169 protein-coding genes, 2 tRNA genes and 3 pseudogenes are annotated in these 181813 nt (G+C 71.4%); 114 read left to right on the top strand and 60 right to left on the bottom strand.

The annotated features are described in order from the left end of the window. Positions 1-402: 402 nt before the first annotated feature. From ACK8GG_RS09390 to ACK8GG_RS09405, 4 genes are all read left to right on the top strand, one after another. A complete protein-coding gene (locus ACK8GG_RS09390) occupies positions 403-1482 on the top strand; it encodes an MFS transporter (RefSeq protein ID WP_440356094.1) in 1080 nt (359 codons plus the stop codon). 14 nt (positions 1483-1496) lie between these two features. Beyond that, positions 1497-1967 (top strand): hypothetical protein, encoded by a 471-nt coding sequence (locus tag ACK8GG_RS09395; RefSeq protein ID WP_440356095.1) that lies wholly within the window; start codon positions 1497-1499, stop codon positions 1965-1967. Positions 1968-2358: 391 nt separating this feature from the next. Beyond that, positions 2359-2619 carry a hypothetical protein gene (locus ACK8GG_RS09400; protein WP_440353373.1) on the top strand — a complete coding sequence of 87 codons (261 nt, stop codon included), beginning with the start codon at positions 2359-2361 and terminating at the stop codon, positions 2617-2619. A gap of 448 nt (positions 2620-3067) precedes the next feature. Further along, a complete protein-coding gene (locus tag ACK8GG_RS09405; RefSeq protein ID WP_440356096.1) occupies positions 3068-4138 on the top strand; it encodes a hypothetical protein in 1071 nt (356 codons plus the stop codon). On the opposite strand, the gene ACK8GG_RS09410 is transcribed toward ACK8GG_RS09405, so the two are convergent. Beyond that, a complete protein-coding gene (locus tag ACK8GG_RS09410; protein ID WP_440356097.1) occupies positions 4130-4912 on the bottom strand; it encodes a transposase family protein in 783 nt (260 codons plus the stop codon). The two genes, ACK8GG_RS09405 and ACK8GG_RS09410, sit on opposite strands and share 9 nt — an antisense overlap. Positions 4913-5123: 211 nt before the next feature. Between ACK8GG_RS09410 and ACK8GG_RS09415 the strand changes: the two genes are divergently transcribed. Next, positions 5124-6638, top strand: a complete 1515-nt coding sequence (locus ACK8GG_RS09415) for a serine/threonine-protein kinase (RefSeq protein ID WP_440356098.1) — start codon at positions 5124-5126, stop codon at positions 6636-6638. A 162-nt stretch (positions 6639-6800) separates the two neighbouring features. On the opposite strand, the gene ACK8GG_RS09420 is transcribed toward ACK8GG_RS09415, so the two are convergent. Genes ACK8GG_RS09420 through ACK8GG_RS09430 form a run of 3 tightly spaced genes read right to left on the bottom strand, consistent with a single transcriptional unit; the run spans position 6801 to position 9016 of the window. Next, positions 6801-7082, bottom strand: a complete 282-nt coding sequence (locus tag ACK8GG_RS09420; RefSeq protein ID WP_440353872.1) for an integrase core domain-containing protein — start codon at positions 7080-7082, stop codon at positions 6801-6803. Between the two features lie 6 nt (positions 7083-7088). Beyond that, positions 7089-7685, bottom strand: coding sequence for a flavoprotein (locus tag ACK8GG_RS09425; RefSeq protein ID WP_440356259.1), 597 nt, complete (start codon positions 7683-7685; stop codon positions 7089-7091). Further along, positions 7679-9016, bottom strand: a complete 1338-nt coding sequence (locus ACK8GG_RS09430; protein ID WP_440356099.1) for a helix-turn-helix domain-containing protein — start codon at positions 9014-9016, stop codon at positions 7679-7681. Before ACK8GG_RS09430 ends, ACK8GG_RS09425 begins: the two co-directional genes overlap by 7 nt. Positions 9017-9516: 500 nt before the next feature. Between ACK8GG_RS09430 and amcA the strand changes: the two genes are divergently transcribed. Both amcA and ACK8GG_RS09440 read left to right on the top strand, forming a co-directional pair. Further along, entirely contained in the window at positions 9517-9609 is a 93-nt protein-coding gene (gene amcA, locus ACK8GG_RS09435; RefSeq protein ID WP_440356100.1) for a multiple cyclophane-containing RiPP AmcA, read from the top strand. After that, positions 9606-9986 carry a hypothetical protein gene (locus ACK8GG_RS09440; RefSeq protein ID WP_440353377.1) on the top strand — a complete coding sequence of 127 codons (381 nt, stop codon included), beginning with the start codon at positions 9606-9608 and terminating at the stop codon, positions 9984-9986. The genes amcA and ACK8GG_RS09440 overlap by 4 nt, the downstream gene beginning before the upstream one ends. 155 nt (positions 9987-10141) lie before the next feature. On the opposite strand, the gene ACK8GG_RS09445 is transcribed toward ACK8GG_RS09440, so the two are convergent. From ACK8GG_RS09445 to ACK8GG_RS09460, 4 genes are all read right to left on the bottom strand, one after another. Next, positions 10142-10465: a hypothetical protein gene (locus ACK8GG_RS09445; protein ID WP_440356101.1), complete on the bottom strand. Its 324-nt coding sequence runs from the start codon at positions 10463-10465 to the stop codon at positions 10142-10144. Position 10466: 1 nt separating this feature from the next. Further along, a complete protein-coding gene (locus tag ACK8GG_RS09450) occupies positions 10467-11594 on the bottom strand; it encodes a WXG100 family type VII secretion target (RefSeq protein WP_440353379.1) in 1128 nt (375 codons plus the stop codon). Between the two features lie 49 nt (positions 11595-11643). After that, complete coding sequence (locus tag ACK8GG_RS09455) at positions 11644-11913, bottom strand: hypothetical protein (RefSeq protein ID WP_440356102.1); 270 nt, start codon at positions 11911-11913, stop codon at positions 11644-11646. 176 nt (positions 11914-12089) lie between these two features. Then, positions 12090-12269 (bottom strand): hypothetical protein, encoded by a 180-nt coding sequence (locus tag ACK8GG_RS09460; protein WP_440353381.1) that lies wholly within the window; start codon positions 12267-12269, stop codon positions 12090-12092. 146 nt (positions 12270-12415) lie between these two features. On the opposite strand from ACK8GG_RS09460, the gene ACK8GG_RS09465 reads away from it, so the two are divergent. Next, positions 12416-12808, top strand: a complete 393-nt coding sequence (locus ACK8GG_RS09465; protein ID WP_440349852.1) for an MmcQ/YjbR family DNA-binding protein — start codon at positions 12416-12418, stop codon at positions 12806-12808. A 338-nt stretch (positions 12809-13146) separates the two neighbouring features. On the opposite strand, the gene ACK8GG_RS09470 is transcribed toward ACK8GG_RS09465, so the two are convergent. The 4 genes from ACK8GG_RS09470 to ACK8GG_RS09485 all read right to left on the bottom strand — a co-directional run bounded on the left by ACK8GG_RS09470 (position 13147) and on the right by ACK8GG_RS09485 (position 15210). Then, positions 13147-13506 (bottom strand): cupin domain-containing protein, encoded by a 360-nt coding sequence (locus ACK8GG_RS09470; protein ID WP_440349853.1) that lies wholly within the window; start codon positions 13504-13506, stop codon positions 13147-13149. Between the two features lie 142 nt (positions 13507-13648). Then, positions 13649-14110: an SRPBCC family protein gene (locus tag ACK8GG_RS09475; RefSeq protein WP_440349854.1), complete on the bottom strand. Its 462-nt coding sequence runs from the start codon at positions 14108-14110 to the stop codon at positions 13649-13651. After that, the gene (locus ACK8GG_RS09480; RefSeq protein WP_440356103.1) at positions 14107-14415 is read right to left on the bottom strand and encodes an ArsR/SmtB family transcription factor; all 309 of its coding nucleotides are present in this window, start codon (positions 14413-14415) and stop codon (positions 14107-14109) included. Before ACK8GG_RS09480 ends, ACK8GG_RS09475 begins: the two co-directional genes overlap by 4 nt. A gap of 144 nt (positions 14416-14559) precedes the next feature. Then, complete coding sequence (locus ACK8GG_RS09485) at positions 14560-15210, bottom strand: spermine/spermidine synthase domain-containing protein (RefSeq protein WP_440356104.1); 651 nt, start codon at positions 15208-15210, stop codon at positions 14560-14562. A 140-nt stretch (positions 15211-15350) separates the two neighbouring features. On the opposite strand from ACK8GG_RS09485, the gene ACK8GG_RS09490 reads away from it, so the two are divergent. The 4 genes from ACK8GG_RS09490 (at position 15351) to ACK8GG_RS09505 (ending at position 19624) form a co-directional block, all read left to right on the top strand. Continuing rightward, positions 15351-15956 carry a class I SAM-dependent methyltransferase gene (locus ACK8GG_RS09490; RefSeq protein WP_440353386.1) on the top strand — a complete coding sequence of 202 codons (606 nt, stop codon included), beginning with the start codon at positions 15351-15353 and terminating at the stop codon, positions 15954-15956. Between the two features lie 150 nt (positions 15957-16106). Further along, entirely contained in the window at positions 16107-16544 is a 438-nt protein-coding gene (locus tag ACK8GG_RS09495) for a DNA-binding protein (protein WP_440356105.1), read from the top strand. A 126-nt stretch (positions 16545-16670) separates the two neighbouring features. Continuing rightward, positions 16671-18920, top strand: a complete 2250-nt coding sequence (locus ACK8GG_RS09500) for a heavy metal translocating P-type ATPase (protein ID WP_440356106.1) — start codon at positions 16671-16673, stop codon at positions 18918-18920. Positions 18921-18931: 11 nt separating this feature from the next. Further along, positions 18932-19624 carry a GNAT family N-acetyltransferase gene (locus ACK8GG_RS09505; RefSeq protein WP_440356107.1) on the top strand — a complete coding sequence of 231 codons (693 nt, stop codon included), beginning with the start codon at positions 18932-18934 and terminating at the stop codon, positions 19622-19624. A 102-nt stretch (positions 19625-19726) separates the two neighbouring features. Here ACK8GG_RS09505 and ACK8GG_RS09510 read toward each other — a convergent pair whose 3' ends face one another. From ACK8GG_RS09510 to ACK8GG_RS09520, 3 genes are all read right to left on the bottom strand, one after another. Beyond that, positions 19727-21190, bottom strand: a complete 1464-nt coding sequence (locus ACK8GG_RS09510) for a glycoside hydrolase family 3 N-terminal domain-containing protein (RefSeq protein ID WP_440356108.1) — start codon at positions 21188-21190, stop codon at positions 19727-19729. A 69-nt stretch (positions 21191-21259) separates the two neighbouring features. Beyond that, on the bottom strand, positions 21260-22111 hold the full coding sequence (locus ACK8GG_RS09515; protein WP_440356109.1) for an ABC transporter permease subunit: 852 nt from the start codon (positions 22109-22111) through the stop codon (positions 21260-21262). After that, the gene (locus tag ACK8GG_RS09520; protein WP_440356260.1) at positions 22108-23151 is read right to left on the bottom strand and encodes an ABC transporter ATP-binding protein; all 1044 of its coding nucleotides are present in this window, start codon (positions 23149-23151) and stop codon (positions 22108-22110) included. The genes ACK8GG_RS09515 and ACK8GG_RS09520 overlap by 4 nt, the downstream gene beginning before the upstream one ends. A gap of 81 nt (positions 23152-23232) precedes the next feature. Between ACK8GG_RS09520 and ACK8GG_RS09525 the strand changes: the two genes are divergently transcribed. Continuing rightward, positions 23233-24087, top strand: a complete 855-nt coding sequence (locus ACK8GG_RS09525) for an ABC transporter ATP-binding protein (RefSeq protein WP_440349863.1) — start codon at positions 23233-23235, stop codon at positions 24085-24087. A 107-nt stretch (positions 24088-24194) separates the two neighbouring features. On the opposite strand, the gene ACK8GG_RS09530 is transcribed toward ACK8GG_RS09525, so the two are convergent. The 3 genes from ACK8GG_RS09530 to ACK8GG_RS09540 all read right to left on the bottom strand — a co-directional run bounded on the left by ACK8GG_RS09530 (position 24195) and on the right by ACK8GG_RS09540 (position 26063). Beyond that, positions 24195-24926: a hypothetical protein gene (locus ACK8GG_RS09530; RefSeq protein ID WP_440349864.1), complete on the bottom strand. Its 732-nt coding sequence runs from the start codon at positions 24924-24926 to the stop codon at positions 24195-24197. 68 nt (positions 24927-24994) lie between these two features. Beyond that, positions 24995-25483, bottom strand: a complete 489-nt coding sequence (locus ACK8GG_RS09535; RefSeq protein WP_440349865.1) for a DUF6232 family protein — start codon at positions 25481-25483, stop codon at positions 24995-24997. 106 nt (positions 25484-25589) lie between these two features. Next, the gene (locus tag ACK8GG_RS09540) at positions 25590-26063 is read right to left on the bottom strand and encodes a DUF6232 family protein (RefSeq protein ID WP_440350294.1); all 474 of its coding nucleotides are present in this window, start codon (positions 26061-26063) and stop codon (positions 25590-25592) included. 99 nt (positions 26064-26162) lie between these two features. Between ACK8GG_RS09540 and ACK8GG_RS09545 the strand changes: the two genes are divergently transcribed. From ACK8GG_RS09545 to ACK8GG_RS09560, 4 genes are all read left to right on the top strand, one after another. Next, the gene (locus ACK8GG_RS09545; protein WP_440356110.1) at positions 26163-26936 is read left to right on the top strand and encodes an enoyl-CoA hydratase/isomerase family protein; all 774 of its coding nucleotides are present in this window, start codon (positions 26163-26165) and stop codon (positions 26934-26936) included. A gap of 85 nt (positions 26937-27021) precedes the next feature. Then, on the top strand, positions 27022-28644 hold the full coding sequence (locus ACK8GG_RS09550; RefSeq protein ID WP_440356111.1) for an acetolactate synthase: 1623 nt from the start codon (positions 27022-27024) through the stop codon (positions 28642-28644). A 206-nt stretch (positions 28645-28850) separates the two neighbouring features. Continuing rightward, the gene (locus tag ACK8GG_RS09555) at positions 28851-29840 is read left to right on the top strand and encodes an ATP-binding cassette domain-containing protein (protein WP_440353396.1); all 990 of its coding nucleotides are present in this window, start codon (positions 28851-28853) and stop codon (positions 29838-29840) included. Beyond that, complete coding sequence (locus tag ACK8GG_RS09560) at positions 29837-30646, top strand: ABC transporter permease (protein WP_440349869.1); 810 nt, start codon at positions 29837-29839, stop codon at positions 30644-30646. Before ACK8GG_RS09555 ends, ACK8GG_RS09560 begins: the two co-directional genes overlap by 4 nt. 105 nt (positions 30647-30751) lie before the next feature. Here ACK8GG_RS09560 and ACK8GG_RS09565 read toward each other — a convergent pair whose 3' ends face one another. From ACK8GG_RS09565 to ACK8GG_RS09575, 3 genes are read right to left on the bottom strand one after another with little or no spacing between them, the layout of a single operon-like run. Further along, positions 30752-31159, bottom strand: a complete 408-nt coding sequence (locus ACK8GG_RS09565) for a PLD nuclease N-terminal domain-containing protein (protein ID WP_440356112.1) — start codon at positions 31157-31159, stop codon at positions 30752-30754. A 27-nt stretch (positions 31160-31186) separates the two neighbouring features. Next, positions 31187-31486, bottom strand: a complete 300-nt coding sequence (locus tag ACK8GG_RS09570; RefSeq protein WP_440349871.1) for a DUF202 domain-containing protein — start codon at positions 31484-31486, stop codon at positions 31187-31189. Further along, complete coding sequence (locus ACK8GG_RS09575) at positions 31486-31878, bottom strand: YidH family protein (protein ID WP_440356113.1); 393 nt, start codon at positions 31876-31878, stop codon at positions 31486-31488. The genes ACK8GG_RS09570 and ACK8GG_RS09575 overlap by 1 nt, the downstream gene beginning before the upstream one ends. Positions 31879-31946: 68 nt before the next feature. Here ACK8GG_RS09575 and ACK8GG_RS09580 point away from each other — a divergent pair, with 68 nt between their 5' ends. From ACK8GG_RS09580 to ACK8GG_RS09590, 3 genes are all read left to right on the top strand, one after another. Beyond that, positions 31947-32348 carry a hypothetical protein gene (locus tag ACK8GG_RS09580; protein WP_440349873.1) on the top strand — a complete coding sequence of 134 codons (402 nt, stop codon included), beginning with the start codon at positions 31947-31949 and terminating at the stop codon, positions 32346-32348. A gap of 207 nt (positions 32349-32555) precedes the next feature. After that, a complete protein-coding gene (locus ACK8GG_RS09585; protein ID WP_440353400.1) occupies positions 32556-33335 on the top strand; it encodes an electron transfer flavoprotein subunit beta/FixA family protein in 780 nt (259 codons plus the stop codon). Positions 33336-33359: 24 nt separating this feature from the next. Continuing rightward, positions 33360-34319 carry an electron transfer flavoprotein subunit alpha/FixB family protein gene (locus tag ACK8GG_RS09590; protein ID WP_440353401.1) on the top strand — a complete coding sequence of 320 codons (960 nt, stop codon included), beginning with the start codon at positions 33360-33362 and terminating at the stop codon, positions 34317-34319. Between the two features lie 136 nt (positions 34320-34455). On the opposite strand, the gene ACK8GG_RS09595 is transcribed toward ACK8GG_RS09590, so the two are convergent. Both ACK8GG_RS09595 and ACK8GG_RS09600 read right to left on the bottom strand, forming a co-directional pair. After that, positions 34456-35277, bottom strand: coding sequence for an anti-sigma factor (locus ACK8GG_RS09595; RefSeq protein WP_440353402.1), 822 nt, complete (start codon positions 35275-35277; stop codon positions 34456-34458). After that, complete coding sequence (locus ACK8GG_RS09600) at positions 35231-35833, bottom strand: RNA polymerase sigma factor (RefSeq protein WP_440356114.1); 603 nt, start codon at positions 35831-35833, stop codon at positions 35231-35233. Before ACK8GG_RS09600 ends, ACK8GG_RS09595 begins: the two co-directional genes overlap by 47 nt. 231 nt (positions 35834-36064) lie before the next feature. Between ACK8GG_RS09600 and ACK8GG_RS09605 the strand changes: the two genes are divergently transcribed. From ACK8GG_RS09605 to ACK8GG_RS09680, 16 genes are all read left to right on the top strand, one after another. Further along, entirely contained in the window at positions 36065-36895 is an 831-nt protein-coding gene (locus ACK8GG_RS09605; RefSeq protein WP_440356115.1) for a DUF4397 domain-containing protein, read from the top strand. Continuing rightward, complete coding sequence (locus tag ACK8GG_RS09610; protein WP_440356116.1) at positions 36892-37557, top strand: class F sortase; 666 nt, start codon at positions 36892-36894, stop codon at positions 37555-37557. Before ACK8GG_RS09605 ends, ACK8GG_RS09610 begins: the two co-directional genes overlap by 4 nt. Positions 37558-37687: 130 nt before the next feature. After that, positions 37688-38863, top strand: coding sequence for a cysteine desulfurase family protein (locus tag ACK8GG_RS09615; RefSeq protein WP_440356117.1), 1176 nt, complete (start codon positions 37688-37690; stop codon positions 38861-38863). A 74-nt stretch (positions 38864-38937) separates the two neighbouring features. Beyond that, positions 38938-40011 (top strand): tRNA 2-thiouridine(34) synthase MnmA, encoded by a 1074-nt coding sequence (gene mnmA, locus ACK8GG_RS09620; RefSeq protein ID WP_440349877.1) that lies wholly within the window; start codon positions 38938-38940, stop codon positions 40009-40011. A 10-nt stretch (positions 40012-40021) separates the two neighbouring features. Beyond that, positions 40022-41026 carry a methionine synthase gene (locus ACK8GG_RS09625; RefSeq protein WP_440356118.1) on the top strand — a complete coding sequence of 335 codons (1005 nt, stop codon included), beginning with the start codon at positions 40022-40024 and terminating at the stop codon, positions 41024-41026. A 29-nt stretch (positions 41027-41055) separates the two neighbouring features. Then, entirely contained in the window at positions 41056-41409 is a 354-nt protein-coding gene (locus ACK8GG_RS09630) for a VOC family protein (protein ID WP_440356119.1), read from the top strand. A gap of 110 nt (positions 41410-41519) precedes the next feature. Beyond that, a complete protein-coding gene (ligA, locus tag ACK8GG_RS09635; protein ID WP_440356261.1) occupies positions 41520-43679 on the top strand; it encodes an NAD-dependent DNA ligase LigA in 2160 nt (719 codons plus the stop codon). Positions 43680-43853: 174 nt separating this feature from the next. After that, the gene (locus ACK8GG_RS09640) at positions 43854-46532 is read left to right on the top strand and encodes a putative bifunctional diguanylate cyclase/phosphodiesterase (protein WP_440356120.1); all 2679 of its coding nucleotides are present in this window, start codon (positions 43854-43856) and stop codon (positions 46530-46532) included. Positions 46533-46758: 226 nt separating this feature from the next. Next, positions 46759-47058 carry an Asp-tRNA(Asn)/Glu-tRNA(Gln) amidotransferase subunit GatC gene (gatC, locus tag ACK8GG_RS09645; RefSeq protein ID WP_440349881.1) on the top strand — a complete coding sequence of 100 codons (300 nt, stop codon included), beginning with the start codon at positions 46759-46761 and terminating at the stop codon, positions 47056-47058. A 2-nt stretch (positions 47059-47060) separates the two neighbouring features. After that, a complete protein-coding gene (gatA, locus tag ACK8GG_RS09650; RefSeq protein ID WP_440353408.1) occupies positions 47061-48536 on the top strand; it encodes an Asp-tRNA(Asn)/Glu-tRNA(Gln) amidotransferase subunit GatA in 1476 nt (491 codons plus the stop codon). 119 nt (positions 48537-48655) lie between these two features. Then, positions 48656-48979 carry a type VII secretion target gene (locus ACK8GG_RS09655; protein ID WP_440349883.1) on the top strand — a complete coding sequence of 108 codons (324 nt, stop codon included), beginning with the start codon at positions 48656-48658 and terminating at the stop codon, positions 48977-48979. A gap of 57 nt (positions 48980-49036) precedes the next feature. Beyond that, the gene (locus tag ACK8GG_RS09660; protein WP_440349884.1) at positions 49037-49966 is read left to right on the top strand and encodes a WXG100 family type VII secretion target; all 930 of its coding nucleotides are present in this window, start codon (positions 49037-49039) and stop codon (positions 49964-49966) included. A 16-nt stretch (positions 49967-49982) separates the two neighbouring features. Beyond that, a complete protein-coding gene (locus ACK8GG_RS09665) occupies positions 49983-50306 on the top strand; it encodes a YbaB/EbfC family nucleoid-associated protein (protein ID WP_440349885.1) in 324 nt (107 codons plus the stop codon). Between the two features lie 2 nt (positions 50307-50308). After that, entirely contained in the window at positions 50309-50926 is a 618-nt protein-coding gene (locus tag ACK8GG_RS09670; RefSeq protein ID WP_440356121.1) for a hypothetical protein, read from the top strand. A gap of 105 nt (positions 50927-51031) precedes the next feature. Continuing rightward, positions 51032-52534: an Asp-tRNA(Asn)/Glu-tRNA(Gln) amidotransferase subunit GatB gene (gatB, locus tag ACK8GG_RS09675; RefSeq protein ID WP_440349887.1), complete on the top strand. Its 1503-nt coding sequence runs from the start codon at positions 51032-51034 to the stop codon at positions 52532-52534. An 84-nt stretch (positions 52535-52618) separates the two neighbouring features. Continuing rightward, positions 52619-54997, top strand: a complete 2379-nt coding sequence (locus ACK8GG_RS09680) for a thiamine pyrophosphate-binding protein (protein ID WP_440356122.1) — start codon at positions 52619-52621, stop codon at positions 54995-54997. A 211-nt stretch (positions 54998-55208) separates the two neighbouring features. Here ACK8GG_RS09680 and ACK8GG_RS09685 read toward each other — a convergent pair whose 3' ends face one another. After that, positions 55209-56906, bottom strand: a complete 1698-nt coding sequence (locus tag ACK8GG_RS09685; protein WP_440356123.1) for a metallophosphoesterase family protein — start codon at positions 56904-56906, stop codon at positions 55209-55211. Positions 56907-56952: 46 nt separating this feature from the next. After that, positions 56953-58086 carry a PQQ-dependent sugar dehydrogenase gene (locus ACK8GG_RS09690; protein WP_440356262.1) on the bottom strand — a complete coding sequence of 378 codons (1134 nt, stop codon included), beginning with the start codon at positions 58084-58086 and terminating at the stop codon, positions 56953-56955. A gap of 313 nt (positions 58087-58399) precedes the next feature. Between ACK8GG_RS09690 and ACK8GG_RS09695 the strand changes: the two genes are divergently transcribed. Further along, positions 58400-59323, top strand: coding sequence for a 2-hydroxyacid dehydrogenase (locus ACK8GG_RS09695; RefSeq protein ID WP_440356124.1), 924 nt, complete (start codon positions 58400-58402; stop codon positions 59321-59323). Here ACK8GG_RS09695 and ACK8GG_RS09700 read toward each other — a convergent pair. After that, positions 59317-59700, bottom strand: a complete 384-nt coding sequence (locus ACK8GG_RS09700) for a PH domain-containing protein (protein WP_440353414.1) — start codon at positions 59698-59700, stop codon at positions 59317-59319. The genes ACK8GG_RS09695 and ACK8GG_RS09700 overlap by 7 nt on opposite strands. 220 nt (positions 59701-59920) lie before the next feature. Here ACK8GG_RS09700 and ACK8GG_RS09705 point away from each other — a divergent pair, with 220 nt between their 5' ends. Continuing rightward, positions 59921-62521 (top strand): putative bifunctional diguanylate cyclase/phosphodiesterase, encoded by a 2601-nt coding sequence (locus ACK8GG_RS09705; RefSeq protein WP_440356125.1) that lies wholly within the window; start codon positions 59921-59923, stop codon positions 62519-62521. A gap of 57 nt (positions 62522-62578) precedes the next feature. On the opposite strand, the gene ilvD is transcribed toward ACK8GG_RS09705, so the two are convergent. Then, on the bottom strand, positions 62579-64426 hold the full coding sequence (ilvD, locus tag ACK8GG_RS09710) for a dihydroxy-acid dehydratase (protein WP_440356126.1): 1848 nt from the start codon (positions 64424-64426) through the stop codon (positions 62579-62581). A 144-nt stretch (positions 64427-64570) separates the two neighbouring features. Between ilvD and ACK8GG_RS09715 the strand changes: the two genes are divergently transcribed. The 5 genes from ACK8GG_RS09715 to serA all read left to right on the top strand — a co-directional run bounded on the left by ACK8GG_RS09715 (position 64571) and on the right by serA (position 72560). Beyond that, on the top strand, positions 64571-66934 hold the full coding sequence (locus ACK8GG_RS09715) for a putative bifunctional diguanylate cyclase/phosphodiesterase (RefSeq protein ID WP_440350297.1): 2364 nt from the start codon (positions 64571-64573) through the stop codon (positions 66932-66934). 194 nt (positions 66935-67128) lie between these two features. Further along, on the top strand, positions 67129-68988 hold the full coding sequence (locus ACK8GG_RS09720; protein WP_440349894.1) for an acetolactate synthase large subunit: 1860 nt from the start codon (positions 67129-67131) through the stop codon (positions 68986-68988). A gap of 13 nt (positions 68989-69001) precedes the next feature. After that, on the top strand, positions 69002-69511 hold the full coding sequence (gene ilvN, locus ACK8GG_RS09725; RefSeq protein ID WP_440350298.1) for an acetolactate synthase small subunit: 510 nt from the start codon (positions 69002-69004) through the stop codon (positions 69509-69511). 59 nt (positions 69512-69570) lie between these two features. After that, positions 69571-70584: a ketol-acid reductoisomerase gene (gene ilvC, locus ACK8GG_RS09730; RefSeq protein ID WP_440356127.1), complete on the top strand. Its 1014-nt coding sequence runs from the start codon at positions 69571-69573 to the stop codon at positions 70582-70584. Positions 70585-70961: 377 nt separating this feature from the next. After that, complete coding sequence (gene serA / locus ACK8GG_RS09735) at positions 70962-72560, top strand: phosphoglycerate dehydrogenase (RefSeq protein WP_440349896.1); 1599 nt, start codon at positions 70962-70964, stop codon at positions 72558-72560. Positions 72561-72661: 101 nt separating this feature from the next. Here serA and ACK8GG_RS09740 read toward each other — a convergent pair whose 3' ends face one another. Both ACK8GG_RS09740 and ACK8GG_RS09745 read right to left on the bottom strand, forming a co-directional pair. Beyond that, positions 72662-73018 (bottom strand): hypothetical protein, encoded by a 357-nt coding sequence (locus tag ACK8GG_RS09740; RefSeq protein WP_440356128.1) that lies wholly within the window; start codon positions 73016-73018, stop codon positions 72662-72664. Positions 73019-73340: 322 nt separating this feature from the next. Continuing rightward, the gene (locus ACK8GG_RS09745; RefSeq protein ID WP_440349898.1) at positions 73341-74171 is read right to left on the bottom strand and encodes an FAD:protein FMN transferase; all 831 of its coding nucleotides are present in this window, start codon (positions 74169-74171) and stop codon (positions 73341-73343) included. A gap of 230 nt (positions 74172-74401) precedes the next feature. Here ACK8GG_RS09745 and ACK8GG_RS09750 point away from each other — a divergent pair, with 230 nt between their 5' ends. Further along, on the top strand, positions 74402-75433 hold the full coding sequence (locus ACK8GG_RS09750) for a 3-isopropylmalate dehydrogenase (protein ID WP_440350299.1): 1032 nt from the start codon (positions 74402-74404) through the stop codon (positions 75431-75433). Between the two features lie 236 nt (positions 75434-75669). After that, positions 75670-76767 (top strand): branched-chain amino acid aminotransferase, encoded by a 1098-nt coding sequence (locus ACK8GG_RS09755; protein ID WP_440349899.1) that lies wholly within the window; start codon positions 75670-75672, stop codon positions 76765-76767. Between the two features lie 123 nt (positions 76768-76890). Here ACK8GG_RS09755 and ACK8GG_RS09760 read toward each other — a convergent pair whose 3' ends face one another. Continuing rightward, positions 76891-77352 (bottom strand): PRC-barrel domain-containing protein, encoded by a 462-nt coding sequence (locus tag ACK8GG_RS09760; protein WP_440349900.1) that lies wholly within the window; start codon positions 77350-77352, stop codon positions 76891-76893. Between the two features lie 373 nt (positions 77353-77725). Between ACK8GG_RS09760 and cimA the strand changes: the two genes are divergently transcribed. Continuing rightward, entirely contained in the window at positions 77726-79309 is a 1584-nt protein-coding gene (cimA, locus tag ACK8GG_RS09765) for a citramalate synthase (RefSeq protein WP_440349901.1), read from the top strand. A gap of 107 nt (positions 79310-79416) precedes the next feature. Here cimA and ACK8GG_RS09770 read toward each other — a convergent pair whose 3' ends face one another. Further along, the gene (locus ACK8GG_RS09770) at positions 79417-80409 is read right to left on the bottom strand and encodes an endonuclease/exonuclease/phosphatase family protein (protein WP_440350300.1); all 993 of its coding nucleotides are present in this window, start codon (positions 80407-80409) and stop codon (positions 79417-79419) included. A 93-nt stretch (positions 80410-80502) separates the two neighbouring features. On the opposite strand from ACK8GG_RS09770, the gene ACK8GG_RS09775 reads away from it, so the two are divergent. From ACK8GG_RS09775 to arfB, 5 genes are all read left to right on the top strand, one after another. Then, entirely contained in the window at positions 80503-81546 is a 1044-nt protein-coding gene (locus tag ACK8GG_RS09775) for an AAA family ATPase (protein WP_440349902.1), read from the top strand. Beyond that, on the top strand, positions 81546-82652 hold the full coding sequence (locus tag ACK8GG_RS09780; RefSeq protein ID WP_440353419.1) for a DUF58 domain-containing protein: 1107 nt from the start codon (positions 81546-81548) through the stop codon (positions 82650-82652). Before ACK8GG_RS09775 ends, ACK8GG_RS09780 begins: the two co-directional genes overlap by 1 nt. Then, on the top strand, positions 82649-83608 hold the full coding sequence (locus ACK8GG_RS09785) for a VWA domain-containing protein (RefSeq protein WP_440349904.1): 960 nt from the start codon (positions 82649-82651) through the stop codon (positions 83606-83608). Before ACK8GG_RS09780 ends, ACK8GG_RS09785 begins: the two co-directional genes overlap by 4 nt. Before the next feature lie 77 nt (positions 83609-83685). Beyond that, a complete protein-coding gene (locus ACK8GG_RS09790; RefSeq protein ID WP_440353421.1) occupies positions 83686-84522 on the top strand; it encodes a S1C family serine protease in 837 nt (278 codons plus the stop codon). 23 nt (positions 84523-84545) lie between these two features. After that, positions 84546-84971, top strand: coding sequence for an alternative ribosome rescue aminoacyl-tRNA hydrolase ArfB (gene arfB, locus ACK8GG_RS09795; protein ID WP_440349906.1), 426 nt, complete (start codon positions 84546-84548; stop codon positions 84969-84971). A gap of 36 nt (positions 84972-85007) precedes the next feature. Here arfB and ACK8GG_RS09800 read toward each other — a convergent pair whose 3' ends face one another. Beyond that, on the bottom strand, positions 85008-85622 hold the full coding sequence (locus ACK8GG_RS09800) for a malonic semialdehyde reductase (RefSeq protein WP_440349907.1): 615 nt from the start codon (positions 85620-85622) through the stop codon (positions 85008-85010). Positions 85623-85727: 105 nt separating this feature from the next. Between ACK8GG_RS09800 and ACK8GG_RS09805 the strand changes: the two genes are divergently transcribed. Then, positions 85728-86093, top strand: a complete 366-nt coding sequence (locus tag ACK8GG_RS09805) for a winged helix-turn-helix transcriptional regulator (protein ID WP_440356129.1) — start codon at positions 85728-85730, stop codon at positions 86091-86093. A gap of 150 nt (positions 86094-86243) precedes the next feature. After that, on the top strand, positions 86244-86552 hold the full coding sequence (locus ACK8GG_RS09810) for a hypothetical protein (RefSeq protein WP_440353424.1): 309 nt from the start codon (positions 86244-86246) through the stop codon (positions 86550-86552). Here ACK8GG_RS09810 and ACK8GG_RS09815 read toward each other — a convergent pair. Both ACK8GG_RS09815 and ACK8GG_RS09820 read right to left on the bottom strand, forming a co-directional pair. Next, positions 86549-87442, bottom strand: a complete 894-nt coding sequence (locus ACK8GG_RS09815; protein ID WP_440356130.1) for a 3-methyladenine DNA glycosylase — start codon at positions 87440-87442, stop codon at positions 86549-86551. The two genes, ACK8GG_RS09810 and ACK8GG_RS09815, sit on opposite strands and share 4 nt — an antisense overlap. 34 nt (positions 87443-87476) lie before the next feature. Then, entirely contained in the window at positions 87477-88322 is an 846-nt protein-coding gene (locus ACK8GG_RS09820; protein WP_440356131.1) for a hypothetical protein, read from the bottom strand. A gap of 144 nt (positions 88323-88466) precedes the next feature. Between ACK8GG_RS09820 and ACK8GG_RS09825 the strand changes: the two genes are divergently transcribed. The 3 genes from ACK8GG_RS09825 to ACK8GG_RS09835 all read left to right on the top strand — a co-directional run bounded on the left by ACK8GG_RS09825 (position 88467) and on the right by ACK8GG_RS09835 (position 89678). Then, positions 88467-89267, top strand: a complete 801-nt coding sequence (locus tag ACK8GG_RS09825; protein ID WP_440349912.1) for a fumarylacetoacetate hydrolase family protein — start codon at positions 88467-88469, stop codon at positions 89265-89267. Positions 89268-89398: 131 nt separating this feature from the next. Further along, positions 89399-89470, top strand: a tRNA-Gln gene (locus ACK8GG_RS09830). Between the two features lie 135 nt (positions 89471-89605). Next, positions 89606-89678: transfer RNA gene (locus ACK8GG_RS09835), tRNA-Glu, on the top strand. Positions 89679-89740: 62 nt separating this feature from the next. Here the strand turns inward: ACK8GG_RS09835 and ACK8GG_RS09840 are convergent. Then, the gene (locus tag ACK8GG_RS09840; protein ID WP_440350301.1) at positions 89741-90427 is read right to left on the bottom strand and encodes an IclR family transcriptional regulator; all 687 of its coding nucleotides are present in this window, start codon (positions 90425-90427) and stop codon (positions 89741-89743) included. 49 nt (positions 90428-90476) lie between these two features. Between ACK8GG_RS09840 and leuC the strand changes: the two genes are divergently transcribed. The 3 genes from leuC (at position 90477) to ACK8GG_RS09855 (ending at position 93282) form a co-directional block, all read left to right on the top strand. Further along, the gene (gene leuC, locus ACK8GG_RS09845; protein ID WP_440353427.1) at positions 90477-91931 is read left to right on the top strand and encodes a 3-isopropylmalate dehydratase large subunit; all 1455 of its coding nucleotides are present in this window, start codon (positions 90477-90479) and stop codon (positions 91929-91931) included. Between the two features lie 13 nt (positions 91932-91944). Further along, the gene (gene leuD, locus ACK8GG_RS09850; protein WP_440349914.1) at positions 91945-92532 is read left to right on the top strand and encodes a 3-isopropylmalate dehydratase small subunit; all 588 of its coding nucleotides are present in this window, start codon (positions 91945-91947) and stop codon (positions 92530-92532) included. 183 nt (positions 92533-92715) lie between these two features. Beyond that, the gene (locus ACK8GG_RS09855) at positions 92716-93282 is read left to right on the top strand and encodes an HU family DNA-binding protein (RefSeq protein ID WP_440349915.1); all 567 of its coding nucleotides are present in this window, start codon (positions 92716-92718) and stop codon (positions 93280-93282) included. Between the two features lie 84 nt (positions 93283-93366). On the opposite strand, the gene ACK8GG_RS09860 is transcribed toward ACK8GG_RS09855, so the two are convergent. The 4 genes and pseudogenes from ACK8GG_RS09860 to cofC all read right to left on the bottom strand — a co-directional run bounded on the left by ACK8GG_RS09860 (position 93367) and on the right by cofC (position 97445). Beyond that, a complete protein-coding gene (locus ACK8GG_RS09860) occupies positions 93367-94269 on the bottom strand; it encodes an NUDIX hydrolase (RefSeq protein WP_440349916.1) in 903 nt (300 codons plus the stop codon). 35 nt (positions 94270-94304) lie between these two features. Continuing rightward, a pseudogene (locus ACK8GG_RS09865) lies at positions 94305-96428 on the bottom strand (RNA degradosome polyphosphate kinase); the annotation flags it as partial. A gap of 81 nt (positions 96429-96509) precedes the next feature. Continuing rightward, positions 96510-96707, bottom strand: coding sequence for a cold-shock protein (locus tag ACK8GG_RS09870; protein WP_440349917.1), 198 nt, complete (start codon positions 96705-96707; stop codon positions 96510-96512). Positions 96708-96830: 123 nt separating this feature from the next. Beyond that, positions 96831-97445, bottom strand: coding sequence for a 2-phospho-L-lactate guanylyltransferase (gene cofC / locus ACK8GG_RS09875; protein ID WP_440356263.1), 615 nt, complete (start codon positions 97443-97445; stop codon positions 96831-96833). A gap of 229 nt (positions 97446-97674) precedes the next feature. Here cofC and ACK8GG_RS09880 point away from each other — a divergent pair, with 229 nt between their 5' ends. The 4 genes from ACK8GG_RS09880 to ACK8GG_RS09895 all read left to right on the top strand — a co-directional run bounded on the left by ACK8GG_RS09880 (position 97675) and on the right by ACK8GG_RS09895 (position 101858). Further along, complete coding sequence (locus tag ACK8GG_RS09880; RefSeq protein ID WP_440349918.1) at positions 97675-98418, top strand: lysophospholipid acyltransferase family protein; 744 nt, start codon at positions 97675-97677, stop codon at positions 98416-98418. After that, entirely contained in the window at positions 98415-99413 is a 999-nt protein-coding gene (locus tag ACK8GG_RS09885) for an NAD(P)H-dependent glycerol-3-phosphate dehydrogenase (RefSeq protein ID WP_440349919.1), read from the top strand. The genes ACK8GG_RS09880 and ACK8GG_RS09885 overlap by 4 nt, the downstream gene beginning before the upstream one ends. Before the next feature lie 2 nt (positions 99414-99415). After that, positions 99416-100540, top strand: a complete 1125-nt coding sequence (locus ACK8GG_RS09890) for a cystathionine gamma-lyase (RefSeq protein ID WP_440356132.1) — start codon at positions 99416-99418, stop codon at positions 100538-100540. A 241-nt stretch (positions 100541-100781) separates the two neighbouring features. Further along, positions 100782-101858, top strand: coding sequence for a D-alanine--D-alanine ligase family protein (locus ACK8GG_RS09895; protein WP_440356264.1), 1077 nt, complete (start codon positions 100782-100784; stop codon positions 101856-101858). 76 nt (positions 101859-101934) lie between these two features. Here ACK8GG_RS09895 and ACK8GG_RS09900 read toward each other — a convergent pair whose 3' ends face one another. Next, positions 101935-102552, bottom strand: coding sequence for a DUF3515 family protein (locus tag ACK8GG_RS09900; protein WP_440353878.1), 618 nt, complete (start codon positions 102550-102552; stop codon positions 101935-101937). Positions 102553-102573: 21 nt separating this feature from the next. Beyond that, the gene (locus ACK8GG_RS09905) at positions 102574-102807 is read right to left on the bottom strand and encodes an Lrp/AsnC family transcriptional regulator (RefSeq protein ID WP_440349921.1); all 234 of its coding nucleotides are present in this window, start codon (positions 102805-102807) and stop codon (positions 102574-102576) included. Between the two features lie 104 nt (positions 102808-102911). Between ACK8GG_RS09905 and ACK8GG_RS09910 the strand changes: the two genes are divergently transcribed. Continuing rightward, complete coding sequence (locus ACK8GG_RS09910) at positions 102912-103850, top strand: thiamine-phosphate kinase (RefSeq protein WP_440356133.1); 939 nt, start codon at positions 102912-102914, stop codon at positions 103848-103850. A gap of 44 nt (positions 103851-103894) precedes the next feature. Then, positions 103895-104356, top strand: coding sequence for a GNAT family N-acetyltransferase (locus ACK8GG_RS09915; protein ID WP_440356134.1), 462 nt, complete (start codon positions 103895-103897; stop codon positions 104354-104356). A gap of 153 nt (positions 104357-104509) precedes the next feature. Here the strand turns inward: ACK8GG_RS09915 and rpmB are convergent, their stop codons facing one another. Beyond that, positions 104510-104701 carry a 50S ribosomal protein L28 gene (rpmB, locus tag ACK8GG_RS09920; protein ID WP_046569512.1) on the bottom strand — a complete coding sequence of 64 codons (192 nt, stop codon included), beginning with the start codon at positions 104699-104701 and terminating at the stop codon, positions 104510-104512. Positions 104702-104869: 168 nt separating this feature from the next. Here rpmB and ACK8GG_RS09925 point away from each other — a divergent pair, with 168 nt between their 5' ends. Next, the gene (locus ACK8GG_RS09925; RefSeq protein WP_440356135.1) at positions 104870-106612 is read left to right on the top strand and encodes a DAK2 domain-containing protein; all 1743 of its coding nucleotides are present in this window, start codon (positions 104870-104872) and stop codon (positions 106610-106612) included. Continuing rightward, a complete protein-coding gene (recG, locus tag ACK8GG_RS09930) occupies positions 106609-108804 on the top strand; it encodes an ATP-dependent DNA helicase RecG (protein ID WP_440356136.1) in 2196 nt (731 codons plus the stop codon). The genes ACK8GG_RS09925 and recG overlap by 4 nt, the downstream gene beginning before the upstream one ends. A gap of 69 nt (positions 108805-108873) precedes the next feature. On the opposite strand, the gene ACK8GG_RS09935 is transcribed toward recG, so the two are convergent. Beyond that, positions 108874-109626, bottom strand: a complete 753-nt coding sequence (locus ACK8GG_RS09935; RefSeq protein ID WP_440353434.1) for a hypothetical protein — start codon at positions 109624-109626, stop codon at positions 108874-108876. A 332-nt stretch (positions 109627-109958) separates the two neighbouring features. Further along, positions 109959-111044, bottom strand: coding sequence for a cell wall anchor protein (locus tag ACK8GG_RS09940; RefSeq protein WP_440353435.1), 1086 nt, complete (start codon positions 111042-111044; stop codon positions 109959-109961). A gap of 740 nt (positions 111045-111784) precedes the next feature. Here ACK8GG_RS09940 and rsmD point away from each other — a divergent pair. The 8 genes and pseudogenes from rsmD (at position 111785) to mutM (ending at position 117229) form a co-directional block, all read left to right on the top strand. Then, positions 111785-112348: a 16S rRNA (guanine(966)-N(2))-methyltransferase RsmD gene (rsmD, locus tag ACK8GG_RS09945; protein WP_440356137.1), complete on the top strand. Its 564-nt coding sequence runs from the start codon at positions 111785-111787 to the stop codon at positions 112346-112348. After that, the gene (coaD, locus tag ACK8GG_RS09950) at positions 112345-112830 is read left to right on the top strand and encodes a pantetheine-phosphate adenylyltransferase (RefSeq protein WP_440356138.1); all 486 of its coding nucleotides are present in this window, start codon (positions 112345-112347) and stop codon (positions 112828-112830) included. The genes rsmD and coaD overlap by 4 nt, the downstream gene beginning before the upstream one ends. 141 nt (positions 112831-112971) lie before the next feature. Continuing rightward, a complete protein-coding gene (locus tag ACK8GG_RS09955; RefSeq protein WP_440349929.1) occupies positions 112972-113469 on the top strand; it encodes an ATP synthase subunit B family protein in 498 nt (165 codons plus the stop codon). A 125-nt stretch (positions 113470-113594) separates the two neighbouring features. Beyond that, positions 113595-114158 (top strand): YceD family protein, encoded by a 564-nt coding sequence (locus ACK8GG_RS09960; protein ID WP_440349930.1) that lies wholly within the window; start codon positions 113595-113597, stop codon positions 114156-114158. A 5-nt stretch (positions 114159-114163) separates the two neighbouring features. After that, on the top strand, positions 114164-114337 hold the full coding sequence (gene rpmF / locus ACK8GG_RS09965; RefSeq protein WP_091591091.1) for a 50S ribosomal protein L32: 174 nt from the start codon (positions 114164-114166) through the stop codon (positions 114335-114337). A gap of 105 nt (positions 114338-114442) precedes the next feature. After that, the gene (locus ACK8GG_RS09970) at positions 114443-115414 is read left to right on the top strand and encodes a phosphate acyltransferase PlsX (RefSeq protein WP_440350305.1); all 972 of its coding nucleotides are present in this window, start codon (positions 114443-114445) and stop codon (positions 115412-115414) included. After that, positions 115411-116142: pseudogene (rnc, locus tag ACK8GG_RS09975) on the top strand (ribonuclease III); the annotation flags it as partial. The gene ACK8GG_RS09970 and the pseudogene rnc, both read left to right, overlap by 4 nt. Before the next feature lie 232 nt (positions 116143-116374). Continuing rightward, the gene (gene mutM, locus ACK8GG_RS09980) at positions 116375-117229 is read left to right on the top strand and encodes a bifunctional DNA-formamidopyrimidine glycosylase/DNA-(apurinic or apyrimidinic site) lyase (RefSeq protein WP_440349931.1); all 855 of its coding nucleotides are present in this window, start codon (positions 116375-116377) and stop codon (positions 117227-117229) included. 112 nt (positions 117230-117341) lie between these two features. Here mutM and ACK8GG_RS09985 read toward each other — a convergent pair whose 3' ends face one another. Both ACK8GG_RS09985 and ACK8GG_RS09990 read right to left on the bottom strand, forming a co-directional pair. Next, a complete protein-coding gene (locus ACK8GG_RS09985; RefSeq protein WP_440356139.1) occupies positions 117342-118166 on the bottom strand; it encodes an endo alpha-1,4 polygalactosaminidase in 825 nt (274 codons plus the stop codon). 110 nt (positions 118167-118276) lie between these two features. Further along, positions 118277-119209: a CAP domain-containing protein gene (locus tag ACK8GG_RS09990; RefSeq protein WP_440356140.1), complete on the bottom strand. Its 933-nt coding sequence runs from the start codon at positions 119207-119209 to the stop codon at positions 118277-118279. Positions 119210-119508: 299 nt separating this feature from the next. Between ACK8GG_RS09990 and ACK8GG_RS09995 the strand changes: the two genes are divergently transcribed. The 3 genes from ACK8GG_RS09995 (at position 119509) to ACK8GG_RS10005 (ending at position 124192) form a co-directional block, all read left to right on the top strand. Next, entirely contained in the window at positions 119509-119703 is a 195-nt protein-coding gene (locus ACK8GG_RS09995) for a hypothetical protein (protein WP_440349934.1), read from the top strand. 275 nt (positions 119704-119978) lie between these two features. Then, positions 119979-123560 (top strand): chromosome segregation protein SMC, encoded by a 3582-nt coding sequence (gene smc / locus ACK8GG_RS10000; RefSeq protein ID WP_440356141.1) that lies wholly within the window; start codon positions 119979-119981, stop codon positions 123558-123560. 2 nt (positions 123561-123562) lie between these two features. Then, on the top strand, positions 123563-124192 hold the full coding sequence (locus ACK8GG_RS10005) for an HAD-IA family hydrolase (protein WP_440356142.1): 630 nt from the start codon (positions 123563-123565) through the stop codon (positions 124190-124192). Positions 124193-124210: 18 nt separating this feature from the next. Here ACK8GG_RS10005 and ACK8GG_RS10010 read toward each other — a convergent pair whose 3' ends face one another. From ACK8GG_RS10010 to ACK8GG_RS10020, 3 genes are all read right to left on the bottom strand, one after another. After that, the gene (locus tag ACK8GG_RS10010; RefSeq protein ID WP_440356143.1) at positions 124211-124732 is read right to left on the bottom strand and encodes a DinB family protein; all 522 of its coding nucleotides are present in this window, start codon (positions 124730-124732) and stop codon (positions 124211-124213) included. A 96-nt stretch (positions 124733-124828) separates the two neighbouring features. Further along, positions 124829-125269 (bottom strand): MarR family winged helix-turn-helix transcriptional regulator, encoded by a 441-nt coding sequence (locus ACK8GG_RS10015; protein WP_440356144.1) that lies wholly within the window; start codon positions 125267-125269, stop codon positions 124829-124831. A gap of 20 nt (positions 125270-125289) precedes the next feature. Next, positions 125290-127005 carry an alkaline phosphatase D family protein gene (locus ACK8GG_RS10020; protein WP_440356145.1) on the bottom strand — a complete coding sequence of 572 codons (1716 nt, stop codon included), beginning with the start codon at positions 127003-127005 and terminating at the stop codon, positions 125290-125292. A gap of 148 nt (positions 127006-127153) precedes the next feature. On the opposite strand from ACK8GG_RS10020, the gene ftsY reads away from it, so the two are divergent. Both ftsY and ACK8GG_RS10030 read left to right on the top strand, forming a co-directional pair. Further along, positions 127154-128332: a signal recognition particle-docking protein FtsY gene (gene ftsY / locus ACK8GG_RS10025; RefSeq protein WP_440356146.1), complete on the top strand. Its 1179-nt coding sequence runs from the start codon at positions 127154-127156 to the stop codon at positions 128330-128332. Further along, positions 128329-129165, top strand: a complete 837-nt coding sequence (locus tag ACK8GG_RS10030) for a phosphotransferase (RefSeq protein WP_440350306.1) — start codon at positions 128329-128331, stop codon at positions 129163-129165. Before ftsY ends, ACK8GG_RS10030 begins: the two co-directional genes overlap by 4 nt. Positions 129166-129241: 76 nt before the next feature. On the opposite strand, the gene ACK8GG_RS10035 is transcribed toward ACK8GG_RS10030, so the two are convergent. After that, positions 129242-130414, bottom strand: a complete 1173-nt coding sequence (locus tag ACK8GG_RS10035; RefSeq protein WP_440356147.1) for a zeta toxin family protein — start codon at positions 130412-130414, stop codon at positions 129242-129244. Between the two features lie 309 nt (positions 130415-130723). Between ACK8GG_RS10035 and ACK8GG_RS10040 the strand changes: the two genes are divergently transcribed. The 18 genes from ACK8GG_RS10040 (at position 130724) to ACK8GG_RS10125 (ending at position 146946) form a co-directional block, all read left to right on the top strand. Beyond that, complete coding sequence (locus ACK8GG_RS10040) at positions 130724-132103, top strand: ammonium transporter (RefSeq protein ID WP_440356148.1); 1380 nt, start codon at positions 130724-130726, stop codon at positions 132101-132103. A 25-nt stretch (positions 132104-132128) separates the two neighbouring features. Beyond that, complete coding sequence (locus tag ACK8GG_RS10045) at positions 132129-132467, top strand: P-II family nitrogen regulator (RefSeq protein ID WP_440356149.1); 339 nt, start codon at positions 132129-132131, stop codon at positions 132465-132467. 11 nt (positions 132468-132478) lie between these two features. Then, entirely contained in the window at positions 132479-134725 is a 2247-nt protein-coding gene (locus ACK8GG_RS10050; protein WP_440356150.1) for a [protein-PII] uridylyltransferase, read from the top strand. A 155-nt stretch (positions 134726-134880) separates the two neighbouring features. Further along, complete coding sequence (gene ffh / locus ACK8GG_RS10055) at positions 134881-136428, top strand: signal recognition particle protein (protein ID WP_440349945.1); 1548 nt, start codon at positions 134881-134883, stop codon at positions 136426-136428. Between the two features lie 71 nt (positions 136429-136499). Then, positions 136500-137579 (top strand): amidohydrolase family protein, encoded by a 1080-nt coding sequence (locus ACK8GG_RS10060; protein ID WP_440356151.1) that lies wholly within the window; start codon positions 136500-136502, stop codon positions 137577-137579. 100 nt (positions 137580-137679) lie between these two features. Beyond that, complete coding sequence (proS, locus tag ACK8GG_RS10065; RefSeq protein WP_440349947.1) at positions 137680-139086, top strand: proline--tRNA ligase; 1407 nt, start codon at positions 137680-137682, stop codon at positions 139084-139086. 110 nt (positions 139087-139196) lie between these two features. Then, on the top strand, positions 139197-139850 hold the full coding sequence (locus tag ACK8GG_RS10070) for a ribonuclease FAU-1 family protein (protein ID WP_440356152.1): 654 nt from the start codon (positions 139197-139199) through the stop codon (positions 139848-139850). A 218-nt stretch (positions 139851-140068) separates the two neighbouring features. Next, entirely contained in the window at positions 140069-140566 is a 498-nt protein-coding gene (gene rpsP / locus ACK8GG_RS10075; RefSeq protein WP_440349949.1) for a 30S ribosomal protein S16, read from the top strand. A gap of 1 nt (position 140567) precedes the next feature. Next, positions 140568-140801 (top strand): RNA-binding protein, encoded by a 234-nt coding sequence (locus ACK8GG_RS10080; RefSeq protein WP_440349950.1) that lies wholly within the window; start codon positions 140568-140570, stop codon positions 140799-140801. Beyond that, positions 140801-141361 (top strand): ribosome maturation factor RimM, encoded by a 561-nt coding sequence (gene rimM / locus ACK8GG_RS10085; protein WP_440349951.1) that lies wholly within the window; start codon positions 140801-140803, stop codon positions 141359-141361. The genes ACK8GG_RS10080 and rimM overlap by 1 nt, the downstream gene beginning before the upstream one ends. Positions 141362-141438: 77 nt before the next feature. Next, complete coding sequence (trmD, locus tag ACK8GG_RS10090; protein WP_440349952.1) at positions 141439-142212, top strand: tRNA (guanosine(37)-N1)-methyltransferase TrmD; 774 nt, start codon at positions 141439-141441, stop codon at positions 142210-142212. A 138-nt stretch (positions 142213-142350) separates the two neighbouring features. After that, on the top strand, positions 142351-142707 hold the full coding sequence (gene rplS, locus ACK8GG_RS10095) for a 50S ribosomal protein L19 (protein ID WP_440349953.1): 357 nt from the start codon (positions 142351-142353) through the stop codon (positions 142705-142707). A 253-nt stretch (positions 142708-142960) separates the two neighbouring features. Then, positions 142961-143848: a signal peptidase I gene (gene lepB / locus ACK8GG_RS10100; protein ID WP_440356265.1), complete on the top strand. Its 888-nt coding sequence runs from the start codon at positions 142961-142963 to the stop codon at positions 143846-143848. Next, positions 143845-144468 (top strand): signal peptidase I, encoded by a 624-nt coding sequence (lepB, locus tag ACK8GG_RS10105; protein WP_440349954.1) that lies wholly within the window; start codon positions 143845-143847, stop codon positions 144466-144468. Before lepB (ACK8GG_RS10100) ends, lepB (ACK8GG_RS10105) begins: the two co-directional genes overlap by 4 nt. Before the next feature lie 47 nt (positions 144469-144515). Beyond that, positions 144516-144983 (top strand): NUDIX hydrolase, encoded by a 468-nt coding sequence (locus ACK8GG_RS10110; RefSeq protein WP_440356153.1) that lies wholly within the window; start codon positions 144516-144518, stop codon positions 144981-144983. Beyond that, a complete protein-coding gene (locus ACK8GG_RS10115) occupies positions 144977-145792 on the top strand; it encodes a ribonuclease HII (protein ID WP_440349956.1) in 816 nt (271 codons plus the stop codon). Before ACK8GG_RS10110 ends, ACK8GG_RS10115 begins: the two co-directional genes overlap by 7 nt. Then, entirely contained in the window at positions 145789-146112 is a 324-nt protein-coding gene (locus ACK8GG_RS10120) for a DUF2469 domain-containing protein (RefSeq protein WP_440349957.1), read from the top strand. The genes ACK8GG_RS10115 and ACK8GG_RS10120 overlap by 4 nt, the downstream gene beginning before the upstream one ends. A 177-nt stretch (positions 146113-146289) precedes the next feature. Beyond that, entirely contained in the window at positions 146290-146946 is a 657-nt protein-coding gene (locus tag ACK8GG_RS10125) for a M23 family metallopeptidase (protein WP_440356154.1), read from the top strand. Here the strand turns inward: ACK8GG_RS10125 and ACK8GG_RS10130 are convergent. The 3 genes from ACK8GG_RS10130 to ACK8GG_RS10140 are packed head-to-tail and all read right to left on the bottom strand — an operon-like array spanning position 146871 to position 149919. After that, positions 146871-148061 (bottom strand): aminotransferase class V-fold PLP-dependent enzyme, encoded by a 1191-nt coding sequence (locus tag ACK8GG_RS10130; protein ID WP_440356155.1) that lies wholly within the window; start codon positions 148059-148061, stop codon positions 146871-146873. The genes ACK8GG_RS10125 and ACK8GG_RS10130 overlap by 76 nt on opposite strands. A 50-nt stretch (positions 148062-148111) precedes the next feature. Then, positions 148112-149053: a tyrosine recombinase XerC gene (locus ACK8GG_RS10135; protein ID WP_440356156.1), complete on the bottom strand. Its 942-nt coding sequence runs from the start codon at positions 149051-149053 to the stop codon at positions 148112-148114. Positions 149054-149073: 20 nt separating this feature from the next. Then, a complete protein-coding gene (locus tag ACK8GG_RS10140) occupies positions 149074-149919 on the bottom strand; it encodes an alpha/beta fold hydrolase (RefSeq protein ID WP_440356157.1) in 846 nt (281 codons plus the stop codon). Between the two features lie 112 nt (positions 149920-150031). Here ACK8GG_RS10140 and ACK8GG_RS10145 point away from each other — a divergent pair. Continuing rightward, positions 150032-150275, top strand: a pseudogene (locus ACK8GG_RS10145) (hypothetical protein); the annotation flags it as partial. A 121-nt stretch (positions 150276-150396) separates the two neighbouring features. Further along, positions 150397-150711, top strand: coding sequence for a hypothetical protein (locus tag ACK8GG_RS10150; protein ID WP_440356158.1), 315 nt, complete (start codon positions 150397-150399; stop codon positions 150709-150711). Between the two features lie 53 nt (positions 150712-150764). Here the strand turns inward: ACK8GG_RS10150 and ACK8GG_RS10155 are convergent, their stop codons facing one another. From ACK8GG_RS10155 to ACK8GG_RS10165, 3 genes are read right to left on the bottom strand one after another with little or no spacing between them, the layout of a single operon-like run. Beyond that, positions 150765-151985, bottom strand: a complete 1221-nt coding sequence (locus ACK8GG_RS10155; protein ID WP_440356159.1) for a DNA-processing protein DprA — start codon at positions 151983-151985, stop codon at positions 150765-150767. Further along, a complete protein-coding gene (locus ACK8GG_RS10160; protein ID WP_440356160.1) occupies positions 151982-153502 on the bottom strand; it encodes a YifB family Mg chelatase-like AAA ATPase in 1521 nt (506 codons plus the stop codon). The genes ACK8GG_RS10155 and ACK8GG_RS10160 overlap by 4 nt, the downstream gene beginning before the upstream one ends. A 13-nt stretch (positions 153503-153515) precedes the next feature. Beyond that, the gene (locus ACK8GG_RS10165) at positions 153516-153875 is read right to left on the bottom strand and encodes a YraN family protein (protein ID WP_440349965.1); all 360 of its coding nucleotides are present in this window, start codon (positions 153873-153875) and stop codon (positions 153516-153518) included. Positions 153876-154038: 163 nt separating this feature from the next. Between ACK8GG_RS10165 and ACK8GG_RS10170 the strand changes: the two genes are divergently transcribed. The 8 genes from ACK8GG_RS10170 (at position 154039) to ACK8GG_RS10205 (ending at position 162994) form a co-directional block, all read left to right on the top strand. Next, positions 154039-155169 carry a hypothetical protein gene (locus ACK8GG_RS10170; RefSeq protein WP_440356161.1) on the top strand — a complete coding sequence of 377 codons (1131 nt, stop codon included), beginning with the start codon at positions 154039-154041 and terminating at the stop codon, positions 155167-155169. Positions 155170-155480: 311 nt separating this feature from the next. Continuing rightward, the gene (rpsB, locus tag ACK8GG_RS10175) at positions 155481-156377 is read left to right on the top strand and encodes a 30S ribosomal protein S2 (RefSeq protein ID WP_440356162.1); all 897 of its coding nucleotides are present in this window, start codon (positions 155481-155483) and stop codon (positions 156375-156377) included. Positions 156378-156506: 129 nt separating this feature from the next. Beyond that, positions 156507-157325, top strand: coding sequence for a translation elongation factor Ts (gene tsf / locus ACK8GG_RS10180; protein ID WP_440349968.1), 819 nt, complete (start codon positions 156507-156509; stop codon positions 157323-157325). Between the two features lie 169 nt (positions 157326-157494). Beyond that, positions 157495-158262, top strand: coding sequence for a UMP kinase (gene pyrH / locus ACK8GG_RS10185; RefSeq protein WP_440356163.1), 768 nt, complete (start codon positions 157495-157497; stop codon positions 158260-158262). Between the two features lie 47 nt (positions 158263-158309). Beyond that, positions 158310-158867: a ribosome recycling factor gene (gene frr / locus ACK8GG_RS10190; protein ID WP_440349970.1), complete on the top strand. Its 558-nt coding sequence runs from the start codon at positions 158310-158312 to the stop codon at positions 158865-158867. Positions 158868-159029: 162 nt separating this feature from the next. Then, positions 159030-160460 carry a phosphatidate cytidylyltransferase gene (locus tag ACK8GG_RS10195; protein WP_440356164.1) on the top strand — a complete coding sequence of 477 codons (1431 nt, stop codon included), beginning with the start codon at positions 159030-159032 and terminating at the stop codon, positions 160458-160460. Between the two features lie 115 nt (positions 160461-160575). Further along, positions 160576-161715 carry a dual-specificity RNA methyltransferase RlmN gene (gene rlmN / locus ACK8GG_RS10200; protein WP_440349972.1) on the top strand — a complete coding sequence of 380 codons (1140 nt, stop codon included), beginning with the start codon at positions 160576-160578 and terminating at the stop codon, positions 161713-161715. Positions 161716-161746: 31 nt separating this feature from the next. Beyond that, complete coding sequence (locus ACK8GG_RS10205) at positions 161747-162994, top strand: DivIVA domain-containing protein (protein WP_440356165.1); 1248 nt, start codon at positions 161747-161749, stop codon at positions 162992-162994. An 83-nt stretch (positions 162995-163077) separates the two neighbouring features. Here ACK8GG_RS10205 and ACK8GG_RS10210 read toward each other — a convergent pair whose 3' ends face one another. Beyond that, the gene (locus tag ACK8GG_RS10210) at positions 163078-163299 is read right to left on the bottom strand and encodes a DUF2631 domain-containing protein (protein ID WP_440349974.1); all 222 of its coding nucleotides are present in this window, start codon (positions 163297-163299) and stop codon (positions 163078-163080) included. A 215-nt stretch (positions 163300-163514) separates the two neighbouring features. Here ACK8GG_RS10210 and ACK8GG_RS10215 point away from each other — a divergent pair, with 215 nt between their 5' ends. Further along, complete coding sequence (locus ACK8GG_RS10215) at positions 163515-165092, top strand: Rieske 2Fe-2S domain-containing protein (RefSeq protein WP_440353459.1); 1578 nt, start codon at positions 163515-163517, stop codon at positions 165090-165092. A gap of 177 nt (positions 165093-165269) precedes the next feature. Here the strand turns inward: ACK8GG_RS10215 and ACK8GG_RS10220 are convergent, their stop codons facing one another. After that, positions 165270-166127: a YhjD/YihY/BrkB family envelope integrity protein gene (locus ACK8GG_RS10220; RefSeq protein ID WP_440349976.1), complete on the bottom strand. Its 858-nt coding sequence runs from the start codon at positions 166125-166127 to the stop codon at positions 165270-165272. A 51-nt stretch (positions 166128-166178) separates the two neighbouring features. Between ACK8GG_RS10220 and ACK8GG_RS10225 the strand changes: the two genes are divergently transcribed. After that, positions 166179-166730 carry a GNAT family N-acetyltransferase gene (locus ACK8GG_RS10225; protein WP_440356166.1) on the top strand — a complete coding sequence of 184 codons (552 nt, stop codon included), beginning with the start codon at positions 166179-166181 and terminating at the stop codon, positions 166728-166730. A gap of 69 nt (positions 166731-166799) precedes the next feature. On the opposite strand, the gene ACK8GG_RS10230 is transcribed toward ACK8GG_RS10225, so the two are convergent. After that, positions 166800-169967 (bottom strand): FG-GAP-like repeat-containing protein, encoded by a 3168-nt coding sequence (locus ACK8GG_RS10230; RefSeq protein WP_440356167.1) that lies wholly within the window; start codon positions 169965-169967, stop codon positions 166800-166802. A 440-nt stretch (positions 169968-170407) separates the two neighbouring features. Here ACK8GG_RS10230 and ACK8GG_RS10235 point away from each other — a divergent pair, with 440 nt between their 5' ends. The 4 genes from ACK8GG_RS10235 to ACK8GG_RS10250 all read left to right on the top strand — a co-directional run bounded on the left by ACK8GG_RS10235 (position 170408) and on the right by ACK8GG_RS10250 (position 180517). Further along, a complete protein-coding gene (locus ACK8GG_RS10235) occupies positions 170408-178225 on the top strand; it encodes a ricin-type beta-trefoil lectin domain protein (protein ID WP_440356168.1) in 7818 nt (2605 codons plus the stop codon). Positions 178226-178243: 18 nt separating this feature from the next. Beyond that, entirely contained in the window at positions 178244-178801 is a 558-nt protein-coding gene (locus tag ACK8GG_RS10240; protein ID WP_440356169.1) for an Imm1 family immunity protein, read from the top strand. A gap of 248 nt (positions 178802-179049) precedes the next feature. Then, entirely contained in the window at positions 179050-179622 is a 573-nt protein-coding gene (locus ACK8GG_RS10245; RefSeq protein ID WP_440356170.1) for a hypothetical protein, read from the top strand. A gap of 490 nt (positions 179623-180112) precedes the next feature. After that, a complete protein-coding gene (locus ACK8GG_RS10250) occupies positions 180113-180517 on the top strand; it encodes a hypothetical protein (RefSeq protein WP_440356171.1) in 405 nt (134 codons plus the stop codon). Positions 180518-181035: 518 nt separating this feature from the next. Here the strand turns inward: ACK8GG_RS10250 and ACK8GG_RS10255 are convergent. Then, positions 181036-181683 carry an ISAs1 family transposase gene (locus tag ACK8GG_RS10255; protein ID WP_440356266.1) on the bottom strand — a complete coding sequence of 216 codons (648 nt, stop codon included), beginning with the start codon at positions 181681-181683 and terminating at the stop codon, positions 181036-181038. Positions 181684-181813 lie beyond the last annotated feature (130 nt).

The raw sequence follows: 181813 nt of genomic DNA on the forward strand, positions 1-181813 counted from the left end.
GCCCGCGATGCGGGCCGCGCCGCCCGGCCTCGGCCTGCTGGCGACCTCCGGCCGGCATCGGCCGGACCGGGCGGCAAACGCTGGGGGATTCTCAGGGGCTTTGAAGACCTCGGGGCTCTGCCCCGAACCCCGGCCCCTCCTCGGAGATGTCGCCGCGGATCACCTCGTCGGGCACCACAAGGGCTACCGGCCTCCCCGGACGGGGCCAAGGTCGTTCGTCCGGTAGGGCGCTCCACCTTGTCCCCGCCCGGGGAGGCCGGAAGGTCGGAGACTGCCCGACGAGGAGATCCGCTCGACCGAGGCTTGGTTCCCTTGCAACGAGACAACAAGGTGACAGCCCTCGCGCTGGCGCATTGGCCGGGGCGCATGATGCGATGAAGTCTCGATACTGGGGAGGGCACGTTGGATGGAGCGAATCAGCGGAGGTCTTTCGGGCTGGATAAGGCCCGCGCGCTTCGGGCAGATTTGACGCGGAGCGTATTGGCGTTAGGTGAACCCAAGATAGCGGGAGGCCTTCACCTTCTTCTTCCTTTTGCGGCGCTTATTGCAGTTGTTCTATTCTTTGTGCTTTTGGCAATTCTCTGGGCGGTCACGTCAGTTCTGTCCGGCTTTAAGGTGCCGGATGAGAGGGTGCTGCCTACGGTGTTGACGGTGTCGGTCAGCCTGACGGCGCTAATTGGTGCTTCGCTGGGTGCGATCTACGCCTTTCGTAAGCAAATTCTCGCCGAGCGAGAAGGTCTCCGCGCCGATCAGCAAGTATTTTCGGATCGTTACGTCAAGGCGGCCGAACTGTTGGCCCACGAGCGCCCACAAGCGCGCCTAGCGGGACTCTACTCACTTGCGATCCTTGCTGATGACTGGGACGAGGGGCGCGCCGCCTGCGCAATGGCCATTTGTTCCTATGTAAGGGTTAATAGTGTGCAGTCCGTGGCTGAGGTAGGCCCCGGAGAGCAAGAGGTGCAAAGAATTGCATGGAAGTCCATACGGTCGAGGCTGCTCGAAATTGAGGAAAATCAGTCATGGCATGACCAGGAGTTGGACTTCTCTGGCGGAAATTACCGCATAGTGGATTTGGATGGTATTCACCTAAAAGGTGCGGTGGTGCAGTTCCGCGACTGCATATTCGAGGACGGTGAAATCAGATTACGTGGGGCTGTGATTGATGATGGCACCTTGGATTTCACCGGCTCGGTCTTCCGTAACACGAATATCCGTCTTTCGGGAGTGCAGCTTAAGGGTGATGCCCGGATACTCTTTGACCGAACTACTGCGGCGGACTCCCTCTTCGCCTTTGATGGAATGTGGATACAAGATGATTCCGAACTGCGGTTCAGGCATGCCGATGTCCAAGATTCGAGACTAGATTTCGACGTCCTGGAGGGCTCGGTCGAGTACCATCCCGCCCACGCGCACACCATCGACGGAGAATTGACTTCTCGTACTCAAAGTTCGAGCGGACGCGTATTTCTATGTGGCGATTGACGTTTACTAATAGGTTGGTTTTCGAGAGCGTAGAGACCAGTGATGTTGAGATAGACATTTCTGGGAAGATACTCAAAAAGGAGGGTTTTGGCCGCTTGGTATACGTAAATCTGAACGTCCGTCCTGCCGGGCCAACGACGATTCGGATGGGGCCAGGGTCACTGTCAAATGGGGATCTCCGCATCGTGCCAGGGCGCGGGGGGGTGGCGACGCTAGACGTCAGCATCTACGATTTCAAGCTGCTCGGAGGTGAATTGTTGGTGTCAGCCTTCAACTCGTGCTGGGAGAAGATACAGATTGACTTGACTGGTGAGCAGGTCGGCAGGCTAAGGATTCACGGCCGCTTCCCGTCATCAGCGCAAGTGGACATCGATCCCTTGGCGGAGGTTTATACCTCTCCAGGCAAAAAATGGGATCCTGGTGAGGAAGGAGCGGCGCTGCCTCCTTGGATCACCCGGGTGCCGGCCGATGACAGCAACGATTGACCGCAACGAGATCGGACCGTGGGGTACGAGCGCGGACAGTGGCGAGCGGCACGCCAGGCTCGCAGCTCAGACGAACGTCCGGACGCCGTCGCCGAGGCCACGGATCAGATGATCCAAAGCCCGCCCCGCCGCAGTCCGCATCCAGTCCGCAAGAGGTCGGCGGACAGTGGGGGAGTTGTGAGAGATGCCGACAGGTGTTCCGCTGCTAGGCCGCCATGTGGGCAGGTCGGCGGACCGGGCAACTTGATCTCGTAATGCGTAGGTCGCCGTGGCAATCACGTGCCAGTAGCCAGTACCACGGGCGGTCAGGAGGGAGCACGAACAGTCACAAACTCCCTGCGTTGATTCCAAGCTGACGGTGCCGAATCGTGACTGGGTCTACCATCGCGGCGTGCAAGACGACGACATCAGCGGGCACATCTGGCGCGAGGAGGCGGCGAGAAAGTCGCCCCTTGTGCAGGACGCCCAGGCGCTAGGCCGGCTGATCGAGCACGACCGCGACCCGGCCGAGGTGTCGTACTACGAAGCGTCCGCAGACCCAGACGCGCAGGCGCTGGACGATGCGCAGCGCTCCTATGCCGGGCAGTACCTCCGCAGGTTGCGGCGGCTTCGGGTGCGAGACAAGCACGCCAAGACCGACAGTCAGGACTGACGGCTGTACAGCCAGCGGTACAGCCAAGCGGGTCCGCCACGAACGGCAGCAGCCGACACTCCCCGACGGTGCGACCAGGCACCCGGTCCTCTGACCCGGTATCCGCAACCTTCTCTTAATCCGCGGGTTCGGGGTTCGAGTTCCTGGCGGCGCACCAACGAGCAAGGCCCTGGTAAGGCGTTCCACGCCGAACCGGGGCCTTGCTCGTTTCCGCTGGCGGTGGGTGGTCGCTCGGTGGGTGCTCGGGAGCCGTTGGACGGCGCGCCACCAGATAGTGGATCCTCTATACGCTTAATGGGCAGGCGCCCTTCGAGGAACTCGATCAGACGTCGGGGTTCCTTGGAACCCGTCGGCAAGCGTGTAGCGAGTACACCTCGGTGACTGAGCCGGCACGCTGACGCACCAGTGGCGTGGAGGACAACCGTCGCGACGTCGAGGGAGGTCGTGAGTGGCGGATGCACGTTCGAGCGAACTGATCGCTGTGTATGGCGCGCTCCTTGATGGCGCAGCGACTGAGCCGGATCGCGTCGACCGGCTGTCTGATCTGGTCGTCGGGGCCCTGAGCCGTTACGCGGTGAAGGCGCGTCGGTCTCGGCCGGGTGTCTTGACTTCGGCCAGAACTGTCGCCGTGCCGCTGCCCTCGGTGAACATCTCAGTGGAGATCGCTGGTATTGATGAGCCCCTGACTGCGGCTCATGTTGCGATGGTGGGAGCGCGTGCCACAGCGACGCTGCGACCGGCAGTGCTATCGATGCAAGGCTTCAATCCGGAGTCGGTTGAGGTAAGTGGTGATGTCATTCTGCTCGATCGACACCATCTTGAGGCGATGCTTGGCGGGCTCGTGAACCCGGTAGAGCTGCTGGAAGCTGTCGCCCAACAGGCGATCTTCGACGCTCAGCCCTACATGTCCCTGACCCGGTTCCTCGCAATCCAGCAGCCGGCGCCCTGCCTACAGTTCGCGCCGCCCGATCGTCTACCTCCGCCGTGGGAACTGGTGGACAGGGTCGAGGGCGACGTGCGGGTCCGTCAAGTTCTCGGAGGCCGTCCGGGCTGGCCGGAGATGACGGGCATGGCGGTCATGGATGACCGGAGATTGCTGCTAACCACTGCGGATGGGTTGATTGAGGTTGATGTAAGGCGTGGTACCGGAACCTGGTTTCTGGCGATGCGAGGGCTACGCGGTGCCCCCCTCGTTCGGGGGGACGGGTCGGTGCTGGTGATTTGCCATGACACTGTCATCGCTTACTGCGACGACAAAGTTGTCCCGATCGCCGGGGGTCTCCGCGGCGTGGTCGGTCTGTGTGCGGATCGTGAGGGCGATGCGTGGGTGCTGTCGGGGACCGGAGTGGAGCTCGGTGAGGGCTCCGACACATTGGCGCTGACGCGCATCGGAGACCAGTTCGGGCGGCAGCAAACGTACGCGGTCGGCTTCAACGCGAGCGTTCATGGCGTGACATGGCTGCATGGCCGAAGCTTCTATCTCGCGGCCGGCGGCAACAGTGAGCCGTTTTCATCCTGAGTAGCGGCTGGTCTCGACGCGGTGCAGGACGAGGATGGCCTGCACGATCGCCGTAGCGCGGCGGGGACAGCAACGCAGCTTGGCCAGGATCTTCCAGGTCTTCAGCGTGGCGATGGCTCGTTCGCCGCGGGCGCGGAGCCGGGCATGACCACGGTTGACGGCCCGCTGGCGGCGGGACAGCTTCGGTCGGTAGCGGTGGCGCTTGAACGGCGTGCGCACGCTTCCGCCGGCTCCCTGATAGCCCTTGTCCGCGAAGGTCAGCACGTTTGCGCTGGTCAGCGCGTCGATCAGGCCGTGGGCGCGGGCGGCGGTGAGGTCGTGGACCGCGCCGGGCAGCGCGGCCGACGCCCAGACCAACCGCCCGGCCGGATCGGCCAGGACCTGCACGTTCACCCCGTGGCGCTTGTGCTTACCGGAGTAGTACGGCCGCTGGTCAGCGACCCGGTCGATGGGAATCAGCGTGCCGTCGAGGATCGCGTACGCCAACCGGGCAGCCCGACGCATGGCGGCGGTGAGGTCGTCGGCGCAGGCGGCGAGCAGGTCGACGGCCTCGCGTAGGTACCGCCACACGGTAGCCACCGACACCTCGAAGCCGGCCGCGAGGCGGGTGAGGGTGTCGCCGTTGCGCAGATGGGCCAGGGCCATCAGCGCCTGCTGCTGCGCAGGCAGCCTCCGCCAGCGGCCGCCGAGCGCACGTCGGCGGTCGCGGATCATCTCGGTCAGGCGGGTCAGGCTGCGCGTGGACAGCGGGATACTGGCAGGATAGGTCAGCAACGAAGCTCCCGTGCTGGGCAGTGCGTCTTGGTCGACTGCTGTCCTACCGGGAGCTTCGTCCTATCCGGACAATCGACACGCCGCCCCCGCCTACCTGGTCAACCGCCCTTGATCACGATGAAAAGAGCTCAATGGTGTCGTTGATCTCTCCCGCAGTAGCGCCGTGCGGTCTGCTGACCAGGTCAGATCGGAGCAGCCGTACCCCAACCACGTGATCGCGCCCAATGCCTGGACGGTTCTCACCGGGTCGGCAAGTGGCAGTGGCGTGGGCGTAACGATTTATCGCACCGACGTTCTTGGCCGGAGTACCGAGCTGCTGGCGCGGTTGAGGCTGAACAAGGTTCAGGGCATGGCAGTGGTTTTAAGCAAGTGTTTCTACATTCTCGGCGACGTCCGCGGCAACGATCTTCAGTTGCCTCGGCCGGTGATCCTCAAAGCGACGCTTCCACACCAGGCTCAGCCTGCCGAGGTAGGTATGGCGACGCCGCTTCATCAGCTGCGGTTGGCGGCTAAAGGGGAGCGGCGCGACTACGCGCTGGAACCCAAACCAATTGCCGAAGGTGGGCAGGCGATTGTCTTCAGCGCTCGGCACCGCGCGAGCGGTGCACGGGTAGCGTTCAAGAGGCTGAAGATTAAGAATCCGGAGAACGTCGCGCGCATGCGCCGCGAGGTCGAGGCAGGGCAACGTTTCGGCGACAACGCTCACGTCGTACCGGTCCTTGACTTTGACCCCGTCGCCGGTTGGCTCGTAATGCCCCTGGCGTCGGACACTGCGGCCGAGACCCTCGACGAGTTTGAGAGTCCGCTGGGTCTTCTCGAACTCGTCAGGGCGATTTGCGAGGGCCTTCGGCAGCCACACAAGGAAGGCTGGGTTCACCGTGATCTGAAGCCAGCCAACATCCTGAGGATCGACGGAATCTGGGCCGTCGCCGACTGGGGACTGGGCCGACGGCCGCGGGGCCGGACGAGTCAGCCCGGGCGCACCCAGGTTGGAGTGCTCTACGGCACCGAGGGCTTCGCCGCGCCGGAGCTGTCCGACGATGCCCACGAAGCCGGCCCACAAGCCGACATCTACAGCCTCGGACAGCTCATTGGCTGGGCTCGCACGACGCAGTGGCCGCGAGCCAACCGGCCGCTGGTGCCAGCGGAGACGCCCTGGCAGGCCGTGGTTGAGGTGATGACCCGCGACGACCCGACCCAGCGACCGGCCACGGTCGACGATGTCCTGGCGCTGGTGACCTCTGCCGTGGCAGACACCGGTAACTTGCAGGCGGCGGCTTCAGACGTCGAGCCGTCAGTCCACGGTCCCCTCGTGGTCGCCATAGAGCCGGAGCGCCAGCCTGCAGCACAACAGGTGTTCACGCCGGCTCCGGTTCTAAACTCATCAGCCGAACCGAGGGTTGTAAAGGGTTTGCTAGGGCGCGTCGAGTTCGACGGCCACGTCGTCACAATCGTCAAAGACGGCTTTGGTCCTAAGATGAAGGGTAGTCGCGCCGTAGAAATCAATCAGATCGACGCGGTCGTTGTTAAACCTGCTACACACTGGAACCACGGCTATATCCAGATCATTGTCGAGGGCCAGTCGCCGGTGCCTGCGCAACGCGGCTTATTCCTCGGCGGCCGGCCCTCTATGGAAGACTCACTGTCGATGTCCTTCCGGTACCGGACCAATGAAGAGATCAGCCGGTTGAAGGAGTCCATTGAGGCGGCCATCGGGCGTGAGTGAACCGTCCAACGGTGAGCGCGCCATCTGTGGTGCTGAGAAAGCAGCGAAGCTGTGGATATGTCAGCAGCGGGGTCTGCTGCACCAACAGATGACACCTGAGATGGCTTGCCGTTGAGGCGGGCTGGAAGGATGCTGAATGGGCCCCGGTTGGTGGTCCACCGGCTATGAGAGCGTTGGTTGCTGGTTGGTGATCCACTGCTGCCGGTGGGCGTCGGGGGTGAGCCAGTCCAGCGAGCCGTGGGGTCTGTAGGTGTTGTACTCGATGCGCCAGTCCTCGGCCAGTACCCGGACCTCGAGGAGGGTGTTGAACGCTCGTCGTAGTAGATCGCGTCGAGGTGGGTCAGGGGTGCGTCGAGGATCTGGGCGAACTGCCGGGCGATGGTTGATTTGCCGCTGATGACGGCGATCCTGTCCATTGTCCTCGACAGTAGGGGCAGAGCGCAGGTCAGGTCATGGGGGGCGCCCGCGATCAGAGGTTGCCGGAAGCGCCGGTTGGACTTCATCAGCAAGCCGGACCGCCGTCTCGAAAGCCACCGTCCAGGGAAAGACGTCTTGCCGCTCGTTGCCGCTGCCGGGCGGGTGCGGTTCCCACTGATCGTCGGGGCCGAGCAGGATGTGTATTCCTTCGCCGCGGAGGCTGTCCACAGCGTGCCGGAACGGTGCCCGCGCGGCGAAGGCGGCGTTGACGAACGGGACGATGACGGTCGGCACCCGCCTGCCGATCAGCTCGGCGGCCGAGGTCATCGCGTAGTTGTCGGCCAGGCCGAGAGCGATCTTGTTGATCGAGTTGTAGGTCGCGGGAGCGATGACCAAGGCATCGGTGGCGGGAAGTGACCGGCGCCCGCCGGGCGACGGCCGGTAGGTCGACCGGACCGGATGACCGGTGAGGCGCTCAAGCGACTGCGCGTTGATGAAGTCCATCGCGCTCGGCGTGGCCGTCACCGCTACTGTCCAGGACTGCTCCTGCGCTGCCCTGACGAGGCGGGTTACATCGGCAGCCGGACCGGCGCCGCAGACGACGATCTGGAGGTGGCGGCCGGTCACAATCGGATCCCGGCGTCCTGAGCGAAGCCGACAACGGCGGCGCGGACAGAATCGTTGGCGAGCACGGCGAGGTTGCCGGCGATGCGTTGGACCGCCGGTCGGCAGCGGATTTCCTCGGGCGCCACCTCGTACGCGGTGCGCAGCGCGCTGAGACCGCACTCGTAGCGGCCCCACTGGGTGTAGGCGCGCGCCACATCAACGAAGAGCGACGCCTTGCGTTCGGCCAGCGTCACCTTCTCCAGCGGCACCGTGCGGGCGATCGCGACGGCCGTCCCGGCGTCGCCGAGGGTCAGTGCGATGTTCACCCGGTGCAGCAGGACATTGGTGGCACCGAAGCCGGTCCACCGGTCGTTGCCGTCGTAGCCGAGGCGGGTTGCAGCGCGGGTTGCCTCATCGAGCATCGCGTGTGCGGTATCCCGGTCGTTTCGGCGTGCGGCGGCGATGGCTCCGCGCAGGACGAGGGCGCCGTAGACGGCCACTGCATCGGTCGATGCTAGGCGGGTGTCCCGGTCGAGCGAGTCGGCGGCCTTCCCTGCGAGAGTCACCGCCTGGGCGTCGTGACCGTTGCTCATGAGCGCATGGGTCATGATCCGGGCGCTGGCGGCGATCGACACGGGGTCCTGGCTCATGCTGGCAGCTCGAGTGCTCCGTTCGGCTGCTACCAGGGCCATCCCCCGATCTCCCACTTTCAGCAGGACGCTTCCAACGACGTGGTACAGGTCGGCGGCGAGGGTCTCGATTTGTAGTCGCTGCTCGCCATCCGCATCGGACTTCCCTGGTTCGAGGACCGGCAGCAGCGCCACAACCCGGGCGAGTACGTGCTCGTACCGGCATGCCTGATAGTCAGTCTTGGCGGCGCGGACGGCTCGGGTGAACTGCGAAATAGACAGCACCGCGCCGTCCGAGTGTGGTGGTGCGAACAGCGCTTCGAGCAACGGCGCGACGTTGGGTGCGGCGGCGACAACGGCCGCCGTCCCGCGTAGGAGATCTCTGCGTCGCACGTCACCATCCGAGCCCGAGTCACTGTCTCCGTCATCGCCAGTATCTGCATGCGCACCGGCATCCGGTCGGGCGGCACCCACAAATGCGCCGCTGGTGCCAACCGTCCGCAACGCCTCGAAGCGCTCCCGCACCTCAGGCGTGGCGCGGGCCAGCACGGTGTCGAGTGCGGCTTGCATGTCCGTGCGGGGGAGCACCTCGTCGCCCTGGCTGCTCCACTTGGCCACGGTCCGCCGCGCAGCGCCGAGGTGCTCGGCGAAGGCGGTCATGCTCATCCGCAATGCCTTCCGGAGCGCGTTCGCGTCCTGGCCGGTCCAGGTCGTCACCGCAGCCATCACACGTCCTTCCGGAAGAGACGTTCATCGGTGTGGGTGATGGTAGCCGCACGCGGGGTGACGGCAGGTGCACTGCAGGTGCACCGGCGAGACATTCCCTCCGTCCACCGTCCAAGCCAGTCTGGATGTGCCGACGCGCCGATTGTCCAGCGGTGCGCCGGGGCCAGCGGCAATCTCACCCCAGGGAGATCCAGATGGACGTGCCGATCGGCGACAGGTCGGAATGCGACCCGAGGCACCGGCAAGTGCTCGCGCCGGTCACTCTGTCGACCGCACGGGCGACTCCTCGTTCACGTACCGCCGGAAGGGCTGCGTGGGCGGGTGACCGGCGGTCTGCTCTCAGCCGCGGGCCGACGGCGGTGGGCTTGCCGGGATGCCGGCAAGCCCACCGCATTCAGAGGCCAGCGTCGGCCGGAGAGCAGTCATGACGGTATATGTGTCGCGGTATGCCGCGACCGGAGAGCTGACGTCACACCCACCGCGCAGCGGGGGCTCCGACGATGACACGGCGGGGCTCGGCCGATCCGCCGCTGCTGACGCACGTCTGGCGGATCGTGTTCGAGGGGCAGGCGCGGCAGGGCGACCGTCGATGAACGGTGACCGCGTGTGTGCCTCCAGGGCCGACCGGCCGCTGCCGGCTCCCCTGGGACATGTGCCGTTGCGTCCGTTCTGGCTGTGTCGGGTGTGTGGTCAGTCCTGGCCGTGTGGACGGGCCAAGCTGGATCTCCTGGCCGACTACCAGGACAGCCCGCTCAATCTGTTCATCTACCTGGCCGGTCTTCTTCACGAAGCAATAGACGACCTGCACCGACTCAACGCGAGCACCACCGGCGAGGTCAGGGGCCTGTTCGACCGGTTCCTCGGCTGGCCTGCCCGGGGCCGCGGCCGCCGTCCAGGACTTCTTCCGGACAGCGCGGACGAGCCGGGGCACGTCGGCGGCGGGGCCGGGCCCGAAGAGGACGATCTGTAATGGCTGCCCGTCAAGGCTTGGCGAAAGCTGCCGTTCGGTGGCCGGTTGCAGGTGTCATGACGCTGCACTGAGACCTCCAGGATTTCCCGGTCGTCACCGACCACGACCCGGATCCGGTCGGGGCGCTAGGTGCAGAGTATGAATGCGGCCCTGTGTCACGGCCGGGCCGCGTCGGCGGGGCTCTGCGGGCCGTCGAGCAGGTCGTCGAGTTGACGCTCGGTCCGGGTAACGAGGTCGCGTCGCTCCTGCTCGTCGAGCGTCTCGTAATGGGACCAGAAGCGCTCGAATGCGGTGCCGAGCTCGCCGCCGTATGCGTCGGACATGGCGGCTTCGCGCAGGTCCTGCTGTCCTTCGAGTACGGCCTCGGCCATTTCCCGCAACGGCCCCCGGGGCCCTTCGGCGAGTTCGGTCAGGGTGACGCGGAGCAGCTTCGCGAGGCGCGGATCGTCACCCGCCACGTCGTAGACACTCTCATGCATGTCAGCGCCCTCCCGCGTTGATCGGCACGTCCGGCCTCGCCTGCGGATGCTGGGGCACGAACGGGTGGTGATAGGAAGCGGCGTTTGGCTGGGACACCGCGTCGATGCGGGCGATCTGCGATTCGATGACACCGAGGGCGCCCTGGACCGCCGTGTACAAGTTGCTGATCATTTTGGTTGCTTGTCCCCAGAGTCTCAGCATGTCCACCACCTGCAGGGCGGCCACGCCGTACCCGATGACGGGACCGATGCCCGACGTCGCCGTGGCGGTGCCGGCGGCGGCGGAAATGCCGGCGATGATGGCTTTGTCGAGCAGCATCTTCACGATTCCGCTGAGTGCCTCACAGCTGCTCCAGACCCCGTGGGCTATCTCCCCGAGTTCTGCGGACATCTCCGCGAACGGGTCCTGCAACTCCGCCAGGCTGGACGCCGTCCTGCTGAAATGCGCGTACGCCTGCTCCGCGGCGGCGCCCTCCCAGCCGCCGTGGAGTGCGATCGCACCGCCCTGGAGGTTGTAGCCGATGTCGTGCACGGCCTGGGCGGCGTGACCGAACGCAACACCGCTCTGCGCGACGGCCTGCCAGTCACCCACCACTTCGGAGGTGATTCGCTCCAGCGGGTTGAAGCCGAACACGGCGTCGAAGCCCACGAGGGCCCAGTGCGAAATCGACAGGTTGTCCATGAAGCCGAGCGGATGCGAGTACTCGACGTCCATCGACCCGGTGAGCCGATCCGAGGGATCGAATCTGTCGTTGAAGGACGGCCCGCACGGGTCGTCGGCCCAGGCCTGTTCGAGTGGGGTGCCGTGGGCGGCGCTGCGCGGGGCCGGCAAGGAACGGTCCATTCGGGCGGCGGCGGTGGTGTCCGTCCATCGGTAGTAGCTCGCGGCGGAATTCAGCCCGGACTTGCTCGACAGCAGGACTCCGGAGGCTCGGTCGATGGCGCCGAGGGCGGATTCCAGGGCTCGAGCGTGTCCTGGTCCGAGCAGACAGATGAGGGCGCCCTCGCCGTGGCCTGCCGGCGCCGGATGCTTTTCGAGGTACGACCGGACGGCGATGGCGTCGCTCCCCGCGCGGCCCACCTGCAGGGCGTATCCGTCCAGATATCCCGGCTGCACTCTGAAAGTCATTGCTCTCCGTTTGCTGCGGCAGGCGTGGGCGCCCGGTTCTGCGGATGCTTCAGTCGGTCAGTTTCATCGCGAGGAGTACGCCGATGACGCCCGAAGTGGTCATCGCCGCTGCCCAGAAGCTGATGATTCGCGACGGTCTGAAGTCGGAGTCGCGCAAGGCGAAGACTCCGAGTACCCCTCCGGCTGTGCACGCGATCTGGCCTGGTAGCAGCGGTGTGAGGCCAAGCATGACAAGGGTGAAGAGCATGAAGCCGCCCAACCAAATGGAGAGCACTGCCGCCTGATGCCGAATGGCGGCGATATCCTCGTTCTCCCGCAACAACGGAGTCCCTTTCGCGCGCTATTCCTTCGGTGACGCGGAGCCCGTTCGCTGACAGCAGTCAGCGTGGGCAGCCAGGAGCGTAGCAGCGCGACGCATTGTTGTCCGTCCATCATGGGCGGCGGTCGGGAAGCCCTCTGGTGTACGCCGTCCGGGTAAATCCCCGCGTCTTCTCATCAGGGGCGGGTCGCCAGGATTGCGCCGGTGATGATGTCGAAGAGGTGATCGGCGCGGGAGGCGAACGCGGGCTGGTCGCCGACCCAGGCGAGTGCCGCGCCCAGGGCGTACAGGACACCGCCATCGCCGCCGGCGCGGAGGACCGGGTCACCGCCACCGTCGCCGAGGTGACCGGGCATCAGCCGCGCACGTTCCGAGCCTTCTGTGCGGAGCGCCTGGGGGGAGCCCGGTGAGGGCGGGCGCTTCGCCAGGGCAGTCCGGGGCCAGGGCCGGATCTATCATTTCAACGGCGCACTGACCCCCGTGCGAGGAGGCCGGCACCCAGATGGACGACATCGATCAGCGATCCGAGCCGACCGGCGATCAGCTGCTTGCCGTGGCGCGAAAGCACTGCGCCGAACTCTGCGGCGGTGAAGGCGAGTTCCCGTTCGGGCCCAACGCCGAGGTCTACAAGGTCGGCGGCAAGATCTTCGCGCTCTTCATGGGGCTCGACAGCCGGACCGCACGGCTCAACGTCAAACTGCCGCCGGACGAGGGCGCCGAGCTGCGGGCGTCCTTCCCGGACTCGGTGACCCCGGGCTATCACATGAACAAGCTGCACTGGAACACGATTCTGCTCGCGGGAGAGCCGGCGCGATCGGAGCTGACCGAGCTGCTCGACATCTCGTACGGCCTGGTGCGGTCATCCCTGCCGCGCCGCGTGCGAGACCAGCTGTAGTTACCGGCTGCCACCCGCGGTGGTCGAAGTCGAACCGGAGCACGGCGAGCATGAGACGACCAGCGGTCGCAGCCCCGTTGTCACCCTGACCCGGCTCGACACCTCAGCTGTCGGCTGAACCGCGGACCTGGCGAACTCGCTGTTGCTCGAGAGCCTGTCGTTGCGTACGCCTGTGTTCGAAGATCCGGGCGGTCACGACCGTCGCGCTGACCACGAGAACGAGCAGGATCAACCATTTCATGTGCGCACGCTACAAGCGTGGGAAGCCGGAGAGGAATACCACCGTGGGCGGGATCAATTGCCCGGCACGAGGTCCGATGTGGTGGCGGTCGCGGCGGTCAGACGACTCGGCGTTCGGCGGTCAGTTCGCTGGGGGTGTCGCCGGTGTTGACGGTCTCGCTCGGTTCGATCAGCAGGATCTCGGCTCCTTCCGCGGAGACGGGCTGGTGAGGCGTGCCGCGGGGCACCACGTACAGCTGCCCGGGGCCGAGGGTGACGTCGCCGGCGTCCATCCGGATGGTCAGTGTGCCGCGCAGTACGAGGAAGAGCTCGTCTGTCTCCGGGTGGCTGTGCCGGGTGAACTCGCCTCTGGTCTTGACCACGCGCACGTCGTAGTCGTTCATCAGCGCGACCGTACGCGGGGACCAGGGCTCGTCGAATTCCGACAGGGCAGCGGCGAGATCGACGGACTTGTTCATGTGTTCATCCTGTGCGATGCCCGCGCGAACTGTCGAGTGGCGATTGCCTGGGCATGCGGGCAGCCCCGCTCATGTGCCGGAGACAGTGCGCGTCGGGCTGACCCCGCCCCGGCCGGCGGGGTCAGCCCCGGTGCGTCGGCTGTCAGGCGAGTTCCCGCCGCCGCAGGTGTGCGGCGAACTGGTCGAGGGCGCTGTCCCAGCCGTCGTAGACGTTGTCGTCGCCGGGTGCGGCGGCGATTCCGCGCAGGTCGAAGGTCATCCGGGTGCGGCCCGGCGCCAGCGGTGCGAGGGTCACGGTGATCAGCGGCGCGCTCTCGGGGTCGTCGTCCGGGTTGCCCCAGGTGAAGACCAGCCTCTCGTTCTCGACGACCTCGCGGTATTCGCCGCCGGTCGGGTACCGCTCGCCGGTGGCGTCGTTGACCATCGTGTACGCGTACCGGCCGCCCACCCGGGCGTCGATGGCGACGGTGTCGCGCGGAGTGTGGAGTCCGGCCGGGTGCCACCAGGCGGCCGCCTCGTCCGGGTCGGTCCAGGCCCGCCATAGCTCCTGCGGCGCCGCGTCGAACTCCCGGACGATCGTGAAGCCCTTGCTCGTGTCGATCATGGCTGTTCCTTTCGTCTCGTGCGAAGGCGCTCCTCCAGCAGGTCGAAGCGCTCGGTCCACTCGGCGTGCTGGGTGGCGATCCACCTCGACGCCTCGTCCAGTCCCCGTTCCCGCAGGCTGCACTCGCGCCACTGGGCATTCACCGTGCGGGTGATGAGACCTGCCTGTTCCAGCACCCGGAGGTGCTGGGAGATTGCCGGGCGGCTCATCGGGTAGTGCGCGGCCAGCTCACCGACGGTCTGTGGCCCGCTGCCGAGCCGGGTCAGGATGTCGCGTCTCGTGGGATCGGCGAGGGCGCTGAACACGAGACTCAGAGGATCGTCGGCGGCAGGCATTTAGGCGGTCCCTTACGTAAGGAGTTGCTTACACGCTAGCGCCCCGGGTGGCCTGACGCCAGGGTTTCCCCGAATGCCGCCTGTTCCCGCTCCGCGACGTGCCGGTTTCGCGCCTCACTGGCGGCGGGCCAGATAGACCACGTCGGGTTCGCCGCGTGGCACTTCCACCAGGTGGGTCGTGACCGGTCCGATCACCGCGGCCAGCCGGGCCGCGTACTCCGGCGCGGCCGCCGCGCTCCAGATCGCCAGCACGCCGCCGGGAGCGAGCCGGTCGCGCAGCAGTAGCGCGCCGCCGTCGTCGTAGAGGGCGCTGTTGCTCTCGAAGACCGTCCACTCGGGCCCGTTGTCGACATCCAGGCAGATGGCGTCGAAGACCTCGCCGGTGTCGCGCAGCCAGCGCACGATGTCGTCGTTGACGAGCCGTACCCGGGGATCGGCGAGGGCGTCGCCGCTGACGGCGGCGAGTTCGCCCCGGTGCCAGTCGATCAGGTTCTGCTCGATCTCCAGCACCACGATCTCCGCCGGCACGGGGGAGGCCGCCGCCTCGACGAGCGAGAATCCCACCCCGAGGCCGCCGATCAGCAGCCGCGCTCCGGGCCGGGTGAGCGCGAGCGCTTCCCGGACGAGTACGCGTTCGGAGGCGCCGTTGCGGGTGTCCATCAGGAAGACGCCGTTGCTGATGATCTCGAAGTGTTCGCCCGCGCGGCGCAGGACCAGCTCGCCGCGCCCGGTGGTCACCCGGTCGACTACGTCGATGTCACTCATCGACATTGTTATGTCACACAATCGCTGCCGGTCCCAGCCCATTCGCTCCCGCCGGGCTGAGTCGGCGGGGTCGGCTGGGCTGCGGGCGGTCCCGGGCGGTGCGAGGGGTGCGCATGATCGGCGGTGGGACAATGCGTTGCATGAGTGAAGAGAACGGGTGGCTCCAGCAGCTCCAGGCCAACCCGGAGCACTCCCGGTGGTACATCGAGCGCTTCCGGGCGATGGCCGAGGCGGGCGCCGACCTGGCCGGGGAGGCGCGGCTGATCGACGCGATGCTGCCGCGGGGCGGGCGGGTGCTCGACGCGGGCTGCGGCACCGGACGGGTCGGTGGGTTCCTCGCCGCAGCCGGGCACGAAGTGGTCGGGGTGGACCTCGATCCGACGCTGATCGGGGCGGCCCGGCAGGACCATCCGGGCCCGCAGTGGCTGGTGGGGGACCTGGCCGAGCTGGACCTGCCGGCCCAGGGCATCGCCGACGGATTCGACGTGGTGGTCTGCGCGGGGAACGTGATGACCTTCGCGGCCCCCGGCACCCGTCAGGAGATCCTGCGGCGGTTCCGGCGGCACCTGCGCGCGCAGGGCCGGGCGGTGGTCGGCTTCGGCGCCGGTCGCGGCTACGAGTTCGCCGACTTCCTCGATGACGCGCGCGCCGCCGGGCTGGTGCCGGATCTGCTCCTGTCGACCTGGGACGTGCGGCCCTTCGCCGACGACTCGGACTTCCTGGTCGCCTCCCTGCGCCCACAGTGACCGCGTCGTCGGTCCGGCCGAAGGCCGCCGCGGCCGGCTGTCGTTTCGCCCCGCGCAGTCCCCGGTCCGCCGCTCCTGCGCCGCAGTGGATGAACAGATCGTTTAAAGCATTCCGTTGACAACGTCGCGCGGCGGTGCTTCGCTGGACGCATGAGCGAAACCCGTCACGCCGACGAGGCGTTCCTGCCGCCGGATGCCGCGCAAGCCCGGGCCGAGCGTCAGCATGCCGCACTCTTCCGGATCGCCGAGCGGCACGCCGACACGTCGACCCGGCGACACCGCTGGCACCACGCCGAGGTGCCCGACCCGTACGAGGCGGTCGCGCTGGTCACCGCGCTCGCCGGGGGCGCGGCCCTGCCCGAGCCGGGGGAGGAGCCCGTCGACCAGGCCGACCTCACCGCCGCCCTCACCCTCATCCCGCACGTACGCGCCGAACTCGACTCGCTGGAACTCGGCCTGCTCTCCCTCGCCCGCGACCGGGGCATGACCTGGCAGGCGATCGCCTTCGGGTTGGGGCTCGGCACGGCGCAGGCGGCCCGGCAGCGCTACGAACGGCTGGCGGGCCGCAGCGAGACCGCGCAGAGCTGACGGGCCCCGGAGCCTTCTGCGCAGACGTGGACCGGTGCCGCGCCACGGGTGAATGCGGGCGAAGTTGGGCAGTACCCGCTGTCACACTCCATCGCCCTGGATACTCCCGGGGGGTATGGGAGTAGCATGGGTGGCATGGACGAGAAGTTGCCCGTGGCGTTGCAGCGGATCGATCTCGACATCACCGGGATGACCTGCGCCTCCTGCGCCGCCCGGATCGAGAAGAAGCTCAACCGGATGCCCGGCGTCACCGCCTCGGTCAACTACGCCACCGAGAAGGCGTCGGCCACCGTCGAGGAGGGGATCAGCGCCGACGACCTGATCGCCACGGTCGAGGCCACCGGCTACCAGGCGGCGCTGCCGCCACCGCCGGCCCGCGTCGCCGATCACGCCACCGCAGGCCCGGAACGCCCCAGCGCCGCCGACACCGAGCTGGCCGCACTGCGTACCCGGGTGCTCGTTTCGCTGGTGCTCACCGTGCCGGTGATCGTGCTGGCGATGGTGCCGCCATGGCAGTTCACCTACTGGCAGTGGCTGTCGTTGACGCTCGCCGCGCCGGTCGTCGTCTGGGGCGGCTGGCCCTTCCACCGGGCCGCCGCGGTCAACCTGCGCCACGGCGCGGCGACCATGGACACGCTGATCTCGCTCGGCACCCTCGCCGCCTTCGGCTGGTCGATCTGGGCGCTCTTCCTCGGTGACGCCGGCATGCCCGGCATGACCCACCCCTTCTCGTTCACCATCGAGCGCACCGACGGCAGCGGCGCGATCTACCTGGAGGCCGCCGCCGGGGTGACCCTCTTCCTGCTCGCCGGGCGCTACTTCGAGGCCCGCGCCAAGCGCCGCTCCGGCGCCGCCCTGCGGGCCCTGCTCGAACTCGGCGCCAAGGACGTCAGCCTGCTACGCGACGGCGTCGAGACCCGGGTTCCGGTGGATCAGCTCGCCGTCGGGGACCGGTTCCTGGTCCGCCCCGGCGAAAAAATCGCCACCGACGGGGTGATCGAGGACGGCTCCTCCGCCGTCGACGCGAGCATGCTCACCGGCGAGTCGGTGCCCGTCGAGGTCGGCCCCGGCGACAGCGTCGTCGGCGGCACCGTCAACGCCGGCGGACGGCTGGTCGTCACCGTCGCCCGCGTCGGCGGCGACACCCGGCTGGCGCAGATGAGCCGCCTCGTCGAGGAGGCGCAGAGCGGCAAAGCACAGGTGCAGCGCCTCGCCGACCGGGTCTCGGCGGTCTTCGTACCGATCGTCATCGCACTCGCCGTCGGCACCCTCGGCTACTGGCTCGGCACCGGCGCCGGGGCAACCGCCGCCTTCACCGCCGCCGTCGCCGTACTGATCATCGCCTGCCCGTGCGCGCTCGGCCTGGCCACGCCGACGGCGCTGCTGGTCGGCACCGGCCGCGGCGCCCAGCTCGGCATCCTGATCAAGGGGCCGGAGGCGCTGGAGAGCACCCGGCGCGTCGACACCGTCGTGCTGGACAAGACCGGCACCGTCACCACCGGCCGGATGTCCCTGGTCGACGTGGTCCCCGCGGCCGGCACCGACCGCGACGAGCTGCTGCGCCTGGCCGCCGCCCTGGAGGCCGGCTCCGAGCACCCCGTCGCCCGCGCCGTCGTCGAGGGCGCGCCCGCAGCACTGCCGGACGTACGCGACTTCGCCAACGTCCCCGGGCTCGGAGTTCGCGGCACCGTCGAGGGACACCAGGTGGTCGTCGGCCGTACGGCGCTCGTCGGTGAGCTGCCCGCGGAGCTCGCCGCCGCCCGGGACGCCGCCGGCGACCGGACCACCATCGCCGTCGGCTGGGACGGCCAGGTACGCGGCCTGCTCGTTGTCGCCGACACCGTCAAGCCGACCAGCGCCGAGGCGGTCGCCTCGATGCGGCGGCTCGGCCTGACCCCGGTGCTGCTCACCGGCGACGCCACCGAGGTCGCCGAACGGGTCGCCGCCGAGGTCGGCATCGACGAGGTGATCGCCGAGGTCCTCCCCGCCGACAAGGTCGACGTGATCAAACGACTCCAGGAGCGGGGGCGGGTCGTGGCGATGGTCGGCGACGGCGTCAACGACGCGGCCGCGCTGGCCCAGGCCGACCTGGGGCTGGCGATGGGCACCGGGACGGATGTGGCGATCGAGGCCAGTGACCTGACCCTCGTTCGGGGGGATCTGCGCGCAGCCGTCGACGCCATCCGCCTGGCCCGTCGTACGCTACGGACGATCAAGAGCAACCTGTTCTGGGCGTTCGCCTACAACGTGGCCGCCCTGCCGTTGGCTGCCGCCGGCCTGCTCAACCCGATGATCGCGGGCGCGGCGATGGCCCTGTCATCGGTCTTCGTGGTGAGCAACAGTCTGCGGCTGCGGGGGTTCCGACCGCTCGCCTGAGGGGAGCGCGGATGGTCGATCGACGCCTCTACCAGCACCTGGTCAGCCGGTTCGGGCAGTGGCCGCCCCGGCAGCCCGTACAGGTCGTCGCCTCGGCCCGGCGCACCCGGCCCGGCTGGGACGGGCGGCTGCGCCCGGCGATCGCCCTCGCCGCGCCCGCCGGCACCGTCGTCTCCGTGCCGCCGGAGCACCTGGCGACCGTACGGCGGCTCGCCGGCCGGCTCGGCGACGGCCCCGCCGGAGCGCGGGAACAGCTCGACGGGCTGCTCGCCGCCCTGCCGGCCGCCATCGGGCACCCCGACTGCGGACAGGACCGGGGCACGTTCCGCTGGACGCTCGCGCCGGCCCCGCTGGAACCGGCCGGGCAGTGGTGCCCGCCGGCCGCCGCCGGACTGCCCTCCTGGCTGCGCTGGTACGGCGAGGACGTGCTCGTCGTACGCGACGACGACGGCCGGTACCTCGCCGGCGCCGGAATCAAGCGGCACGACGCGTACGGCGCGGAGATCGCCGTCGGCACCGTCGAGGCGGCCCGTGGCCGGGGCCTGGCGCGGCGGCTGGTCGCCGAGGCCGCACGGCGGGCGCTGGACGAAGGGCTGGTCCCGACGTACGTGCACGACCCGGGCGATGCGGCCGCGGCCCGGGTGGGGGACGCGGCGGGAATGGCCGAGCGGGGCTGGCGCCTCTACACCCTCGTCCCGGAGTGACCACGCAGGTCAGCCCCCGGGGTCAGGCCGGGAAGCCCGGTGTCAGCCTGCGGAGCCCGGTGTCAACCTGCGGAGCCCGGCGTCAGGCTGAAGGGTCCGGTGTCAGGCTGCGGGGTTCGGGATCAGGCCGAGGAGTTCGGCGGCGGCCCGGGCGTTGGCGTGGCTTGCGCCGTGGGTGATGACGAAGGCGCGGGCGTCGGCCGGCCGCCACGATGACGGCCAGCCCATCTCCACCACCGTGACCGGGTGTGCGGCGGCGAGCGCGTCGACGAGTGCCCGCGTTGCGGGGAACCGGTGCAGCCGCCGCCCCACCACCACGATCGGCCGCGGCCCCGCCAGCGCGCGCAGCGTCGCCACGTCGGTGTCGGCGGCGACGATCTGCAGCTCCGCCCCGTCGTCCAGGTGCGGCCCGAGCCCCCACGGCACGCGCTCCTGCACGAGGGTGGAGCCGGAGTGCAACCGGATCACCAGCGGCCCGGCCAGGCCGTCGAGGCTGCCTTCGACCCGGACGGCCCGGCGAGCGACGGCGTAGCCGAGGTCGGCCTCGGTGAAGGTGCCCGGCGGCTCCGGACGGGCCCAGGCCGCCAGCGCCGCCGTGCGGGCGGCGGCCTCCTCCAGCCGGGCGAGCGGCAGCCGCCCGTCGGTGACGGCGGTGACGACGGCGTCGGCGGTCTGCTCGACGAGGGCGGCGTCGACGGTGGCGCCGATGCAGAGCAGGTCCGCGCCGGCGGCGAGCGCCCGGACCGCGCCCGGGCCGACCCCGCCGGCGGCGAGGGTCGCCCCCTTCATCTCCAGCGCGTCGGTGACGACCACGCCGGTGAAGCCGAGTTCGCCGCGGAGCAGGTCCACCAGGACGGCCCGGCTGAAGGTCGCGGGCGCGTCCCCGGTGAGCGCCGGGACCCGGATGTGGGCGGTCATCACCGCCTGGGCCCCGGCCGCGACGGCCGCCGCGAAGGGCGGCAGGTCCCGCCGCCGGAGCACCTCGACCGGTACGTCCACCGTCGGCAGTTCGAGGTGGGAGTCGGCCACGGTCGCGCCGTGCCCGGGGAAGTGCTTGGCGCAGGCGGCGACACCGGTCGACTGCAGGCCGGTCACCGCGGTGGCGGCGTGCGCGGCGACCCGCTGCGGGTCGGCGCCGAACGAACGGGTGCCGATGATCGGGTTCTCGTCGGCGGTGTTGACGTCCACCGTCGGGGCGAAGTTCAGGTTGATGCCGCCCGCCGCCAGGTTCGCCCCGATCGCCGCGTAGATCCGCGCGGTGAGGACGGGATCGTCGACCGCACCGAGCGCGGCGTTGCCGGGGTACTGGCTGCCGGTGGCGTGGTCCAGGCGGGTGACGTCGCCGCCCTCCTCGTCGATGGCGATCAGTGCGTCACCGCGGGCCTGACGCAGCGCCGTGGTGGTCGCCACCACCTCGCGGAAGGTGCCGATGTTGGTGCCGAAGAGGGTGTGCCCGGCGAGCCCGTCGGCGAGCAGGTCGAGCGCCCACGGCGGTGGGGTCGGGCCGTGGAAGGCGGCGAGCAGCGTGCCCAGGGCCAGCCGGCGCAGTGCGGGATCGGTCGCCACGGGTTCTCCCTTCGGTGGTTGTTCCGAGCCTGCCACTGGCGGTGCTCGCGCCGGGGCCGATCGCCGGCGTCAGGCGAGGTCGCGGCGGCCGAAGGAGGCGAAGGCCGCCGCCATTGCGGCGCCGACGACGGCCAGCAGCACCAGCAGCGCAGTCGGCGCCGTGATCACGTCGACCGCCCACGCGCAGTTCTCGCCGGCGCTGTCGCAGGAGCGGGTGTAGTCGGTGCCCCGGCGCCCGCCGGTGCCCCACGCGAAGACCCAGGTGCTGAGCATCCAGCGGTCCGGGTTGACGGTCCTGCTGATGAGCAGCGCGAGCCGGCCGCCGGCCTCCCAGAGAATCAGGTAACCCATCGCGATGCCGAGGGCGGCCGCGGTGTGCCGTCCGAGCGTGGCGAGCGCGAAGCCGAGCGCGCCCGCCAGCAGCGCCAGCACCAGCAGCCGCAGGAACGTCAGACCGAGCGCGCCCCACGCCTCGGGCTCCTGCCAACCGGGGTGGCCGTTGACCGCGGCCACCAGGCGCAGCGCCCCGAGGTAGAGCCCCGCCGAGACGACCGAGAGCGCCGCGACGCCGGCCAGCAGGGCGGCGAGCTTGATGCCGAGCGTGGCGACCCGCCGGGGATGCCAGAGCAGCAGGTTCGTCATCGCGCCGCTGGTGATCTCCGCACCGACGTACGAGGCGCCGATGAGGAAGGCGATCATGATCGCGAAGATCATCAGAATGACCAGGAGGCCATTGGCATCCTCACTGAAGATGAAGACGTGGTGCAGGTAGCCCGTCCGGATCTGCGCGGCGCTGGGGCGGGACGAGTTGGCGGCCGTCAGCCCGATCGTGATGGCGCCCGGTACGGCCAGCAGGACCACCATGATCTGGACGAAGGTGCGGGACCAGAGCCGTTCGAACTCGGCACGGAACTGGTTCACTGGTCGCTCCCTGCGGCGTGGGCGGCGCGATCGCCGAGGTCGATGGTGACCGCCGGTTGCGGCGCCGGGGCGTCGTAGCCCTCAGGGCCGGCCTGGTCGAGCAGTTCCGGCCGGGTGAGCGCCAGGAAGACGCTCTCCAGGTCGGGAGTGAGCGGGGACAGCTCCCGCACCCAGTGCCCCTGTTCGCCGAGGAGACGGCTGATCAGCTCGGGGTCGGCGGCACCGGTCACCACGAGCTGGTCCTCGTGCGTCACCACCTCCAGTCCGGCTGCGGTCAGCAGCGGCGCGGCCAGGTCGGGCTCGGCCACGCGTACCCGGTAGGAGCCCTGGTCGAAGCCGGCGAGCACCTCGTCGACGCGGCCGGTCGCGACGCGGCGGCCGGCGGAGATGATCGTGACGTGGTCGCAGATCATCTCGATCTCGGCCAGGATGTGACTGGAGATCAGCACTGTCGTGCCGGTGGCTGCCAGGTCCCGCAGCAGGTCCCGCATCTGGCGCATGCCACCCGGGTCGAGCCCGTTGGCCGGTTCGTCGAGGATCAGCAGCTCGGGGTTCTTGAGCAGGGCGGTGGCGACCGCCAGCCGCTGCCGCATGCCCAGCGAGTACGACCGGACGGCGTCATCGCCGCGCCCGGTGAGCCCGACCTGATGGAGCACCTCGTCGACCCGGTGCACCGGCACGCCGGCGGAGATCGCCAGCAGCCGCAGGGTCTTCCGGCCGCTGAAGTTGCCGAAGAAGCGTGGGCTCTCCACGATGGCGCCGACGCGTCCGACGACCTCGGGAAGGAAATGCGGCACCGGCCGGCCGAAGATCCGCATCCGGCCCTCGTCGGCGCGCACCAGCCCGAGCAGGGCGCGCAGAGTCGTGGTCTTGCCGGATCCGTTGTCGCCGAGGAACCCGTGGATCTCACCGGCCCGCACTGTCAGGTCGAGCCCGTCCAGAGCGAAGTGGACACTGCCGCGGGGCCGCAGGAAGGACTTGCGCAGACCTTCGACCTCGATCACTGCCGTGCTGCCGACCTGTGGTGGTGCCACATCCATGCCGATCCCTTCCGCTGCCGACAAGATCGCTCACTGTACGGTCCGCGCGGGCGTGGGTGGGGGCGGTGCGCGGCTGCGTGGTTGGATGGGTGCGTGCCTACAGACCTGGTCTCCGGCGCCGGTGGCGCCGCCGTCCCGCCCCCGGCCGCTGACCCTGACCTGGTGATCGAGTTCGACGGTGTCGGCGTCACCCGGTCCGGCAACCGGCTGCTGCACGACGTCGACTGGCGTGTCGAACTCGACGAGCGGTGGGTGATCCTCGGCCCCAACGGCGCCGGCAAGACGACCCTGCTGAATCTCGCGGCCGGCCGGCTGCACCCCACCACCGGTACGGCTTTCGTGCTCGCCGAGCGGATCGGGCGTACCGACGTCAACGAGCTGCGGACGCGCATCGGCCTGGCGACCGCCGCGCTCGCCGAGCGGATCCCGGCCGGCGAGCGCGTCTCCGACGTGGTGCTGACCGCCGCCTGGTCGGTGGTCGGCCGCTGGCGGGAGAGCTACGACCGCCTCGACGAGGGCCGCGCGACCGGGTTGCTGGCCCAGCTCGGCGTCGGCGGCTTCGCCGACCGCGAGTACGGCACCCTCTCCGAAGGGGAGCGCAAGCGCGTGCAGATCGCCCGGGCGCTGATGACCGACCCGGAACTGCTCCTGCTCGACGAGCCGGCCGCCGGGCTCGACCTCGGTGCCCGGGAGGACCTGGTCGCCCGCCTGGCAGACCTGGCGTACGACCCGGACGCCCCGGCGATGGTGCTGGTGACCCACCACGTCGAGGAGATCCCGCCTGGCTTCACGCACGCGATGCTGCTGCGTGAGGGGGCCGTGGTGGCGCAGGGCCTGATCGGTCAGACGTTGACCGGGGAGAACCTCTCGAAGACCTTCGGGCTGCCGCTGGTGGTCGAACGGCGCGGGGAGCGCTTCGCCGCCCGCGCCGCCTGATCCACCGGGTGGCCGGCACCGCCTGATCCGCTGAATGGGCCGGCGCGGCTTGACCCGCGCCGCCTGACTGCGTCGCGTGATCGGCGCCGCGGGGTCAGCTGCCGCGGTCAGCTGCCGTCGTCGTCGCCGAGGCGGTTCTCGCCGCGGCGGCGCAGTATCCCCAGGCCGGGGATGCCGGCGATGGCCAGCCGCAGATCCCGGGTGACCTCCAGCAGGTCGTGGATGTCGGGTCCGACCCGGTCCAGGGTGGCCAGGATCGGCATCACGTCCGAGGTGAGGTGCCGGCGCAGCTGCGGCAACTCGTCCACCAGCCGGATCGCGGCGTCCACCTCCTCGGCGGAGAGTTGCTCGACGAAGCGGTTCGCCATCGGCGCGGCCTTGCGCAGCGTGCTCTCGTACGCGGCGAGCAGCTCCCCGGCGGTCACCGCGAGGTTCTCGGTACGGCCCAGCGCGCTGCCGGCCCGCGCGGTGATCTCCTCGACGTCGGCGACGATCACCCCGGTGGCGGTGGAGACCCGCTGCGCCTCGGTGATGACCGCGGAGGCGGCGTCGGCGATCGTGGTGGCGCTCTCCACCGCTGTGCTCGCGGCGGCGTTGAGGACCGCCACCTCGCGGATCGCCCCTTCCGCGCTGTCGACCACCCGGTCGGTGCGTTCGACGATCGCCTCGACCCGGTCCAGCAGGACGGTGATGCGGCGTACGACGGTCTCGATGTCGTCCAGCAGCCCGAAGGCGCGGGCGGGCAGCGACACCACGGTCGAGGCAGAGTCGACAGCCAGGCCGACGGCGGAGCGGGTCAGGCCGAGGACCGCGGTCGGGCCGGGAAAGGGAAGCGCCATTGCATCATTGTGCGGTCTCCTGTCGAAAACGTCCCGGCGGCTGGTCACACCCGCTGGTCCGCTGCGGGTCACACCCGCTGTTCCGGCTGCTCCACGGCCCGCTGGACCGCCCGGTAGATCTGGCCGAACCGCTGCCCGTCGGAGCTGCTGAGCAGCCGTACCCCCTCGGGTTGGCCGTGGCAGTGGATCCAGAGTTCGTGCTGGTTGTCGCCGCGGTCGTAGGAGCGGTCCAGCCAGCCCAGCGGCACCTCCAGGAAGGGCAGCAGCACCGCGGCGCCGACGATGAAAGCGATGATGACGGTGGCGGCCAGGCCCCACTGGTTGCGGTCCCAGGCGGCGTAGCCGAGCCCCACCAGGCAGAGCACGGCGAGCAGCGGGGGGATGCTGAGCAGCAGGACCAGCACGCCGCGCCCCAGGCGCCGCGAGTGGATCCGGGCGGTCCGCCGCCCGCGCTCGTGCCAGACGTACGCGACGTCGGCGACCCGTACGACGTGGTCGTCGACGCGGATGGACTCCGAGGTGACGTGGACCGTCGGGTCGCGGTAATAGATCGCCATCGTTGAGGATAACCCGGGAACGCCCGCCGGGGTGGCCCCGGCCGCCTGGCTGCCGCACGACCGCAGCGGGCGCTTGCGCGCGTGCAGGAGGGGCCGGCGGGGCGGGTCAGCGACGGGCGGCGGGGCGGTGGTTCTCCATGGCGCGTTGCAGGGCCCGGTAGATCTGGCCGAAGCGCAGCGCGTCGCCGGTGCGCAGCAGTTGGACCTCCCGGCCGCGCCAGCGGGCCCAGATCTCCAGCTGCCGGCTGCCACGGACGTAGGAGCGGTCCATGTACTCCAGCAGGAAGTCCGCGATCGGGCCGACCGCCAGCCCCAGCAGCAGCGATACCCCGACGATGGCGACGGTGACCGTCGCCGACGGACGCAACCAGATCGCCAGCGCGAGGCCGAGGACGGCGGCGACGACCGGACCGGCCAGGGCGGCGCCGAGAGCGCCGCGGCGGGCCACCGCACCCCAGGAGCGGCTGCCGCGGCGGTGCCAGATCTGGGCGCACTCGGCCAGCGCGAAACGCTGCCCCTGCACCTCCACGAACTCGGACGTGACCCGCACAGCGGGGTCGTCGTAGTAGGTGGTGCTCATCTCCGGCCCCTGTTCTTCGGCGTCAGACTCGACAAAGGTACCCACAGAAGCCCTGCGTAATGTGGGGCCGCGACCAAGACATGGAAGTGAGGACGAGGCGTGGGCGATTTCGTGCGGCTGGAAATCAAGGACGGCATCGGCACCATCAGGCTCGAGCGGCCGCCGATGAACGCGCTGAACAAGCAGGTGCAGGAGGAGTTGCGGCAGGCCGCGGCGGAGGCCACCGCGTCCTCGGACGTCTACGCCGTGGTCGTCTACGGCGGCGAGAAGGTCTTCGCCGCGGGCGCCGACATCAAGGAGATGGCGGAGATGTCGTACGTGGACATGTCCGCCCGCGCCGCCGACCTCTCCAGCGCCCTCGGCGCGATCTCCCGCATCCCGAAGCCGGTCGTCGCCGCGATCACCGGGTACGCCCTCGGTGGTGGCTGCGAGCTCGCCCTGGCCTGTGACTGGCGGGTGGTGGCCGACAACGCCAAGCTCGGCCAGCCGGAGATCAAGCTCGGCATCATCCCCGGGGCCGGCGGCACCCAGCGCCTGGCCCGGCTCGTCGGACCGGCGAAGGCCAAGGACCTGATCATGTCGGGCCGGATGGTCGACGCCGAGGAGGCGCTGCGCATCGGCCTCGCCGACCGGGTGGTCCCGGCCGAGCAGGTCTACGAGGCCGCGCTGGAGCTGGTGAAGCCCTACGTCGGCGGCCCGGTGCAGGCGCTGCGGGCGGCGAAGCTCGCCGTCGACGGCGGCCTGGACATGGACCTCGCCTCCGGCCTGAACTGGGAGAGCCAGCTCTTTGCCGGGCTCTTCGCCACCGACGACCGCGCCGAGGGCATGGCCGCCTTCGTCGCCAAGCGCAAGCCGGGCTTCACCGGCCGCTGACGCAAGAGGCGACCGGCCGGTTCACGGGTTCGTGACCGGCCGGTAACCTCTGTGCTCCCGGACACACGATCGATGGGAGCGGATCATGGCCGAGCGGATCGAAGGTCACGGCGGTGACCTGGCACTCGCTGCGCTGCGCGCGGGCGGCATACGCGAGATGTTCACCCTCTCCGGCGGTCACGTCTTCCCGCTCTACGACGCCGCGCACCGGGCCGGGTTCCCGCTCTACGACGTCCGGCACGAGCAGTCGGCGGTCTTCGCCGCCGAAGCGGTGGCGAAGCTGCAGCGCCGCCCCAGCCTGGCCGTGCTCACCGCCGGGCCCGGCGTCACCAACGGCATTTCCGGGCTGACCAGCGCCTACTTCAACGCCTCCCCCGTGGTGGTGCTCGGCGGCAGGGCGCCGGCGTTCCGCTGGGGCTCGGGCAGCCTGCAGGAGATCGACCACCTGCCGCTGGTCGCGCCGGTCACCAAGCACGCCGAGACGGTATTGCGCCCCGACGACATCCCGCGGGCCGTGGGCGCCGCGCTGACCGCCGCCCTCACCCCGCACCGCGGCCCGGTCTTCCTGGACCTGCCGCTGGAGGCGGTCTTCTCCGTCGCCGACGTCGACGCCCCCGTCGGGCCGGTGATCACGCCGGTCGCGCCCGACCCGGAGCACGTCACCCAGGCCGCCCGGCTGCTCGCCGCCGCCGCCAGGCCCGTCATCATCGCCGGCTCCGACGTCTACGCCGGGGATGCCGTCGCCGCCCTGCGCGAGGTCGCCGAGGCGTACGGGGTGCCGGTCTTCACCAACGGCATGGGGCGCGGCGCGTTGCCGCCGGGGCATCCGCTCTCCTTCGCCAAGGCCCGCCGGGTCGCCTTCGCCGGCGCCGACCTGGTCGTCGTCATCGGCACGCCGCTGGACTTCCGGCTCGGCTTCGGCGACTTCGGCGACGCCCAGGTCGTGCACATCGTCGACGCGCCGGCGCAGCGCGCCCAGCACGTGCAGCCGGCCGTCAGCCCCGCCGGTGACCTGCGGCTGGTCCTCACCGACATCGCCGGCCACGGCGGCGACCGCGTCGACCACACCGACTGGATCGCGCAGCTGCGGGTGGCCGAGGACGCCGCCCGCGCCCGCGACGCCGCCGAGATGGCCGCCGAGACCGATCCGATCCGCCCCGCCCGCGTCTACGGCGAACTGCGCCGGGTGCTCGCCGCCGACGCCATCACCATCGGCGACGGTGGCGACTTCGTCTCGTACGCCGGGCGCTACCTGGAGCCGGCGCAGCCCGGCACCTGGCTCGACCCCGGCCCGTACGGCTGCCTCGGCACCGGCATGGGGTACGCGATGGGGGCCCGGGTCACCCACCCGGACCGGCAGATCTGCGTGCTGATGGGTGACGGCGCGGCCGGTTTCTCGCTGATGGACGTCGAGTCGCTGGTGCGCCAGAAGCTGCCCGTGGTGATCGTGGTAGGCAACAACGGCATCTGGGGCCTGGAGAAGCACCCGATGCAGGCGATGTACGGCTACGACGTCGCCGCCGACCTGCAGCCGGAGCTGCGCTACGACGACGTGGTGACCGCGCTCGGCGGGGCGGGGGAGACGGTCGCCAAGGCTGCCGATCTGGCGCCGGCGCTGGGCCGGGCCTTCGACTCGGGTGTGCCGTACCTGGTCAACGTCCTCACCGATCCGGCCGACGCGTACCCGCGTTCGTCGAACCTGGCCTGAGGGCCGGTTCCGGCTGTGGCGCCGCCGACGGCCCGCGGGTACGTCGGCGGCGTCACAGCGCCGGTTCTGTCGGTTCGGTGACACCTCACGGGGGAAAACCGGCTGACTGCCGGCCGTGGCCGTCGTAACGTCAGCCGCGGACCGGCAGCATGTCGTACCTGTCGTCCAATCTGGGGTTTCACCAGCGCAGACGACGGGAGCCGTCCATGGAGCACGCGATCCGGGCCGAGGGGCTGGTGCGGCGCTTCGGCACCACCACCGCCCTCGCCGGAGTTGACCTGGCGGTGCGCACCGGCACCGTCTTCGGCCTGCTCGGCCCGAACGGGGCGGGCAAGACCACGGCCGTACGGGTGCTCGCCACCCTGCTGCGACCCGACGCCGGGCACGCCACCGTCGCCGGGTACGACGTGGTGCGCCAGGCCCACCAGGTGCGGCACTGCATCGGCCTCACCGGCCAGTACGCCTCCGTCGACGAGACGCTGACCGGCGCGGAGAACCTGCTGCTGATCGGGCGGCTGCTGGGTATGTCCCGCGTCGCCGCCCGGGCCCGCGCCGGGGAGCTGCTCGCCGAGTTCCACCTCACCGACGCGGGCGGGCGGGCCGCCAAGACGTACTCCGGTGGCATGCGGCGCCGGCTGGACCTGGCGGCGAGCCTGGTGGGGCGTCCCCAGGTGCTCTTCCTGGACGAGCCGACAACCGGCCTGGATCCGCGCAGCCGCAACGAGCTGTGGGACCTGGTGCGGGGGCTGGTCTCGACCGGCGTGACGGTCCTGCTCACCACGCAGTATCTGGAGGAGGCCGACCAGCTCGCCGACGAGCTGGCGGTGGTCGACCACGGCCGGGTCATCGCCACCGGCACACCGGACGAGCTCAAGGCGAAGATCGGTGGTCAGGTCGTGGTCGTGCGCCCTCTGACGGCGGCGGACCTGCCGCGTGTGGCGGCGATCGCGGCGGAGCTGACCGGGGCCGGCCCGGAGATCGGGCAGAGCGCTGTCACCGTGCCGGTCAGCGGCACGGCGGTCCTGCCGGAGCTGGTGCGGCGCCTCGACGAGGCGGGCGTCGAGGTCGGCGAGCTCGCGCTGCGCGGGTCGACCCTGGACGAGGTATTCCTCTCGTTGACCGGGCACCGCCCCGAGGACGACGACGGCGGTGACGGCGACGAGCTCGTCGTCACCCGGGAGAGGACGACGGCATGACGGCGATCACCGCGGCCCCGGCGCTCGCGCCGGCCCGCCGGGTCGGACTGCTCACCGGGGTACGCCACGCGCTGACCCTGGCCTGGCGCAGCCTGGTGCAGATCAAGCACAACCCGATGGAGCTGCTGGACCTGAGCATCCAGCCGGTGATGTTCCTGCTGCTGTTCACTTTCGTCTTCGGCGGCGCGATCTCCGGCTCACCCGGGGACTACCTGCAGTTCGCGCTCCCCGGCATCATCGTGCAGAACGCGATCTTCGCGACGATGACCACCGGTTTCGGCCTGAACATGGACCTCACCAAGGGCGTCTTCGACCGGCTGCGGTCGCTGCCGATCGCCCGCTGGGCGCCGCTGGGGGGCCGGATCCTCGCCGACACCACCAAACAGGCATGGTCGATGGCGCTGCTGGTCGGCGTCGGCGCGCTGCTCGGCTTCCGGTTGCAGAACGGCCTGTCGGGGCTGCTCGGCGCGTTCGCGCTGCTGCTGGCCTTCTCGCTCGCGGCGGCGTGGATCTCGGTGCTGGTCGGGGTCAGCGTCGGCGAGCCGGAGAAGGTGCAGATCTTCGGCTTCATGGTGATCTTTCCGTTGACCTTCACCAGCAACGCCTTCGTGCCGACCGAGACGATGCCCGGCTGGCTGCAGGCATGGGTGGAGGTCAACCCGGTGACGATCCTGGCCGACGCGTTGCGCGGCATGCTGATCGGCGGGCCGGTCGCCGCGCCGACGGTGCAGTCGCTGCTCTGGGCGGTGGTGATCGCCGCGATCTTCGGACCCCTGGCGATGCGGGCCCTCAAGCGCCGGCTGTGAGACGCGGTCCTCTAAGCGCCGGTTGTGAGACGCGGTCCTTCAAGCGCCGGTTGTGACCGGTGCCGGTGCCGGTGGTGGCGGTGATCGCGGGTGATCCGCGGCCGGTCAGGCCTCGGGGCGGTCCTGTTCGCGCGGCGGCTCGCCGGTCTCCTCGGGGGCCGGCTGCGCGTCCGGGCCGGTCGTGGGCTGCGGCGGCTGACCGGGCCGGTTGTTCAGTGAGCGCAGGAACTCCGGGTCGTCGTCGGGTGCGACCGGGCGGGCGGGGCGGCGGGCCGGGGCGGCCGGGTCGGCGAGCCGGGTCAGCCGGGACAGGGTGCCGCCGGCGGCCGGGGTGACGGGCCGGCCGGTCAGGAACCAGGCGACGGCGCCGATGACGGGGACGAAGATGATGACGCAGACCCAGGCCCAGCGGGGCATCCTGCGGATCTTCTCCTCGGTGGAGAGACAGCTGATCAGAGCTGCCGCGGCGAGGGCTACCTGCAGGACGAAGAGAAGGATCATGACGCGGGCCATGGTTCAACTATGACCCATGGCCCGGGTTCAGCCGAGACGGTGCACAGAAAGCATCACTCCCAGCAGTGCGAAGGCGGCGACGGCGAGGGCGGTCACCGGTAGGGCCGGCCCGGGGCCGAGCCGGGATCCGGTGGGCGTCACCCGGGGCCAGAGCACGGTCAGGGCCACGGCCCAGACGACCAGGCCGACGAGGAGCAGTATCAGCCCGGTCCGGCCCTCCCCGAGCCCCATTCGGACGATCAGCAGGTACGAGATGGTCAGCGCCAGCGCGGTGCGACGCCAGGAGAGTCGGGTGCGTTCGGGCTGGCGCCCCGGGTCGGGCGGCATCAGCGGCCGGGGGCGCCGAGGAAGAGCACGACGCCGATGAGCGCCAGTGCCCCGACGCCGACCGCCAGCGCCATGATCGCCGGGAAGCGGGACGGGGGCAGGTCCTCGTCGCAGCGCATCGACTTCTGCACCCGGGCCCAGTGGTCGACGGCGCGGATCGCCACCAGGGCGCCGAGGGCGAGCAGCACGATCGCGATCAGTTCCCGCAGGTACGCCGGCCGTAGCTCCGGCAGGAACTGCGCGGCGGCGAGGCCGCCGGCGACCAGGGCCAGCGCGGTACGCAGCCAGGCGAGGAAGGTCCGCTCGTTGGCCAGGGTGTAGCGGTAGTCCGGTCGGGTGCCGACGTCGCGCAGGTACGTCGGATCGAACCAGTCCCGGATCCTGGTGAACACCGGCCCATTATCCGTGCCCGGCTTCGTCCTGGGCGTCACCACCGATTCCTGCGTCTACACTCCCTGTTGTGGATCAACCGCTGACCGAGCAGGAGAAGCTGACCCTCAAGACCGGCGCGTTCGGTGCGGTCTTTTTGGTCTCCAACGCCGATCCGGGTCTGCTCTCCATGATCAAGGAGAGCTTCGCCGCCTCGGACGTGATCGCCGGCACCAGTGGCCTGGTCAAGGTGGTGCTCACCGGCGGCCCGGTGCCGAAGCTGCCGACCGGGTCCGCCCGGGTGGTCGAGGCGGAGGTGCTGCCGGCGCTGCGGGAGTCGGTGCGGATTCTGCGCACCAAGGCGCCCGACGAGATGGAGCCCTACCGGGCCGTGGTGCTGGAGGCGGTGGACCGGGTCGCCCGGGCCCACGGCGGGGTGCACGCCGCCGAGGCTGCCATGATCGAAAAGGTCGCCGAGGCGCTCTCCGCCTGAGCCGGCGGCGGCGCCGGGTCGATGCGGTCGATAGACGGTGACCTGTGTCACTCTTGTGGCGGCGGGGCCGATGCTACTGACAGGTAACATGATTCCGTGGGCAAGTACACAGCCCCCGGCGGTTGACCACGCATCCGTGCACGCGGGAGGCTGCGCCCGAGACCGGGCGTTACACCGCAACACCAACAGGAGGGTCGTCGAAGCGCGATGAACATCGTCGTACTCGTCAAGCAGGTGCCCGATTCGGGCGCGGACCGCAACCTGCGCAGTGACGACAACACCGTCGACCGCGGTTCGGCGAACAACGTCATCAACGAGATGGACGAATACGCCATCGAAGAGGCGTTGAAGATCAAGGAAGCTCACGGTGGCGAGGTCACCATCCTGACCATGGGTCCGGAGAAGGCGACCGAGTCCATCCGCAAGGCGCTCTCGATGGGTCCGGACAAGGCGGTGCACGTCGTCGACGGCGCGCTGCACGGCTCCTGCGCCGTGGCCACCTCCAAGGTGCTCGCCGCCGCCCTGCAGAAGCTCAACGCCGACCTGATCCTCTGCGGCTCGGAGTCGACCGACGGCCGCGTGCAGGTCCTGCCGCACATGCTCGCCGAGCGTCTCGGTGTCGCCGCCCTCACCGGCGCGCGCAAGCTCACCGTCGACGGCTCCTCGCTCACCGCCGAGCGGCAGACCGAGGAGGGCTACGAGGTCGTCAGCGCCTCGACCCCCGCCGTGGTCAGTGTCTGGGACACCATCAACGAGCCCCGGTACCCGTCCTTCAAGGGCATCATGGCCGCCAAGAAGAAGCCGGTCGAGACGCTCTCCCTGGCCGACCTGGGCATCGCCGGAAACGAGGTCGGCTTTGACGGTGCCACCAGCACCGTCCTCGAGCACAGCAAGCGCCCGCCGCGCTCCGGCGGCGAGAAGATCATCGACGAGGGCGAGGGCGGCATCAAGCTGGTCGAGTACCTCGCCACCGAGAAGTTCGTCTGAGCGGGCTGAGGGAGACGGAACGCAATGGCTGAGGTATTGGTCGTCGTCGAAGCCACCAAGGAATTCGGCGTCAAGAAGGTCACCCTGGAGATGCTCACCCTCGCGCGCGAGCTGGGCACCCCCTCCGCCGTCGTGCTCGGCGGCTCCGGCGCCGCCGCCGCGCTGAGCGAGAAGCTCGGCGAGTACGGCGCGCAGAAGATCTACGCCGCCGAGGGTGACGAGATCGACGGCTACCTGGTCGCCCCCAAGGCGACTGTGGTGGCCGAACTGGTCAAGCAGGTGCAGCCGGCCGCCGTGCTGCTCGCCTCCTCCCAGGAGGGCAAGGAGATCGCCGCCCGCCTGGCGATCAAGCTGGACAACGGCGTGCTGACCGACGTGGTCGGCCTCGACGCCGACGGCACGGCCACCCAGGTGGTCTTCGCCGGCTCCACCATCGTCAAGTCCAAGGTCACCCGCGGTCTGCCGCTGGTCACCCTGCGGCCGAACTCCGTTCCGCCGACCCCGGCGCCGGCCTCCCCGGCCGTCGAGCAGCTCACCGTCGCCGTCACCGACGTCGACAAGCTGGCCAAGGTCGTCGAGCGGGTCGCCGAGCAGAAGGGCTCCCGCCCGGAGCTGACCGAGGCCTCGACCGTGGTCTCCGGCGGTCGCGGTGTCGGCAACGCCGACAACTTCAAGCTGGTCGAGGAGCTGGCCGACCTGCTCGGCGGCGCCGTCGGCGCCTCCCGGGCGGCCGTTGACTCCGGCTACTACCCGCACCAGTTCCAGGTCGGCCAGACCGGTAAGACGGTCTCGCCGCAGCTCTACATCGCGCTCGGCATCTCCGGTGCCATCCAGCACCGGGCCGGCATGCAGACCTCGAAGACCATCGTCGCGGTGAACAAGGACGCCGAGGCGCCGATCTTCGAGCTTTCGGACTTCGGCGTGGTGGGTGACCTGTTCAAGGTCGTCCCGCAGGTCACCGAGGAGATCCGCAAGCGCAAGTGAAGTGACGCTCGTCCGGTGCGGGCCGGGAACCGTGACACGGTTCCCGGCCCGCACTGTTGCCGAAGCCCGCGCGTCGAGGTGGGGGCTGGGGCGCCCGGGCTGTTGCCGTTGACTCCTGTCCGGCGAAGCCGCCCGATCAGTCCGTCAGGGTGCCCCTCAGCAGGCTGTTGCCGGAGTGGGCGGGATCGTTGTCGTACGCCTCGGCGGAGAGGTCGACAACCGAGTACTCCTCAAGGTCGACGTTGGGTGGCAACGGCAGTAACTCGTCCGTCGCGTCGCCGAGCACGCCGATCGAGAGCATCTTCATGTTCCGCGGATTGATGAGCCAGACCTCGTAGTAACCCGGGACCTCCGGCAGATTCGTCAGGTGCAGGTGCAGCCGGCCGTTGTCGAAGACCCGCGCCTCCCCTCTGGCCTCGGAGGGCGTCGCGCCGTACGCCGCCAGCGGGGCGCTGGCCAGCACCACGCGCGCAGGCTCGGGATCCGGCGACGACCCGGTGGTGTCGACCACGACGAGGGTGCCGACGATGCCGGCCGCTGCGGCGGCGATCGCGGTCGTGGCCGTCACCGCCCGGCGCGACCACCGACCGCGCCGGCGCGACCGCATCGGAAGCGTCGTGCCTTCCCCGTCGGAGGGCCGTCCGACGGCGGTGCGCCCGCTGGAGTCGCGTTCGTCGGGGGTGCGTTCGTCAGGGGAGGGGTCGGGGCGGGGCGCAGGCACGGCCGGCGCGGACTCCGCGGCGCCGACCTGCGCGACGATGCCCTGCCAGACGTGCTCCGGCGGGTCGGGCAGGTCGTGCAGGCCCCGGGTGCCGGCGCCTAGGCCGGCCACGTGCCGGAGAGTGTGCACTTCGGCCCGGCAATGCGCGCAGCTCGCCAGGTGGGTGCTCTCGGCGGCGTCCGCCGCCGCCTCACCGAGCGCCAGGAAGACCAGCCGGTCGTGCTCCGGATGCGGCACCGTCCACCTCCCATCTGCGTTTCAGACTCGCCATGCCGCGGCGGATGTGGCTCTTCACCGTGCCGAGCGGCACCCCGGTCACCGCCGCTATCTGCTGGTGGGTCAGGTCGTCGAAGAACGCCAACTCCAGCATGCGCCGCTGATCGTCGGGGAGCCGGGCCAGCTCGTCGGCGACGACCAGCCGGTCGACCACCGTGTCGGGGTCCGGGACCGTGCGTGCCGGCTCCGGTAGTCGCCGGACCGTCTCGACGACCCGGGTCTCCCGGGCGGCGGCACGCAGCCGGTCGATCACCTTGCGCCGGGCGATGCCGAGCAGCCAGCCGACCAGCGAGCCCTTGACCGGGTCGAAGGTGTCCCGCCCCAGCCAGGCCGCGACGAAGGTGGTCTGGGTCACGTCCTCCGCGTCGCTGCGGTTGGCCAGCGTGCTGGTGGCCAGGTGCAGGACCGCTCGGCCGTACCGGTCGTACGCCTCCCGCAGTGCCGGCTCGTCGCCCGCGCGGAAGCGGGCGGCGAGGTCGTCCTCGGGTGGGTACGGCTCCTGCCGTGCCGCTGTCACAGGGCAGCTCGCCTTCCGGGGGGCATGCACGACTGTAACTCCCTCAGCCATCGCCCCACCTTTGCCCGTCGGTCTGATCTCAGCAGCTCTTCGCTTCGGAGGCGGCGCGCGGATGCGGATTCAGCGGACGAAAAGAAGTTGTCTGCGGGCGCATCCGGCGGTGGTGGGCCGGACGAAGCTCGTTGCGCACACCCGGTTCGACAAATCAGCATCAACCACCAGGAGACAGACATGCAGCTTCCGACCTTCCGCCGCGTCGCCGTGGGTGGCGCGGTCGCCGCGCTGACCTTCGCCGGCGCCGGGGCCTTCACCGCCACCCCGGCATATGCGGCCTCGGCAAAGGTCTCCGTCGTGCACGGCATCCCGGACACCCCGGTCGACGTCTACGTCAACGGCGAGAAGACGCTGGAGAACTTCAAGCCCGGCGACGTGGCGGGCCCGCTGGACCTGCCCGAGGGCGAGTACGACATCGCGCTCACCAAGCGCGGGGAGCCGGTGGACCAGGCGATCCTCACCGTCGACGACGCGGCGGTGCCGGGCGGGGCGAACATCAGCCTCGCCGCCCACCTCGGCGGCGGGGGCGAGCCGACCATCACGCCGTTCGTCAACGACACCGGCAAGGTCGATGCCGGCAAGGCCCGGCTGATCGTCCGGCACACTGCGGCCGCCCCGGCGGTGGACGTGCGGGCCGGGGGCACCCCGGTCTTCAGCGGGCTCACCAACCCGAACGAGGCCAAGGCCGACGTCGACGCGGGCGCGGTCGAGGCCGACGTGGTGCTCGCCGGCACCGGCACCGTGGTGATCGGGCCGGCGGAACTGAACCTCGCGGAGGGGACCGCGACGATCGTCTACGCCATCGGCTCGGCCGAGGCGGAGAACCTCGGCGTCGTGGCGCAGACCATCACCGGCCTGCACTCGGCCCCCGCAGGGGTGCCCAGCGGCGACGGCGGCCGGGCCGGTGACGGCGTGGGCGCCTGGTGGTACGTGCTGGCCGGCGGCGGCGCGCTGCTCCTGGCCGGCGGCGGGGTACGGACGGCCACCGTCCGGACCGGTCGCAGGTGACGGTGCGCAACCGCGGCGCGCTGGCGGCCATGGCCGCCGGCGTTGCCGCGCTCACCGCCGCCGCCCTGGTGGCGTGCGCATCCCAACCGGCCGCGGAGGTCGGTGCCGACGAGGCGCGGGCCCTGGCCGGTGCCACGCCGGCCCCGCCGGTCACCGTCGGCGGCACCGCGGGGGTCCCGGTCCTCGGCGGGGGCCTGCCCGACGGCACGGCGGTCGTCGCACCGGTACGGCTGGAGATCCCGGCCATCGACGTCACGGCCACGGTGAACGCGGTCGGTATCGACGAGCGGACCGGCGAGTTCGAGGTGCCGCCCAGCGTCGGCCGGATCGGCTGGTACCGGTACGGGCCGGGGCTGGAGACGGACGCCGGCTCGGTGGTCGTCGCGGGCCACGTCGACAGCGCCGAGCAGGGCGAGGGCGCCTTCTACCGGCTGCGTGAACTCGACCGTGGTGACGTCCTCACCGCGACCGGCAGCGACGGCCGGGCCCGGCTGTACCGGGTGATCGCCCGGGAGGTGTACGACAAGACGAAGATCCCGCTGGACCGGTACTTCGCCCGCGACGGCAAGCCGCGGCTGACCCTGATCACCTGCGGCGGGCCCTTCGACGCGGAGACCCGCGAGTACCGCGACAACATCGTCGTCACCGCGGTGCGGGCCTGACCGGCCGGACCCGCCGGGCGGTGACCGGGCGGGGCGCAGCACCCTCCCCGCCCGGTTCCGGCGTGCGTGGTGGTGGCAGGGGGACCTCCGGCATCCGGCCCGCCACCAATCGCCCGTAGGCTGAACGGTGATGGCATACCTGGATCACGCGGCGACGACTCCGATGCTCGACGAGGCGCTGGAGGCGTACGTCGCGACCGCCCGCACCGTCGGCAACGCCTCGTCGCTGCACGCGGCCGGTCGTCGTGCCCGCCGGCTGGTCGAGGAGTCCCGGGAGCGCGTGGCCGCCGCACTCGGCGCCCGCCCCTCGGAGGTCGTCTTCACCGGCGGTGGCACCGAGAGCGACAACCTGGCAGTCAAGGGAATCTTCTGGGCCCGCCGCGCCGCCGACGCCTCCCGGCACCGGGTCATCTGCAGCGCCGTCGAGCACCACGCGGTGCTCGACTCGGTGCAGTGGCTGGCCGGGCACGAAGGGGCACACATCGACTGGCTCGCCGTCGACGCGCTCGGCCGGGTCGACGTCGACCGGGTCGCCGCCCTGCTCGACGAGCACGGCGACCAGGTGACCCTGCTCACCGCGATGTGGGCCAACAACGAGGTCGGCACGCTGCAGCCGGTCACCGAGCTGGCCCGGACCGCCGCCCGGTACGGCGTGCCGGTGCACACCGACGCCATCCAGGCTGTCGGGCAGGTGCCGGTCGACTTCGCCGAGAGCGGCGTCTCGGCGCTGACCGTCACCGGTCACAAGCTCGGCGGCCCGGCCGGCGTCGGCGCGCTGCTGCTCGCCCGCGACGTCGCGGCGACCCCGCTGCTGCACGGCGGCGGGCAGGAACGCGACGTGCGCTCCGGCACCCTCGACACCGCCGGCATCGTCGCCTTCGCGGTCGCCGTCGAGAGCGCCGTCAAGGGCCAGCAGGAGTACGCCGCCCGCGTCGGCGAACTGCGCGACCTGCTCGTGCGGCGGGTGCAGGCCGCCGTGCCCGACGTGATCTACAACGGCGACCCGGAGCAGCGGCTGCCGGGCAACGCCCACTTCTCCTTCCCCGGCTGCGAGGGGGACGCCCTGCTGCTGCTCCTCGACGCCCAGGGCATCGCCTGCTCCACCGGCTCGGCCTGCTCGGCCGGGGTCGCCCAGCCCTCGCACGTGCTGCAGGCGATGGGGGCCACCGACGACCGGGCCCGCTCCTCGCTGCGGTTCAGCCTGGGCCACACCTCGGTGCCGGCGGACGTGGACGCGCTGATCGCCGCCCTGCCCGCGGTCGTGGAGCGGGCCCGCCGGGCCGGGGCGCTGCGTTCCGGAGCCTGACCGGGAGCCGCCGCGCGGCTTCGGCACGCGTACACCGGGCGGTTACCCTCGATGAACACGAAAAGGGGTGTGTGGTGAGGGTCTTGGCAGCCATGTCCGGCGGGGTCGACTCGGCGGTCGCCGCCGCGCGGGCGGCGGAGGCGGGGCACGACGTGACCGGTGTGCACCTGGCGCTGGCCCGCAACCCGCAGACGTACCGCAGCGGGGCCCGCGGCTGCTGCACGCTGGAGGACGCCCGGGACGCCCGGCGCGCCGCCGACGTGATCGGCATCCCCTTCTACGTCTGGGACATGGCAGAGCAGTTCCACGCCGAGGTGGTCGACGATTTCGTCGCCGAGTACGCCGCCGGCCGTACCCCGAACCCCTGCCTGCGCTGCAACGAGAAGATCAAGTTCGCGGCGGTGCTGGACCGGGCGATCGCGCTCGGCTTCGACGCCGTGGTCACCGGCCACCACGCCCGGCTCGGCCCGGACGGGCTGCTGCGCCGCAGCGTCGACGCCGGCAAGGACCAGTCGTACGTGCTGGCGGTGCTGACCCGCGCGCAGCTCGACCACTCGATGTTCCCGCTCGGCGACATCACCAAGGCCGAGGTGCGCGCCGAGGCAGCCCGGCGAGGGCTCGCCGTGGCCGAGAAGCCGGACTCGCACGACATCTGCTTCATCGCCGACGGCGACACCCGCAAGTTCCTCGCCGAGCGCCTCGGTGAGGAGCCGGGCGACGTCGTCGACGCCACCACCGGCGCCGTGGTCGGCTCCCACTCCGGCGCGTACGCGTACACGGTCGGCCAGCGCAAGGGGCTGCACCTGGAGCGGCCCGCGGCCGACGGCCGCCCCCGCTACGTGCTCTCGATCACCCCGGTCACCAACACCGTCACCGTCGGCCCCGCCGAGGCGCTCGAGGAGAGCCACGTCGCGGCGCTGCGCCCGGTCTGGTCGGCCGGACCGGTACCCGCCGGGCCGATCGAGTGCGAGGTGCAGCTGCGCGCCCACGGCGACGTGGTGCCGGCGACGGTCGTCGTCGAGGGCGACCGGCTCACCGCCGAGCTGCGCCGCCCGGTGCGCGGCGTCGCCGCCGGGCAGACCATCGCCGTCTACCGTCCCGACCCCGACGGCGACGTCGTGCTCGGGTCGGCCACCATCAGCCGGTAGCCTTCGCCGCGTGACCGAAACCTCCTGGCCCTGGCCGAGCGGCGCCGCGACCGGGATCGGCTCCCTGCCGGGGACCGACGCCGTCGAGGCGCAGCGCATCATCCTGGGTGAGCTGCCCGACCTGCCGTACCTGCCGGAGCTGCCCGCCCGCGGCCCGGGCGCCGACCTGATCGGCCGGACCGCCGGGCTGCTGGTGGAGCTACCGGTGGAGCTCTACGCCGGCCAGTGGCGCGTCGCCGGGCGCCCCGGCCGCGACCTGAAGCGGGCGCACGACCTGATGGAGCGCGACCTCGACCAGCTCACCGAGCAGGCCGAGGGGTACACCGGGCCGGTGAAGATCCAGGCCGCCGGCCCGTGGACGCTGGCGGCCGGTATCGACCTGCCGATCGGTGGGCGGCTGTTGCGCGACCCGGGGGCGGTGCGGGACCTGACCGGTTCGCTCGCCGAAGGGCTGCGCGCCCACGTCACCGAGGTACGCCGACGCCTGCCGGGCGCGACGGTGCTGCTGCAACTCGACGAGCCATCCCTGCCCACCGTCCTGGCCGGCCGGGTGCCGACCGAGAGCGGGCTGGGGGCGTACCGGGTGGTCCAGACCGAGACGGCGCGGTCGGCGCTGCGGACCGTGATCGACGCGGTGGGCACGCCGGTGCTGGTGCACTGCTGCGCGCCGGACGTGCCGCTGGAGCTGATCCGTACCGCCGGCGCGAGGGCCATCGCACTCGACCTGGCGCTGCTGCGCGACCTGGACCCGCTCGGCGAGGTCATCGACGCCGGGTTGGGCGTCTTCGCCGGCGCGGTGCCGACCCGGCCGCCGGCCGCCGGCCGGGTGCCGACCTCCGCCCAGGTCGCCGACCGGGTACGCCTGGTCTGGGACCGGCTCGGCTTCCCCCGTGCCCGGCTCGGGCAGCAGGTGGTCGTCACCCCGGCCTGTGGCCTGGCGGGCGCCACCCCGGAGTACACCCGCGCGGTCTTCGCCGCGTGCCGCGACGCCGGCCGCCGGCTCGCCGAGGGTTGATTCGTCGTATCGACGGGCATGATGTCGGCATGATCGGACAACTACGTGCCGTGGCGATCGACTGCCCGCAGCCCCGGGCGCTCGCCGAGTTCTACTCCCGGCTGCTCGGCCTGGAGATCACGTACGACGAGGGTGACTGGGTGACCATCGGCGGCCCCGGGCAGCCCCGGGTCTCCTTCCAGCAGGCGCCGGACCTGCTGCCGCCGCAGTGGCCCGACCCGCAGCGCCCGCAGCAGATGCACCTCGACGTCACGGTGGACGACATCGAGGCCGCCGAGGAGCAGGCGCTGGCGCTCGGCGCCCGGCGCCTGCCGGGCGAGGGCGAGAACTGGCGGGTCTACGCCGACCCGGTGGGCCACCCGTTCTGTCTCGTCTGGGACTGAGCGCCCGGCCCTCTCCGGTTGCGGATGCCGTGCCTCGCCGTTGTTCGTCAGACCTGCCCAATAGGCTGCCGGGTAACGTCATACGGAGGTCGAGGGTGTCCGAAGAAGCGATGTCGCAGCAGCTCAGCCCGGCACAGCAGCTCAGCCCGGCGCAGGAGCTCAGCCCGGCACAGGAGGCGGCGGCGGGAGCGGAGCCGCCGGCCGGCGTACGGGAACGGCACGCCGCGCTCAGCCAGGAGCTCACCGACCACCAGTACCGCTACTACGTGCTCGACGCGCCGATCGTGGCCGACGCCGAGTTCGACGCGCAGCTGCGGCAGCTGGAGGCGCTGGAGCAGGAGTATCCGGCGCTGCGGACCCCGGACTCGCCGACCCAGCGCGTCGGCGGCACCTTCTCCACCCTCTTCACCCCGGTCGAGCACCTCGAACGGATGATGTCGCTGGACAACGCCTTCGCCGACGAGGAGCTGGCGGCGTGGGCCGAGCGCGTCGAGCGCGACGCCGGCACCGCGGTGCGCTACCTCTGCGAGCTCAAGGTCGACGGGCTGGCGATCAACCTGACCTACGAGAACGGGCGGCTGGTGCGGGGCGCCACCCGCGGCGACGGGCGCACCGGTGAGGACGTCACCGGCAACGTCCGCACCATCCGCAACATCCCGCACGAGCTGACCGTCTCCGACGAGTTCGGGGCGCCGCCGGAGCTGCTCGAGGTCCGGGGCGAGGTCTACTTCCCGGTCGACGCCTTCGCCGATCTCAACGCCGCCCTGGTCGAGCAGGGCAAGGCGCCCTTCGCCAACCCGCGCAACGCCGCCGCCGGCAGCCTGCGGCAGAAGGACCCGCGCATCACCGCGTCGCGTCCACTGCGGCTGGTGGTGCACGGCATCGGCGCCCGGCGCGGCTTCCAGCCGCGGGAGCAGTCCCAGGCGTACGCCGCCCTGCGTGCCTGGGGGTTGCCGACCAGCGACCGCGCGCAGGTGGTGGACGACCTGGCCGGTGTCGCCGAGTACATCGCCTACTACGGCGCCCACCGGCACGATGTCGAGCACGAGATCGACGGCGTGGTGGTCAAGGTGGATCCGGTGGACATCCAGGGCCGGCTCGGCTCGACCAGCCGGGCACCGCGCTGGGCGATCGCCTTCAAGTACCCGCCGGAGGAGGTGACCACCACGCTGCTCGACATCGCCGTCAACGTGGGGCGCACCGGCCGCGTGACCCCCTTCGCGGTGCTGGAGCCGGTGCGGGTCGCCGGCTCGGTGGTGGGGCTGGCGACACTGCACAACGCCCGTGAGGTGGAGCGCAAGGGCGTGCTCATCGGTGACACGGTGGTGCTGCGCAAGGCCGGCGACGTCATTCCCGAGGTGCTCGGCCCGGTCGTCGAGCGGCGGCCCGCCGATGCCCGGGCCTTCGTGATGCCGACCCACTGCCCGGCCTGCGGCACGCCGCTGGCGCCGGCCAAGGAGAGCGACGTCGACATCCGCTGCCCCAACGCCGAGACCTGCCCGGCGCAGCTGCGGGAGCGGCTGGCCTACCTGGGCAGCCGGGCGGCGCTCGACATCGACGTGCTGGGGGAGAAGGCGGCGGCGGCGCTGGTGGATTCCGCCGCGATCGTCAACGAGGGGGACCTCTTCGACCTCGACGAGGAGCGGCTGGCGACGGTGCCGTTCTTCGTCAACAAGAACGGCAGCCTCGGCAGCAACGCACGGCGCTTCCTCACCAGCCTCGACGCGGCGCGGGAACGTCCGCTCTGGCGGGTGCTGGTCGCGCTCTCCATCCGGCACGTCGGCCCCACCGCCGCGCAGGCGCTGGCCCGCCACTTCGGCGCGATCCAGGCGATCGACGAGGCGAGCGAGGAGGAGCTGTCGGCGGTCGAAGGGGTCGGTCCGACGATCGCCGAGAGCCTCAAGGAGTGGTTCGCGGTGCAGTGGCACCGCGACGTGGTGCGCAAGTGGACCGAGGCGAACGTGCGGATGGCCCAGGAGCCCACCGAGGAGGGGCCGCGGCCGCTGGACGGCATCGCCGTCGTCGTCACCGGAACGCTCGCCGACTTCTCCCGGGATCAGGCTGCGGAAGCGATCCAGTCCCGCGGCGGCAAGGTCAGCAGCGGCGTCTCCAAGAAGACCGGCTTCGTGGTGGTGGGGGAGAACCCGGGCTCCAAGGCGGAGAAGGCGGCCGGGCTCAAGGTGCCGGTTCTGGACGAGGCGGGTTTCCGGGTGCTGCTCGAGGAGGGGCCGCAAGCCGCTCTGGCGGTGGCGCGGCGCGGTGAGCCATGATGGACCTACCGCAGTGGGCATTTGTGAATCTTGCGGACGAGTCGTCGCGTATACCAACTTAATTACGACTACGTCCGATTCGCGTCTGTCGCGCCGAATCGTACTCCGGCAGCGTTTGATGGGGAGCGGCGCGACGAGGGGTCGCGTCGGGCTTTGTCGCGGCGGGAGGTCTGAGTGGAGCCGAGCGCGTTGCGCAACTCCGTTCCCCCGGAACGGGCGGTGCCCTTCTTCGGATTCGTCGCGGCGGTCGTGCTGCTCGCGGCGGCCTGCTGTGTCCCTTCGCTGACCACCCTGCCCGCGCTGGTTGCCCGCCCGGACCTCGCCCTGGTGCTGATGGCGGTGCTCGCCGTGCTGAGCGACGTGCGCCCCTTCGCGCCGCCGGTCGGGCGCCGGACCTCCTCGGCGGTCTATCCGTCGGTCTGCTTCACCTTCGCGATCATGCTGGAGTGGGGACTCGGCGCGGCGGTCACGGTGCAGGCGGTCGCCGTCGTCGTCGCCGGCCTGCTGCTGCGCCATGCCGCCTGGCGGATGCTGTTCAACCTCGCCCAGTACGCGCTCGCCCTGGCCGCGGCGTACGCGGTGACCGGCCTCGTGCCCGGCGGGCCCTTCGGCGGTGCGGGACGCCCCGGCTGGGCCGAGGTGGGGGTGCTGGCCGCCGCCGCGCTGGCATGGTTCGCCGTCAAGTACGTCTCGCTGACCACGGCACTGGTGTTGCGCTTCGGCACCGGGTGGGGGAGCACCCTGCGGCAGGGGCTGCTCTTCGAACTCCTCGCCACCGGTGCGCTGCTGCTGCTGGCGCCGGTGCTGGCGGCCGCGGCCCGGACCAGCCCCGCGCTCATCCCGTTGATCATGGTGCCGCTCTACGCGGTGCACCGGATGGCCCGGCTCACCACCGAACAGAAGGAGCTGGCGGCGCGTGACCCGCTGACCGGGCTGGCCAACCGCAAGGCACTGCTGACCGCCGTCGCCCAGGAGGTGCGGGCACACGGTGAGCGCGCCACCCGCGGGATGGCCGACTCCCGCTTCGCGCTCCTGCTGATCGACCTTGACCGCTTCAAGCACGTCAACGACGCGCTGGGACACGCCGTCGGCGACCGCCTGCTGGTGGAGGTCGGCAAGCGGCTGCGGACGACCCTGCGCCCCGGCGACGTCATCGCCCGGCTCGGCGGCGACGAGTTCGCCATCGTCGCGACCGGCCTGCGGGACGACGCCCAGGCCCGGCAGGTCGCCGACTGCCTGGTGAGGGCGCTGACCGAACCGGTGCCGATCGACGGTCTGCCGCTGGACGTGGGCGGCTCCATCGGCGTGGCGCTCTTCCCCGAACACGGCGAGGACTTCACCACCCTGATGCGCCACGTCGACGTGGCGATGTACGACGCGAAGCACCGGGGGGACTCGGTGGCGGTCTACTCGCCCGAGTCGGACCACAACTCCCCGGAGCGGCTCAACCTCCTGGCCGACCTGCGCCGGGTGCTGGAGGGGGATGGGACCGCGCCGAAGCCCGGCGGGACCGGCACCCCGTCGCCGGAGAGCGACCCGGACGAACCGGGGCCGCGAACCGGTCCGCCGGTGGCGGCCCGGCAGCGGACCGCTGGGGCCCAGGGCGAAATCAGGAGCGCGGTGCCGGACCCGGCCCCCGGGGAGCCTTCGCACGGCGGCGGCGATCGCCGGGCCGGCAGCCGCTGGGGCGCCTGGCGTCGCAGCCGGGCGGCCGAAGTCGTCAACGAGGACGAACTCCTCAAGCGCATCGTCACGTCCGCTGATCCACGCGGGCGCAGCGCCGACGCGGCGCTGCGAGCGGCCGGACCGCCCGGGCTCGTGGCGGTGGACCGCGCCGGTCCGGCGACCGGTCAGGGCACGGATCGGGAGACCCCGGCCCAGCGTCCCGCCGAGTCGGCCACGCGACCGGCGGCCCCGGCGGCAACGGTCACTCCGGCGGCCCCGGCGGCCCCGGCGGCACCGGCCGGGGCGGCAGCAGCGGCAACGGTCCCGGCGGGGCCGGGGCGCCCGGCGGCGGACGTCGGCGAGATCACCATGTACTACCAGCCGCAGATCAACATCGCCTCCGGCCGGGTGGTCGGGGTCGAGGCGCTGCTGCGCTGGCACCACCCCACCCGCGGGCGGGTCGACCCGGAGGAGCTGATCCGGGTCGCCGAGCAGAGCCCGGTGATGCGGCTGCTCACCCGCCGGGTGGTCGACGACGTCGTCAACCAGCTGGCGCGGTGGCTCGCCGCCGGCGTCGACGTGCGGGCGGCGCTCAACGTCAGCGTCCGGGACCTGCACACCGGGGAGATCGCCGACCAGATCGCCAGCCTGCTGCAACGCCACGACATCCCGCCGGACCGGCTCCAGGTGGAGATCACCGAAGGGGCGCTGATGGCCGATCCGCGCCGGGTGCTCGCCACCATCTCGCGGCTGCACCAGATCGGGGTCGCGATCTCGCTCGACGACTTCGGGACCGGCTACTCCTCGATGCTGCACCTGCGACGGCTGCCCCTGGCCGAAGTGAAGATCGACCGCTCCTTCGTACTGGGGATGTCCGACGACGCCGACGACGCGGCGATCGTCCGCTCGATGATCGACCTGGCGCGGGCGCTCGGGCTGCGGGTGGTGGCCGAGGGGGTCGAGGACGAGCGGACCTGGCGGCTGCTGCACGAGGCCGGCTGCGAGGCGGCCCAGGGCTGGTTCTACGCCCGGCCGATGCCCGCCGACGAACTGACCGAGTGGCTGGCGCGCTACCGGCCCCTCACCCCGGCGCCCACCCCCGCCCCGGACCCGGCCGCCACCGCGGGGTCCGCCGCCGGACCGAAGTCCACCGACGGGACGAACGGGCGGCACCGCCGCCGGAGGTGACCCGGGCCGCGCCGGGTGCACCCGCGCCCCGGATACCGGTCGGGGGAGTCGGGGGCCGGCGGGTTCCGGTGCACAAATAGACTCGTTCGGGGCCGCCACGCCCGTGCCGGCGCGTGGCCGGCACACACCGGGCAACCGTGTGGCACCCGCACCCGGGCAGCCGTACGGCTCCGGCACACCGGCAGCTCAGGCTGCGCAGCAGACGCTAGGTATGAAGGGGGCACCGATGGCCGCCATCTCCCGCGAGGAGGTCGCGCATCTGGCGCGACTGTCGCGGCTCGCCGTCACGGAGGAGGAGCTCGACACCTTCGCCGGTCAGCTCGACGTGATTCTCCAGGCGGTCGCACAGGTCGGCGAGGTCACCGCCGCCGACATCCCGCCCACCTCGCACTCCGTACCGCTGACCAACGTGCTGCGCGAGGACGTCGTGATCCCCGGTCTGACCCCGCAGGAGGCGCTCTCCGGCGCCCCCGACGTGGCGGAGCAGCGTTTCCGGGTGCCCCGCATCCTGGACGAGGAGGCCTGAGCATGAGTGACCTGACCCGACTCACCGCCGCCGAGATCGCCGGGCTGGTCGCCGCCGGCGAGACCTCCGCGACGGAGGTCACCCAGGCCCACCTCGACCGCATCGCCGCGGTCGACGACCGGGTGCACGCCTTCCTGCACGTCGACACCGAGGGCGCGCTGGACGCCGCCCGCGCCGTCGACGCCCGCCGCGCCGCCGGTGAGCCGCTCGGCCCGCTGGCCGGGGTGCCGGTCGCCGTCAAGGACGTACTGGCCACCAAGGGCGTCCCCACCACCGTCGGCTCCAAGATCCTCGAGGGCTGGCGTCCGCCGTACGACGCCACGATCGTGCAGCGGCTGCGGGCCGCCGGCACCGTGATGCTCGGCAAGACGAACATGGACGAGTTCGCGATGGGCTCCTCCACCGAGTACTCGGCGTACGGGCCGACCCGCAACCCGTGGGATCTGGAGCGGATCCCGGGTGGTTCCGGCGGTGGCTCCGCCGCGGCGCTGGCCGCCTACGAGGCACCACTGGCGATCGGCTCGGACACCGGCGGCTCGATCCGCCAGCCCGGCGCCGTCACCGGCACCGTCGGCGCCAAGCCCACCTACGGCGGCACCTCCCGCTACGGCCTGGTCGCCTTCTCCTCCTCGCTGGACACCCCCGGCCCGTGCGCCCGTACGGTGCTCGACGCCGCGCTGCTGCACGAGGTGATGGGCGGGCACGACCCGCGCGACTCCACCTCGATCCCGGCCCCGGTGCCGGACGTCGTGGCCGCGGCCCGCCTCGGCGCCACCGGTGACCTGACCGGGGTGAGGCTCGGCATCGTGACCGAGTTCTCCGGTGAGGGCGCGGAGCCGGGTGTGCTGGCCGCGTTCCGGGAGTCGGTCGACGCGCTGACCAAGATGGGGGCCGAGATCGTGGAGATCTCCTGCCCGCACTTCTCCTACGCGCTGCCGGCCTACTACCTGATCGCCCCGAGCGAGGCCTCGTCGAACCTGGCCCGCTTCGACGGCGTCCGGTTCGGCCTGCGGGTCGGCGACGACGGCGAGCGGTCCCTGGAGGAGGTCATGTCGCTGACCCGCGAGGCCGGCTTCGGCCCCGAGGTCAAGCGCCGGATCATGCTCGGCACGTACGCCCTCTCCAGCGGCTACTACGACGCCTACTACGGGCAGGCGCAGAAGGTCCGGACCCTGATCACCCGGGACTTCACCAGCGCCTTCGAGCAGGTCGACGCGTTGATTTCGCCGACCACCCCGTTCACGGCGTTCCCGCTGGGCTCGCGCACCGCCGACCCGTACCAGATGTACCTGGCGGACCTGTTCACCATTCCGACCAACCTCTACGGCGGACCCGGCATCTCGGTGCCGTGCGGCCTGTCGGACGGGCTGCCGGTCGGGCTTCAGGTCATGGCCCCGACGTTGGCCGACGACCGGATGTACCGGGTCGCGGCCGCGCTGGAGTCGGCGCTCGGCACGTTCACGCCGCCGGCGCTCTGAGGGCTGCGCGGGGCCCGGTCCGTCGTCGGCAGCCGCCGGCCGGGCCGGGCCTCGTCGTCTTGTGTCCACCCTCGACCACGGGCGGGCAGCCGGGCGTCACCTCCATTAATGTGGACGGCGTGACTGCGCCTGGGGGAGACGGATTCGAGGTCGAGCCGGAGAAACTGACCGCTTTCGCGGCGACCTCCCGCGGCCGTGGCGACCAGTTCGACGAGATCCGTACGCGGATGCGCGACGGCGCGGTGGGCCGCTCGTCCTTCGGCATCATGCCGGCTTCCTTCTCGCTCTCCGATCAGTACGACACCGTGCTGGAGGAGTGCCTGCAGGCGCTGGCCGACGCCGCGGAGGCGATGGAGACGGTGGCCGAGGGTGTCCTCGCCGAACGGGACCAGTACCTGCTGACCGATGCCGCCGCCGAGCGGATGTTCGGCGGCGGCAACTGATGCCGCAGCTGTCGACGGGCCGGCTACGGTGGCGCGGCAACGGGAGGGGATGACGCGGTGTCGACTGTGGCGCTCGAGCGCAGCAAGACCTACTTCGAGCAGTTCGTCGCCGGGGTGCCCGATCCGCTGCGGGACTTCACCCGGTCGCTGCTCTGGCCCTTTGAGCAGCTGCTGGAGCTGGTCGCCGGTGACCCCGACGACCTGATCCGCGGCGCCGAGAAGTGCCTGGCCGCCTCGACCGAGGTGCTGGCCCTGGCCGACCAGCAGCGCAACGACCGGGCCCAGCTCGCCCCGCCGGCCTGGGGTGGGACGGCGGCAGCCTCCTTCCAGAGCAGCATGGCCAACCTCGAGGAGGCGATCGGCAGCCTCTCCGAAAGCCTCGGCGCCGCCAAGGATGTGCTGGTCGATGCGGCCAACGCGGCGGTTGACGCCTTCAACCTGCTGCTCGAGCTCATCTTCGAGTTCCTGGTCGCCCTCGCCATCGAAGCGCTGGTCGCCGCCGCGGCGGCGGCGCTCAGTTTCGGCGCCTCGATCGCGGCGTTCGCCGTACGGTGGCTCGGCCGGCTCGCGGTGGCGCTGAGCCGCGGCATGAAGATCGTGATGAAGCTCGGTCGCCTCTTCGAGCAGCTCGCCGAGAAGCTCGTCGTCGTCCAGCGCTGGCTGACCACCTACCGTCGGCGGGTGATGGAGCTGCGCAAGCTCAAGAAGGAGTACGCCCTGTGGAAGACCCAGGGGCGCACCACCGAAGGGCTCAAGATCCTGGGTGAGCACCAGCTCAAGGTCGGGCTGCCCCGGTTCGCCTTCAACGCGGTGTCGCCGATCAACCTCTCCGGCATGGGTGGCGCCGTGATCGACACCGGCCTGGGCCTGCACGACATCTCCGACGGCACCAAGGACCGCAACTATCTGCAGGACGGCACCTACAGCGACGATCTCGGGCCGTACACGCGGGGTGTGCAGAATCTGATCGACTCTGTCGGTTACTGACTCAGGAGGCGCAAGCGTGGAGTACCCGGCCCTGGAACGGATCGAGCAGCTCGTGAAGAGCCTCGACGGTCTGCAGCAGCGGATGGCCGATCGGGTCGACGAGCTGCGCGCGCAGCCGGTCGAGGTCAGCGACGAGGCAGGCCTGCTGCGCGTGGTGGCCGACCACGGCGGGCGGATCGAGCGGGTGGAGATCTCCGCGCGGGCCATGCGCCTGGGCTCGCCGGAGTTGAGCGACGAGATCACCGCGCTGGTCCGCAAGGCCCAGCAGGTGGCGACCGACCGCTTGCAGGAGTCGATGCGCGAGACGCTCGGCACCGACGCAGCCTTCCCGCTGGACTGACCGTGGCCATCGACTACCGGCTGCGCTACGGGACTGCCCTCGCCGCCGACCTCCGGCCGGGCGAAAACCTGATCGAGGTGCGTGAGGCGAAGCGTCCGCAGGGCCCGGCGCCGGAGAAGCCGCTGCGGCCGGCCGACCCACCGCCGGGCACGGGCGCGGCGGCCGGCTCGATGGGGGTGGCCGACATCGTGCTCAGCGGTGTCGACGCGATCGACAACATCGGTGGCGGTGGCCCGACGGACTGGCTGATGCGGCTGCTCTTCGGCCGGGCCGCGCACGGCCGGCCGGACTCGACCGCGGGCGGCTACGCGATGGCCGTACCCACCGACGACACGCTGGTGGTGGCGGTGACCGACCGGCGGCTGCTGGTGCTGAAGCTGACCGGCTCCGATCCGCTGCGGCCGCTGGGAGCGCCGCCCGAGCCGGTGGCGCCCGAGCGGTTGACGCCGCTGTGGTGGGTGCGGCGGGCGCAGGTCGCCGGGGCCCGCCGACGGTGGCACCGGCTGCACGGCGCCCGGCTGCGGGTCGAGTTCCGTGACGACTCGTGGCTGGAACTGACCGGGCCGATCCTGCTGCGGCGCGGCGGGGCCGAGGCGCTGCGGGCGGCGCTGACCGGCTGAGCCGGGCGCGCGCCACAGCGCCTGCAAACCCCCGGCAGCCCGGTCGGGGCGAGCCACTAGGCTGGTGCTGGTTTATCCGGTTGCCGCGCAGAGCTGGAGTTCTTGATGAGCACGACCGTCCTGCCCTCGTACGACGAGGTCGTCGCGCGCTACGAGCCCGTGATCGGCCTGGAGACCCACGTCGAGCTGGGTACGAACACCAAGATGTTCTGCGGCTGCCCGACCGACTTCGGCGGCGAGCCGAACACCCGGGTCTGCCCGGTCTGCCTCGGCCTGCCCGGTTCCCTGCCGGTGGCGAACAAGGCGGCGATCGAGGCGACCATCCGCATCGGGCTCGCCCTGAACTGCTCGATCGCCTCCTGGTGCCGGTTCGCCCGGAAGAACTACTTCTACCCGGACATGCCGAAGGACTTCCAGATCAGCCAGTACGACGAGCCGCTCTGCTTCGACGGCTACCTCGACGTCGAGGTCGACGGGGAACTGGTGCGCATCGGCATCGAGCGGGTGCACATGGAGGAGGACACCGGCAAGACGCTGCACGTCGGCGGCGCGACCGGTCGCATCCACGGCGCCACCGAGTCGCTGGTCGACTACAACCGGGCCGGCATCCCGCTGGTGGAGATCGTCACCAAACCGATCCCCGGCACCGGCGCGATGGCCCCCGAGGTGGCCCGGGCGTACGTCACCGAGCTGCGGGACGTGATCCGCACCCTCGGCGTCTCCGACGTACGGATGGAGGAGGGCTCGCTGCGCTGCGACGTGAACACCTCCCTCAACCTGCCGGGGGCGGAGTGGGGCACCCGCACGGAGACCAAGAACGTCAACTCGTTGCGTTCGGTGGAGCGGGCGGTCCGCTCGGAGATGCTGCGCCAGGCGTCGGTGCTCGACGCCGGCGGCCGCATCGTCCAGGAGACCCGGCACTTCCACGAGGACACCGGCGACACCACCTCCGGGCGGTCCAAGGAGACCGCCACCGACTACCGCTACTTCCCGGAGCCGGACCTGGTGCCGATCGCGCCGGACGAGGCGTGGGTGGCCGAGCTGAAGGCGGCCCTGCCGGAGCTGCCGCGGCTGCACCGCCGCCGGCTGCAGGAGCAGTGGGGCCTGTCGGAGAAGGACATGCAGTCGGTGCTCAACGCCGGCGCGGTCGAGCTGCTCGAGCAGACCGTCGCCGCCGGCGCCACGCCCGCAGCGGCCCGCAAGTGGTGGCTGGGTGAGCTCTCCCGGCGCGCCAACGAGGCCGGCGTCGAGCTGGCCGCGATCGGCGCCACCCCGGCGCAGGTCGCCGAGCTGCAGCGCCTGGTGGACTCCGGCAAGATCAACGACAAGCTGGCCCGGACCGTCCTGGAGGGCGTGCTCGCCGGCGAGGGTTCGCCCACGCAGGTGATGACCGACCGGGGCCTGGAGGTCGTCTCCGACACCGGCGCGCTCACCGCCGCCGTCGACGAGGCGATCGCCGCCAACCCCGACATCGCCGAGAAGGTCCGCAGCGGCAAGGTCGCCGCCGCCGGCGCGCTGGTCGGCGCGGTCATGAAGACCACCCGCGGCCAGGCCGACGCCAAGACCGTCCGCGAGCTGATCCTGGCCCGCCTCGGCGCCGAAGGCTGACCCGCGGCGCTCGCAACGCCGACCGGGTATCCGCTTTCCCTCTGACGTCATCAGCGCTGATGACCCGCCCCCTGGAGTCGTACCGTGAGCCAAGAGCCTGCCCGCCTCACCCCCGACCTCGACGTCCTCGACGAGATCCAGCAGCGGGTGCTCTGGCTCAGCACCCGCATCGTCGACGCGGCCAACCACGACCGCAGCACCGGTGACGGCGTCAAGGTCGGCGGGCACCAGGCCTCCAGCGCCTCGCTGGTCACCGCGATGACGGCCCTCTGGTTCGCCCACCTCGACGCCGCCGACCGGGTGGCGGTCAAGCCGCACGCCTCGCCGGTCTACCACTCCATCCAGTACCTGCTCGGCAACCTCGACCGGTCGTACCTGCCGAAGCTGCGCGCCCGCGGCGGCCTGCAGTCCTACCCGTCGCGCACCAAGGACCCCGACGGGGTGGACTTCTCCACCGGCTCGGTGGGGCTCGGCGCCGCGGCGCCGCTCTTCGCCGCCGTCACCCGCCGCTACGTCGACGCCCACTTCGGCAAGCGCCCGGACTCGCGCTTCGTCGCGTTGATCGGCGACGCCGAACTCGACGAGGGCAACATCTGGGAGGCCGTCGCCGACCCGGCCACCACCGGCCTGGGCAACGTGATGTGGCTGGTCGACTTCAACCGTCAGTCGCTGGACCGCGTCGTCCCCGGCGTACGGATCAACCAGTGGCGCGGCCAGTTCGAAGCCGCCGGCTGGCACGTCGTCGAGGTCAAGTACGGCCGCCGGCTCGCCGAGGCGTACACCCGGCCGGGGGGCGAGGCGCTGCGCGACTGGATCGACGCCATGCCCAACGAGCAGTACCAGTCGCTCTTCGGGCTGGACGGTGCGGCACTGCGACGGCAGTTCCTCGACGGCGCCCCCGCCGCCGTCGAGACGTTCGTCGCCGACATCCCCGACGCCGAACTCGCCCCCCTCGTCACCGACCTGGGCGGCCACGACCTCGCCGCGATGCTCGACGCGTACGCCCAGTGCGACGCCGTCACCGACCGGCCGAGCGTGATCTTCGCCTACACCGTGAAGGGCTGGGGGCTGCCGATCGCCGGCAACCCGCGCAACCACTCCGCGCTGCTGAGCACCGAACAGGTCGACACGCTGCGTACCGCGCGCGGGCTGACCCGCGACACCGAATGGGACCGGCTCGACCCGGCCACGCCCGCCGGCATCTGGGTCGCCTCCCGCCGCGAGGCGCTGGCCCGGCCGCCGCGCGAGCAGTCCCTGCCGATCGCCGTGCCCGAGGCCACCGGCGTACGCGCGAACAAGCCGATCTCCACCCAGGAGGTCTTCGGGCGGGTCCTGGTCGACCTGGCCCGCAACGAGCAGGTCGCCCCGTACCTGGTGACCACGGCGCCGGACGTGGCGACCTCCACCAACCTCGCCGGGTTCATCAACAAGACCGGCGTCTTCGCCCCCTCCGAGCAGCGCCTCTGGAACCCCGACCGGATGCTGCGGTGGGAGGAGCACCCCGCCGGGCAGCACATCGAACTCGGCATCTCGGAGATGAACCTCTTCCTGCTGCTGGGCCAGCTCGGACTCTCCTGGGACCTCTCCGCCCAGCCGCTGCTGCCGATCGGCACCGTCTACGACCCGTTCGTGCTGCGCGGCCTGGACGCCTTCCTCTACGGCACCTACTCCGGTTCACGGTTCATCGTCGCCGGCACCCCCTCCGGGATCACCCTCGCTCCCGAGGGCGGGGCCCACCAGTCGACCATCACCGCCTCCGTCGGGCTGGAACTGCCCGGGGTGACCTTCATCGAACCGGCGTACGCGACCGGGCTGGACTGGCTGCTCTGCGACGCGCTCGGGCACATCGCCGCCGGTCCGAGCCGGACCACCACCGCCGCGCCCGCCGAGGACGGGGCGTACTACTTCCGCCTCACCACCCGCCCCATCGACCAGGCGCCCTTCGCCGCGGCCCGGGCCCGGCTCGGCGACGCGGTGCTGCGCCGCCAGGTCGTCTCCGGCGCGTACCGGCTGGTCGACGCCCACCAGGCGTACCCGGAACTGGACCCCGGCGCCCCGGTCGTGCAGCTGGCCGCCTCCGGTGCGCTGCTGCCCGAGGTGCTGGCGGCGTCGAAGGAGCTGGCCGAGGAGGGCATCGCCGCCCACGTGGTCGAGGTGACCTCGCTGGACCGGCTCTACCGGGCCTGGCAGCGGACCCTGCGCCAGGGCGTGCGGACCGCGACGGTGCCGAGCGTGGCCGGTGTGCTGCGGGCGGCGTTCCCCGACCGCGCGCCCGTGGTCACCGTGCACGACGCCTCGTCGCACGCGATGGCCTGGCTCGGCTCGGCGCTCGGGGTGGCGGCGGTGCCGCTCGGCGTCGACGAGTTCGGCCAGTCCGGTTCGGTCGAGGAGCTCTACGAGCTGCACGACCTGCTCCCCGGCAGCATCGCCAACGCCGCCCTGGCGGCCCTCTCCCTCAGCTGACCCCGGCCTGGCGGGGCGGCGCGAGCCCGCCCCCGCCTGGCGGGCGGCGCCGAGCCCTGCGCTCGCAAACCACACCTGCTCTGCTCTGCCGGGAAAGTGAAGATCGTTAGTTGGTTTCCGGTGTTCCCGGCGGGTCAGGGCACCGGAAACCAACTAACGATCACGACTCCCCGGGTTCTGGCCGCCGCCTCACGGGTTCGGCCGTGCCGGTTCAGTCTGTCGGGGTCGGCCTCGCCGGCGTACCGGATGGGGCCGGGCTCGCCGGCGTCGAGGTCGGATCCGGGGCGCCGCGGGTCGGGGTCGGGGTGACCGGGGCGTCCACGACACCCTCCGCCGGGTCGCGCACGATGTGCCGTTCCAGGTTCACGTGCGCCTCGCCGGTGCCACCGACCCGGATGTCGTCGTACGCCTGCAGGCGCCGCTCCTGGTCGAAGTAGAGCACCGACATGCTCAGCGGGGTGGCCTGCTCGCCTTCCAGACCGCGCAGCCCGGCGCCACCGGACGAGCCCTGCACCATCAGGTCGGTGTTGAGCTCCGAGCCGGGCGCCTGGGGCAGCCGTGACACCTGGCGGTTGTGGGTGTGCCCGGCCAGCACCAGCGGGGTCAATCCGGAGAGCGGGCCGGCCGCGGACGGGTCGTGCACCAGCGCGATGTCCACCGGTGCGCTGTTGGCGCGGATCCGGTCCGCCAGCGTCTCCCCGTTGGCGATCAGCTGGTTGGCGGTGTCGCCGGAGAGCTCGGAGCCGCCCATCGGGGTGCTCTTGTCGGGCGTGAAGCGGGGATCACCGATGCCGGCGATGGCCAGCCCGCCGACCGTGGTGACCGAGTCGTCCAGGACGATCGCGTTCGGCTGGCTGCGTACCGCGTTCTCGGTGGTCGCCGAGTCGTGGTTGCCGCGGATGTAGACGTACGGGACGCCGAGCTGGGCGATCGCCGCGACGTAGGAGGCCTCCGGCTCGCTGCCCCAGTCGTTGATGTCGCCGGTGTCGATGACCACGTCGATGTCGTACTGCTCGACGACGGTGCGGATGATCTGCCAGCCGGTCGGGTTCAGATGCATGTCGGAGACGTGCAGCACCCGGGTGGTGTTCGGATCCGGCTCGTAGACGGGCAGCTCGGAGACGGTGGTGTAGAGCTTGGTGACGTTGCCGATGATCTGCTGGAGCTGCTCGCCGTACTTGTTGTAGTCGTCGGCGATGCGCCGCACGTCACCGACGATCGCCGGCGCGTTGATCAGCAACCCCTCGTAGCGCGGCTCGTCGAGGGACTCCGGCCGAATGGTGAGCCCCGCGTACGCGAGGGTGCCGCCGGTCACGGTCAGCGCCAGCAGGCCGGCCCACGCGGTACGGCGGGTGCCGCGGAAGACGAGGGCGGCCAGGATCAGGGTGGCGAGCACCGAGACGGCGGTGGTCCGGACGGCCAGCCGCAGTACCCCGGCCCGCAGGTCGTCGACGGCGGTCTCGGTCTGCCGGGAGATCATCGCCGGGTTGTCGATCAGCTCTTCGGTACGCCCCGGGTCCAGCGCGCCGAGCCGGATGGTCAGGTGGCTCGGGCCGGCGTGGCTGTCGAGTTGCAGCGCGCCGAGCGGGGGAATGGCGATCGTGGTCCGGCCGTGGCCTGCGGGGCTGATGCTCAGCTCGGCCCGGAACGGGCCGATGTCGGTCTCCACCCGGCCGCCGAGCGCCACCCCGATGACGATGCCGGAGAGGGTGACCGCGAGCACCGCCAGCGCCGTGCCGATCCGTCGGCCGCCGGGCCCGCGCAGCCACCCGCCGAGCCGGAGACCACCGGGTCCGCGCAGCCACCCGCCGGGTCCGCGCAGCCACCCGCCGAGCCGTCTCCACGTACGGCGTTCGGCCGGGGTCTTGCCGACCCCGGCCGCAGGCTGCTCGTTACGGTCCCCGCTCATACCTGAATTCTGCCTGCCCGCGGAAGGATCTTGCCAAACGTGTGACTCAGCTCCGTCCGGTGCCGCTGTCGCCGAAGACCAGCCGCAGGATGCGATCGTCGCCGGGCTGCGGGGTGCCGCGCCCGTCATGGTTGGAGGTGGTCAGCCAGATCGAGCCATCGGGGGCGGCCACGACGGTGCGCAGCCGGCCGTACTCGCCGGTGAGCAGCTCCTGGGGTTGGCCGAGCACCCCGCCCTGGGCCGTTGTCTCGACCATCCAGATCCGCTCGCCGCGCAGACAGGCCGCGAGGAAGTGCCGTTCCAGCATCGCCGCGCCGGAGCAGGACGCCTCGCTGGTGCCCCACTGCACGATCGGGTCGACGAACTCGCCGCCGCCGGAGCCGATGCCCTCGACCTGCGGCCAGCCGTAGTTGCCCCCGCGCTTGATCAGGTTCACCTCGTCCCAGGTGTTCTGCCCGAACTCGGTGGCGTACATCCGTCCGTCGGCGTCCCAGGCGAAGCCCTGGACGTTGCGGTGCCCGAGCGACCAGACGAGCGACCCGGCGGTCGGGTTCCCCTTGGCCGGCTTGCCGGCGCCGGTCATCCGCAGGATCTTGCCGCCGAGGCTCGCCGGGTCCTGGGCCAGTCCCCGCTCCGAGGCGTCGCCGGTGCTGGCGTAGAGGAAACCGTCGGGGCCGAAACCGAGTCGGCCGCCGTTGTGGATGCCCGACAGCGGGATGCCGGTGACGATCGGTTCCGGTTCGCCGCCGAGACGCAGCCGGGCGATCCGGTTGTCCCGCTCGGTGGAGTAGTAGATGTAGACCGTCTGGTCCCGCTCGTAGCCGGGGGAGACGGCGATGCCCATCAGGCCGCCCTCGCCGGCGGCGTCCACCTCGTCGAGGGTGGCGACGGTGCGTACCCGCAGGCCGTCGGCGTCGGACTCCGGCCCGACCTGGAGGATGCGGGCGGTGTCCCGCTCGGTGACCAGCGCGCCGCCGTCGGGCAGGAACGCCACACCCCACGGCACCTGAAGGCCGGTGGCGATCTCGGTGACCGTGACCTCCGCGGCGCCGGACTGACTCGCCCCGGCCGACGGGGTGGGCAGGTTCGGTGGGCGGCCTGCCGGGTCGGGATCGGGCTCGCCGAAGCTACAGGCGCCGGCGGCGAGCAGGAGGGCCGTACCGAGTGCGGTCAGCCGCAGGCCGCGCCGACGGCCGAGACTGCCGTGCTGCCGAGGGCCGCCGTGGCTCCGCAGGTCGCGGTCGGTCCGGAGGTCGCGGTCGGTCCGGAGGTCGCGGTCGGTCCGGAGGTCGCGGTGGTGCCGGGGGAGATGGGCGCTCACCCGGATCAGCCTATCCGCACCGGCAAGAGTTCCCGGTCGCTGTCGCCGGAGCAGGGCTCGGTTGACCAGCAGTCCGGGCTCCGACCCGGCGGCTGGCGGCGGCGAATTCGTCTGCTGGGCCCGGCAACGGCTCGACGATCTTCACTAGCGGGATCCCTGTATGGTGCCCGGCGTGAAGGTATGGATTCCGCACGAGCCGGGGCGTGAGCTGCTCGGTGAGCTTCCCGCCGGCGTCACCGTGGAGGTCGTCGCCGACCCGGCCACCACCGGGTCGCCGGCCGGTGTCGAGTTCTGGGTGCCGCCGTTCCTCTCCGGTGCCGGGGTCACCGGGGCGGCGAGCCGCCTGCCCGACCTGCGTGTGGTGCAGCTGCTCTCCGCCGGCGCCGACGCCTGGGTCGGCCGGGTCCCCGCCGGGGTGACGCTCTGCGACGCGCGTGGCGTGCACGACCCCTCCACCGCCGAGTGGGTGGTGACGGCGATCCTGTCCCAGCTGCGGGCCTTCCCGGCCATGATCCGCGCCCAGGCGCGCCGGGAGTGGAGCTACGACCAGGTCGCCCCGACCGGCGAACTCACCGGCAAGCACGTGCTGATCGTGGGCGCCGGCTCGATCGGCACCGCCGTCAAGGCCCGCCTGGAGCCCTTCGACGTCACCTTCACCCTGGTGGCGCGCAGCGCGCGGCCGGACGAGGGCGTCCACGCCGTCGCCGAGCTGCCGAAGCTGCTGCCGGCGGCCGACGTGGTCGTGGTGCTGGTGCCGCTCACCGACGCCACCCGCGGGCTGATCGACGCGGAGTTCCTCGCCGCGATGCCCGACGGCGCGCTGCTGGTCAACGGCGCCCGCGGCCCGGTGGCCGACACCGCGGCCCTCACCGCCGAGCTGGCGACCGGACGGATCAGCGCCGCGCTTGACGTCACCGACCCGGAGCCGCTGCCGGCCGACCATCCGCTCTGGACGATGCCGAACGTGCTGCTGACCCCGCACGTCGCCGCGTCGGTCACCGGCCTGCAGGCGCGCGCCTACCGGCTGGTCGGTGAGCAGCTGCGCCGGTACGCCGCCGGCGATCCGCTGATCAACGAGGTGGTCGACGGTTACTGAGCGGCCTGCGGCTGCGGCAGTGGGTTGCCGCTGGCGGCGGCGATGGCCGGCAGGTCGCTGCGGCGCACCGCCGGCAGTGGCACGACGGTGCCGTCGACGAGCCGGGCGAGGCCGCGCCCCCGTTCGTCGGCGGCCACCTCGCTGACCCGGGACCAGGGCAGGAGGCTGGAGCCGAGCAGTGCGCGTACCCGCAGGCCGTCGAGGTCCGCGTCGGTGCCGGCGCGCCAGGCCCAGACGATGACCGCCAGCGGCACCAGCAGCAGCGGCAGCAGGTACCAGCGGGCACCGGCGAGCGGCATGGTGCCGAAGAAGGCGATGACCGCGGCGGCCACGATCGCCTGGTTGTGACGGATACGAACGGACGGGGCATCGGTCATCCGTCGATTTTCTCATCCGCGCCGGTCAGCCCCGGCGCGGGGCGGCGCGGTGGTGACCTGCGTCGATGTCCTGCCGGTGTCGCCGTCGTGTTCCGCCGGGGGTGAGCCGGCTATGTCGGCGACGTAACCGGAGGGCGAACCGGTCGTTTCCGGGGTAGGCGCGTCCGATCCTGGTACGCGCGCGTACCGGTCAGTGCCCCCTCACGAAGGCGATGACGCCGTGTCCGTCACGCACCTGCTCCGCGCCACCCGGGACCGGCTGCCCCGACCGGGTGACCTCGCCCTCGTCGTCGTGACGACGATCCTGCTGATCACCGGCCTGCGCGGGACGCTGCCGCCACTGGCGGTGGTGGTCCTCGCAGTCGGCGTCACCGCCGCGGTGTCGGCCGTCGGACTGGCCCGGCTGGCCCAGCGCCCCCATCAGCGGCTGCGCCGCGCCGCACATCTCTTCGACGCCGGGCTGGTCGCCGCGGCGCTGGCCGTGGCGACCCTGCCGGTGACGCCGACCGCCGGCCGTTCCCTGGTCGCCGCGGCCGGGCTGCTGGGCGCGTTGCTCTTCCTCCTGACCGGGCTGGCGTTCATGCCCGGTCCGGCCCTCGGGCCCGCCGCCCGGCTCCGGCGGGCAGTCGACGGCTTCAGTCTCGGGCTCAGCCTCGTCTTCGCCACCTGGGTGCTCTTCCCCGCCGACCCAGCCGTGCCGCTGTTGCGGATCGCGGCCCTGCTCACCGCCGCCGGGCTCGCGGTCGTCTCGGTCACCGCCATCACCAACTGGCGCCGGTGCCGGGGTACCGCACTGGCCGGGCTCGGCATCGCTCTGGTGCTCTGCGCGCTGATGCTGCTCACCGGCCTCTTCGCCGCCGGCCGGCACGACACGACGATCCTGCTGCTGGTGCCGCCGCTTGTCGCCGGGCCGGCGATCGTGGTCGCCGGGCTGCGCCACGCCAACCGCCCCGACCGGGGGCCGCGCCGGCACCCGACGCCCTCCGGCTATCCGATGCTGACCGCGCCGGCGGTGATCGCCAGCGTCGCCGCGGTGCTGCACCTGCTGCGGTCGGGCGACTTCGACCGTACGGCGGTCCTGCTGGCGCTCGGGCTGATCCCGCCGCTGGTGGTGCGGGAGCTGCTCGCCTCCCACGACATCCGCCGCTCCGCCCGGCAGCTGGCAACCCAGGAGGCGTACTTCCGCAGCCTGGTCTCCGGCGGCAACGACCTGACCCTGGTGGTCGGGGTGGACCTGCTGGTGCGCTGGCAGTCCCCGGCCGCGGCACGGCTATTCGGGCTGGTCGAGGCCGAGGTCGTCGGCCGGCCCTTCGCCGACCTGATGCACCCCGACGACGCCGGCCGGCTGCTGGCCGTGCTCACCGGCCCGGAGCTGGACCATCCGCGGCTGGTCACCGCCCGGCTGCGTGACGGCGACGGGGCGTGGCGGGAGACCGAGTCGACCATCACCGACCAGCGTGAGGTGCCGGAGGTCGCCGCGTACGTGGTGCACGTGCGCGACATCGGCGAGCGGCGGCGGCTGGAGCGCACCGTGCAGCGGCTGTTCATCACCGATCAGCTCACCGGCCTGGCGAACCGCCGTGAGCTGATGCGGGCAATCGCGCAGTGGCGGGCGGTCCGCCGCTCCGGCGGCGCCCTGCTCGTGATCGACCTGCACGGGATGGCGGACGCCAACGACGCCCATGGCCGGGCCGGCGGCGATCGGGTGCTGATGGAGGCGGCACGCCGGATGCGGGCGGTGGCCGGACCGGAGAAGGTGATCGCCCGGCTCGCCGGCGACGAGTTCGCGGTGGCCGGGATGGAGGGGTCGGTGACCGCGTACGGGCTCGGCGGGCGGCTGCTGACGGCGCTGACCGAGCCGTACCCGGTGGCGGAGGGGACGGTGCGGCTGCAGGTGAGCATCGGCCTGGCCGAGTTCGCCGACGCCGCCGACGTCGAGGACGTGCTGCGCCGCGCGGACCTGGCCCGGCGCCGGGCCCGCCAACTCGGCCGCAACCGCGTCGAGTGGTACGACCCCGGCCTGGAGGAGCGCCTGGCCCGGCGGCTGGAGCTGGAGCGGGAACTGCCGGGGGCGGTCGGCCGCGGTGAGCTGGACCTGGTCTACCAGCCGGTGATCGACCTGCGCGACGCGCTGCCGGTGGGGACCGAGGCTTTCCTGCGCTGGCGCAGCCCGGCGCTCGGCACTGTGCTGCCGGAGGAGGCGCTGCCGGTGGCCGAGGACCTGGGGCTCGGCGACGAGGTCGGCACCTGGGTCTTCCGCCGCGCCTGCCGCCAGGTCGCCTCCTGGACGGAGGCGAGCCGGCCGGTCTGGATGGCGGTGAACGTCTCCCCGCGTGAACTCCTCGGCCCGGACTTCGTGACCCGCGCCGCCGACGCGCTGACCGAGTACGCGGTGGAGCCCGACCGGATGGTCGTCGAGGTCGCCGAACCGGCCATCACCCGGGACGTGACCCGGGTGGTGGAGCAGCTCGTCGCGCTGCGGCAGCTCGGGGTGCGGATCGCGCTGGACGACTTCGGCGCCGCCCAGGCGTCCCTGGCGCAGCTGCGCCGGCTGCCGCTGGATCTGCTCAAGGTGGACCGGGCGCTGCTGACCGCCGCGGCAGGGGAGGCGGCCGGTGGTCAGCGGCTGATCGACGTGGTGGTCGGGCTGGGCCGCCGGCTCGGGATCGACGTGATCGTCGAAGGGCTGGAGTCGGCCGACCAGATCACGCAGGCGCGGGCGGCCGGCTGCCGGTTCGGGCAGGGGTTCGGCCTGTCGGCGCCGGCGCCCGCCGAGCGGGTGGAGGCGTACCTGGAGGAGTTCCCGGCCGCCCCGCGCTGATGCGGCGAGGCCCGGCCGCCGGGCCGGCGGCCGGGCTTTTGCGCGATCGTCAGGTGGTCACTCCGGGACGCGGCGGTACGCGCCGTCGCTGGCCGAGGTGGCCATCGAGGCGTACGCGCGCAGCGCCGCGGAGACCGGACGGTGCCGGTCGAGGGGGGTGTACGGCTTGTCGCGCTTCTCCTGGGCGACGCGGCGCGCCTCGAGCACCTCGGCGGCGACGTCGAGTTCGATCGAGCGGTTCGGGATGTCGATGACGATCTCGTCGCCCGGTTCGACCAGGGCGATGAGCCCGCCGGAGGCGGCCTCGGGGGAGGCGTGGCCGATGGAGAGCCCGGAGGTGCCGCCGGAGAAGCGGCCGTCGGTGAGCAGCGCGCAGGCCCGGCCGAGGCCGCGTCCCTTGAGGAAGGAGGTCGGGTAGAGCATCTCCTGCATGCCCGGTCCGCCCTTGGGCCCTTCGTAGCGGATCACCACGACGTCGCCGGCGACGACCTCCTTGGCGAGGATGGCCTGCACCGCGTCGTCCTGGGACTCGTAGACCTTGGCGGGGCCGCGGAAGGTCAGGCAGTCGTCGGGGACGCCGGCGGTCTTGACCACGCAGCCGTCGGGGGCGAGGTTGCCGCGCAGGATCGCCAGCCCGCCGTCGGCGGAGTAGGCGTGCGCCAGGTCGCGGATGCAGCCCTCGGCGGCGTCGGTGTCCAGGGTGGACCAGCGGTTGCTGGTGGAGAAGGGCTCGGTGGTGCGCACCCCGCCGGGCGCGGCGTGGAAGAGCTCGATCGCCTCCGGGGTGGCCGTGCCGCTGCGGATGTCCCAGTCGGCCAGCCACTGCGTGAGCGTCGGCGCGTGCACGGCGTGCACGTCGGAGTTGAGCAGGCCGGCCCGGTGGAGCTCGCCGAGGATGGCGGGGATGCCACCGGCGCGGTGCACGTCCTCCATGTGGTACTTCGGCGAGTTCGGGGCGACCTTGGCCAGGCAGGGCACCCGGCGGCTGATGGCGTCGATGTCGGCGACGTCGAAGTCCATCTCCGCCTCGCGGGCGGCGGCGAGCAGGTGCAGGATCGTGTTGGTCGAGCCGCCCATGGCGACGTCGAGGGCGACGGCGTTCTCGAAGGCGGCCCGGGAGGCGACGGCGCGGGGCAGCACGCTGGCGTCGTCACCGGCGTAGTAGCGCTTGGCGATCTCCACAACGGTCCGGCCGGCTTCGGTGAAGAGGGCCTTGCGGGCGGCGTGGGTGGCCAGCGTCGAGCCGTTGCCCGGCAGCGCGAGCCCGACGGCCTCGGTGAGGCAGTTCATCGAGTTGGCGGTGAACATGCCGGAACAGGAGCCGCAGGTGGGGCAGGCGGAGCGTTCGATGTCGCCGAGCTGGGCGTCGGTGACCGCGTCGTTGGAGGCGGCGATCATCGCGTCGATGAGGTCGATCTTGTCGTGGACGATGCCTTCGATGGCGACGGTCTTGCCGGCCTCCATCGGGCCGCCGGAGACGAAGACCGTCGGGATGTTCAGCCGCAGCGCGGCCAGCAGCATCCCGGGGGTGATCTTGTCGCAGTTCGAGATGCAGACCAGGGCGTCGGCACAGTGCGCGTTGACCATGTACTCGACGGCGTCGGCGATCAGCTCGCGGCTGGGCAGCGAGTAGAGCATCCCGTCGTGGCCCATGGCGATGCCGTCGTCGACGGCGATGGTGTTGAACTCCCGCCCGACGCCGCCGGCCTCGGCGATCGCCTCCGAGACGAGCGCACCCATGTCCTTGAGGTGCACGTGTCCGGGTACGAACTGGGTGAAGCTGTTGGCGACGGCGACGATCGGCTTGCCGAAGTCGTCGTCGGTCATTCCGGTGGCCCGCCACAGGGCGCGGGCGCCGGCCATGGTCCGGCCGTGCGTGGAGGTCTTCGACCGCAGGTCAGGCATACCGACAAGTTTTACACCGTCGGCTGCGGCGGTCCGCGGCTGTCTCGATGTGTCCCAGCAATTGCGCGTGCGGGTTCCCGTGGAGCACGGTGATCCGGCAGAGTTGGGGTCGTGCATCTTCCCCCGGGCATGGTGATCGTCTTGATGGCGGTCGGGCTGACGGCGACCGCGGCGACCGCCTCGCTGGCCGTCTCGGCACGTCCGGCGGGGCGCTGTTGTCCGGCGTACCGGATGCTGGCGGTCGCGGCCCTGGTCGCGGCGGTGAGCGTGCTGGCCGGGCTGCTCGGCGACGCCGTGCCGGCGTGGAGCGTGCAGCGGCGGGAGGCCCTGGCCGCGGTGGTGGCGGTGGGCACGTCGCTCGGCACGCTGCTGGCCGGGGCGGGGTTTCTGCGACTGCCCGGCGTCTGGGTCTCGCTGGCGGTCGCCGGCCGGGTGCTGCTCGACGGGGTGATCCTGGCCACGGCGGCCTGGTTCGTCGGCTGGGTACTGCTCAGTGAGCCGACGCGGCTGCTCGGCGCCGCCACCGGCCGGGCCGACGGCGCGATTCTCGGTGCCACGGTGGTGACCGCTCTCGCCGTCGGACTCGTCTGCGCGGTGCTGCTGCGGGCGCTTCCCCCGCGCGGGCCACTGCTGCGGCTCGGCGGCGGGATCGTCGCGCTCGCCGTGGGCGGGCTCGCGCTGACCGCCGGGCTCGGCTGCTGCACCGGTCCGTGGCTCAACCCGGCCGGCGGGATGCTGGCAGTGACCGGGCTGGCCCTGCTGGCGTTCGCCGTACGCCGCCACGACCGTCACGGCGCCGCCGAGGTGACCGAGATCCGGCGCGACAGCGCGTACGCCTTCGTGCCGATGGCCGCCATGGCGCTCTCGGCGATGTACCACCTGCTGCTGCAGGGCAACTTCGACGTGTACGCCATCGTCGCCGGCAGCATCGAGGGTTTCGCACTCGTCACCCGCCAGTACCTGGCGCTGCGCGATGTGCGGGCGTACGCGGAGCGGCTCGCCGAACGGGAGGCGCACTTCCGGGAGCTGGCGCACACCGATCCGCTGACCGGGCTCGCCAACCGGCGTGGGCTGCTGCGGGCGCTGCACCACGACGCCACTGTCGGTGCCCCCTGTGTGCTGCTGGAACTCGACCTCGACGGCTTCAAGCACGTCAACGACGACCGTGGTCACGACGTCGGCGACGCGGTCCTGGTCGAGGTGGGGCGGCGGCTGCGGGCCGGGCTGGGCCCGGGCGACGTGGCGGTGCGTCTCGGCGGCGACGAGTTCGCGGTGCTGTTGCGCTGCGCCAAGCAGGACGCCGTGCCGCTCGCCGAGGAGCTGCTGGAGCGGCTCAACCAGCCCTACGACCAGCACGGCGCGCCGGTCCTGCTCTCGGTGAGCATCGGGATGGCCGGCGGGGTCGGGGGCGTCGACGTCGAGTCGCTGCTGCGCGACGCCGACCTGGCGCTGCGCTACGCCAAGCAGCGGGGCAAGAACCGCATCGAGCACTACGACCTCGCCTACGACAGGTTGCTGCGCCGGCGTACGACGCTGGAGCACGAGATGCGCGGCGCGATCGCCCGCCACGAGCTGCGCCTGGTCTTCCAGCCGGTGGTGGCGGTCCCTTCGGTGCGTCCGGTCGGCGCCGAGGCGTTGCTGCGCTGGCAGCACCCGGAGCTGGGCAACGTGCGCCCGGACGAGTTCATCCCGCTGGCGGAGGAGTGCGGCATGATCGCCAAGCTCGGCGCCTGGGTGCTGGACCGGGCCTGCCTGCAACTGTCACAGTGGCTCGCCGACGGCCACGACGTCTGGCTGTCGGTCAACGTCTCGCCGCGGGAGTTCCACGCCCCCGAGTACGTCGTGCAGGTCGCCGAGGCGCTGCGCCGGCACGGGGTCCCGCCGCAGCGGCTGGTGCTGGAGGTGACCGAGCACGCCGTCGCCGACGACCTCGACGAGCTGATCCGGCGGCTGACCGATCTGCGCCGGACCGGGGTGCGGATCGCGTTGGACGACTTCGGCGCCGGTTACTCCTCGCTGGGGCAGCTGCGCCGGCTGCCGATCGACATCCTCAAGATCGACCACAGTCTGGTGGCCGAGCACGAGCCGGTGGCACCGGTCGGGCAGGACGGCCCGGCGTTCGCGCCCATGGTGGACGTGGTGATGCGGCTGGGTCATCAGCTCGGCCTCGAGGTGATCGCCGAGGGGGTGACCAACCCGGCGGAGCTGGCGGCGGTGGTGGCGGCCGGCTGCCGTTTCGGGCAGGGGCAGCTCTTCGGCTGGGGCGTGCCCGCCGAGCACCTTGAGGCGATGCTGAAGGCGGCGAGTTCGTCGACGTCGCGTCCGGTGCCGATGCCGCGGGTGCTGCCGTTCCCCGATTCCCCCGTCGGTGCTGGTCAGCAGGGGCCGGCGGGGGCCGGCCGGGGGCCGCAACGGCGGGTCGGTACTGCCCGAACGGGTGAAAAGCACGCGTCCGTTGACCAGGATGTGGGAGCAGTTGACTCATCGCGTGAGATGCGTCAGTCTTGACCCATGTCGTTGACCAGGTCGTTTCGAGTACTTACCTGAGCGCGCTCTCAGCTGTCTGAGAGTGCGCTGGCCCCGTGCGTGTATCGCACGAGGGCCGTTTTTATTGCCGGCTGTAGCCATCGCCGACGGGCCAGCGGTGCCCGCCGAACCGCTTGGACACGCAATCCCTACCGAGCCGAAGGCCTGAAACTGTCATGACGAGACCAACGCCCGAGACCCTCGCCCACGTCGCCCGGCGCGCCCGGCCGGCCGAGCCCGCCACCGATGCCGAGACCGGCCGTGCCGCCGCGGCCAGCCGTTCGGTAGAACCGGTCGCCATCTCCGGCGCCGGCTCGCTCGTGCGTTCCCTCGAGGCGCTCGACGTCGAGGTCGTCTTCGGCATTCCGGGCGGGGCGATCCTGCCGGCGTACGACCCGCTCTACGACTCGAAGGTGCGGCACATCCTGGTCCGTCACGAGCAGGGCGCCGGGCACGCCGCCACCGGGTACGCCCAGGCCACCGGCAAGGTCGGCGTCTGCATCGCGACCTCCGGCCCCGGCGCGACGAACCTGGTGACGCCGATCGCCGACGCGTACATGGACTCGGTGCCGATGGTGGCGATCACCGGCCAGGTGGCGCGCCCCTCGATCGGCACGGACGCCTTCCAGGAGGCCGACATCCAGGGCATCACCCTGCCGGTCACCAAGCACAACTTCCTGGTGCAGACCCCCGAGGACATTCCGCGGGTGCTCGCCGAGGCGTTCCACCTGGCGGCCACCGGCCGCCCCGGGCCGGTGCTGGTCGACATCCCCAAGGACGTCCTGCAGGCCCGGACCACCTTCTCCTGGCCGCCGGTGCTGGACCTGCCGGGCTACCACCCGACGCTGCACCCGCACGGCAAGCAGATCCGTGAGGCCGCGCGGCTGATGACCAGCGCGAAGCGTCCGGTGCTGCTGGTCGGCGGCGGCGTGCTCAAGGCCGGTGCGACGACCGGCCTGCGCAAACTGGCCGAGCTGAGCGGCATCCCGGTCGTCACCACGCTGATGGCCCGCGGCGCCTTCCCCGACTCGCACCCGCAGCACCTGGGCATGCCCGGTATGCACGGCACCGTCGCGGCCGTCTATGGCCTGCAGAAGGCCGACCTGATCGTGGCCCTCGGCGCCCGCTTCGACGACCGGGTGACCGGCCGGCTGGACTCCTTCGCGCCGGGCGCGACGATCGTGCACGCCGACATCGACCCGGCCGAGATCGGCAAGAACCGCGCCGCGGACGTGCCGATCGTCGGCGACGCCCGGCACGTCATCGACGAGCTGATCGGGGCGGTCACCGCCGAGCAGGCCGAGGGGCACCGGACCGACCGCAGCGACTGGTGGGCCACCCTCGACGACGTCCGCGAGCGATACCCGCTCGGGTACGACGAGCCGGTCGACGGCACGCTCGCCCCGCAGTACGTCATCAAGCGGCTGGGCGAGATCGCCGGACCGGACGCCGTCTACGTCGCCGGCGTCGGCCAGCACCAGATGTGGGCCGCGCAGTTCATCTCGTACGAGAAGCCGGCGACCTGGCTGAACTCGGGCGGGCTGGGCACGATGGGCTACTCGGTGCCGGCGGCGATGGGCGCCAAGGTCGGCCGGCCGGACGCGGTCGTCTGGGCCGTCGACGGTGACGGCTGCTTCCAGATGACCAACCAGGAGCTCGCCACCTGCGCGCTGGAGGGCATCCCGATCAAGGTCGCGCTGATCAACAACGGCAACCTCGGCATGGTGCGGCAGTGGCAGACCCTCTTCTACGGTGAGCGCTACTCCAACACCGAGCTCGGCACCCACAAGCACCGCATCCCGGACTTCGTGAAGCTGGCCGAGGCGCTGGGCTGCGTGGGGCTGCGCTGCGAGAGCGCCGCGGATGTGGACGCCACGATCAAGAAGGCGATGGAGATCAACGACACTCCGGTCGTCATCGACTTCGTGGTCGGCAAGGACGCCATGGTCTGGCCGATGGTGGCCGCCGGCACCAGCAACGACGAGATCATGTTCGCCCGGGACGTCCGGCCGGCCTTCGACGAGGATGACATCTGACATGAGCGACAACATGCACACGCTCTCCGTGCTGGTGGAGAACAAGCCGGGTGTACTCGCCCGCGTCGCCGGGCTCTTCTCCCGGCGCGGTTTCAACATCAGTTCGCTGGCGGTCGGTGAGACGGAGAACCCCGACGTCTCCCGGATCACGATCGTGGTCAACGCCGACTCCTCCCCGCTGGAGCAGGTCACCAAGCAGCTGAACAAGCTGGTGAACGTGCTCAAGATCGTCGAGCTGGATCCGGGAGTCTCCGTCGCCCGCGAGCTGCTGCTGGTGAAGGTGCGGGCCGACCGCGTCGCCCGTAGCCAGGTGATGGAGACCGCCGCCCTGTTCCGCGCCCGGGTCGTCGACGTCGGGCCTGAGACGCTGACGCTCGAGGCGACCGGTACGCCGGACAAGCTCGACGCGCTGCTGCGCGACCTCGAACCGTTCGGAATCAAGGAAATGGTCCAGTCGGGCCTGGTCGCGATCGGCCGGGGCGCCCGGTCCATCACCGCCGGTCCCGCGCTGCGGGCCGCCTGAACCACGCGCCGCCACAACCACGACGGGCCGCACCGGGCCGTTGTACGAAAGGGAAGTTCATGAGCGTTGAGGTGTTCTACGACGACGACGCCGACCTGAGCCTGATCCAGGCCAAGAAGGTCGCCGTCATCGGTTACGGCAGTCAGGGCCACGCCCACTCGCTGTCGCTGCGCGACTCCGGGGTCGAGGTCGTCATCGGCCTGCCGGAGGGTTCCAAGAGCCGGGCCAAGGCCGAGGAGCAGGGTCTGCGGGTGCTGACGCCGGCCGACGCCGCCGCCGAGGCCGACGTGATCATGATCCTGGCGCCGGACACGGTGCAGCGCACCCTCTACAACGAGGCGATCGCGCCGAACCTGACCGCCGGCAAGGCGCTCTTCTTCGGCCACGGCCTCAACATCCGCTACGGCCTGATCACCCCGCCGGCCGATGTGGACGTGGCGATGGTCGCCCCGAAGGGCCCGGGTCACCTGGTCCGCCGCCAGTACGTCGACGGCAAGGGTGTGCCCTGCCTCGTCGCCGTCGAGCAGGACGCCAGCGGCAGCGCCTTCGCGCTGGCCCTGTCCTACGCCAAGGCGATCGGCGGCACCCGGGCCGGCGCGATCAAGACCACCTTCAAGGAGGAGACCGAGACCGATCTCTTCGGCGAGCAGGCGGTCCTCTGCGGCGGCGCCGCGGCGCTGGTGCAGACCGGTTTCGAGGTGCTCACCGAGGCCGGTTACGCCCCGGAGATCGCGTACTTCGAGTGCCTGCACGAGCTCAAGCTGATCGTCGACCTGATGTACGAGGGCGGCATCGCCCGGATGCGCTACAGCGTCTCCGACACCGCCGAGTTCGGTGACCTCACCCGCGGGCCGCGCGTGATCAACGCCTCGGTGAAGGACGAGATGCGCAAGATCCTCGCCGAGATCCAGTCGGGTCAGTTCACCCGTGAGCTGATCGCCGAGGAGGAGGCCGGCCGCCCGAACTTCGCCAAGCTGCGGGCCGAGGGCGAGGCGCACCCGATCGAGGTGACCGGCAAGAAGCTGCGGGACATGATGAGCTGGGTGGACCGGCCCATCACCGAGACCGCCTGAGCAGTGCCGACCACGGCCCGTGCGCCCCGCGTCCTCCCCGGCGCGTGGCACACGGGCCGTCACTGTCCGCACCGGCGGGTGGCACACCGGCCCGTGCGGTTGAACCCCGTGCCACATGTGGCCTTGCTCGCTGTTGCGTGCGTCGTTGTCAGAGATCACTACGCCGCACCCGGGCCGAGCGTGGAACCCGGCCGGACAGGCCCCGCAGGAGCCTCCTGTGAGGGCACTCACCTCGATCCGTGGGCCGTTCCCGGTGGCCCGACCCCTACGATCGCCGTAGGTGCTGCCGGCACCCCACGGCCAGGACAGGTCAAGCGCCAGGGCGCGAAGTGCCGCCCCGTCGCCGCACCATCGCCATGACGACACCCAGAGGAACAATGACTCCTGTCGTACTGATCGCCGAAGAACTCGCACCCGCCGCCATCGAGGTGCTCGCCCACGACTTCGACGTGCGTCACGTCGACGGCACCGACCGGCCGGCTCTGCTCGCCGCGCTCGCCGAGGCAGACGCCGTCATCGTCCGCAGCGCCACCCAGATCGACGCCGAGGCCGTCGCCGCCGCGCCGCGGCTGAAGGTCGTCGCCCGCGCCGGTGTCGGCCTGGACAACGTCGAGGTGCCCGCCGCCACCGCCCGCGGCGTCATGGTCGTCAACGCGCCGACCTCGAACATCGTCTCCGCCGCCGAGCAGGCCGTCGCGCTGCTGCTGGCCGTCGCCCGCAACACCGCCAGCGCCAGCGCCGCGCTCAAGGCCGGCGAGTGGAAGCGGTCGAAGTACACCGGCGTCGAACTGCAGGGCAAGACCGTCGGAGTGGTCGGCCTCGGCCGTATCGGTGTGCTCTTCGCGCAGCGCATCGCCGCCTTCGGCACCCGGCTGATCGCGTACGACCCCTACCTTCAGCCGGCTCGCGCCGCCCAGCTGGGCGTACGCCTGGTCGGGCTGGAGGAGCTGCTGCGCGAGAGCGACTTCATCTCCATCCACCTGCCGAAGACCGCCGAGACTGTCGGGCTCATCGGTGAGAAGGAGCTGGCGATCGTCAAGCCGGGCGTGCGAATCATCAACGCCGCCCGCGGTGGGCTCGTCGACGAGCAGGCGCTCGCCGACGCCCTGGCCACCGGCCGGGTCGCCGGCGCCGGCGTGGACGTCTACGCCAAGGAGCCCTGCACGTCCTCGCCGCTCTTCGCCTTCGACAACGTCGTGGCCACCCCGCACCTGGGTGCCTCCACCGCCGAGGCGCAGGACAAGGCCGGCCTGGCCGTGGCCCGCAGCGTGAAGCTCGCCCTGCAGGGCGAGTTCGTGCCGGACGCGGTCAACGTGCAGGCCGGCGGCGTCGTCGCCGAGGACGTACGCCCGCTGCTGCCGCTGGCCGAGAAGCTCGGCCGGGCCTTCACCGCCGTCGCCGGCGGGGTGGCCGCCAGCGTCACCATCGAGGTCCGGGGCGAGATCGTCGCCCACGACGTGTCGGTGCTGAAGCTCGCCGCGACCAAGGGCCTGTTCAGCGCGGTCGTCGAGGAGCAGGTCACCTACGTCAACGCCCCGCACGTCGCCGCCGACCGCGGTGTCGAGGTGGAGCTGACCACGCAGACCGAGACCGTCGACCACCCGAACCTGGTCACGGTGCGCGGCGCGATGGCCGACGGCCGTACGGTCAGCGTTTCCGGCACGGTCGTCACCGCCGGTGCGCGGGACGTCCTCAAGCTCACCGAGGTCGACGGCTTCGACGTGGAGATCGGGGCCGAGGGCATCCTGATCTTCCTGCGTTACGCCGACCGGCCGGGTGTCGTCGGCACCGTCGGCACCATCCTCGGCGAGGCGGGCGTCAACATCGGCGCGATGCAGGTGGCCCGCCGCGAGGCCGGCGGCGAGACGCTGATGACGCTGACCGTCGACTCCGCCGTCGACGCGGAGCTGCTGACCGCCGCCGCCGGGTCGATCGGCGCCGTGCTCGCCAGCACCGCCGACCTGCGCGACGAGTAAGAGGCACGCGAAGGTGAGGGCCCGGCCGGGATCGGCCGGGCCCTCACTGCTGTCCGAGGTGGGGTGAGGGGCGCAGGTTGCCGCAGGCGGCGGGGGGCCGCTCAGCCGGCGACGGTGACCGGTGGCGGGTACACGGTGCCGTCCTGCGGGTCGAGCAGGTGCAGGCCGTGCTCGGCCGCGAGCCGCTCGATGTCGAGCAGCACCTGGTCGGGGCAGTCCTCGCGCATCCTCATCTCGATGTGGTCCGGGCCGCAGTGCAGGGGTGTCACCTCCCAGGGGCTCTCCGCCCGGGGTGACTGATCCGGGTAGCTCGCGGTGATGGCCCGGTAGAAGGCTACGATTCCCGGCATCGGTCCACTCTGGACATGCTCACCCTGGTGGCACCGTTGCTGCGCCTGCCGGACCTGCGCGGTGGAGGCCTGTGGGGGCAGCGCCCAGACGATCAGATCGAAACTCACGCTGCACAGGGTGCCATCCCGGTCACGCCCGCCGGTAGCTACCCCGCATCGCCGCCGGTGGCGGCGTTGCACTCCTCTGTGGAGGCTCTTGCGGGAGCCGTTCGTAATTGACTAGCGTGGCGTTGCGGTTACCCGGTTTGCCCGGTGTCGACCCGTCTTCGGGTGGCGGGCCCCGACCGGTGGCGCCGGGGCCGCGTGCCATCGCGTGCGCGAGCCACGCGCACCCGCCCCGGCGGTCTCCACGGTCGTTGCCGCGGCTGTGGAGGCCGATCCGGAGTTCCACACCCGACTCTCCGATGTCGACGGCGGCATCTGGGGGCGTTCAGCGCCGGGTCGTGACCAACGCCTGGTAGCCGTCGGCGGTGGGGAACCAGTCGAGACCCGCCGGGCCCGCGGCGAAGAGCGCCGTGGCGTACGCGTCGGCGACGGCGAGGTTCGGGCCGAGCACGGTGGTGGCCGCCATCTCGCGGGCCGGCTGACCGGTGTGCGGGTCGTAGACGTGGTCGCGCCGGCCGCTGACGCCGGAGGTGCCGATCGCGCCCGAGGTCAGTTCCAGCAGCAGGGGGTGGCGTCGCGCGCCGGCCGGGTCGTGGACGGCGATCCGCCACGGGCCGCCCCGCGGCGACCGGCCCGCGACGGTCAGGTCGGCGCCGGCGCGGACCGCGTAGTCGTGCACCCCCGCCTCGCGCAGCCGGTCGGCGGCGCGTTCGGCGGCCCAGCCCACCAGCAGCCCGCTCGGGTCGAAGCCGCCGGGTACCGCCCAGGCGTCGAACCAGCCGTCGGTGGCCGCCCGCATCGCGGCGCACCGGTCGACCAGGTCGGCCAGCGGTGGGTACGAGTCGGCGCTGATCTCGTCCCGGCGCAGTCGTGCCACCAGGCTGCGCGGCTCGCCGGGGCCGTAGGTGAGGTCGATGGCGCGCAGTTCGGCGACCGCCTCGCGTAGCGCGTCGACGACCGGCCGCGGGCCGAGGTACGCCGGGGTGTGCAGCAGCAGGACGTACGTGCCCAGCGTGGTGCGCACGCTGTGCTGGACCACGCGGCGGTCGTGGTGGCGTCCGAGATGCTCCGGAGCCTTGTCGGCACCGTGCCCGAGGGAGAGGTCGGGCTTGGCCCGGTGTGTCGCCGGGTGCTCGTGGCGTCGCAGGTCGTACATCGCTGCCGGGCTCCTTCCGATCGGTCTCCGGCTTTCTGCTGTGGCGGCCTGGAACGGCGCCGGGCATCAGGGGGTTGACGATAGGGAACCCAGATGACCGGGAAGTGGAGATTGACTGAGAAGAAGCTGATGATGGCGATCTTCCACATGCTGGAAGGGTTGTACCGCGAGCCGGGACTAGGCGTACGGTTTAGCTTCAACAGCGAGGTAGTGAGGGGTTCGAGGTGTCGGTGGCGCGGATCGCGGTGGTGGCCGGAGACGGTATCGGGTCCGAGGTGATCGACCAGGCCCGCAAGGTGATCGACGCGGTCCTGCCGGGCGTCGAGGCGACCGAGTACGACCTGGGCGCGGCGCGCTACAACCGCACCGGCGAGGTGCTCCCCGACAGCGTCCTGACCGAGCTGGCCGGCTACGACGCCATCCTGCTCGGCGCGGTCGGCGACCCGAGCGTGCCGCCGGGTGTGCTCGAGCGCGGCCTGCTGCTCAAGCTCCGCTTCGCCTTCGACCAGTACGTCAACCTGCGCCCGTCGAAGCTCTGGCCGGGCACCACCACCCCGCTGGCGAACGTCAAGCCCGGTGAGATCGACCTGCTGGTGGTCCGCGAGGGCACCGAAGGGCTCTACGCCGGCGCCGGCGGCACCCTGCACCGCGACACCCCCGCCGAGGTCGCCACCGAGGAGAGCCTCAACACCCGCCACGGAGTGGAGCGGGTCGTGCGGGACGCCTTCGCCCGCGCCCAGCGCCGGGAGCGCCGCAAGGTCACGCTGGTCCACAAGGCCAACGTCCTGACCCACGCCGGCTCGCTCTGGACCCGCACCTTCGCCGAGGTCGCCGCCGAGTTTCCGGACATCACCACCGAGTACCAGCACGTCGACGCCGCCGCCATGTTCCTGGTGACCCAGCCGCAGCGCTACGACGTGGTCGTCACCGACAACCTCTTCGGCGACATCCTCACCGACATCGCCGCCGCGGTGACCGGTGGCATCGGCCTGGCCGCCAGCGGCTGCATCAACCCCGAGGGCCGCTACCCGTCGATGTTCGAGCCGGTGCACGGCTCCGCGCCGGACATCGCCGGCAAGGGCATCGCCGACCCGGCCGCCGCCGTGCTCTCCGCCGGTCTGCTCCTGGACCACCTCGGCCACCACGAGGCCGCGGCCCGGGTAGCCAAGGCGGTCGGCGAGGAGCTGGCCGCCCGCAAGCCCGGCGCGCCGCTGCGTACCGTCGAGGTCGGCGACCGGCTCGCGACCCTCGCGGTCGCCTGAACCGCAACCCCGGTTCACCCGTACGTCCCGCGCCCGGCGCGGCCGGTGACCCCGGCCGCCCGGCGGCACCCCCGACTTCGCTGCGGCCCCGACGGGAAGCAGGAGGGCACCGGCGCACCGTGAGACCGATCCGGTGCCCGATCCCCTTTAACGAACGTTCGGGGTAAGTTCTCAGACACTTGTTGCGTACACGTGTCCCACGTGTGCGTCCGTTCCGCCACATGGAGGTCAGCGCGATGAGCGGTGGTGACCAGCTCGATTTCGAGATCCGTCCGACGACTGCGCCGGTATCCGCCGCGGACCGGGCCGCGCTGATGGCCAACCCCGGCTTCGGCCGGGTCTTCACCGACCACATGGTCACCATCCGCTACAGCGAGGGCAAGGGCTGGTACGACGCCCGGGTCGAGGCGCGCGCGCCGATCCCGATGGACCCGGCCACCGCCGTGCTGCACTACGCGCAGGAGATCTTCGAGGGGCTCAAGGCGTACCACGCCGCCGACGGCGGGGTGACGATGTTCCGGCCGGAGGCGAACGCGGCGCGCTTCAACGACTCGGCGGCGCGGATGGCGATGCCGGCCCTGCCCGAGCAGGTCTTCCTCGACTCGCTGCGGCACCTGGTCACCATCGACCGGGAGTGGATCCCCAGCGCCGACGGCGCCAGCCTCTACCTGCGGCCGTTCATGTTCGCCAACGAGGTCTTCCTGGGTGTGCGGCCGTCGACGGAGTACCTCTACGTCGTGATCGCCTCCCCGGTCGGTTCGTACTTCTCCGGCGGGGTCCGGCCGGTCACCGTCTGGGTGTCGCCGACCTACACCCGTGCCGCGCCCGGCGGCACCGGCGCGGCGAAGTGCGGCGGCAACTACGCCGCGTCGCTGATCGCCCAGGCGGAGGCGGCCGAGCACGGCTGCGACCAGGTCGTCTTCCTCGACGCGGTGGAGCGCCGCTACGTCGACGAGCTCGGCGGGATGAACGTCTTCTTCGTCTACGACGACGGCAGCATCGCCACCCCGCCGCTGACCGGCACCATCCTGCCCGGCATCACCCGCGAGTCGGTGCTGCGGCTGGCGGCCGACGCCGGGCACGAGGTGCGCGAGGAGCCGATCAGCTTCGACCAGTGGCAGGCCGACGCGGCCTCCGGCCGGCTGCGCGAGGTCTTCGCCTGCGGCACCGCCGCGGTGATCACCCCGATCGGCACCATCCGCCACCCCGAGGGCGAGTTCACCATCGCCGACAGCGAGCCGGGTCCGATCTCGACGAAGCTCGGCGAGCGGCTGGTCGGCATCCAGCGCGGCAAGGCCGACGACCCGTACGGCTGGGTGCGCCGGGTGCTCTGAGCGCGGCCTCGCCGGCCCGGCCTCCGGCGACGCCGTCGTCGCCCGCACCTCGACACAGGCGTGAAGCGGCCGGCGGGGACATCGTCCCCGCCGGCCTCTCGTGCTGTGGTGGTGCGTCAGGCCTTACCGCAGCGGCGGATCCGAGGGCATGGCCGAGTAGGTGTTGTCGTAGTAGCCGCCCAGCTTGTCGCGGTACGCCGGGTCGGTGTGGCTGACCTCGTCGTACTCGGGGGCGGCCTTGATCTGGTCCTTCGTGCGGTCCACGTGGACCTTCTGCTCGTCGTGGTCGACGCGGTTGACCACGCCGGCCGGGAGCATGACCTTCTTGCCGAAGATCCACGGCCCGGTGTCGATCACCAGGTAACCGGCGTCCACCTCGTGGCCGGCGGCATCGATCTTGCCGATGCTGCCGTCGGCGGCCTCGACCTTGTAACCGACGAGGTCGGGACCGTTGACCACCGAGTCATCCCGGTAGCGCCACGGGTCGAAGGTGCTTCCCGCGGGCTTCCCGCCGGGGATGGTTCCCTCACCGTGCGTGATCGGCGCGGTGTCGGCGTGCGTCGTTCGAGGATCGAGCCCAGTCATGGCTGTCACTCCTCTTCTCGACCGTCAAGTCGCTCGGGGATGGTTCCTCTGTCCCGGCGATTCCTACCCCGCCCCCCGCGTCACCAATCATCCAGATCCTGATCCGGACGGCGTCCACGGCGCTCACGTCCCCGCCGGAGCCGGCCGAGGAGCGAGCGTTTGCCCCGCTAGACCGCTTGCGAGGGTCGGCGGTGGGCAGTGTTTCCCGGAATCTGGACCGGGGCCACACGTCCGGCCCGGGCGTGGCAGAGTGCAGGGCATGACCTCGCTCCACCTCATTATTCTCAGTTAGCGCGCCGGCCTCCCCTCCGCCGAGCGCGCAGACCTCCCGCATCCGCCGGGAGGTTTTTTGTTGCTCTCGAAAGGAACCACGATGAACTTCCAGGTCTACGACACCACTCTGCGTGACGGTGCGCAGCGCGAGGGGATCAGCTACTCCGTCGGCGACAAGCTCGCCGTCGCCCGGCTGCTCGACGACTTCGGCGTCGGCTTCATCGAGGGCGGCTGGCCGGGCGCGATGCCCAAGGACACCGAGTTCTTCCGCCGGGCCCGCACCGACCTGAAGCTGCGCCACGCCGTGCTCGTCGCCTTCGGCGCCACCCGCAAGCCCGGCGTCGCCGTCGCCGACGACCCGCAGGTCCAGGCGCTGCTCGACGCCGAGACCGAGGCGGTCTGCCTGGTCGCCAAGTCCGACCTGCGCCACGTCGAACGCGCGCTGCGCACCACGCCGGCGGAGAACCTGGCGATGGTCGCCGACACCGTCGCGTACTTCGTCGCGCGGGGACGGCGGGTCTTCCTCGACTGCGAGCACTTCTTCGACGGCTTCCGCTTCGACCCGGCGTACGCGGCCTCGGTGGTGCGGACCGCGCTCGACGCCGGCGCCGAGCGGGTGGTGCTCTGCGACACCAACGGCGGCATGCTCCCCTCCCAGATCGGGTCGGCGATCGCCGAGCTGACCGCACGGGCCGGCATCGGCGCCGACCTGCTCGGCATCCATTGCCAGAACGACACCTCCTGCGCGGTTGCCAACACCATCGCCGCCGTGGAGGCCGGCGTCGGGCACTTCCAGGGCACCGCGAACGGCTACGGCGAGCGGCCCGGCAACGCCGACATCTTCGCCGTGGTCGCCAACCTGCAACTCAAGCTCGGGCTGCCGGTCCTACCGGAGGGCTGCCTGGAGCAGATGGTGCGCGTCTCGCACGCCATCGCCGAGATCGCCAACATCGCCCCCGACACCCACCAGGCATATGCCGGGGCCGCGGCCTTCGCCCACAAGGCGGGGCTGCACGCGAGCGCGATCAAAGTGGATCCGCTGCTCTACAACCACGTCGACCCGCAGGTGGTCGGCAACGACATGCGGATCCTGGTCACGGAGATGGCCGGCCGGGCCAGCATCGAGCTCAAGAGCCGCGAGCTGGGGATCGACCTGGCCGGCCACCCCGAGGCGCTGTCGCAGGTGACCCGCCGGGTCAAGGAGCTGGAGGCGCAGGGCTGGTCGTTCGAGGCGGCGGACGCCTCGTTCGAGCTGCTGGTCCGCGCCGAGCTGCCGGAACAGGCACCGGTACGGCCCTTCACGCTGGAGTCGTACCGGGTGCTGGTCGAGCACCGGGAGGACGGCCGGATCGTCTCCGAGGCGACGGTGAAGGTCTGGGTCGGCGACGAGCGGGTGATCGCCACCGGGGAGGGCAACGGCCCGGTGAATGCCCTCGACGAGGCGCTGCGGTCGGCGCTGCTGCGGCACTATCCGCAGCTGCGCGACTTCGAACTGGCCGACTACAAGGTGCGCATCCTGGCCGGCACCCACGGCACCGGCGCCACCACCCGGGTGCTGGTGGAGACCGTCGACGGCGCGGGCCGGGAGTGGACGACGGTCGGGGTCGACCGCAACGTCGTCGAGGCGAGCTGGCAGGCCCTGGTCGACTCGCTCACCTACGGCCTGGCCCGCACACCGCGCTGACCTGCCCCGGCCGGCCCGGAACCGCCGCCCGCCGGACCGCTTGCCTGAAGCTACCCGGATGGCCGTGGGACTGCTTGCGAGCAGTCCCACGGCCGGCCGCCGGTAGGTCAGCCGGCGGATGGCAGGCGCAGCACGGCGAGGACCGCGCGGTGGTCGCCGCCGGGCAACGGGTGCACCGAGGCCGACCGGACCGCGATGCGCCGGTCTGCCAGCACGTGGTCGATCGTCACCGGCGGGATCGGGTCGCCGTCGTACGGCCCCCAGGTGCCGGTCAGTCCGCGTCCGGTCGCGGCGGCGGCGTCGGCGTAGCCGGTGGCGATGAGCCGCCGCAGCGGCGCGTGGTCGAGGGTGGCGTTGAAGTCGCCGGCCAGCACCCGCAGCGGGCCCTGCGGGGTGGCCGGCGGCTGGGCGGCGAGGTCGTCGCGCCAGGCCCCGTTCTCGCGCGGCGCCCACGGTGCGGCCGGGTGGACCGACTCGACCAGCACCGACGGCCCGCCGGGGACGGTCACCGTCGCGTACGCCTGCGCGAACCCGAAGCCCCCGGCGTTGCGCCGCAGCCCGGTGTCGTCCAGCGGGTAACGGGAGTAGAGCGCCGAGCCGGTGCTGCCGACCTCGGCGATCGTGTGGAGGTACGGCAGCTGCCCGGTCAGCCCGGCGCGTTCCAGTCCGGCCTGCGCGTCGGGGGTGAACTCCTGCAGCGCCAGCACGTCCACGTTGTTGTCGCGTACGAGCGTGACCAGGGCGGCCGGGTCGGCCTCGCCGAGGCAGAGGTTGGCGGTGAGCACGGTCAGGGTGGGGCCGTCGGTGGCGGGCTGCCCGGCGGGCAGCGCGCGGGGGGCGACCGTCGCGATCAGCAGGAGGCTCGCCAGCAGCGCCACGCCGGCGGGGCCCCGGCGCCGTAGGGCGAGGGCCGCGAGCAGCGGCAGCAGCGACACCGCCGCGACGTACGGGGTGAAGGCCAGCAGCTGCACCAGCGGCCCGGCGTCGATGCCGGTGAGCCGGATCACCGCCCAGACCAGCGTGGCGCTCGCCGCTGTCCAGGTCAGGACGGTGGTCACCCGGCGTTGCCGGCGGCGAGGTGTGGCTGCGGGAGCGTCGATGATCACTGTTCCAGCCTAGGTCGCGCCGCGGCCGCATGCCGACCCGCTGCGAGAAGGAGGTTTGCTGCACCGTGCGCCGGGGATGCGCCCGGCGTGACGGACATCTCGGACAGCCCGGCTGCCGCCCCCAGCATCGCGGGGGAGAGCGCGCCGGAGTTGGAACAGGCGCTTTTCGAGGTCAAACGGGTCATCGTCGGGCAGGACCTGCTCGTCGAACGGCTCCTGGTCGCGCTGATCGCCGACGGGCACTGCCTGCTGGAGGGCGTACCGGGGGTGGCCAAGACCCTGGCGGCGCAGACTCTGGCCACGGCGGTGGGCGGCAGCTTCTCGCGCATCCAGTTCACCCCCGACCTGGTCCCCTCCGACATCGTCGGCACCCGCATCTACCGGGCGTCGTCGGAGACCTTCGACACCGAACTCGGCCCGATCATGGCGAACCTGGTGCTCGCCGACGAGATCAACCGGGCGCCGGCGAAGGTGCAGTCGGCGCTGCTGGAGGCGATGGCCGAACGGCAGGTCTCCATCGGCGGGCGCAGCTATCCGGTGCCCACGCCCTTCCTGGTGCTGGCGACCCAGAACCCGATCGAGTCCGAGGGGGTCTACCAGCTCCCGGAGGCGCAGCGTGACCGGTTCCTGATGAAGGTGACGGTCGGCTACCCCACCGACGCCGACGAGCTCGCGATCCTCTACCGGATGAGCACCGACCGGCCCAGCGCCCGCCCGGTGCTGGACCCGCAGCGGCTGTTGGCGCTACGGGCCCGGGCCAGCCGGATCTTCGTGCACCACGCCCTCGCCGAGTACGTCGTACGGCTGATCCTCGCCACCCGCGACCCGGCCCGGTTCGGCCTGCCGGAGATCGCGCCGCTGCTCGCCTACGGTGCCAGCCCCCGGGCCACCCTCGGTCTGGTCGCCGCGGCCCGGGCCCACGCGCTGCTGCGCGGCCGGGACTACGTGCTGCCCGAGGACGTACGGGACCTCGCCGTCGACGTGCTCTCCCACCGCCTGGTGCTCTCCTTTGATGCGGTCGCCGACGGGGTGACGCCGGAGTGGATCGTGCGGCGGCTGGTGGCGGCGGTGACGCCACCGCGGATCGCACCCGGCCGCGACGAGCCGCTGCGCAGCATGGTGACGAGCTGATGGCGGCAGGGCTGACCGCCCCGGCGCGGCCCGCCTCCCGGCCGACGGCACCGCCTTCGGCGTCCCGGCCGGCAGCGGCCCCGCGGCCCGGTGCCGCCTCGGCGCCCGGGCTCGGCGCACTGCTGCCGGACGACCGGCTGCGCCGGCTGGAGCTGGCGGTCACCCGCCGCCTCAACGGACTGCTCCACGGCGACCACCGGGGCCTGCTGCCCGGCTCGGGCAGCGAGATCGCCGGCAGCCGCGAGTACCGGGCGGGCGAGGACGAGGTACGGCGGATGGACTGGGCGGTCACCGCCCGCACCGGTGTACCGCACGTCCGCGAGACCGACGCGGACCGGGAACTGAGCACCTGGGTGCTGGTCGACGGGACCGCCAGCATGGACTTCGGCACCGCGGATCTGGAGAAGCGCGAACTCGCCGTCGCCGCGGTCGCCGCGGTCGGCTTCCTCACCGCCGGCGGCGGCAACCGGCTCGGTGCACTCGTGCTCCGCGGTGACGGGATGCGCCGGCTGCCGGCCCGTGGTGGTCGCCACCACCTGCTCGCCCTGCTGCGCGGTCTGCTGACCGCGCCGCACGCGGTGGACGCGGCCCGGCCGGCCGCCCGCCGGGGGCGCCCCGCCGCGGTTGCCGCACCCGCCGCCGGGCTGCCCGAGGGCTGCGCGGCGATGGGTGGGCTCGCCACCCGGCGCGGGCTGGTGGTGGTCGTCTCGGACTTCCTCGACGGCTTCGGGACCGACGAGAACGCCCCGCCGGCCTGGGAGCGGCCGCTGCGCCGGCTCGCCGCCCGGCATCAGGTGCTCGCCGTCGAGGTCACCGATCCCCGGGAGCAGGAGCTGCCGGACGTCGGGGTGATCACGATGGTCGACCCGGAGACCGGCCGGCGCCGTGAGGTCGACACGGGCAACCCGCGGCTGCGCCGGCACTTCGCCGACGCCGCCGCCGCGCAACGCGTACGGCTCACCGAGGCGCTGCGCCGCTGCGGCGCTGCCCACCTGGCGCTGCGTACCGACCGGGACTTCACCACCGACATCGTCCGGCACGTGCACGCGCAGCGGCGGCTGGCGCTCGCCTCGTACGCCCGCTCCCCAGGAGGTGCTGCGGCATGAGCTTCGAATCCCCGCTGCGGTTGTTGCTGCTGCTGGGCGTGGCCGGGGTCGTCGTGGCGTACCTGGTCATGCAGCGCCGGCGCAGCCGGTACGCGGTGCGCTTCACGAACCTGCGGTTGCTGGACCGGGTGGCGCCGGACCGGCCGGGCTGGCGGCGGCACGCGCCGGCGGCGTTCTTCCTGGCGATGCTGGCGCTGCTGGTGGTGGGGTTCGCCCGCCCCAGCGCGGAGGTGGAGGTGCCCCGCGAGCGGGCGACCGTGATGCTGGCGGTGGACGTCTCCACCTCGATGCTCGCCGACGACGTCGACCCCGACCGGCTGACGGCGGCCAAGGCGGCGGCGGGGAAGTTCGCCGGGCGGCTGCCGAAGGAGTTCAACGTCGGACTGGTGGCGTTCGCCGGCAGCGCGGCGGTCTTCGTGCCGCCGAGCACCGACCGTTCGGCGCTGCGCAACGGCATCAACCGGCTCGCCGAGGGGAGCACCGGGGTGCAGGGCACCGCCATCGGGGAGGCGATCGCCACCTCGCTGGAGGCGATCCGCGGCCTGGACACCGCGGCCGCCAACGACACCCCGCCGGCGCGGATCATCCTGCTCTCCGACGGGGCGAACACCTCGGGCCGGGATCCGATCGACGCCGCGGCGGACGCGGTGGGGGCCGAGGTTCCCGTGCACGCCATCTCCTTCGGCACCCTGACCGGGTCGGTGGCCCGCGGCGGCCGGGCGATTCAGGTGCCGGTGGACGGGCATACGTTGCGGGCGGTGGCCGAGCAGACCAAGGGCGGCTACCACGAGGCGACCTCCAGTGACGAGCTCAAGGAGGTCTACGAGGACATCGGCACCTCGGTGGGCTACCGCACCGAGCGGCAGGACATCTCGGCGCGTTTCATCGGCCTGGGCCTGTTGCTGGCGATGGGTGCCGCCTTCGGGTCTCTGCGGTGGTTCTCCCGCCTGCCCTGATCGTGATCCGGGCCTGACCGCGAGGCGAGCTTGTTCGTCACCCGAGCCTGATCGTGAACCGAGACGAGGAGCGGACGATGGCAGTGCAGACCGGACTGGGCGAGCCGCGGGGTCCGTGGTTCCTCTCACCCGAGATGGAGGGCGACAGCGCCGGCCGTACGGGTGGGCAGCAGCAGCCCGACGAGCCGTCCCGGCGCCGGTGGCTCCTCTCCGCGGTGGCGGTGATCGCGCTCTCCACCGTCGCCGGTGGTCTCGCTGGCGGGGTGACGGGGAGCCAGGAGCAACCGGAGGCGGCGCCGGCCGCCGGGGCGGGGATCTCCCCGCAGCTGATCGAGGCGGCCGAGAAGACGGTGCCGGGGGTGGTCTCGGTGCTGGTACAGGGAGGCAGCGGGTCGGGCTTCGCGATCGACGGCGAGCAGCACATCGTCACCAACGATCACATCGTGGAGCGGGCCGGTGGCGGCACCGTCGTCGTCGAGACCTCCGCCGGCCGGCGGCTGGCGGCCGAGGTGGTGGGGCGGGATCCGGCCAGCGACATCGCGGTGCTGCAGGTGCCGGCCTCGACCGGGCTGACGCCGTTGCCGCTGGCGAAGCCGGGCACCACCCGGGTGGGGGAGTCGGTGCTGGCGGTCGGGTCGCCGCTGGGGCTCTCCGGCACGGTCACCGCCGGCATCGTCAGCGCTCTTGACCGCCAGGTACGGCTGCGCAACAGCCGGCACACCGCGGTGCAGACCGACGCCTCGATCAACCCGGGCAACTCGGGTGGTCCGCTGGTCAACACCCGGGGGGAGGTGGTCGGGGTGAACACCGCGATCGCCACGCTCGACGGGAACGGTTCGATCGGTATCGGGTTCGCCATCCCGATCGACCAGGTGCAGCAGACCGCGGACACGATCATCGGCAAGGGCGGTTGATCCGTACCGGCTAGCCTCGACCCGTGAGCGACGACCTGCGTGTGACCGACCGGCTGGTGATCCCGGCCGGTGAGCTGAGGGAGCGCTTCTCCCGTTCCTCCGGGCCGGGTGGCCAGGGGGTCAACACCACCGACTCGCGGGTGGAGCTGAGCTTCGACGTGGCCGGGTCGCCGACCCTGCCGGAGTTCCTGCGGGCGCGGGCGGCCGAGCGCCTCGCGGGCCGGCTGGTCGACGGTGTGATCACGATCGCGGCCAGCGAGCACCGGGCGCAGCTGGCGAACCGGGAGGCGGCGCGGGCCCGGCTCGCCGCGCTGCTGCGCGACGCGGTGGCGCCGCCGCCACCGCCGCGGCGGCCCACCAAGCCCTCTCGGGGCGCCAAGCAGCGGCGGCTGGACGAGAAGAAGCGCCGGTCCCAGCGTAAGCGGGACCGGCGCGTCGACGGGGAGTGAGCCGCGGCGCTGCCCGGCGCCGCGGCGTGGCGCGGCTCAGACGTGCGTGACGACCTCGTCGTAGTCCAGGCGCGGGAGCCGGTCGAACCAGGCGTTCTCGCCGGGCTTGCCGATGTTGACCACCAGCAGCGACTTCCAGTTGCGGTCGGCGAAGAACTCCTTGTCGACACCAGCGGCGTCGAAGCCGGCCATCGGACCGGCGGCCAGCCCGGCGGCCCGGACGGCGAGCAGGAAGTAGCCGATCTGCAGTGCGGCGTTGAAGCGGGCCATCTGCTCGCGGCCCTCGGGATCGCCGGCGAAATGGTCGCGCATCTCCGGGCGGATCGGGAAGACCTTGGGGATGAACTCGTGGAAGTCGGCGTCGGCGGCGAGCACGGCGACCATCGGGGCGCTGCCGGTCTTGGCCTGGTTTCCCTCGCTCATGTGGCGCACGAGCCGCTCGCGGCCCTCGCCGGGGCGGACGAAGAGGATCCGCAGCGGCTGGGTGTTGGCGGCGGTGGGCGGGAACTTCGCCAGCTCGTAGATCGCGCGCAGCTGCTCGTCGGTGACCGGCTCGTCGGTGAAGCTGTTGGCGGTCCGGGCGTCGCTGAAGAGTTGCGCCTGGGCTTCGGGGTGCAGGGTGATCAGTGCGGCGGCGTCGTTCGAGGTCATTTTGGGCCTTCCTGAAGGCGAGAGAAGCCTGGTTGCTGTGACAAGAGTAGCAGCTAGTAATTTCCTAGTCGATTGTCTCTTGCAGGGTCGCGTAACCTTGGGTCCATGACGGTGGCCAAGAGCGACGTACCGCACGCCTGCGCAGCTGCGGCGCGCACCTGTGACGAAGCTCTGCTGCGCGTCTTCGGATTCCTGGGCAAGCGCTGGAACGGAGTGCTGATCGGCGCCCTCGCCGAAGGGCCGGCCGGCTTCGCCGAGCTCGGTCGCACCCTGCCGGGCATCAGCGAGTCGGTCCTGTCGGACCGGCTCAACGAGCTGACCACCCTCGGGTTGATCAGCCGCACCGTCCGGGAGGGCCCGCCGATCGGGGTCAGCTACCAGCTCACGGCCCGGGGGCAGGCGCTGGTGCCCGCCCTCGCCGCCCTCGCCGACTGGGCCCGCGACCACCTGCCCGCCACGCCCGCCGGCTGACGGCGCTCGACGCTGGGCTCGGGCGACTGCGCCACCGCGACCCTCCACGGTGTCCGGTTGGTGGCTGATCGTGCCGGTCGATCTCGGACAGATGGCCGAAACTCCACCCAGGGCTTACGCCATCATCCGCCGGTATGGATACTCGCGAGGGTGGAAAGACCTCTCATCGCGGTTCTCCTCGGCATCGGCCTGGTCATCGGGGTCACCCTCGGCATGGCCGTCGCCCGCGCCAAGCGCGGCTTCGCCGACTTCCGGACGGCGAAGGGCGCTGTCCCCGGCGCCCGCCGCAACGCCTGGCGGCTGCTGCGCGCCGCCACCACCAAGGCCGGGCTGGTGACGCTCGTGCTGGTTGCCGCGGTCGTCTTCGCCGCCGTCGCCCCCGACGAGGAGGAGACCACCCAGCCTGCCCCCACCCCGACCGGCAGCGCCGAGCCCGCCCCGAGCCCGCGCGACCGCTAGCCGGTGGGGGCGAGCAGCGTCTCGCAGACGGCGATCAGCCCGGCCCGCAGCACCCCGGCGCGGGCGGCGAACCCACGCTGCTGTGCGGCGTACTCCGTCTTGCCCTCCGGGGTCTCGATCGCCACCGGCGCCTCGTCGTAGGAGGACAGGTCGTAGGGCGAGGCGCGCATGTCCAGCAGCCGGATGTCACGGGCCAGTTCGAAGCAGTCCAGGGCCAGCTCGCCGGGGACGGCCGGCCCCAGCTTCGTAGCCCACTTGTGGCAGTCCATCGAGGCGTGCAGACAGCCTGGCTGATCCAGCTCCGCCTGGGTGTCGCGGGTCGGCCGGTACGCGTTGCGCGGCGCCGCCTCCGGCGTGAAGAAGCGGTACGCGTCGAAGTGCGTGCAGCGGATCTGGTGCGCCTGCACCACCGCGTCGGTGCCCTCCTGCCCCAGCCGCAGTGGCAGCGGATGCCGGTGCTCGCGCTGCCGGTAGACCATCGCCCACTCGTGCAGCCCGAAACACCCCGTGTACGCCGGGCGGGACGCGATCGCGCTCAGCAACCCGTGGATGTAGCGCACCGACTCGCCCCGGTCGGCCAGGAACGCGGCGCGGTCGAGCCCGACGGTGCCGTCGGCGTCGGTGGCGTACCAGCGCCAGCCGGCGTGCGGGGTGGGCTCCGCGGGGTCGGGGGCAAGGGCGACGCCGGCGCCGGGGTGCCAGCGGCGCAGCACGGCCGGCCGGGTGCCGTAGTAGTCGTAGAGGAAGTCGTCGATGGCGTGCCGGGCGCCGGCGGCCCGGCGGGCGCGGTGTCCGGCGGTCAGGGCGTCGGCGCGGGCGGCGTGCGCCGCCTGCCGGGCACGCCACCGCGCCGCGTCGAGCACGGTGGCGAAAGCGAGAGCGGCGGTCACGCCCACCAGCGTACGACCGGGCGGCGGCGCACTCTCAGGGCACGTTGACCCGCACGCCGGAGGAGAAGACTCCGCTGCGCAGCTCCAGATGGCTCGGCCGCTTCGCCGGGTCGGTGCTGAAGACCAGCGGCAGCGTCACCCGCTGCCCGGGGGCGAGCGGCTCGGCGAAGACGTCCCGGCCGTTGTTGGCAGCCCTGGTGGCCGCCTCGTCGGCGGTGACCCACTCCCCGTCGGGCAGGTAGGCACGCTGCATCGGGGCGTACCAGCGCTGCTTCTCCGGTGTGAGGTTCTGCACGTCCACCGTCGCCCGGCAGCGGCCGCCGCCGTCGCAGTCGAGACCGCGGACGGTGAATTCGAAGGCTGATTCCCGCAGCGGGGTGCCGATCTGGCCGACCGCGCTGAGGCCGACCCACGCTCCCGCTGTCGGCTGGGCGTTCGCCCGCATCCCGCCCATCGGCCCGGTCGCGGCCAGGATCGCGCCGCCGGCGAGTCCGGCGAGCAGGCCGAGGGCGATCGCCACGGTGGCCCAGACCGGGGGCCGGCGTCGCGCGGCCGCCGGCTTCGGTGTTCCCGGCAGGGGATAGACCGTGCCGCGCCGGATCCGCTGGGCGGCGACGGCCCCGCCGAGGTCCGGCGGGCGCGCCGGCGGCGGCGCGGCCGGGCGCCGGGTCCGGCGGCGCTGCCAGAGCCAGCCGAGGAGGCCGGCGAGGACGAGCAGGAGCCCGGTGGCGCCGAGGATGACCGGTGGCTGCCGCCAGAACGGCGCGTCCTGTTCGGCGGCGGCCGCCATGGGCGCGGCGTTGACCGGTGCGGCGGTGACGAGCAGCGAGCCGAGGAGCCCGGCGAACGCCGCGGTGACCGTGCGGATGGGTGCGGGCATGACGAGGAACCTCCGGCACCGAGGCTAGAGAAGCCGCCGGGCCCCGGGGGCGGAAAGCCCGCAAACCGGCGCCGGCTGCGACGCTGGTCTCCGCGCCAGTGCGGCAGCCCGTGCCCGAGCGGCGGGTGAGACTAGATTGGCACTGTGCGTATCGCTCGTTTTGCTCATGCCAAGGGAATGTCGTTCGGGGTCGTCGAGGGGGAGCCGGGGGGTGCGGCGGCGGGTCTGACCGTCGCCGAGATCGACGGCCATCCGTTCGGCGAGATCCGCTTCACCGGTGCCCGCTGGGCGCTGTCGGACGTACGGCTGCTCTCGCCGATTCTGCCCAGCAAGGTGGTTTGTGTCGGGCGTAACTACGCCGAGCACGCCGCCGAGCACGGCGCCGAGGTGCCGGCCGAGCCGCTGCTCTTCCTCAAGCCCTCGACGTCGGTGATCGGGCCGCGGGACGCGATCCGGCTGCCGATCTTCTCCAAGCAGGTGGAGCACGAGGCGGAGCTGGCCGTGGTGATCGGGCCGCCCGGTGCCCGCCGGGCCGACCGGGCCGCCGCCGAAAAGGCGATCTTCGGCTACACCTGCGCCAACGACGTGACCGCCCGGGACCTGCAGCGCTCCGATGGTCAGTGGACCCGCGCCAAGGGGTTCGACTCGTTCTGCCCGATCGGCCCATGGATCTCCACCGGGCTGGACGTGCGGGACCTGGAGGTCCGCTGCGAGGTGGGGCGCAACCCGGAGGAGATGGAGGTGCGCCAGCTCGGCCGGACCCGGGACATGGTCTTCGACGTGCCGGCGTTGGTGTCGTACGTCTCACACGTGATGACGCTGCTCCCCGGTGACGTGGTGCTGACCGGCACGCCGGCGGGGGTTAGCCCGCTGGCGGACGGGGATATCGTCACCGTGCGCATCGACGGCATCGGCGAACTGATCAACCCGGTTGTCGCGCTCTAGCTGAGTCCCCGCCGTCGGCCGTGACGGTCGGCGGCGAGGTAAAACCCCAGGTCAGAGCGGGTTGTCCGGGTCGGTTTGGCGCAGCGGTGCCGGGTGGAGTAATGTTCTTTTCCGACGCCGCAAGGCGCCAATGGGGTATGGGGTAATTGGCAGCCCAACTGATTCTGGTTCAGTTAGTCTAGGTTCGAGTCCTGGTACCCCAGCTGCCGATGTTCCGCAAGGGACATCGGTCGCTGGTTTTTGCTGGAGAGCACCACCGCGACCCCCTCGGGGGGACGGAAAAGATCTCTGGTAAAGTTCAGCAGCGTCACCCGGAAGGGTGACGAAGGAAAAGTTCTGGCCCCGTCGTCTAGCGGCCTAGGACGCCGCCCTCTCAAGGCGGTAGCGCCGGTTCGAATCCGGTCGGGGCTACAGATTGAGAACCGGCCCGCCACCTCCGTGGCGGGCCGGTTCGTTTTCGGGGGTCCTCGCTCCTACAGCCCACTGAGCCGTTGCCCGGCCCGGATGACCGCCATCGCGTGGCGCTCGCCGGGACGCCGGCCGAGGCGCTCTATCGGGCCGGAGACGCTGATCGAGGCGATCACCCGCCCGGTGCGGTCACGGATCGGCGCCGAGACGCTGGCCACTCCCGCTTCCCGTTCGGCCACGCTCTGCGCCCAGCCGCGCCGCCGTACCTCGGCCAGGGCGCGCCCGGTGAACTTGCAGCGGGGCAGCAGCGGCATCACCGCCTCCGGCGGTTCCCAGGCGAGCAGCACCTGGGCCGCGGAGCCGGCCGTCATCGGGAGCACGGCCCCGACCGGGACGGTGTCCCGCAGCCCACTGGCCCGTTCGGCGGCGGCCACGCAGATCCGCTCGTCGGCGCGGCGCAGGTAGAGCTGGGCGCTCTCCCCGGTCGCGTCCCGCAGCGCGGCCAGCAGCGGCTCGGCCGCCGTCAGCAGCACGTCCGGGGCGGAGTTGGCCAGCTCACCGAGGCGCGGCCCGGGGCGCCAGCGTCCCTGGCTGTCCCGGACGAGCATCCGGTGAATCTCCAAGGCCTGCGCCAACCGGTGCGCGGTCGCCCGGGGGAGTTTGGTTCGTTCGACTAGTTCGGCAAGGCTGGCGCCGTCGACACATGCGGCCAAAATGACAACCGCCTTGTCGAGAACGCCGACACCGCTCATACTGTGTCCCACAAGCCGAAACATACCTCCCAGAATTTAGGATGTCCAGATGGTGGGAGTCACTCCGCAGCCAACCAAGCCGAGGACCCTGGCCGAAAAGGTCTGGGATGCCCATACGGTGCGATCCGCGGAGGGTGAACCGGATCTTCTCTACATCGACCTGCACCTGCTCCACGAAGTGACCAGCCCGCAGGCCTACGACGGCCTGCGGATGGCGGGGCGCCCGGTGCGTCGTACCGACCTCACCCTCGCGACCGAGGACCACAACACCCCGACCGGGTACACCAACCCCGAGTTCAGCAAGCGACGCGGCGACCTGCTCACGATCGCCGACCCGATCTCGCGTACGCAGATCGAGACGCTGCGCCGCAACTGCGCCGAGTTCGGCGTCAAGCTGCTGCCGCTCGGCGACGCCAACCAGGGCATCGTGCACGTCATCGGCCCGCAGCTCGGACTCACCCAGCCCGGCCTGACGATCGTCTGCGGTGACTCCCACACCGCCACCCACGGCGCCTTCGGTGCGATCGCCTTCGGCATCGGCACCAGCGAGGTCGAGCACGTGCTCGCCACCCAGACGCTGCCCCAGGCCAAGCCGAAGACCATGGCGGTCAACGTCATCGGCAAGCTCGCCCCCGGCGTCACCGCCAAGGACCTGGTGCTGGCCCTGATCACCCAGGTCGGCACCGGCGGCGGCCGCGGCCACATCGTCGAGTACCGCGGCGAGGCGATCCGCGACCTCTCGATGGAGGGGCGCATGACGATCGCGAACATGTCCATCGAGTGGGGCGCCAAGGCCGGCATGATCGCGCCGGACGAGACCACCTTCGCGTACCTCAAGGACCGCCCGCACGCGCCGAAGGGCGCCGACTGGGACGCCGCCCTGGAGTACTGGCGCACGCTGCACACCGACGCCGACGCGGTCTTCGACACCGAGGTGACCCTCGACGCGAGCAAGGTCACCCCCTTCGTCACCTGGGGCACCAACCCGGGCCAGGGCGCGCCGCTCAACGGCGTCGTGCCGGCGCCGGAGGACTTCAGCGACGAGTCGGAGCAGGTCGGCGCGCGCCGCGCGCTGGAGTACATGGACCTCGCCGCCGGCACCCCGATGAACTCCATCGGCATCGACGTGGTCTTCGTCGGATCCTGCACCAACGGCCGCCTCGAGGACCTCCGCGCCGCCGCGGACGTGCTGCGGGGCCGCAAGGTCGCCGACGGCGTACGCATGCTGGTCGTGCCCGGCTCGGAGGCCGTTCGCGCCGCAGCCGAGGCCGAAGGGCTCCACGAGCTCTTCACCGAGGCGGGGGCGGAGTGGCGCTTCGCCGGCTGCTCGATGTGTCTGGGCATGAACCCGGACAACCTCCAGCCGGGGCAGCGGTCCGCCTCCACCTCCAACCGCAACTTCGAGGGCCGGCAGGGGCGGGGCGCGCGTACCCACCTGGTCTCGCCCCCGGTCGCCGCCGCCACCGCCGTGCTCGGCCGGCTGGCCGCTCCCGCAGATCTGTGAAGGGCAACCACTGATGCAGAAGTTCACCACGCACACCGGGATCGCCGCTCCGCTGCGGCGCTCGAATGTGGACACCGACCAGATCGTGCCGGCGGAGTACCTCAAAAGGGTGACCAAGACCGGTTTCGAAGACGGCCTGTTCAGTCGCTGGCGTGAGGACGAGGACTTCGTTCTCAACCACCCCGTCTATTCCGGCGCGTCGATTCTCGTCGCCGGACCGGACTTCGGCACCGGTTCCTCCCGGGAGCACGCGGTCTGGGCGCTGCGCGACTTCGGGTTCCGGGCCGTCATCTCGCCCCGCTTCGGCGACATCTTCCGCGGCAACTCCCTGAAGGAAGGGCTGCTGCCGGTCGAGCTGGAATCGCCGGTGGTCGAGGAGCTGTGGCGGCGTATCGAGGCCGACCCGCACACCGAGGTGACCGTCGACCTGGACGCCCGCCAGGTACGCGTCGGCGCCGACGCCTGGTCGTTCCCGCTGGACGACTTCAGCCGGTGGCGGCTGATGGAGGGCCTGGACGACATTGGACTCACCCTCCGCCACGAGGAGGCGATCACGGCGTTCGAAGCGACCCGGCCGTCGTTCCTGCCGGTCGTCGGCTGACCGCTGACCGCCGATCCGCCTGCCCGGCGGACAATTCGCCCCCACCGGTGCAAGCCGGTGGGGGCGATTTTCCTTGGGACACAAGGCCATTTTTCCGGTAGATGTTTGTGTCTCGGTACTACCGGGCATACCGTGCGCGCAGAATGACTCGCGTCGAGTCCATTGCACAATCGGGAGGAAGTCGTGAACAAGGCCGAGCTCATCGAGGCGCTCACCGTCCGCCTCGGGGACCGGAAGACGGCGACGGCGGCGCTCGACGCGGTCCTCGCCGAAATCCAAGGAGCGGTAACCAAGGGCGAACGGGTGGCCATCACCGGTTTCGGAGCCTTCGAGAAGCGTGCCCGGGCCGCCCGAACAGCCCGCAACCCGCGTACCGGAGAGGCGGTGAAGGTCAAGAAGACATCCGTGCCGACATTCCGTCCGGGCTCGGTGTTCAAGGAGATGGTTGCCAGCGGCAAGGCACCCAAGGCCGCCGCCCCGGCGAAGAAGGCGGCAACGGCCAAGGCCACCACCGCCAGGAAGACCGCACCGGCGACCAAGTCGACCGCGAAGTCCGCGCCGGCGAAGAAGGCCACCACGAAGTCGACGACGGCCAAGGCCGCCGCGAAGAAGACCACGGCGACGTCGGCCGCGACGAAGTCCACGGCCGCCAAGTCCACGGCGGCCAAGAAGGCGCCCGCCAAGAAGACCACCGCGGCGAAGTCGACGGCCGCCAAGAAGGCGCCGGCGAAGAAGACCGCACGACGCTGAATCAGCTCGCGGCCAGGGGCGTCCACCGCCGCGGTGGGCGCCCTTCGTCGTGGAACCCGCCGGAGCGGGGGCCGGCCGGCGGCGTCAGAGCCGGTCTGCCGCGACCAGGCGCGGTCCGGCGAAGGCGAGCAGCCAGCCGCCCCCTTTGGCGGTGCGGAAATCGCCGTCGCGGCCGGCGAGACAGGCCAGGGTCTGCGGCAGCACCCGCCCCTGGCCGCAGACCACGGCCGGCACCGACTGCTCGGCGATCTCCACCAGCCGGTCCGCCGCGGCCAGCGCCTTCTCGTCCCGGTCCTGCCCGGGCGCCGGCTCGTCGAAGTCGCCCTGTACCCGCACCGGCAGGTCGAGCAGCTCGGCCAGCGGCGCCAGAGTCTGTACGCAGCGCCGCGCCGACGCGCTCAGCAGCAGCCGCGGCTCGATCGCCGCCGCCAGCCGCGCCAGCCGGCCGGCCTCGGTGACGCCCCGCCCGGTCAGCGGACGGGCGCTGTCCGGACCGGACCAGGTGCCGCGTCGTCCGGCGTCGGCGTGCCGCACCAGCGCGACCGTGCAGGTCACCACCGGCGCGGCCGTGAAGGCCCGGATCACCTCGCGGTCCCGGGGATAGGTGACCATCGCCAGGGCGGCGGAGACCGGCATCCAGCGGATCCCGTCGACCTCGCCGGGCTGGAAACCGCCGCTGCCGACCGCGCGCAGCGACCAGTAGTCGACCGTCTTGGGCAGCCCGTCGCTGAGGTAACGCGCCGAAGGCAGCCGCAGCTGCGGCACGGCCCGGACGTCGGCCTCCTCGGCGACCTCGCGGATCGCGGCCAGCAGCGCCGGCTCGCCCGCCTCGCACTTGCCCTTCGGCAGCGACCAGTCGTCCCGCCGCGGCCGGTGGACCAGGCAGATCTCGACGCCGGTCGCGCCCGGTCGCCACACCACCCCGCCGGCGGCGCGGACCGCGGGCGGGGTCACGGCGGACCGGGAGCCCCGTCGGAACGCGATCACCAGGTCAGCGTAGTGGCCGGGCCCGCCGTCGCGGGTCAGCTCCCCCGTTCGCCGCCCACCCGCTCCAGCAGCAGGGCGTGCAGCTCCTGCCGAGGGTGCGCGGCGGTGTCGGTGAGCCGGTGCCAGGAGCCGTCGGCAGCCAGTTCGAACGCCTCCACGCCATCGCCGAGCGACGTGTCCAGCAACGACAGCAGATCCTGGCGGGCGGTGGCGTCGGTGACGCGTACCAGTGCCTCCACCCGCCGGTCCAGGTTGCGGTGCATCAGATCCGCCGAGCCGATCCAGATCTCGGCGTCGGCACCGGCGCCGAAGCGGAAGATGCGCGAGTGTTCCAGGAAGCGGCCCAGCACCGAGCGCACCCGGATCCGCTCGGACAACCCCGGTACGCCCGGCCGCAGCGTGCACATCCCGCGGACCAGCAGGTCCACCCGCACCCCGGCCCGCGACGCCCGGTAGAGGGCGTCGACGACCCCCTCGTCGACCAGGGCGTTCACCTTGAACTGCACCAGGGCCGCCGCCCCGGCGCGGGCCCGTTCGGTCTGCTCCTCGATGCGGGCCACCAGCCCGCTGCGCACGCCCCGCGGCGCCACCAGCAACCGCCGGTACGCCGTCTGCCGGCTGTAGCCCGTCAGAACGTTGAACAGGTCGGTCAGATCCGCGCCGACCTCCGGATCGGCGGTGAGCAGGCCGAGGTCCTCGTAGAGCCGGGCGGTCTTCGGGTGGTAGTTGCCCGTGCCGATGTGGCAGTAGCGGCGGATCCCCCCGCCTTCCTGGCGCACCACCAGCGCGGTCTTGGTGTGCGTCTTCAGGCCGACCATGCCGTACACGACGTGGCAGCCGGCCCGTTCCAGCATGCGCGCCCAGCCGATGTTGGCGACCTCGTCGAAGCGGGCCTTCACCTCCACCAGCACCACCACCTGCTTGCCGGCCGCCGCCGCGTCGATGAGGGCGTCGACGATCGGCGAGTCGCCGCTGGTGCGGTAGAGCGTCTGCTTGATGGCCAGCACCTGCGGATCGGCGGCGGCCTGCTCGATGAAGCGCTGCACGCTGGTGGCGAAGGAGTGGTACGGATGGTGCACGAGGACGTCCCCGTCGCGCAGGGTCGCGAAGACGCTGCGGGGGACCTCGCCGTCGACCAGCCGGGGGTGGCTGGCCGGCACGAACGGCGGGTCCTTGAGGTCGGGCCGGTCGCACTCGTCGTGCAGCCGCCAGAGCGCCGAGAGGTCCAGCAGGCCGGGGACCCGCTGGACGTCCTGGTCGTCCATGTCCAGCTCCCGCACGATCAGGTCCAGCATCCGCGCCGACATCGAGGCGGCGGCCTCCAGCCGTACGGCCGGGCCGAAGCGGCGCCGGGCCAGCTGCCGTTCCAGGGCCTGCAGCAGATCCTCGTCGCGGTCCTCGTCGACCTCGACGTCGGCGTTGCGGGTGACCCGGAACGGGTGGCAGTCGACGATGCGCATCCCGGGGAAGAGCTGCCCCAGGTGGCTGGCGATCAGGTCCTCCACGGGCAGGAAGCGCAGGCCGGGCGCGCCCGGGTCGATCCGTACGAAGCGGGGGACGTTGTCCGGCACCTTGACCCGGGCGAAGAGTTCCGGGCCGTCGTCGGGGTCGCGCACCGCCACCGCGAGGTTCAGCGACCGCCCGGAGATGTAGGGGAAGGGGTGCGCCGGGTCGACGGCGAGCGGGGTGAGCACCGGAAAGATCTGGTCCCGGAAGTAGTCGCCCAGCCGTTGCCGTTCCCGTGGCGCCACCTCGTCCCAGCGGATCAGGTGGATCTCCTCGGCCGCCAGCGCCGGCAGGATCTCCTCGGCGAAGCAGCGGGCGTGCCGCTCGACCAGCTCGGCGGCGCGCGCGGTGACCCGTTCCAGCTGGGTGCGCAGCGGCATCCGGTCCCCGCCGCGCAGCGGCAGCCCGGCCTGCAGCCGTCGTTTCAGCCCGGCGACGCGGACCATGTAGAACTCGTCCAGATTGCCGGCGAAGATCGCCAGGAACTTGACCCGTTCCAGCAGCGGGAAGCGGGGATCCTCGGCCAGGGCGAGGACGCGGGCGTTGAAGTCGAGCCAGGAGAGCTCGCGGTTGAGGAAACGGTCCGGTGGCAGCGGCTCGTCGCCGGACCGGGTCGCCGGCGGCGGCTCGGCGGGGCGTGCGGCGCGGGCCTGTTCGGTGTCCACCCGTCCATCATCACGCGCCGCGGGTGAACGGCGCGCCCACTGCCAGTGATCAGTGGGTGCTGCGGCTGCTCAGTGCAGGCCGGGCATGGTCAGGCGCAGCACCGACCCGTCGGCGTCGCGTTCGACCGTGAGCCGCTGACCGAGCCGCAGCAGGCGCAGCCCCGACGCGTCGAACGCCGCCGCCGGGTAGGACACCTCGGTGCCGTCGTCGAGCAGCAGCGTGCCGCACCGGGTCTGCGCGTCGAAGGTCGCCACCGTGCCCTGCATGTCCAGCACCGTACACCCGGCACGGGCAGCGGCCGCCGACGATTGGGAGGGCGGGGCCGTGCGGCGGATCCGTGACTGCGCCCTCGGCGGTTGCATGGCCCGGCGGTGCGGCAGGTCCGCGGCTCAGCCGCCGGCGCGTACGGGTGGGGCGGCGCGCAGCAGTTCGGCGGTGTGCGCGCCGAGCCCCAGCCGGGCGGCGGCGGCGAGGTCGGCCGGGGTGTCCACGTCGCGGCGCAGGCTCGGCCACGCCCCGGTCAGCGGCAACGCGCCGGTAGCGGCGTGGGCCTGGGCGGAGCCGGGACCGAACCGGGGCTGCAGCGGCGTACCCGCCGCCGCGGTGAGCAGCACGGTGCCGGTGCCGAGGGCGTCGGCGGCGTACCGCCGGGTGTCGGCGCCGGCCGCCTGGCCGAGCGCGTCGGCGAGCTCCTCCGGGCGCAGCGCGGGCAGGTCGGCGGTGAGGACGGCGACCGGGCGACCGCCGGCGAGTGCGGCACCGTGCCGCAGGGCCGGGTTGAGACCCTCGTCCGGGGTGTCGTCGACGATCCGGGCCCCCGCCGGCCCGAGGGAGTGCGCGACCCGGTCGTCGTCGGTGATCACCCAGACCTCGTCGACCCCGGGGGCGAGCAGTGCCGCGGTCACGGTGTCCCGGGCCAGCGCCAGGGCCAGCTTCTCGTGGGGCACCCCGTCCAGCGCGCCCCGCAACCGGCTCTTGGCCACGGTGAGGCGCTTGACCGGCATCAGTAGGGTCCAGCTCGGTTCGCGCACCCCATGATCCTGCCAGCCGGGTCGGGGTGCGCGCGGTCACAGGGCGGCCCTGGACAGACCCGCGCTAGCCGGAACGCATCGCAACGGGCATGATTTCGTGGCAGTGACACTGCCAGTACACAAACGAAAGCCGTCCGGCGACGGCAGCCGGCACGCAGGCGGCAGCCGGCCGGCGATGGCGGCACGGGACACGGGGGGTGACGTGGGACGGCGGAAGCTGGGGTTCTGGCGCCGGTTCGCGGTCGTGCTGATCAAACCGGTGGTCACCGTCTGGACCCGGCGGACGTGGCTGGGGGCCGAGGAGCTGGCCCGTGAGGGCGGCATCATCATCGTGCCCAATCACCTCGCGCCCACCGACCCGATCGTGTCGGCCCACTTCATCTACGACAACGGGCGCTGGCCGCAGTACCTGGCGAAGGCATCCCTGTTCAGGATCCCGCTGATGGGCGCGATCCTGCACAAGGTCCAGCAGATCCCGGTCGAGCGCGGCTCGGTCGAGGCGGCCCGTTCCCTCGACCGGTTGATCGCCGCCCTCGACGCCGGCGGCGCGGTGATCATCTATCCGGAGGGCACGATCACCAAGGAGCCGCAGCTCTGGCCGATGCGCGGCAAGACCGGCGCGGCCCGGCTGGCGCTGGCCACCGGCGCCCCGGTCATCCCGCTGGCGATGTGGGGGCCGCAGCTGATGGCCGACCCGCGTGGCGGCGGCGTGAACCTGCGTCCCCGCCGCCCGGTCACCGTCGCCGCCGGCGCACCCGTCGATCTCAGCCGCTGGGCCGGCGCTCAGCCGACCCGCGAGGTGCTCGAGGAGATGACCGACCAGATCATGCTTGCCGTCCGGGACCTGCTCGCCGAGATCCGCGGGGAGACCCCGCCACCGTTGTGGGAAAGGCCGCGCGAAGATCCGCGCGGTGAGGTCGGTCAACCGCAGGGAGGTACGGCATGAGCGGACACGTCGCGGTCCTCGGCGCCGGTTCGTGGGGCTGCGCCTTCGCCAAGGTGCTCGCCGACGCCGGCCGGGACGTGGTGGTCTGGGCGCGCCGTGAGGAGGTCGCCGAGGCGATCCGCGGCGGGCGTGGCAACCCGGAGTACCTGCCGGGGATCACGCTGCCGGAGCAGATCACCGCCACCGGGGACGCCGTGAAGGCGGTCGCCGGCGCCGACATGGTGGTGCTCGCGGTGCCGTCGCAGACGTTGCGCGGCAACCTCGCCGAGTGGCGCGCCCACATCGACGCCGACGCCACGCTGGTGTCGCTGATGAAGGGGATCGAGCTCGGCACCACCAAGCGGATGAGCGAAGTGATCATGGAGACCGCCGGGGTCCCCGCCGACCGGGTCGTGGTGGTCTCCGGGCCGAATCTCGCACCGGAGATCGCCGCCGAGCAGCCGGCGGCGACCGTTGTCGCCTGCTCGGATCTGGAACGCGCCACCCTGGTCCAGAAGTCGATCACCACCGGCTACTTCCGGCCGTACACCAATGACGACGTCATCGGCTGCGAGCTGGGCGGCGCCGTCAAGAACGTCATCGCCTTGGCGTACGGCATGGCGGTGGCGATGGGGCTCGGCGACAACACCCGCGCCATGCTGATCACGCGTGGCCTGGCCGAAACCTCCCGCCTCGGGGTGGCGCTCGGCGCGGACCCGCTCACCTTCGCCGGCCTCGCCGGGCTCGGTGACCTCGTCGCCAGCTGCTCCTCGCCGATGGCCCGCAACCGCACCTTCGGTGAGCACCTGGGCCGCGGGGAGAGCCTGGCACAGGCGCAGATCGCCACCCGGCAGACCGCCGAGGGCGTCAAGAGCTGCCTCGCCATCCGCGACCTGGCCCGGGCCCACGGCGTGGAGATGCCGATCATCGAACAGGTCGAGCGGGTCTGCCACGAGGGTGCCGACCCGAAGACGGCGATGACGCTGCTGATGAGCCGCACCACGAAACCGGAGTGACGATGCCCGGCACCCGAGCGGAGTACGGCGACGGGACCCGCTGCGTCCACGCGGGACTGCCCGACGCGGTACCCGGTGAGCCGTTCCTGCCCGGTCCGGTCCTCGCCGCCACCTACCACCTCGACCCGGTCGAGGGCCCGCGGGCGGCGGCGAACGGCTACGGCCGCCCCGACAACCCGACCCGCCGGCTGCTGGAGGAGGCGATCGGCTCGCTGGAGGGCGGCGACTGCCGCGTCTTCGCCAGCGGAATGGCGGCGATCAGCGGGGCCCTGCTGACCGTGCTGCGCCCCGGCGACACCGCGCTGCTGCCCGCCGACGGCTACTACCCGCTGCGTTCGCTGGCCACCGGCACCCTCGCCGAGCTTGGCGTGACCGTCCACTTCGTGCCCACCGCCGGGCCGTACCCCTCCTTCGACGGGGTGCGGCTGGTGCTGCTGGAGACCCCGAGCAACCCCGGGCTGGACGTGGCCGACATCGCAGCGGTGGCGCAGCGGGCACACGCCGCCGGGGCGCTGGTGGCGGTCGACAACACCACCGCTACGCCGCTCGGGCAGCGCCCGCTGGAGCTCGGCGCGGATCTGGTGGTCGCCTCCGGGACCAAGGCGCTGACCGGCCACGCCGACCTGCTCCTGGGCTACGTGGCGACCCGCGACACCGTGCTGCTGGAGCGCCTCACCAGCTGGCGGACCCTCGGCGGCGCGATCCCGGGCGCCTTCGACTCCTGGCTGGCGCACCGCTCACTGGCCACCATGGACCTGCGGCTGGCCCGGCAGAGCGCCAACGCCGCCGCCGTCGCCGCCGCGCTGGCGCAGCGCCCGGATCTGTCCGGGCTGCGCTGGCCCGGCCTGCCGGGCGACCCGTCGTACGCCGTCGCCGCGCGGCAGATGCGCCGCATCCCGGGCATCGTCTCCTTCGACCTCGGCAGCGCCGAGCGGGTCGGACGTTTCCTCGGCGCGTCCCGGTTGATCGCCGCCGCCACCTCCTTCGGCGGGGTGCACACCAGCGCCGACCGGCGGGAGCAGTGGGGCGACGACACCCCGCCGGGTTTCGTCCGTCTCTCCTGCGGGGTGGAGGACACCGCCGACCTCGTCGCCGACCTCCGCGCCGCCCTCGACGCGAGCCGCTGAGAGCGGGTCGGCAAGGTCCCCGTAGCGGTAGGTATCCGGTTTGCCTACTCGTTGTTGGGCTATACCGCAGGGTGCCGGGCTCAGACCCGTACGGCGGCCACGCAGAGTAGGGTCTCCCCGGTGAGCGGGCCAATCGGACACCGGGGCGGCAAAATCCGGCGCCGTCCGGGGCCTCCGCTCCGCTTCTGGTGACGAAGCCGCGATGAAAGGTGACTCTGTGACCAGCTCAGGCAAGACCCGCGTGGCGGTGGTCTTCGGCGGGCGCAGCCCCGAGCACGGCATCTCCTGCGTCAGCGCGGGATCGCTGCTCGCCGCCCTGGACCCGGACGAGTTCGAGGTGGTGCCGGTCGGCATCACCCGAGCCGGCCAGTGGGTACTCGCCGACGACGCGGCCGGGCACCTCGCCATCGCCGACCGGCGGCTGCCGGAGATCACGGCCGGCAGTGGCAACGCCGTGGTGCTCCCCGCCGATCCGACCGGCAACGGCCTGATGGTCCTGGACGCCGCCGAGGGCCCGCGCGCCCTCGCCGGCGTCGACGTGGTCTTCCCGGTGCTGCACGGCGCCTACGGCGAGGACGGCACCATCCAGGGCCTGCTGGAGATGAGTGGCATCCCGTACGTCGGCTCCGGTGTCTTCGCCTCCGCGGCGGCGATGGACAAGGAGTTCACTAAGAAGCTCTGCGCGCTCGAGGGCATCCCCGTCGGCCCGTACGCGGTGCTGCGCAACGGGGTCACGCTCAGCGCGGCGGAGAAGGAGCGGCTGGGGCTGCCGGTCTTCGTCAAGCCGTCCCGGGCCGGCTCCTCCTTCGGCATCACCAGGGTCACCGACTGGGCGGATCTGGACGCCGCTGTCGCCACCGCCCGCGAGATCGACCCGAAGGTGCTCGTCGAGGCGGCGATCGTGGGGCGCGAGATCGAGTGCGGCGTGCTGGAGGGCGAGGCCGGCGGCGCGCCGGAGGCCTCGGTGCTGGCCGAGGTGCGGGTCGTCACCGACCACGACTTCTACGACTTCGAGGCGAAGTACCTCGACGACGCCTGCGAGTACGACATCCCGGCCGGCCTGCCGGCGGAGGTCACCGCACGGGTGCAGCAGTACGCCGCGCGGGCCTTCGCCGCGCTCGACTGCGCCGGGCTGGCGCGGGCCGACTTCTTCGTCACCCCCGACCTGCAGGTCTACCTCAACGAGATCAACACGATGCCGGGCTTCACGCCGACGTCGATGTTCCCCCGGATGTGGGCCGCCTCGGGGCTCGAGTACCCGAAGCTCGTCGACCGGCTGATCCGGCTGGCCCTGACCAACGGTGTGGGGCCGCGCTGACCGTCGCCACGTGCAGGATGACAAAACGAAGCCGTGCCCCGGACCGGGGCACGGCTTCGTGTGATCTCTGTGTTTGTCAGCCCGTGCAGCCCTGCGGCGGGTTGCCGCCGGAGGGGACCGTCTCGATGATGGTCTCCGAGATGCCGCTGACCCGCTGCAACGCGCTGCCGTAGGTGGCCGGGACCCAGACCTGCACCGGAACCTCCCGGTCCAGGGTGGTCAGCCGGGTGCCGTCGGCGTCGGTGCTGCCGTACCAGCAGACCCGGTTGACGAGGTAGACGTCGTCAAGGGGCGGCACGTCGACCGGCGCCACGCCGCAGGCGACGGTGAGCGCCGGGTCGCCGTAGGCGGCGTTCTGCTCGGCGCCGGCACTGACCGGTCGCTGCGGGAGGTCCTGGATCTGGGGCGGCAGCTGCGACAGCAACGCCCGGCAGACGACGGCCTGCCGTTCGGTCAGCTCCGGTGCGGCGATCTCCACCGGCACGGTGGAGGCAGCCTGCGGGGCCGCGGTGGTGGGCGCCGGTGCCGGCTCCGGGGTGTCGGGGCGCAGCTGCACGAAGGCGAAGACCGCCACGGCCACCGTCACCGGCAGTGCGATCAGCGTCGCGATCAGTGCCGCCTGGCGGGTGCCGCGGTCGGTGGCCGGGGACTCCGCGGGGGATTTTCGCGACTCGCCCGGGCTGTTCTCGTCGATTGGAGAGTTGTTCTGGTCCACTTACAGGCGCACCACCGAACATGTGAGTGTGCGAGTGATGCCGGGCACCAACTGCACCTTGCTGACGATCAGGTTGCCGAGCTCGTCGACGGTGCGGGCTTCGGTCAGCACCACCACGTCGTACGGCCCGGTGACTGCGTCCACCCGGACGATTCCAGGGAGTTCGGCGATCTCGCCGGCGACCTCACGGGCCTTGCCGACTTCGGTCTGGATGAGGATGTACGCCTGAACCATGATCCGACTCCCGTCCGCCGCCCGGGCGGCTAGAGGGTGAAACTACCTTACGCACCAGGTGTGATCCGTATCGGTGGTCAAGGAGCTGCGATGAGCGAGCAGGCATGAGCATCACGACGACCGGCGAGTTCGGCCTGATCGCCCGGGTCACCGCCCGGGGGCAGACCGGTGTCAACTGTCTGCTCGGCCCGGGTGACGACGCCGCAGTGGTGCGGGCCGCCGACGGCCGGGTGGTCGCCTCCACCGACGTGCTGGTGGAGGGGCGGCATTTCCGGCGCGACTGGTCCACCGCACGCGATGTGGGGCACCGGGCGGCGGCGGCGAACCTCGCCGACATCGCGGCGATGGGTGCGGTGCCGACCGCGTTGCTGGTCGGCTTCTGCGCCCCGCGGGACCTGGACGTCAGCTGGGCGGAGGAGCTGGCCGGCGGCATCGGCGACGAGGCGGCGAAGGTCGGCGCCGGGGTGGTCGGCGGCGACATGTCCGCCAGCTCCGTGCTCACCGTCGCGGTCACCGCGCTCGGTGATCTGCAGGGGCGGGACCCGGTGCTGCGCTCCGGCGCCCGGGCCGGCGACGTTGTCGCCCTCTGCGGCCGGATCGGGTACGCCGCGGCCGGTCTGACCGTTCTCTCCCGCGGTTTCCGCACTCCCAAGCTGCTGGTGGAGGCGTACCGGCGGCCACAGGTGCCGTACCAGGCGGGTCCTGCTGCGGCCGCGGCCGGCGCCACCTCCATGATCGACGTCTCGGACGGTCTGGTGCAGGACCTCGGGCACGTCGCCGCGGCCAGCGGAGTCCGGGTGGACCTGCGACGGGACGCCTTCGAGGTGCCCCGGCAGATGGCCGACGCGGCGCGGGCGCTCGGTGTCGACCCGTACACGTGGGTGCTGGCCGGTGGTGAGGACCACGCCCTGGCCGCCACCTTCGGGGAATCGGTGGAGCTGCCGGAGGGCTGGCGGCCGATCGGCCGGGTGCTGGACGGCTCCGGGGTGACGGTCGACGGCGACGCGTACGAGGGGCGGGGCGGCTGGGATCACTTCCGGTGACGTCGGTCGCATCCAACCCGGCGCGCCGCTCGTAGCCTGTGCGGGTGAGTGAGATCGAGATCCGGCCCGTGCCGTACGCCGACCCGGTGGCCCAGCAGTTGATCGCGGAGGCGGTCGCCGAGTTGATCATCCGGTACGGGGGAGACGGCGACGGCGCGCCGATCGACCAGACCCAGTTCACGCCGCCGCAGGGCGAGTTCCTGGTCGCCTTCGCCGACGGCGAGGCGCTCGGCTGCACCGGCTGGCGGACGCACGACACCGAGATCGTCGAGCTGAAGCGGATGTTCATCCGCCCGCAGGCCCGGGGCCGTGGTGCCGCGCGGGCGCTGCTGCGGGCCGCCGAGGACTCGGCACGCGAACGCGGCTTCAAGCGGCTCTACCTGGAGTCCGGTGACCGGCAGCCGGAGGCGCTGGCGCTCTACGCGTCGGCCGGGTACGACCGCATCCCCAACTTCGGCCACCACCGGGACCACCCGGGTTGCATCTCGTTCGGCCGGGTCCTCTAGCCCGGCGGGGGCCGGTTTCAACGCCGATGGGTGGCCGCGGTCGTCACGACCGTGGCCACCCACCGTGTCGGATGAACGCGACATTGCCGACGGATCAGCGGATCCGCCGGCAATGGCCGAGCTTTGTGAAGGTGGAGGGCGAAGGCCCGCGCGTCAGGCGCGGGTGACCTTGCCGGCCTTGATGCAGGAGGTGCAGACCTGCAGCTTCTTGGTCGTCCCGCCACCGGCCGGGGTACGCACCGACTGGATGTTGGGGTTCCAGCGGCGGTTGGTCTTCTTCTTCGACCACGGCACGTTGTGGCCGAAGCCCGGTCCCTTGCCACAGACGTCGCACACGCTAGCCACGGGATACTCCTGAGAATTGATACGTTCGAGAGGTCGCGGGCAGGCGCTGCCCAGACAACCTGGTCAGGTTACCCGATCCGCCCAGCCCACGGCCAATCGCCTCCACCGGGCACCCGCCGGCGGCCCGGTCCGCAGCGATCGTCGGTGCGCGCCAGTAGGCTTCTCGCCGTGCTGGAGACTCTCGACGGGACAGCCGTACGCCGGTGGTGCGTGGGTGGGCTGGCGGCGTTGAAACGTCATCAGGGCGAGATCGACCGGCTCAACGTCTACCCGGTGCCCGACGGCGACACCGGCACCAACATGGTGCTGACCTTCACCGCCGCCGCGCAGGCCCTCACCGACGGCCTGGCCGGCGTCGCCGCGTCGCCGCGCACCGAGGACCACAGCGCCGCGCCCGCGCGCACACAGGACCACAGTGCCGCGCCCGCGCGCACACAGGACCACAGCGCCGCGCCGGCCTCCGGCGGAGGTCCGGACGGTGCCGACCCGGGCGGGGCGGGTGCCGCGCTGCGGCTGCTCGCCCGCGGCGCGCTGCACGGCGCCCGCGGCAACTCCGGAGTGATCCTGTCGCAGATCCTGCGGGGCCTGGCCGAAGCCGTCTGCGCCGCGCAGACCGTCGACGGGCGGGCGCTGGCCGACGGACTGCGCGGCGCCACCGTCGCCGCATACTCCGCGGTCGCCCGGCCGGTGGAGGGGACGCTGCTGAGCGTGGTCGCCGCCGCCGCGGACGCCGCCGAACAGACCGCCAGCCACGACCTGCGGGTGGTGGCGCGCGCCGCGGCGACCGGCGCGGCGGAGGCCCTGGCCCGGACCCCGCAGCAGCTCTCGCTGCTTGCCGACGCTGGCGTGGTGGACGCCGGGGGCAGGGGCCTCTGCCTGCTGCTCGACACCCTGGTCGAGGTGATCACCGGGGAACGCCCGGTGCGGTCGCCGACCGTCCCCACCCCGCCCCGGGCCCCGCTCACCGCGGTACGGGAGACCGGCTCGCCCGAGTTCGCCTACGAGGTCCAGTTCCTGCTCACCGCCGACGAACCGGCCGTACGCGATCTGCGGGCGACGCTGGCGGCCCTCGGTGACTCGCTGGTGGTCGTCGGCGACGGCCCGACGGCCGCGGCGTCCACCACCTGGAATGTGCACGTGCACGTCAACGACGTCGGGGCGGCGGTCGAGGCGGCGGTGGCCGCCGGCCAGCCGTACCAGATCTCGGTGACCCGCTTCGCCGATCAGCTGGCCCCGGTGGGGCCGGTCGGGCCGGATCAGGCAGCCCGGGCGGCGGTGGTGATCGCCACCGGGGACGGGGTGGCGGAGCTCTTCGCCGCCGAGGGCGCCGTGGTGATTCCCGGCGGCCCCACCGCGGGGGAGCTGCTGGCGGCGATCCGGGACACCGGCGCCGCCAAGGTCGTCGTCCTGCCCGACGACGGGCCGGGGCAGGAGATCGCGGCCGAGGCCGCCCAGGAGGCGCGGTCGCTCGGCATCAAGGTCAGCGTGGTGCCGACCCGCTCGCCGGTGCAGGCACTCGCGGCGCTGGCCGTCCGCGATCCGGGCCGGCGCTTCGACGACGACGTCATCGCGATGGCCGAGGCGGCCGGGGCGTGCCGGTCCGCGGCCCTCTGCGTCGCCTCGCGCGAGGCGCTGACGGTCGCCGGCGCGTGCGGGCCCGGTGACGTGCTGGCCCTGGTCGAGGGGGAGGTGCACCTGATCGGCGCCGACCTGCCCGCGACGGCGATCGCCCTGCTGGACCGGATGCTCGGCGGCGGCGGGGAACTGGTCACCCTGCTCGTCGGGGAGCGGGCCCCCGCCGGGCTCGGCGAGGCCGTCCACGAGTACCTGCGCAACCGTTGGCCCTTTGTCGAGGTGCAGTGCTTCGTCGGCGGCCAACCGGACTATCCGCTGCTGGTGGGGGTGGAATGACCGTCGTGGCGAGCGGCACCGACACGCCGCTGAAGACCCTGGTGGGGGCGAAGACGGCCAAGGCCCTCGCCGACCGGCTCGACCTGCACACCGCGGGCGACCTGATCTACCACTTCCCGCGCCGCTATGACGAGCGCGGCCAGCACACCGACATCCGCGCCCTGGACGTCGGCGAGCAGGTCACCGTCCTGGGCCAGGTGCAGCGCACGACCGTACGGCCGATGCGCCAGCGGCGCGGCAGCCTGCTGGAGGTTGTCGTCACCGACGGCTCCGGTGGCCAGCTGACGCTGACCTTCTTCGGCAACCAGGCCTGGCGGGAGCGCGAGCTGCGCCCCGGCCGGTGGGGGCTCTTCGCCGGCAAGGTCACCGAGTTCCGCGGCGCACGGCAGCTCAACGGCCCCGAGTACGTGCTGCTCGGCGAGACCGGCGACGGGGAGGCCGCAACCGAGGAGATCGAGGAGTTCGCCGGAGCGCTGATCCCGGTCTACCCGGCTGCGGCGGCGGTGCCGACCTGGGTGATCGCCCGCTGCGTACGGGTGGTGCTGGACACCGTGACGATGCCCGAGGATCCGCTGCCGGTGACAGTGCGGGGCGAGCGGAAGCTGATGGGGCTCGGCGACGCCCTGCGGGAGATCCACCGGCCGACCAGCACGGAGGCGCTGTACCGGGCGCGGCACCGGCTCAAGTGGGACGAGGCGTTCGCCGTGCAGCTGACCCTGGTGCAGCGCAAGCTCCGCGCTTCCGCCTCCCCGGCGCGTCCCCGTCCGCTACGCCCCGACGGCGTCCTCGCGGCCTTCGACGACCGGCTGCCGTACGAGCTGACCGACGGCCAGCGCCGGGTCGGCGAGGAGATCGCCGAGGATCTGGGCACGGCGCATCCGATGCACCGGCTGCTGCAGGGTGAGGTGGGTTCCGGCAAGACGGTCTGTGCGCTGCGGGCGATGCTGCAGGTGGTCGACGCCGGCGGGCAGGCGGTGCTGCTGGCGCCCACCGAGGTGCTGGCCGCCCAGCATCACCGGGGGATGCGGGACCTGCTGGGCCCGCTCGGCCGTGCCGGTGAGTTGGACGGCGACGTCGCCGGCACCCGGGTGGAGCTGCTGACCGGGTCGCTTGGGGCGGCCGCGCGCCGCCGGGCCCAGGAGGAGATCTCCTCCGGCCGCGCCGGAATCGTGATCGGTACGCACGCTCTGCTCTACGAGGGGGTGGAGTTCGCCGACCTGGGGCTGGTGGTCGTCGACGAGCAGCACCGCTTCGGGGTCGAGCAGCGCGACGCGCTGCGGGCCAAGGCCGCGCAACCGCCGCACGTCCTGGTGATGACCGCGACGCCGATCCCGCGCACGGTGGCGATGACCGTCTACGGCGACCTGGAGGTCTCGACCCTGTCGCAACTGCCGAAGGGGCGCTCGCCGATCGCGTCGCACGTCGTGCCGGCAGCGGAGAAGCCGACCTTTCTGGACCGAGCCTGGCGGCGGCTGAAGGAAGAGGTGGCCGCCGGTCACCAGGCGTACATCGTCTGCCCGCGCATCGGCGAGGCCGGGGCCTCGGAGGAGGAGCCGCCGGCCGACGACTCGGGTCGCCGGCCGCCGTTGGCGGTGACCGAGGTGGCGCCGCTGCTGGCGGAGGGCCCGCTGCACGGGCTGCGGATCGGCCTCCTGCACGGCCGGCTGCCGGCCGACGAGAAGGACGCCGTGATGCGCGGCTTCGCCGCCGGCGAGCTGGACGTGCTGGTGGCGACTACCGTGATCGAGGTCGGCGTCGACGTGCCGAACGCCACCGTGATGATCGTGCTGGACGCCGACCGGTTCGGCATGTCGCAGCTGCACCAGCTGCGGGGCCGGGTGGGCCGGGGCTCCGCCGCCGGCCTCTGCCTGCTGGTCACCGAGGCGCTGGAGGGTTCGCCGGCCCGGGAACGACTCGACGCGGTCGCCTCCACGGTGGACGGGTTCAAGTTGGCCGAGCTGGACCTGGAGCAGCGCCGCGAGGGGGACGTGCTCGGCGCGACGCAGTCGGGACGGCGCTCGCATCTGCGGCTGCTGTCGCTGTTGAAGGACGCCGACCTGATCCGCGACGCCCGGGCCGAGGCGGCGGAGCTGGTCGGCGAGGACCCGGAGCTGGTGCGGCACCCGGCGCTGGCGGCGTCGGTCGCGGCCCTGGTCGACGCCGAGCGCGCGGAGTACCTGGAAAAGGGCTGAGGCCCTGCGCGGCGAGCGGGGCGGGCGACCCGGAGGTCACCCGCCCCGTCGTGCCGATCGGCGTACCGGTCAGGCGGTGAAGCTGATCCGGCGGCGGCGGGCCATCAGGAAGAGCGCGCCACCGGCGGCGAGCAGCAGGGCAGCGGCGGCGGCCAGGCCACCGGCGGCGGCGCCGGTCACCGGCAGACCTCCGCCGGTGCCGCCGTCGCACTCCGCCGGCCGTTCCCAGGCGATGGGGTCGCCCTCGGTGCCGTCGGCCAGCGAGGGCGTCACGACCAGGCCGTCGAAGGTGGCGAAGGAGACGTGGTCGACCTCGCCGGGCTTGACGCTCAGCGTCTTCGCCTCGCCCCGGTTGGGGGTGAGCACCACGGTCATCGCCGCACCGTCGGCGGGGATCTCCAGCTGGAAGACCATCTCGTCGCAGGTGTGGATCAGGGTGTCGATCGGTTCACCCGGCGCGGGCGTGCCGGTCGGTTCGGGGCCCGGGGTGCCGGTCGGCTCCGGGGTGGCGGTCGGTTCGGGAGTGGGCGTCGGCTCCGGGGTGGTGGAGGCGGTCGGGCTCGGTGTCGGCGACTCGCTGGGGCTCTCGCTCGGCGTCGGGCTGGCGCTCGGGGACGAGGGGCTCGGCGTCGGGGACTTGGTCGGCTTGGGGTGCTTCGGCTTGCACCAGCCGCGGTGTTCGATCTTGTGCCCGTTCGTGTGGTGCGGGTTCCGGTCGGTGGCGGCGGCGGCGCCTGCGGTCAGCGCCACGCCGGACACACCGATGAGCAGCGCGACGGCGACGGCCGCGGTGCGCTGCATCGAGGACTTGAGACGGTTCACGTCTACTCCACTGGACGAGGGATCAATGATCGTTCAGGTGCGCTGTGGGCCGTCGAAGGGATTGTGCAGCTCGGCGGGCTTGCCGCCCGCCGGCACGTCGGCCGCACCGCGAGCCACCATATCGATGAACAGGCATGACTTTCAGGTTCCTGAAAGGAAGGCGATACCTATCCGTGATCTTTCGTCACTGCCTGTTGTGATCAGCTGACCCAGCTGTCGTGAACTCGTCCTTGCCGGTCACGGTCGCCCGCCGATGGGCGACCGGCAAAAAGGTGAGGGCGTGCCGACCGGAGTCGGCACGCCCTCGTGTCACTTCAGGCGATCAGGTGCGATCAGGCGGTGAAGCGGACCCGGCGACGACGGGCCATGATGAACAGCGCGGCGCCGGCGGCGAGCAGCACGGCGGCGCCGGCGGCGATGCCGCCCGCGGCCGCGCCGGTCACCGGCAGGCCACCACCGCTGCCGGCGTCACAGTCTTCCGGCTGCTCCCAGGCGATCCCGTCGAGGTTCTCGCTCTCGCTCGGCGCGGCGGCGATCGACGCGGCGTGCGCCGGGTCCGAGAAGGACGGGGTGACGACCAGGCCCTCGGAGGCGGGGAACGAGACAGTCTTGCTCTCGCCCGGCGCGACGGTCAGGGTCTGCGCCTCGCCGACGTTCGGGGTGAGCACGAAGCTGAGCGTGCCGTACTCGCTGCCCTCCGGGTTGTCGATACCGAAGATCATCTCGTCACAGGTGTGCTCGAGAGTGAAGACCGGCTCGGCCGGCGGCAGCGGGTCGGTCGGCGGCACGGTCGGCGCCGGCTCGGACGGAGTCGGGTCCGTCGTCGGCTCGGTCTCGGTGGGGGTCGGCTCCGGGGTCGGCTCCGTGGTGGGCTCGGTCTCGGTGGGGGTCGGCTCCGGGGTCGGCTCCGTGGTGGGCTCCGGGGTCGGCTCGGTCGTCGGCTCCGGGGTCGGCGTCGACGTCGGGGTCGGCGTCGGCGTCGGCTTCGGGGCGCAGGTGCCGGCGCTCTTGGCCTTGACCGTGCGCGCCTCCTTGTAGGTCTTCTTGTCGTACTTCCACTGGGCCTCGACGGTCAGCGAACCGCTGGCGCTGCTACGAGTCTCGGTGCCGCCGAGGTAGCCCTCGCCGCGCGCCGGAAGGGTCGCGCCGACCACGATCTGGCCCACGCCGTTCGGCTGGACCCGGGTGACGGTGGCGGCGACCCGCTCGCTGTTGCCGACGGTCCAGGTGTACTCGTACGCGTACGTCGGGTTGCCCTTGCGGTCTTCGCCGATCTTGGTCTTGCAGTAGGTGCCGGAGATCTCCGGGTGGTGGGCGGCGGCGGGGGCGGCGGTCAGCGCCACGCCGGCCATTCCGATCACGGCGCCGGTCGCGGCCAGGGCCACGCTTCGCCGGATCGAGAGCTTGGGACGATTCACGTCTACTCCACGTGATAGGGATTCGATGTATTACCGGTCGACAGCCTGTCAGGGCCAGAAAAGCGGCAATTCGGCTGCCATTTGCCCGAATGAGATCGGCGTCGACCCGTACAGCGCCAGACATTAGCGATCGGGTCGTTTCTTTAGCCAGCCCACAGGAACCAGATGCCGATCCGTGATTTTTGGTGGTCGCTCGGTAATCGGGCGGTCGCGCGCGGTGGATCATCGAGCGGTGCCGTGATGTCGTTGAGTGACGGTGTCGCAGCGGTGTCGCAATTCATCTCGTCCGCGCGGAGTGAACAGTGTGGACAAGCAATCGAAAGATTCGCCGATCGGAGGAGAGCGCATCACCCGGGCGGCTGACCGTGCGCGCCGAGGCCGGTTCTGAGCTGCGGCGAGTCCAATGTGCCGCGCCGTGCGGGGGGTTGGCGCGCGGTCGGCTGTGGATGAGTGAGTTGCGCGTCGAGATTGATTTGGCCGGCCGAATGATTGACCTACGGAAATAGTTGCAGGCGGGTGAAGTGAAATTCGGCCGACTGCCATCTCTTTGCTTTGTCAAATTCCATCGCCGTGCCGGCCTGCTGATGTCGGGAGTCAGCGGGTAAAGGGTTCGTGGGTTCGGTGGCATATCCCTCCGTCATGCGGCCGGATCCGCTCGGCCCGGTGTCGGTAGGTGGGCCGCGGCTGGTGCCGACCCGCGGTGCGTACTCTCGGAGCGTGACTGTGACCAGGGGCCCGCGATGACCAGGATCGTGGCCGGCGCCTACGGCGGGCGGCGCATCGCCACCCCGGCGGGCTCCGGCACCCGCCCCACCTCGGACCGGGTCCGCGAGGCGCTCTTCAGCGCCGTCGGGTCGCATCTCGACCTGGACGGCGCCCGCGTGGCCGACCTCTACGCCGGCTCCGGCGCGGTCGGTCTGGAGGCGCTCTCCCGGGGTGCCGCGCACGTGCTGCTGGTCGAGTCCGACCCGCGCGCCGCACGCGTCATACGGGAGAACATCGCCACCCTGCGGGCCGCACCCGCCGCCCGGCTGGCCACCGCCCGCGTCGCGCAGGTGCTCGCCGCCGGACCCGACGGCGACCCGTACGACATGGTCTTCGCCGACCCCCCGTACGCCGTCCCCGACACCGAGATCACCGACCTGCTCACCACCCTGGTCACCGGTGGCTGGCTGGCCGAGGAGGCGCTGGTGGTCGTCGAGCGTTCCCGCCGCACCCGCGACTTCCAGTGGGTGGAGGGCATCACCGGGCTGCGCAGCAGGCGTTACGGGGAGGCAACTCTTTGGTACGGTCGCCGATCATGAGACGTGCGGTCTGTCCCGGCTCCTTCGATCCGGTCACCAACGGTCACCTCGACATCATCGGCCGGGCCAGTCGGCTCTTCGACGAGGTGGTCGTCGGAGTGCTGATCAACCAGTCCAAGACCGGCCTGTTCACCATCGAGGAGCGCATCGAGATGCTCCGTGAGGTGACGGCGCGATTCGGCAACGTCCGGGTGGAGTCCTTCCGCGGCCTGCTGGTGGACTTCTGCCGCGCCCAGGAGGCAGCGGTGCTGGTCAAGGGGCTGCGAGCGGTCAGCGACTTCGACTACGAGCTGCAGATGGCCCAGATGAACCTGGGCCTGGCGTCCGTCGAGACCCTCTTCATGCCGACGAACCCGCAGTACTCCTTCATCTCGTCCAGCCTCATCAAGGACGTCGCCAAGTGGGGCGGCGACATCTCCGCGCACGTGCCGGAGCTTGTGCACACCGCACTGCGGCAGCGCCTCGTACCGCCTGCCGGCTGACCGCGTCGGAGCCGACGACGCGCCGCAGGAGCCGGGGATCATCCGGACGCCGGTCGCGAACCGCATCATTGGGGGAGCAGTATTGCGGCCCGACCCCGCATGATGGAGGTCGGCCGACCGAACGACAGGAGTGGTGTACCGGTGGACCCGCTCGACCGCATCGACGAGCTGATCGGCATTCTGGAGACGGCGCGTTCCGTCCCGATGTCGCGCAACAACTGCATGGTCGACCGCGGCGAGATGATCGCCGCCCTCGACGAGCTGCGCGTGGAACTCCCCGCGGACCTGCGCCGGGCCTCGGCCCTGCTGGAGGAGCGCGACAAGATCATGGAGGCCGGCAAGCGCGAGGCCGACCGGATCATCACCGAGGCGGAGGCCGAGCACGCCCGCCTGGTCTCGGTCAACGAGATCACTGTCTCGGCCGAGCACGAGGGGGCGCGGATCGTCGCCGAGGCCCGGGCCGAGGCTCAGCGGCTGCGCACCGAGGTCGACGACTACGTCGACACGGCGCTGGCCAACTTCGAGCAGTTCCTCACCCGGGCGCTCGCCTCGATCGAGCGGGGCCGCGACAAGATGCACGCGCTGCGCGAGATCGGCACGTTCGGCGGCGACGAGGCGGATCGTCCGCTGCCGTTCTGAGTCCGATGGCCCCGGTCACGGGACCGATCGGTACCGTATGTGGTGGCCGGCAACCCCGATTCGACGGTCCGGACCTGGTCCGGGTAACCTGATTCGTCGGCCCTCTCACAGGCCGGAGTCTGACTATGCCCAAACACTCGTCAAGCCAACTCGATCCCAAGGCGCCGCTGGTCCTCGACACGAGGGAACTGCCGCGTCGCCCTGGTGCGTTGCGTACGGTCCAGCGGGTGGTGCCGGCACCGGCGGACCTCGGCCTGGAGTTGATCAGCGTGCCGGAGGGCGCGGACCTGAGCCTCGATCTGAGGCTCGAGTCGGTGTCCGAGGGTGTGCTCGTCTCGGGGACCGTCTCCGGCGCTGTCCGGGGCGAGTGCGGGCGGTGCCTCCGCCCGATCGACGACTCGATCACGGTGGACATCCAGGAGCTGTACGCGTACGAGAACAGCACCACGGATGCCACCACCGACGAGGACGAGATAGGCCGAATGCAGGGTGACCTGCTCGACCTTGAGCCGGCCTTGCGGGACGCGGTGGTGCTCAAGCTGCCGACCAACCCGCTCTGCCGGCAGGACTGCCCAGGGTTGTGCCCCGAATGTGGGGTGCACGGGGATGATCTGCCGGCTGACCACAGCCATGACGAGATCGACCCACGCTGGGCGAGCCTGTCGAAACTGACCAGTCAAGAGGAGTAAGAACCGTGGCCGTCCCGAAGCGCAAGATGTCGCGCAGCAACACCCGGTCCCGCCGGGCGAACTGGAAGGCGACGGCGGTCGCGACTGTGGCGTGCCCGCAGTGCAAGTCGCCCAAGCTGCCGCACGCCGCCTGCTCCGTCTGCGGCACGTACAACGGCCGTCAGGTCCTCGAGGTCTGACGCGGACGCCAAGTGACGTCGCCGTCGACCTCCGGTCGGGCGGCGCGCACGTCCCGGCTGCTGTCCGGTGCGCCGGCCCCCGCCGGCCCCGATCGGGTTCCTCCGATCGGCGGCGAGGGGCCGGGCGCCGCCCGGATCGCCGTCGACCTCCTCGGCGGGGACAATGCTCCCGCCGTAGTGGTTGACGGCGCTCTGCAGGCGCTGCGCGCAGATCCCGACCTCCACCTGCTGCTCGTGGGCCCTCCCGAGGCCACCCACGGGCTCTTCGCCATGCTCGGCGTGGCCGAACGCCACCGGGTCACCGTGCGGCCGGTCCAGCACGGCATCCGGATGGCCGACGACCCACGGGGCGCGGCCCGTCCCGGCAACACCGTCCGCGCCGCCGTGGCCGCCGTCGGCTCCGGCGAGGCCGACGCTTTCGTCTCCGCCGGCTCCACCGGCGCCTCCGTCACGGCCGCGGCCCTCGAACTGGGCCGCTGGCCGCAGGTACGCCACCCCGCGCTGGTCGCCACCGTGCCGGCCGTCGACGGTCCCGTGGTGCTGCTCGACGTGGGCGGCTCGATGGAGCCGCGGCCGGCCGCGCTGGCCCACCACGCCCTGCTCGGCTCGGCCTTCGCCGCTGTCGGCCACGGCGTTGCCGGCCCGCGCGTCGGACTGCTCTCGGTCGGCACCGAAACGGGCAAGGGCGACCCCGCCCGCCGCGCCGCCGACCCCCTGCTCTCCGCCCTCACCCTGCCCCGCGACGGCCGGTACGTCGGCCTCGTCGAGGGCTACGACGTCTGCGTCGGCGGCCGCGCCGACGTGGTCGTCACCGACGGCTTCACCGGCAACGTGCTGCTCAAAGCCATCGAGGGCGCGTACGCCATGGCCGGTGGTCCCCCCGCGTACGGCAGCGCGCCCCGAGCCGCGGCGCTGCTCGGTGTCGGCGGCACCGCCGTCGTCTGCCACGGCGCGGCCACCGCCGCCGATGTCGCCTCCGGCATCGCCCTCGCCGCCCACCTGCACCGCAGGCGGGCCGTGCCTGTCATCTCCGGCCTGCTGGCCGAACTCATCGGATCGCAAGAGGTAACCGCATGACCATCGACAAGCGGCGCCGGGTGCACGTGAGCCACCTCGAGGACGCCTTTGGGGTGACGATCGACCCCGAGCTGCTCGAGCGGGCGCTGACCCACCGCTCCTACGCCTACGAGAACGGCGGGCTGCCCACCAACGAGCGGCTGGAGTTCCTCGGCGACTCGGTGCTCGGCGTGGTGATCACCACCGCGCTCTTCCTCAACCACCCCGACCTGCCCGAGGGGCAGCTGGCGAAGCTGCGGGCCAGCGTTGTCAACATGCGCGCGCTCGCCGAGGTCGCCCGCGGGCTCGGGCCGGACGGGCTGGGGGCGTACCTGCTGCTCGGCAAGGGCGAGGAGACCACCGGCGGGCGGGACAAGGCGAGCATCCTCGCCGACACCCTGGAGGCGCTGATCGGCGCGATCTACCTCCAGTACGGCCTGGACACCACCGCGAAGGCGATCCACAAGCTCTTCGACCCGTTGATGGCGGAGTCGGCGAACCGGGGCGCCTCGCTGGACTGGAAGACCAGCCTGCAGGAGCTGACCGCGGCCCGGGGCCTCGGCGTGCCGGAGTACCGCATCGACCAGGAGGGCCCGGACCATCTGAAGACCTTCACCGCCTGGGTGATCGTCGCGGGGGTCCGCTACGGCGGGGCCGAGGGGCGCAGCAAGAAGGAGGCCGAGCAGCGGGCGGCCGAGGCGGCCTGGCGTACGCTCGCCGGCCCGGCCGGTGAGGGCGCGGCCGGAACCGACCGGAACACGACCACCGCGGGCGCCCCGGACCCCGCAGGCGCATCCGACGCCGTCGTCGCATCGGACTCCGATGTCGTGTCGGACCCCGGTGTCGTGCCGACCACCGATGTCGTCTCCGTCGCCGGTGTCGCTCCGGACCCCGGCGTCGTCTCCGTCGCCGGCATCGGGCCGGAGAACGACAGCGGTGATCCGGCACCGGCCGGACAGGTGCCGGGGGCGGGCTCCGCCGGTGCCTGAGCTGCCCGAGGTGGAGACGGTCCGGCAGGGCCTGGCCCAGTGGGTCGTCGACCGCCGGATCGCCCGCGTCGAGGTCCGGCACCCGCGCGCCGTACGGCGTCACCTGCCCGGCCCGGCGCACTTCGCGGCGGCCCTCGCCGGACGCACCATCACCGACGTACGGCGCCGGGGCAAGTATCTCTGGCTGCCGCTGGACAGCGGCGACGCCGTCATCGGCCACCTTGGCATGTCCGGTCAGCTGCTGCTGCAACCGCCGCAGACACCCGATGAGAAGCACCTGCGGGTCCGGTTCGGCTTCGACGACGACGGGCCGGAGCTGCGCTTCGTCGACCAGCGGACCTTCGGCGGGCTGATGCTCTCCGAAGGCGGCGCGGAGCTGCCGGCGGAGATCGCCCACATCGCGCGGGACCCGATGGATCCGCTCTTCTCCGATGCGGCCTTCGCCGCGGGGCTGCGGCGACGGCGTACCGAGGTGAAGCGCGCCCTGCTGGATCAGACCCTGATCTCCGGGGTCGGCAACATCTACGCCGACGAGGCGCTCTGGCGTGCCCGGCTGCACGGCAACCGGGCCACCGACACCCTGACCGGGCCGGCGGCGCAGCGCCTGCTCGGCCACGTCCGGGACGTCCTCGGCGAGGCGATCACCGCCGGCGGGACCAGCTTCGACGCGCTCTATGTCAACGTCAACGGCGAGAGTGGCTACTTCGACCGGGCGCTGAACGTCTACGGCCGCGAGGGGGAGCCCTGCGGCCGGTGCGGTGCGCCGATCCGACGCGAGGCGTTCATGAACCGCTCCTCGTTCAGCTGCCCCCGCTGCCAGCCCCGGCCCCGCCCTCGCACCGCCTGAGACCGCCCCGCACCGTCCGATCCGGCCCCTGCATCGGCCCGGCCTGCCCCGCACCGTCCGGCCTCCCGGCACTGTCCGACCTCGTCGCGGTGCCGCTGGCAGGCGGTGGAGTTCACGCGATCGGGCAGGGGTCCCGCCAGGCGTCCAGGGAGCGGTTCTTGCGCATCGAGGAGAATCCGTAGCCGAGGCCGGTCACGCAGAAGTCGGTCGGCGCCCGGTCGTACTCGACGTGCAGCACCGGCTTGCCGGCCTCGGTGAAGGGCAGCAGCTTCGCGCAGCGCCGCAGCCGTACGCACTCCTGGGTGACGGCGAAGTCGAAGTCGGGGGCGAGCGCGGCCACCTGGTCGAGGTTGTCGACCATGCCGGGAGAGAGGCCCACCGACCGGGTCAGCTCCGCCACCCGCCGGTTGAACCGGATCTGGTCGTCGTAGGTCAGCCGGAACCCCGAACGGTGCGCGTAGCCGTCCATACCGGTCAGGGCCGCCGCGTGGAACCGCTTGCCGCGGCAGAGCCGCAGCCGGTCGGCGATGATCGGCTCCAGGATCTCCCACTGCCGTACGTCCACCCACCGGGCGCCGTCGTCTCCGATGCCGCGGCCGCGTACCGATGCCGGGAAACGGTCGGCGTCCGGGTCGGCGCTCGAGTAGGTCCCGGCACTGACCTGGCAGATCAGCCGGCGGTCCCGGGCGCGCAGCAGCCCGGTCTCGGCCGAGGTGGTCGCCACCGGGTCGAGCAGGAACACGGCGGCGGCGGCGTCGGTGTCGAGCGCGCCGGTCGCCTGCCACTGCCACAGCCAGGGCCCGGCGGTGAAGTGACCGGGATCGTTGATCGGGACCGGCTCGATGCGGCAGGCCGCCACACCCGTCAGCAGGATCACCAGCAGAACGGCCGACAGGTGGCGCCTGCCGCGCCGGGGCGGCCGCGACCGGATCCCCATCGGCGGCTCCCGCTGGCGTGGACGACGTTGACGTCCCGGGCGACGGCACGCGGCGGCCGGGCGTACCCGTTACAACGAGTACGCCCGGCCGGTCGACGCGGGTGCGCAGGTCAGGACGTGGCGAAGACCTGGGTCCAGTAGAGGGATCCGCCGCCCTCGGCGACACCGACACCGAGGTGCCGGTACGTGCAGTTGAGGATGTTCCGCCGGTGACCGGGGCTGTTCATCCAGCCCTGCATGACCTCGGCGTGGGTCCGGTAGCCCATCGCGACGTTCTCGGCGACCGCACGCCAGGTGTAGCCGGCCCGGGTGACCCGGGTGCCGACGTTGCTGCCGTCGCTGCCCTCGTGCGCCATGTTCCGGTGCGCGGCCTGGTCTTCGCTGTGCCGCTGGGCGGCGGTGGTGAGTCTGCTGTGCGCGCTCAGGTTGCCGCAGCCTGCCTTGGCCCGTTCGGCGTTGACCAGCGTGAGAATCTGCCGGCGCTCGTCGGCGTGGTCGTCGCCGGAGCCACCGGTGGTCGTGGCGGCCGGCGGCGCCGACGAGGTGCTCGGGGCGGGCGCGGTGGTGGTGCGGGCCGGCCGGGGAGCAGGGCTGCCGGTCGGGCGGGGACTCTTGCTCGTCCGCGGCGTGGGCGACGCCGACGGGGTGGGGCTGGCCGCGGCGTCCGTGTTTGCGTCCGGGGCGACGGCGGAGGCGTCGGCGAGGTCCAGGACCGCGACCTGCGAGGTGTCGCGGTCACCGGACCTCGGGGTCCCGGTGCGGGGCGCCAGGGTCACGCCGGCTGCGATCAGCACGGTCAGCGTGGCCGCGGCCACCGTGCCGACCAGCAGTGGCCGGGACAGCCGGCGCGTCAGGCGGTGCCGGCCCCGGCCGTGGGGCTCCTCGGTGTCGCGGCGAGAGGCGGGCCGCGCCGGGTCGTGACGGGGCGGCTGGGGGCGTGCGGGTTGCGGCCGGGGAGCCGGGCGGGCCTGGGCGCCGCGCAGGAACGCCAGGTAGTCCTCGTCCGAGGATCCGGGTTCATCGCGCTTGTTGCGATCGCGCACGGCGTTCGCCTCCTGTGCTGCCTGGGCCGGGGCAAGGTGACGCTATGTGCCGCCGACAGAGCGGGCAAATCGCCTAAGCAAGAGTTAAGGCAGACATCGGGCGGGGATGACCGGACCCAACGGCCGCAGTCGATGATCTCCGGACGAAACGCCGACTTGACGAATGGCGGTTAACGGCTCAATATGTAGGAGTCGCCAGTCGCGCCCCATCATGCCCGTGTCCAGTTTGCGGGAGATAGCCGCGAACGATTGGGCGCGCGTTGGCCGGCCTTTCCGGCAGCGCATCAAGAGGAGACAACATGGCGAAGGCCCTCTATGGCCACGTCGGGGTGGCGTCCGATCGGCGTCTCGTCGACGAGGTCACCCGGCTGCGTGCCACCGTGCAGGCACTGGAATTCGAGATCACCCGGTTGCGTGCCGACAATGATCGGCTCGCGGCGGCCGCGGCTGAGGCGGACGAACTGCTCCGGCTCGCTGAGCCCGCACTGACCTGACCGTCGTACCGACCGTTGTGGCGCCGATTCCGTCGGCGCCCACCGGTCGACAACTGAATCCCTTTTTCACCAATAGCGCGCCGATCACATCGTGACGGCGCGCATTTGTTTGTCCGCGACCGCCGCGTCGGGCGAATAGGGCCGAAGATGGGAGTGCTTCCCACCTCAGCGGGTGGGTCGCGTCCTGACCTCGCGTCCGCTTCGCGCTAGTCTGCGCAGGACCGAGTCCCTCCAGCTCACACAGCCCGGCCAGCCGACGGGCGAGGATCGAGACGGTGCATCTCAAGAGTCTGACGGTGAAGGGGTTCAAGTCCTTCGCCTCCGCGACGACGTTCAAGCTCGAGCCGGGGATCACCTGCGTGGTCGGTCCGAACGGCTCCGGCAAGTCCAACGTCGTCGACGCCATCGCCTGGGTCCTCGGCGAGCAGGGCGCCAAGGCGCTGCGCGGCGGCAAGATGGAGGACGTCATCTTCGCCGGCACCGCCGGCCGGGCGCCGCTGGGGCGCGCCGAGGTCACCCTCACCATCGACAACACCGACGGCGCCCTGCCGATCGACTACACCGAGGTCTCCATCACCCGCCGGATGTTCCGCTCCGGCGAGAGTGAGTACGAGATCAACGGTGACTCCTGCCGGCTGCTCGACATCCAGGAACTGCTCTCCGACTCCGGCATCGGCCGGGAGATGCACATCATCGTCGGCCAGGGGCGCCTGGACGGGATGCTGCACGCCAAGCCCGAGGACCGCCGCGCCTTCATCGAGGAGGCGGCCGGCGTCCTGAAGCACCGCAAGCGCAAGGAAAAGGCGCTGCGCAAGCTCGACGCGATGCAGACCAACCTCAACCGGCTGACCGACCTCACCGCCGAGCTGCGCCGCCAGCTCAAGCCGCTGGGCCGCCAGGCCGAGGTGGCCCGGCGCGCCGCCGCCATCCAGGCCAACCTGCGCGACGCCCGGCTGCGGCTGCTCGCCGACGACCTCGCCACCCTGCGCACCACGCTGGACAAGGAGATCGCCGACGAGACCGCGCTGCGGCAGCGCCGCGAGGAGGTCGAAGCCACCCACGGCGAGGTCCAGGGCCGCCTCACCGAGTTGGAGGCCGCGCTCGCCGAGGACGCGCCGCGGCTGGCCGCCGCCCAGGACACCTGGTACAAGCTCTCCGCCCTGCAGGAGCGCTTCCGCTCCACCGAGCAGCTGGCCCGGGAGCGGCTGCGCCACCTCAGCGCCGTGCCCGACGACGAACGTCCCGGCCGCGACCCGGAGCAGCTGCTCGCCGAGTCGGAGAAGGTGCGCGAGCAGGAGGAGGAGCTGCGCGCCGCGCTCACCGACGACCAGGTGCACCTCGCTGAGGCCGTCGAGCACCGTCAGGAGCTGGAGCGGCAGCTCGCCGCCGCCGAGCGGGAACTGGTCGCCGCCGCCAAGGCCATCGCCGACCGCCGGGAGGGACTTGCCCGGCTCACCGGAAAGGTCAACTCCGCGCGAGCGCGTACCGGCAGCGGCGGTGAGGAGATCGAGCGGCTCACCGTCGCCCACGCCGACGCCGCAGCCCGGGCCGAGGTGGCGCAGGCCGACCTCGACGCGGTCGCCGCCGAGTCGACCGAGGCCGACCGGGACAACGCCGACCTCGACGCCCGGCACGCCGAGGCCGTCGCCGCACAGGAACGGGCCGCCGCCCGCGTACGGGAACTCTCCGACGCCGAACGCAAGGCGGAGAAGGAGGCGGCGACCTGGGCGGCGCGCGAGGAGGCGCTCTCCATGGGGCTGCAGCGCGCCGACGGCGCCGGGGCGCTGCTCTCCCGGGCCGGGGAGGTTCCGGGTCTGATCGGCGCCCTGGCCGGTGTGCTCACCGTCGCCCCCGGCCACGAGGCGGCGCTCGCCGCCGCGCTCGGTGCTCTGGCCGACGCCGTCGCGGTCACCGGGATCGACGAGGCCGCCGAGGCGATGCGGCTGCTGAAGATCAACGACGCCGGCCGGGCCAGCATCCTGATCGGCGGCGCGTCGGCGCCGGGGATGCGCGGCTCGCTCGACTCGCTGCGCCCGGCGCTGCCCGACGGCGCGCACTGGGGACCCGACCTGGTGCAGTGCCCGCAGGAGCTGGCCCCGGCGGTGCACTGGGCGCTGCGCGACGTGGTCCTGGTCGGCGACCTCAAGGCCGCGACCGCCCTGGTCGCCGGCAACCCGCAACTGCGGGCGGTCACCCCCGACGGCGATGTCGTCGGCGCGTACGCCGCCGCGGGTGGCTCCGCCAAGGCGCCCAGCTTCATCGAGGTGCAGGCCGCGGTCGAGGAGGCCCGCGGCAACCGGGTCACCGCCGAACAGACCAGCGCCGAGCTGCGCGAACAGCTGGCCGAGGCCCGCGCCGACGTGGCCGAGCGCAAAGAGGCCGTCGCGGTCGCCGCCGCCGCAAAGCGGCAGGCCGAGGGGCAGCGCAACGCCGCCGCCCGCCGGCTGGCCGAGCTGGGGGCCGCCGCCCGCTCGGCCCGCGCGGAGACCGACCGGCTGGCCCAGTCGCTGGCGCGCGCCACCGCCGCCCGCGAGGAGGACCTGCTCACGCTCGCCGAGCTGGAGGAGCGGCTGCGGCTGGCCGAGGAGACACCGATTGACGCCGAGCCCTCCACCGAGGAGCGCGACCAGCTCGCCGCGATGGTGCCACGGGCCCGGCAGAACGAGATGGAGGTCCGGCTGGCGGTGCGCACCGCCGAGGAGCGGGTCGCCTCCATCGCCGGGCGCGCGGACTCACTGGCGCGCCAGGCCGCCGCCGAACGGGCAGCCAGGGAACGCGCCGCCGCCCGGCGCGCAGCCCGTACCCGGGGTGCGGCCATTGCCCGCGCGGTCGCGTCCGGCGCCCGGGAGGTGCTGACCCGGCTGTCGGTCTCGCTCGTCGAAGCCGAGCGGCAGCGCGACGAGGTGGCCCGGGAACGGGCGGGCCGCGAGGCGGAACTCCAGGAGGTGCGCAGCGCGGCGAAACGCCTCGGCGGTGAGCTGGAACGCCTCACCGGCCAGGTGCACCGCGACGAGGTCGCCCGCGCCGAGCAGCGGCTGCGCATCGAGCAGCTGGAGGCCAAGGCCGCCGAGGACTTCGGGCTGGACGTGGCGACCCTCATCGGCGAGTACGGCCCGCAGCAGCCGGTGCCGCCGACCGAGGCCGAGGTCGCCCTCGCCGCCGCCGACGGCAAGCCGGTGCCGGAACCCAGGCCGTACGACCGGGCGGCGCAGGAGAAACGGGCCGCGAAGGCGGAGCGGGAACTGACTCTGCTCGGCAAGGTGAACCCGCTGGCGCTGGAGGAGTTCGCCGCGCTGGAGGAGCGCTTCAAGTTCCTCTCCGAGCAGCTCGAGGACCTCAAGGCCACCCGCAAGGACCTGCTCACCGTCGTCAAGGACGTCGACGAGCGGATCCTGGAGGTCTTCGCCAGCGCGTACGCCGACACCGCCCGCGAATTCGAGCAGGTCTTCTCGGTGCTCTTCCCCGGCGGTGAGGGGCGGCTGGTGCTCACCGAGCCCGACGACATGCTCACCACCGGCGTGGAGGTGGAGGCCCGGCCGCCCGGCAAGAAGATCAAGCGGCTCTCGCTGCTCTCCGGCGGCGAGCGTTCGCTGACCGCGGTGGCGATGCTGGTGGCGATCTTCCGGGCCCGCCCCAGCCCTTTCTACATCATGGACGAGGTCGAGGCCGCTCTCGACGACGTCAACCTGGGACGGCTGATCACTCTGATGGCGCAGCTGCGCGAGAAGAGCCAGCTGATCGTCATCACGCACCAGAAGCGGACCATGGAGATCGCCGACGCGCTCTACGGCGTGACCATGCGCAACGGCGTCACCCAGGTCATCAGCCAGCGGCTCAACAGGGACGAGGAAGACTGAACATGGCCCGGCAACGTGCGACAGCGCTGCTGATCGATTTGGACGGCGTACTGCGGGTCTGGGACCCGGAACCCACCGCGGAGGTGGAGCGCGCCTACGAGCTGCCGGCGGGGTTGCTGGGGGCGACCGCGATGCGCTGGGGCCGGCTCAAGCCGGTGCTCGCTGGGGAGGTCTCGCACGCCGACTGGCTCGCGGGCGTGGCCGAGGAGCTGGCCGAGGCGGCCGGCGGCGCCGACCGGGCCCGGGCCGCGGTGGCGCAGTGGCAGCAGTACCGGGGCGAGATCGACCCGCAGGTGCTCGACCTCGTACGCGAGGTCCGTGCCGCCGGGCTGCGGGTGGGACTCGCCACCAACGCCACCGACCTGCTCGACGCCGACCTGGCCGCGCTCAAGCTCGTCGGCGAGGTCGACGTCGTGCTCAACTCCTCCGTGCTGGGCGAGGTCAAGCCGTCGAAGGAGTTCTTCGCCGCGGCCTGCCAGGCGCTGGGGACCCTCCCGGACCGGGTGCTCTTCGTCGACGACGAGGACCGGATGGTGCGCGGCGCGCGGGTGGCCGGGCTGTCGGCGTACCGGTGGGACGGTCCGGCGGGGCTGCGCTACGTACGCGCGGCGCTGGAGCTGCCGGCCGGCTGACCGGAAGGCCCCCGCGCCCTATAGCCCGGTGGTGCCGTCGATGCGTTCGCGGATGAGGTCGGCGTGGCCGTTGTGCCGGGCGTACTCCTCGATCATGTGCAGGTAGACCCAGCGCAGGCTCATCTCCCGGTTCCCCCGGTTGCGGGCCGGGAAGGTCGCCTCCAGCGGCAGTCCGGCCACCGCCGCATCGGCCTTCGCGACCTCGTCGGCGAAGGTCGCGAAGTCCGCCTCGGCGTCGGCCTGAGTGACGTCGAACTCGCCGTCCGGGTTCTCCTCGGTGACGTAGAGCTCCGGGAGTTCCTGGCGGGCGGCGTTCTCCCGGAACCACCAGCGCTCGACCTCGGCCATGTGCCGGACCAGGCCGAGCAGGGTCAGCGGCGAGGGTTCCACGGCGGCGGTGGTGAGCTGGTCGGCGGTGAGGCCGGCGCAGATGCCGAGCAGCGTGTTGCGGTGCCAGTCGAGCCAGCCCTGCAGCATGGCGCGCTCGTCGCCGGTGACGGGTTCAGACTCGCGGGGCGCCGGGGGTGCGATCCATGTCATGCCGGCATTGTTGTCGATCTCCCCGGTCGTGGCAAACGGAATTAGCTGCCGCAGCGCCCGCCCGCCGCGCCCGCCCGCCGCGCCCGTCCGCGGCGGTCACCGTTCGGTGGCGTTGAGCCGGGAGAGCAGACGGGCGAAGACGGCAAGGTCCTCGCGAGCCCAGCTCGCCATGGTCTGCTGGAAGGGCGCCAGCCGCGCCGCCCGGGCCGCGTCGAAGCGGCGCTGCCCCTCCGGGCTGAGACTGAGCAGGGCGGCCCGCCGGTCGCTCGGGTCCGGTTGCCGGTCCACCAGTCCGAGCTGCTCCAGCGCCTGGACCTGCCGGCTGAGCGTGCCCTTGCTGATGCCGGTCAGCTCGGCCAGGTCGGTGAGCCGGGTCGAGCCGCGCCGGCGCAGCCAGAGGAGCAGGCCGTAGCTGTTCGGCTCCAGGTTCGGATGTACGTCGCGGGCGATCTCCCAGGAGACCGTGCGGCCCAGCCGCAGCATCGCCATCAGCTCATGGTCGACGGTCCTGAGCAGTTCACGGAAGTCGTCGTCCATTTGATCAAGGGTACGCGACCTCAGCGGCTCGTCCCGGTCAACGGCGTCTGCACCACCTTGTGGAGCGTGCCGTCGGAGGTCGTCCCCTCGATCGTCACCTGGGCGCTGGCGCCGGTGTGCAGCAGCGTGCCGACCGCGTTGCCGAAGTACGGCCCGCCCAGCTTGCGCCAGCGCACCGAGGTGCGGGGCACGCCGGCCGACCGGGCCAGTCCGCGCACCGCCGCGCTCGGCAGCCGGGCCCAGCCCAGCCGCATCACCGGCCGCAGGCCCGGCGGCACCTGGTTGTGGATGGGGGAGCAGGTCAACTGGTGCACCGGTGTCTGCACCTGGCCGTCGAGGAACCGGGCGCGGGCGACGTACGAGTGGTGCACGTCGCCGGAGAGCACGCTGATCGACGCGGGCGCCGGGTACGCGGGCCCGGCCCCGATCCGGTCGCCGGACACACTCCTCGGGCCGCTGCCGATGCGGCGCAGCAGGGCAGCCAGCGCCTCGAAGGAGCGGTTGAACGCCGCCCAGTGCTCCAGGTCCAGCAGCCGCCGCAGCCGCTCGGAGAGGTCGGCGGTGATCCGGTGCGGGGAGGCGGCCAGGCGCTCGTTCCAGGCTTCGGTGTGGTGGATTCCCGGCGGCATCAGCCACGGCAGCGACGAGCCGATCACCAGGTGCGTGTACTCGCCGTGAGCCTGGTCCAGGAACCAGGACCACTCGCCCGGCGGCAGCATCGCCCGGTGGGCCGGTTCGAGGACGCGGCTGCACCGGTTGTCCAGCATCACCAGCCGGGTCGCGCCGACGTCGAGGGAGTAGCTCCACTGGTACTGCACGGCGCGCCAGCGTTCGGTGTCGTGGGCGTGGTCGGACTCGGTGTCGACCCGGGCGCCGAACTCGCGCAGCACGCTGGTGGCGTCCTGTTCGGCCATCACCTTCGCGTAGACCGGGTCGGCTTCGATCTCGTCCGGGGAGAGGTTGCCCAGGTGCTGGTAGACCCAGTACGAGGCGAGGCCGCTGGCGATCCGCTCGGCCCACCAGGGCTGGGCGCGCATGTCGGCCCGCCAGGATGCGGAGGTGTTCCAGTCGTCGATGATCTCGTGATCGTCGAAGATCATCACCGAGGGGCAGGTGGAGAGCAGCCAGCGCACCTCCGGGTCGCGCCAGGACTCCAGGTAGAGCTTGGTGTACTCGTCGTAGGTGACGACCTGGGTGCTCGGCGCGTCCTTCGGGCGCCGCCGGCGCCGGCGCAGCAGCTTGCGTACCTGCGGGGATGTCACGTCGGCGTAGACCTGGTCGCCGAGGAGCACCAGCAGATCCGGCGCCTCGTCGGTCGAGCCGTTTCGCATCAGCCGGCGCGAGTAGGCGTCGAGCGCGTCCGGCGGGAGCTTGCGGGCCGGGGCCTGCGGGGTCGCCTCCCGGCAGGAGCCGAAGACCAGCCGGACCGGTTGGTCGCGGTCGTCGGCGAGGCGGGTGCGGATCACGCTCGGCGGAAACTCGTCGCCGGGCAGCGGCCAGACCCGCTCCTCGTCGAGGAAGACCTCGTACGTCGTGGCGCTGCCCGCTGTGAGACCTCTCACCACCACGATGGCGTAGTGGTGGTCGAAGGCGGTGAAGGTGCGGGCGCTGCCGGCCGCGCCGTCTGCGGTGCGCACGTGCACCACCGTCGGGGCGCTCGTCTCGACCCAGACGGTCGCGCTGGTGCCCACGATGCGTCGCAGCAGGGGACCGACGAGCAACCGTGCAGACGACATGAGGGGCCTTTCGCGGGGGAGGGGACCCCATCATTTCTACCCTGCCCGCGATCGGAGCACTCCTCGCCGGGCCGTGGCCATGATCATTACGGCGGGCGCGGGGCGCGGTGCCTGGGACGGCCGGGCGATCGTCTGACAGGATTTCGTCATGGCTGACTTCCTCGTCATCGGTTTGGTCCTGCTGGGCGTGCTGATCCTGACCGCCCTCGGGCTGCTCGCGCCCCGGCTCAAGTGGCGCTGGGAACCCCCGTCGCCCGGCGAGGTCGTGACCCCGCCGCCGCGCGAGGTCACCGAGCCCGGGACGCAGGCGCCACCGGCCGAGGAGATCACCACCGGCGTCATCGTCGAGGAACCGCCGGTCGTCGCGCCCGAGCCGGTGCTGGAGACCCCGGAGCCGACCGCCGGCCGGCTGGTCCGGCTGCGCTCCCGGCTGTCGAGGTCGCAGAACGTCTTCGGCAAGGGGCTGCTCGGCCTGCTCTCCCGCGACCACCTCGACGAGGACGCCTGGGAGGAGATCGAAGACAGCCTGATCACCGCCGACGTCGGCGTCGACGCCACCCGGGAGATCGTCGACAACCTGCGCGAGCGGGTCCGCGTGCTCGGCACCCGGTCCCCGGCGGATCTGCGCGCCCTGCTCACCGCCGAACTCGTCGCCGCCCTCGACCCGGAGCTGGACCGGTCGCTGAACACCTCCACCACCACCGGCAAGCCCGCGGTGATGCTCGTCGTCGGCGTCAACGGCGCCGGCAAGACCACCACCTGCGGCAAGGTCGCGCGGGTGCTGGTCGCCGACGGGCGCAGCGTCGTGCTCGGCGCCGCCGACACGTTCCGCGCCGCCGCGGCCGACCAGCTCGCCACCTGGGGCGGCCGGGTCGGTGCCGAGGTCGTCCGCGGGCTGGAGGGCGCCGACCCGGCCAGCGTGGCGTTCGACGCCGTCAAACGGGGTATCGATGCCGGGGTGGACACCGTGCTGATCGACACCGCCGGCCGGCTGCAGAACAAGATCGGCCTGATGGACGAGCTGGGCAAGGTCAAGCGGGTCGTCGAGAAGCACGGCCCGGTCGACGAGACGCTGCTGATCCTGGACGCCACCACCGGGCAGAACGGCCTGGAGCAGGCCCGGGTCTTCACCGAGGTCGTCGACGTCACCGGCGTGGTGCTCACCAAGCTCGACGGCACCGCCAAGGGTGGCATCGTCATCGCCGTACAACGCAAGCTCGGCATCCCGGTCAAGCTGGTCGGCCTCGGCGAGGGCCCGGACGACCTGGCGCCTTTCGACCCGGCCCAGTTCGCCGAGGCGCTCGTCGGCTCGGACCCGACGGCCTGACCGAGGTGACCGACCTTGAGCCGGCACGTCCGGGGAGGCATCGCGTGAGCACACAGGAGATCCCGCTGCACGGCGGCAACGTCAGCACCGTGGTGCGGGTCGGCGACACCGTCCGGCGCAACGCCGGACCGTGGACGCCGTCGGTGCACGCGCTGCTGCGCCACCTGGAGTACGTCGGTTTCACCGGTTCGCCCCGGGCGTTCGGCATGGACGAGCGCAACCGCGAGGTGCTGTCGTACCTGGAGGGGGAGTGCGGCGACTATCCGCTCGCCCCGCACTGGGTCACCGACGAGGCGCTGGTCACCGTCGCCACCATGCTGCGCATGTTCCACGACGCGCAGTACGGCTTCACGCCGCCGCCGAACGCGGTCTGGCGTTCCTTCGGGCCGCCGCCGCCGGACGCCGAGGTCATCTGTCACCACGACGCCGCCCCGCACAACGTCATCTGGCGCCCCGACGGCACCCTCGGCCTGATCGACTTCGACCTCGCCTCGCCGGGCGCGCGCATCTACGACGTGGCGTACGCGGCCTGGACCTGGGTGCCGATCTTCTCCGACCGGGACTCGTACACCCTGGGCTGGACCCGGCCGGACCGGGCCCGGCGGCTGCGGCTCTTCGCCGACGCGTACGGGCTGATCCCGCGCGACCGGCGGCGGCTGGTACGCACCATCCGCAAGCGCATCGTCGACCACGTCGAGGGGATCCGGCGGATGGCGGCGGCCGGGGAGCCGGCGTTCGTGCGAATCGTGCACCGCGGCCACCTGCGCCGCCCGATGCGCGACCTGCGGGTCCTCGACTACGAGCGCAACCTCCTGGAGTACGCCCTGCACTGACGCGGCCCGGCCGTCGGCTGGGTCATATCCGGGGTACGCGGCGCGGGTCATATCCGGGGTACGCGGCCCGTTCGGGTCATATCCGGGGTAGGGGTGTCCGCGGATCGGCGAGCGGGTCGGCCAGTCGGACGATCTCGCGGAGTTCGGCGTACCAGTCGGGGTCGATCTCGGCGGCGAGCCGGCTGACGGTGGCCGCGAACGCGCGGGTCTCCGCCGGGGTCCAGGGCCGTCGCCGCTCCGCGTCGATCGTGGCCGCGGTGCCGGCCGGGCTCTGGCCGCCGGGTCCGTCGAGACGGTTGACGTGCAGCCGGTGGTTGCCGCGCCGGTGGACACCGACCACGTCGACGATCCCGTCCCGGTCGATCACCTCGGCGGCCTGGCGCACTCCTGCGTACGAGGTGTCGTGGTTGCTCTGTGCGGTGAGCCGGCCCTGCCCGAGCTCGCGCAGCTGGCAGTGGTAGCGGTGGATGATGCCGAGGCGGCTCAGCGCCTCGGGCACCGCGAGGATCACGGCCTCGACGCGGTAGCCGGCCGTCCGGAACAGCGCGGCGGGCTCCAGGAAGTCCCCGGGATCGCGCATTGTCGTCTCGACGATGGTGTCGACGCGCCGGTCGATGAGGTACCGCTCGGCGGCGGCCATCCACCGGCGCCCGTCCGTGCTGGTGTACGGCGCGGCGTTGCGGTCGTCGGTGCGCAGCAGCCGGCGGTACCGCGGGTGGTAGGGCTTGTAGAAGTCGGAGTTGACCACGATCGCGCCCCCGCGCCGGTCCACGGCCCGCTTGACCGACTCGGTCGTCATGGTCTTGCCCGCGCCCGGTTGCCCGGCCACGAAGACCACCACCGGACTCTCCTGAGGGACCCCGTGCGCGAGCTCCTCCGGGGTGATCTCGTCGCGGAAGATGCGGCGCGACTGCTCGTCGGCGAGCAGGGAGGAATCCGCGTCGACGGGCCCCGGCGGTCCCGCCTGCCGATCGAACTGCTCGGCCAGCGCCCGGTAGCGCCGGGTTGCGTGCGCGACCGCTGCGTGATCGGCGGGTCGCAGCTGGTCGCGAGCGGCGATGCACCGCATGCGCAGGGCGGTCAACTCCGCCACCGCGGCGTCGTCGCCCTGCCGCCGGGCGGTGACGCCCAGCGGCGTGATCGCGGCCACCGCCTGGCTGACCGCCTCGACGGCGACCTCGTAGGCGATCGAAGCGTCCGAATCCCACTCGAACCGGTCCGGGTCGGCTGCCACTGACTCTCCCGTCACGGCTCGCACCTCCTCTCCTGGGGCTGCGCCAACGGGGACCGTGCCGGGCATCCGCGCCATGATCCAGATTTCTGCATGTATCGCAGTGTGGGTGGTTGCGGCAAGGCCGGTGCTCGTCCGCTGAACGGGCCGGGTGTGCCGCCGTTCGTCCGACCGGCCCTGGGTCGAGTGACCGAGCGGCCGCGCGGCGTCACACGTCGGAAACAAATGGTGACGTGTCCGAAACGCGGCGTGCCCTTTTCCTGAAACAGGCGGACAGCAAAGTCTCAGCAACCGGCATCGGGCAACGCCGCTCCACACCGCCGGCCCATGGATTTCAACCGAGGGGAGGGCAGCGTGCCGGAGCTCGATTCTGGTGCCACCGCCTGGATTCTGACTTCTGCCGCACTGGTGTTGCTCATGACACCGGGGCTGGCGCTCTTCTACGGCGGCATGACGCGTTCCAAGTCCGTGCTCAACATGATGATGATGAGCTTCGGGGCCATCGGCGTCGTCAGCCTGCTCTGGGTCTTCTACGGCTACAGCCTCACCTTCGGTGATGACAATGCCGGCGTGATCGGCGACCTCTCGTCGCTCGGCCTGCGCGGCATGCTCGAGTCGGGCACCGAGGGCGGCATCCCCGACCTGCTCTTCGCCGGCTTCCAGCTGATGTTCGCGGTGATCACCGTGGCGCTGATCAGCGGCGCGATCGCCGACCGGGCCCGCTTCGGCCCGTGGCTGCTCTTCGCCGGCGCCTGGGCCACCCTGGTCTACTTCCCGGTCGCGCACTGGGTCTGGGGCGGCGGCTGGATCATGGAGATGGGCGCGCTCGACTTCGCCGGCGGCACCGCGGTGCACATCAACGCCGGTGCGGCCGCTCTGGCCCTGGCCCTGGTGCTCGGCAAGCGCATCGGCTGGCCGAAGGACAAGTTCAAGCCGCACAACCTGCCGATGGTGCTGCTCGGCGCCGGCCTGCTCTGGTTCGGCTGGTTCGGCTTCAACGCCGGCTCCGCCGGCGCGGCCAACGGCACCGCCGCTGTCTCCTTCATCAACACCCAGGTTGCGACCGCTGCCGCCGTCCTCGGCTGGCTGCTCATCGAGCGGCTGCGCGACGGCAAGGCGACCACCCTCGGCGCCGCCTCCGGCGCAATCGCCGGCCTCGTCGGCATCACCCCGGCCTGTGCCTACCTGGAGCCGCTGGGTGCCATTGCCCTGGGCTTCATCGCCGGTCTGATCTGCGCCCTCTGCGTCGGCCTGAAGTACAAGTTCGGCTACGACGACTCGCTCGACGTTGTCGCCGTGCACATGGTCGGCGGCATCATCGGTTCGCTGCTCATCGGCTTCCTGGCCGTCGAGGTGCTCGCCGGTGAGGGCAACGCCGGACTCCTCTACGGCGGCGGCATCGCGCTGCTGGGCAAGCAGGCCGTCGGGGTCGTCGCGGTCATGGTCTACTCCTTCGTGGTCGCCTACCTGATCGGCTTCGCGATCGAGAAGACCATCGGCTTCCGGGTCAAGGCCGAGGCCGAGATCGAGGGCATCGACGGCGCCGAGCACGCCGAGAGCGCGTACGACCTCTCGCCCACCTCGGGCAGCAGCGGTGGCGCCTTCGCGATGGCGGGTATCACCCCGAGCACGCCGGCCGGCACCACGACCGGCGCGGACAGCACGGCGGAAGAGAGCACCCCGGTCAGCGACAAGGTCGCCGGTTAACGTTCGAGTGATGGAGGGTTTGGACATGAAACTGGTGACTGCGGTCATCAAGCCGCACCAGCTCGACGCGGTCAAGGAGAGCCTCGCGGCGCTCGGCGTGACCGGCCTGACGGTCAGCGAGGTCCAGGGCTACGGCCGGCAGAAGGGCCACACCGAGGTCTACCGGGGCGCCGAGTACACGGTGGAGTTCCTCCCGAAGATCAAGGTCGAGGTGCTGACCGACGAGATGGACGTCGACAAGATCGTGGACGCGGTCGTCGCGGCCGCCCGTACCGGCAAGATCGGTGACGGCAAGGTCTGGGTCACCGCCGTCGAGGACGTCGTGCGGGTCCGCACCGGCGAGCGCGGTCTCGACGCGGTCTGAGTGAGATGACGATGCCCCGGGGGAGCGCGCCGGTCACCGAGGTGACCGGCCCCCCGGCCATCGCCGGAATGGGCGCCGCCGCACGCGAGGAGCGTGCGGCGGCGTTCGACGTCTGGCTTCGCGGCCTCCTGCCGCACCGCGACAAAGGGCTGGCTCTGCTGGCCGTCGGCGGGCTCGGGCGGCGTCAGTGCGCGCCGTACGGGGATCTGGATCTGGTCCTGCTGCACGACGGGGTGGCCGGGGTGGGCGAGATCGCCGCCGGCTGCTGGTATCCGATCTGGGACGCCCGCATCGGCCTCGACCACTCGGTGCGCACCGTCGGCGAGGCGCTCTCGGTGGCCCAGGACGACGTGAAGGTCGCCCTGGGGCTGCTCGACGCCCGCCACATCGCCGGTGACGCCGCGCTCTCCGGCACGCTCATCGACGCCGCGGCCGACCACTGGAGACGGACAGCGCTGCGGCAGCTCACCGCGCTGCGTGAGATCACCGACGCCCGCTGGTCGGCCCACGGCGAACTCGCCTTCCTGCTGGAGGGCGACCTCAAGGAGGCCCGCGGCGGACTGCGTGACCTCGGCATCCTGCGCGGCATCGCCACCGCCGGCCTCACCGACGCGCTGCGCCCGGCGGTACAGGCGGCGCACCGGCGGCTGCTCGACGTGCGCGACGCCCTGCACACCGCGACCGGACGGCGGGTCGACCGGCTGGTGGCCCAGGAACGCGACCGGGTCGCCGAACTCTGCGAACTCGACAACGGCGACGCCCTGCTGCGCCGGGTCGCCGGTGACGCCCGCACGATCAGCCACGCCCTCGACGACGCCTGGCGGGCCGCCGACCGGTTCCGCGGCCGGCGGCGCGGCGGCACCGGTCGCAGGAGCATCCGCCGCCCGGTGGCACGCGACGTCGTCGAGCACGACGGTGAGCTGGTGCTGGCGCGTACCGCCATCGGGGCCCGGCCCGACGCGAGCCTCTCGCTGCGGGTGGTGGCCGCCGCGGCCGTCACCGGGCTGCCGATCGCCCGCGCCACCTGCGAGTGGCTCGCCGCGTACTGCCCGCCGCTGCCCCTGCCCTGGCCGCCGGAGGCGCGCGACGCACTGATCACCCTGCTCGGCGCTGGTCCCGGCCTGATCCCGGCCTGGGAGACCGCCGACCGGTACGGGCTGGTCGACGGCTGGCTGCCGCAGTGGCCGCGGATGCGCAGCCTGCCGCAGCACAACCCGGTGCACCGCTACACCCTGGACCGGCACCTGGTCACCGCGGCCGGGGCCGCCGCGGCGTACACCCGGGAGGTGGAGCGGCCGGACCTGTTGCTGCTGGCGGCCTTCCTGCACGACGTGGGCAAGGGGCTGCCCGGTGACCACAGCGTGGTCGGCGCGCCGATCGCCGCCGGCATCGCCACCCGGATCGGTCTGCCCCCGGACGAGGCGGCGCTGATCGGCCGGCTGGTGGAGCTGCACCTGCTGCTGCCGGAGGTGGCGACCCGGCGGGACCTCAGCGATCCGGTCACCATCTCGGCGGTCGCCGAGGCCGTCGGCGACACGACCACTCTGGACCTGCTGCACGCCCTGGCCCGCGCCGACGCGCAGGCCACCGGGCCGGCGGCCTGGTCGGACTGGAAGGGCCGGCTGATCGCCGAACTGGTACGCCGGGTGCACACCGCGCTCGACACCGGTGTGCTGCCCGCGCTGCCGACCCCTGATCCGAGCCTGCTGACGGGGGAGTTGCCGCTGGTGCACCTGGCCGACGAGCGGGTGACGGTTGTCGCCGCGGACCGGCGGGGGCTGCTGGCGACGGTGGCGGGCGCGCTGGCGCTGCACCGGCTGGAGGTGCTCGCGGCGGATGCGATGACGGTGGACGGACGCGCGGTGGTGGAGTGCCGGGTGCGGTCCCGTTACGGCTCCGAGGTCGACGCGGTGGCGCTCCGTACCGACCTGCGCCGTGCCGTCGGCGGGGATGTCTCGGTCAACCAGCGGCTGCGGTCGGCGCGGGTGCTGGCCCGCCGGGAGCCGGTGGCGGCGCCGAAGGTGGTCTGGCACCGCGAGGTTGCCACGGACGCGGTCGTGCTGGAGTTGCGGGCCGCCGACGCGGCCGGGCTGCTCTACCGGGTGACCCGGGCCCTGGACGAGGCGGGGGCACAGGTGCGCGCCGCGCGGATCTCCACCCTCGGCGCCGACGTGGTCGACGCGTTCTACCTGGTGGGGCAGTGGTCCGACGCGCAGCGGCGGGATCAGATCGCCGACGCGGTCCTGGCCGCGGTGTGACCGGCTCCGGGGGGTGCCGCGGTGACGGCGGCGCGGCAGGAGCGGGCAGCGCACCGGCGGCCCGTCTACGCTCCGGTTACCCTAACCGTGGACGGCGCTTCCCGCTCCGCCCCGGACTCTGCTCGCCGGAACCTGACTAAACGGGATGTTGCGTAGTGTTTGACACCTTGAGTGACCGCCTCTCCGGGATCTTCACCAAGCTCCGCGGCAAGGGTCGGCTCACCGACGCCGACATCGACGCGACCGCGCGCGAGATCCGCCTGGCCCTGCTCGAGGCGGACGTGGCCCTGCCGGTGGTGAAGGGCTTCATCGGCCGGGTCAAGGAGCGGGCCCGCGGCGCGGAGGTCTCGCAGGCGCTCAACCCGGCCCAGCAGATCATCAAGATCGTCAACGAGGAGCTCGTCGGGGTCCTCGGTGGCGAGAGCCGGCGTCTGCAGTTCGCCAAGAACCCGCCCACGGTGATCATGCTCGCCGGTCTGCAGGGCTCCGGTAAGACCACCCTCGCCGGCAAGCTCGCCAAGTGGCTCAAGGCCCAGGGGCACCAGCCGATGCTGGTCGCCGCCGACCTGCAGCGCCCCAACGCCGTCGGCCAGCTCCAGGTGCTCGGCGGCCGGGCCGGGGTCGAGGTCTACGCCCCGGAGCCCGGCAACGGCGTGGGCGACCCGGTCGAGGTGGCGCGGGCGGCTCTCGAGCACGCCAAGCGGCAGGCCCGCGACATCGTCATCGTCGACACCGCCGGCCGGCTCGGTGTCGACGTCGAGATGATGGCGCAGGCGGCGGCGATCCGCGACGCGGTCAACCCCGACGAGGTCATCTTCGTCATCGACGCGATGGTCGGCCAGGACGCGGTCCGCACCGCCGAGGCGTTCCGCGACGGCGTCGGCATCACCGGTGTGGTGCTCGCCAAGCTCGACGGTGACGCCCGCGGCGGCGCGGCCCTGTCGGTGCGGGAGGTCACCGGTCAGCCGATCCTCTTCGCCTCCACCGGCGAGAAGCTGGAGGACTTCGACGTCTTCCACCCGGACCGGATGGCGAGCCGGATCCTGGGCATGGGCGACGTCCTGACCCTGATCGAGCAGGCCGAGCAGGCCTTCGACGCCGATCAGAAGGACCGGATGACCGCCAAGCTGATGGGCGGGGAGTCCTTCACGCTGGAGGACTTCCTCGACCAGCTGATCGCGGTCCGGCGGATGGGCCCGATCGCCAACGTGCTGGCGATGATGCCGGGCATGGGGCAGATGAAGGACCAGATCGCCGAGGTCGACGACAAGCACTTCGACAGGATCACCGCGATCATCCGGTCGATGACGCCGGGCGAGCGGACCAACCCGAAGATCATCAACGGCTCCCGCCGGGCCCGGATCGCCACCGGCTCCGGAGTCACCGTGATGGACGTCAACCAGCTGCTGAACCGCTTCACCGAAGCGCAGAAGATGATGAAGCAGATGGGCGGCATGATGGGGCTGCCCGGTGGCCGGCGCAAGGCGACCAAGTCGCCGAAGAACAAGCGCAAGGGCACCAAGGGCGGCAACCGGCCCCGCGGCGGCCAGGGCGCGATGCCCGGCGGCTTCCCCGGCGGCATGCCGCAGCTGCCCCCGGGGATGGACCCGAACGCCCTCGGCGGCGCCCAGGGACTGCCCCCCGGCTTCAAGCTGCCGAACATCGACTTCAACAAGCTGGGCAAGAAGGACAAGAAGGGCTGAGCCCCGGCGCGTCCGCCGGAGAACCCGGCCTCCATCGCGCCGCGCCGCGGTGATCCGGTAGGACTGTGCACATGGCGATGCATCTGCGCGGTGTGGTCCTGCCCGACGACGAGGTCCGCGACCTCTGGCTCATCGGCGACCGGGTGACCTTCGAGCCGGTCCCCGGCGCCGAGACGATCTCCGACGGCGGGTACGTCCTGCCCGGCCTGATCGACGCCCACTGCCACCTGGGCATCGCCCGCGGTGGCCGGCCGATCGAGTCGCTGGAGCAGGCCCGGACGCTGGCCCGCGCCGACCGGGACGCGGGCGTGCTCGCGCTGCGCGACGCCGGCTCGCCGTACCCGTATCCGCAGCTCGACGACGACCCGGAGATGCCGCGGCTGGCGCGGGCCGGGCGGCACATCGCCCCGCTGAAGCGCTACCTGCGCGACATCGGCGTCGAGGTGCCCGCCGCCGACGTGGCCGCCGCCGTCACCGCGCAGGCGGCCGCCGGCAACGGCTGGGTCAAGATCGTCGGTGACTGGATCGAACGCGACGCCGGTGACCTCGCCCCCGCCTGGGACGCCGACACCATGACCGCCGCCGTCGCAGCGGCACACGCGGCGGGCGTACGCGCGGCGGTGCACACATTCTCCGAAGCGGGCGTGGAGATCATGGTCCGTGCCGGGGTCGACTCGGTGGAGCACGGCACCGGCCTGAGCCTCGACCTGATCGACGAGATGGCCCGGCGCGGCACCGCCCTCGTCCCCACGATGATCAACATCGCCACCTTCGGTGGCATCGCCTCCCAGGCCGAGGCGAAGTTCCCCGGGTACGCCGCCCACATGCTCGCCCTGCGCGACCGCTTCCCCGAGGTGGTCCGCGCGGCGTACGAGGCGGGGGTGCCGATCTATGTCGGCACCGACGCGGGCGGGGGGATCGACCACGGCCTGGCCGCCGACGAGATGCTGCTGCTGCACGAGCAGGCCGGGATGTCCGCGGTCGACGTGCTCGCCGCCGCCTCCTGGCGCGGCCGGGAATGGCTCGGCTTCCCCGGCCTGGTCGAAGGCGGCCTGGCCGACCTGGTCGTCTACGACCAGGACCCCCGCGCCGACCTGCGGGTGGTCCGCAGCCCGTCGCGCATCGTCCTCAAGGGCCGCGTCCTGCGCTGAGCCCTCGGTGCGTGCTGCGCGCGGCGTTTCGCGGCCGGCGCGCGTGGCGTTTCCCGGCCGATGGCGGCAGGCCCGAAGCGGGCGCATAGGATGTGCGGTCATGGCACGTGTGCTCACTCCCCGCGCGGAGGACTTCCCCCGCTGGTACCAGGACCTGATCGCCAAGGCACAGCTGGCCGACAACGGCCCAGTGCGGGGGTCGATGGTCATCCGACCGGCCGGCTACGCCATCTGGGAGCGCATGCAGGCCGAGATGGACGCCCGGATCAAGGCCACCGGTGCCGAGAACGCCTACTTCCCGCTCTTCATCCCGGAGAGTTACCTCAAGCGCGAGGCCGAGCACGTCGAGGGCTTCTCGCCGGAGCTGGCGGTCGTCACCCACGGTGGCGGCAAGCAGCTCGCCGAGCCGGTGGTGGTGCGCCCCACCAGCGAGACCGTCATCGGCGAGTTCATGGCCAAGTGGGTCGACTCGTACCGGGACCTGCCGCTGCTGCTCAACCAGTGGGCCAACGTGGTCCGCTGGGAGCTGCGCCCGCGGCTGTTCCTGCGCACCAGCGAGTTCCTCTGGCAGGAGGGGCACACCGCCCACATCGACGAGGCCGACGCCCGCGCGTACGCCCGGCGGATCCTGCACGACGTCTACCAGGACTTCATGGTCGGCGAGCTGGCGATCCCCGTGGTGGTCGGGCTCAAGACCAGCCGGGAGCGTTTCGCCGGCGCCACCGCCACCTACACCTGCGAAGGCATGATGGGCGACGGCAAGGCGCTGCAGCTGGGCACCAGCCACGAGCTGGGTCAGAACTTCGCCAAGGCCTTCGACATCACCTACTCCGCCAAGACCGGCGGTGTCGCGCACGCCTGGACCACCTCCTGGGGTGTCTCCACCCGGATGCTCGGCGGTCTGATCATGACCCACGGCGACGACAACGGGCTGCGGGTGCCGCCGCGCATCGCCCCGATCCAGGCGTACGTCATGGTCGTCAAGGACGGCGAGGGAGTCGGCGAGGCGGCCGGCAAGCTCCGGGACGCGCTGCGCGACGCCGGCGTGCGGGTGGCGCTGGACGACCGCACCGACACCCCGTTCGGCCGCCGCGCCGTCGACGCCGAGCTCAAGGGCTACCCGGTACGCGTCGAGGTCGGTCCCCGCGACCTGGCCGCCGGCAACGCCGTCGTGGTCCGGCGGGTCGACGGCTCGAAGACCCCGGTCGCCGTCGACGACGTGGTGGCGAACGTGCTCGCCGCGCTCGACGCCGACCAGCGGGCGCTGCACGACGAGGCGCTGGCGCTGCGCACCTCGCGCACCGTCGAGGTGTCGACGCTCGCCGAGGCGATCGAGGCGGCCGCCACCGGCTGGGCCCGGCTGCCGTGGTCGGCGGTCGGCCCGCAGGGTGAGGCCGAGGCCAACGGCCAGGGCGTGACGGTGCGCTGCCTGGTCCGCGCCGACGGCTCCGTGCCGCAGTCCGAGGACGAGCCCGACCTGATCGCCATCCTGGCCCGCGCCTACTGATCCACCGCGGACGGCTCCCGCCCCGACCCGGGGACGGGAGCCGTCCGCGTATCCGCGCTCGCCCGCGACCGCACCGGGCGAGCATCCGCGGCGTTGTTATCGTGGCGACCATGCGTTTTGCCCGTGGGCGGTTGATCATGCACCGCAATGTGCGGCGCGGGCGGATCGGCTGGGTACGGCCGGTCCGGGTGGTCGCCGACGACGAGCGGGGACTGCTGCTCTGGCTGGCCCGGGACACCCCGATCGTCAACGAGGTGGACGCCTTCGGCCGGGGAATCCGCTCTGTCCCCTTCGTCGACTGGGCGGGCAGCGGCGGGTTCGGTCTCAAGGCCGGCGCCTGGCACGGGCCACCGCTGCTCAAGTTCCTGCCCGCCGGCGCCGCCCACTCCGTCTGGTTCTTCCGGGACCCGCTGACCGACCGCTTCTCCTCCTGGTACGTCAACCTCGAGGAGCCGGGCGTGCGCTGGGACGACGGCCCGGTGGCCGGGATCGACATCGTCGACCAGGACCTCGACGTGTTCGTGCACGCCGACCGGAGCTGGAGCTGGAAGGACGAGGACGAGTTCGCCGAGCGGCTCGCCCGGCCCGGGGACTACTGGGTCCCCGACCCCGACGCGGTACGCGCCGAGGGCGAACGGGTGATCAAAGAGGTCGAGGCGGGAGTCTTCCCCTTCGACGGCACCTGGTGCGACTTCACCCCGGACCCCGGCTGGCTGGATCCGCCGTCGCTGCCGCCGGGCTGGGACCGGCCGCCGGTGCGCTGACCGACTTTCGGGGGCGGTTGCCGAGCCGGTGTGAAGGATCGGGGGCTGGTCTGGCAGAATGGCTAGCTGGTATCCGGCACGTGACCGGCGCCCTCTAACCCGGGCACGTCGCCAGTCCACCGAGTTGTCGTCGGCGCAAACCCCACTGCGCTGTGCGGCGCTCACCCGCCCACCAACCCGTACGGGTTGATGGAAATCGCAACAGGAGCGAAGAGACTGTGGCCGTAAAGATCCGGCTCCTGCGGATGGGTAAGATCCGCAACCCGCAATACCGCATCGTCGTCGCCGACTCGCGCACCAAGCGTGACGGCCGGGCGATCGAGTTCGTCGGGATCTACCAGCCGAAGGAAGACCCTTCGGTTATCGAGGTCAAGTCGGACCGGGTCCAGTACTGGCTCTCCGTCGGCGCTCAGCCGAGCGAGGCGGTGCAGCGTCTGCTGGAGAAGACCGGTGACTGGCAGAAGTTCAAGGGCCTGCCGGCCCCGCCGCCGCTGCTGATGAAGGCGGAGCGGGCCGACCGCAAGGCGGTCTACGAGGCCGAGGCGAAGGCCGCTGCCGGCCTGACCGAGGCTCCGGCCAAGCCGGCGAAGAAGGCTGCCAAGGCGGAGAAGGCCGACAAGGTCGAGAAGACCGAGGCCCCCGCTGCCGAGGCTCCCGCTGCCGAGGCCCCCGCCGCCGAGGCCGCTCCGGCCGAGAACGCCGGCGAGCAGGCCTGACATGGCGCTGCGGCCGGCGTTGGAGCACCTGGTCAAGGGAATCGTCGACAACCCGGACGACGTGCGCGTCCGGATGGTCGACTCCCGCCGGGGTAAGCGGCTCGAGGTGCGGGTGCACCCCGAGGATCTCGGCACGGTGATCGGGCGGTCCGGACGGACCGCCAAGGCACTGCGTCAGGTCGTCGGCTCCATCGGTGGCCGGGGCGTGCGCGTCGACATTGTTGATTCGTACTGATGCTCCTGGTCGTCGGCCGGATCGGCAAACCGCACGGGATCCGCGGTGAGGTAACCGTGGAAGTGCGGACCGATGAGCCTGAAGCACGTTTCGTCCCCGGCTCGGTGCTGCGCACCGAGCCGGGGACGCGCCCCGTTCCCGCCGGAGAGGCCGCCGATGACGGTGTGCCGTTCCGCGTCCCGGAGCAGCTGAAGATCGAGTCCGCCCGCTGGCACCAGGGCCGGATGCTCGTCGTCTTCGCCGACGTCTTCGACCGCAACGTCGCCGAGGCGCTGCGCGGCACCCTGCTCTGGGTCGACAGCTCCGAGATCGACGATCCGGAGGACCCGGACGAGTTCCACGACCACCAGCTGGTCGGGCTCACCCTGGTCGACCCGGCCGGTGAGGTGCTCGGCGAGGTCACCCGGATCGACCACTCGCCCGCCTCGGACCTGCTGGTCGTGCGCCGTCCCGACGGCGCGACCGGGCTGGTGCCCTTCGTCAGCGCGATCGTCACCGAGGTTGATCTCGCCGCGGGCCGGATCGTCGCCGATCCGCCGCCGGGGCTCTTCGATCTCTGACGCCGGCCGGCTCGCGGCCGGCCGGACCCCGGTCCGCCTCGGCTGATCCGCGGTTGACCCCTGGCGTGGAGGCTGACATGCGCGTCGACATCGTGTCGATCTTTCCGGAGTACTTCGCCCCGCTGGAGCTGTCGCTCATCGGCCGGGCGCGTGCCCGCGGCACACTGCAGCTGGACGTGCACGACCTGCGGACCTGGACGCACGACGTGCACCGCACCGTCGACGACACCCCGTACGGCGGTGGGCCCGGCATGGTGATGCGGCCCGAACCGTGGGGGCAGGCGCTGGACGCCCTCGTCCCCGCCGACGGCCCTGCGCCCCGGCTGCTGGTGCCGACCCCGACCGGGGCGCCCTTCACCCAGGCACTGGCCCACGAACTCGCCGCCGAGCCGCATCTGCTCTTCGCCTGCGGCCGGTACGAGGGGATCGACCAGCGGGTGCTGGACCACGCGGCCGAACGGATGCCCGTCACCGAGGTCTCGCTCGGCGACTACGTGCTCTTCGGCGGCGAGGTGGCCGTACTGGTGATCATGGAGGCGGTGACCCGGCTCCTGCCCGGCGTGCTCGGCAACGCCGGCTCCCTGGACGAGGAGTCCCACGCCCACGGGCTGCTGGAGGCGCCGGTCTACACCAAGCCGCCGCTCTGGCGCGGACACGAGGTGCCCGCCGTGCTGCGCTCCGGCGACCACGGCCGCATCGCCCGCTGGCGCCGGGACGAGTCGCTGCGCCGGACGGCCGGACGCCGTCCCGACATGCTGGCCGCGATGCCGGCGGAGACCTTCGACAAGCACGACCTGGCGGCGCTGCAGGGGACCGGATTTCCGCAGTCGTCGCAGGGTATGGCAGAGTAGAGGGGTTGCCGCGCCCGCTTGCACCGCGAGGGGGCGCGAGGATCTCCGGCCGGGGCCGCCAGCGGCCGCACTCGGGGATCAGAATCACCCATCCGCGTACCGACCACCGGTACGCCGTTAGCCTCCAAGGATGCAGCGATGAACACCCTGGACGCACTTGACGCCCAGTCGCAGCGCACCGACCTCCCCGATTTCCGCGCCGGTGACACCGTCAAGGTTCACGCGCGAGTCATCGAGGGCAACCGTTCCCGCGTTCAGATCTTCCAGGGCGTCGTCATCCGTCGCCAGGGCTCCGGCCTGCGGGAGACCTTCACGGTCCGCAAGGTCAGCTTCGGCGTCGGTGTCGAGCGGACCTACCCGGTGAACAGCCCGGCGATCGACCGCATCGAGGTCGCCGTCCGCGGTGACGTGCGTCGCGCCAAGCTCTACTACCTGCGTGAGCTGCGGGGCAAGAAGGCCAAGATCAAGGAGAAGCGCGATAAGCAGCCCAGCTGAACCGCGCATTCTCAGCCACCCGTGAGCTGACTGTGTCTGCCCGGCCTGCCCGGCTCGGCGCACCAGTGCGGCGTACCCGGCGATCCGCCGGTCCGGGTGGCGGCACGACGTCACAAACCACCGCCCGTCGGACCACCACCGTGGTCCGCGGGCGGTGGTGTCGTCTGTGGGATCGGAGTACGCGGTGACGCACGAGCGGTCCGACGACGAGCCGGCGATGCCCGCTACGCAGCGACCCGGAGACGAGTCGGCGATGCCCGCTACGCAGCGACCCGGCCACGAGCCGGCGGAGCGCTCCGCCGACGACACCGCGAGCCCTCGCCGGTCCGGGCGCCGGCCGATGCCGCTCTGGCAGGAGCTGCCCATCCTGCTGGTCATCGCGTTCTGCGCCGCCGCCCTGATCCGCACCTTCGTCGTGCAGCCCTTCTTCATCCCCTCCGGCTCGATGGAGCAGACGCTGCTGGTCGGCGACCGGGTGGCGGTCAACAAATTCGTCTACGACTTCCGGGAACCGCGCCGCGGCGAGATCGTCGTCTTCCGCGGCCCGCCGGCCTGGGCGCCGCAGTTCGGCCCGGACCCGGACGCCGGTTTCGTCAGCAACCTCGGCCGCTCCCTCGGCGACCTGATCGGTATCAGCCGCCCCGGCGACAAGGACTTCATCAAGCGGATCATCGCGGTCGGCGGTGACCGGGTGAAATGCTGCGACGAGCAGGGCCGCATCACCGTCAACGGGGTGCCGCTGGAGGAGCCGTACGTGCCGGCGAACTCGCCGCTGGAGATCCCGTCCAACGGCATGGAGTGCCTGTCGCGCCGCTTCGACGAGGTGCTGGTCGGCGAGGGCGAGCTCTTCGTGATGGGCGATCACCGTCTGGTCTCGCAGGACTCCCGCTGCAACGGCACCGTCCCGGTGGAGAACGTCGTCGGCCACGCCTTCGCCGTCATCTGGCCCTCGGCGAGCTGGAGCCGGCTGCCGGTCCCGGAGACCTTCGACCAGGTGCCGGACGCCGCCGTCGCACAGGCAACGGCCGCCCCGCCGGCGCCGGAGCCGATCCCCGGCGGGGTCACCGGGGCTGTCCTGGCGGGCGTGGCCGCGCGTACGGTGCAGTGCCGTTCATCGCGGCAACGTAGGCTCCTGTCGTGATTGACGAGAAGACCGACAAGCCCCGCGGATCCTTCTGGCGGGAACTCCCGATCCTGATCGTGGTCGCGGTCCTGGTGGCGTGGCTGGTACGCGCGTTCGTGGTCCAGACCTTCTACATCCCCTCCGGGTCGATGGAGCAGACCCTGGAGCGCTGGGACCGGGTGCTTGTCAACAAACTCGTCTACAACTTCCGTGAGCCGCAGCGGGGCGAGATCGTCGTCTTCAAGGCCCCCTACACCTGGAGCCACAGCGTCGAGGGTGAGGACTTCATCAAGCGGGTCATCGGTGTCCCCGGCGACCACGTGGTCTGCTGCGACGACCAGGGCCGGCTCATCGTCAACGGCAAGCCGCTCGACGAGCCGTACGTCTACCCGGGTGACGCCCCCGCCAAGAGCGAGTTCGACATCACCGTGCCGCCGGGCCGGCTCTGGGTGATGGGTGACCACCGTTCGGCCTCGGGCGACTCGCTTCAGCAGTGGACCCAGTACGACGAGGACATCAACATCGCCACGATCCCCACCGACGACGTGGTGGGGCGGGCCTTCACCATCTTCTGGCCGTTCGACCGGGCGACCTGGCTCTCGGTGCCCGACGGCTACTCGGCGATCCCCAACTCGTGATGGTCGGCGCCGTGGGCGCGGTACCGGCCCTCTCCTAGGCTTGACCGGTGACCTCCTTCATCTCACGCCGGGCGGCACGGGTGCTGCTGCGTGACAGGGCCGGCCGGGTCCTGCTCTTCGCCGGCCGGGACCCGGGGCGCCCCGAGCACCGCTACTGGTTCACCCCCGGCGGCGGCGTGGAACCGGGGGAGACCGAGGTGTCGGCGGCGGCGCGGGAGCTGGCAGAGGAGACCGGCCTGGTGATCGAACCGCCGGCGTTGGGCGAGCCGGTCTGGCACGAGTCGACCGAGTTCCCCTATGACGGCCGCTGGTACCGGCAGGAGCAGAGTTACTTCCTGCTGCGGGTGGGAGCCTGGGAGGTCGACACCGCCGGTTTCACCGCTGTCGAGCGGGCCGGCATCGAGGGCCACCGCTGGTGGCCGGTGGGGGAGCTGGCGGTGACGACCGAGCGGTACTACCCGGCCGGGCTGCCCGACCTGTTGGCGCGCGTCGACGGAGGTGAGAGCGGATGCTGACCCCGCCGCGGACCGTCGTCCGCCGGGAGGGCGGTCTCTACGCGCTGGAGCGCGCCCTGCAGCGCCGCGGTTTCCGGCATGTCGCCGGCGCCGACGAGGCCGGCCGCGGCGCCTGCGCCGGTCCGCTGGTCGCCGCGGCCGCGATCCTGCCCGAAGGGCGGCGCGGCGAGATCGAGGAGCTGGCCGACTCGAAGCTGCTCACCCCGGCGGCCCGGGACCGTGTCTACGACGCGGTCCGGGAACGGGCCCTGGCGTACGCGGTGGTGGTGATCGGCGCCGAGGAGGTCGACGGCCGCGGGCTGCACGTGTGCAACCTGACCGCGATGCGCCGGGCGCTGGCCTCGCTCACCCCCGGACCGGACTACGTGCTCACCGACGGCTTCGGGGTCGACGGATTGGGTGTGCCGGGGCTGGCGGTCTGGAAGGGTGACCAGGTGGCGGCCTGTGTGGCGGCGGCGAGCGTGCTGGCCAAGGTCACCCGGGACCGGCTGATGGTGGAGCTGGACGGCCGGTTCCCCGGCTACGGTTTCGCCGAGCACAAGGGCTACATCACCGCCGACCACAGCGCCGCGCTGCGGGAGCGCGGACCGTGTGAGGAGCACCGCTTCTCGTACGTCAACGTGGCGCAGGTGTCGGGTCGGGCCGGGCTTCCGCCGCGCGAGCGCCGCCCGGCCCCGGAGCAGGTCGGGCGAGAGCCAGTGGAGCGCTCTCGCCCGTCAGAGGGTACCGTCGGCGTGGCGTTGGGCGAGCCTGCCCGGCAGTCGCTGCCCGTGGGGGAAGATGTGTTCATGGAAGGCGGAGTGCGATGAGCGCCGAAGACCTCGAAAAGTACGAGACCGAGATGGAGCTGCAGCTCTACCGGGAGTACCGCGACATCGTCCGCCAGTTCTCCTACGTGGTGGAGACCGAGCGCCGTTTCTACCTGGCCAACCAGGTCGATCTGCACGTGCGCAACTCCGACGGCGAGGTCTACTTCGAGGTCGAGATGCACGACGCCTGGGTCTGGGACATGTACCGCCCCGCGCGCTTTGTGAAGAATGTCCGCGTGATGACCTTCAAGGACGTCAACGTCGAGGAGCTTGAGAAGCCCGACATCTCGCTGCCGACGGACACCGGCTTCGCCAACTGATCGCGCCGGCCCGACGCGTACGCGTCGGCGCCGACCCGGCCGCCGGCCAGGACTCCGTGGCTGAGCGGCCTACCACGCTTTGCCGCATGTCGTCGCGTTCTCCACAGCCCGGCTCTTGTCCACAGGGCCGGCTGAGGCGGCGACCACGGCGGCGGCAAGTGGCCGACGCTGGGCCGCATGTGCGTCGCCCTCTGTCGCCGGGCACTCGTCCTGTCCTTGCTGATCAGCATCGTCCTGCCGCCGGAGCCGGTGGCCCGGGCGGCCGCTGATCCGGGCGGTTCGCCGGTCCGTCCCACCGCGCCCACGAGCCGGTACGACTGGCCGCTGCGGCCGGCGCCACCGCAGGTGACCCGCCGCTTCGACCCGCCACCCCGGCCGTGGCTGGCCGGGCACCGCGGCGTCGATCTGGCCGCCCCCGTCGGGGCAACGATCCGCAGCGCCGGAGCCGGTGTCGTGCACTTCGCCGGGCAGGTGGCCGGCCGGCCGGTCGTCAGCATCGCTCACGCCGGCGGCCTGCGGAGCACCTACGAGCCCGTCACCTCGGCGCTGGTGGCGGGCGCGAGCGTCGTCACCGGCGATCCCATCGGCGAGCTGGAGCCCGGCCACACCGGCTGCCCGGTCGAGGCCTGTCTGCACTGGGGGCTGCGTCGTGGCGCGGAGTATCTCGACCCGCTCGCCCTGCTGGGGTTGGGCCGGGTGCGGCTGCTGCCGATCACTGCGTCGCCCGGCGCTGCCGGCACCGGGGCGGCGGTGGTGGTTCAGCGGCCCCGCAAGCGGGCCAGCAGCGGCGACAGGCGCAGTGCGAAGCGTTCGTACTCCTCGGCCGTGTTGTAGACCTGTGCGCTCAAGCGCAGCCAGCCCTGGCCGCCCCAGGCGTTCACGGCAACCTCGGTGGCGAGCCGGTCGGAGATCGTCGTCCGCAGCGCGGCAGCGTCGGCCCGGGTCGTCGCGATTCCAGGCGGCAGGGGAATGATCCGCATCGCGACCTCCGGCCCGCCCGGGGACGGCAGCTGTGCCGGTGGCACACCGAGCGCGTCGGCGACAACCCCCTGCCCGTATGCGGCCAGCGCGGCGTTGTGCCGCCGGACCCGCTCCGGCCCGAGGCTGCGCAGCGTGTACGTGCCGGCCGGTGCCGCCAGCCAGGGGGTGTAGTCCCGGGTCGCCTGCCATTCGATGCGCCGGGGAAAGCCGCTGGCCTGCTCCCAGGAGACCGCCAGCGGTTGCAGTCTGTCCCGCCACTGCGGTGCGACGGCCAGCAGGGCGGTGCCGCGGGGCGCGTACGCCCATTTGTGCAGGTTGCCGACCCAGAAGTCGGCGCCGAGGTGGCTCACCGGGGTGGAGAGCATGCCGGGGGCATGGGCGGCGTCGACCAGGACGGCGACGCCGTGCTCGTGGGCCAGCGCGACGAGCGCGGCGGCCGGCAGCAGCCGGGCGGTGGGGGAGGTGACCTGGTCGACGACGAGCAGCGCGGTGCGGCCCGGCCGCAGGCCTTCGCGCACGATCTGGACGATCTCCTCGTCGCCGGCCTCCAACGGCAACCGCAGGCTGCGAACGGTCGCCCCGGTACGCGCGCACTCCCGTTCGACGGCGAGCGCCACCGAACCGTAGCCGTGGTCGGTCAGGAGGATCTCGTCGCCGGGGCGCAGCCCGATCGACTGGAGCACGATGGCCGTGCCGACGGTGGCGCTGTCGACGAGTGCGGCGCCCTCCGGGTCGGCACCGAGGAAGGTGGCCAGGTGCCGCCGGGTGTGACTGATCCGGTCGACGAGCCCGCCGGTGAAGAACCGAAGCGGATTGGCCTCGGCCTCGTCACGCAACCGCTGCTGGAGGCGCTGGGCGTTGATCGGCACCGCACCGAAGGAGCCGTGGTTGAGGTGGCTGACTGCCGGGTCGAGGGAGAAGAGCAGCCGCGCGCCGGCGATCGGTTCGGGCGGCTGCGGCGTCTCCATCGGGCCAGCCTAACGGGACCGGACGGACCCGGGAGAGACTGCTCGTGGCGTCAGGCGCGGGGGTGGGCCTGCCGGTAGGCGGCGCGCAGCCGTTCGACCGAGACGTGTGTGTAGATCTGGGTGGTGGCCAGCGAGGAGTGGCCGAGCAGTTCCTGCACCGCGCGCAGGTCGGCGCCGCCTTCGAGCAGGTGGGTGGCGGCGGAGTGCCGCAGCCCGTGCGGGGTGACGGCGGGAACACCGGCGGCGCGGGCGCGGTCACCGACGATGCGACGGGCCATTGTCGGGTGCAGCCGTCCGCCGCGGGCGCCGAGCAGCAGGGCCTGGCCGCCGGCCGGGCCGAGGAGTTCGGGGCGCCCGAGGCGCAGCCACTCGTCCAGTGCCCGCTCCGCGGGCACGCCGTATGGCACGGTCCGCTCCCGGCGGCCCTTGCCGAGCACCCGGATGACCCGTCGCCCCTGGTCCACGTCGGCCAGGTCGAGTCCGCAGAGTTCGCTGATCCGTACGCCGGTGGCGTAGAGCAGCTCCAGCAGCAGCCGGTCGCGCAGGGACTCCGGGGTGGTGTCCTCGGCGGGCGTCTCGATGAGGGTGGTTGCCTGGTCGGGGCGGAGCACCGTCGGCAGCTCCCGGTGCGGCCGGGGGCTCGCCAGCGGCGCGGCGACGTCGGCGGTGAGCAGACCGGTGCGGTGCGCCCAGGCGCTGAAGGTGCGGGCGGAGGCGGCGCGGCGCGCGATTGTGCTGCGGGCGGCTCCGAAGGTGCGTTGCTTCGCCAGCCAGCTGCGCAGCACCGTCAGGTCGAGTTCGGCGGGCGTGGCCACTCCCATCCGGACCGCGTGGTCGAGCAGGGAGACCAGGTCGGTGACGTACGCCCGCACGGTGTGCGCCGAGCGGTTCTCCACCCGGGACAGGTGGCGCGCGAACTCGTCCACCGCGTCCCGCAGTGGCAGCGGCAGCGCAGCGTGCCGCGCCTGCGTGCCCTGCTCCCGTCGACTCACGACATCCAGTCTCGCACCGGTCACGCCGTGATGAGCGACGAGAGCAGCTCCGCGGTGGCCTTCGGGTGCACCAGCACCGCAGCGTGGCTGACGTCGAGGGTGTGGACATCGAACGGGTTGCCGGGGGTCAGCGCGTCCGCGTCGGTGATGAAGCGGTCCTGGAGCGCGATCGGGATCGACCGGTCCGCGGTGAGGCGGATGTAGGTGTGCGGGATCCGGCCCCAGGTGTCGGCGTCGGCCAGCTCCTCGCCGACGTCCAGGGTCTCGTCCGGCTCCAGTGTGTTGAGGTAGCCGTGGAACTCGTCGTCGGTACCGTCCGCCAGGACGGCCTCCCGCAGGGTGGCGAGCAGCGCCGGGTCGGCGGTACGCCAGTTGAAGCGCAGCGCCCCGAGCTCCATCGGATTCGCCGCCAGCAGGGAGCCGACGCCGGCCAGGGCGCTCGACGCGTTCTCGGCGGAGTTCTGGTAGCCGGCCGGGGTGTCCGCGGCGCAGCACCAGGCTGAGATGTAGACAAGCCGGTCGACCAGGTCCGGGGCGGCGTTGCCGACGCCGGTGAGGGTGAACCCGCCGCGGCTGTGACCGACCAGGATGACCGGGCCGTGCTCGCGGACCCGTTTCACCACCTCGAGCACGTGTGCCACGTTGTCGGCGTGCCCGATCCCGGCCATCGCGCTCGGCGCGGTCGCCAGCGCTGCGAGGTCCTGCGGCACCTGGTACGCCGCCGGGAAGGTCGCGCCGAAGCCGTGACCGGGCAGGTCGACGGCGAGCGACCGGTGCCCGCGCAGCGCCAGCTCGCGTTGCAGGGGAGCCCAGCCGAACGAGTTGCTGCCGGCGCCGTGGACGAGGACGAAGGTCGGGGCGGTCATCGACGCAGGATGGCACCGGGCGTCGCGGACGGCAAGCCGAATTGATCCACGGCGGTCGTCGGCCTGCCAGGGCATCTCGCACCTGCGAGTGTGCTCAGATCGAATGGCATACGGCACCCATGCGCCGATCAAGGACATAAAGACCGGGGACCAGGTGTTGGCCACGGCCCGGAGACTGAAGAAGGCCCACGTGGGGTGACCCACCTCTGGGTTCACCAAGACCAACTGGTCAGTATTGAGTTCGGATGACGGCGAGGTTCTCACCACCGGGGACCACCCGGTCTGGAACGAGACCGACAAGAGTGGCAGGGGCGCCAGGAACTTGACGCGGCGATCTGTTGATGTCTGCGTCAGGGTGGAGGGCGTTGCCGTCACGGTCGTATGTCGCCCAGAAATGTAAAGGCAGGGCAGCATCCGTTGAATGACTGCGGAAATGAATCGCTCAGCTCTTTTGAACTGCAACTCCTGTGGGATGGTGTGGAGGACTTCACCGGACTGTGGCAGGCCGAGGCGCTTGCGCGGAAATATGGCAGTGATCTGCAGGGTGTAACCCCGCGGAATCGCGCCCGGCGATCCCTGGAGCGGTTGGCGGAGGATGGCTTGATTGTCGTCTACGTCTGCCGCGGGGTGCCGACTGACGAAACCTGTGACCGGGTCGGGCTGGAAGAGTTGCCGAAGGTATTCGATATGGGCATCTCCTGGATCGCTCCTGAAGAAGGGGGGATTGGCATCTGGTACGACACCAATGGTGACGGATTTGACGCATATCGAAAGGCGACTGACTGGCAATGACGGCCAGAGCAAGCTTCAGCCCTGACCGGCGTGACCGTTGGGTCGACGGTGCCTCAGGCGAGGGGGTTCGAATCTCGCATCTCCCTGCGAGGAGGGGCTGGCGTGGACAGCCGGGCGAGTTGATAGCCGCCGTCCCGGCGGGCCACTAGGCCGAACTCGGTGAGCATGGAGAGTTTGCGCAGGGTGGTGCGAATGTCCACACCGGCGCGGACGGCGAGCTCGTCCGGGCCGGTCAGGCCCCGGCGGGGAAAGGACTCCAGCACCAGCGTGGCCTCGTCGTCGAGGAGGTCGCGGGGCTGCTGCGGGGCGCGGGCTGCGGGGGCGAGGTCGAGACCGATCCGCCCCACCTCCTCGATCACGTGGGCGGACCCGGTCACCAGCCGTGCCTCCGGGTGTTCGCGGAGCAGTTCGTGGGCGCCCACCGACATGGCGGAGGTGACCGGGCCGGGCACCACCATCGCCGGGCGGCCGATGCCGAGCGCCCGGCGCAGCGTCTGGGTCGCGCCGCTGCGGGCCGCCGCCTCCACCAAAACGGTGCCGCGGGTGACGGCGGCGATGACCCGGTTGCGGATCAGGAAGCGGGGCCGCAGCGGCTCGGACTCCGGTGGCCATTCGCTGATCAGCAGGCCGGTGTCGGCGATCCGGTCGAAGAGCGCGGTGTTGCCGACCGGGTAGGGGCGGTCCACCCCGCAGGCGAGGACCGCCACGGTCGGCCCACCGGCGCTCAGCGCGCCCCGGTGGGCGGCGGAGTCGATGCCGAACGCGCCGCCGGAGACCACCGTCCAGTCCCGTTCAACCAGGTCATAGCCGAGGCCACCGGCGACGTGGACGCCGTACGGGCTGGCGGCGCGGGCGCCGACCACCGCGACGGACCGCTCCAACGTCTCGTGCAGCGGCAGGCCGCCCCGCACCCAGATGCAGAGCGGTGGCGCGGTCTCCTGGTCGACGCGGCGGTCGCTGCTCCCGCTCAGGGTGAGCCGGTCCAGCTCCTCGACCTGCGCAGGCCACTCCTCGTCGCCGGGGACGACGATCCGGGCACCGAGGCGCCGGGTCCGCTCCATCGCTTCGCAGGCTGCCCGCCGCGGGTCACCGGCGGCGAGCCGGGTCGCCACCGTCTTGCGCAGCCGCCGCTCTGGGGCGTCACCGGCGAGGAGCAGGTCAAGGGTGTCGACCGCACCGTACTGGCGGACCAGGTCGTGCACGGAGCGGGTGCCGGGCTCGGTGAGCCGGATCAGCGCGACCCGGGCCAGGATGTCGTCGTCGTGGCTGCTCATGTCGCGTCTCCTGTCCGCAGTTGCAATGCCTCGGCGACGTCCTCGGCAGTTGGGCGGTCACGTCCGTCCAGGTCCGCCACCGACCAGGCGATCCGCAGCAGCCGGTCGAAGCCGCGGGCGGAGATCGTTCCGTCGTCCAGCTGTCGGCGCAGTGCCGCCGTGTCCGGCGCGGGCAACCGCCAGGGCGGTCGGCGCAGCACCGTCCCCGGCACTTCGGCGTTGACCTTCCAGCCCTGTGCCGACCAGCGCGCCGCCGCCGCGGCCCGTGCCGCCCGAACCCGGGCGGCCACCGTCTCGGAGGACTCGACCAGTCCGGCGGTCTCCATCAGCTCCACCGCCCGCACCGGCAGCAGCTCCACCCGCACGTCGATGCGGTCCAGCAGCGGCCCGGAGAGCCGGCCCAGGTAGCGGCGGCGGGCCAGCGGCGTGCACTCGCAGTGCGCGTCACCGGAGGGTTTGGCGCAGGGGCACGGATTGGCGGCGAGGACCAGCTGCACCCGCGCGGGGTATTCGGTGCTGCCGTGGCTGCGGGTCAGCCGGATCCGGCCCTGTTCCAGCGGCTGGCGCAGCGATTCCAGGGACGCCTTGCTGAACTCCGGGCTCTCGTCGAGGAAGAGGATGCCGCGGTGGGCGAGCGAGAGGGCCCCCGGGCGGGCCAGCCCGCTGCCGCCGCCGACCAGGGAGGCGACGCTTGCGGTGTGGTGCGGGGCCTGGAAGGGCGGCCGGCGGATGAGCTGCCCGCCCGGCGGCAGCAGCCCGGCGATGGAGTGCAGGGCGCTCACCTCCAGCGCCGCGTCGTCGTCGAGCTCCGGCAGGATCGACGGCAGCCGCTCGGCGAGCATCGTCTTGCCGGCCCCGGGCGGCCCGAGCAGCGCCAGGTGGTGGGCGCCGGCGGCGGTGACCTCCAGGGCCCGGCGGGCGAGCAGCTGCCCGGTGACGTCGGCCAGGTCCGGACCGGGCGCCGCCACCAGCGGCGGCCCGGGTTCGGGGTCGAGCAGCGGGGTGCCCTCACGGACGTAGGCGATCAGCCGGTGCAGAGTGTCCACCGCACGCACCCGCACGCCGGGGATCACGGCCGCTTCGGCGGCGTTGCCGGCCGGCACCACGACCCGGTCGATGCCGGCGCGGGCCGCCGCGGCGACCATCGGCAGCACGCCGCGGATCGGGCGGACGCTGCCGTCGAGCCCCAGCTCGCCGATGATGAGCACACCGTCGAGGGCGGCCAGGGGCAGCTCACCGGCGCCGGCGAGGACGGCGGTGGCGATCGCCAGGTCGAAGGCGGAGCCGTACTTGGGCAGCGTCGCCGGGAGCAGGTTGACGGTGATGCGGCGGTTGGGCCAGCTGCGGCCGGAGTTGACGACTGCGGCGCGTACCCGGTCGCGGGCCTCGTGCAGGGCGGTGTCGGGCAGGCCGGAGAGGACCATCGCGGGCAGTCCCGGCGCGAGGTCGGCCTCCACCTCGACCAGATGGCCGGCGACCCCGACCAGCCCCACGGAGAGGACCTTGGCGTAGCTCATCGCGTCCCCGTCCTCAGAAGGCGCCCTTGAGGTGCTCGACGCGGGCGGCGCCGGACCTCGGGGCGTGCACGGAGATGACGTCGAAGCGCAGCTCGTCGGCGTGGGTGCCGGTGCTCTGTATCCATTCGACCGCCAACCGGCGCAGCCGGGCCGCTTTGGTCGCCACCACCGCCTCGGCTGGCGTGCCGAAGCGGTCCGAGCGCCGGGTCTTGACCTCGCAGAAGGCGAGCACTTCGCCGTCCCAGGCGACGATGTCCAGCTCACCCTGGCGGCTGCGCCAGTTGCGGTCGACCACCCGCATCCCGTGCTCGACCAGATGGCGTACCGCACATCGCTCGCCGTACGCGCCGAGCGCCTGTCTCACCGTCGTCATGCCGCCGACGATGGCCGGTGACGGCGTTGGCACTGTCCGGTGCCGTCACGGGCTGTGGACAAAAAATCGCGCTGTGCACAAACAGATGATCAAGGGCTGTCTGTGCTACAGGCTCCGGCACCGCGGATGGCGCGGCGGCACATGCGTCACATACCGTGCACTCGTGGACGGACAACGGAGCTTTCCTGACGATCAAGATTCTCGCTGGTACGCGGCGGAGGAGCGCGGCTACCCGGAGTCGTCCTGGCGCGGGCCGGACGACGACCGCTACCGCGACGACGAGACAGGTCTGCCCGAGCAGCGAGCCGAGACCTCCGGTGGACGGCGCTACGCCGACCCGGCCGACCCGGCCGAGAGCCGGTACACCGAACCCGCCGAGAGCCGCTACACCGACCCCGCCGAGGGCCGGTACGCCGAACTGAGCGACGCGCCGCGCACTCGCCGCGGTGAGGCCGGCTACGCCACCGGCGACGCGCTCAGCGCGGAGTCGTACGACGCGGAGCCCTACGGCGGCCGGTCGCGCCGCGCGGACCGGGCGCTGGAGCGGGGCGAGCTGGCGAGCCTGCAGCGTGACGCCCTGCGCGAGCAGTACGCCGGCAGTGGCCGGCCCCGGCGCGCCGCCGAGGAGGAGTCCCCGGCGTACGTCCCGGCCGCTCCGGCTTCCGGCGCGGGCGCCGCCGCGGGCACCGTCGCCGACTACCCGCCCGCCGCGGAGCAGGCTTCCGCCCTGCCGGTCGGCTACCCGCCGGTGGACCCGGCCCGCGCGATGCGCAGCGAGACGCCGGCCTCGCCGGGCCCGCTGCCGGGCGTGCCGGCCTCGCCGGTGTCGGCGCAGCCCGATGCCGCGCCGATGCCGCCGCAGCCGCCGCTCGACGCGATGGGCGCCATGGGCGGGCCGACGGGCATCATCCCCGCGATCGGCCCGGCCGCCGGGTCGCCCTCGATGGGCCCCGGCGACGGCGTCTACGGCGCCGGCGGTGGACCGGCCGGTGACGGCGTCTACCGCACGCGCCGCCCGACCATCGCGATCCTCTACGCCGTACTGGTGATCGTCTTCGAGATCCCGGCGGTGCGGCTGCTGGTGCACGGCATGACCGGGGACCCGGTTTCGGCGGGCGACATCCTCTCCGGGGTCTTCCTGGTCACGGGTCTGCCGATCTTCGCGGCCGGGCTCTACGGGCTGGGCACCGGCGCGGTCTCGCTGACCGAGCCGGGCAAGGTCTGGCTGCGGCCGCCGACGGCGTACCTGACGGTGGCGCTGGCGCTCTTCATCGCCGCGGCCCTCGCCGCCTGACCGGTCGCACCTCCTGGTCGATAGCGCCTGCGGACCGATCCCGCCGGATGCCCCGCCCGTCCCGTATTGCACGATCGGGCGGGGCCTGCTCCACCCGCCTGGGTGGCGGCGGTGGTGGCGCGTACACTGGGCGACTGGCGACCGCCTCGTGCGGTCGACCTCGCGTGCCCTCTTCACGGTGATCACAGATCACCGCGCAGCGGCGGCCTCCCTGGTCCCGATTCGTGTCGGGTCCGCAACGGCCGACGACCGGGCACCAGGACGCCCGGCCGCCGGCCGGGCTGCAAACCAGGGATCTTGAAGGAGTACCCATGGCCGTCGTGACCATGCGTCAGCTGCTGGAAAGCGGTGTCCACTTCGGGCACCAGACCCGGCGCTGGAACCCGAAGATGAAGCGCTTCATCTTCACCGAGCGCAACGGCATCTACATCATCGACCTGCGCCAGACCCTCGACTACATCGAGAAGGCGTACGCGTTCGTCCGCGGCACCGTCGCCGAGGGGGGCTCGATCCTCTTCGTCGGCACCAAGAAGCAGGCTCAGGAGGCCATCGCCGAGCAGGCGACCCGGGTCGGCCAGCCGTACGTCAACCACCGCTGGCTCGGTGGCATGCTGACCAACTTCCAGACGGTGTACAAGCGGCTGCAGCGGATGAAGGAGCTGGAGGCCCTCGGTGACCTCTCCGGCACCGCGGCCGGCTACACCAAGAAGGAGACGCTGCAGCTCTCCCGCGAGAAGATCAAGCTGACCCGCACCCTGGGCGGCCTGCGGGACATGCAGAAGCTCCCCTCGGCGATCTGGGTGGTCGACACCAAGAAGGAGCACATCGCCGTCGACGAGGCCCGCAAGCTGGGCATCCCGGTGATCGCGGTGCTGGACACCAACTGCGACCCGGACGACGTCGACTTCCCGATCCCGGGTAACGACGACGCGATCCGCTCCGCCGAGCTGCTGACCCGCGTGGTGGCGACCGCCGTCGCCGACGGCCTGCTCGCCCGCTCGGGCCGCAGCCGTGGTGGCGAGAAGCCGGAGCCGGGTGTCGTCGGCGCCGACGAGCCGCTGCCCGAGTGGGAGCGTGAGCTGCTCGAGGAGCCGAAGAAGGCCGCCGAGCAGCCCGCCGCCGCCGAGCAGCCGGTTGCCGAGCAGCCCGCCGCCGAGCAGCCCGCCGCCGTGGCCGCCGAGCAGTCGGCTCCCGCCGCCGCTGAATGATCCACACCGCCGCGTTCCGCCGGCCGCGACAGCGGCCGGCGGGGCCCGGTGGAGACGAGAATTGAGCCGGCCCGGCCGATCCTCGCGCTGACCATTCCCATCGCAGTCTCAACCATCGAAGAGAGAGCCATGTCCCAATTCACCGCCGCGGACGTCAAGAAGCTCCGCGACCTCACCGGCGCCGGCATGATGGACTGCAAGAAGGCGCTCACCGAAGCCGAGGGTGACTTCGACAAGGCCGTCGAGATCCTGCGCGTCAAGGGCGCCAAGGATGTCGGCAAGCGCGCCGGTCGCACCACCGCCAACGGCCTGGTCGCGCACGCCGGCAACGCGCTGCTCGAGATCAACTGCGAGACCGACTTCGTGGCCAAGAACGCGGACTTCATCGCGCTCGCCCAGCAGCTCGCCGAGCACGGCGCCGCCAGCGGGGCCACCAACGCCGAGGAGCTGCTCGCCTCCACGCTCGCCGACGGCCGTACGGTCGCCGACACCGTGCAGGAGGCGTCCGCCAAGATCGGTGAGAAGCTGGTGGTGAACCGCTTCGGCAAGCTCGACGGCCAGCTCGCCGTCTACATGCACCGCAAGAGCCCGGACCTGCCCCCGGCGGTCGGCGTGCTCGTGCAGTACACCGGCGACAACGACGAGGTCGCTCGCGCGACCGGCATGCAGATCGCCGCGATGCGTCCGAAGTTCCTCGTCCGCGACGAGGTCCCGGCCGAGACCGTCGAGTCCGAGCGTCGCGTCGCCGAGCAGACCGCCCGCGAGGAGAACAAGCCCGAGGCGGCCATGCCGAAGATCATCGAGGGCCGGGTGAACTCCTTCTTCAAGGACTACGTCCTGCTGGAGCAGGCCTCGGTCTCGGACAACAAGAAGTCCGTCAAGCAGGTCCTCTCCGAGGCCGGCATCGACGTGACCGCCTTCCTGCGGTTCGAGGTCGGCCAGGCCTGACCCGTAGCGCGCCCGGGCCGTACGCGGCCCGCGGTGCGCATGGAGAACACGAACGAGGAGGCCGCCGGTGTATGCGACAGGCACCGCGGCCTCCTCGTCCCATAAGGTCGGCAGCGGCAGGCCGGACGCGGGTGCGCCCGGGCCGGGTCGCGACGAAAGAGGTGTGCGGATGACGCAGGTAGTGAGCGACCGGAGCCTGGCGGAGGACGACCCGACCGCCCCGCCTCCCGGCCGCGCCCGGCGAGTGGTGCTCAAACTCTCGGGCGAGGTCTTCGGCGGCGGTTCCATCGGGGTCGACCCGGACGTGGTGCAGGCGATCGCCCGCCAGATCGCGACCGTCTCCCGGCGCGGCGTGCAGGTCTCCGTCGTCGTCGGTGGCGGCAACTTCTTCCGCGGCGCCGAACTGCAGAAGCGCGGCATGGACCGTGCCCGCGCCGACTACATGGGCATGCTCGGCACCGTGATGAACTGCCTCGCGCTGCAGGACTTCCTGGAGAAGGAGGGCATCGAGACGCGCGTGCAGAGCGCGATCACGATGGCCCAGGTCGCCGAGCCGTACATCCCCCTGCGGGCGATCCGGCACCTCGAGAAGGGCCGCGTCGTGATCTTCGGCGCCGGCGCCGGCATGCCGTACTTCTCCACCGACACCGTCGCCGCGCAGCGGGCGCTGGAGATCCGCGCAGACGTGGTGCTGATGAGCAAGAACGGCGTCGACGGCGTCTACACCGCGGATCCGCGGACCGACGCCACCGCCAAGAAGATCGAATCGATCACGTTCGCAGAGGCCCTGCGGCGGGAACTGCGGGTAGCGGACGCGGCCGCTTTCAGCCTCTGCATGGAGAATGGGCTTCCGATGCTGGTTTTCGGCGCCCAGGGCGAGGACACCATCATCCGGGCTGTGGGTGGCGACCGCATCGGCACCCTGATCACGGCTTGATCGCCGCGGTATTCCACAACAAAGCGAAGAAGGAGGCGAGGGTACCGGTGATCGACGACACCCTGCTCGAGGCCGAAGACAAGATGGAGCGGGCGATCGAGCACGCCAAGGAGGAGTTCGGGGCGATCCGCACCGGGCGCGCCAACGCCGGCATGTTCGCCAAGATCGTCATTGACTACTACGGCACGCCGACCCCGCTGCCGCAGATGGCGTCGATCGGGATCCCCGAGCCGCGCATGGTCATCATCAAGCCGTACGACAACTCGCAGATCGCGGCGATGGAGAAGGCGATCCGGGACTCGGACCTCGGGGCGAACCCGAACAACGAGGGCAACCAGCTGCGCCTGCTGCTTCCGCAGATGACCGAGGAGCGGCGCCGGGACATGATCAAGGTCGCTCGGCACAAGGGTGAGGAGGCCAAGGTGGCCATCCGCAACATCCGCCGCCGCGGCAAGGAGGAGCTCGACCGCATCGTCAAGGACGGCGAGGCCGGCGAGGACGAGGGCCGTCGTGCCGAGAAGGAACTCGACGACCTCACCCAGAAGTTCGTCTCCGCCATCGACGATCTGGTCAAGCGCAAGGAGACCGAGCTCCTCGAGGTTTGAGGCGCTGCCCGACGTCCGGCTTGCGAGGGCTCCGGACGCGGCGGCGCGTACCGGGGCTCTCGTCGTAGTCGGTGGAAGCCGGCATCCATTCGGTCACGGGTAGGGGTTGGTCTTGATCTTGCGTGTTCCCGTGCGGTCCGTAGTGCGCACGATCGAGGGCTGATGTCCCGCTTCGACTACGACAGCGCTGATTACGGCAACCGGCAGTCGTCGGACGCGCCGGCCGACCCGTACTGGCCGGACCCGGCGCAGGTCACGCCGCCCGCCCCGGCGGCGCCCGGTGGCGTGCCGTCGGCGCCGCCGCGCGCCGGTGGCAGCCACGGCGCCACCTCCGCCGCACGGCACCCCGGCGGCCCGTACACCGACGACCGCTACGCCGACGACGACCGGCACGCTGCCGCCCCGTACGCCGACACCGACCGCTACGCCGACGACGACCGGCATGCCGCCGCCCCGTACCCGGAGACCGGCCGGTACGCCGGCACCACCCCCTACGCCGACAACGACCGGTACGCCGACACCGGCCGGTACGCCGACACCGCTGCATACGCCGACGACGACCCGTACGCCGACAACGTGACCGGCGACGCCGCGGTTGTCGACGACGACCGGTACGGCAGCACGAGCCACTCCGGCGAAACCGAGGCGACCGACAGCGGCACCCGAAGCGGCGCCGCCGTCGAGACCGACGCGCTGGGCGGTGCCACGACCGGGACGACGCAGGCCGGCAAGCGGCGCCGCGGTCGCCGCCGCGCCGGCCCCGGGCGTCCGCCGACCGTGCCCAGCCGGGCCGGGCGCAATCTGCCGGCCGCCATCGGCGTCGGCGTCGCACTGGTCGCCGCGGCGCTGGTGCCCCTCTTCGTCTTCACCCCCGGTTTCGTGGCCGTGGTCGCCGTCGCGGTCGGCGTCGGCTGCTGGGAACTGCAGCGGGCGATCCGCACCAGCGGCGCGAAGGCCCCGCTGGTGCCGCTGCTCGCCGGCACGGTGCTGATGACGGGACTGGCCTGGCGCGCCGGGCCGGACGCCCTCAGCCTCGGCCTGCTGGTCACCGTGCTGGGAGTGATGATCTGGCGGCTCGGCGACGGGCCCGCCGGCTACCAGCGCGACGTCACCGCAGCCACCCTGATCGCCACGTACGTGCCTTTCCTGGGCGGCTTCGCCGTCCTGCTGGCGGTTCCCCCGGACGGTGCCTGGCGGGTGCTGGTCACCCTCGCGGCCGTGGTCCTCTCCGACACCGGCGGGTACGCCGCCGGGGTGAAGTTCGGCAAGCATCCGATGGCCCCGACGGTGAGCCCGAAGAAGTCCTGGGAAGGGATGGGCGGTTCGGTCGCTGCCAGCGCGCTCGGCAGCGCCCTGCTGCTCTGGCTCTGCCTGGACGTCGCACCCTGGTGGGGTGCCCTCTTCGGGGTGGCGATCGCCGCGGTCTCCGTCCTCGGCGATCTCGCCGAGTCGCTGATCAAGCGGGACCTCGGGGTCAAGGACATGAGCAATCTGCTCCCGGGGCACGGGGGTGTGATGGACCGGCTCGACTCGATCCTCTTCGCCGCGCCGACGGCGTACCTGCTGTTGCTCCTGCTGGCGCCGGTGGGCTGAGCGTGGCTTCGGCGGACCTGCGGTGCGGCTTCGGCAGCCCGCCCGTGTGGCCCCGGTCCGGCGGGCACTTGCGGACCGGACGCCTCACTTCGGCACGTGGGACACTGGACGAGTTATGACGAGTCTTCCCGTGATCCCCATCGGTCCCGATTCCCCCGCGTCGCGCCGGGCCAAGATGCCGCCGCGTCACCTCGCCGACCTCGACCTGGCCGGCCGCCAGGAGCTGGTCACCAGCCTGGGGGAGCCGGCGTTCCGGGCGCGCCAGCTGTCGAACCACTACTTCGGCCGGCTGGTCCGCGATCCTGCCCAGATGACCGACCTGCCGGCCGCAGCCCGGGAACGGCTCGCCGGCGAGCTGATGCCGACGTTGCTGACGCCGGTACGGGAACTCGCCTGCGACGACGGCGCGACCCGCAAGGCGCTCTGGCGGCTGCACGACGGGGCGCTGGTGGAGAGCGTGCTGATGGGCTACCCGGACCGGGTGACCGTCTGCATCTCCAGCCAGGCCGGCTGCGGAATGGCCTGCCCCTTCTGCGCGACCGGACAGGCCGGGCTGACCCGTAACCTCTCCACCGCGGAGATCGTCGATCAGGCGGTCTACCTGGCCGGAGTCGCCGCCTCCGGGGTGGTCGCGGGCTCCCCGCCGCGGCTGTCACGCGTGGTCTTCATGGGCATGGGGGAGCCACTCGCCAACTACGCGCGGGTGATCGCCGCCGTGCGCCGGCTCTGCGCGCCGGCTCCCGAGGGGCTGGGGCTGTCGCAGCGGCACATCACCGTCTCGACGGTGGGTCTGGTGCCGGCGATCCGGCGTCTGGCCGAGGAGGATCTCTCCGTGACCCTTGCGCTGTCCCTGCACGCGCCCGATGATGACCTGCGCGACGAACTGGTGCCGGTGAACCAGCGGTGGAAGGTCGCCGAGGTGCTTGATGCGTCGTGGAACTATGCCGCTCGGACGGGACGCCGTGTCTCGATCGAGTACGCAATGATCAGGGATGTGAACGACCAGCCATGGCGTGCGGATCTGCTCGGCCGGCTCCTCGCCGGACGACTGGCCCACGTGAACCTCATCCCGCTCAATCCCACGCCGGGCAGCAAGTGGGATGCCAGCCCCAAGCCGGTCGAGCGGGAGTTCGTACGACGGTTGAGGGCGGCTGGGGTGTCGACGACCGTGCGGGACACGCGCGGGCGGGAGATCGACGGGGCTTGTGGACAGCTGGCCGCCGCAGAGGACGACAAGGGCGGAGTGCCGGCGTGACCGGGCGTAGCGAGCGAAACCAGGAGACATAGTGGCGAGTCAGGGTCAGCGTTTCCGGCGCAAGGCGCTCCGCCGGGGATACAAGGTCGAAGAGGTCGACGCCTTCCTGGACCGGGCCGAGGCGACGATCGCGGGTGAGCCGATCGGGGCGCCGGTGAAGTCGCAGGAGGTCCGCGACGTCGCCTTCCGCGTCCGGTACAACGGCTATGACGAGTTCCAGGTGGACCTGCACCTGGACCGGGTGGAGCAGCAGCTCGCCGACCTGGAGGAGCAGGGCGGGCAGCGCCCGGCCGCCGGCTCCCGCGGCGCGGCCGCCCGGGTGACCCCGGCCGAGCGTCCCGGCGCCGACTGGCCCGGCTCGCCGGACCGTTTCGCGCCGGGTCCGGATCGGCTCAGCCCGCCCGACCGGATGGGTCCCCCGGACCGGATGGGTCCCGGCCCGGACCGGATGGGTCCGCCGGACCGTTTCGCACCGGGGCCGGACCGGATGGGCCCGCCCGACCGGATGGGTCCGCCGGACCGTTTCGCTCCCGGCCCGGACCGGATGGGTCCGCCCGACCGCCTCGGCCCGCCGGACCGGATGGGTCCGCCGGCCCGCCTCGGCCCGCCGGACCGGTTCGGCGCCGGACCGGACCGGCTGGGCGACGAGCGGGGCCTGCCGCCGCGCCCGATGCCCGGACAGCCCGGTGGGGGTGACCGCTACGGCCGCTACGACGACCCGACCGGCGGTTTCCCCGCCGGCCCGGACGCCGGTCGTGGGTACGACCCCCGCTCGGCTGGTCCGCCGCCCGCCCGGATGCCCGGCCCGCCGCCCGCTCGTGTCCCCGGACCCCCCTCCGCCCGGGTTCCCGGCCCGCCGCCGGTGGAGTTCGGCCCGGAGGAGCGTTTCAACGGCTTCGAGACGGGCCGGCACGGCCGCGCGGACTCGACCACCGAGATGCGGATGCCGGACCGGGACCGTCGCGTTCCGGGCGGTCCGCCGGTGAGCGCTCCGCCGTCCGACCCGCGTCCGATGTCCGGCCCGCCCGGCGGCCCCCGGAACCGGGTCGAGCAGATCCGTCGCAGCTTCCAGGTGCGCCGCTTCGGCAGCGGCTACGACCCCGACCAGGTCGACCGGCTCTTCGTGGAGATCCTGGACGCGATGGCCGGCCGCGGCCCGCTGCCGGTCAACCCGGTCGAGCTGACCGAGCTGCGCTTCGGTCTGGTCCCCGGCGGCTATTTCGAGGCCGAGGTCGATGCCGCCCTCGAAGAGGTGCGGGACATCCTTCAGCGCCGCTGAGCGGGAAACGACGGACAGCACAGGGCCCGGCCCCCCCCCGAGGGGGACCGGGCCCTGTCGTGTCCGCTGCGGCGTGCCGAGGTTCAGGAACGCAGGCCGTTGCGGCGCAGGATGATGTCGCCCACCACGATCGCCAGTAGGGTGACGGCGATGCCGACCAGCCAGAGGTCTTCCACCCGGCCCTCGTGGTTGCCGCAGAGCATCGCCAGCATCGCCAGCGCGGTGACGACCGCGCCGATCTGACCCGCCTTGCGGTGCCCAGGCTTGTGCTGGTCTGGTGACGTAACCGGCTCGCTTCCCGCCACTGTCGGTCCTTCCCTCGGTTCGGATCTCTGGCTAGTCTGGCACGCCGTTCGCGGCACGTGACGCAGGGTCTGGCCGATCCGGTCCGTGACACCCCGCTGACCTCGTACGGCATGTCGGCCGCGCGCAAGTAGCGGCGTCGCGGCCGGGGCCGGGATGTGCCTCCGGTAGCGTTCCGGGGGAACAGCTTGATGCCTTTTTCAAGGGGGACTGCGCAGTGCGAGTGACCGGTACGGGGCATGCCAGCATGCGGATCGACACGGCCGCGGGCAGCATTCTCTGTGATCCCTGGGTCAATCCTGCCTACTTCGCTTCCTGGTTTCCGTTCCCGGACAACTCCCAGCTCGACTGGGAGTCCCTGGGCAAGGTGGACTACCTCTACGTCTCCCACCTGCACCGGGACCACTTCGACGCGGAGCACCTGAAGCGGTTCATCTCCAAGAAGGCAACGGTGCTGCTGCCGGAGTACCCGACCTCGGAGCTGGAGGACGAGCTGCGGGAGCTGGGCTTCAACAGCTTCATCCGGACGAAGAACGAGGAGATCGTCGAGCTCGACGGCGGCCTCAAGATCATGATCCAGGCGTTGACGAGCCCGACCGACGGCCCGATCGGCGACTCCTCGCTCTGGGTGGAGCACGACGGCATCCGGCTGCTCAACCAGAACGACGCCCGCCCGACCGACCTGACGGTCTTCGCCGAACTGGGGCACGTGCACGCGCACATGCTGCAGTTCTCCGGCGCCATCTGGTACCCGATGGTCTACGAGCTGCCGGGCGCGGCGAAGACCGCCTTCGGCAAGCAGAAGCGTGAGCGGCAGTTCGACCGCACCTGGCGCTACATCGACGACCTGAAGGCCTCCAACGTCTTCCCGATCGCCGGCCCGCCCTGTTTCCTCGACGACGAGCTGTGGCAGTTCAACGACATCCACGGCGACGAGGGCAACATCTTCCCCGACCAGTCGGTCTTCCTGGCCGAGTACGCCAAGGTCGGCGGGACCAACGGCGTGGTGCTGCTGCCCGGCAGCGTCTCGGAGATCACCGCCGACGACTGCGTGACCACGCACCCGATTCCGGTGGAGGAGTTCTTCGCCAACAAGGTCGCCCACCTGGAGGAGATGCGGGAGCGCAAGCGCCCCATCATCGAGGCGGAGAAGGCGTCCTGGCGGCACCCGGAGATCGACGTGCTCGCCGAGATGAAGCGCCGCATCGAGCCGCTGCTGGACGAGTCGGTCTACCTCGCCAAGGGCGTCGGCGGACCGGTCCGCTTCGACCTGGTCGGCTACGACGGCGAGTCGGTCGAGTCCATCGTGGTGGACTTCCCCGGCAAGCAGGTGCGCCCGTACGCCGACGAGAAGGTCCGCTACCGGTTCCGCACCGAGCGGGCGCTGATCGAGCACCTGCTGCACATCGACGAGGTGGACTGGGTCAACTCCCTCTTCCTCTCCTGCCGCTTCTCCGCGGCCCGCATCGGCCAGTACAACGAGTTCGTCTACGCCTTCTTCAAGTGCCTCTCGCGCGAGCGCATGCAGTACGCCGAGGGCTGGTACGACGAGCACGAGCGCAGCACCGACGCCGAGGACATCACCATCGGCGACTGGACGGTGCAGCGCCGCTGCCCGCACCTGAAGGCGGACCTGTCGCGCTTCGGCATCGTCGACGGCGACCAGCTCACCTGCCAGCTGCACGGCTGGAAGTTCGACCTGCCCAGCGGCCGTTGCCTGACCAGCGTCGGCCACAAGGTCCGCGCCCGCCGTGCCGACGAGCCCGCTCCCGAGCCGGTGCCCGCCGCCGAGTGACGCCCTGAGCGTCCCACCGCGCCTGGTACGCGTACGGCCCTGGTTTCCCTCACCGGAACCGGGGCTGTACGCCGTTCTGGCCGCCTGCGCCACGGCCTGCGCCACGGGCGGCCTCGCACGGTTGCGGCTTCGGTAGGTGTCGTGCTCTCGCGGTTGCGCGCTCGCCGGATCGGCGCGTCAGTGCGCCGTACGCCAGGGGAGCAGGCTGCCGCGGCGGCGCTGCCAGCGGCTCAGCGCCAGGGTGGCCGAGTAGCCGGCGAGCACGATGACGTGGAAGAGGAAGAGCCAGAGCAGCACCGCGACCACGCCGCCGATGGCGTCGAAGCCACCGAAGGGGATACCGAGGTCCAACGGCAGGGCGCAGAAGAGCACGAAGCCGTGCAGGAACCCGGAGAGGTTGGCGGCGGTGAAGGAACCGGCCAGGACAGTCGCCCGCCAGCCGGGCCGCGCCGGGCCGACGATCCGGAACACCCACACCAGTACGGGGCTGAGCACCAGCCAGAGGCCGAGGAACGACAGCACGACGGCGGCGAGACCGCTCCAACCGCCGGTGTCGAAGAGCCCGGTGGTCAGCGGCAGCATCATCAGCACCGCCATCAGCAGCCCGGGCGCGGAGGCGAGCACCGGCAGCAGCAGGATGCGGCCGCGCCAGCCGATGAGCTGCTCGTCCGGGCCGGGCGGGTGGGAGACCGAGACAAAGGCGCGGCGCAACCCTTCGCCGTAGAGGGAGGCGGGCAGCAGGGAGGCGAGCGCGAGCAGCGGAGTGAGTCCGAGCCCGCCCTCCAGGAGCGCCGCCAGGACTCGATCGGCGCCGATCGCGTCGGGCATGCTCGCCACCGCCGGGCCCGTGAGCCGGCGGATCCGGTCGGGGCCGGCGATCAGCCCCGTCAGCCAGATCGTGAGCAGCGCGATCGGCGCCACCGCGACCGCGCCGTAGAAGGTGATCGCGGCGGCGTGCAGCGACAGGTCACGGCCGCGCACCGGCCGGAAGGCGGCCTGCACCACCCGGCGGATCCTGCGCAGCCCCGAGGTCACCGTCTACCCATTCCCCCTGGGACGCGCCGTCACTCATTAGGCTGCCCGGTCATGACGATCTTCGAGACCGAGCGCCTGGTGGTGCGGGAATGGACCGAGTCCCCGGGTGACCTGGAGCGGGCGTACGACATCTACCGCCGCCCGGAGACGAACCGCTGGCTGAAGTCGCCGACGCTGCCGCTGACCGCGCCGGAGGAGGCGGCCGTGATGCTGCGCCGCTGGCACGACCGGTTCGCGGCGTACGGCGACCGGTACGGGCTCTGGGCGATCGAGGTACGGGAGTCGGGCCTGGTGGTCGGCACCGTCATGATCAAGCCGTTGCCGGGACCGGACGAGTCGGTGCTTACCGACGACATCGAGGTCGGCTGGCACCTGCACCCCGACGCCCAGGGCAAGGGGTACGCCACGGAAGCCGCCGGTGCGGCGATGCGCCGGGAGTTCGCAGCCGGCACCGCGGCGATCTTCGCGGTGGTGGCCCCGGGCAACACCGCGTCGATGGCGGTGGCCCGCCGGCTCGGCATGACCCCTGTCGGCCTGCACCGCGACTGGTACGGCGGCACGGAGTTGGAGACGTTTGTCGCCACCGCCCGCGACTTCTCCTAGGTGCCGGACACGGCGGCGGGCCCGGACAAGGGTGTCCGGGCCCGCCGAGGGATGGAACCGAGCGCGATGTCAGCCGAAGGTCTTGACGCTGCTCCAGTCGGTCGAGATGACCGTTCGCATCGACGACCCCAACGCGGTCTGCGAGGGGTAGTGAACGCGTATGTTGCCGTTCGTCGCAGAGCGGGAGTAGATGTCGGGGATCCCGTCGCGGTTGACGTCCGGCATGCCGAGGACGGCGTTTACCGCCGCCTCGGTGAATCCGCTGCCGTAAAGCGCATCGACGCCGTCCCGAGAGTCGACTGCGACCTTCAGCGAATCGAGGTTGACGCTGCCGGCGACGGGACCCGGCTTGCCGTGGCGGATGTAGAGATTGCCGTTGTCGAGATGGCGCCACAGAAGGTCAGGTGTGCCGTCAAGGTCCATGTCCGCGAGGTGGACGATCTCGCGGCGACCCCACGCGTTGTGGTTCATCTGCGTCGCCTGCTGGAAGCTGGCCCCGGTGTAGCCGCTGAGAACCCAGTACGAGATGCCGGCCCGTAGAACGAGATCTGGATGCCCGTCGCCCGTGATATCGCCAATTGCCTTGATCTGGGTCCAGGTCGATGGCGCAGGAGCATCGACCGGCAGGCGGACCTCAAGTCTCTGGTCTGTGTCGAAGCTGCCGTAGCCGTCGCCAGGGTACAGCCAGAATCTGCCATCCGGGGTACGAACGAAGAGGTCGGTGAGCCCGTCGCCAGGGTACGCGTCGCCGTACTTGGTGATGAGCGCGGTGCTTCCGGTGGTCGTGTTGTGCCAGTGCTTTGGATTCAACTGACTGCTGTTGTAAGAGGCAGTAATGGACGTGTAAATTTCGCCGTTCTCGTCACCCGCGAAGTTGCGCAGGTTCCCTGAGGCGTTGACGAGTAGCAAGTCCGGCCACTCATCGCCGTTGACGTCACCCGGCTTGTCCGCGGTGCTTCCGGGCGGCACATAGAAGGTGTAGTCGGTGCGCAGACTCCGGTTTCCGGCCGCGTCATAGGCATAGACATTGAGCGTGTTGGGTCCGGCGTGCCGCGGCCTCAGTGCACTGACTGTCGCTGTGCCTGAAGTTGCGGGAACGTCCACCGGGTGGAGGCCGTTCATGGAGTAGGTGAACCGGGTCGCTTCCTCGGCTTCGAAAGTGACAGGGCCAGTCTGGCCGTATTTGACAGTTGACCAGGTCGCGCCATCGTCAGTGGCCTCCAGGAAAACAGTGCTGGAGACGGTCGGTGCCGGCGGCGCTGAGGCATCAATGGTGATGCGGCAGGGCTCGGATCCTGGGGGGAACCAGGTGGACAGAGCGCCCGAGGTGTCCTCGGCGCGCACGGCCCAGTTGTAGGACGCCTTGTCTGTCAGCCTGCTACTCGCGATTGTCAGGGACGCCCTGCCGCTGCTGTCGGCCGTCACGATGGTGTCGCTCGGCTGGGCGTCGCCGACTTTCCAGAAGGCGAACCGGAGAGCCGTCAGGTTGCCGTCTGCGTCCGTGGCGTTGGCTGCCAGCACGATATTGGTCTTGGCCACCGTGACGGTTCCCGGGGAAGCCACGCATGCGCCACCGGGAGACGTCGTGCCTTTCGTCGGCTCGTTGGGCTTGGTGTTGTACTCCACCTCGAGCTCCGCAGAGGTGGCCGCGAATCGGCGCCAGCTGAGGTGATCGCCTTCGCTGGTGGCCTTCATGCCGAACGTGATGTTGCTGGCCGCCGTCGACGCCTCCGCCAGCTTCTTGGCCCCATTTATCACATTGAATGCCACCCACTCGTCCGCACAGGCGCTGCCGTAACCGTGGGCGAAGCTTTTCGCCTGCTGTAGTTCCGCACGGTTCGGTTGCTTGTTCCAGGTGGTTCCGGAGGAGATCGTGCCGTACCGGTAGAGCTCCATCTGCCGCGCCGTGCACGACCAGGAGTGGTTGTTCAGCACTCTGAAGGTGGCTTTGCTGACGACCGACTGGTGGATTTTCTTGCTGAACGGCATTCGCCAGAAGGAGCGGGTCAGCAGCCCGGTCTCCGTTTCGTAACCTACCCGGGCATCGGAGGTTCCGGAGTTGAAGTTGGTGCCGTTCCAGGTGTTGGTGTTGGGATGCTGCTTGTAAACGGTCGCCCACGCCAGCGTGGTCCCTCTGAGCGTGGGGTCGAGGAAAACCGGGAAGCGGACACCTTCGGCTGTCAACAGGCCGGTGGCGCCGGCGTTGAGGTGGAGACGGGCTTCACCCGTACCGTCGCCGTCGAGTCGGGTGGGAATCGGAGCATTGCGGGCACCAGGCTCGCTGCCGGCGAGCCCTGACAGCTTCAGTACGTCCTGCGGCGTGTCGACGGCTGTCCGAGGAGTGGCGCCGGGGTTGTCGGGATCGATCCCGGAGGAGTCCCAGGCGAAGGGGCTGGGAACAGAGCCGATCTCCTGCCCGGTCACGGGGTCGAGGATCTGGACGCCTGCGGTGACGGGATCGTGACGGAACACCGCGGTCTTTGACCGGAGTCCGTAGGCGACCGAACGCACCGCCTCGAGTGTCGCGCTCGCGCTGCTCTTCACGATCAACAGCTGTCCGAAGCCTCCCTCCTGACGCGCCACAAGGAGGAGATCTACTCCGGGGAGGACCTCGGGATAGAGAGCACGTGGTCCGTCCAGAACGGGGGTGGGAAGGGTGCCCGGCCACGTGTAGGTGACGGTGTGGCCATCAAGGTCCGCTTCTGCGAGGACAGTCTCGACGGACTCGTCCCGCGTCGCTGAGACAAGGCGAAAAGCGTGTGCTGAGCCCTTCTTCTGCCCTTCCGAGGATCCCTGCGCTGCGGGAGCCGCAAAACGGACCGGGTACGGCGGGTTGACCGGCTGGATGCCCAGGCCGCTGGGGTCCGGGGCCCCCTGGGTCAGCGTCGTGTCGATCTGGGCCCATTGACCCGAGTCGTCCTTCGCCCGCTGGGGAGTGGCGTGGATTGCCGTGCGCATCTTGCCGGTCGGAAGCGCCCAGGTCAGAGAGTTGGCGGTTGTCGCCGTCTCGACGAGGACCTCCTTGCCGGTGCGGATGGCTTCGGCCATGGCCGCGGCTTCGTCGCGGGGGACGTCGGCCGCCGGAGCCGCCTGGACCGCCGGCTGGTCCTTGTCCACTCTCGAGTGCCACCACCAGGGCGCCAGGGTCGCCACGAGAGCGACCACCAAGAGACCGAGGGTGCCGGCCAGTCTGGCGCGCGTGCGCACGAACGGGCTGATCAAGCGAGGCACAGTCACGGCTGATGACTCCCGTGGAGGTGGGGGACCTGGACGATGCAGCCGAAGGCCCGGGCAGCGCCACGGGACAGAAGGCGGGCACACGATCGCACAGCGTGGCGGCATGTTGTCCAGACCGTCAAAGTTATCGATTCGTTACTTTCGCCATAGCCCGCCGTGATGTATCTGTCCGAATTGGACGCGTCGCCCAGATATTGGTGATCACCTTTGGATCTCTAGGCGTTGATCTTGACCTATAGGGATACTTCGTCCGGCTTAGGCAGAGCGATCCCACTTTGAATGTGTTGCAGATCACTTTGGGGACCGGCTGTGCGACGGGGGCTCACTTGAGCGTGAGGTCGGATTGACGCAGAGTGCTCGCCAGCGTGCTGGAACTGGGCGCGTGATGTCGTGGCTCGGCCGCGGCGTTTCTTCTGTCCTGCGCCTAGGAGTAGACGCACATGCGTGGTCGCGGTCCGCTGTTTTCGAGGCATGTCCGAGAGACCCCGACGGGTCGTGGCCTTCGCCATCGTGCGCGAACGGCGATCATGCTGTTGTTGTCCACGACCCTTCTGGTCACCGCTGTGCCGGTCCAGGCCTGGGCGGTGCCTGGCGAAGGCATGACGCGAACTCAGGTCGAGCTGCCGGAGATTCCCGAGGCCGAGCGGGTCGAGGTCGGTGAGACCGAGACGGAATTGACCACTGCGGATGAGGTTCCTGAAACAGCGTATGAGCCGCAGGCTGTTGATGCGTGGGAGCAGGGCAGTGGCGTCGTAGATCTCACCGACGTGCCGCCGGGCACCGGCGTGCCGGTCGCCGACCTGCCGATCAGTCTCGGGGTCCCCGAGGACGGAGATCCGGAAGCGCTGGCAGGCACCTGGGCGGTGGATCTTGCCGCGCCGGAGGCGTCCCAGGAGGCCGGCGTCGCCGGCCTGATCATGAAGATCACGCCGCCCGTGACGGCCGATCCTGACGCGGAAGTCGCGATCAGCGTGGACTACACGCCTTTCGCGGACTTCTACGGACCGCAGGCTGCCGATCGTTTTGGTCTCGTGCTGCTGCCGGACTGTGTCTACGACGCCCCGGATGCGGGTGACTGCGCCCCGGGTGAGGGAGAGGAACCCCCGGTTGGCGAGCCCACCCCTGAAGGACAGCTCCTGAGCAGCCAGGTGGAGCTGGTCGCCCCGCAGACGATCGCCGGCCGGACTACGACGGCGCAGGACACCGAGCCGCGGCGTGTGCTCTCGGGCACCGTGCCGGTGGGGCCGCTGTACGAACCCGTGGGCGCCCGGAACGCCGCCGCCTCGGGTGGGTCGAGCGTGGTGGGTGTTCTCGACACCGGTGCTTCCTCGGCAGGTGACTTCACCGCAGCCCCCCTGCTCTCTTCGGGTTCCTGGGCGGCGGGCTCGTCCTCGGGTGCGTTCACCTACTCGTATCAGGTGCAGGTGCCCGAGGCGCCGGGCGGGCTCACGCCGAAGGTCGCCCTGGGGTACTCCTCGCAGTCGGTGGACGGCCGCACCTCCGCCACCAACAACCAGGCCTCTTGGATTGGCGACGGCTGGGACTACAACGCCGGCGCCATCACCCGCAGCTATGCCAACTGCCGCCAGGACTCGAAGAAGGCAGGCTCCAACAACGCGACCCACCGCACCGCCGACCTCTGCTGGGGTTCCAACAACGCCACGCTGTCGCTCGGCGGCATGACGACCGAGCTCGTCTGGAACGAATCCTCCAACACCTGGATCACCAGCAACGGCGACGGCTCCAAGGTTCAGCTGATCAAGGACACCGGCAGGGCCAATGGTGACAAGGACGGGGAGTACTGGGTTGTCACGACCCGGGACGGCACCCGCTACCACTTCGGCCTGAATCGCCTGCCAGGTTGGTCGGACAACGGCGCCGCCGAGGACGACCCGGTGACCAACTCCGTGCTTAACGTTCCGGTCTACGGCAACCATGCCGGCGAGCCGTGTGTGGCTGATAAGTGGGTCAATTCGTGGTGCGACCAGGCCTGGCGATGGTCGCTGGACTATGTCGAGGACATTCACGGCAACGCCATGAGCCTGTGGTGGGCCAAGGAGCGGAACTTCTACGCGCGCAATTTCGACTTCAAGGCGCCCGTCCGGTACGACCGCGGCGGATACCTGACTCGCATCGATTACGGGCAGCGGCGTGACACCATCTTCTCCGCCCCGGCGGTGGGGCGGGTCACCTTCAGCGTGGCAGAGCGCTGTTTCGCCGAGGGCGGAGTCGCCTGCAGCGAGGCGAACTTCGCCAGCAAGGATCCGAGCAAATACCGGATCTGGTACGACACGCCGGCCGACCTGCGCTGCAGCGAGGGCGAGAAGTGCTGGAACTCGGCGCCTTCCTTCTTCACCCGCAAGCGCCTGGAAAAGATCACTACCGAGGTGCAGCGACGCAGCGACACGAGCGCGCGCCAGGTAGTGGACGAGTACGTGCTCCAGCAGTCGCTGCCGGTGGAGCGCACCGGCAACAACACCGCCCTCTGGCTGGAGTCGATCCAGCGCACCGGCTTCGGCCCCAACGGCAGGACCGACGCGAGCATCTCGCTGCGGGCGGTGCGGTTCGAGGCGAACGCCGAGGACATGCCAAACCGTGTGAAGCGGGACCACCGTCCGGGCTTCTCCCGCCTGCGGATCGCAAGGGTGATCAACGAGTACGGCGGCGAGACCGTCATCACCTACCGGCCGCCCACCGGTCAGTGTGCTACCGGTGCAGACCTTCCCGGCAAGGGTGACACGGCTGCGCTGAAGAGCAATACCCGTCTCTGTTATCCGTCCTTTTGGCATCCGGACCCCGCTGTCGAAGAGATCGACTGGTTCCACAAGTACGTTGTTTCGCAGGTCGAGGAGCTCCCGGTCGTCGACGGCGTTCCCGCCGTCATCACCAGGTACCTCTACGACAACGCGGGCTGGCGCCTAGCCGAGCAGGAGTTCACCAAGAAGTCCACGCGCACGTACTCGCAGTTCGCCGGTTTCGAGAAGGTCACTGTCCTCACCGGCGCGAATGATGCGGACCTGGGTAGTAAACGGACAAAGTCCGTCACCCGCTACTTCCGCGGCATGGGTGACGACGTCTCGATGCGGGACATCACCGGCGCGGAGATCGCGAAGGACGCGGAGCCGTTCGCCGGCCGGATCGCCGAAGAGCTGACCTATGCGGACGCCGGCCATGAGGACGATGAGTGGCTGACCCGAAGTGTCACCGTGCCGCAAGCGCAGCTACTCGGCAGCCGTGTGCGCGGTGACGGTCTGAGCCCGCTGCGCGCCTGGCGAGTCACCGAAGGGCGTCAGATCTCCTACACCCGTTCGTCGGGCACTGGCGATGACAAGCGCACGCTGCGAACCGTCGAGTCGGCGACCAGCTTCGACAACACTTACGGGTTGCCAACGAAGATCGAGTCCCTCGGCGACATACAAAACACGGGCGATGAGTCCTGCACGGAGATCGACTATCTGCACCATCCCGGCAAGAACATCATCGGGCTGACCCAGCAGATCCGCACCAGCCCGACCGCGTGTGCCGACGCCACCTTTGACGACCTGGAGAGCCTGAGTTCCGCGGGGCAGGTCGCCTACGACGGCCTGCCTTACGGCACGGCTCTCGGCAGCAACACCCGCGGCCTGGCCACCCAGACGTGGTCGTTGAAGGCAGACGGCTCCGGTTTCCAGTCCGAGGGCACCACCGCGTTCGATGCGATTGGGCGGGTGGTCTCGCGCACGGATCCCGACGGCAAGACCTCCACCATCACCTATACGCCGGCAACCGGCCAGGTCTTCTCCATTACGGAGCGAAACTCTCTGGGTCACACGCAGGTGCAGGAGGTCGAGCCCGGGCGTGCCGTCGTCCGCAAGACCACCGACCTGAACAACCGGGTCAGCCACGCCGAGTTCGATGCGCTCGGACGTCTCGTCAAGGGTTGGGCACCGGGCCGCACTCCGTCGACAACGGCGACCCCGGACTTCCGTGCGGACTACTCGGCACTGAACAACGAGCGACCGTACAAGGCGCCGTTCATCACCACCTACGCCCGGGGGCACGAGGGCCGGGTGATGACGTCGGTCACCATCTACGACGGCCTCGGCCGCGAGCGGCAGACTCAGGTGGAGGCGACCGGCGGCGGCCGGCTGATCACCGACATCCATCGCAACACCTCGGGTGACGTGTGGCAGACCAACAATGCGTACTTCGCGGCGGGCTCACCCCGCGGTGAGGTCTTTGTTCCGTACGTCGTAAGCGACGACCCCGACGAGACCCCCACCGCAATCCCGAATGCGACCTGGTACGCCTACGACGGTCTTGGCCGCGTGGTCAAGGAAACGCCGGTTCTTCGCGGTGAGCCGGTGGAGGCGCGGGCCACCAGGTACGAGTACGGCGCGGACTACTCAACGGTGATCAACCCTGCGGGCGCCGCTTCGTACCGGGTGTACAGCGATGCTCTCGGGCGGACCAGCCGCGTCGACACCTTCACCAACGCGGCGCGGACCGCGTTCACCTCGATGCGGTACGAGTACGACGCGCGTGGCCAGATGGCCAAGGCCACTCACTCGGAAGACCCGGACCAGTCGTGGACCTGGCGCTACGACCAGCGCGGCCGGCTGACGACGGCGACCGATCCCGACACCGGCGCCACCACGCTCACCTATGACCACCGAGACCGTCCCCTGACGTCGACCAACGCCCGTGGCATCACGGTGTGGAACGGTTACGACGAGCTGTCACGGCCGACGCAGCAGCGGCTCGGCGGCAGCAGCGGCACGCTCCTCGCGGAGTACACCTACGACACCGTCAGTGGTGGCAAGGGTCTGCCGGCGAGCGCCACCCGCTACACCGACGGCGAGCCCTACCGGCAGACCATTGGTGGCTACAACGAGGACTACCAGCCCACGTCGACGACGCTGACGCTTCCGCAGTCCATCGCCGACACGTGGGGTCTGGCCAGGTCGTACACCTACGACTACACGTACACCGACACGGGCCTGCCGGAGTCGATGACGCTGCCCGCGGTGGGTGCCTTCCCCAGCGAGAAGATCCTCGTCCGCTACACCAAGGACGGGCTGCCGCTCTCGGTCTCGGGCAACAACTGGTACGGCGCGGAGACTGTCTACTCGCCGTACGGGCAGGTGTTGCGTTCGACGCTGGGTGCACAGCCGTACCGGGTGTGGGCCACGGCTTCCTACGACGACGCCAGCGGCGCCCTGCTCAACCAGCAGGTCTATCGCGAGCAGACCGGCGACAAGTCGATCGTCGCGGGCAACCTGGTCTCGCACCGCTCCTACTCCTACGACAACGCCGGCAATGTCACCGGTTTGCGGGAGCGCGCGGTCGGGATCGAGGAGCGGCAGTGCTTCACCTACGACCCGTTGGGGCAGCTGCGCGAGGCATGGACCTCGGCTGACCAGGACACCTGTGCCGGCGGGCCGGTCGGCACGGACGGCAGTGTCAAGGTCGCGGCCGGTCCGGACGGTGCGGGCTACTGGCAGCAGTACGAGTACGACCTGCTCGGCAACCGTACGCAGCTGGTGGAGAAGGACGTCACCGGCAACACGGTCCTGGACGCCACCACCGACTACGAGTACGGCAAGGCGGACGGCAGCCAGCCGCGCACGCTGACGAAGTTGACCAAGAACTTCGCCACTCCCGCCGGCGCGCAGATCGTCGCGGAGGCGGAGCGGCTCTACGAGCTCACCGGTGAGACGAAGTCGGTCGCGTCGATTCAGAACGGGGACGAGCAGGAGCTTTCCTGGACCTACGACGGCCAGATCGAGCGGATCAGCGGCCTGGGTGGTAAGGGCAGGACCTCGTACGTCGGCCTGGCGGACAAGTGCATCGACCTGAGCGCGAGCATGGCGGTGCCGGGTCGTCCGGTCCACTTGTTCACCTGCAACAACACGGTTGCCCAGAAGTGGAGCTTCACTCCGAAGCCCGACCAGGACGACCCGAACCTGGGCACCCTCGCGGTCTACGACAACTGGTGTCTGCAGCCGGCCGGAGACACTGCCGGCTCGGCGGTGCAGATCCAGAAGTGTGATGGTTCGCCGGCGCAGCGGCTCACGCGTAACGCCGCTGGTCAGTTTGGTCACCCGTCGTCGGGCTTCTGCCTGACGGTGCGGGACGGCGAGACCGTGAACATGACCCCGATCGTCCTGGCAGCCTGTGACCCTGCTTCTGCGGCTCAGAAGTGGGAGGCGCAGGACGAGACCCGGCACATCTACGGTCCTGACGGCGCCCGTCTGCTCACCATCCAGGGCAAGCAGGCGACCCTGTTGCTGGGCGAGGCCGAGGTCACCGTGCAGCGCGATGGCGTCCTGCTCAACACGCAGCGGTCGTACTCGGTTCCGGGTGGCACGATCCTGCGGTACGCGTACGGTCCGGGCGCGGGTGACCTTGCCGCGATCACCACTGATCATCAGGGCAGCCCGTACGCGGAGATCGGGCTTAAGGATGGGATGACGCCGCGGATCCGCAAGCAGGATCCGTTCGGTAATGAGCGGGCCGAGGATCGGCTGACGCAGGCGTTGCAGACCCATGACGGGTTCCTGGGCGCGCCGAAGGACGACGCTTCCGGTTACACGGTGCTGGGTGCGCGGTTGTATGACCCGGAGGTCGGCCGGTTCCTGTCGGCGGACCCGGTGCTGGACCTGGCGGACCCGGTGCAGTCGAACGGGTACGCGTACGCGCACAACAACCCTGTGACGTTGTCGGACCCGAGTGGTCTGTCGGTGGCGTTGACTCCGTCGGAGCGGGCGGCGGCGTTGGCCGGTGCCGGCCTGTCGGCGGCGCAGGTCGCGCAGGCGCAGGCGGACGCGGGTCGTTCGATGATGTCGGTGATTCTTGCCGCGTCGTGGCATGTGCTGGCGGAGTTCATCGGCCTCAATGACGCGATCGCTTGCTTCGGTGGCGACCTGTGGGGCTGCGGGAGCCTGATCGCCGACGCGGTGCCGTGGGGGAAGTTGTTCAAGCTTCCGAAGCTGTGGGGTGCGATCAACAAGGCCATCAGTGCGGTCCAGGCCTGGCGGACGGCGAAGCAGGCCGCCGAGCGGGTCCTCGCGCTGGCGCGGGCGGCGGAGACTGCGTTCCAGAACGCGAAGAGGTTGGCGGCGGAGCGGGCGAAGAAAGCCGCTCAGCTGAAGAAGAAGGCCTCGGAGAAGGTCAACACGACCAGTAACCGTGCGGTCAACCAGACGAAGAAGACCGGTAACGGGCCGCAGAAGGAGGCTCAGGCTGCCGCTAACCCGAAGGGGGCGTCGTCCGGTTCCAACGGCGGAGGCAAGAGCTCCGGAGGAGATTCGAAGCCCGGCGGCTCCGACGGCGCGTCCTCACGCAGCAACGGCGGCACCACCGGTGGCGGCGGCGCCGGCAAAGCGGAACCCGACTGCCTTGATAACAGCTTTGTTCCCGGGACCAAGATTCTTATGGCCGATGGTTCGACCAAGGCGATCGAGGACATCAAACCGGGGGACAAGGTCATCGCTACCGACCCGGAGACCGGCGAAACCCGGGTGGAGACGGTTTCCGCGACCATCACGGGTGACGGTGTCAAGCACCTGGTAAAGGTCACCATCGAGACCGACGGCGAACACGGCGACAACACCGTCGAGGTCACCGCAACGGATGGCCACCCCTTCTGGGTACCCGAACTGGACGAGTGGATCGACGCCACCGACCTGCAACCCGGCCAATGGCTGCGGACCGGCGCCGGCACCCACGTTCAGATCACCGCCATCGAACGCTGGACCGTCCCCCGCGCCACCGTCCACAACCTTACCGTCGTCAACACCCACACGTACTATGTGCTGGCTGGGACCGCGCCGGTATTGGTTCACAACTGCGATGTCGGTGGTGTTGCTGATGGGCTTCCGGCGCGCGCGAATGGTGACCCTACGGTCGGGCAGGTCGTCAATATCGGCGACTCGGGCGTGTCCAGGGTGGGAGCTCCGTTCAAGAGCGGGCACTCTTCCTCTTCGGACGACATCAACCAGTTCCTCGTGGATTCACCGGACATAGCGAATCCGGCAAGTGGGCCCCATGCGTCAATCACTCATGTGGAGACCAAGCTTGCTTGGCGCATGCGACAGGCTGGCGTGACGTCATTAGATGTCGTGATCAACCATTCTGGCGGACCATGCACGGGAAGGTTCTCGTGTTCGTCAGCAGTTCCGGCGATCCTTCCCCAAGGTTCGAGCATGACAGTCTGGTTCAGAGGTGCAGCGGGTAGCATGCAGAGCGTTACGCTCCATGGTCGGGCGCGGGGATGATCAGGAAAGTGAAGGGCCTTGTTTCTCAGCGTATTTTTCAAGGGTGAGTGGCGTTACGCCGAGAGCGCGGGCGAGACGTCAAGGCTTGTCGTCGAAGTTATGGAGGGCTTGCAGGAGGAAGAGGAAGCTGAGGGCTTTCACCATCCCGGCGAAGATGCCTGGTTCTGTATCGCTGATCGACGGCATAGCGAGAACGGCCCGGTGGCGGCGAGCAATCTGAGTGTGGCGATTAATCGCCGCCATGGATATGGGGCTCTAGTCTGGTTCGTTGATGAGAAATTCCCTAAAGAGGGAGGGATTTATGATTCGGTTTGGATTTCCGACAATCCCGAACCTCTTGATTTCGATCCACGCGTTGTGTCGGATCCTGGGTATCCGCTCTTTCATGACCCGGCCAGCACTCTGCCGGTCTCCCGAATTCAGGCTGCGGTGGAGGAATTCTGTCAACTGCGTTCAGGGAGTCGGCCTGAGTGCATTAGCTGGGTTGCAGGTCACATGAATGGGCAACGCCTCGACCGGCCATCCGTGGTTGAGGTCGTCGAGGATCCGGAAATTGACTGGGACAGCCTCCGATAGCTACGTCCCACTGCGCCGGCAGTGCGGCTGCGGGCTTGTTGCAGTCCTGGCCTTGTTCATATGCCGCGACTGACGGCATCAGGGCATGTTTCTCCAGCAAATAGGCGCCCGCTTGCGGTGCATGGAATTCCGAAGGGAGCGAGAGTGACGATGGGGGTTCAATTCGATATTTGGCAGTGTCCGGCGTGCGGATCCTAGCGGATAATCTAACTAGTCGACTAGCTCGAGGGCTGAGTGGTCTAGGGTGGATGCACTCGTCGAACAGCGAGGAAGAGTACGAGATTTTTGTGAAGCGCGGGGGCCCTGATCTGATCTTTCAAATTGGGGTGGACCTCACTCCTCGTAGCTACGGCTTGTCGTTGAACCCATCGGTTGGTGTTAGTCACGGCCGAGTCTCGGCATTGGCGGCAGATTTCTATGGCCTTCATGAGGGTGCTTGCATGGTTGGAGCATCTCTTGCTGACTTGTTCGTCGCTGAGGGGCGCGAAGGCGGGATGCTCCCGCGATGGGCCTTGTTTCCAAGTGACGATATTGGATCTTTTGTTGAAGCGCTAATGTTGGATTTGAGGAAGTATGGCTTCCCGTTCTTGAGGCGCTTCAAATCCTTGCCGGACATTGTTCAGAATCTGGAATGCGGTCCGAAGTCACAATTTGACCTCGCCCACCTGGCTGTCTCGTATGCCGAAATGGGAGACTTGCGAGGATCTCGGGCTGCGCTGGATAAGATGATGGCTGCGGCGGATAGTGAACCGCGCTTCGTTGCCGAGCAGACGCGGCGGTTTGTTTTCAATTTGAAGAAGCACTACCAAATTGGGGGTTAGCTTCCGAGTAGCGGGCGAGGCGGATGTAACGTAGCTTTGTTGGCTGTCAGTAGGCGCTGCGCGCATAATCCCGCATTGCCTGGTGGCTTGCGTCGACATCTGCCTTCTGCCGTCGGGCGGCCGATGTACCGCTCCTTTGGTTGAGCAGCTATCCGAATGGAGCGAGCAGATCATCGTCAGGTCTACTCAACTGGTAGCTTGCCGGCGTCGCGTGCTTGGCTCCAAATGCAGCGCGAGTTGGTGGATTCGGGACAGATTGACCGCGCTATGATGAATGATATTAACGACGTCACGTCTCGTTTCCCTGGTCGGTACAACAATGCCATCGCGGAGATGATCGGTTCGTTGCCGCAGAACGCCGCGTATCAGGAACTGCGCACGGTGCCGAGTCAAGTGCACGTCCAAATGACGCTATGGTAACTCTGAGAGGGAGGTCGCTATGGACTTTGTACTTGACCCGCCTCGGGCGGCTGGGCCACTCAGGGTCGGCATGTCGTTCGAGGAGGCCGAGCAGGTACTTCAATTGATCGACGGCTACCAGCCCCCTAGGCCGGGCAACCGGTTAAATCCTGGCTTTGCTCACTATGATTCTGAGCTTTCGATTGCTCTCAGCCAGGACCGAAGCGGGAGCGTCGATGCCGTGGAGGTGTATCGTCCGAGCCGCGACGTCGTGGTTCTCTTCCGGGATATTCCAATCTTTGATTTGCCGGCGGAGGAAGTTATTCAGCGGCTTTCCAATATCACGTCAGTCGAGATCGAGGACGACGGCTTGAGGGTGCTCGCGCCGAATCTGCTGTTGTCACTGTGGCGCTCAGTGCTCCCCGAAGGGCCGGACGATGAGGATGGCAGGCACTTTGAGGCAGTGCTTGTCGCCGCTCCGGGTTTCTACGGCTAGCAAGTGCCTGGTACTTCGATCAATGTGACGCCACGTTGCCCGAATCCCATCACTGCAGCGATGAATGCGTAATATCGGAGCGGCGCCGTTACTTAAGGTGATGACGCCGCTCCGATATGCGCTGGTGGGCGTGGTTGTTCGTGTGGGTTGCTGTCACCGTTGCTGTCAAGCAGTGAGTACGCATGCAAATTTATAAATGAAGACTGCGTGAGTCCGATAGTGGCAAGATCGTCCGGTGCCGCGGCGCGTAGCGCTGGGGCGCCGATCGCCGGAAGTGTTGCGGTGCATGCTTTGTGAAGCGATCGTTACGGCCTGAATGACCCGATGGCACACCGAATCCGTGGCGCCATGCCTCGCGGGTTCGGGCTCTTGCTCTGCGGGCGCGTGCGCGCGGGCCGGAACGGCTGTAGCGCGTGCGCGCGGTCCGGCCCGACAGGCCGGGCCGTCTTGATTAGGTGAAGCGATTCTTAGCCCAGCGGCGCCGTCGGTGGCGGCCTGCCAGGGCCCCGGCAAAGTCCTCAGGTGATGCCGAGCAGGGCGAGTGGTCGGTTGCTGTCGCGGGCGTGGTGTCGGTTGGCGGCGGCGATGTTGGTGACGCCGGTCAGGCGTAGTGCGCCGATGGCGGCGTTGCGGAGGGTGGCCATGACTTGGGGTCCGGTGCCGGTGCGGATCTGGGATCGGTCTTCGTCGTAGGTGACGTCGCGGACCCAGTGGACTGTGTTCCCGATCGACCAGTGACCGCGGGTCCAGGCGGCGAGTTGCGCCGGTTTGGCTTGGTGAACGAGCAGGTCGGTGATCGCGTAGACGGTCTCGGTGGTGAAGCGTTTCGGCTGGTCGAGCCGGCGTCGTCGGCGTCGGATCTGGATGGCTTGGGCGGCGTTCGGGAAGTCGATCCCGGTGGAGGCGGACAGGATTTTCAAGGTGCGGATCTCTCGGCGGCCGTGGCCGCGGCAGGTGCCGCGGTCTGCGTCGGGGACTGCCCGCCAGGGCAGGGCGGCCAGTTGGGTGCGCAGGTGGGGCTGGTTGCCCTTCACGGTGAGGATCCAGTGGGCGCCGCGTTCGGCGAGGTAGGCGACGTGGTCGCGTTGACAGTGCAGGGCGTCGGCGGTCACCACGACCTCGCCGAGGTCGCCGAGCTGGTCGAGCAGGGGTGCGAAGCGGGTGATCTCGTTGGTCTTGCCGTCGACGTGGGGGGGGGCGGCGCGACCCCCGGGGCCGGGGGGGGGGGGGGGGGGGGGGGGGGGGGGGCGGGGGGGCGGGGGGGGGGGGGGGGGGGGGGGGGGGGGGGGGCTGGCT

The organism is Melissospora conviva, assembly GCF_049523535.1.
Lineage (GTDB): Bacteria > Actinomycetota > Actinomycetes > Mycobacteriales > Micromonosporaceae > Melissospora > Melissospora conviva.

Coding starts and splice junctions, on each gene's coding strand:
- ACK8GG_RS09560 (WP_440349869.1), top strand. CDS start 29,837: ATGACGGCGATCACCGCGGCCCCGGCGCTCGCGCCGGCCCGCCGGGTC.
- recG (WP_440356136.1), top strand. CDS start 106,609: ATGACCGTCGTGGCGAGCGGCACCGACACGCCGCTGAAGACCCTGGTG.
- ACK8GG_RS09585 (WP_440353400.1), top strand. CDS start 32,556: ATGAACATCGTCGTACTCGTCAAGCAGGTGCCCGATTCGGGCGCGGAC.
- ACK8GG_RS10195 (WP_440356164.1), top strand. CDS start 159,030: ATGTCCCGCTTCGACTACGACAGCGCTGATTACGGCAACCGGCAGTCG.
- serA (WP_440349896.1), top strand. CDS start 70,962: ATGACTCCTGTCGTACTGATCGCCGAAGAACTCGCACCCGCCGCCATC.
- ilvD (WP_440356126.1), bottom strand. CDS start 64,426: ATGCCTGACCTGCGGTCGAAGACCTCCACGCACGGCCGGACCATGGCC.
- rlmN (WP_440349972.1), top strand. CDS start 160,576: ATGACGAGTCTTCCCGTGATCCCCATCGGTCCCGATTCCCCCGCGTCG.
- ACK8GG_RS09570 (WP_440349871.1), bottom strand. CDS start 31,486: ATGCCGCCCGACCCGGGGCGCCAGCCCGAACGCACCCGACTCTCCTGG.
- ACK8GG_RS10015 (WP_440356144.1), bottom strand. CDS start 125,269: ATGGACGACGACTTCCGTGAACTGCTCAGGACCGTCGACCATGAGCTG.
- ACK8GG_RS09430 (WP_440356099.1), bottom strand. CDS start 9,016: ATGGCTGCGGTGACGACCTGGACCGGCCAGGACGCGAACGCGCTCCGG.
- ilvC (WP_440356127.1), top strand. CDS start 69,571: ATGAGCGTTGAGGTGTTCTACGACGACGACGCCGACCTGAGCCTGATC.
- ACK8GG_RS09475 (WP_440349854.1), bottom strand. CDS start 14,110: ATGATCGACACGAGCAAGGGCTTCACGATCGTCCGGGAGTTCGACGCG.
- ACK8GG_RS10010 (WP_440356143.1), bottom strand. CDS start 124,732: ATGACATGGATCGCACCCCCGGCGCCCCGCGAGTCTGAACCCGTCACC.
- pyrH (WP_440356163.1), top strand. CDS start 157,495: ATGACGCAGGTAGTGAGCGACCGGAGCCTGGCGGAGGACGACCCGACC.
- ACK8GG_RS09470 (WP_440349853.1), bottom strand. CDS start 13,506: ATGAACAAGTCCGTCGATCTCGCCGCTGCCCTGTCGGAATTCGACGAG.
- ACK8GG_RS09485 (WP_440356104.1), bottom strand. CDS start 15,210: ATGAGTGACATCGACGTAGTCGACCGGGTGACCACCGGGCGCGGCGAG.
- ACK8GG_RS09520 (WP_440356260.1), bottom strand. CDS start 23,151: ATGGATGTGGCACCACCACAGGTCGGCAGCACGGCAGTGATCGAGGTC.
- ACK8GG_RS09715 (WP_440350297.1), top strand. CDS start 64,571: ATGGCGGTCGGGCTGACGGCGACCGCGGCGACCGCCTCGCTGGCCGTC.
- ACK8GG_RS10120 (WP_440349957.1), top strand. CDS start 145,789: ATGAGCGCCGAAGACCTCGAAAAGTACGAGACCGAGATGGAGCTGCAG.
- cimA (WP_440349901.1), top strand. CDS start 77,726: ATGAACTTCCAGGTCTACGACACCACTCTGCGTGACGGTGCGCAGCGC.
- rsmD (WP_440356137.1), top strand. CDS start 111,785: ATGACCAGGATCGTGGCCGGCGCCTACGGCGGGCGGCGCATCGCCACC.
- ACK8GG_RS09565 (WP_440356112.1), bottom strand. CDS start 31,159: ATGGCCCGCGTCATGATCCTTCTCTTCGTCCTGCAGGTAGCCCTCGCC.
- ACK8GG_RS09490 (WP_440353386.1), top strand. CDS start 15,351: ATGAGTGAAGAGAACGGGTGGCTCCAGCAGCTCCAGGCCAACCCGGAG.
- ACK8GG_RS09780 (WP_440353419.1), top strand. CDS start 81,546: ATGGCGGCAGGGCTGACCGCCCCGGCGCGGCCCGCCTCCCGGCCGACG.
- ACK8GG_RS09910 (WP_440356133.1), top strand. CDS start 102,912: ATGAGCATCACGACGACCGGCGAGTTCGGCCTGATCGCCCGGGTCACC.
- ACK8GG_RS10115 (WP_440349956.1), top strand. CDS start 144,977: ATGCTGACCCCGCCGCGGACCGTCGTCCGCCGGGAGGGCGGTCTCTAC.
- trmD (WP_440349952.1), top strand. CDS start 141,439: ATGCGCGTCGACATCGTGTCGATCTTTCCGGAGTACTTCGCCCCGCTG.
- ACK8GG_RS10250 (WP_440356171.1), top strand. CDS start 180,113: ATGTCGTTCGAGGAGGCCGAGCAGGTACTTCAATTGATCGACGGCTAC.
- ACK8GG_RS10040 (WP_440356148.1), top strand. CDS start 130,724: ATGGATTTCAACCGAGGGGAGGGCAGCGTGCCGGAGCTCGATTCTGGT.
- ACK8GG_RS10005 (WP_440356142.1), top strand. CDS start 123,563: ATGGCCCGGCAACGTGCGACAGCGCTGCTGATCGATTTGGACGGCGTA.
- ACK8GG_RS09890 (WP_440356132.1), top strand. CDS start 99,416: ATGCCCGGCACCCGAGCGGAGTACGGCGACGGGACCCGCTGCGTCCAC.
- ACK8GG_RS09505 (WP_440356107.1), top strand. CDS start 18,932: ATGGTCGATCGACGCCTCTACCAGCACCTGGTCAGCCGGTTCGGGCAG.
- ACK8GG_RS10070 (WP_440356152.1), top strand. CDS start 139,197: ATGCGTTTTGCCCGTGGGCGGTTGATCATGCACCGCAATGTGCGGCGC.
- ACK8GG_RS09885 (WP_440349919.1), top strand. CDS start 98,415: ATGAGCGGACACGTCGCGGTCCTCGGCGCCGGTTCGTGGGGCTGCGCC.
- ACK8GG_RS10050 (WP_440356150.1), top strand. CDS start 132,479: ATGCCCCGGGGGAGCGCGCCGGTCACCGAGGTGACCGGCCCCCCGGCC.
- tsf (WP_440349968.1), top strand. CDS start 156,507: ATGTCCCAATTCACCGCCGCGGACGTCAAGAAGCTCCGCGACCTCACC.
- ACK8GG_RS09500 (WP_440356106.1), top strand. CDS start 16,671: ATGGGTGGCATGGACGAGAAGTTGCCCGTGGCGTTGCAGCGGATCGAT.
- ACK8GG_RS10165 (WP_440349965.1), bottom strand. CDS start 153,875: ATGACGACGGTGAGACAGGCGCTCGGCGCGTACGGCGAGCGATGTGCG.
- ACK8GG_RS09720 (WP_440349894.1), top strand. CDS start 67,129: ATGACGAGACCAACGCCCGAGACCCTCGCCCACGTCGCCCGGCGCGCC.
- ACK8GG_RS09995 (WP_440349934.1), top strand. CDS start 119,509: ATGGCGAAGGCCCTCTATGGCCACGTCGGGGTGGCGTCCGATCGGCGT.
- ACK8GG_RS09555 (WP_440353396.1), top strand. CDS start 28,851: ATGGAGCACGCGATCCGGGCCGAGGGGCTGGTGCGGCGCTTCGGCACC.
- ACK8GG_RS09450 (WP_440353379.1), bottom strand. CDS start 11,594: ATGACTTTCAGAGTGCAGCCGGGATATCTGGACGGATACGCCCTGCAG.
- gatC (WP_440349881.1), top strand. CDS start 46,759: ATGGCCGCCATCTCCCGCGAGGAGGTCGCGCATCTGGCGCGACTGTCG.
- ACK8GG_RS09535 (WP_440349865.1), bottom strand. CDS start 25,483: ATGGCGATCTATTACCGCGACCCGACGGTCCACGTCACCTCGGAGTCC.
- gatB (WP_440349887.1), top strand. CDS start 51,032: ATGAGCACGACCGTCCTGCCCTCGTACGACGAGGTCGTCGCGCGCTAC.
- ACK8GG_RS09960 (WP_440349930.1), top strand. CDS start 113,595: ATGCCCAAACACTCGTCAAGCCAACTCGATCCCAAGGCGCCGCTGGTC.
- proS (WP_440349947.1), top strand. CDS start 137,680: ATGGCACGTGTGCTCACTCCCCGCGCGGAGGACTTCCCCCGCTGGTAC.
- ACK8GG_RS09905 (WP_440349921.1), bottom strand. CDS start 102,807: ATGGTTCAGGCGTACATCCTCATCCAGACCGAAGTCGGCAAGGCCCGT.
- ACK8GG_RS09755 (WP_440349899.1), top strand. CDS start 75,670: ATGAGCGGTGGTGACCAGCTCGATTTCGAGATCCGTCCGACGACTGCG.
- ACK8GG_RS09615 (WP_440356117.1), top strand. CDS start 37,688: ATGGCATACCTGGATCACGCGGCGACGACTCCGATGCTCGACGAGGCG.
- ACK8GG_RS10045 (WP_440356149.1), top strand. CDS start 132,129: ATGAAACTGGTGACTGCGGTCATCAAGCCGCACCAGCTCGACGCGGTC.
- ACK8GG_RS09590 (WP_440353401.1), top strand. CDS start 33,360: ATGGCTGAGGTATTGGTCGTCGTCGAAGCCACCAAGGAATTCGGCGTC.
- ACK8GG_RS10155 (WP_440356159.1), bottom strand. CDS start 151,985: ATGAGCAGCCACGACGACGACATCCTGGCCCGGGTCGCGCTGATCCGG.
- rpsB (WP_440356162.1), top strand. CDS start 155,481: ATGGCCGTCGTGACCATGCGTCAGCTGCTGGAAAGCGGTGTCCACTTC.
- ACK8GG_RS09785 (WP_440349904.1), top strand. CDS start 82,649: ATGAGCTTCGAATCCCCGCTGCGGTTGTTGCTGCTGCTGGGCGTGGCC.
- ACK8GG_RS10020 (WP_440356145.1), bottom strand. CDS start 127,005: ATGTCGTCTGCACGGTTGCTCGTCGGTCCCCTGCTGCGACGCATCGTG.
- ACK8GG_RS09790 (WP_440353421.1), top strand. CDS start 83,686: ATGGCAGTGCAGACCGGACTGGGCGAGCCGCGGGGTCCGTGGTTCCTC.
- ACK8GG_RS09445 (WP_440356101.1), bottom strand. CDS start 10,465: ATGCATGAGAGTGTCTACGACGTGGCGGGTGACGATCCGCGCCTCGCG.
- ACK8GG_RS10245 (WP_440356170.1), top strand. CDS start 179,050: ATGCACTCGTCGAACAGCGAGGAAGAGTACGAGATTTTTGTGAAGCGC.
- ACK8GG_RS09540 (WP_440350294.1), bottom strand. CDS start 26,063: ATGAGCACCACCTACTACGACGACCCCGCTGTGCGGGTCACGTCCGAG.
- ACK8GG_RS10125 (WP_440356154.1), top strand. CDS start 146,290: ATGTGCGTCGCCCTCTGTCGCCGGGCACTCGTCCTGTCCTTGCTGATC.
- ACK8GG_RS09465 (WP_440349852.1), top strand. CDS start 12,416: ATGGACGACATCGATCAGCGATCCGAGCCGACCGGCGATCAGCTGCTT.
- ACK8GG_RS09460 (WP_440353381.1), bottom strand. CDS start 12,269: ATGCCCGGTCACCTCGGCGACGGTGGCGGTGACCCGGTCCTCCGCGCC.
- ACK8GG_RS09745 (WP_440349898.1), bottom strand. CDS start 74,171: ATGTACGACCTGCGACGCCACGAGCACCCGGCGACACACCGGGCCAAG.
- ACK8GG_RS09630 (WP_440356119.1), top strand. CDS start 41,056: ATGATCGGACAACTACGTGCCGTGGCGATCGACTGCCCGCAGCCCCGG.
- cofC (WP_440356263.1), bottom strand. CDS start 97,445: ATGCCGGTCAAGCGCCTCACCGTGGCCAAGAGCCGGTTGCGGGGCGCG.
- ACK8GG_RS09550 (WP_440356111.1), top strand. CDS start 27,022: ATGGCCGAGCGGATCGAAGGTCACGGCGGTGACCTGGCACTCGCTGCG.
- ACK8GG_RS09700 (WP_440353414.1), bottom strand. CDS start 59,700: ATGACCGATGCCCCGTCCGTTCGTATCCGTCACAACCAGGCGATCGTG.
- ACK8GG_RS10225 (WP_440356166.1), top strand. CDS start 166,179: ATGACGATCTTCGAGACCGAGCGCCTGGTGGTGCGGGAATGGACCGAG.
- ACK8GG_RS09840 (WP_440350301.1), bottom strand. CDS start 90,427: ATGAGCGGTGTCGGCGTTCTCGACAAGGCGGTTGTCATTTTGGCCGCA.
- ACK8GG_RS09685 (WP_440356123.1), bottom strand. CDS start 56,906: ATGAGCGGGGACCGTAACGAGCAGCCTGCGGCCGGGGTCGGCAAGACC.
- ACK8GG_RS10235 (WP_440356168.1), top strand. CDS start 170,408: ATGCGTGGTCGCGGTCCGCTGTTTTCGAGGCATGTCCGAGAGACCCCG.
- ACK8GG_RS09440 (WP_440353377.1), top strand. CDS start 9,606: ATGAACGGTGACCGCGTGTGTGCCTCCAGGGCCGACCGGCCGCTGCCG.
- lepB (WP_440356265.1), top strand. CDS start 142,961: ATGCCCGCTACGCAGCGACCCGGCCACGAGCCGGCGGAGCGCTCCGCC.
- ACK8GG_RS10130 (WP_440356155.1), bottom strand. CDS start 148,061: ATGGAGACGCCGCAGCCGCCCGAACCGATCGCCGGCGCGCGGCTGCTC.
- ACK8GG_RS09985 (WP_440356139.1), bottom strand. CDS start 118,166: ATGGGGATCCGGTCGCGGCCGCCCCGGCGCGGCAGGCGCCACCTGTCG.
- ACK8GG_RS09805 (WP_440356129.1), top strand. CDS start 85,728: ATGACGGTGGCCAAGAGCGACGTACCGCACGCCTGCGCAGCTGCGGCG.
- rplS (WP_440349953.1), top strand. CDS start 142,351: ATGAACACCCTGGACGCACTTGACGCCCAGTCGCAGCGCACCGACCTC.
- leuC (WP_440353427.1), top strand. CDS start 90,477: ATGGTGGGAGTCACTCCGCAGCCAACCAAGCCGAGGACCCTGGCCGAA.
- ACK8GG_RS09760 (WP_440349900.1), bottom strand. CDS start 77,352: ATGACTGGGCTCGATCCTCGAACGACGCACGCCGACACCGCGCCGATC.
- ftsY (WP_440356146.1), top strand. CDS start 127,154: ATGGCTGACTTCCTCGTCATCGGTTTGGTCCTGCTGGGCGTGCTGATC.
- ACK8GG_RS09820 (WP_440356131.1), bottom strand. CDS start 88,322: ATGCCCGCACCCATCCGCACGGTCACCGCGGCGTTCGCCGGGCTCCTC.
- ACK8GG_RS09605 (WP_440356115.1), top strand. CDS start 36,065: ATGCAGCTTCCGACCTTCCGCCGCGTCGCCGTGGGTGGCGCGGTCGCC.
- ACK8GG_RS09495 (WP_440356105.1), top strand. CDS start 16,107: ATGAGCGAAACCCGTCACGCCGACGAGGCGTTCCTGCCGCCGGATGCC.
- ACK8GG_RS10080 (WP_440349950.1), top strand. CDS start 140,568: ATGGCGCTGCGGCCGGCGTTGGAGCACCTGGTCAAGGGAATCGTCGAC.
- ligA (WP_440356261.1), top strand. CDS start 41,520: ATGTCGCAGCAGCTCAGCCCGGCACAGCAGCTCAGCCCGGCGCAGGAG.
- ACK8GG_RS10060 (WP_440356151.1), top strand. CDS start 136,500: ATGGCGATGCATCTGCGCGGTGTGGTCCTGCCCGACGACGAGGTCCGC.
- rimM (WP_440349951.1), top strand. CDS start 140,801: ATGCTCCTGGTCGTCGGCCGGATCGGCAAACCGCACGGGATCCGCGGT.
- ACK8GG_RS09870 (WP_440349917.1), bottom strand. CDS start 96,707: ATGCAGGGCACGGTGGCGACCTTCGACGCGCAGACCCGGTGCGGCACG.
- gatA (WP_440353408.1), top strand. CDS start 47,061: ATGAGTGACCTGACCCGACTCACCGCCGCCGAGATCGCCGGGCTGGTC.
- amcA (WP_440356100.1), top strand. CDS start 9,517: ATGACACGGCGGGGCTCGGCCGATCCGCCGCTGCTGACGCACGTCTGG.
- ACK8GG_RS10140 (WP_440356157.1), bottom strand. CDS start 149,919: ATGACCGCCCCGACCTTCGTCCTCGTCCACGGCGCCGGCAGCAACTCG.
- leuD (WP_440349914.1), top strand. CDS start 91,945: ATGCAGAAGTTCACCACGCACACCGGGATCGCCGCTCCGCTGCGGCGC.
- ACK8GG_RS09530 (WP_440349864.1), bottom strand. CDS start 24,926: ATGGCGCTTCCCTTTCCCGGCCCGACCGCGGTCCTCGGCCTGACCCGC.
- ilvN (WP_440350298.1), top strand. CDS start 69,002: ATGCACACGCTCTCCGTGCTGGTGGAGAACAAGCCGGGTGTACTCGCC.
- coaD (WP_440356138.1), top strand. CDS start 112,345: ATGAGACGTGCGGTCTGTCCCGGCTCCTTCGATCCGGTCACCAACGGT.
- ACK8GG_RS10160 (WP_440356160.1), bottom strand. CDS start 153,502: ATGAGCTACGCCAAGGTCCTCTCCGTGGGGCTGGTCGGGGTCGCCGGC.
- ACK8GG_RS09800 (WP_440349907.1), bottom strand. CDS start 85,622: ATGACCTCGAACGACGCCGCCGCACTGATCACCCTGCACCCCGAAGCC.